Origin of the sequence: Actinophytocola sp. (genome assembly GCF_036378875.1) — a bacterium.
GTDB lineage: Bacteria > Actinomycetota > Actinomycetes > Mycobacteriales > Pseudonocardiaceae > Actinophytocola.
On sequence record NZ_DASUVO010000130.1, the window covers coordinates 1 to 230,686 of the forward strand.

Here is a 230,686-nt window from a genome sequence, read left to right on the forward strand (position 1 = left end):
GGCGCTTCGCGCCCGAAACCGCCCGTAGCCAGGGGCGGTCGCGACTTGGGCCGGCGGCCATGCGAGGAAGGACGCGTCCTTCATCGCCGCCAGCGTGAGAAACGCGTCCTTCACCACACCGCTCAAGCGTGCCGGCAGCGCACGAATGGCGTGTTCATGCCACGGGCGATGTCCCGAAAGACGCGCTCGTGTCGTTGAACGTCCCGATCGTCGCGTTCACCCGCACTCTCGCCGGCACCGGGGTCCGGGCCCAGGTGGTGTGTCCCGGGGTCGTCGCCACCGAGTTCAACGGGGGGCAGCGGACAGGACGTGCCGTTCGCGATGTCGGCGGAGGGTGTCGTCCGGGCCAGTCTCGCCCGGCCTGCGGCTGGGCGAGTCGGTCTGCGTCCCCGGCCTGGAGGCCCAGGCCGGGGCCCTTGACGCACTGGTCGCCGCCGAGATGGCCCTGATGATCGGCGCAACCGTCCGGTGCCGGCGAGCCGCTACGAGTCCGTGCCCGTCACGTGGTGATGGCCGGCTTGTTCGGCTTGATGTTGTGCCAGCGGTTGAAGATGTTGTCCGGGTCGAACTCGGCCTTGATGGCCGCCAGCCGGTCGTAGTTCTCCCGGCCGAACCCGGCGACCACCCGGTCGGCGCCCTCGTCGCCGATGAAGTTCAGGTAGGTGGCGCCGGTGCTCCACGGCTGTAGCGCGTCGCGCAGGTTGTGTGCCCAGCGCCGGGCTCGCTGGTCGTCTTCGGGGTTGTCCCACAGTCCCAGCGGGTGTGCGACCCACGGGGCGTCGCGGTTGGTCATCGGCCAGCCGGCGCCGTTGTGTTCGACCGCCCCGCGCCACGGGATCAGGATGTGCTGGGAGGGTGACGGCGTGACCATGTCGTCGGCGCACGCGCAGAACCGGCGCACGGCTTCGTCGGGGAGTTCGCTGAGGTACTCGGCGGACCAGTAGTTCCGGTAGCCGGGCGGGTCATCGAGCATGCACTGCAGGTCGGCGTAGGGGATGTCGGTCAGCACCTGGCCGGCGGGCGACAGTTCGAGCAGCGGCGCGACGAGGTCACGCAGCTCGGCCTCGGGACCGGTGTACGTGACGAGCGCGGCACAGCACAGGGTGCCGACCAGCTGTTCTGGGAGGAACTCCTCCGGCGGGCCGGTCAGGTACAGCACGGCGCCACCCGCCTCGTCCGGGGCCCGCGCCATGAGATCCCGATAGCGTGTGGTGACGGCTTCTCCTTCCGCCGCCGGCCAGACCAGTAGTGCGATCGAGAAGTCGGGCAGTGGGTGCAGCCGGAAGGTGAACGACGTGGCCACGCCGAAGTTGCCGCCACCGCCGTGCAGCGCCCAGAACAGGTCGGGGTTTTCGGTCTCACTCGCGGTGACGAGCCGTCCGTCGGCGAGCACCAGCTCCACCGACAGCAGGTTGTCGCACGCCAACCCGAACTTCCGTTCCACCCACCCGGATCCGCCGCCCAGCGTCAGGCCGCCCACACCGGTGGTGGAGACGCGGCCGCCGGTGGTGACCACCCCATGTGTCTGGGTCGTGCGGTCGAACACGCCCCACGTGGTGCCGCCGCCCACCACGGCCATCCGGTTGTCCGGGGACACCGTCACCGAGTTGATTCTTCGCAGGTCGAGCACCAGCCCGTCCTGGACCAGGCTCGCGCCGGCCACGCTGTGGCCGCCGCTGCGAACGGTCACCGGCATCCCGGCCTGCCGCGCGTAGGCGAGCGCTTCCCGTACGTCGCCGACGCTCTCACACCGCGCGATCAACGACGGTCTGGTCTCGACCGCCCCGTTGAAGATCGAACGCGCTTCCTCGTACTCGTCGTCGTCCCGGTTGAGCAACCTGCCACCGAAACGGCCGCGCAGATCGTTGATGTCCACCATGGCCCGGCCTCCTCCCGACCGTCCCTTTCAGACAGTCGTGGCACGCCGGGGACGCTACGCCGCACGGCGACACCGCGCGACACGGCTTGACCGCTCAGCAGACGGCGGCCATCCTCTCGGCCAGCGCGTCACGCGCGGTCGTGGGCCGTACCGGCCGGATCCGCTTCGCGTACTGGCCGTCCGGGGTGTCGGTGAGGAACTGAGCGACAGCGGCGGGTGGAGGCACGGTGTCCCCCTCGAGGTAGGCGAGAACGACGGGAGTCTCGGTGGGGGTGGTCTCCACCGCGAGGTACCAGCCGAGGCGTTCGTCCCACACCAGCATCAGGTCGTGGTCGGGGTGGGTCGCCCACCGCTGGTCGAGGCCCAGGTAGGCGGTGGCCGTGTCGGTCACCTCGTACCCGGTCGCCTCGGCCGACACGCCGATCGCGGCCGCCACCTGGCTGACATAGACGGCGAGTCGCGTACTGAGCGGCACCGGCTGCTGTGAGGGGTCGGCCAGGCCGAGCATGGACAGCAGCGCGGTGAAGTCCGTGCGGTCACGTGCGTTGCTGGCCACGGTCCGCACGGCCAGTCGCTGTTGGTCCGTCCGTTCCTGCTCCGCCCGCGCGCGGGCCGCGACGAAGTGGGACCTCGGTGTGGATGTCATGTGCTCCTGCCGGTCAGTCGTGGGTCGGCGGCCGGTGGGCGGTCGGCGCGCTCCGGTCGAGGTCTGCCTGCCGCAGGCGGAACACCTGCAGGTCGAGCCCGAAGTACTTGGTGGTCTCGCCGACCCAGTGCATGCCGTTCTCCCGGACCGTGGCGGCCGTGTGCGTGTTCTCCGGGCGGACGACCGCGAACACCTCGTCGACCTCGTGGCGGAACGCCCAGGACGCGAGGGTGAACACGGCCTCGTTGGCGTACCCGTTGCCCCACATCGCCGGGTCGAGGTGCCAGGCGATCTCGAGGTCCTCGTCGCCCGGTGGCAGGGGGAGCAGGGCCGCGCCGCCGATCACGCGCCCGTCCTGGGTGCGTTCGATCGCCCATCGGCCCGCCGGCGGGGCGAGCCGGGCGTCCTCGGCGATCCACTGCTGGAGCACCACCCGCATGGTCGCCAGGTCACGGACCTGGTCCATGGTCGGGTTCAGCCAGCGGGCCACCTCGGGGTGGCCGTAGATCTCCAACGCCGCGGGCGCGTCGTCGACCCGCCACGTGCGTAGCGTGAGCCGCTCGGAGGTGAGCTTCGCGGTCTTCATCCCGGTCGTCGCCGTCATCGCGGGTTACCGACCGGCCATCGCCGTGCGGCCGGGTTTCGTGAGCCGGGCCAGCCGTTGCGGCGTGGGCCAGCGGACCTGCCACACCCAGCCCAGCTTCTCGAACAGCCAGATGAGCCGGGCGGAGATGTCGATCTGGCCGCGAAGGACGCCGTGTCGCGCACAGGTGGGGTCGGCGTGGTGGGAGTTGTGCCACGACTCGCCCATGGACAGGATCGCCAGCGGCCAGAAGTTGGCCGACTTGTCCCGGCTCGTGAAGGGCCGCTCTCCGATCATGTGGCAGATCGAGTTCACCGACCAGGTCACGTGGTGCTGGAAGGAGACCCGGGCCAACCCGGCCCAGAGGAACCCCGTGAGCGCTCCCCACCAGGAAAGCGTGATCACGCCACCGAGCACGGCCGGGAGCAGCACGGTCAGCGTCACCCACAGGGGGAACAGCCGGTCGACGAGGCGGATGTCCCGGTCGGCGGCGAGGTCCGGGGCGAACCGGTCGATGTTGGTCTTGTCCCGGCCGAACAGCCAGCCCATGTGCGCGTGCCAGAAGCCACGGGCCAGCGCGAGCGGTGAGGTGCCGAACAACCAGGGAGAGTGCGGGTCGCCTTCCCGGTCGGAGAACGCGTGGTGGCGGCGGTGGTCGGCGACCCAGCCGATCACCGGTCCCTGCGCGGCGAGCCCACCGGCCACGGCGAGCATCGCCCGCACCCACCGCCTCGCCTTGAACGCGCCGTGGGTGAAGTAGCGGTGGTAACCGACGGTCACTCCGAGGGTGGAGACCGTGTAGAAGACGCCGGCGAGCATCAGGTCGACCCAGGTCATGCCCCAGCCCCAGGTGAGCGGGACGGCCGCGGCCAGAGCCGCGAAGGGGATGATCAGGAAGACGCGGATCGTCACCAGCTCGGCGAGGGAACGCTGCCCGGACAGCACCGGCTTCGGGGCGCCCCGAGGACTCTCGGGACGGGTGAGGAAAGTGGTCATGACGTGCTCATTCCGATGGGCGAAGGTATAGCTGCCCGACGGTCCGAGCAGTGCGAGGAGCGAATGATCAGGCGCACGCGGCCAGCTGCGCCGAACCCTCGGCCAGAACGGCCGCGAGGGTGAGGTCTTGTGATCCCGACGACATACGGGAACTCCCGTCCTCCGGTCGCGAGCGTGACCGGGCTGGGTACGTCGAGGACGAAGCCGACTCTGATGCCGGTATACGAGAGGCCATCGACACCGCAAGTCTACACCAACCGGCGCGGCGACCTCGTTTTCGCGGACGGCGGTGTAAGCTGGCTGGCACGGGGGCCTCTTCGAAGCGACGACGGATTCCGCGTAGCCCAAAACGGGAGAGCGCGACGCACGCGTCACTCGCGATGCCCGTCTGTCTTCCACTGTCTCGAAAGGACATTCATCATCAGCAACACACCGCCGTTCGGCGTTCAGTTCAGCCATCCGCTCGACGAGCAGGCACACAGCGGCACGCCAAGCAACCACATGGCGCACGAGAACCTGTTCCGCGAGCCGGAGTTCGCGCCAGGGACGACGAGTCCCGACGTCGACGAGCCGGCTCCCGCCCGCCGTGAGTACGACGTCAAGGCACGGCCCCGGCGGACGACGAGGCGCCGAACGGCCGCATGAGATCCGTTTCGGCGAGCCGCCACTGTTCGCATGTTGTGCGAACGCGCTCGCCGGCGAACGACCAACCTCGGTAACCGGACGGGGTATGGTCAGACCGTGTCCGAGGAACAGGGCGGTCCGGTGCTCGATTCGACGCTGGCCGAGTGGTTCACCGCCCGCGAGGAGACCACGCGTCATCTCCAGTCGGCGACGCCGCCTGTGGACACCGCCTGGGTGCAGCGTTTGGCGGATCTCCTGGCCACCGAGCGTTCATGGCAGGACCAGTACACGGAGTTGATCGCAGTCGGCAGGCGCGACGGCCGGTTTCCTCCTTCGAACCGCTGACGGCGTCGCGGTTCGGTCACTCCTCGCCCTGATGGGACGCCCGGTGTACGCGGTTGTTGCGGGGTTCCGTGCGGGTCTTGGCGTCGTCGACCTGACGGATCAGATCATCGCGAACCTCGTTGAGCGCCGCTGCCAACTCCCGTGCCGTTGACGTGGACACCAGGTGCAGGCGGGGAGTTCGGCTGACCCAGCATTCCAGCGTGACCCGCTGACCCGCGCCGTGCCGTTCCTTGAGACTGATCTGTAGCTCGACCTGCGTGTTCTCGAAGGACCGTAACCTCGACCCCAGTGAGGCCAGACGCCGGACGATCCAGTCGCGTTCGGACGACAGGAAGCCGGTGGCGAGGTGGAGTCGCTGGGCGATCACGGCCGGGTCGTCCTGGCTCTCGTTCATGCGAAGTCTCCGCTCATGCTGGGTGGCAATGCTGACGCCCTGGCCGATCCGCTGTCGATACCGTTGTTCGCGAGGATTTCTTCGACAGTGCTCATGTTTCCCGGTCCGGTCGCCGACCTCAGTACGGTGCGCGCGATGCCGCCCGGTGTGCTCGGTGGCACCACCAGCAGGCTCATCCGACGCTGGCCGGGGCCGACCACCGCGACGGTGTTCGCCTGGAGCGTCGACGAGCCGACCAGGCTGACCAACCAACCCTCCACGGTCAGCTCGTGTGCGGCCGCCTGCCAGTCGTCGGGGTGGTAGGTCACCCGACGGACCGGTCCGACCCACGAACTCATCGCCAGGACGAGTTCCGGGAACTCCGTCGCCGGATCGCGGGATCGTGGCCACCAGGCCCCGTCCACACCACCGCCGGCCCCGGTCCTCGGTTTCGCCCGCAACCGCACCTCGCTGCGTACGGGCACGCCTGGTGCGGGAGTCCTGAACTCCGGTATGTGTTTGGCGATCGGGGTGACGCGCTGGGGATGTGAGATGGACATGAATGGCCCGTTTCCTGGTTTGCCGGCGTGGTTGGCACCTCGAAACAGGAATGTCATCGTGTCCGGATCTTTGACAGTGTACTCGCGGTATTCCGTCGTGGGCTGGTACAGAGAAGTGGGCCCATCGAAAGGCGTGGCGTTGAGTCCCAGGTGGACAGTGCGTACGCCGTCCCGCGGCACCGGACCGGCCGCGGTGGCGAGAGCCCGGATCCACGGTGAGTCGGCAGCGGGTGACCGGTCGTGTGCGCTGAAGGCGTAGGGTGGGGGTGCGAATCCTTCGCGAGTCTCCCGGTGAGTCCGACACCGCTAGATCCGAGTACACATAGGACACACGGGAGCGGTGTGCAATGACTGACACATATCCGAACACGTCCGGACCGGGGCCTGCCGGCCAGGCTGTCGCCACCTGCTCGGCATGTGCTCATCCCTGGGGCGCACACGACCAGATCGCTGCCCGCTTCTGCGCCGCGACCACCGTGGGACACCACGAACGAGGCTGCGTCTGCGACGTGCCTCCTGTTGTCGAAACGGGTGTCAAAGCCGGTAGTGGAACCGGCTGAGGACACACGTGTCGACAGGCTCTGGCGAAGCGGTTCGCCAGAGCCTGTCAACTCGCTACTCCGTTGCCCTGCTCGTGTAGCTGAGCGTGGCCGACCACGTCCCGGCCACCCAGTTCGCCACTCTCCGTGTTCAAATGTGACGGACTGGTGGCGAGGGTCAGCTGGTCGGCTCGTCCGGGCCGACCAGCCAGGTCATCGTCACCGTCGTGCCGTGGTCCGACGGGGTTATGTCCGCCGTGGTGCTGAGGCCGCGGACAAGGGTCAGACCGTGGCTGCGGAAGCCGCGGTCCGCCGGCGGGATCCGCCAGTGGCCGTGATCCACGACGGTGACCGTGACCTCGTCGCCCGTGTGGCCCGCGTACACCTCGATGAGGCCCCCGTCGTCCTCGCTGTAGCCGTGTTCGACGCTGTTGGCCAGCACCTCGTAGCCGCTCAACACGATCGCGTGAACGGTGTCGGAGTCGAGCCCCTCCTCGGTCGCCCACTCGGCGAGCATCCGGCGCATCGGCCCCAGGTCGTCTCTGGAAAGAACTCCGCTGGACAGCAGTCCTCCCCTGATTGCCTCACTCCCGTTGCGGGTCACATCGACTCCTCACGCCGTCCAGACCTAGGTGTACCCGTCGCGATGGGCCACACACGTTTCTGGGTGGGTCGGCAGCCGGGACCGCTGATGCCGTGTATGCTGAACTTGGTCGTTAGTTTTGTGTTCGTGTTTCTTGCGCGCTCGCGAAACGTTGTTGCGAGCGTTCGCGTTTCTCCAGGTTGGTGAAGCCGGCCGGTCGCACACAACCCGGTCCGCCGCACCAGCGGTGTTCCGCGCTCCAACCTGTCGAGGAGAAATTATGGCTCAGGGTGTCGTGAAGTGGTTCAACTCCGAGAAGGGGTTCGGCTTCATCGCCCCTGACGACGGCTCCGCCGACGTGTTCGTGCACTACTCGGAGATCCAGGGCGGCGGTTTCAAGTCCCTGGAAGAGAACCAGCGCGTGCAGTTCAACGTGGGCCAGGGCCAGAAGGGCCCGCAGGCAACCGCCGTCACCCCCATCTGATCTGATCCGGGCAACGCCCGGATGTTCTACCGCCAACGGCAGGTCCCGGCACAGTTCGGGGCCTGCCGTTCGGCATTTTCAGACCGTTACCGCGTGCTGCTCGCGGTACTCGATCGGGGTGCACCCGAAATGACGGCGGAACAGCCTGCTCAGATGCGCTCCGTCACAGAAGCCCCAGCGGTAGGCGATCTCCGCGATCGAGCGGCCGCTCAGCGCCAGTTCCCTGGCGCACTCACGTAACCGCTGGTCACGCACGCCGGCAGCGAAGGTGGTCCCGGTCGACGTGTACAGCTGATGCAGCGAACGCACCGAGATGCCGAGGTGTGCCGCGACCTCCTGCGCGGTGATCCGGCCGCACGTCAACCGGTCCGCGACGAACCGGCTCGCCGCCACGCGCAACGCCTGCCGACGCCCGGGGGCCAGTCCGTCCGCGGGGATGTCGAAGGCACCCAGCGCGGTGGCCAGGACATCGCCGTAGGCCCGGTCCATCGCCGCCCGTGCCCCCGTGTCGAGCTGATCCTGGACTGACCAGAGTGAGGTCATCATCGACGCGGCGACCAGCCCCGGCCCCGAGCGCGCGTCGACGGTCACCCCGGTGACGGGTGCGTCGACGGGCAGCGACGCGAAGAGTTGCTCGCGCGGCACCCGGAACGAGAGCACCTGCCAGTCACCCGCGCCGGGGGACTCGGTGAACTCCAACGTGTAGGGACGCGTCGTGTCGAACACGGCGAACGTGCCGGGCTCGACCACACAGCGACGACCGTCCTGCTCACCATGACAGGTTCCGGCCAGTTGGAGGTTCACGAACACGACCTCCTCCGGTGCGCGCCGCACCTCCGACCTGCCGTGGACGAGCCGCTGCGTGCACGACGCGATCTCGGCGCAGTTGGTCGTGGCGAGACGGGCCGAGCGAACCCAGCCCGGCATCCCCGATGCGTGCTCGCTGCGTTGGAGGTGCGCACGTGTGCGGACCGGCGCGAGCGGGGTGAAGGCCTCGCAGACGACGTCCGCCCAGTAGCTGAACTGCTCGTCACGGGGAAGTTCTTGAGTGTCCCAGTACATCCTCGACCCACCTCATCGTGCACTCTCGTCCAAGCCTGACCGCACGAACGTCCATGCCCGCCCCTCGTGACGGGTCGACACTCGTGCCATGTCGATTGACTTCACTCTCAGCGAGGAACAGCTCGGGCTGCAAGAGGCAGCGCGCACCTTCGCGGCGAAGACACTGTCGGTCGTGGCCGAGGTGATCGCGCCCATTCCGACGCCGGACCAGCGTTTCTACGCGATCAAGCCGTTCTACCAGGAGATGGTCGACGCCGGGTTCCTCAAGGCGCTGCTGCCCACCGCCGTGGGTGGCACGAGCATGGCGCAGCTGGACTTCGCGCTCGCCGCGGAGGAACTGTCCAAGGTGGACATCAACACGCCGACCGCCCTGCTGGCCACCGGGCTCGGTCTGCAACCGATCATCAGGTTCGGCTCGGCCGAACAGCAGGTGACGTTCCTGCGGCCCTTCACCGGAACCGAGCCGCTCACCGCCGCCTTCGCGTTCACCGAGGTGACCGGTGGCGCGAACTTCGACTCCGCCGACCCGGCCGCCACCGGCGTCCAGACAGTGGCCACTTTGGACGGTGGCGAGTGGGTTATCAACGGCGCCAAGCACTACACCACCAACGGCACCGGTTGGGACGGGCTCGGTCCCGACGTCATGACCGTGGTCTGCCGCACCGATCCGAGCAAACCACCGCAGGAGTCCCTCGCCGTGATCATCGTGCCGCGCGGCACCCCGGGATTCGAGGTCACCGGCGTCATCGACACGATCGGACATCGCGCCACCATCTCGCCGCGGATCACGTTCACGGATGTCCGCGTGCCGGCCGGAAACATCATCGGCAGACCGGGCGACGGCATGGAGATCGTCCGCAAGGCCTTCAACTGGACAGCGTCGGCGATCGGCGCCGCGTGCGTCGGCCGGATGCGGGCCGCGTTCGACTACGCCTACGAGTTCGCCAGGACCGACAAGCGATCCGGCCCGGTGCCCGTCATCAACTACCAGAACGTCGGCTACATGCTCGTCGACATCAAGACCAGGATCGAAGCCGCCCGGTACTTCACCTGGAAGGCATGCCACCACTTCGATGTCACCGGCGGCGACGACGAGGAGCTCGGCCACATGGTCAAGATCTTCTGCTCCGAACTGTCCGTACAGGTCGTCTACGACGCCATGCGTCTCGTCGGCGTCGACTCGTACACCGACATGACTCCGGTCGCCGGCATCATGCAGGACGTGCTGTGCTTCCCGGTGTACGACGGCGGCAACATGGGTGTGCGCCGGCGCCAGCTCCACGCGCTGCTCAGCAGGCCGGACTACGACCCGGTGGCGTCGGCACAGGGCAGGCTCGCCGCCCCTCACCCGCCGATGTAGGACATCTCGACGGGTTCGCTCCGGGGTAGTGTCCCGCGCAGGTCCGAGTAGCGATCGTCCCGGGCACGCCACAGCCCGGCGACCGCGGACCGCAGGTCCACATCGGACGCCCCGGAGCGCAGCAACGCCCGCAGGTCCGTGCCCCCGGACGAGAACAGGCATGTGTGGACCTTCCCTTCGGCCGAGAGCCGGGCCCTGGTGCAGGTTCCGCAGAACGGCCGCGTCACCGAGCCGATGACACCGATCTCACCGCTTCCGTCGCGGAAGCGGTACCGGGTGGCCACCTCCCCGGGGTGCGTCGCGCCGAGGGGCTCGAGCGGGTAGCGGTCGTCGATCACGCGGACGATCTCGCCCGCGGGCAACACCTCGCCGAGCCGCCACTCGTTCGTCGCCCCGACGTCCATGAACTCGATGAACCGGACAATGTGGCCGGTGCCTCGGAACCGTTCGACCATCCCCAGCACGGAATCGTCGTTGACGCCCCGTTTCACCACCATGTTCACCTTGACCGGGGTGAGTCCGGCGCGGGCGGCTGCGTCGATCCCGTCGAGGACCCGGCGCACCGGCACCGCGGTGTCGGCCAGTGCCCGGAACACCGCGTCGTCGAGCGAGTCCAGGCTCACCGTCACCCGCCGCAACCCGGCCGCCGCGAGACGTTCCGCCATGGACGGGAGAAGCACCCCGTTGGTCGTCATCGCGAGGTCGACTCCGGGAAGGCGGGCGAGCATCCGGACCAGGTCCTCCACCCCGCGCCGCAGCAGTGGCTCGCCGCCGGTGAGCCGGATCTTGCGCACGCCGAGTGAGACGAACTGCGTAGCGAGGCGGGTGATCTCCTCGAAGGTCAGCAGGTCGGCCCGGTCGATGTAGGAGTGCGCGGCGCCGAAGTGCTCGCGGGGCATGCAGTACCGGCAGCGCAGGTTGCAACGGTCGGTGATGGAGATCCGCAGGTCACGAAGCGGGCGGCCACGGCGGTCGGTCATCGCGCCACCCTGCCAGATCGCCGGCGACCACATCGGACACCGAGCGACAGGTCCTTGACCCGCGGCGACATTTTTCCCGGCTGTCACACCGCGCGGGCTAGAATTCTCGCTGAGCTGGGGCCCGCCGGAGGTCGAGCGAGGTTTGGTCATGGCTGTGGTGTCGAGCGAAACCGCGACGAACCGGCAGGACGTCTGGCGTGACCTTCTCCGTGACCACTTCGTCACTCTGGATGTCGTCGACGCTCAACGGGACGCCTTCGACGGCGCGGTGCGCAGCGAGAACCTCGCCCACCTCCAGATCTCGGACGTCCGCTCGATCAACCAGGACATCATCCGGTCCACGGAACTGCTGAGACGGGACCGCGAGCGGTACCTGCAGGTCGGCCTGATCCTGACGGGCGGGGCCCGCGTCGAGCAGGACGGCCGCTCGGCGGTGCTGGGCCGGGGCGACTTCGTCGTCTACGAGACGGAACGACCGTTCGAGTGGCGGCTTCGTTCGGGCACACAGTGGGATCTGGCCGTCTTCACCTGGCCACGAGACACGATCCAGCTCAGCGAAAGCGAGTCGGCGGCGCTCACCTGCCACACGCTGTCGGGCGCCACCGGCATCACCGGTGTGCTGAGCAGAATGCTGACCGACCTGCTCACCGCCAAGCCGACCCTCAGCGGCGCGGCCGCCGCCCGAATCGCCGACGAGGTGGGGGAGCTGGTGACGACCGTGGCCGAGGAGGCATGCGGGCGCGCCGCCGAAACCGACCGCCACGCGGGCCTGCTACGGCAGGTCGACGCCTACATCGACGAGCACCTTGGCGACCCGGACCTGTCCCCGACACTCGTCGCGCAGGCGCATTTCCTTTCGACACGCCAACTCCAGCGAATGTTCGCGAGCCGGGGACAGACCGTCACCCAGGTGATCCGACGCCGACGGCTCGAACGGTGCCGCCGCGACCTGCTCACCTGCCGTGGCGGCGAGCCAACCCTCACCGCGGTCTGTTTCCGTTGGGGGTTCACCGATCTCGCCGTGTTCAGCCGCGCGTTCCGCGAGGCCTACGGCATGTCACCGACGGCGTACCGATCCCAGGCCCGATAACCTGAAACGGGCAACAGGTCGGAGGTGACCGTATCGGTCTCGCATGGCGGCGGTCGCGGCGGTTGACTGACCGGCGACACCTGGACCGGATGGTGCGGGAGCCACGGCGCCAACAGTCCGAGACTGGCCACGACCCTCAACAACCCGGCCTTGGCGCTTCGGGATCTCGGCCGGGCGGAGTCGTTGCCGCTGTTGGCGCGGGCTTTGGCGATCACCGAGGCGGCCCAGGTATGGCGCATCCCGCCGTGTCGATCCGACTGAACAATCTCGCGCTGTCGCTGCGGGACCTGGACCGTCCCGGTGAAGCGGAGCCGTTGCTGCGACGAGCGCTCACCATTGACGAGGCGGCCGGCGACCGTGCGGCGATAGTCCGGGACCTCAATCATCTCGGTGGCACTCTTGGTGAAAGGGCGACCTGGAGCCGGCGGTGGGGCCGGACCATCCGACGCGGCGTTGCTCCGCGACAACCTCGCCAACCTGGACTGACAGACCGCTGGCGTCAGTGGGTCAGCCGAGCGCGGTGAAGGTCGCGCCGAGCCCTTTCAGTGCCGCGGCGACCTCCGCGTCGTCCGTGTCGTCGGATGCCCACCAGACGTGCCCGTCGGGCCGTACGAGCACGACCGCGGCGGTGGTCCACGCCTGTTCGCCGACGACGACGTCGATGCCCGACGCCGCCGCGAGAGCGGTGACCTCCCCGGCCAGGGTGCCCGTTGTGTCCAGTAGGACCGGTCGGCCCGAGCGCAGAAGCGTGAAGAGACCAGGAACCCGCGTGCCGGTGAGTGGGTGCCCGGCCGACGGGTAGGCAACGTCCAGTGCGGACAGCATGCGGGCCAGGGTGAGCGAGAACTCGGGCACCGTCGCGATCAGTGTGCTCAGTAGCGACCGCAGCGCCATGCCGTCCGGGGTGGTCGCGGTGATCAGCGCGGACTGGGCGAGAGTGTGCTCGGCGAGCTTCTCGCCGACCGGGTGGCGCTCGTCGTGGTAGTCGTCCAGCAGGGCGGGGTCCGCGTCGCCGCGTGCCACGGCGGCGAGGCGCCAGCCGAGGTTCATCGCGTCCTGGACACCGACGTTGAGGCCGACACCGCCCGCCGGGAGGTGCATGTGCGCCGCGTCGCCCGCCAGCAGGACCCGTCCACTGCGGTAGGTCCGCGCGACCCGTGTGGCGTTGCCGAACCGGGACAGCCAACTCGGATCGTGCATCCCGAAGTCGCTGCCCGCCACGCGGATCGCGGTGGCCCGCAGGGCCTCCAACGTGAACGGGCCGGGCGCTCCGTCGTCGTGCGCGTCGACGCCCGCGATGCGGTGCCGGCCTCCGCGCACCGGGACGGAGATGAGGGCGCCGTGTTCGTTGTGGGCGCTGCGCACCGCTGGGGAGGTGAGGTGCACCTCGCCGACGTAGCCGTAGGACGTGGTGTCGGTGCCGGGGAACGCGATGCCCGCGGCCTTGCGGACGGTGCTGCCGGCGCCGTCCGCGCCCACGACGTAGCTCGCGGTACGGGTGTGCTCGCCGTCCGGTCCGGACACCCGCAGCGTCACGCCGTCGCCGTCCTGCTCGAGCCCGGTCACCGTGTGGCCGCGCAGGATCCGCGCGCCCAGCGCGATCGCGTGCTCCTCCAGCAGTTCCTCCGTGCGGACCTGGGGGATGGCGAGCATGAACGGGTAGGGCGTGTCCAGCACGCTGAAGTCCAGGCGGCTTTCCAGCATCCCGAAGTGCCAGTTCGGCACCGGAACGCCCTCGTCGAGGAACCGCTGGTCCAGGCCGCGCATCGCCAGCACCTCCAGCGTGCGCGGGTGCACGCCCAACGCCTTGGAGTGCGGACTGCGTTCGGTCGCGCTCTCCAGGACCACGACCGGAACACCGGCCAGGGCCAGCTCGGCCGCCGTCCACAGGCCGACCGGGCCCGCGCCGACCACGACTACATTTGACTGGGTAGTGCCTACATTCATAAGAACGACCATACTACCAAATTCGGAGGTAGTATCCGGCGCATGGTTGTACGCGGCTACCAGTCACAGGTGCGGGCCAAACAGGCCGAGGACACCAGGCGATCGATCGTCGAGGCAGCCGCGGCGCTGTTCGCGGAGCGGGGCTACGCCAGGACCAGCGTCGCCGCCGTCGCGGCCGCCGCCGGGGTCGCCGTGAACACCGTCTACACCAGCGTCGGCGGCAAGTCCGCGCTGATCATGGCGATGTCCGAGGACGGCGCCACCGATCCCGTGGCGGTGGAGACCGAACGCAGGGTCGCCGAGTCCGAGGATCCACGCGAGATCCTGCGGCTCGTCGCCGAGGGCACCGGCCAGGTACGCAGGCGACGGCAGCAGACGATCGCGATCCTGTTGGACAACCGGACCGCGGGCCCGGACGTGGCGGCGGCCGCCGACCTCGCTACCCGTGCCGTGCGCGACCGGTTCAAGGTCGTGGCCGCACGCCTGCTCACCGTCGGCGGCCTGCGCGAAGGGCTCACCCGCAAACAGGTCGAGCAGACGTTGTGGTTCTACTTCGGATTCGAGGCGTGGCGCACCGTCCGCGACTTCGGCTGGAGCTGGCACGACTCGGCCGCCTGGCTGGCCGAGCAGTCCGCGAACGCGCTGTTGCCACCGGAACTCTAGGCTGCGTCGCTGGAGTGGCCCGGTTCTCTGTGCAGTGACGGGTCGACCAGGGGAGCGAGGTTGTTCACCGCGAGTGCGGCCTCGCCGAAGCCGACCGAGATGAGGGCGACCTTGCCGGCGTAGCCGGCGATGTCACCGGCCGCGTACACGCGTGGCCGGCTGGTGCGCATGGTCCGGTCGACCGCGATGTGCCGGTTGCGCATCTCCAGTCCCCACGTGGTGAGCGGGCCGAGGTTCGCGACGAAACCGAGTGCCGCCACCACGGCGTCCACCCGCAGGCACTCGATCGTGCCGGTTTCCACGTTGCGGATCTCCACCTGCTCGACCCGGTTCGCTCCGCTCATTCGGTGCACCTCGTGCGGTGTGTACAGCCGTGTCGACGACGCGCGCAGCAACCGCACGCTGTGCTCGTGCGCCCGGAACCGGGCCCGGCGGTGGACCAGCGCGACGCTCCGCGCGAGCGGTTCGAGGGCGAGTGCCCAGTCCACAGCGGAGTCACCGCCACCGACGATCACCACGTCCGCGTCCGTCAGTTCGGCCGGCCTCGGCACGAAGTAACGCAGACCTCGGTTTTCGTACTCGCCGCCGGTCGGCAACGGACGTGGCTGGAAGCTACCGATCCCGCCGGTGATCAGGACGGCCTTCGCCGTCACCGTCGTCCCGCGACTGGTGGTGACGGTGACGGCGTCGGCCGAGTCGTTGATTGTCTGAGCGGTCTCGCCGAGCAGGTAACGCGGCTTGACCTGCGCTGCCTGCTCGGCCAGGGCGTCGACGAGATCCTGCGCCCGTACGGCGGGAAAGCCGGCGATGTCGTAGACCTTCTTCTCCGGATACAGCGCGGACATCTGACCACCCGGCTGTTCCAGGGCGTCGACCACGGTGACCGACAGGCCGCGGAACCCCGCGTAGTAGACGGCATAAAGGCCAACCGGGCCCGCGCCGACGATCAGCAGGTCCGTCTCAGCCACTGGAGTCCTCACGCTGTTCGAAGAACTCGGTCGCGGCCGCCGTGAAGTGTGCCAGCTCCGCCGGGAGCTTGTGTTCCCAGAAGATGGCGTCGCTCGGGCACACCGGCACGCATTTTCCACAGTCGACGCATTCGTCCGGGTGGATGTACATCATCCGGTCGCCCTCGTAGATGCAGTCCACGGGGCATTCCTCGACGCACGACTGGTCCATGATGTCCACGCAGGCATCGGTGACGACGTAGGCCATGGGCGTTCAGGCCTTCTCGATCTGGACGAGGGTGTCCGAAAAGGTCGGTGCGTTGCCAAGGTCGGCGAACGCGACCGGGTTCACCGACGCCACTGTGGACAGTGACGTCGCGTGCATGCGCCACGCGCCGTAGGCCGACACCGTCACCCCGGTCAGCACCGACGGGTCGACCTTGGCCTTCATCACGAACGAACCGCGGTCGTTGAACACACGCACGTCGTCGTCGGTGACGATCCCGCGGGCCGACGCGTCCGACGGGTGGATGAGGATCGCGGCGTCCCCCTGCACGCGGCGGTGGAAGGGTAGGTTGCCGTCGCTGGAGTTCAGGTAGGCGTGTGGCTTCGGGGTGAGCAGGTTGAGCGGGTACTTCGCGGCCAGCTCGGGATTCGTGTGTGCCGCCTCGCGGGGCGGGATGTAGTGCGGCAGCGGGTCGACCGGCGTGCCCGGCTGGTGGTCGTTGGATCCCTGCCGGAACAGCGGCACCACGAAGTTCCCGCCCGCCGCCGCTGAGGAGACGAACTCCACCTTCCCCGACGCGGTCGGGAAACCACCCTCGGCGTGCGGGGCGTACTCGTCCGGCGGCGGCACCGACAAGCGCTGCCAGCCCCGCTCCTTCAGCGACTCGACGGTGATACCCCGCATGGCGGGTGCCGACCAGTCGAACGCCTCGGCGATCATGTCGGCGTCCGTGCGTTGGAAGACCGGATCGGTGAACCCCATCCGGGCGGCGAGGCGTCGGAACAGCTCGGTGTTCGGCACCGCCTCGCCGAGCGGCTCGATCGAGCGGTGGTTGTAGGTGACGTAGAGGTGCCCCCAGGAGAACATGATGTCGTCCTGCTCCAGCTGTGTGGTGGCGGGCAGCACGATGTCGGCCAGCTCGGCGGTGTCGGTCATGAACTGTTCACTGACCACAGTGAACAGATCCTCCCGCCGCAGCCCCTCGACCAGCTTGTCCTGGTCCGGGCACACCACGACCGGGTTGGTGTTGTACACCATCAGCGCCTTGATGGGCGGATCCAGTTTCATGCCGCCGGTGAGCGCCGCACCGAGCAGGTACTGGTTGACGATCCGCTTGCCGGGTTCGAGCATCTCCGGGTGCATCATGGCACCCCAGTTCACCGGGAACGCCCACAGCGGCAGCTGCAGAATGCCACCGCCCGGCTTGCGCCACGCGCCAACCAGCGCGGGCAGGCAGGACAGGGCGCGCACTGCCTGCCCGCCGCCGGCGTGCCGTTCCACCGCCACCCCGATGCGGATCACCGACGGCTGACCGCCCGCGTACTCCCGCGCGAGGCGGCGAATGTCCTCGGCGGGCACCCCGGTCTCCTCGGCCGCCCATTCCGGCGTGTACTGCCGTACCCGCTCGACGAGCTGGTCGTATCCGACGGTGTGGTTGGCGACGTAGTCGTCGTCGGTCAGGCCCTCGTTGATGATCACGTGCATCATCGCCATGGCCAGCGCGCCGTCGGTGCCCGGCCGGATCGGGATGTGCCAGTCAGCCGCCTTCGCGGTGCGGGTCCGTACCGGGTCGACCACCACGACCTTCGCCCCACGCTTGCGGGCCTCCGCGATGACGGGCCACAGGTGCAGGTTCGTGCTCATGATGTTGCAGGCCCAGACGAGGATGAACCTCGAGTGCACGATGTTCTCGGGGTCCACCCCCGCGCTGTCGCCGATCGTCATCATGTACGCGGTGCAGGAACCCGAGTCGCAGTAGGTCCGCTCCGCGATCGTGGCGCCGAGCTTGGCGAAGAACGGGTCGCCGACGTTCAGCCCGTTCAGGATCCCCTGCGTCCCGAGGTAGCTGACCGGCATGATCGCTTCCGGCCCGTACTCCGCCGAGATCGACCGGAACCGCTTCGAGATCTCGTCCAGTGCCGCGTCCCAGCTGATCCGCTCGAACCGGCCGCTCCCTTTCGGACCCGTGCGCCGCATCGGGAACAGCACCCGGTCCGGGCTGTACACGCGGTCGAGATAGTTGTCGACCTTCACGCACAGCCCGCCACGGGTGAACGGATGCTCGTGATCACCCGTCACCGACACGGCCCTGCCGTCCTGAACGGTGATCGTCAATGCGCAGGTGTCGGGGCAGTCGTGCGGGCACGCGCCACGCACCACCTCCGTACCGGTCGGCACTGTTGCGGTCATGAGGGTCTCCTCGGATCCGGGTCTGACCCGATGGTCGTGGAACGGGTGCGACACGAGTTGGCAGGAAGCGACAGGTTCTTGTCGGGGCGCGACAGGACGCGACTGTCAGAGTTGGACGTTCACGGCCTTGGTCTGCGTGTACAGCTCCAGCGCGGCCTCGCCGAGCTCGCGGCCCCACCCCGACTGCTTGTACCCGCCGAACGGGATCGCGGAGTCGAACCCGTTGTAGCAGTTGACCCACACGCTGCCGGCCTTGATCTGGCGGGCCAGCCGGTGTGCCTTGGAGATGTCCCTGGTCCAGATCCCGGCCGCGAGCCCGTACGTGGAGTTGTTGGCCGCGCCGACCGGGCCGTCGTCGACACTGAACGGCATCGCGGCCACGACAGGACCGAAGATCTCCTCGCGGACGACGCTCATGTCGTCGCGCACGTCGACCAGCACGGTGGGCTCGACGTAGTACCCGGTGTCGCCGACGCGCTGGCCGCCGGTGAGCGCCCGGGCGCCGTCGGCCCGGCCCTGGTCGAGGTAGCCGGTGATGCGGTCGAGCTGTTCCTGGGACACCACCGGGCCCAGCTGTGAGGTCGGGTCGAGGCCGGGACCGATCTTGACCTGACTGGCGAACTCGGCGACGCCCTGTGTGAACTCCTCGAAGATCGAGTCCTCGACGAACAGCCGCGTTCCGGCCACACAGGACTGTCCGTGGTTGAACAGCCAGGCGTTGGCCGAACCCGCGATCGCGGCCTCGAGATCGGCGTCGGCGAAGACGATGTTGGGGCTCTTGCCGCCGAGTTCGAGGGACACCTTCTTCAGGTTGCCCTGCGCGGCCTCCACGATCTTCTTGCCGACCTCGGTCGAGCCGGTGAACGCGACCTTGTCGACGTCGTCGTGCGCGGCGAGTGCGGCGCCCGCGTCCCCGAACCCGGTCACGATGTTGACCACGCCGTCGGGGAGACCGAGCTCGCACAGGATCTCGCCGAGCAGCAGGGCGGTCAGCGGGGTCTGCTCGGCCGGCTTGAGCACGACGGTGTTGCCGGTGGTCAACGCGGGCGCGATCTTCCACGACGCCATCAGCAGCGGGAAGTTCCACGGAATGATCTGCCCGCAGACGCCGACCGGCTCGCGCAGCGTATAGGCGTGCCACTCCGAGCCCGGCATCCACGGCACCGACGGCGTGATCGTCCGGCCCTCGATCTTGGTGGCCCAGCCCGCGTAGTAGTGGAACACGTTGGCCGCCCACACCACGTCGACCGCCGCGGCGATCACCGCGGACTTGCCGTTGTCGATGGACTCCAGCTGACCGAACTCCTCGGCCCGCGCCAGCAGGGCGTCGCCCACCTTCCACAGCAGACTCTGGCGTTGGGTCGGGGTGAATCGGCTCCACGGTCCTTCGAAGGCCCGCCGCGCCGCCGCCACCGCGCGGTCGATGTCCGTCGCGTCCCCGTGCGCGACGTCGGTGATCCGCTCACCGGTCGCGGGGTCGTAGGTCGGGAACACGCGGCCGGACGCCGCGTCGACCCACTCGCCACCGATCAGGAGCTTCTTGTTGGTGGAGACGAAATCGCGCACCGACGCCAGCACCGGAGCATCCGCTATCGCTGTCACCCGTACCTCCTCGTACCCGGGATGTGACAAGGGTGATTCTGGGTCGGATGATCGCTTGCTAACTGTCCGAATCCCGGACAGTGATCCCGAGGCCGCGGATGCGACTGTAGAGAGTGGACCTGCTGATACCCAGGTATGCCGCCGCGTGCACCTTGTTCCCGCCGAACGCACGCAAGGCGTTGGTGATCGCGTCGTGTTCGGCCTGCTCCCAGGCACTCAACCGATGAGCACGCTCCCGGTACGCGGCTGGCAGGTCGGCGGGCACGATGTCGCCCACCGACCGGGACTCGGCGGCGTGTCGCACCACGGCCGCCAGTTCGCGCAGGTTCCCGGCCCACGGCTGACTTTCCAGCACCCGCAGGGTTTGAGGGGTGAAACGTGACGAGACATCGGTCAGCATCGCCCGGGCCAGCCCCGGGATCTCGTCACGGCGGCTGCGTAACGGGGGCAGCTCCACTCTGGCCACGAACCGGGCCATCAGCGCCGGGTCCGCTTGCGGTGTGGTGGTGATCGCCACCCAACTGTCCGAGGTGTCCAGAGCGCGGACCAGCCAGGCGGCGACGACGGGGGAGAGCAGGTGCGCCGACTCCACCGCGACCAGCCCGGAATGCTTGTCCAGCAACCGTTCCAGCCGCGCGCACCAGCCGCTCTCGCCCGCCACCGGTACATCGGCGGCGTCCATCACGGCGACCGGCTCCTCGCCGGCCAGGTAGCGGATGCCAGTGGTCCGGCCGGTGCCGGGTTCGCCGCGGAGCGCCACACGGCTCCGGGACGAACGGAACTCGCGCAGCTCCCGCTCCACGGCCGCCGGCAGCACTCCCGCGGCGACGCGTTTCTTCCGGGGAATGGCCGTACGCGCGGACGCCCGGGGGAGGATCTCGAACAACGCGCCCGATGACCCGGCGACCGGCTCGACACGGACGTCGACCTCGGTGCCCGCGGCGAGCCTGACTGTCTGGTTAGGACCGTCCCGCGACATGAGTTCGCGCAGCAGCACGTGGTCGGCCGCGTCGAGGATCTCCGCGGCCGCGGCGTTGGCCAGCACCACGCCGTCGCCGAGCGCGACGACGGGGCGCCCGCGGCGCTGCGCGGCCTGGAACGCGACGAACAGCCGCCGCTCGGCCTCGCGTGAACCATCCAGCAGCCGCTGCTCGATGCCGTCGACCGCGCGGCGCAGAAACGGCCCCAGCAGGGGAGTCGACTCCGTGGCCAGACAGGTTATGTCCAGCACACCCTCCAGGCGCCGGGTCGCCGGGTGCAGGATCGGCTGGCCGTAGCAGGTGAACTTCTTGAACGCCTCGAGGTAGTGCTCGGCACCGTGCACCACGATTCCCTTGCGCAGCTCGAAAGGCGTGGCGATGGCGTTGGTCCCGGTGATCTCCTCGGCGAAGCGGCAGCCGACCCCGATCCCGATGTCGTCGAGCACTCGTTCGACCGATCGCGTGCCGAACCGGCGGTCGACGATCCGCGAGTCGCGGTCGGCGAGCACGACGGCGAAGCCGGCGTCGGCCAGCTGCAGGGCGATCTCGTCGAGAACCGGCGTGGCCGCCCGCATCAGGCGGCTGCGCCGGTCGATGTCGGCGACGGCGAACTCGAACGGCCGTGCCGGGTCGAGGCCGTACAGCTCGGCTCGCCGCCAGGACTGCGCGATCTCCGGGCGCAGCGTGTCACTCGATCGCACTCGGCGCCCTGAGGTCGGGGAACTGGTCGTCGCGCCATTCGGTGTCGATGGGCCCGCCCGCCGCCTTCTCGCGAGCGCGGAGCTCGACGCGGCGGATCTTGCCGGAGATGGTCTTGGGCAGCTCGAAGAACTCGATGCGCCGCACTCGCTGGTACGGGGCCAAATTCGCGCGGGCGTGGCGCAGGATCGACAGCGCCGTCTCCTTCGTGGGCTCGTGTCCGGGCGCCAGCGCGATGTACGCCTTGGGGATCGCGAGCCGGATCGGGTCGGGCGCCGGCACCACCGCGGCCTCCGCCACCGCGGGATGCTCGATGAGCACGGACTCCAGCTCGAACGGGCTGATCTTGTAGTCGCTGGCCTTGAAGACGTCGTCGGTGCGGCCGATGTAGGTGATGTAGCCGTCCGCGTCGATGCTCGCGACGTCGCCGGTGTGGTAGAAGCCGTCCGCCATGGCCTCGGCGTTGCGTTCGGCGTCACCCTGGTATCCGGTCATCAGCGGCAGTGGACGCTGGGCGAGATCCAGACAGATCTCGCCCTCGCCAGGGCCGGACAGTGCCTGGCCGGTGATCGGGTCGACCAGCACCACGGGAACACCCGGCAGGGGACGGCCCATCGAACCCGGTCGCACCTCCGAACCCGGCGTGTTGCCGACCTGGGCCGTTGTCTCGGTCTGGCCGAACCCGTCCCGGATGGTCAGGCCCCACGCACGGCGAACCTGCTCGATCACCTCCGGGTTGAGCGGTTCGCCCGCGCCGACGGCCTCCCGCAACGCGGCCGGGCGGTCACCCAGGTCGGCGTTGATCAGCATCCGCCACACCGTCGGCGGGGCGCAGAACGAGCTGACCCCGCGCTCCCGGAGTTGGCCGAGGAGGGCTGGCGCGTCGAACCGGCGGTAGTTGTAGACGAAGACGGTCGCCTCGGCGATCCATGGCGCGAAGAAACACGACCACGCGTGCTTGGCCCAACCCGGAGAGGAGATGTTCAGGTGCACGTCGCCCGGCCGCAGCCCGAGCCAGTACATCGTGGACAGATGACCGACCGGATAGGACACCTGCGTGTGCTCGACCAGCTTGGGCCGTGACGTGGTACCGGACGTGAAGTACGACAGCAACGGATCCCCGGGTGCCGTGCCGGGATGCTCGACCGGCGTGTGCGCGAGGGTCGCGGCGTCGCGCAGGTCGGCCCACCCGTCGGCCGGGCCGACGCTGACGCGTGTGTAGTCCCCGGGCACCTGGTCGAACTTGGCCGTGTCGGCGGCGTTGCAGATGACGTGCCGGGCGCGGCCACGGGCGATGCGGTCGGCGAGGTCGGCGGGCCCCGCCGCGGTGGCGGTCGGCATGATGACCGCGCCGAGCTTCATGATCGCGAGCATGGCCTCCCACAGCTCGACCTGGTTGCCGAGCATGAGCACCACCGGATCGCCCCGGCGGACACCGCGCTCGGCCAGCCACGCCGCCAGCCGGTCGGAGGCACGGGACATGTCCGCGAACCCGCGCTCGGTGGCGGACCCGTCCTCCTCGACGATCACCAGCGCCGGCCGGTCGTTGTCGCGGGCGATGGCGTCGAACCAGTCCACCGCCCAGTTGAACCGCTCGCCCAACTCCGGCCAGCGGAACTCCGCCACGGCGCGGGCATGTTCGCCGCGCAACGCCAGCAACTGGTCCCGGCTCGCCCGATAGCTGTCGATCACGTTCATGTGGATGATTGTGCGACCGCACCCGATGCTCGACTACTCACCGATGGGGGTAGCTACCCCCGAACGGGGGTGGTCCGAAGTCGACGGATCGACGCCCCACCGCCGGCCGGGTACCGTGTTGCGATCGGCATGCGCGTGTGCTGCGAGAGGACGGACTCCATGGCGGACACTCGTCCCGATGACCGTTCGGCTCTGCGGGCCGAGCTGCGTGCCGTCGTCCACACGGCGGGCGTGCCCGTGGCGTTCCTCGGCGAGGCGGCGGGCAACCGGTTGCGGCTGACCGAGTTCGTCGGCACACGAACCACGGGACTGCACAACCTGGAGGTGCTCGCCGGCACCGGCCTGGGTGGCCGGGTACTCACGCTGGGCCGCCCGATCGCGGTCAGTGACTACGGCAGCGCGCGGAGCATCACCCACGACTACGACCGGCCCGTCCTCGGCGAAGGGCTCGCCTCGATCCTCGCCGTGCCCGTGGGGACAGGCAGTCGCTGCCGTGCCGTGCTCTACGGGGCCGTCCGGCAGCGAGTGGGTTTCGGCGATCGTGTCCGGGACGCGCTGATGGCGTCGGGCCGAAGGTTGGCCCACGAACTCGCCGCCCGCGATGAGATCGCGCGCCGACTGGTGACCGCCGACCGGCTGGCGGATCCGAGCCACGCGGCCACGCTCGAGGAACTGCGGTCCGTCCATTCGGAACTGCGAGCGATCGCCGGCGCCACCCCCGATGCCGAGCTGCGGAACCGAATCTACGGTGCCGCCCAACGCCTGGCCGACCTCGGTGAGCCCAGAACCCAGGCAGGGATCCGTCTGTCCACACGGGAAACCGACGTGCTGGCACAGGTCGCGCTCGGCCGCACCAACGCCGAGGCGGCGGAACGTCTGTCCCTCACCCGCGAAACCGTCAAGGCCTACCTGCGGTCCGCCATGCGCAAGCTGGACGCCCGCACCCGCCACGAAGCCGTGGTACACGCCCGCAGGGCGATGCTGCTTCCCTAGCTCGACACGATCGCGTAACCGCTGTACCAGCCGCCGGCGACGGCGCTGGCCCTGGTCAGCCCGATGACCCGCACGGGCACATTCGAGTAGCCGAACACGGTGTCGTTGCCGAGGGAGTAGTTGGTGTTGGGGCCCCACGCCCACACGGTGCCGTCGGCACGAAGTGCGTAGGCGCCGAATTCGAAGCCGGCGAGCTGGGTGACGTCGGTGAGGTTGGACCCCGGCACCGGGACACGGGACTCACACTTCGTCGTGACCGGATCGCAGTCGACGCCGTTCCCGAGCTGGCCGCTGGGATTCATACCCCACGCCCGCACGGTGCCGTCGGCGAGCAGTGCGTACCCGTTGTCGGAGCCGGCGGCGATATCGGTCACTCCGGTCAGGCCCGCGACCTGGACCGGCGTCCGGGTGATGCATGACCCGGACGGGTCGCACGGCTCGCCGTTGCCGAGTTGGCCGTTGTGGTTGCTTCCCCAGGCCCAGACGGTGCCGTCGGCACGTACGGCGTAGGCGGTGTTGCCGGTGCTCGCGATCGCGGTGACCTCGGTCAGGCTCACCCGGACGGGCACCGGCAGTTGGGCGACCTCCGAGCCGTTGCCGAAGAGTCCCGAGCCGTTGTACCCCCACGCGAAGACGGCGCCGTCGGAGCGAAGTGCGAAACCCGTGCCCCAGCTGCTGGCGATCGCGACCACATCGGTCAACCCGGTCACCCGCACCGGCACGGTCGAGTCCTCCGTCTGCCCGTTGCCGAGCCGGCTCGTCGTACCCGAGCCCCAGGCCCAGACGGTGCCGTCGGAGCGGAGCGCGTAGCCGCCCCAGTTGTTGCCCGCGATCGCCGTGACATCGGTCAGCCCCAGCACGAGGACCGGAACCACCGAACCGCCGCCCCAGCCGCCGGAAAAGCCGGTCCTCCAGCCGTTGCCCAGCTGTCCATGCTCGTTGTTACCCCAGGCCCAGACGGTGCCGTCGGTGCGCAGCGCGTACCCCCCGTGCCAGCCGGCACCGGAGACGGACTGCACACCGGACAGCGTTGCCACCGCCTTCGGCGTCGGTGACCCGGACTCGAGCTCGGCCGTGCCCAGCTGCCGGTCCACGCCGTTGTCGCCCCACGCACGGACGCAGTCGGCCGCGTAGGACGCGCCGTAGTCGGGCGTGTAGAAGCCGGCGAGGTCGACGATGAGGTTGGCGTTGCCGGCGAGGTTGTACAGGCTGACCGTGCGGTCGGCACCGAGCGCCACGGTGACGAGGTTCGGTCGCGTCTCCCCGGCGGTGAGGTTCACATTCGACACGTTCGGCCGGGGTGTGCCGGTCGGCCAGGCGGTCACGAAGGTGGCGGCGGTGACGTCGGTGACCGTGAGGTTGAACGTCACCGCGGTCGCCGACGCGGGCACCCACCCGGACAGGTCGACCACCCGGATCCCGCCGGCGCCGATCGGGCCGCTGTCCCAGCGGGAGTCCACGATCCGGTTCGCCGGCAACGCGGTGAACTTCGCGCCTGCGCCCGTGCCGTAGTAGCCGGCGAGGTCGGCGACCAGATGCGTGCTGCCGGCGTTGTTGTAGAAGTTCACCGTGCGGCCCGTCCCGAGTGAGACGGTCACCTGGTTGGCCCTGATCTCGCCCGTGACGAGGTTGAGGTTGGAGGTGTTCGGCGTCGCGACACCACCCGGGAAGACCGTGACGTGCGTGGGCTCGGTGGGCGTCACGCCGGTCACGTTGAGCACGACGGCGGTTGCCGTGGCCGGTACGCGGCCGGAGAGGTTCAGGCTGATCGTGCCGCGGGGCCCGACCGGGCCGTCAACGCCGGTGCCGATCCTGGTGTCCAGCACTCGGACCGGCGCCAGGGAGGTGAAGGTCGACGCCTCGCTCGCCGCGAGCCGGGCCGGGGGCTCGGCGTTGGCCGACGAGCCGGCCAGAAGTCCGACGATCAGGAACACGGGCAGGCCGGCAGGAAGCAGTCGACGCATGGAGTCCCCCAGTGCGAACGATCCACGACCCGATTGCTGATGCTAGGTAGCCGTCGTCAGTGGAACCACCGCCGTTCGGCCCCCGTCGCGCACCTGTGACAATGTAGACGCACATGAAACAGGAGGGGTGACGTGGGGGTCTCGGGTAGGACGATCGTGTTGGTCGCGACGGTGGGACTGATCTTGGGCGGCTGCGACCCGACGCCATCGCCGCCGACGTCGTCGACCGTGCCGACCGGCACGAGCGTCGCGCCGGACAAACCCGTGCCGTTCGCGTACGCCCGCGAGGGTGAGTTGACGGTTCGGCGGTCCGGAAAGTCCGTGGCCGAGGTCGACCTGGGCGACGAGGAGTCCGTCGTGGACACCGGTTGGTCGGCGGACGCGACCCGGTTCGTGGCGGTGACCACGAACCGGCTCCTGTCGATCGACACCGCCTCCGGTGCCGTGGCGACCGCCGACTGTTCCTGTTGGAGTGTCGCCGTCGCCGGCGGTCGCGTGTACACGTTGGGCGACTACGGCGCCCAGGAGTTGGCCGGGTACGACCTCGGCGAGCTGAAACCCGCGGGCACGGTGCGCCCCAAGGGGGTCGGCGAGCGCGGCATGCTGCGCATCGCCGGCGCGGGCGACCAGCTCGTCGTGTTCGCCATCACCGAGGACGGTGCCCGTGCGCTGACCGACGTCCTCGTGGTCGATCCCGCGTCCGGGAGCAGCCGCACCGTCGGCAAGACCGACGAGGTGGGCTCGCCGGGCGCCGTCGCCTACACGCCGCGAGGCTGGCTCGGGCAGCCGATGGTCGCCTACGTCGCCAACGCGTCGGCGGGCGCGGACTCGAGCACGGCGTCGCTCGTCTGGTTCGACCCGGCCAAGGGCGGTCAACACGTGGTCGACGACGCCGCCCTGCGCACGATGACCGACGCGAACACCACTTTCGAGCAGCTGTGGTGGGGCCGGGACGGTACGCCGCACGTCACCGCCCAGGTGTGGCAGTCCGACGGCACCGAGATCGCTCCGCTGGCGGCATGGCGGCACGACGGGACAACGTGGCTGCGGACCTCGGAACGGATCTCCGACACCCACTCCACCCACCTGAAGAGCGCCGACGTCGCGGACACGCGGGACCTCGACGGCGGCTGGGGACTCGTGCTGTCCCGGGACGGCGAGCTGCGCGCGGTCCGCGGCGACAAGGACCTGGACGTGGCCGACGACGTCAAGAAGCTGTGGACCCCGCCGATCACCGTCGCACCGGCCGCGACCGCCGTGACCGTCGTGAACCTGAACGCCGCCATGGGTTACCACCTCCGTCCGGGCGACCCCGCCGGCACGGACGCCACCGCGGCGGACTTCGCGGACCTGGCCGACGACCTCCTGCGCCAGAACGCAGACATCGCCAACCTGCAGGAGATGGCGGAACCGGCGGCCAAACACCTGCAACGGATCCTGGCCGAACGCACCGGGCAGGAGTGGGCCATGAACTGGGCGACGTCCGGCACCGCCGACTACTACGAGGGCACGACGCCCGGTGAGGGGCCGGCGGAAGGCTATGCGCAGGCGCGGGCCGGCAACGCCCAGTTGATCCGCCTCGGCCACGGCATCCAGAAACAGGTCTCGACGACCGGGAACGCCGGGCGGATGCTGCCGTCCGGAGGCCGTTCGTACGGCGGCGTCGAGCTGAGCACCGCCGACGGCCGGACGGTCGGGGTGTACGTCACGCACCTCGCCAGGGACAAGGACGCCCCCAGCACCCAACGCGTGGCGGACATCCGGGCGGTCCAGGACTTCCTGGCCAAGCGGGAGGGCCCGGTCGTCCTCACCGGTGACTTCAACGAGAGCATGGACATCCCGAGCGGCGGACCCACCGAGTCGGTCGTCCGCGCCCTCAACGAGTTCACGACCCGGCAGGGCTTCACCGACGTCGGCCACGACCTGGGGACGACCAGCAACGAGAAGGGACCCGCCGCGGAACTGGAGGGCACACTGCGGATCGACTACATCCTCACCCGCGACCAGCCGACCCTCGACACGGTGAAGTTCGTGAGCCACCAGTCCGACCACTGGGGCCTCGCGACGACACTCGTCCCGCGCTGATGCTCTGACCGCGAGGTCCGGTCACGCCGCGCTTCGTGCCCGCCGGGCCACGGGCGAAGCCCGCTTCGCGGGCGTGTCCGCATCGCGAGGGAAGCCCGGTGCTGCGAACGGCGTGTTTGTGCACCGGCGGTGTCTCGAAAGGCGCTTTTGGGTCATTGAACGTCATCGGCGCGTCTTTGGAGACATCGGCGGTGCCCCGAACGCGTCTTTCGGGACCCAGCGGGTGCGCGTCGGGCGGGTGCGCGCCCGGCGCCCGCGAAGCGGGTCTGACCGTGCCTGCGCCGCTCGCGCTAGTCCGGTGCGGCTTGGCCTAGCCTGATGGCCTCGTCCAGGTCGGTCCGCTGTCCGGTGCGTTCGAAGCGGCGCAACAGAGCCTTGCCCAGGTTGCGCTCGGCGTTGGCCTGGCCTGTCTGATGCTCCAGCACTTCCTGCCGGAACAACGAAATCGCCCGCTCCAGCTGGGCGAGCCGGCCTGTCCGCTCGTACTCGCGCATCAGCGCGACACCGCTGTCGCGCGGCGACGCGAGCCCGAAGAGCTCCCGCACCTCCGGGGACACCAGACGCGGGTCGACCGTGTGCAGTCTCGTGTACAGCGTCCGCGCCAGCTTCAGGTCGGCCTCGCCGTGCTCGGGTGGCAGCGCCTCGTACCGGCACAGGTGCAGGGCCGCGACGCGCGAGAGGCTGCCGGCGTCCGGGCCGCCCAACGCCGTCAGCTCGGTGACCAGGTCAAGGGCCTGTTCGTCGAGCACACCCGACGAGTCTCCGTTGGCATGCCGAGCGACGCGGGCGTCAAGCTCCGCGAGGAGCCGCTCCTTCATGGCGAACTATCGTATGGAGGACGGCAAGAGGCCCGCTCACTTTCGGTGCCGCGGCGTGAAGGTCTGACCAGGAACGCCGCTATTGCCACGCTGCGCGCACGGCCGTAACCTCTCGGTATTGGTCTAGACAACTCGGGGGGTCTGGATGCGCAGGAGGACGTTTCTCGCCGGTGGTGCCGCGACGAGCATGGGGCTGATGTCCCAGTGGCCGACTCAGGCGGCCGCCGATCCCATCGGCACCGGTTGGACCGAGGTGGCGGCGAACTACAGCCTCCACCAGCCGCCCGACCGGACGCGGCACACACTGACCGGCGGTGAGCATCACTTCTGGCTCTACGCCACCGATCCCAGCACGTTCCCGGGTCAGGACTCCGGGCCGCGCAGTGAGCTGCGGTTCCACAACGACTACACGAGCGGGCAGGCACAGTTCGAGGCGGACATCCGCGTCAGGTCCGGCACCGTGCGGCCGTGTGTGATGCAGGTCTTCGGCGGCTCGAGCTGGGCGACCGCGTTCATGACGCTCGCCATGTCGAACAGCCTCAACTACTACGACAGCAACCAGGTCATCCACTCGCCCATCTACGACACCTACCTGCGGCTCAACGTCGTGCACGACACGACCGCCCGCAAGGTCCACGTCTTCGTCAACCGCCAGTTCCGGGCCACCTTCGCCGACCACGGCCCGGCGACGCACTACTTCAAGTGCGGCCTCTACGGCCGCGAAGGCATGTCCGCCCGCTGCGACGCCTACGTGAAGAACATTCGGCTCTACCGTAAGTGAGCAGCGGTGGCTGCGCCTGTGTGGTCTCGCGGTCGTGTCACCATGGACAGTGATGACATCACTGCAGCCTTCTCCCAGCCCCGCCGTCGTGCCGTCGGTCGGTATCGAGGACATCCGGTTCCTCAGAGGACAGTTGGCCGACTTCATGCTGGGCTACAAGTTCGCGATCGACGAGATCGTCACCAAGATCAATATCCTGCGTGAGGACTTCAACAACGCGAACGAGTACAACCCGATCGAGCACATCACCTCGCGGTTGAAGTCGCCGGAGAGCGTGCTCGAGAAGATCCAGCGCAAGAACTACACGATGAACCTCGCCAGCATCCGTGAGAACGTGCTCGACATCGCCGGGGTGCGGGTGGTCTGCAGCTTCATCTCCGACATCGCCAAGATCCGGGACATGCTGGTCGGCCAGGAGGACATCACCCTGCTCGACGAGCGCGACTACATCAGCAACCGCAAGCCGAACGGCTACCAGAGCCTGCACCTCATCGTCTCGATCCCGGTGTTCCGTGCCGGCCGCACCGACCGCATGCCGGTCGAGATCCAGATCCGCACCATCGCGATGGACTTCTGGGCCAGCCTCGAGCACAAGATCTACTACAAGTTCCGGGGCGAGGTGCCCGCCAACCTGCGGAGCGAGCTGACACAGGCCGCAGACGCGGCGGCCCAGTTGGACGAGAAGATGGAGGCCCTCCACCGTCTCGTCGACCGCGATGGTCAGTCCCGGCCGAGTCCGACCGACTCGCTGGACCTCTCGGCGCTGTACGCGAACCTGCTGTCGGGCCGGTGACCGCCGGACTCAGCTGTGCTTGCGGCGTTCGATCTGCCCGGAGGCGCCATGGTCGAGGCCACGCCAGTCAGGTGTCCGGGTTGGTTGGAGCGGACTCCTGCATGCGTCGTGACGCCTCGCCGAGGCCGTCGGCGAGGGCGGTGACCTGGTCGGGGGTGAGGACGTCGATGAACAGCTCGCGGACCAGGGCGACGTGGCCGGGCGCGGCCTGTTCGAGCTTGGTCATGCCGTCCTCGGTGAGGCAGGCGTAGATGGCGCGGACGTCGCTCATGCAGGTGCGCCGGCGCACGAGCCCGGCCTGTTCGAGCTGTCCGATCTGGTAGGTCAGTCCGCTCTTGGAGTTCTGCACCGCGCACGCGAGCTCGGTCATCCGCAGCTCCCGGTCCGGGGAGCCGCTGAGGATGGCAAGGATCTGGTACTGCAGGTGGGACAGGCCGGCGTCCCGCTTGAGCTGCTGGTCCATCCGCTGGTTGAGCAGCGTGTGCGCGCTGCGGAACGCGTTCCAGGCCCGCTTCTCTTCCGTGTTCAGCCACCGTGGGCGACCCATGTCACAACCCTACTTGTTGTTCAAATTCGAACCTCAAGTGTAGCGTCGCCGCTGAGTTTAAATTTGAACGACCAGGAGCCGCCATGACCAGCATCCCCGCCGCCACCGTGCGCACCCGGGTTCACGTCCCGCTGCGCTTCGCCGACGGCTTCTCCGTCACCGCCGAGGTGGTCACCTTCCACGGGCTGGTGGATGGGGCCGAGCACATCGCGCTCGTCCTCGGCGAGGCCGGCGGCCGGCCGTTGGTGCGGCTGCACTCGGAGTGCCTGACCGGGGACGTGTTCGGCTCGGCACGCTGCGACTGCGGCCCCCAGCTGCGCGAGGCCGTGGAGCGGATCGACGCGGTCGGTGGGGTGCTGCTCTACCTGCGGCAGGAGGGCCGGGGCATCGGCCTGTACAACAAGCTCGACGCCTACGCCCTGCAGGACGCCGGTCTGGACACCTACCAGGCCAACACCGCCCTCGGTCTGCCCGAGGACGGTCGCGACTACACCTCGGCCGCCCAGATGCTGGCCGCGCTCGGCGTCACCGACCTGGACCTGCTCACCAACAACCCCGACAAGGCCGGCCAGTTACGTGCGCTGGGCATCACCGTCGCCGAGACGGTGCCCACGGGCGTGCACGCGACCCCGGACAACCTTCACTACCTGCACGCCAAGGCCACGCACACCCAGCACACCATCGCCCTGCCCGGCCTCGCGAGCCTGGCCGGCTGAGAGAGGCCGTCATGAAAGCCGTCGTCATCACCGACTTCCGCACCCAGCCCACGATCGCCGACCTGCCGGTGCCCGAACCAGGTCCCGGCCAGGTGCTGGTCCGCCTGTACGCCGCCGGCCTGAACCCGTTCGACTGGAAGGTCGCCGACGGCGCCCTCGCCGACGCCGTACCGCACGCCTTCCCGCTGGTGATGGGGTCGGACGGGGCCGGTGTGGTCGAGAAGACCGGCCCCGGCGTGACCCGCTTCCACGCAGGGGACCGCGTCTACGGCCAGTTCATGCGTCTCGAACAGGGGCTGGGCTCCTACGCCGAGTACACCCTCGCCGAGGAGAACGGGGCCATCGCCGCGATCCCCGGCTCCCTGCCCTTCACGGTGGCCGCCGCGCTGCCGACCGCGAGTGTGACCGCGTACCAGGCCGTCGAGGCCGCCAAGCTGAGCTCCGGGCAGACCCTGCTGATCAACGGCGCCGGCGGTGGGGTCGGCCAGTCGGCCATCCAGTTCGCCGCCCAGACCGGTGCCGTAGTCCTGGCCACCGCCACGGCCAACCAGGTGGATCACCTGCGTGAGCTCGGCGCCCACACCGTCATCGACTTCACCGCCGCCCCCACCCACGAGCAGGTGGCGGCCGCGCACCCCGGCGGCGTCGACGCCGTCCTGGACCTGATCACCCCGGCCGGCGGTGACCCGACCACGCTCGCCGGGCTCGTCCGTCCAGGCGGGATTCTGATCAACACCAACTACGCCCTCGACCCGGCCACGCTCGCCGCCCGCGGCATCGTCGGCATCAACTTCGGCAACAGCCCCACTCCCGAGGTGCTGGCCGCCATCGCCGAACTCGCCGACACCGGCAAGCTCCGCGTCCACATCGACGCCGAGGTCCCGCTGCACGAGGCCCCGACCACCCTCACCCACGCCCGAACCGGCCACGCCCGAGGCAAAACGGTCATCGTCCCCTGAACCGGGCAGTGCTCGGTTCGGGGCGCGGCATGAACCTGCGCGCGTGTTGATCTGCGCGAGCGAGGTGGCATCCTTGCCCCGTGGGTCCTGACGAGATGCGTGCCGGCGACAGTGATCGCCAGGCGGTCGCGGACAAGTTGAAGCAGGCGCTGGACGAGGGTCGTCTGGACGTCGGCGAGTACGACGAGCGTCTACAGAAGACATACGCGGCCAAGACCTACGGTGAGCTGAGGGGGTTGCTCGACGACCTCCCCGGCGTCATTCCGTCCAAAGCGGACATCGCGCCGGCGTCACAACCCGCGGCGCCGGCGCCGACCCGCTCCGCGCGCGGCGGCCAGCTCGTCCGGGGATGGCTGGGTGGCTTCGGCGGGATCTTCGTCGTCTGCACGGTGATCTGGCTGGTGAGCAGCATCGGCTCCGGCAATTTCCAGAACTTCTGGCCGGTCTGGCTTCTCATCCCGATGGCGTTCGGCCTACTGGGCGGCCGCGACGTACGCAGGCGCGACCGCCGATAGCGCATGCCTGCTGGTCGCTGTGGATCGAGGAGGGCAGGCCACCTATCACGGACCGGGACAGCTCATCGGCTACCTGGTTGGTGGTCGATCTTCGGGAACGTGGCCCGGTCGACGTGGTCCGGTGGGTCACGGGTTCGCACTGAACGTCGCGCCGGACATGGCGGCGTTCTCGGCGTTCACCGCGTGTGGGTTGCCCGAGGTGGCGATGGCCTCGTTGGCCGAGATGGCGGCCGCTCTCGGCGGGCCCGCTCCCGCCGAGGAGGCCGTGCGCGCGGCTGTCGCGGACGCGTTCGGCGCCTCTTCCCGACCGTGACCCTTGATCGATCCAGGGACAGTGCTCCGGCGGAATGATCGGCCAGATGCGCGGTAACGGCGCACGGATTGGGTATCAGGAGACCCAAGCGCTGGACCGATCATGGAGGGAGCCGTGATGTCGCGGTTGAACGTGGTGGTGCTCGGGCTCGACGAGACGAACCTGGAGCTGTTGCGCCGGGTGCCCGACGCGGACCGCTACGAGTTCCACGGGTTGATGTCGATCACCGACATGCAGTCCGGTGAGGACATTCCGGTCGCGGAGCTGTTGGAGACCGCGGAGAAACGGATCGAGGCGTTCGACGGTCATGTGCACGCCATCGTTGGCTTCTGGGACTTTCCGGTGAGCACGATCGTGCCCGTGCTGTGTGCGCGGTTCGGGCTGCGTGGTGCGAGCCTGGAGTCGGTGCTGCGGTGTGAGCACAAGTACTGGAGCAGACTTGTCCAGCGTGAGGTGATCGACGAGTACCCGCCGTTCGCGCTCGTCGACCTGGACGAGCCGCGGTTGCCCGCCGAGGTCGGCTATCCGTGCTGGCTCAAGCCGGTGAAGTCGTTCTCCTCCAAGCTCGCCTTCGAGGTCACCGACGAGCGGGAGTTCGAGACCGCCGTCGCCGAGCTGCGGGACGGGATCGCCAGGGTGGGGGAGCCGTTCGAGTACCTGCTCGCGCAGGCCGACGTGCCGCCGGAGATCGCCGAGGCGGGCGGCCAGGCCGCGCTGGCGGAACGTGCGTTGTCCGGGAACCGGGCAGCCACCGAAGGCTACGTCCTGAACGGCGAAGTCGTGGTGTACGGCGTGTTGGACTCGATCGTCTACCCGGGAGTGTCGAGCTTCCTCCGCCACCAGTACCCGTCCCAGCTGCCGAAGAGGATGCGGGAACGGCTGGCGGAGGTGTCCCGCCGCGTCATCGAGCGGGTCGGGCTCGACAACGCCACGTTCAGCATCGAGTTCTTCTGCGACCCGGACACCGGTGAGATCAACGTGCTGGAGATCAACCCCCGGCACTCCCAGGCCCATGCCGAGCTGTTCGAGCACGTCGACGGCTACCCGAACCACCACTACATGGTCAAGGTCGCGCTCGGGGAGAAGCCGGGGCCGGCAGGCGCGGGCCGATACCGGATCTCGGCGCGGTGGTATCTCCGTCGCTTCGACGACGGCGTGCTGACGCGCGGCCCCAGCGAGGACGAGATCGCGGCGGTGGAAGAGGCCATCGACGGCGTGCGGGTCTATCGCAAGGCGCCGGACGGCGATCGACTGTCCGAACAGGTCTTCGCGGACAGCTACAGCTACGAGCTCGCCGAGATCGTGGTCGGCGCGGACGATCCCGCACAGCTGGCGGACAAGTACGATCGGTGCGTCGCGGCACTGCGGTTCGAGTTCGAGGAAGGAGAGGCCTGAACCCATGCGAGTGGTCACCTCGCTGCCCTACAAGGTCAAGGAAACCGAGGACATCCACATCCCGGTGGCGGACGGCTCCCGGCTCGCCGCACGCGTCTGGCGCCCGTTGGACTCCGACGACGAACCGGTGCCCGCCATCCTCGAGTACATCCCTTACCGCAAGCGGGATCTCACGTCCGTGCGGGACTCCATCGCGCATCCCTACTTGGCCGGGCACGGCTTCGCCTGTGTGCGCGTCGACATCCGGGGGAGCGGGGAGTCCGACGGCGTGCTCGTGGACGAGTACCTCGAACAGGAGCAACGCGATGCCGAGGACGTGCTCGCGTGGCTGTCCGAGCAGCCGTGGTGCGACGGGCGCACCGGCATGATGGGCATCTCGTGGGGCGGCTTCGCGGCGCTGCAGGTCGCCGCCCGGCGCCCGCCCAGCCTCGGCGCGATCTGCGTCGCGTCGTTCACCGACGACCGGTTCGCCGACGACATGCACTACATGCGCGGCTGCCTGCTGTCGGACAACCTCGCCGAGTCCGGCACGATGTTCGCCTACAGCACCTGCCCACCGGACCCCGAGGCGGCAGGCGACCGCTGGCGGCAGATGTGGTTGGAGCGGCTGGACGCGGCCCGTCCGTGGGTGGCGGAGTGGCTGAGCCACCAGCGCCGGGACGACTACTGGCGACACGCGTCGGTCTGCGAGGACTACTCGGCGATCGACGTGCCGGTGTTCGCCTCGTGCGGGTGGGCCGACGGCTACTCGAACGCGGTGCTGCGGTTGATGGCCGGTCTCGACGTGCCACGCAAGGGGCTGATCGGCCCGTGGTCGCACAAGTACCCGCACCTGGGCGTGCCGGGACCGGCGATCGGCTACCTCCAGGAGGTGGTCCGCTGGTTCGACCGCTGGCTGCGTGCCGCACCGGACACTGTGGACGACGCGCTCGACGAGCCGGTGCTGCGCACGTGGATGCAGGACAGCGTGCCGCCCTCCACCTCCTACGAGGAACGGCCCGGGCGCTGGGTCGGGGAACGCGAGTGGCCGTCGCCGAACATCCGGCATGACGTGCATCCCCTGACGCCGCACCGGATCGCGCCGCTCGGCACCGAGGTGGCCGACGCGGTGCTGTCCGTCGAGTCGCCGCTGTCGGTCGGCCAGTTCGCCGGCAAGTGGTGCTCCTACAACGCGCCCCCCGACCTGCCCTACGACCAGAGGGAGGAGGACGGCGGCTCACTGGTGTTCGAGTCCGACGTGCTGGCCGAACAGTGCGAGGTCCTGGGCGCGCCCGTGGTGCGGCTCGACGTGTCGGCCAACCGTCCCATCGCGATGGTGGCCGCGCGACTGTCCGATGTCGCCGAGGACGGTCGCGCGACGCGGGTGACCTACGGCCTGCTCAACCTCGCCCACCGCGACTCCCACGAGCGGCCCGAGCCGCTGGAGCCCGGTCGCCGCTACCAGGTCGAGATCCCGCTCAACGGTGTGGCACAGGCGTTCCCGGCCGGCCACAGCATCCGGCTTTCGCTGTCCACGTCGTACTGGCCGCTGGCCTGGCCGCCGCCGGAACCGGTCCGGCTCTCGGTGTACACGGCCGGCAGCTCACTGACGTTGCCGATCCGCCCGGTCGCGGTGCCAGACGAGGTCACGCTCCACCCTTTCGACGATCCGGAGGGCGCAGAACCGCTGGCCACCACCGTGCGCAGCCCGGGGAACTACCGCTGGGACGTCACCCGCGACATGATCACCTACGAGTCGGCTCTCGACGTGCTCAAGGACACCGGCACGATGCGGTACGAGGACACCGGCATCGAGATCGGCAAACGCGTCCACGAGCGGTACAGCTGGACAGCGGAGGACTTCGACTCGCCCCGCGGCGAGACGGAATGGATCATGACCTTCGCCCGGGGCGACTGGCAGGTGCGTGTCGAGACCAGCCAGGTGATGACCTGCACCCCGACCGAGTTCCGGGTGCACGCGCGCCTCGACGCCTACGAGGGCGCCATCCGGGTCCGCTCACGCAACTGGGACGTCACCGTCCCGAGAGACCTCGTCTGACCCGGTGCCGAGCACGTCCACCCAGCCGCCGGAACGCCAGTAGAGCCCGTCCGCGCGGCTGAGCAGGCCCTCGTCCACCAGGTGGCGGCGCACGGCGGCGTGATCGGTGTCGCCGCCGGCGCACCACGCCCGCAGCACGACGTCCACCTCCCGCTCGGAGAAGCGCCGCCCGGGTTCGAACGACCGCACGAGGTGCTCCAGCACGAGTCGCCTGCGCATCCGCCGCGCCGGCAGCCGCACCAGCCGGCCGTCGGACACGAACGCCCGCACCGCCCGGTCCGTGTCATCCACGCTGTCATCCACGGCCGCTACGGTAGGCCGCGCCCCACCCGCCGCGCACCAGGATTAGCCTACGCGCGACGGGGCGTGGACACTGGGCGCGGAAACAGAGGTGACCATGATCAACGCAGCTGGACACGTCGGCGGCGACGATGAGTGACGCCGGGTACTCGGGCACGCCGCTGACGAAGAAGGTGGGCGTCAAGCCAGAGCACACTGTCGTGCTACTGCACGCCCCGACAGGCTGGACGCTGCCCGACCTGCCGCCCGGCGTGTCCATTGAGGACAAACTGGTCGACGCGCCGGACATCGTCATCGCGTTCTACCGCGCCCGCGACGAGCTGGCGGTCGACCTCCCGACGGTGGTGGAGCGGCTCACGCCGACCAGCGCGTACTGGATCGCCTGGCCGCGCAAGGCGGGCGGGCACACCTCCGACATCACCGAGAACCTGCTCCGCGAGCTCGTCCTGCCCACCGGACTGGTCGACGTCAAGGTCGCCGCGCTCGACCAGGACTGGTCCGGCTTGAAGTTCCTGTGGCGCAAGAACCAACGCCCAAAGTCCTGATGCGACCAGGGCAGGTACCGGAGTGTCGCGGCAACGTGGTCGCCGGGATGGCAAGGCCCGGCGACCACGTCTGTCTGGCTACCTGAGTCCGAACGCTCGCGTGACCGTCTGGTCGAGCTGGTTGCCCGACGCGTCGGCGGCGACAGTCCGCAGGGTCACGTAACCCGCGGTCCGCCTGGTGTGCGGCAGCCGGGCGGTGAACTCACCTGGGGTCTCCGTCGACGTGAGGCGGACAGGGGTCCACGTGGCGCCGTCGTCGTAGGAAGCCCAGGTTCGCACGGCCGTGACCGCCGGGTCGCCGTTCCGCTGCGGGGTTGCCCTGACCGTGAACCTCTGCTGCCTGCCGCCCTCGACCCTGTTCCGCAGGTCGACGCCGACGTCGTAGGACAACCTCGGTGCGGAGATGGTGCGGCTGACACCGGTCTCGGTGATCGTGAAGGTCCACTCGGTCGTCGACGACCGGGAGAACTCCCAACCCGGTGCGGTGCGGTCGATCCGCATGACCGCGCGGTACGTGCCCGGCTCCACGTCGAAGTAGAACGTCCGGTAGTAGTAGTCGGTGCGGCCGACCTCGGTGTCGCCGCGGTAGAGGATCAGCGAGATGTCATCGTTCCAGTTCGCGACCGGCTGGTGGGACGGCTCGCTGTCGGGGAACGGGATCGCGCCGACCGACACGTAGTCGCCGACCGCCGTGGAGTAGCCCTGGCTCAACCACGTGTCGCCCCTGGTCGGGTTGGCCACCTGCCTGAACCAGTCGACCTCTCGCCGCTCACCCGGGGTGAATGTGTGCCAGCCGCGGTCGAAGACGGCGACACCGCCCGAACCCTCGATGTCCGCGCCGGTCCAGTACCGGGTCTTGGGGTCCGCGGAGACGTACTCCTCGCGCGACGCCCCGAGACGGATCGGGACCTCGGTCGACACGTAGTAGTAGGCGTTCGCGCGGCGCCACGCCTGCAGCAGGTTGCCGACCGGCTGCGCGTGGGCGTAGTAGTCGGCGTCGACCCTCGCCGTGTTGGTCGCGTCGGCGGTGAACCGCAGGCCCGTGGCGGGAATCGAGTCGACCGTGTGGACGAGGTCGTACTGGAAGGGGCTGAACGGCGTGCCCGTCAGCTCGATCCGGACCGGGCCGCGCGATCGCCTTCGACAGTTGCTCACCCTGCTCGCCGTACACCGCGAACGCCGGCACGGCCGTTGAGCCCGCCGCGGCGGCCAGACGACCTGCCTGACTGTTCCTGACCGCGACGGCCGCCGCGCCATGCCGTGCCGCCGTGTCGATCTGCGTCGCGATCGGCACGTCCGGCGACTGCCTGACCAGGACGACCTTGCCGCGGGCATTGAGACGACGGAACTCCGCCGGCGTGCCGGTGCCCGCGTCGACGACACCAAGGGCACGGCGGCCGCTGAACTGCTTCGCGCCCTCCAGTTGCGTTGGCGTGAGGGTGATCCCACGAACCTTCGCGGTCAGGACCGGCGCCGTGAGCGAGGAGAAGACGGCGAACTCACCGGGCCCTTCGGACGCGAGCGTCGAGATCCGTTTGACGTCCGCCGAGATCAGGGTGGTCAGGTCGTAGCCGCGCGGGTAGTAAGCGAACGCGCCGCCGCGCCACTCGGTGGTACGACCCGTGTCCACCGCGACATTCGTTGCCTTGCGGACATCGAGCGTGACGTGCACATCGCGGTCGACGGTCAGCGACGAGTCGTACGCCGCGGTCGCCTCCTCGATCCAGGTCCGGGAGGCGTCCGGGGAGAAGATGTTGGCGTACATGACGTACTCGCCCGGCGCCACCCGGATCGTGGCGACACCGTTCCTGTCGAACGACGCCGTGTTGAGCGTGAGCGTGCCGCTCGCGTTGAGCAGCGCCACCTGGCTGGGCCCGCCTGCGGCGACCCCGTCACGGCCGATACCGGTGATGGCGACGTCGAAGAGCAGTTTCTCCATCTGGAAGGAGAACGGGAAACGCAGGGCCCCGCCGTCCTCCGTCGTCGCCGTGACCCGGCCGCTGTAGTAGGTGTCCCGGGCCAGCAGGTTGGGGTCTAGCGTGACCGTGACGTTCGCCGTCGCGCCCGCGGGGACGGTGACCTGCGTGCTCGACAGCGTCAACGCGTCCGCCGGCACCGCGGCGCCCGCGGCGTTGACACCGCTGTCCGCGAGCGAGAACGTGCGCGGGGCGTCGGCGAGGTTGTGCAGCGTCACCTGACGCTCCACGGGCTGGTAGTGGCCGTACTCGGCGTACCGGACGGCGCCGAGGTTCACCGACGCGGGCGACCCGTACATCTGCTGCGACACCGCGCGGGCGACGTCGACGCGTCCCGCTCCACCCTGGGCCACCTGGTAGTCGCCCGGGACCGAGGTCGTGACGAGCGCGGACTTGAGGTCGCGGGCGGACCAGTCCGGGTGCCGCTGTTTGAGCAGCGCCGCGGCCCCGGCGACGTGCGGTGTGGCCATCGAGGTGCCGTTCGCGCTGGTGTATCGGTCGTCGACCGGGGTGCCAATGGTGGTGCCCGCCGCGCGCGCCGCGACGATGTTCACGCCGGGTGCCGAGACCTCGGGTTTCACGGCGTGGTCGCCGATACGTGGGCCACGGGTCGAGAAGGACGCGAGCGCGTCGGACTTCGACACCGCGCCCACCGTGAGCGCCTCGTCCGCGGAGGCGGGGCTGCCGATCAACCGCCGGCCCGCGTTGCCGGCCGCGACGACGAACAGGGCGCCGGTCTCCTCGGTGAGCGTGTTGATCGCGACGCTCAGCGGCCCGGTCCCGTCGTCAGGGACGTCCGAGCCGAGGCTCATGTTGATCACGTCGGCGTCGCCGCGGGCGGCCCATTCCATGCCGGCGATGATGCCGCTGAACGTGCCGGACCCCGAGTCGTCGAGAACCTTGCCCACCAACAGGTCCGCGCCCGGCGCGACGCCGGGGTGGCCGTTCCCGGCACCCGTGCCGGCGATGGTCGAGGCGACGTGTGTGCCATGGCCGTGATGGTCGACGGCGTCCGCGGTCGTCGTGAAGTTCCGCGCCTCGGTGACCTGGCCCTCGACGTCGGGGTGGGTGGCGTCGACGCCGGTGTCGAGCACCGCGACCGTGATGCCCTTGCCGTCGTAGCCTGATTCCCAGGCCGAGAGGGCGCCGATCTGGGGCACGGACTCGGCCAGGTCGACGGAGACCTTGCCGTCGAGCCAGAGCTTGTCGACCCCGCGTGCGCTGAGGTCGGCGGGGGAGTCGTAGTTGCCCCAGAAGGACTTCGCCTCGGCCGGGTCGACGGTCACGGCCAGGGCGTTGATGCTCGCGAGCGCGTGGCTCGCCCGTGCCTGCGCGGGCGAGGCCGGCGCGTTCGCGCCGTCGGCGTTGTCGACGATGACCGGAATCGGCGCGGCCGTCCCATAACCGTTCCCGCGCAACGTGTTCACATTGAACAGCTCACGGTCGACCTGACCTGTGTTGACGCCTTCCTGTGCTGTGGCAGGGATCGCGTACCGCTCGCCGTCCCACGCGTACAGCGACACGATGCCGCGCGATGGCCCGGTCGGGTCCGCGGTGATCGACTCGTGGCCGTCGGCGAAGCCACGCACGGTGAGTTCGTCACCGGTGATCAGCGTGATCCGCGTGGTGGTCGGGTGGCTGGCGGCGCTCGGGTCGGCTGGCTCGGCGGCGGCCGGAGCCGTCGCCATCAGTCCGGCGGCGAGCGCGACGGTCGCGATCAGGCCACCGGCCCGACGCGGGTGCAGGGGTCTCATGTAGAGAATGCTGAGGCAACGTCCTATTGAGGACCAGAATGTGCGGTTGTCACGTAGCGGACCTTGTCCGCAATAGGAAAGGAGCCGGATGTCCTTACCGGACCTGGCCACGCTCGGCATGCCCGAGGGCGCGGCGGCGATCTACCTCGCCCTGCTGGACCACCACACCGCGACGACGGCGGAGCTGGCGGACCGGACGGGCCGCACGGTCGAGGCGGCCGCGCGGCTGCTGGACTGGTTGCGAGCACACGGCCTGATCCTGCGGGCGAACGTCCTGGCACAGGCCGGCGACCAGGACGCGGGATGGACCGCCGCCGACCCGGACCGCGCCCTGCACGGGTTGGTGCTCAAGCACGAGGAAGCACTGCTGCACATCCGGACCGCCTTGCCAGGCCTGCAGGATCGCTTCCGCCGCTCCCGCAACACCGACGACGTGGGTGGCGTGATCGAGCGACTCGACAGCTGGGAGGACGTGGGAAACCGCTATCACCAGCTACTGCGTGACGCCAGAGGGGAGGTGCTGATGTGGGACACCGCGCCGTACGTCGTCGGCGAGACCGGTCCCGCGGAGCAGGCCGCGCTCGACCGCGGCGTCCGCTTCCGGCAGCTCTGCGACCCCCGCGACCTCTCCGCCGAGGTGAAGGCCGAACGCGGCGCGATCCGTGGCCTGCGCGCGAGAATCCATCCCGACCTTCCTTTCCGCGGCGCGATCGCCGACCACACGGCTGCCGTCATCACCATGGACCACGAGTCGCAGAACACCAGAGCGCTGCTCGTGCGGCCCTCACCACTCCTCGACGGCCTGTTGATGCTGTTCGAGACCTGCTGGAGCCGCGCGGTGCCGGTGGCCGGCGACACCGACGGTCTCACCGAGGACGAAGGCGAAGTGTTGACCCTGCTCGCCGCCGGGCTGAAGGACGACGTGATCGCGAGACAGCTCGCGATCACCACCCGTACCGTTCGCCGGCGCGTGCAAACACTGTTGACCGCACTGCAGGCCAAGAGCCGCTTCCACGCGGGCGTCGAGGCCACCCGGCGGGGCTGGGTATGACATCGCCCGGTTCCGCGGCCGATCAACCCGCGTTGACCGTGAAGCCCTGCTTGGTGCCGTACTCGACCAGGGCGTCCTGCCAGGCGCGGAGCCCGGTGTCGAGATCGCTGTTGTTCACGTACGACTGACCCGCGGTGTCACTGAAGATGGTTTCGGCGTAGAGCTGGTAGGGCAGGTACTCCCAGCCGGCCGACACCTGGGTCGCGGCGGTGGTCAGCACCTCGTTGATCTTCTGGCCGCCGAAGTACGGCGAGGAGAACTCACGGAACTCGGTCGACTCGAGGTCTGCCTTGGTGGCGGGGAAGCCGCCGCTCTCCAGGAAGATGTCGATGCTGTCCTGCTCGTGGTTGAGCCAGCGGACGAACGCCGCGGCCAGGTCCGGGTTGCCGCTCTGCTTGAGCACCGACTGGGTGCTGCCGCCGTGCTCGGCGGTCGTCGGTTTGCCGTCATAGGTCGGAATCGGGGCCACGGCCCACTTGCCTGACGCCGCCTGCACCGACTCCATCAGGATGCCCGGCATCCACGCGCCGGCCACGACCGTGGCGATGGTCCCGTCGCCAAGCGCCCGGTACCACTCGTCGGTCCAGCCCGTGATGTTCGTGACCAGCCTGCCCTCGATGAGCTGGTTCCACAGCGCGGTCCACCGCTTCGTGCCTTCGTCCTGGAAGTTCACGCTGACCTCGCGGTCACCTTCCGTCTTGAACGGCCGTCCACCGGCCTGCCAGATCAGGCTCGTGGTGAAACCGGCGTCCCCGGCGTCCGAGGCGATGTACTTGGTCGGGTCCGCGGCATGCAGCTTCTGTGCCGCGGCAACGTACTCGTCCCAGGTCGTGGGGACCGCGATGTCGAACTGGGTGAAGACCTCCTTGTTGTAGAACATCGCCATGGGGCCGGAGTCCTGGGGCAGGCCGTAGATGCCCTCGCCGACGTGCACCGACTCCCACGTGGAAGCCGTGTAGTCGTCCGCGAACTCCTCGAAGCCGTACCCGGAGAGGTCGACGAGCGACCCCTGCAGGGCGAACTGGGGGAGCGCACGGTATTCGACCTGCGCCACGTCCGGGCCGCCGCGGCCGGCCTTGATCGCGTTCTGCAGGGCCGTGTAATGGTCCTCGCCGGTACCGACGTTCACGAAGTCGACCTTGACCTTCGGATACGCCTTCTCGAACGCGGCCGCCTGGTCCTTGCCCGACGGTGTCCAGCTCCAGTAGGTGAGCGTGCCGCCCTTCTCCAGTGCCGCGTCCAGCGCCTCGGGGGACGCGTTGCCGCCGGCCGCGGAGTCGTCGTCCGAGGCACAGCCCGCGAGCAGTAGGGCCAGCGAGGTCGCCGCGGCCGCGATCACCTTGCCGCGGCGTCGGTTTCGGGTCATGGGACGTCCTTCCGGTGGGCTGGGTACTTACTGCTTGACGCTGCCCGCGCTCAGGCCGGACTGCCAGAACCGTTGCAGGAGCAGGAAGGCGGCGATGAGCGGAATGATCGTGAGCAGTGACCCGGTGATCACGAGGTGGTACACCGGCTCCGCGCCGGCGCCTCGACCCTGTGCGCTCCAGTGGTTCAGGCCCACGGTCAGCGGATACCACTCCGGCTCGTTGATCATGATCAGCGGCAGGAAGTAGTTGTTCCATGTGGAGACCACGGCGAACAGCGCGACGGTCACGATGCCGGGCACGAGAAGCCGCAGCCCCACGGAGAAGAAGATCCGGATCTCGCCCGCGCCGTCGATCCGGGCCGCCTCGATCAGGTCGTCTGGCACCGCGTCGGTTGCGTAGATCCAGATGAGATAGAGGCCGAACGGGCTCACCAGCGACGGGATGATCACCGCCCACGGGGTGTTGGTCATGCCCATCGCACTGAACATCAGGAAGGTCGGCACGGCGAGCGCGGTACCGGGAATGGCGATCGCGCCGAGGATCACGGCGAACACCGCGCGCCGTCCACCGAACCGGTACTTGGCGAGGCCGTACCCGGCGGTGGTGGCCAGCAGGGTCGCCCCACCCGCGCCGGCCCCCACGTAGAGGAGCGTGTTGCCCAGCCACCGCAGGAAGACGCCGTTGTCGTAGGTGAACGTCTCGGCGATGTTGGCGAACAACGCGAACGACCCGCCGAACCACAGGCCGGGTGAGTCGAACAGCGCCGCCTGGGACTTGGTCGCGTTGATCACCAACCAGACCAGCGGCAACAGCGTGTAGACGAGGTACAGGGAGGCGACGCCGGTCAGCACCCTCGACTTGCCGGGCATCAGTGTCTTGTGTCGACTCACATGCTCCTCCGCGCGCCGCGCAGTTGCACCACGTAGGCGATGATCGCGGTGATGACTCCCATGACGATCGCGACGGTGGCCGCGTAGTTGTACTGCTGGCCGCCGAAGGAGAGGTAGAAGGCGTACATGTTGGGCGTGTAGTCCGTGGTCAGGACGTTGGGTATCAGCCCGCGCATGATGTTCGGCTCGATGAAGAGCTGGAAACTGCCGATGATCGAGAAGATCGTCGCGATCACGATGGCGCCGCGCAGGGCGGGTAGCTTGATGCTGAAGATCGTCCGGAACGGCCCGGCCCCGTCGATCGCGGCGGCCTCGTACAGCTCGCCGGACACGACCCGCAGCGCCGAATAAAAAATGATCATGTTGTAGCCGACGAACTCCCAGGTGACGATGTTGCCTATCGAGGGGAGTGCCCAGTCGAGCGACAGGGGTCGGACCTCGGTGCCGAACAGGTCGTTGAAGTCGGCGGCGAGACCGAAGTTGGTGCCGTACATGTAGCCCCACATCAGGGTGGCCACGACCGCGGGGACCGCGTACGGCAGGAAGATCACGATCCGGAAGAAGCCGGCCGCGTGCAGCCGGGCGCTGTCGATGGCCAGCGCGGCGACCAGGGCGAGCGCCAGCATGATCGGCACCTGGACGGCGAGGAAGATCATTACCCGGAGGAAGCCGTTCCAGAACCGGGTGTCGGCGAAGAGCTGTACGTAGTTGTCGAGACCGACGAAGGTCGTGCCCCCGAAGAAAGCCTGGTCCTGGAACAGGCTCAGCTGGACGGCGTAACCGATCGGCGCGAGGAAGGTTAGCGCGAACACGATCAGGAAGGGCACGACGAAGATCCAGCCGCGCCGGTCGAGTCGCCGACGGGAACCGCGTCGGTGGCCGGTGCTCGGATTCGACGTCACTGTCGTCCTTCGCGTCAATTGTTCACGTTAACAATTTGCGGCGAAGTTACCGCGTCGCCGTCCACATGTCCAGATCAAGGAGGTGTCGGTAGGCCCTGCAAACGATTGACAGTCAGGGATGACTGTGAAAAGTCCTGGCATGTCGCGGGCCGCACAGCGTGAGGCGACGCGGCGTCGGATTCGGCGGGTCGCGGTGGACATGTTGGTCGAGCGCGGGCTCGCGGCGACGACGACCGTCGAGGTGCAGCGCGCCGGTGGGTTCAGCCGGGGCGCGTTGCTGCATCACTTTCCGACCCGCGAGGCGATGCTCGGGGCCACGATCCGCACCCTGATGGAGCGCAACGAAACGGCGGTGCGCCAGGCCGAGGCCGAGGTGTCGCCGGACCTGGACCGTGTCGAGCGGGCGATCCGGGTGCTCTGCGCGTCCGTGGTGCGTCCGGCGTTCGTCGCGGAGTTGGAGTTGTGGGCGGCGGCACGGACGGACACCGCGTTGCGGGACGTGTTGCGGCGTGAGGAGAAGCGTGCGCGGGTGGACCTGTACCGGGTCGTCGGCGACGTGTTCGGCGACGATCTCGCCGCCGCCGAGCGATACCCGCTCGTGGCGTCGCTGACCGTGCAGTTCCTGCGTGGCCTGGCGATTTCCGATGTGCTGCGCGGTGAGCGAGGTGCCGAGCGGCTGGTCACGGCCTGGGTCGAGGTCGTCAGGGCCATGCTGGAAGGGAGCGACCGGTGAGCGAGGTCATCACCTACGAGGTGCGGGACCGCAAGGCCTACCTGACGTTGAACCGGCCCGACCGGTTGAACGCGATCACCACGGAGATGGCGGGCCGGTTGCGGGAGCTGGTCGACCGGGCCAACGAGGATCCCGAGGTACACGTGGTGGTGCTGCAGGGCGCCGGGCGCGCGTTCAGCGCTGGGTACGACCTCAAGCAGTACGCGGAGCAGGGCGACCTGACCCAGTCACCGGTCTGGGATCCGATCCAGGACTACCAACGGATGAAACGCAACACCGACGACTTCTTCACCCTGTGGCGGTCGCTGAAGCCGACCGTCGCGAAGGTGCGCGGGTACGCCGTGGCCGGCGGCAGTGATATCGCGCTGTCCTGCGACCTCGTGGTGATGGCCGAGGACGCGCGGATCGGGTACATGCCGGCCCGGGTGTGGGGTTGTCCGACGACCGCGATGTGGGTGTACCGGTTGGGTGCCGAGCGGGCGAAACGGATGCTGCTGACCGGGGACACGATCGACGGCGCGACCGCCGCCGCGTGGGGCCTTGTCGTGCAGGCGGTTCCGGAAGCCGAGCTGGACGACGCGGTGGAGGCGCTGGCCGACCGGATCGCCGGCGTCCCGGTCAACCAGCTGGTCATGCAGAAGCTGATGATCAACCAGGCGTACGACAACATGGGCCTGCAGGGCACACAGCTCATCGCCACGCTGTTCGACGGGATCACCCGGCACTCCCCGGAGGGCCGCTGGTTCCAGGAGTTCGCCGCGCGGCACGGGTTTCCCGCCGCGGTGCGGTGGCGCGACTCCGGCCGTCCGATTCCCGACGGTGGCGGCCCGATCCCCACCGCCGCCGAACTCGAGGAGGAGTGAACGGTGGCAGACCTCGCGTACTGGCCCGCCGACACCAGCCAACCCGTGCTCGAGCTGACCACAGGGGACCTGCTGCGTCAGGCCGCCGCCGACGCCGGCGAGCAGACCGCGCTCGTCGAGGTCGCGCCGCGCGACAGCCCGTCCCTGTCCGGCGCCGACCGCACCGACCGACAGTGGACCTACCGCGAGTTGCTGGCACAGGCGGAGCAGTGTGCGCACTGGCTGCTGACCCGGTTCGCGCCGGGGGAGCGGATCACCGTGTGGGCGCCGAACATTCCGGAGTGGATCACCTGGGGCCGCCCACGTGCGGGTGGGCTCCCTCGACGTGGCCGAGCGCCATCTGTGGACCGCGCTCTCCTTCGCGCGGCAGGCGGAACGTGCCAGCCTGGTCGCCGACGCCGAACGGGCGCTTGGATGGGTGCTCGGCCAGCGTGGTGCTCTGGTGAGCGCGCTTGCGGCACACCCGTGAGGCGCTGAAGTACTACCGCGCCACCGGCAACGGCATGCGTCAGGCCGACGCGCTCAACTCGCTCGGCTGGTACTCCGCCCGGCTGGGCCGTCCCGCCGATGGCCGGGAGTACTGCGAGCAGGCGTTGCTGCTGTGCCGGCGACACGACCACAGCAGAGGGGAGACGGTGACACACACGCGGCGCTCGGGGACAGCCGGGGCGGCCCGGCGCGCGTGGGAGCAGGCCCGTGACCTGTACCGCGCGCACCGACAACCGCGGGACGCCGAGCGGCTGGACGAGAAACTGGCGCCGTTGCCGGCGAGCAGCTAATGCGGTTTTTCAACGTTGATATTGTTTCGCTTCGTCAACGTCGGAGTTGTCAACGCGAAATCATCGAAGAAAACGGGGAAGCGCCAACCGTGGACATGGAGTTGCCCAGGGGTCTGGGGGGTCATACGCTGGCGGCGAACTCCGGAGTTCGAGAACTGGTCCGGGAACTGGGGGGACAGCGTGAGGCAGTCGTGTGCGCCCGCGGTGCTCACGCGCATCGTCCCTGATCTGTGAGGGCCCGTACGGGGAGTAGTCAGACGATGCCTGTTGACTCCAAAGTAGGCACGGCCCCTCTGGTCGGCCGGAGTGCGACGGTGCGGTCGTTCATGCGGATGGTCGAGGCGACCTCCGAGGGTGAGTTCCAGTTCCTCGCGCTGGTGGGGGAACCCGGTGTGGGAAAGACGCGGTTGCTGGGTGAGCTGGCCAGTCGGGCCGGTGCGCAGGGGCTGACCACGTTGTGGGGCAGAGCGGCGGAGTTCGAGCAGGTCATGCCGTTCAGCGCGTTGGTGGACGCGTTGGACGATCATCTTGAGTCGAGCCGGGGGCGGATCGCCGGCCGGTTCGGCGCCGCGCAGCGTCGGCTGTTGGCCACGGTGTTTCCCGCGTTGACGGCCAATTCGAGCGAGGTCGACCTGGACGAGCACGCCGACCGGGACGGGATCGCCCGGTTGCGGCTGTACCGGGCGTTGCGGCAGCTGGTCGACGAGCTGGCGGCACCCGACGGGCTGGCGCTGCTGCTGGACGACGTGCACTGGGCCGACCCGGGCTCCGCGGAGTTCCTCGACCACCTGGTGCGCCACCCGCCGCGCGGTCGGGTGCTGGTGGCCGTGGCGTATCGGCCCGCCCAGGCGCCGCCGCGGGTCGCCGCGTTGGTCGCCGCGGCCGGCGGGCACCAGATCACGGTCGCTCCGCTCACCCCGGACGAGGTGGCGGAGTTCCTCGGTGAGGGTGTCAGCCGGGCGCGTGGTCGGGCGTTGTACGAGGCCAGCGGCGGCAATCCCTTCTATCTCGAGGCGCTGGCGCGCATGCAGCGGCTGGAGGGTGCTGAGCTGCCCGCGTCGGTGCGTGCGGTCCTGCAGGTGGAGCTGGGCGATCTGTCGTCGGACTCGCTGCGGTTGGCGCACGCGGCGGCGGTGGCCGGGGACGAGTTCGAGCCCGCGCTGATGGCCGTCGCCGCGGAGATGCCGGAGGCGGCGCTGCTGACCGCCCTGAACGACCTGGTGGCGCGGGACATCCTGCGGCAGGCGACGTCCGGCCGGTTCCGGTTCCGGCATCCGCTGGTGCGGCAGGCCGCCTACGAGTACGCCGAGGCGGGCTGGCGGCTCGGTGCGCACGCGCGGTTGGCCGCGCACCTGGCACGGGTCGGCGCGCCGGCCACCGTCCAGGCCCACCACGTCGAACGTTCCTGCACGTTCGGTGATCAGCAGGCCATCACCACGTTGGTGACCGCCGCGCGTGCTGTTGCCGCGCACGCGCCGGAGACCTGCGCGCACTGGCTGCGGATCGCGCTCGGGCTGCTGCCGGTGGAGCCGGGCACGCTGGAGCAGCGGTTGGAGCTGCTCATGGAGCTGTGCCGGGCATTGAGCGTCAGCGGCCGGTTGGCCGAGGGCCGCGACACCGCCCGAGAGCTGCTCGCGCTGCTGCCGGCCGACCAGTACGCCCGCCGGGCGCGGGCGGCCCGGATCTGCGCGGTGATGGAACGCCAGCTCGACCGGCCGCACGAGGCCCGTGCCCTGCTGCTGGACGAGCTTTCCAGGATGCCGAACCCGCGCGCGGACGCCGCGATCCCGCTGAGGATGCGGCTCGTCGTGGAAAGCCTGATGCGGGTGGACTTCCGGGCCGCTCAGGCGGTGCTGGACCTGATGCCCGACTCCGGCGAGGGCTGGGAGCCCGGGCTCGACGTGGCCGTCGCCGCGTTGCGCCCGATGTCCGCGTACGCCGCCGGGCGGATCGCGGACGCGCAGGGTCTGGCGGACACCGCGGAACGTCTGGTCGGCGCGGCCGCGGACAGTCATCTGGCCGAGTGGCTGGACACGATGGCCTGGTTGTGTTGGGCGGACACCTGCCTGGGCCGATACCCGGTGGCGCTCAAGCATTTCGACCGTTCCGCCGGCCTGGCCCGCTCGACCGGGCAGGCGTACGTGGAGACCAACCTGCTCGCAGGCAAGGCCAGGACGCTGATCGCGCTGGGCCGCCTGCCGGACGCGTTGGCGACGGTGGAGGAGTCGATCGACGGCGCCCGGCTGATCGGGTCGGGCCAGCAGCTGGTGTTCGCGCTCACCCAGCGGTGTCTGGCGTTGGCGTGGTCCGGTGACCACGACGCGGCGCTGGCGGTGGGGGAGGACGCGGTCACCACGGTCGTGGGCAGCCATGAGGTCTGGGGCTACATGGCGCAGAACGCCCGCGGCGTGGCCATGATCGCAGCGGGACGGCTGGACGAGGGCGTCGAGGCGCTCATCGCGTCCTGCGCCGACTTCAAGAACCCCAAGATCGACAGGGCCACGCTGGTGGCCACCTGTGAGCTGCTGGCCCAGGTCGAGACCGCGCAGGGCCGCGACGGCGCCCGGTGGGCCGAGATGGCCGCCGATCTCGACGACCCCGGGTTGCCCGTGTTCACCGGTCTGGTGACCCTGGCCCGAGCGCATGTCACCCGTCCGGGTGACCCCGCCGCCGCGGCCGCGCTGGCGGAGGAGGCCGCGAGCCGGCTCACCGCGGGGCAACGGCGTCTGGACATCGGACGCGCTCTGCTCACGGCGGGCCTCGCCCATGAGGAGGCCGGCCGCGCCGACCTGGCGCGAGCACGTCTGCGCGAGGCGACCGACATCTTCCTCGCGTGCGGCGCCGCCGCGCTGGCGGCGCAGACCGTCCGCGAGCAACGGCGCCTCGGCGTCCGCGTGCCCGCCCCGGCCGCCGCCGGGCGGACCGGCTCACACGGACTGTCACCGCGTGAGCTGGAAATCGCGAGGCTGGTCACCCAGGGGCTCACCAACCAGAAGATCGCGGCCGAACTGTATCTGTCTGTCCGCACCGTCGAGACCCACCTGTCCCGGGTGTTCGCCAAACTCGGCGTCACCTCGCGCGCCGGGGTCGCTGCCATGCTGGCCCGCGAGTCCTGACCGCGTCCCGGTCGCGGAGGATGTACGGGGTTTCCACGATGCCGCGTGCTGTCGCGGTTCGCCATGCTGATAGCGGGGTTTTAGGGGGTTCGGATGAAACGTCGAATTGCGAGGTACACGCTGGAGGGAGTCTCGGGGGCCGAGATCTCAGTGCATCCGTTCACGACCGACGACGGGCTCGGTCTGCAGCTGACGAGGTTCCTCGCGGCCGAGTCCGACAACGTCGTCCTGCTCGTGCACGGGCTGAGCCAGTCAAGTGACATGTTCATCATGCCGGAGCACCGCAACCTGGTGAGCTTCCTGCACGCCCATGGCTTCGGGGACGTGTGGACGCTGGATCTGCGCATGAGCAACCGGTATCCGTACAACACGGAGACCGGCAGGCACACGCTGGACGACATCGCCGCGTTCGACCACCCGGCGGCCATCCGTGAACTCCGTCGTCACCTGGGGGGACGACGGCTTCACGTGGTGGCGCACTGCGTCGGGTCGTTGACGTTCCACATGAGTCTGTTCGGCGGGGTGATCGACGGGGTGGCCAGCCTGGTGGCCAACAGCGTCGGCCTGACCCCGCGTGTTCCGTCATGGTCCCAGGCCAAGCTCGCCGTCGCGGCCGCTCTCGACTACGGCGTCGGCCTGTCCTACCTGGACCCGCGGTTCAAGGAGGCGCCGCCGCTCACCCGGCGCTGGCTGCTGGCCCGCGCGGTCTCGCTGTCCCACCGGACGTGCGACGTGCCGGCCTGCCACATGCTGAGTTTCATGTGGGGCACCGGGAGTCCGGCGCTGTACGAGCACGCCAACCTCGCGCCCGAGACGCACACACACGAGCGTCTCGCCGACCTGCACGCCGCCGTGGACGTCGCCTACTACCAGCACATCGGCAAGATGGTGCGGGTGGGGAAGGCGGTCAAGTACGATCCGGCCGACCCGGCACACCGGGCGCTTCCCGACGACTACCTCGTGGATGTCGAGAGCGTCGAGACACCCGTGCTGTACCTGGCCGGGGACCGCAACAACGTCTTCGCCGACTCGAACGTCGTGTGTCACCGGCTCCTCAACGAGCGGGTGCCCGGGCGTCACGAGCTCGAGGTCCTGGACGGCTACGGGCACGTGGACCCGATCATCGGCAAGAACGCCCACATGGACGTGTTCCCCCGCATCGTGGACTTCCTCAAGCGGAACGGGGGGTAGGTCACGGTGGGCAACGAACACAACGAACACGTCGACGTTCTGGTCGTCGGGTCCGGCTTCGGCGGCTCGGTCGCCGCATACCGGATGGCGTCCGCCGGGTTGTCCGTCGTGGTGCTGGAACGTGGCCGCGCCTTCCCGCCTGGCACGTTCCCCAGGAGCCCCGCCGACATGGGTGCGGCTTTCTGGGATCCCCACGAGGGTCTGCACGGCATGTACGACGTGTGGAGCTTCAGCGGCTGCGACTCGGTCGTCGCGAGCGGGCTCGGCGGCGGCTCGCTCATCTACGCCAACGTGTTGCTGCGCAAGGACGAGCACTGGTTCGTGCACGAGGAGCCGGTCGGCGACGGCGGGTACGAGTCGTGGCCGGTGACCAGAGCGGACCTCGACCCGCACTACGACGCGGTCGAGGAGATGCTCGGGGCGACGCCGTACCCGTTCGAGAACGCCACCTACGCCCACACCCCGAAGACCATCGCGCTGCGGGACGCGGCCTCGGAACTGGGCCTCGACTGGCAGCTGCCGCCGCTCGCGATCAGCTTCGCTGGCAGGCCCGGCGACGAGCCCGGGCTCGCGTTGCCCATCGTCGAGCCGTCGTACGGCAACCTGCACGGGGCGCCCCGGCGAACCTGCCGGCTGTGCGGCGAGTGCGATCTGGGCTGCAACGACGGCGCCAAGAACAGCCTGGACCACACCTATCTCTCGGCGGCCAAGCACCACGGCGCGGACCTGCGCACACTCCACGAGGTACGGCAGGTCCGGCAGCGCTCCGGCGGCGGCTTCGCGGTGGACTACGTCCGGCACGACGGGACGGCCGGTGCCCGGACCATCGAGTGCGACCGACTGGTCCTGGCCGCCGGCACGCTCGGCACCACGCTTCTGCTGCTGCGCAGCCGAAGCGGACTGCCCGGGCTGTCCGGCGTACTCGGCAGCCGGTTCTCCGGCAACGGCGACGTGCTCGCGTTCCTGTTACGCGCCAGGGACCGCAGCAGGACCCGGGAGCTCGACGCGAGCCTCGGACCCGTGATCACCAGCGCGATCCGCCTGCCCGACAGCCTCGACGGCGACACCGGCAGGGGCGCCTACATCCAGGACGGTGGGCATCCCGCGTTCGTCGACTGGATGGTCGAAAGCGCCGACGTGCGGAACAACGTCATGCGGGTCTCGCGGTTCGTGATGAACCGGATCTGGGCGTCGCTCACCGGCGACAAGAACATGTCCGCGGAGATCTCCGACCTGTTCCGGAACGCGGACCTGTCGGCGAACTCGTTGCCGCTGCTGGGGATGGGCCGGGACCTGCCGAACGGCCAGTTGAAGTTGAAGGGCGGAAAGCTCGACGTCGAGTGGGACCCGGCGGCGAGCACCGAGTACTTCGACCGGCTGGAGACGACCATGCGGCGGATCGCGGACGTGCTCGGCGCCGAGTACTCCGGACTGCCCGCCTGGCTGGGAAAACGGTTCATCACGGTGCACCCGCTCGGCGGCGCGACCATGGGGCGCCACCGAGGAGAAGGCGTCTGCGACGAGTACGGCGAGGTCTTCGACCACCCTGGGCTGTACATCGCGGACGGGGCGGTCATGCCGGGACCGGTGGGGGCGAACCCGTCGCTGACCATCGCCGCGATGGCCGACCGGATGTCCACCCGCCTGCTGGAAACCCGCCCGATGCGGACGACAAGCCTGGCCCAACCAGTGAAGATGAGGGAACCGACGTCACTGTCGTTCGAGGAGGAGATGGCGGGGTTCGTCGTCCTCGGCGCCTCCGACCCGCGGTCGGCGAAGCGGTCGGCGAAGCGGTCGGAGGGGGAGCGGCTGTCGTTCCGCCTCACCATTCGCGTCGACGACATGGACGCCTTCCTCGAGCATCCCGACCACCTCGCCCGAGCCGAGGGCTGGGTGGAGGCCGCGTGCTGCGGCGGGCGGCGCCCGGTCGAACGCGGCTGGTTCAACCTGTTCATGCCGAGCGACTCGGCTGGCAGCCGGGTCATGCGCTACCAGCTGTGGTTCACCGACAGCGAAGGTCGGCCCCGCACGCTCAGCGGCAGGAAGGACGTCCGCGACGGCCCCGTCACCCGGTTATGGCACGACACGTCCACTCTGTACACCCGACTGATGCGGGGCCACGTCCCGCCGGACGGTGACAGCGCGGAGGTCGACGGCGCGGGAACACTGCACATCAACCCGTTGCACCTGGCCGCGACCCTGACAAGCTTCCGAGCCGACGGCCCACACCCGGTCGCCGCACTGGCCCGCTTCGGCAGGTTCTTCGTCGGCCAGCTGTGGGACGTCTACGGACCGGGGTAACTGGGGGTGCCCCATTAGTGGCCGATCGGAGCAGCGAGGGGGGCAGCTCCGATCGGCCACGCCGCATGGACGGGCTAGTTCCTGAACGACGCGCTCGTGTCGGTGAACCCAGATCCACCCATGGTCTTGGTGGCCCTTAGCGCGGCCTGGTGGACTCGCTGCGGGGTTCGGCCGGCGGCCGTGCGAGGAAGGCGTCCTTGATCACCGCCAGCGTGAGAGGCGTCCTTCACCACACCGCTCAAGTCGCGCTGGCCGTTCACGAATGGCGCGTTCACGCTGCGGGCGATGTCTCGAAAGACGCGCTCATGTCGTTGAACGTCCCGATCGCGTCTTTCATGACACCGGCCATGTCCCGATGCGTCTTTCGGGACAGCCGTCAAGCTCGGTTCCGCTTCGTGCGTTGGGGTTTGAGTTGGCGCAGGGTGTAGCCGTGGCCCGTCGGGTCGACGGCCTGGGTGGTTTTCTTGAAGAGGTACTCGGCCCGCTCGTAGGAAAGGCGCCTGCGGCCGGTTTCCGGGCACAGGTCCGCCGATGCCGCGGGACGGGCCGGTGCGGGGCGTCGGTCGGCGAGGAACAGGGGTCCGTGGCTGCGGCCGGCCACGAGTTCGGGGAGCAGACGAGCGGTCCCGGATCGCCAGTTGACCCACACCTCGCCGACGCGTGCGCGCCGGTCGTCCAGGTCGAGGTGCTCCACGTTCAGTGACAGCGCCACCTGGACCCCGGTACCGGACTCGTGCAGCAGCCGCCACAGGGTGTGTTCCCGGAGCGGCAGGTTCGGCAGCCGCCACAATGCCTCGATCTCCTCGGGGCCGATCGTCCTTGTGGGGGCCGGAGACTCGGTTCGGCGTGCCACGCCCGCGGTGAGGTCGTCGAGGTCGGCCCATGCGCCGAAGGTCCGTGCGGCCGACCGGTGCCGGTTCCACGTTCTCGGTGCCGCCTGTCCCCACGCCGTCGCGAACACCTGGGTCACCTGGTCGGTGGTCAGTGACGACAGGGGAACCTGGCCGCCGAGTGCCCGGCACAGGCGACGCAACGTCTGCCCGTAGGAGCGAGCTGTCTGGGAGTCGAGACCGCCCAGGAACTCCTCGGTGGCGCGTTCGAGGGTCATGCCAGGGCTGTCGTCGGTCGCCAGCTGGTCCGCGCGGCGGAGTAGGAAAGCCCGTTCCGCGGCGTTGCGGGTGAGGTCGGCGGCTCGCTCGAACTCGCGCCTCGCTTCTGCGGCACGGCCGAGCCGGAGCAGGAGATCGCCCCGGACGGCCGGCAGGAGGTGGTAGTCGCGCAGCGACGGATCCGCGGTTAGGGCATCGACGAACGCCAGCCCCGCCTCGGGTCCGTGAGCCATGCCGATCGCCACCGCCCGGTTGAGGTGGACGACGGGGGTCGGCCGGAGCTGGGCCAGCGCGTTGTACAGCGTCGCGATCTGCGGCCAGTCGGTGTCCTCGGCGGTCCGCGCCTGCGCGTGGCAGACCGCGATGGCCGCCTGCAGCACATACGGCCCGGGTCGCCCACCGAGGTCCCGCGCCCGCAGCATCGCCGTGAACCCGCGGCGGATGAGGAGTAGGTCCCAGCGGCCCCGGTTCTGCTCGTGCAGCTGGATGGGCTCGCCGTTCGGACCGGTCCGAGCCGCCGAGCGGGACGCCTGGATCTCCATCAACGCGACGAGGCCGTGCACCTCGGCCTGGTCCGGCGCCAGCTCGGCCAGCAGCCGACCGAGACGCAGTGCCTCGAGGCACAGACCAGGGCGCACCAGGTCGTCGCCGGCCGTCGCCGAGTAGCCCTCGTTGAAGATCAGGTAGATGACCTCGAGCACCGAGGCGAGTCGTGCCACCAGCTCCGCGGGTGCCGGCAGTTCGAACGGCACCCGCTCGCGGGCCAGCGTCCGCTTCGCCTCGGCGATGCGCCGGGTGACCCTCGGCTCGTTGTCGAGGAAGGCACGCGCGATCTCCTCGGCCGTCAGACCACCCACGAGCCGCAAGGTGAGCGCGACGCGTGCCTCGGTCGGCAACACCGGGTGGCAGGACATGAACATCAGCCGCAGGACGTCGTCGGAGGACTCGGGGAGCTCCTCCCGCAGGCCCGCCTCGCGCGCCAGCTCGGCCTGCTTGGTCTCAAGCCGCTGGGCACGCCGGATGTGATCGACGGCGCGACGCTTGGCCGCGGTCGTCAGCCACGCGCCGGGATTGTCCGGGACACCCGCCGTCGGCCACTGCTCCAGCGCCGCGACCAGCGCGTCCTGTGCCAACTCCTCCGCGAGGCCGACGTCGTGGACCATGCGGGTGAGGGCAGCGATGATCGTGGCCGACTCGAGCTTCCAGATCGCGTCGACCGCGCCGTGCGCGTCGCTCACGGGGTGCCGGCCCAAGGCGAGCCGGGCCGGCACCGAAACCGAGTCACGGGCCGAAGACCTCCTGGATCACGCTCTCCCCGTCGCCCACGATCCGGCGGAAGCGGCGAGCCAGCTCGATCGCCTCCTCTTTGGACCGGACCTCGACCAGCGCGAACCCGGCCACCGCCTCCTTGGCCTCGGTGAACGGCCCGTCCGTCACCGTGATCTCGCCGTCGGCGGACGTGAGGCGGACACCGCTCGGTGCGAGTCCGCCGGTGGCCAACAGGACACCGTTGGCGGTCATCTCCTCGATGAAGGCCGCCATCTCGGTGAACAGCTTCTCGTCGGGAGCGTCGCCGCCCTTGGACGTCATCAGGTAGCGCATGGCGTTTCTCCTCAATCGTTCCGCTCTGCGTGCACCGCTCCGTCGAACAAGGACATGTGACAGGGAATGTACTCGTTCCCTGTCACATGTCCGGATCGACGTGGAGGTGACCGCAACCTCAGAGAGGAACCAGTCATGAACATCACCGCTTCGACCACCAGGACACTGACCACCAGGACCCTGCTCACGTGCGTGGCCGTCGCGGGTCCGCTGTGGACCGTCGGGTCCGTCGCGCAGGCCGCGGCACGCGAGGGCTTCGACATCACCCGCCACCCGCTCAGCGCGTTGAGCAACGGCACCCTCGGGTGGCTGCAGATCGTGAACTTCCTCGTGGCCGGGGTGCTGACGGTCATCGGGGCGACTGGCCTGCGCCGGGTGATGCACGACCGGCCGGGCGGCACATGGGCGCCCAGGCTGGTCCGGGTCAGCGGGTTCGGGCTGATCGCCGCCGGAGTGTTCACAATGGACCCTGCCGACGGCTTCCCGATCGGCACACCGGCGGGGATGCCCGCCGCGCTCAGCTGGCACAGCTACGGGCACATGCTGGCCGGCGCTGTCTCGTTCGCCGCACTGATCGCCGCCTGCTATGTGCTGGGCCGCCACTTCAGTCGTGCCGGCGACCACCGTTCCGCCGTTCTGTCCCGGATCGCCGGCAGCGCACTGGTGATCGGCGACGGCTGGGCCATGACCGGCGGCCGGGCCGGTTCGCTCACCCTCGCCGTCGGCGCGATCATCGCGATGCTCTGGATCGCGGCCGTGGCCGCTCGCTACCGGCGCACCTCCTGGCGCGTCGCAAAAAGGACGAACACGGTCAGATCGACGCTTTCGGGTGCTTGAACTCCGGACAACTCTCCGATATGGACTGAATACGCGCCGGCCGTGTGGCACAGTCCTGTACTCCATCAGGGGACAGGAGGGGATTGCCGTGTCGCGTCCGGGTTTACGCGAGAGGCTGCGATACAGGTTCGACAACACGATGTCCAAGGGCGCGCCGGCGATGATCGGGTTGCTGGGGATCCTCTCCGCCGTGCTCGTCATCGTGTTCGGCGTCATGGGCTACCTGGCCAGACCAATGCCGGAGGGCGCGGACTGGAGCATCGGCAAGACACTGTGGATGGCTCTGCTGCACGCCATGGACCCGGGCACGGTCACCGCGGACGAGGGGTCCGCGTTCTGGATCTTTCCGATGTTCGCGGTCACGATCGGCGGCATCTTCGTCGTCGCCGCGCTCGTCGGTGTCATCACCACCGGGCTCGATGCCAAGCTGGACGACCTGCGCAAGGGCCGCTCGCGGGTGGTGGAGGAAGGCCACACCGTCCTTCTGGGATGGTCGGAGCAGCTGTTCACGGTGATCTCCGAGCTCGCCGTGGCCAAGGAGAGCGAGCGCCGTCCCTGCGTGGCGATCCTCGCGGACCGCGACAAGGTGGAGATGGAGGACGAGATCCGCGCGCGGCTCGGCTCCCTCGGGAAGCTGCGGGTCGTGTGCCGGACGGGCAGCCCGACCGAACCGGCCGATCTCGACCTGGTCAGCCCGCATGGCGCGGCGGCCGTCCTCGTGCTCACCCCGGAGGTGGACGACCCGGACGCCAGTGTGATCAAGACCCTGCTCGCGTTGAGCAGCCGGGAATGGGACGAGAACCCGCCGCACGTCGTCGCCGCGATCCGGCAGGCGCAGAACCTGCCACCCGCGCGGTTGGCCGGTGGTGACCACGCGAGCGTGGTCGACGTCGACGACCTGGGTGCCAGGCTGGTCGTCCAGTCCTCCCGGCAGTCCGGGCTGTCGGTGGTGTGCACCGACCTGCTGGACTTCGGCGGCGACGAGATCTACCTGCGGCCCGAGCCCGGCCTGGCTGGCACGCCGTTCGGTGTCGCGCTGTTCGCCTACGAGACCGCCACGCTGATCGGGCTGCGCCGGCGTGGCCGCGTCTGGCTCAACCCTCGCCCGGACACCCGCGTCGAGGCCGACGACGAGCTGATCCTGGTCGCCGAGGACGACTCGACGATCAGGCTGGCGCCGACGCCGCTGCGTCCTGGCGCGCCGCGCGCGATCGTCCGGCCGGTGCGCCGGGCGAGCAAACCCGAGCGGGTGCTCGTGATCGGCTGGAACGCGCGCGGTGTCAAGATCGTCAAGGAGCTGGACAACTACGTCGCGCCAGGCTCGCGGCTCCAGGTGGCGGCGGCGCAGCCGGACGTCGAGCCGCGGGTCAAGGCGCTGGCCGCGGAGCTCCGCAACCTCCACACCGCCTGCCAGATCTGCGAGCCGACCGACCGAGGCTCGCTGGAGACGCTCGGCATCGGGGAGTTCGACCACGTGATCGTGCTCGCCGACGACACCGTCGAGCCGGAGAAGGCGGACTCGCAGACCCTCGTGACGCTGCTTCACCTGCGCGACATGGAGTTCCGCCGCAACGAGCGCTACTCGATCGTCAGCGAGATGAACGACGAACGCAACCAGCGGCTCGCGCAGGTCACGAAGGCGGACGACTTCGTGGTGGGCAGCAAGCTGATCAGCCTGCTGCTGACACAGCTCTCGGAGAACCGGCACCTGTCGGCGGTGTTCAAGCAGCTGTTCGAGGCGGAAGGGTCGGAGATCTACCTGCGCCCGGCCGAGGAGTACGTCGCACTCGGCCAGCGGATCGACTTCGCGACCGTGATCGAGGCGGCCCGTCTGCGTGGCGAGACGGCGATCGGGTACCGCGTCCTGGCGGACGCACAGGAAGTACCGTCCTACGGCGTGCGGCTGAACCCGGCGAAGACCGCGCAGCTGTCCATGGCACGTGGCGACCGCGTGATCGTGCTCGCCGAGGACTAGCTTGCCGGCACGCGGAGCATTGCCAGAGCATCCCTCAGCTGCGCGACGTGCTGCGCCGGCGCCTCGAGCAGCGGCAGGCGCACCGTCGCGTGTGGAATGATCCCGAGCTCGGCCAGGGCCGCCTTGGCCATCGTGGCTCCCGGGGACGTGCGCATGACGGCGTCCACCAACGGAATCAACGACCGCTGGATCGCCTGAGCCGTGTCGAGGTCGCCGACGCGGACGGCTCGGATGAGCTCGGCGTTGCGGTCGGCGACGATGTTGCCCACCACGCTGAGCACGCCGGTGGCGCCGCACGCGAGGTAGGGCAGGTTCAGCTCGTCGATGCCGCAGTAGTAGGCCAGCGACGTCTGGGACATCACCGACATCGCCTCGAACAGGTCGCCCTTCGCGTCCTTCACCGCGCGGATCCGAGGATGGCCGGCCAGCTCGATCAGCGTGGACGCGGTCATGGCGATGCCCGCGCGGGCGGGGATGTCGTAGAGCATCACGGGTAGCTCGGTGGCGTCGGCGACCGCCACGCAGTGCGCCACCACACCGGCCTGGGTCGGTCTGGAGTAGTACGGACAGACGAGCAGTAGCGCGTCCGCTCCCGCGGCCTCGGCTTCACGGGCCCGACGGACGCTGGCGGCGGTGTCGTAGGTGCCGACACCGGCGATCACCCGAGCCTGGTTCTCCGACTGTGCCGCCACGGCGCTGACGAGCCGGGCGGTCTCGGCGTCGGTCAGCGTGGGTGACTCGCCGGTGGTCCCTCCGACGACGATCCCGTCGCACCCGGTGGCGAGCAGATGGTCGACGAGGGCGGCGAGCCCTGGTTCGCTGATCGTGCCGTCGGGACGCATCGGGGTCACCATGGCGACGAGGTTGGCGCCGAAGAGGGCGTCGGAGTCGGTCATGGTTCGACCCTGCCCTGATCCGATACCTGTGGTCCAGCGATGCTTTCTTGTCGATATTGCGTAGCCTGGCTTCATGATTGAGGTCGGCGCCCTGCGGGCGCTGCGGTCGGTGGCCGCTCTCGGGACGCTCGCGCGCGCGGCCGACGAGCTCGGGTTCACGGCATCGGCGGTGTCGCAGCAGATCAAGAGGCTGGAGCGCCAACTCGGTGTGACCGTGCTCGCACCCGCGGGACGTGGGGTCGTGCTCACCCCGGCAGGACAGGCCATCGTCGACTCCGCCACCGACGTGTTCCAGGCGCTGGAGCGCTGCGCCGAAGCCGCCCAGTCCGTGGGGGAGGGCGCACCACGCGGCACACTGCGCGTGGTCGCGTTCTCGACCGCTGTCCGAGGGCTGCTCGCGCCCGTCCTGCCGCGACTGTCGACGCGCTGCCCGGACCTGACCGTGCACATCACCGAGCAGGACCCCGACCGGGCCCTCCACAGCGTCGACGCCGGCACCGCCGATCTCGCCATCGGTCACGACGCCGACGGGCTGCCGGTCCCGCTGCCCTCGTCCCTGCTCCAGCGTCACCTGCACACCGACGTCGGCGACGTGGTCATGCACGGAACGCATCCGCTCGCGCGACTGGACCGGCCACTGACGAGCGCCGACCTGGCCGGCCACGCGTGGGTGACCAGCCCGCCGGGCACGGTGTGCCACCAGTGGTTCCGACGCCTGTTCGCCGACGTGCCCGAACACCCCGACGTGCGCCACCTGATCGACGACTTCACCACCCAGCTGTCGCTGGTCGCCTCTGCCGAGGTCATCGCACTGATCCCGCGCCTGGCCCGCCCGCCGCTGCGCGACGACCTCGTCGCCCGTCCACTGCGGCGGCCACCCACGCGCGAGGTGCACGCCGCGTGGCGGCGCAGCGCCAACGCCAGCCCGGCGGTCCAGGCGTTACTCGCCGAGCTCGCCGCCGCGACCAACGCCGAGGAGTAGTGGATCACGGGGAGCAAACCGGCCTTAAGTACCCTGGGCCGCATGCGCATAAGGGGGAGTCTTCTCAAGATCGTTGGTCTGTGTCTGCTCGCCGGGGCGCTCGTCGCGGGCATGCTGCTCCCGATCGTCGCGGCGGCGGGGGTCGTCACGAACCAGGCCAGTGACACGGTGACCGCGCTGTCAGCCGAGCTCGCCCAGGAGCCGCCGCCGCTGGTCACGACGATCACCGACCGGAACGGCACCCAGATCGCGACGCTGTACGACCAGTACCGGATCCCGACCAAACCGGAGGAGATCTCCGACGAGATGAAGTGGGCTCTGGTCGCGGTCGAGGACCGACGCTTCTACGAGCACCACGGGGTCGACTGGAAGGGCACGATCCGCGCGGCGATCAACAACTCGTCCGGGGGTGACACCCAGGGCGCCTCGACGCTGACCCAGCAGTACGTCAAGAACTACCTGATCAACGTCACCTACCGGAACGACGAGCTCGGTCAGGAACGCGCGCAGGAGTCGACGATCGGCCGCAAGCTGGAGGAAGCGCGGATCGCGATCCAGCTCGAGACGAAGATGAGCAAGGACGAGATCCTCGGCGGCTACCTCAACATCGTCGAGTTCTCCCGCGAGATCTACGGCGTCGGCGCGGCGGCCAGCGCCTACTTCGGCACCACGCCCGACAAGCTGACGGTCGCGCAGGGCGCCCTGCTGGCCGGCATGGCCAACAACCCGCCCACCTACGATCCGTGGAACCACCCGGATCGGGCCACCAAACGACGCAACTTCGTACTCGACAAGATGGTGGAGATCCGCAAGCTCTCCGCCGACGACGCGAAGGAGATCAAGAAGCAGCCGCTCGGCGTGCTGCCGGACGGGCCGAACAAGCCGGCGGCCAACTGCGTCGGCGCCGGCCCGGAGAACGGCTTCTTCTGCCAGTACGTCGAGGACTACCTGCTCGACCTCGGTATGTCTAAGGACGACATCTACACCGGCGGCTACACGATTCGCACCACGCTGGACCCCGAGGCCAACCACGCCGCCAAGGAGTCAGCCGAGCAGCAGGTGAGCAAGACCCAGGAGAACGTCGCCAACACGCTTTCCCTGGTGAAGCCCGGCAAGGACCGGCACGAGGTGGTGGCGCTGGCCGCGAACCGGGACTACGGGCCGGACGCCGCGGCGGGGCAGACCGAGTTCGCCCTGCCATCGGCCGTCACCAACGTCACCGGTTCCGGCTCGAGCTACAAGATCTTCACCGCGGCGGCGGCGATGGAACGAGAGGTCGTCGGGATCCACGACACCGTGGAGTCGCCGGCCTCCTACACCTCGAAGGTGTTCGTCGGCGGCGGCGACAAGTGCCCACGCGTCGCGCGGGGCACGCGTGCCTACTGTCTCTCCAACGCCAGCGAGGGCGGGAGCGGCAGCATGTCGTTGCAGACCGCGTTGCAGACCTCGCCCAACACGGCGTTCGTCATCCTCGAGGAGAAGGCGGGGATGCAGGCCGTCGTCGACATGGCCACCAGGCTGGGCATGCGCAAGACGATGGCGGGCAACGCCGCGACGGGTGCCGCGCCCAACGCCGACGCCGAGTCCGCGGAGGAGAAGCAGAGCCAGACCCAGTTCTTCGGCCCCAGTGAGAACAACGCCGGCAAGGGGTCGTTCACCCTGGGTGTGAGTCCCACCAGTGGGCTGGAGCTGGCCAACGTGGCCGCGACGATCCTCAGTGGCGGCGTGTGGTGCCCGCCGACGCCGATCGGCTCGGTCACCGACCGCAACGGCAAGCCGTACACCTTCAAGGAAGAGCCGTGTGAGCAGGCGGTGTCCGAAGGCCTCGCCAACACCCTCGCCGTCGGCATGAGCAAGGACCACGAGGCCGGTGGCACCGCCCACGACGCCGCGCGCGGTGTCGGCTGGACCCGGCCGATGATCGGCAAGACCGGAACCACCCAGCACAACGGCTCCGCGGCGTTCGTCGGCGGGACGCCGCAGCTCGCGGGCGCGGCCATGGTCTTCCGGCCCGATCGGCCCAACGGCGGTCTCATCGACGGCGGTCCCGGCAGGGTCACCGCGAACAGGAGCTCCTCCGGGACCATGTTCGGTGGCAGGACGCCGGCGCGGACGTGGTTCGGCGCGATGAGCAAGATCCTGGAAGGTGAGGAGACGCTGCCGCTGCCCTCGGCGGACCCCAAGTACGAGCGCGTGAACTGAGGCGGGCACCGACTGTCGACAGGTGAGAAGTGGACGCCCGTCTCACGCGCAGAACGGTGATCATGTCCGGCGCGCTCGCGGCCGTGACGGCGGGCGGACTCCTGGCGCTCTCGCGTGCCCGCGAGTCGCGGACCGCACTGCCGGGTGCGCCCGACCTGGACAACCTGCCGGTGGCGGACGTGCCAGCGCCGACGGGGCAACCGGTGGAGATCGTGTACTGCGCGGGGTGGGACGCCACCACGCGCGCCCCGGTGTCGCCGATGGCCGAGTCGGTCGCGCGGGCCCAGGACGCGGCAGGCGCTCAGTACGCGGCGGTCCTGCGTGTCGACGGGGCGGTGCGTGCCGTCGTCGAGGTGTGCTGGTCGGCCCACCACGCCGAGGTGTGGAACATCGACGCGGCGGGCCGCCGGTACCGGGGTGTCGCCTACCGGCGTTGGCCGGACGGGCGGTTGCGGCTGTTCGGGGTCCGCAGCTGGAACTACCCCGAGCCGGACACCCCGGAGCTCGACGGCGAAGAGCCGACCTTCCAGGCACGGGTCACCCGGGACGGGATCGGGGCGACCGAGACGATCGAGATCGTGGCCGTGCAGGCTGACGGCAGCACGCTCCAGATACACCGCGCCTGGTCGGAATGGCCGGAACAGCAGCGGCCGCCGGAGAACGTCGCCGTGCCCTCGGTCGAGAGCTGGCCGAGCCTTGCCGGGATGGCCGGCCCGGTGACCGTACGCACCGGGCCGGCCGTGGTGCCGACCGAGTTCCCGTGGCGCCCGCCCCAACCGCTGCGCCCACGCAACCTCACCGAGCTGCTCGCCGGCGCGCGGTTCCGCACGTCGGACGGTCGTGTCCTGACCGTCGAGCGGATCCCCGCCGACCCGGTTCGCCTGCCGAGCGGTCGGCTGCTCGTGGCGGACCCCGGCTTGCTCGGCACCACCGACCCTGGAGCGCTGGTCGCGACGGTGCCGCCCGGCGAGTACCCGGTGGAGGTGTTCCAGGCGAAGGAGAACGGCACGTCAGTGGCCTGGAACGTCGCCTGCCGGGTGACCGTCACCGGCGCACCGGTCGCGTCCTGGCACCTCGCGCTGCGCGAAGGGGACGACGAGCTGGCACTGGGTGACGGCGAGTTCTTCGGCAACCCGGTGGACGGCGCCACGCTCGCGCTCTTCGACCCCACGGGAGTGAAGGCCTACGCGCAGGCCGAGATCGAGGACGCGTTCGCCACCGACCGCGTCACGCTCTCCGACCCGGCGACCGGCACCAACATGATCATGGTGTCGACCGGCGGCGACGGCGCGTTCCCCGTGTGGCTCGGCCGCGCAGAGGACGGGGCCATCAGCTGTTTCGTCCTCGACTTCCTCGACAACGACCTGGTCACCGCCACACCCGACTGACCAGACCGGCGCCGAGTGGGGGTCAGGCGGCCGACGACGCGGTCTGGCCGCGCAGCGCCTCGATGACGTTGGTCAGACCGGCGGCGACCTCTTCGTCGTCGGCGGGGTGTGCGTCGGCGAAGCGGGTCAGTGAACCGGGGATGGAGAGCTTGACGTCGTCGAGCACCTTGGCCCCGGCCACGCCGACGGACTTGCGGGCGTCGTCGTGGGCCCACACCCCGCCGTACTGGCCGAAGGCGGTGCCGACCACGGCGACGGGCTTGCCGGAGATCGCGCCGGCGCCGTACGGGCGGGACAGCCAGTCGATGGCGTTCTTCAGCACGGCCGGGATCGTCCCGTTGTACTCGGGCGAGAACAGCAGGAAGGCGTCGGCTTGCTCCGCGGCCGCGCGCAGGCGTGCGGCGGCCTGCGGCACGGTGCCGTCGGCGTCGATGTCCTCGTTGTAGAAGGGCACGTCGCCCAGGCCCTCGTGGATCTCGAGCTGGACACCGTCTGGGGCGAGCGTGACCGCCGCCTCGGCGAACTGTCGGTTGGTCGAGCCGGCGCGAAGGCTGCCGACGAGGGCGAGGATGCGTACGGACATGTGCTACTCCGTTGACTCTGGCGTGCGGACCGGCTCGAGGCCGGCTCGGACACCGCTTCCTGATGACACGTCATGGAATGTAGAGGACGCGTCATCTATTTCGCTAGACTGGCGGATGTGACGGACGCGACGGAGTGGCTGAGCGACGAGGAGCAGCAGGCCTGGCGGGGGTTGATCCACATGACCGCCCAGCTCAACGCCAGGCTCAACCGGGAACTGCAGGAGGAGCACGGCATCTCGCTCGCCGACTACGCGGTCCTCGGCCGCCTCAGCGAGGCGCCGGACGGGGGGATCCGCGCCCGCGATCTGGAGTCGACCCTCGCCTGGGAGCAGAGCCGCCTGTCCCACCATCTGGCCAGGATGCAGCGGCGCGGCCTGGTCGAGCGCCGCGACTGCCCGTCCGACCGCCGCGGCGCCACGTTCACCCTCACCGAAACCGGGCGCAACGCGATCGAGAAGGCCGCCCCCGGGCACGTCACCGCCGTCCGGCGGCTGCTGTTCGACCACCTCACGTCGGAGGACGTGGTCACCCTGCGCGCGTTCACCGCCCGGGTCATCGACGACATGCGGTGAGTGCCGGGGCGCACACGGTAGTTGAGGAATCAATTAGCTTGGTGGCTCGTTGGTCAAGGCGTGAAGAGCATCGGATTTCTCTCCTTCGGGCACTGGTCGGACAGTCCACACAGCCAAACGAGGACGGCGTCGGACGCGCTGCTACAGGCTGTCGACCTGGCCGTGGCCGCGGAGGAACTGGGCGCGGACGGTGCCTACTTCCGGGTGCACCACTTCGCCAGACAGCTCGCGTCGCCGTTCCCGCTGCTGGCCGCGATCGGCGCCAAGACAGAACGCATCGAGATCGGCACCGGTGTGATCGACATGCGGTACGAGAACCCGATGTACATGGTCGAGGACGCGGGTGCCGCGGACCTGATCGCCGGCGGCAGGCTCCAGCTCGGCATCTCCCGAGGCTCACCGGAGCAGGTGATCGACGGCTGGCGGTACTTCGGCTACCAGCCGAGCGAGGACGACACGGACACCGACATGGCCCGCAAGCATGCCGAGGTGCTGCTGAAGGTGTTGGAGGGCAAGGGGTTCGCCGAGCCCAACCCGTTCCCGATGTTCGCCAACCCGCCCGGGCTGCTGCGGGTCGAGCCGCACTCGGCGGGACTGCGCGACCGGATCTGGTGGGGTGCCGGCTCCAACGGCACGGCGGTGTGGGCCGCCGAGCACGGCATGAACCTGATGAGCTCGACGCTGAAGAACGACGAGGGCGGCGCGCCCTTCCACGTGCAGCAGGCCGAGCAGATCCGCGCGTTCCGCAAGGCGTGGGCGGAGGCCGGGTGGCAGCGTGAGCCGCGCGTGTCGGTCTCGCGCAGCGTCTTCGCGCTCACCTCCGACCTGGACCACGCGTTCTTCGGCGCCGACGCCGAGAGCGCCGACCAGATCGGCCACATCGACGCCGACACCCGGGCGATCTTCGGCCGCACCTACGCCGCCGAGCCCGACGTGCTGGTGGAGCAACTGGCCGGCGACGAGGCGATCGCCGAGGCCGACACGTTGCTGCTGACGGTGCCCAACCAACTCGGCGTCGACTACAACGCGCACCTGCTCGAGAACATCCTCACGCACGTCGCCCCCGCACTGGGCTGGCGCTGACGGGCGAGGGAGTAGCACGGGCTCAGGTCACTCGAGGGTGAGCTGGCGGCGGTGGAACTCGAAGTGCCGCGTGGGGAAGCGGTAGACGTCCGCGAGGGTCATGTGGTCGGCGAAGAACGGGTCCCACAGCGTCGGATAGTGCATCCCCCGAGCCAGGTCGGCGTCGGACTCCGCGTCCAGGCGGCGGTGCAGCTTCTCGATCACGTGGTCGAACATCACCTCCATCCGCCGGGTGGACAGCGTGTTGCCGGCGAACCGGGACCCGAGGTAGTTGACCGTGTCGAACGGTCGGGTCGCCTTGTCGAGCAGGCGCGCGTAGCCACGGCTCACGGCGTCGGGCAGCCGGTCGAACAGCAGTAGCAGCCGGCGTAGCGCGCGGATGATCAGATAGCCAAGGAGCATGTGGAACAACAGCTGCCTGTTGGTCCACCTCGTACCGTTCGACGGCCGGCGCAGCCCAACCTCGTCCGCGTCGGCAACCAGCCGGTGGAAGCTCGCGCGGGCCTGTTCGAACTCCTGGTGGATGGCCTCGCGGTCCATCCCCACAGTGTGCGCCGGTCGTGCGAGGTCAGTGTCACTGTCGCTGGCGTTGCAGCTCCACGGCGGTGATCAGCAGGTCGAGTCCGAACTCGAACTCTTCCTCGTGGTCGCAGACGGCCAGGTAGGGCGCGGACTCCGCGACGTGCGGCAGCGTGGAGTCCGTGAGCTCGGTGCGGCGCCGCTCGACGCCGCCCAGGTTCTGGCCGCTGAAGGTCGGGCTTGCCGAGACCTCGCGCAGCAGGGTGCCGATCAGGTACGCCAGCACCGATCGCATGACGTGCACGGCGCGGTCGGGTGGGAAGCCCGCGGCGCGAATGATGGACAGGACCGCCTCGACCGGGGCCAGGGCCGTGAACGACCCGAGCTGACGGGTGAGGACCAGCGGCGCGCAGTGCGGGTACCGAAGCACGACCCGGCGGAACGCGATGGCCATGGCGTGCACGTCGTCGCGGAACACCCCGGTGGCCGGTGGTAGCTCGATGTTGGCGAGTACGACCTCGGTGACCTGGTTGAGCAGCGTTTCCCTGTTGTCGACGTGGTGGTAGAGGCTCATCGTGTCGACGTTCAGCCGTCTGGCGAGGCCTCGCATGGTGACCGCGTCCAGGCCGAGCTCCTCGACCATCGCCACCGCCGCGGTGACGATGCGCTCGCGTGTGAGGACCGCGCGGCCACCCGCCGGGCGACCGCGCCTCGGCTTGCTGTCCGCCACAGGATCTCCCTTGCCATGTGTCGCGAATAGCGGCACAAAACAAAATCCTACACCGTAGGCTTACCGGAAAGGACCCCGCACCCGATCTGGAGAGCCCATGACCACCTTCACCTTTCCGCCCGAGGACGTGCTGCGTGCGCGCCAGAAGCTGGTCCTCGACCACTTCCACGACGAGGTCCGGCAGGACTGGGACGACGTCCTGTCCACGTTCCCGCACCCGCACTACGAGCTGATCGCGACGATGACCGTCCACGACGGTGACGGCGAGGTGCGCGACTACTACCACGACACCCGCGTCGCCTTCCCCGACCAGGACCACGAGATCATCGCCATCCGGCACAGTCCCGACGCGGTGATCGTGGAGTTCTGGCTGCTGGGCACCCATCTGGGTCCCCTCGGCAAGATCCCGCCGACCGGAGCCAGACATCGCACCAGAATGACGGCGTACTTCATCTTCGACGAGAACGAGAACCTCGTCACCGAGCGCATCTACTTCGACCAGCTCACCGTGCTCAAGCAGCTCATCGGCGGTCTGAACAAGAAGAACCCGCGCGACCTGGTCACCCTCGGCCGGGCCGTGTTCGGGCTGCTGGCCATGTCCGGCGAGGCACCCGACCCACGCCTGCTCCACACCACCCAACCGGACCTGTCCGTCTGAGCGCGCCGGCTACGCCGGCGTCGTCTCCACGGCGGGCGTGACCAGGGGGACCACCTCCGTCCGGAACGCCTCCAGGCTGGTCGTCTCCGGGTAGTCGCGGAAGGACACGACCATCTCGGTGATGCCGGCGTCCACGTAACGCTGAACCTGGCGGACCACCGACCCGACCGTGCCGACGAGGTTGCGCTCGCAGTAGTTGTCGGGGTGGGCGCTCCAGAACGCGATCACGAACGGGCTGCCCAGCCAGCGGTCGCGCTCGACGTTGTCGGCGAAGATCCGGCACTCGATCCGCACGGCCTCGGTGATGTCCGACGGGTCGCGGCCCACCTGCGCGCACGCCTCCCGCAGCCGTGCCCGGGCCGCGGTCACCTCCGCCGGGCTGCCCTGCCACACGACCTGGTCTGCCCAGCGCGCGGCGAGTTCGACGTCGCCTTCCAGCCGGGCGGCCGGCAGACGCACCGGCAGTGCCGACCGCAGCGGCGTGGGTGCGCAGTGGGCGTCTCGCAGGCGCCAGTGCTCACCCGTGTGGGTCACGCTCGGCTCGCGCCACAGCTGGTCGAGCACCTCGATCTGCTCGCCGAGGATGGCGAGTCGTTCGGACGGTGACGGCACCTGCCAGCCGTACGACTCGTAGCCGCAGGGGTGGCTGCCCGTGCCCAACTCCAGCACGGCCCGACCACCGCTCGCCACGTCCAGGGTCGCGGCCCGCTTGGCCAGCGTCCCGGGATGGTGGTAGGGCGCGCACGGGACCGCGGCGCCGATCCGGGCGCGCGTGGTGGCCCCGGCCAGGGCCGTCGCGGCGATCCAGCTGTCGAACACCAGCTCCGGTGACCGGCGCGGCTGGGTGTCCACGCAGTCCTGCACCCACAGCTGGTCGTACCCGAGGCTCTCGGCGAGCCTGCCGACCTCCACCATCCGCTGCCAGGCCGCAGCCGGCTCCCAGCCGGCGAACTCCTGGTTGACCCCGTGCGGTACGAGGACGCCCCACCTGAAAACGCCCGGCCCCATAGTCCAGTCACCTACTTCGTAAAGTCGCTCCTGTGCTGGCCGGTGCCCTCACCTAGTCTAACGGCAGGTGCCCGGTAATCAGAAGTGCGTTTCGGTCAGGAAAGGGATGTGGACGTGGCGGACGCGGCTGTTCTCGATCGCGCCGAGGAGTTCTTGTTGCGGAACGCCCGGCTGATCGACCGGCTGCGTTTTTCCTATCTTTTTCGCGATGGTGGCCGGGAGCTGCCGATCGCCGCGGTGCGCGCCTACCAGAATTCCGACGGCGGTTTCGGCAACGCGCTCGAACCCGACCTGCGCGGGCCCGACAGTCAGCCGGAGCCGACCAACCTCGCGCTGCAGATACTCGACGAACTCGGCGCGCTGGACGAGCCGATGGTGCCGAAGGCGCTGGACTATCTCGTGTCGATCACCCGGCCGGACGGCGGGGTGCCGTTCGTCCTGCCGTCCTCGCGGCGTTATCCGCACGCGCCGTGGTGGCAGACCGGGGACGACCCGTCCGGCACGCTGGTGGCGACCGCGAATATCGCCGGAATTCTGCACTCGAACGGTGTCGAGCATTCCTGGCTCGACACCGCGACCGAGTTCTGCTGGCGGGAAATCGACGACCTCACGAGCACGTGGGCCTACGAGGCCCGCTCCTTTGTTCCGTTCCTGGACCACGTGCCGGACCGGGCGCGTGCGGAGGCCGTCTTCGACCGCGTGGGAAAACTCGTCCTGGAGGTCGTCGAATTCGACACCGACGCCGACGGCGAGGTGCACCGGCCACTGGATTTCGCGCCGCGACCGGACACGATCGCGCGCCGGCTGTTCAGCGACGAGGTCATCGACGAGCACCTGGACGCGCTGCTCGCGGCCCAGCGGGACGACGGCGGCTGGAGTTTCGACTGGCAGGTCTGGACGCCCAACACCGAGCCGGAATGGCGTGGCTGGGTCACCGTCCGCGCACTGAAGACCCTGCGCGCGTACGGCCGGCTCTGAGGCGACGGCATGGCTGACCTGGCGCGGTTATCGATGTGGCTCGACGGCCGGCCCGTGGCGGCGGCCGACGGCGAGACGTTCGCCTCGTACAACCCGGCCACCGGCGAGCGCATCGCGGAGGTGCCCCGCGCGTCGGCGCTCGATGCCCAGGCCGCCGTTCGCGCGGCCAGGACCGCGTTCGACCAGGGACCGTGGCCCAGGATGTCGCCGGCCGAGCGCGCCGCCGTGCTGCGCCGGATCGCCGAGCTGCTCACCGCCGAGTCCGGCCGGCTGGCCGAGCTCGAGGTCCGCGACACCGGCAGCACCATCCGCACCGCCACACACGTCGCCGTCGCCGGGGCGGCCGCCGCGTTCGAGTGGTGCGCCTGGTGGGCGGAGACACTCGGCACCCATGAGCCGCCGGACCCGGCCGGCGACGGCGAGTACCTGCACTGGCGGCCGGTCGGCGTGGTCGCCGCGATCACGCCGTGGAACCTGCCGCTGCTGCTGGCCTCCTGGAAGATCGCGCCGGCGCTTGCCGCCGGCAACACCTGCGTGCTCAAGCCCGCCTCGTTCACCTCACTGACCGCGCTGGAGCTGGGCCGGATCGCGCACGACGCCGGCCTGCCGCCGGGAGTGCTCAACGTCGTCACCGGCCCCGGCCCGGTCGTCGGCGACGAGCTGGCCCGCAGCCCCGGGATCGACCTCGTGACGTTGACCGGTTCGGACGGTGTCGGCGAGCGGGTGCGATCCGCGGCGGCGAGCGCGGTCCGGCTGGACCTCGGTGGCAAGTCGGCCAACGTGGTGCTCGACGACGCGGACCTGGAGCTGGCCGCGTCCGGCGCGTTGTGGGGGATCTTCTTTCACAACGGGCAGATCTGCATGGCCGGCGCCCGGCTCGTCGCGGCCGAGAAGGTGTACGACGAGCTGCTGGCCCTGATCACCAAGCGGGCCAGGCTGTTACGGCTGGGCGACCCGCTCGACTCGGCCACCGACCTCGGCCCGCTGATCACCCGGCAGCACGTGCGGACCGTGCGTCGTCATGTCCTGGCCGCGGTGGCGGACGGGGCGGTCCTGCGTTGTGGTGGCGAGCCGCCGGACGCGGGCGGACTGCCGGGCCTCGACGCCGCCGCCTACTTCCGCCCGACCGTGCTCGCCGACGTCGCGCCGGACAGTGCGGCCGCGCAGGAGGAGATCTTCGGCCCGGTGCTGTCGGTGATCCCCGTGCGGTCCGACGACGAGGCGGTGGCGGTCGCCAACGGCACCCGGTACGGGCTCAGCGCCGCGGTGTGGTCGCGGGACCGCGCGCGGGCGCGCGGGGTCGCCGAGCGGCTGCGTGCCGACACCGTGTGGCTCAACGACTACCGGATGGTCGACATCACCCGGCCCGGCGGCCCGGGGCGCGGCACCGACCGGCTCTGGCACCGGTTGACCGGCGGGCTCGACGTCTACCGGCGGCGCCAGCACGTCGACGGCCGCGTGGACGCCGCACGCACCCGAGGCAACCACGAGCTGTTGAGCAGCGAGATCTGACGGACGAGACCAGGGAGGAACGCCATGCCCAAGGCATTGCTCGGGAACGACCTGGTGATCAACGAGGACTCGTGCAACCTGAGCTGCGAGTACTGCCTGACCGGCCAGAGCAACCTGAAGGAAGGCCACCAGCTCAAGCTCATCTTCCAGCCACCCACCCGCGACTCCTACGCGCCGGGCGGCCCGCTGGCGGAGCGGATCGACACGGTCTCCGACCGGCTGCGGGACCACTTCCGCCTCCCGCTGCTGAAGGTCACCGGCGGGGAGATCTTCCTGGTGAAGGACATCATGGACTTCCTGGAACGCGAGGCGCCGAAGTACGAGGTGCTCGTGGTCCAGACCAATGCGGTGCTGGTGAAGGACGAGCACCTGGCGCGGCTGACGGCGATCCCGAACGTCGTGCTGCAGATCTCGCTCGACAGCCACCTGGCGACCGGCAACAGCTACCGGGTGGCCAAGGGGTCCTTGCACGACCGGATCGTCGCCGGGATCGGGAACATCATCGACTCGGGCATCCCCGTCGAGATCTATTCGGTGCTGAACGACCGCAGCGTCCCGGAGATGGCGGAGTTCGCCGGCTGGCTGACGGGTTTCGCCAACCGGCCGACGTACTTCCCGTTCCCGGTGCGAGGACCGGATGCCGAGCGCTTCATGGTGCGGCCGGACCAGGTCCACCACATCGAGGAGTTCGCCGCCCGGTACGCGGAGTTCGCGCCCGTCCTGCCACCACGCGCCTACTTCGACCGGCTGCTGCGCTTCTTCCACGAGGGCCGGCGCACCTTCCGCTGCCACCTGCCCCGGCTGGTCGTGTCGACCTTCAGCGACGGCGTCGTGACGCCGTGCCCGAACATCTGGTTCAGCGACATGGGCAACACCCTCGGCGAGGGGTGGGAGAAGGCACTGGACAAGGTCGGCGAGACCGGCCTGTACAAGGCGCTGCTCGCCCCGCGCCCTCGGCTCGAGGCGTGCCACGGCTGCTTCACGCCGTGGGACACGCTGTCGATGTACTTCGAGGACGAGATCACCCTGGACGAGCTGTGCGCCGCGCCGACGTACTCCCCGCCGCGGATCAGAACGCTGCTATCCGAGATGAAGCGCGAGTACGTGGAGTCCCGCGATGGGTAGCCTCGCCGACCTGGTGCGCACCGGTGACCCGGACCGGCTCGTCGTCAACGGCCGCACCGCGGCGGAGATCGACAAGGAGGTCCAGCGCCGCGCGGACGAGCTGCGCGCGGCGCGGGTGACCGGACCCGTTCCGCTGCGGGCGCCCAACGGCGCCGACTGGCTGGTGGAGTTCCTCGCGCTGCTGGACGCGGGGGCGAGTCCGCTGCTGGTGTCGGAGGACGCGCCGGACCGCGAGCTGTGCCGGCTGCTTGACCTGGTTCGCACCGCGGACCCGGTGGGGCCCGCGATCCTCGTGCCGACCTCGGGCTCGACCGGGCTCCCGGCGGTCATCACACGGACCGAGGCGTCCGTGCTGCGGGAGGGCGAGCGATACCGCACATCGCTCGCCCTGAGCGGAAGCGACCGGATCCTGGTCCCGCTGCCGCTGTGCCACGCGTACGCGCTCGCGTGGGCCGTGGCCGCGCTGGTCAGCCGGGCCGAGCTGCGGGCCGTCGCACCCACCGCGCTGACCGCGATCGAGCACGAGCTGGCCGAGGGAGCGACGATCGTCGCGCTCGTGCCCACCCTGGCCCGGCTGCTCGCCACGCGGCGGCTGCGGCGGGGCGGGGAGCAACCGGTGCCGCCTCGGATGGCGATGGTCGGCGCCGGGCCGGTCGACCACCGGCTGGAGGAGACCTTCCGCGCCGCGTTCGGCTTCGGCACCGCACGCAACTACGGCTCCACCGAGACCGGGACCTTGTTCGCCGGCGAGGCGGACCTGCCGTCGCTGTGTGTCGGACGCCCACTCGACGGGGTCGCGTACCGGATCCTCGACGAGCGCGGGCGTCCCTGCCTCAGCGGCCGGCCAGGACTGCTGGAGGTGCGCCTGGACGACACCGGTCCATGGCACTCCACCCGTGACCTCGCCGTCCGGGACGAGCGGGGACGGGTGTTCGTGCTCGGCCGGCAGTCGAACGCGATCCGCCGCGGTGCGCGGTGGGTGGCGCCGCTGGAGGTCGAGGACGTGCTGCGGGACCACCCTGCGGTCCACGACGTGCACGTGCTGGCGCGGGCCGGGCGGTTCGAGGGCGAGGACGCGATCGTCGCCGAGGTCGACGCCGACGCGGACCTGGCCAACGGCGAGCTGCTCGCGTTCGCCCGCGAGCGGCTCGCACCGCACAAGGTGCCCACCGAGATCGTCCGCACCGCCCGCCTGGACCGGTCGATGACCGGCAAGGTCAGGGCCAGACCGCGGTACAAGCTCGCCGGACCGGACGTCGTGGCGGCGGCGGTGCGCGGGTACAAGGCGGCCGAGCTGCTCTTCGCGCTGCACGACCTCGCGGTGCTCGACCGCCTCGACGGCCGCACCGGCACCGACGAGATCGCCGCCCGGCTCGGCCTGTCCGTGACCGAGCTGGACTGGGCACTGGACGTCGCGGCCCGCCTCGGCCTGGTGGTGACCGGCGACGAGGGCGCCCCCGAGACCGGCCCGTACCTGGCCCTGGAGGCCGCGCTGTCCCGCGACTGGACGGCCCGCGAGACGATCACGGACACGCTGCGGCACGGCCGGCACCACGTCGACACCCGCACCCCCGACGACGAGGTCGTCGGCGCCTACCAGGCGGCGATGAACGGCCCGTGGACCGCGGGCCGTACCCGGCTGGGGCGCCGGCTCGCCGCGGTCCAGCCCGGCGCGCGCGTGCTGGAGGTCTCCGCCGGACCCGGCCGGTACCTGGTCGACCTGTTCGCCGAGGACCCGACCGCGACCGGCGAGCTGGTGCCGCTCGGCCGGTTCGCTGGCCAGCCCGCGCCCGGTGTCGCCACCACCGACGACCCACCGGCCGAGGCGTACGACCTGTGCGTCGTCACCAACGGCATCCACGGCCCCGTGCCCGGCGACGACCTCGGCTGGCTGCTGTCGCGGCTACGGCCCGGCGGGCGGCTGCTCGTCGACGACGTGTTCCTGCCCCGGCAGGGCGCCGGGGCCGAGCTGGGCATCGACTGGCTCACCCACGGCGGTTGGTCGTGGCCGACCGTGACCGACCTGACCGCCGGCATCGCCTCGGCGGGCGGGACGGTCGAGCGCGAGATCCGGATCGGCACGTCGCCCAGCCACCTCGTCCTCGCCACGGAAGGATCGTGATGGCCGACACCGCTCATCTGACCGCCCGGTACGGCCTGGACGACCGGGTCGCCGTCGTCTCCGGCGCCTCCGGCAACATCGGCGCGACCTGCTGCCGGGAACTGGCGTTGGCCGGGGCCACGGTCGTCGCCGGCTACCACACGGGCGAGCAGGCGGCGAAGCTGCTCGCCGAACAGATCGAGGCCGATGGCGGCACCTGCGTCCCCGTGGCCGCGGACCTGTCCCGGCCGGACGGCGCGCAGACACTCGTCGACGCGGCACTGCAACGGTTCAAGCGGGTGGACATCGCGGTCGCGGCGGCCGGGGTCCGGACCCGCCGCCTCGCGCTGTCCACCGACCCGGCCACGGTCGCCGAGCTGCTGGCCGTCAACTTCGCCAGCGCGATCGGCCTGGCCAAGGCGTGCCTGCGGCCGATGCTGCGTGCCAGGTACGGCCGGATCATCCTGTTCGGCTCGCGTGCCGGGGTCAGCGGGCTGCCGGGCCACTCGGTGTACGCGGCGACCAAGGGCGCGTTGCAGCCGTGGGCCGCGTCGGTCGCTGGGGAGCTGGGCACGCACGGCATCACCGTCAACGTCATCGCGCCCGGCGCCATCCGCGCCGAGCAGACCGATTTCCACTCCGAGGAGGAACAGAAACTCGTGTTGAACTTCATCGGCGCCGGGCGGTTCGGCGAGCCGGAGGAGGTGGCCGCGGCGGTGGGGTTCCTCGCCTCCTCGTCGGCCAGCTACCTCAACGGGAGCACGGTGGTCGTCGACGGCGGGGCCCGGTTCTGATGAGGGCGATTCGAGTAGCCGTGGTCGGGCTCGGCTGGGTGGGCCGCGAGGTGTGGCTGCGCTGGCTGTCCGCCGACCCCGCGTACGAGGTCACCGCCCTGGTCGACCGGGACCCCGACGCGCTCGCCGTCGGGGCCGTGCTCGCGCCAACCGCCAGACTTTGCCGACGGGTCAAGGAGATCGGACCGGAGCTGGCGGACCTGGCGATCGTCGCGGTGCCCAACGACCTGCACACGGCCACCGCGGAGGCGTTGCTGGGCAACGGGGTGTCGGTGTTCGTCGAGAAGCCGGTGTGCCTGTCCCGGACGGAGCTGGCGCGGCTGCGGGCTGCCGAGGCGACGAGTCCCGGCCGGCTGCTCGCCGGCAGCGCCGCCCGCTGGCGCGGCGACGTCGGGACCCTCCGCTCGGTCGTGCCGGCGCTCGGCCGCATCCGGCTGGTCGAGCTTTCCTGGGTCCGGGCGCGGGGGATACCCGCGCAGGGCGGCTGGTTCACCGAGCGGCAGCGAGCCGGCGGCGGCGCGCTGATCGACCTCGGCTGGCACCTGCTCGATGTCGGGCTGGACCTCATCGGGCGGCCGGAGATCGTGCAGACGTGTGCGGTGACCTCGGCGGACCTGCTGGACGACGGCCGGTGGGCGGCGTCATGGCGCGGGGACGAGGTGGCGAGCGGGCAGAAGGACGTGGAGGACGGCGCCGCCGGGTTCCTCGTCACCGACGACGGTGTTGGGATGTTCCTGCGGACCGCATGGGCCTCGCACCAGGCACACGACGTCACGAAGATCAGGCTGCACGGTTCGGCCGCCACCGCGTCGCTGTCGTGCACGTTCGGGTTCAGCCCGGCCCGTGAGCCGATGCCGCGACTGGTCGTGCACCGGGCCGGGCTCGCCGAGCCGGTGCCGTTGCCCGACGAGCCGGTCGGCGCGGAGTACCGCCGGCAGCTGGTGAAGCTGCCGCTCCTGCTCTTCGGTCCGTCGGCCCGTGGCCAGGCGCTCGCCGAGACGGCGACGATCATCGGCGCGATCGAGGCGCTGTACGCGTCCGCCGGGCAGCCGCGTGCCAGGGCGGCGCAGGAGCGGGTCAGTTGAGTTACCTCGGCATCGACATCGGCGGGACCAAGGTGGCCGCGCGGCTGGAGACCGCGCACCTCGCGTACGAGGAGGAGATCCGCTGGCCGCCCGATCCCGATCCGAGGCGGGACCTCGCCCTCCTCGGCGGTCTGGTCAGACGCCTTGGGCCGCGAGGGCGGCACACCGCGGTCGGTGTCGCGTCACCGGCGACCCTCGACGGCGCCGGCCGGGTCGTCGCCTGGCCGAACCGGCCCAGCTGGATCGGCGTCGACCTCGTCGCCGCGCTGCGCACCCACCTGGACGGCGCGCCGGTCATCGTCGCCGACGACGGCAGCCTGGCCGCGCTCGCCGAGGCCGACGCGGCGGGCTGCCCCGACCTGGTCTACCTCGGCGTCGGCACCGGGGTCGGCGGCGGACTGGTGTGTGACGGCGAGCTGTTCGCCGGCGCGGCCGAGCTCGGTCACCTGGTCGTTCACCCCAGCGGCCCGACGTGTTCCTGCGGTCGCGACGGCTGCCTGCAGGCCATCGCGTCCGGCCCGGCGACCCTGCGCCGCGCGACGCACCGCCGGGGCGTCCCGACGACCGGCGACGACCTGATCGCGGCGGCGCACCGCGGCGAGGGCTGGGCGGTCGGCGCGGTCGTCGAGACCGCCGTGGCACTCGCGCTCGCCGTCGTGTCGCTCACCGAGATCGTCCAGCCGCGCCGGGTCCACATCGGCGGCGGGTTCGGCCGCGCCGTCCCCGGCCTGGTGCCGGCCGTGGCACACCAGGTCGCCGCGCTTGCCAGGACCGGCATGCCACTGCCGGTCGTCGCACCGGCAGTCCTGGGCGCCCGGTCCTCCCTGCACGGCGCCCTGCTGTACGCCCGCAACGCACAACCACAGGAGGCAGCAGGATGACAACCCTCGAGTTCCCGGAGTGGCCGCAGTTCGGTGTCGAGGAGCGGACCGGGCTGTTACGTGCCCTCGAACAGGGCCAGTGGTGGCGGGTGGGCGGGTCGGAGGTGTCGAGCTTCGAACGGGAGTTCGCTGACTACCACGGGGCCGCGCACGCTCTCGCGGTCACCAACGGCACACACGCGCTGGAGCTCGCCGCGGAGCTACTCGGGGTCAGACCGGGCGACGAGGTGATCGTGCCGGCGTTCACGTTCATCTCCTCCGCCATGGCCATGCAGCGGCTCGGTGTGGTGCCGGTGCCGGTCGACGTGCTGCCAGACACCTACTGCGTTGACCCGGCCGCGGTCGCCGCCGCCGTGACCGACCGGACCAGGGCGATCATGCCGGTGCACATGGCCGGTGTCGTCGCCGACATGGACGCGCTGGACAAGGTCGCCGCCGACGCCGGCGCCGCGATCCTGCAGGACGCGGCACACGCACAGGGCGCGCGGTGGCGTGGTCAGCGGGTGGGTGAGCTTGGCTCGGTCGCGGCGTTCAGCTTCCAGAACGGCAAGCTGATGACCGCGGGCGAGGGCGGCGCGGTGCTGTTTTCCGACCAGGAGATGTACGACGAGGCCTTCATGCGGCACAGCTGCGGCCGCCCCCCGACCGATCGTCGGTACCTGCACCAGACGATGGGCTCGAACTACCGGATGAACGAGTTCTCCGGCGCGGTGCTGCGTGCCCAGCTGGCCCGGCTGCCGGAGCAGATCGCGCACCGGGAGCGCAACTGGCCGATCCTGTCCGACCTGCTCGCCGCGATCCCCGGTGTCGAACCGCAGGGCCGCGACGAGCGCTGCGACGTGGTGCCGCACTACATGGCGATGTTCCGGCTCCCCGGCTGGCGCGAGGAGCAGCGCAACGCGGTCGTGGACATGCTGACCGAGCGGGGGATCCCGGCCTGCGTGGCGTTCCGGCCGGTCTACCGGACCGACGCCTTCTGGGCCGGTCCGACGGAGGCGACCTCGGTCGCAGACCTGGCCCGCCGCTGCCCGGTGACCGAGGCGATCGGCCGGGACGGCATCTGGCTGCACCACCGGGTCCTGCTCGGCGACGAGACCGGCCTGATCGCGATCGCCGCCACACTGGCCAGCGTCCTGTACGAACTGCGCCGGTCGTGAGACGGCCTGCGTCAACGAGTGGCTGGAGCACTCGCCTGCCCGCTGGCCCGGCTCGCAACCGGACCTCAGGGGAACGTGACGTGAACCAGCCACAAGTACGTGACCAAGCAGAACCATCCGCCCCGAACGCAACCAACACATTGAATGGCGGGGAGGCGGAACTGCTCAGCGTCGTCATCCCGACGCGTGACAAGGCACCGAGGCTGCGGCTGACGCTCGCGTGCCTCGCCGGCGAGGCGGACGACCGGACCGAGGTCCTGGTCGTCGACGACGGGTCCACCGACACCACGGCCGACGTGCTCCTGGAGGCGGCCGAGCACCTGACACTGCGAGTCCTCGCCGGTGGCGGGCTCGGGCGGGCCGGCGCACGCAACCTGGGCGCGGCGTACGCCCGGGGCACCCAGCTCGTGTTCCTCGACGACGACGTGCTGGTCGGGCCCGGGTTCGTGGCCGCGCACCGCCACCGGTGCGAGCCGGACCGGTTCGTCCACGGTCAGCTGCGTGAGCTGCCCGCGGCCGACCACCTCGTCCGCACGCTCGACGGCGCGCCGTACCCGGCGGTGCGTGCGGCCCGCGACCTCATCCACAGTGGACAGTCCGCGCACCCGAGGCATCGCCTGCGGGCCAACGCGCTGGAACGCGCGGTCGAGGCCATGCACGGCGGTGAGCTGCCCGACGCCGTGCCGTGGCTCGGCTGCGTCGGGGCGAACGTGTCGATGCCGCGTGACCTGTGGGCGCGGGTCGGCGGGTTCGACGCCGGCTTCGGCGAGGTCTGGGGATGCGAGGACCTGGAGCTGGGCCTTCGGCTGCACCAGGCCGGCGCGCGCCGGGACGTGGTGCCCGCCGCGTTGGGCGTGCACCTGACCCACCGGCGCGCCCGGCGGTGGGACGAACACGCCGTCAACATGGACCGGTTCGCCACGCTGCACCCGCTGCCGGCGGTGCGCGAGCTGCCGTTCCTGCTGTCCGCCGCCGGCGATCCCGCCGTGTACGTGGGCCGGGTGCTCGCCGGGGGAGCGGCGCCGTCGTGACCGCGCGGCTGGTCGTGTCGCCGCATCCGGACGACGCGGTCTGGTCGCTCGGCGGGTGCCTCGCGCGGTGGCGCCACGCCGGCGACCCGGTCACCGTGCTGACCGTCTTCGACGGCCCGCCGTCCGGCCCCGTGGCGGGCTGGCGGCAGGTCGCCGAACCCGCCGTCCGGCACGAGGAGAACCGCCGCGCGCTCACCACGGTGGACGTCCTCGGCGCGTCCGTGGGCCTGCCCGACGCGGCACTGCGCACCGGCGACCGCGGCCCGCGCTATCCACGCCTGCTGAGCCTGTTCACCCGGCCGAACCCGGACGACGCCGCGCTACCCGGCGCCATCGCCGCCACGATCCGCGCCCATCTGGCTCCCGGCGCCGCGCTGTACGCGCCCCTCGCCGCCGGCAACCACGTCGACCACCAGCTCGTGCGCGCGGCGGTCGAGACCGACCCGGTCCTGCGTGCCCGCGCGACCTGGTACGAGGACATTCCCTACCGCCTCGGCCCTCGGGACACGACCGGTCTCCACCCTCGGCACGAACCCGTCGACCTGTCCGCCTGGCTCACCGCCGCCGCCTGCTACGAAAGCCAGGCCGACGCGCTCCTCGGCGGTGTTCCGCAGCTACGGGCCACCCTCACCGAGCGGGCCGCGGACCACGGCGGCGCGGTCCGGCTGTGGACTTGACTGTGTGCCGGCGACCTGACGTGCACGCGCGCAGATTTCCGCGCAAAGCCGAAAGAATCGACATATGACGCTACCCGACGCCGCGCGCCGCGTGGACGCGGCCGAGCGGTTCATGTGGCTGAACGCGCGGCTGATCGACCGGTTCCGGTTCGACTGCCTGTTCCGCGACGGCGACTCCGACCGGGTGATCGCGGCGCTGCGGCCGTACCAGAACCCGGACGGCGGCTTCGGCAACGCGCTCGAGGGTGACTTCCGCGGGCCCGTCAGCCAGGCCACCACCGCCGACTTCGCGTTGCGGATGATGGACGACGTCGGCCGTGCCGACGCCGATGTCGTCATCCCGTTCTACGACTGGCTGATGACGGTGACCAGCGAGGACGGCGGCGTGCCGATGGTGCTGCCGACCGTCGAGGGCTACCCGCGCGCGTCATGGTGGGAGAACCCCACCCCGCCGGGCTTGAATCCCACCGCGACCCTGGCCGCCTTCCTCTGGCGCTACGAGATCGACCATCCGTGGCGCGACCCGGCGACCGAGTTCGCGTGGCGGGCGTTCGACGACATCCCCGCCCGCATCGAACGCGGTGAGTGGCCGGTGCAGATCGCCTACGACGTCCGCACCGCCGTCCAGTTCCTCGACGTCGTCCCCGACCGGGACCGTGCGGAGAAGACCTGCGCCGAGGTCGGCAGGATCCTCATGGACCACGACGTCATCGCGTTCGACCCGAACGCGTCCGGCGACATCTCGCTGCCGCTGGACTTCGCGCCGGCGGCCGACTCCATCACGCGGAGCTGGTTCTCGGACGACGTGATCGAGGCGAACCTCGACGTGTTCACCGAAGCACAGGACAGCGACGGCGGTTGGCAGGTCCCCTGGGACGTGTGGAACCCGCCGGGGCTCGCGGAGTGGCGCGGCTGGTTCACGATCGAGCGCATGAAGACCCTCCGTTCCTACGGCCGCATCTGACTGTGAGGAAGCAGCGACGCCATGGCCGCCCCCGCCGTCCAGGAGAACCCCCAGCTCGCGCTGACCCCGGTCGACAGGCTCACGTTGCGCCGCACCCGGCGTCCCACCGACCTGTTGGAACGGCTGGCCGAGGGCGCGCCGCGGCTCGTCCGGTTCCGGCTGCGTGGCGCGGACACCTACCTGCTGATCGCCCCGGAGCTGGTCCGTGAGCTGCTGGTCAACCAGGCCCGCGCGACCGGCAAGGCACGCGGCCACGACCACGCCAGGATGATCCTCGGCCATGGCCTGCTCACCAGCGACGGCGACCTGCACCAGCGGCAGCGACGGATGATCCAGCCCGCGTTCCACAAGAGCCGGATCGAGCAGTACGCCGACCAGGCCGTGGTCACCGCCACCGTGCTGGCCGGGCACCCGGACTGGCACGACGGCGCGGTCCGCGACGTCGCCGACGACATGATCGACCTGATGCTGCTCAACATCGGCCGGATGCTGTTCGGCGCCGACCTGACCGAGGACGCCGCCGCCGTGGCCGGCGCGCTGACCACGCTGCTGCGGCCGTTCGAACGACGGCTGCTGCCGACCAGCAAGCTGGTGCGCCTGCTGCGTACACCCGGCGACCGGCGGATCACCGCCGCCGGTGCGGAGCTGAGCCGCGTGGTCGAGCGCCACATCGCCGCGCACCGCGCGTCCGGCGACCGCGGCGACATCCTGTCGATGCTGCTGTCGGCGCGTGACCCGGACGGCGAGCCGATGCCGGACAGGCAGGTGCGCGACGAGGCCGTCACGATGATGCTGGCCGGCCACGAGACCTCCGCGGCGGCGCTGTCGTGGACGTGGCTGTTCCTCGACCGGAACCGGGACGTCGCCCGACGCCTGCACGAGGAGGTCGACCGGCTCGACACGACCCCGACCCACGGCGACCTGGACCGGCTGCCGTGGACACGTGCGGTGATCGCGGAGTCGCTGCGGATCATGCCGCCGACGTGGATGATGAGCCGGCGTCTGCACCAGGACGTCGTGTTCGACGGGTGGACGGTCCCGGCCGGCTCGGCGTGCGTCGTGGCCCAGTGGCTGACCCACCGCGACGAACGCTGGTGGCCGGCGCCGCTGGCGTTCCGGCCAGAGCGCTGGCTCACCGCCGACGGCGTGTTCGACGAGGCCGCACCTGGCCAGCCGGCTGGCGCGTACTTCCCGTTCGGGATGGGCCGCCGGGTGTGCCTCGGCCAGCCGTTCGCCCGTGCCGAGCTGGCGCTGGTGCTCGCGACGCTGGCCCGCCGCTGGGCGCCGTCACTCCTGCCCGGCCACCCGATCGGCTACCGGCCGGGCACCGCGCTGCGTCCCGCACACGGCCTGCGGATGACGATGCACCGCCGGGCGTGAAGGAGCTGGGCTGATGGCGGGAACGCACAAGCTGCCGCAGGACCTGACCGCCGAGCTCACGGGTGGCATCCGGTCCGGCGGTGAGGAGTGGGGCGAGCTCACCGTCCGGTACGTCGAGGTGCCGGCGGGCACGGACGTGACGCCACTGCTCAAGGGACTGCCCGGGGACCTGTGCCAGTGCCCGCACTGGGGTCTGATGCTCGAGGGCGAGATGTGGCAGCGGTACGCGGACGGGTCGGAAATGGTGACCAGAGCGGGGGAGCTGTTCTACTGGCCGCCGGGCCACACCGGGATCAACCACGTCGACGCGGTGTTCGTCGAGTACAGCCCCACCGAGCGGCTCCGGCCGGTCATCGAGCACATGGCGCGGCAACTGGAGTAGGGCGCGGTGTCGTCACCGCCGGGCGGGCGAGGCGCACGGCCACCGCGACGAGCACGCCGAGCGCGATGGTGAGGACGGCGGAGGCCAGCAGCGTCGACCGGCCGCCGATGGCGCTCACCACCGGCCCCCCGAGCAGCATGCCGAGCGCGGTGGCCGGTGTGGTCAGCGCGGCGCGGGTGGCGAGTACCCGGCTGAGCATGTGCGGTGGACAGGCCCGCTGGAACAGGGCTGTGCAGATCGCGGTGAACGGGCCGTAGATCAACCCGCCGACGGCGAAACCGATCAGGCCGGGCAGTACCGCGTCGGTGAGCCCGAGCGGCAGGAGCGCGGCGCCCCAGCCGACGATGATGAGCACCACGACCGCCCACAGTGGACGGTCACGCAGCAGTCCCGCGCCGAGGCCACCGGCCACCGCGCCGACGCCGAACACCGTCCAGAACAGGCCGAGCAGGCCGGGCGAGCCGTACAGCTCCGCGACGTGGATCGGCAGGGCGACCTCGACCGGGCCGTAGAGGAAGAAGAACACGCAGGTGACCGCGGTGAGCCCGAGCAGGCGCGGCTGCCGGAGGATCGTGCGCCAGCCCTGCGTCGTCGGCTCGTCGACCTGTTCCGCCACGGGCGTGTCCGCCCGGCGCGCCCGGACCAGCCAGCAGCTCACCGCGAGTGCCGCGAAACTGGCCGCGTCGGCCCCGATCACCCAGCCGGGACCGGCGAGTGCCGTCACGCCGCCGGCCAGTGCCGGGCCGACCACGACCGCGGCCTGGGTGAACGTCGACACCAGCGCGTTGCCGGCGACCCGGTCCTCGTCCGGCAGCAGCTCGGCGATCAGCGTGTAGGTGCCGGCGTTGCCCCAGGCGTGCAACAGCGAGGACACCGCGAGCAGGGCGACGTAGGCGGCCGGGGCGAGCGCGCCCGCGACGGCCAGTACCGCGATTGTGCCCAGCGCCACGGCGCGCAGCGTCGCGTCGACCGCGACCAGGCGGGTGCCGGTGAACCCGCGCACCAGCCGGCCGAACACGGCCGCGCCGACCGTGGCGGGCAGCGAGTAGGCCGCCACGGCGAGCCCGGTCCACACCCCTTCACGGCCCGGCGGCGCGATCTGCACGGCCAGCCAGGCCACCGCGACCAGGCTCATCCCGTCACCGAGTGCCGACACCAGCATTCCCGGCAGCAGCCGGCGCAGCACCGGCTGCCGCACCACCCGCCCGTACGCCCCACTGATCATGACGGCGACATTAGGCGCGAGCCGGGCCGGGATGCTTCTCGAATACTGATCGATCTTTACGGCGCCGGTGGGATGTTGAAGTTGATCCGGAACATGTTCGCCGGGTCGTAGGTCGCCTTGGCCTTGGCGAGCCGGGCGTAGTCGGCGGGGGTGAACGCCAGCCTGACGCGTTCGGGATCGGCGTCGCCGACGCCGGAGAAGTTGTAGACCGTCCCGCCCGTGGCCCACGGGCGCATCTTGTCGTGCAGCTGTTCGTGGGCGCGACGCGTCATGTCCTCGAGCCCCGGCTCGAGGACACACGCGGCGAACAGCGTGAAGGCGGTGTCGCGGCCGCCGACCGCGCTGGGGACCGCCGCCGGGCGGGTGTAGGCGCCGCCCAGCTGGCGCATCTCGATGATCAGCGGTGAGCCCGCGTCCGGTCCGGCCAACGACAGGATCGTGTCGACCGCGCCGGCGTCCAGCGTGTGCAGCGAGAGGTTCGAGTCGTACGCCGGCGTCGGTTCAGTGGGGTCGTTGTAGATCGTGCCGACCTGGTCGTAGGGCATCTCACCCAGCGTGTCCAGAAACTGCGACCCGAGGTCGCGCAGGGGCTTGACCAGCCGCTCGCCCTCCTCGGCGGTGCCGGTGTAGGCGAGCCGCACATGGGTGACGTACCTGCCGCGGAACAGCTCGGGGATCTCGGGGATCGGCGGGAACCTCATCATCAGCACCGAGGACGACATCTCCTCGGGCACGGTCGGCGCCCATCGGCTGAAGGCGTGCAGCACGTCGGCGGTCGTCTCGGCCGGGAAGAACAGCCCGCCGCCGTACAGCCGTGCCACGGGCACCAGCCCGAACTCCAGCCCGACGACCACCCCGAAGTTGCCCTTGCCGCCACGCACCGCCCAGAACAGCTCCGGTTCGCGTTCGGCCGTCACCTGCCGCAGCCGCCCGTCGGCCGTGACGAGGTCGACCCGGCGTACGCGGTCGGCGGCGAAGCCGTAGGAGCGGCCGAGCGGTCCGACACCGCCGCCGAGGGTGTAGCCGACGACGCCGACATGCGGGCTGGATCCGTTGAGCGGGGCGAGACCGTGCGGCACGGTGTGTGGCAGCACCCGCTGCCAGCACGTCCCTCCGCCGACCCTGGCCGTGCGCGTGGCCGGGTCGACCTGGACGTCGTTCATCCTTCTGGTGTTGATGAGCACCTGACCGTCGGCTGGCACGGCCGGGCCGTGCCCGGTCGTCAGCACCGCCACCGCGAGTCCACGCGCCGACGCGTAGTTGACCGCACCGATCACGTCCTCGGGCCCGGTCGCCCCGACGATCAGCTCAGGGCGGTGATCGACGGTGAGGTTGTACCCCGCCCGTTCGGCGTCGTAGCCGTCGTCACCAGGCCGGAACACCGGCCCCGAGAATGAGCCCATGCCGGCAGCCTAGGTCGAAGGAAACGGAATGCAGTCGCACCGAGCCGTATTTCGTGAGGTTGTCCATTGAACCAAATCCGGGCGGACGCGTACTTCCCCGTACAACAGATCCACCTATCGGGGAGGCGGACCTTGATGATGAAGTTGAACAGGCGAGTCAGGTTGTCGGCGATTTTCGCCGCGCTGGTGCTCGTGGGGATATCCGGCTGTGGCGACGACACGGCCAGCGCGGGCAGCGGTGGTTCGGGTGGTAGCGGGCAGTCGGTGACGATCAACGAGCCGGCCGACGGCTCGACCGTGGAGATTCCGTTCACGTTGAGCCTGGACTCGACCGCGGAACTCGGCACGACGGATTCCGGCAAGAACCACGTGCACCTCTACTTCGACGGCAACGACAGCCAGTACGAGGTGATCGAGTCCGACACCATGGAGATCACCGAGGATTCACCCGCGGTCGCGGGTTTGAGGTCGGGCGAGCACGAGCTGAACATCTCGCTGCGCAATGCCGATCATTCCGCGGCCGGGTTCGAGACCAGCATCAATGTGCAGGTCGGCAATGACGGTGGCGAGGCGCCGGCGGATCCCGGGACGGGTGGTGGTTACTGAGCGAGGCCGTCAGGGCACGCCGGAGTTCGTGAGCCGCAACAACGCCAAGACGCGTTGGTTCCACGCCGGCGTGTATCTGACGGTGCTGGTGCTGCTGTTCACCGGCTGGTGGCTCACCCTGGGTGCCGAAGGGGATCCGAGTGTGCTTTCCCAGTTGTCCGGCGTGTCGGATGCCGAGCTGCACACGTGGACCGGGTATGCCTTCGCCGGCCTGATCGTGCTTGGCGTGGTGCTGGGCTGGCGGGCCGCACGGACGCTCGTCGGCGACTCGGTGCGTTTCCGACGATCGGACCTGCGGTGGTTCCGCCGCTGGCCCGGCGCCGTGTTCACCGGTCGGTTCGACCGCCACGAGGGACACTACGACCCGGGTCAGCGGATCATGAACCTGGTGCTGATCGTGTTGCTGCTGGCCCTGATCGTCAGCGGCGTCGGCCTCGTCACGGTGTCCGGCGGCCCGGAGTTCGTTTGGTACAACCGGATCCACCGGTGGTCCACCTATCTGCTCACCCCGGCGATCATCGGCCACATCGTCGTGGCGGCCGGCATCCTGCCCGGCTACCGCGGCGCCTGGCGCGCCATGCACCTCGGTGGCCGGTTGCGCTACAAGGTGGCCGAGCGATTGTGGCCGGCCTGGTTGGAACGGGAACGATCGAAAGGTTTCGACGAGGAAAGGCAGCACACCGATGAAAAGACATAGACGTCTGCTTGTCGTCGCGGTGACGGTCGGCGCCGCGGCGGCGATCACCGCGTCCGCCAGCGCGTCGACACCGGACGAGGCGACCCGCGGCCAGAATTCCGTGCGCGAGCAACTCTCGGGTTTCGCGGAGACACCTCTCGCGATTTCCACCCCTGCCAACGGTGAGTTCCGCCTGCGGATCAACAACCAGACCCAGGAGATCACCTGGCGCCTCACCTATTCGGACGTCGGGACCGGGGTCACGCAGGCACACGTTCATTTCGGCAGCCCGGCCCAGACGGGCGGCATCAGCTTCTTCCTCTGCACCAACCTGGGCAACGGACCGGCCGGCACACAACCCTGCCCCGCCGCGCCGGCCACGGTCTCGGGCACCATCGCGCCCGCTGACATCATCGGCCCAGTCGCACAGGGCATCGCCGCCGGCGAGTTCACCGAGATCGTCGACGCGATCCACGCCGGCCTGACGTACGTGAACGTGCACAGCACCGCATTCCCGGTCGGCGAGATCCGAGCCCAACTCGGACACCACCACTGACCAGCCTGAGGCGCAACCGCATCAGGGAGGGGCATGGATCGTCGGGTCCGGCGATTTCGGGGGCACCGGACCCGACGAACCACGCGAGTCGCGCGTTCGGTCCCGGCGAGTCGCGCGTTCAGCACCCCCGAGTTACGTTTTCGTGAACGCCCCACGGTGTCGTCCGAGTACGGCACGACGACGACTTCTGAACCGTTCGGACGGAGAAGGAGATCGTCGGGACATATTTTTCGTGAGCGTCACCTTGCCGGACGTCGCCATGCGCCCTCGGATCGGCTTAGCATGGCCGCACCTACGGGAGTGCGAGGTGGGACGTGGCTATGAAGGAGGCGGGCTTACCTCCGGGTGAGCGAATTAGACTGTATCGCCGACGAGTGGGACGGACCCAGGAGCAATGCGCGCAGCTGAAGGGCTGCACGGTATCCGCGTGGCGAAAGTGGGAGTCTGGCGAACGGCAGGTGGCGTCGTTTTCGGACTGGATCGAGATCGCCAGGATTCTGCGAGTGCGGGACCTGTACAAGCTGACGGGTCTGCCGGTCGGCGAGATGCCCGAGGAGCCTGGCGAGCACGGCACGGTGCCGGCGATCCGTGCGGCGATGGTGTCGTTCGACCCCCAGCTGACGGGCGAACCGAACGTCGCCGGCCTGACCACCGCGGTGGAGACCGCATGGGACATCTGGCAGGAGCGCAGGCCGTTCCGACAGATCGGTTCGATGCTGCCCGGTCTGATCACCGAGGCGCGGGCGACCATCCCGCTGGTCGAGGGGCCGGAACGGGACCGGTTGCTGAAGACCCTGTCCATGCTGTATTTCCTGACGCGGGCCTTCACCAAGCGGGTCGGCGCGCAGGACGTGTCGATGCTGTCCGCGGACCGCGCGATGGCCGCGGCGATCAAGGCCGACGACCTGGACTACCGTGCCGCCGCGGCGTGGAACGTCGGCATGATCCTGGCCGGACAGGGCCACACGGAGGTGGCGGGCGAACTCGCCGCCGACGCCGCGGCCATGCTGGAGCCATCGCTGGTCGACGGCCCTCCGCAGCGGATGAGCGTTTACGGCGCGCTACATCTTTTGCGGGCGACACAGTTCGCCTTGTTGGGCGACGAGCACGGGACCGCGAAAGCGCTGGAGATCGCGGATGGGGTGGCCGCGAAAGTCGGCGAGCGCAACGACTTCCGCACCGTGTTCGGCCCGACGAACGTCGGCGTCCACCGGGTGTGGCTGGCCGTCGAGCTGTCCAAGCCGAGAGAGGCCATCCGCGCGGCCCAGAGCTGCGACGTCAGCGTGCTGCCCAGTGTGGAGCGGCGGTTCGCCTACTTCGTCGAACTGGCCAGGGCCTACAGCGTGCGCGGCGAGGACGTGGCCGCCGTGCACATGTTGCTCCGTGCCGAACGCGAGTCAGGAGAGGAACTGCGGGTCAACGTGGGCGCCAAGGCGATCGTGTGTGAACAGCTTCGTCGGGAGAACTCCCTGACCCGTTCGGAGCTTCGTCCATTGGCCGACCGTATTGGAGTGGCCTGACGAGCAGAGACACCCAGAGGGTCGCCGCCACGTCCGGTGGCGCTTACGTATACCACCGCTTGTGTCGGTTACTCCTAAGTAGGTCACTTACGTTCGAACGATGACCGGTTATTCGCGACGGCGCTTTCTGCGTGATGTGGTTCTGGTAAGCGGTGGCACGCTGTTGCTCGACGCGTGTTCCTCGACCCCGGTGGTCCGAACGGCGGACACGCCTGGTGGCCGAGGCGGCACGGCGGCGGCCGGCCTTCCGGACATCGAGGGCGCCGAGCTGATCACCGACGCGGCGTCCATCCCCACCAGGTTCCGGGAGGCGCCGGAGCTGGCCAAGCTCGTGTCGTCGGGACAGCTGCCACCGGTCGCCGAACGGGTCGGCTCGGATCCGTTGGTGCTCAAGCCGATCCACTCGACCGGCCGGTACGGCGGGCAGATCCGCCGCGGTTTCGTCGGGCAGGGCGACTTCCAGAACGCGGTGCGGTTCTGCTCCGGTCCCGACAGCTTGCTGTACTGGGACTTCCGGTTCGAGAAGGTCGTGCCCAACATCGCCCGCGCGTACGAGCTGAGCGACAACGACCGGGTACTCACCCTGCACCTGCGCAAGGGCATGAAGTGGTCGGACGGTCAACCGTTCACCGCCGACGACATCGTGTTCTGGCGCGAGGACGTCAGCCTGTCGCCCGAGCTGAGCAGCGGCTCGTCGTCGATGCGGATCGCCGGCGAGGAGGTGACCGTCGAGAAGGTCGACGAGGTCACCGTGCGGTTCGTGTCGGAGGCGCCCAACCCCACGCTGCCCGAACGGCTCGCCGGGTGGACCGACCTGTCGGGCATGGCGGGCAACGCCCACCTCGGCGGGGGCGGGTTCCTGCCCAAGCACTACCTGTCGCAGTTCCATCCCAAGTACACCTCGGTGGACGCGGCGAACAAGCTCGCCACCGACGCGGGGTTCAAGGGCTGGGCGGCGCTCTTCCGCAACCGGACGGCCTGGCACCAGAACCCGGAGCTGCCAGTGGTCACGCCGTGGGTGGTGACCCGGCCGATCAGCGACCCGCCGTGGGAGTTCGGCCCGAACCCGTACAGCATCTGGGTCGACCACGAAGGCAACCAGCTCCCGTACGTCGGCAAGATCACGATGGGCAACGTGGAGAACACCGAGGTGCTCGTGCTGCGGGCGGCCGCCGGCGAGTACGACGTGCAGGACCGCCATCTCGGCGTGACCAACCTGCCCGTGCTGATCGAGAACGAGAAGAGCGGCTCGTACAAGCTGCACCGTGCGCCGGGCACCGAAGTGGACTGTGGTGTCCGGCTGAACCTCGCCTACGAGCAGGACCCTGAGCTGGGCGAGCTGATCCGCACCGTCGAGTTCCGTCGGGCGCTGTCGCTGGGTATCGACCGGGAACAGGTCAACGAGGCGTTCTTCCTCGGCACCGGCACGGTGACGGCGACGACCGCGGCGGAGGGCAGCCTCTACGACCCCGGCGCGGAGTGGCGGACCAAGTGGGCGAAGCACGATCCGAAACAGGCGAACAAGCTGCTCGACGGCATCGGACTGACCACGAAGGACAGTGAGGGCTACCGTCTGCGCAAGGACGGCACCGACCGGATTCGCCTTGACTACCAGGCGTTCTCGAGCTTCGCCGACTTCACCGGCATCGGCGAGATGATCAAGCGGCAGTGGCAGACGATCGGCATCGACCTCAACGTCGCCTCCGTCGAGCCCAACCTGCTCATCCAGCGCTCCACGGCGAACCAGCTGATGCTGTCCGGGCAGGCGGTCGGCACCGACGACCCGTTCCTCAAGGCCGACACGTTCCTGCCGACGGTAACGAACAACTATCCCGGCATGATCGGCATCCCGTACGCCAAGTGGTTCGCCTCCGACGGTCAGCAGGGCACGGAGCCGCCGGCTTCGCTGAAGCTGCTCAAGGACGCCATGGCGCTCTACGAGAAGGGACTGTCCGAACCGGACGACGAGGAGCGGGTGCGGATCGGCAAGGAGCTGTACCGGATGCACGCCGACCAGGTGTGGTCGATCGGCATCGCCGGGTTCGGGCTCGCGGTCAACGGTGTCTACCTGACCAACAACCGGCTGCGCAACGTGCCGGCCAGAGTGGTGAACTCGTTGCAGATGAAGAGCATGAACAACACCTATCCGCTCACCTTCTTCTACGAGTGAGATCATGAGCGGAGCTTGCGTAGCGAATCATCAATACTCAGGCCGTCGCCTCGCCGGCGGAGGGCGCCGGAGTAGCGGAGCCTGCGGAGCGTTCCGGCGCCACGGAGCGGGCGAGGAGGCGGCATGCTGAATTATATTGGGCGGCGGCTCGCGCTCGGGCTCTTCACCATCTGGGCGGTCTCGGTGTTGAGCTTCCTCATCATCCAGCTGCCGCAAGGGGACTTCGCCACCACGCGGCTGGCCGAGCTCGCCGCAGCCGGCAACTCGTCGGCCTCCTTCGAGGCGGAACGGCTGCGTGCCGAGTACGGTTTGGACCAACCGATCCTCGTCCAGTACTTCGCCTGGATCGGTCAGGTCGTCCAGGGCGACTTCGGCATGTCCTTCGACTGGAACCGGCCGGTCGGGGACGTGATCGGCGACCGGCTCGCGCTCAGCATGGTGGTCTCCGTCGCGGCGATCATCTTCACCTGGGCCGTGGCGCTGCCGATCGGGGTCTACTCGGCCGTGCGGCGGTACTCCGTCGGCGACTACACGCTCACGTTCCTCGGCTTCCTCGGCCTCGCGATCCCGAACTTCCTCCTCGCGCTCGTCCTCATGTACCTCGGGTTCGCCGTGTTCGACGCGAACGTCGGCGGTCTGTTCTCCGCCGAGTACGAGAACGCGCCGTGGAGCTTCGCGAAGGCGTGGGACCTGTTGAAACATCTGGTGATCCCGGCGATCGTGCTCGGTGTCGCCGGCACGGCACAGCTGATCCGCATCATGCGCGCCAACCTGCTCGACGAGCTGAAGAAGCCCTATGTGGTCACGGCACGCGCCAAGGGTCTCTCCGAGCGCAGGCTGGTCGCCAAGTACCCGGTGCGCGTGGCGCTCAACCCGTTCGCCAGCTCCATCGGATTCCTGTTCCCGCACGTGGTCTCCGGCGCGGTCGTGGTTTCGATCGTGCTCAGCCTCCCGACCGTGGGACCACTGCTCCTCCGCGCGCTGCAAGCTCAGGACATGTACCTGGCGGGCGCGATCGTGCTGCTGCTTGGGGTGATGACCGTGATCGGCACGCTGATCTCGGACCTTGTGCTCATGTGGTTGGACCCGAGGATCCGCCATGCCCGCTGACTCGCTCGACAAGGCCGTCACCGACGAGGAACGGATCTCCGTCGCGACCCAGCGCCAGCTGATCTGGTGGCGCTTCCGCAAGCACAAGCTGGCGATGTGCGGCGGTATCGTCGTGCTGCTGTTCTACCTCGTCGCGTTGTTCGGGGACTTCCTGTCCACTTCGGACCCACAGGCGTCCGACGGGCAGCGGTCACTGATGCCTCCGCAGTCGGTGCGCCTGTTCCAGGACGGGTCCTTGTCGCCACACGTCTACGCGGTGCGAGGCGAGCGTGACCCGGTCACACTGCAACGGACCTACGCCGTCGATCCCTCGCAACGGATCCCGGTCCGGCTCTTCGGGCACGGCTACGAGTACAAGTTCCTCGGTCTGTTCACGACGGACATCCACCTGATCGGCACGGAGGGCACGCCGGCCGAGGAGTCGCTCTTCCTGCTGGGCACCGACCAGCAGGGCCGCGACATCTACTCCAGGCTCATCCACGCCACCCGTACCTCGATGCTGATCGGCCTGACCGGTGTGGTGCTGAGCATCCTGTTGGGCGTGGCACTCGGCGGGATCTCCGGCTACTACGGCGGCGCGGTGGACACGGTCATCCAGCGCCTCATCGAGATACTGCGGTCCATCCCGGTCATTCCACTGTGGATGGGTCTGGCGGCGGCCATGCCGAAGGACTGGAGCGTCACCCAGGTCTACTTCGCGCTCACGGTCATCCTGTCGGTGATCGGCTGGACCGAGCTGGGCCGGGTGGTTCGCGGCAGGGTGATGCAGATCCGGAGCGAGGACTTCGTGACCGCGGCCGAACTGGTGGGCAGCCGGCCCCGCCGGGTGATCTTCGTCCACATGGTGCCCCTGTTCGCCAGCCACATCATCGCGGCCACCACGCTGGCGCTGCCGCTGATGATCGTCGCGGAGACCTCACTGAGCTTCCTGGGGCTCGGCCTGCGCCCGCCGGCGATCTCCTGGGGAGTGATGCTCCAACAAGCCCAGAACGTTCAGGCGGTGGCGCTCTCACCATGGATGCTGGTGCCGGTGGTCCCGGTGGTCGTGGTGATCCTCGCCTTCAACTTCCTTGGTGATGGACTACGAGATGCGGCTGATCCCTATGACATCTAGTAGGTACTTATCGGAGCCCGACACCCTCGGGCCGCCGCAGGACGCCTCCACATTGCTCTCGGTGCGTGGTCTCAAGACCCACTTCTTCGCCGACGAGGGCACCACCCGCGCCGTTGACGGCGTGAGCTTCGACGTCACGGCGGGAAGAACCCTTGGCGTGGTGGGGGAGAGCGGCTGCGGCAAGAGCATCACGGCACGCTCGTTGCTGGGCATCATCTCCCCGCCGGGCCGGATCGTCGAGGGTGAGATCCTGCTGCGGCGCGAGGACGAATGGGTGGACCTCGCGCAACTGCCCACCGACGGGCCGGAGATGCGCCAGGTCCGCGGCGGGGACATCGGGTTGGTCTTCCAGGAGCCGATGAGCTCGTTCAGCCCGGTCCACACGATCGGCAACCAGATCGTCGAGGCCGTCCGGTTGCACTGCGAGCTGACCAAGCAGGAGGCCGAGCAGCGCGCTCTCGAACTGCTCAAAATGGTCGGCATTCCTCGGCCGGAAGGTGTGCTCGACGAGTACTCCTGGCAGCTGTCCGGCGGTCTGCGCCAGCGCGCGATGATCGCCATGGCCCTGGCCGGCCAGCCCCGTCTGCTGATCGCCGACGAACCGACGACCGCCCTCGACGTCACCACGCAGGCACAGATCCTCGAGCTGATCCGCCAGCTGAAGCGCGACACCAACATGGCGGTCATGCTGATCACCCACGACCTCGGTGTCATCGCGGAGATGGCGGACGAGGTGCTGGTGGTCTACATGGGCCGGGTGGTCGAGCGCGGCCCGGTCGAGGAGATCTTCACCGCGCCACGCCATCCCTACACCAGGGCGCTGCTCGACTCGATCCCGAGCATGCAGGCCGTGGCACGCAAGAAGTTGCCGAGCATCAGCGGCTCGGTGCCGCACCCGTTCAACCGGCCAACGGGCTGCGCGTTCCACCCGAGGTGCCGCAACGCGGTGGAGGGGGTGTGCGACCGCACCGAGCCGGACACGCGGCTGCTCGGTCCCGACCACGGGGTGACCTGTCACCTCTACGGTGACGAGATCGGCAAGGGCGACCGGATCGACCTGCCCCTGCTGAACCCGATACTCGTCCAACTGCCCGAGGTGACCGGCGGCCAGACGGATTCGCGTGATGAGAACCCGACCCTGCTCGAGGTGCGGAAGCTGACCAAGTTCTTCCCGATCCGGTCGGGACTGCTCGGCCGGGTACGCGCCAAGGTCCGCGCGGTGGACGAGGTCACGTTCGACCTGCGGCAGGGCGAGACCCTGGCCCTGGTGGGGGAGAGCGGATCGGGCAAGACGACGACCGCACAGTCCATCCTGCGGGCGACCGATCCCGACTCCGGGGAGATCCTGTTCCGCCGCCCGGACGGTCACCTGGTCGACCTGGCGACGCTGTCCCGCCGGCAGATGCGCCCGCTGCGCAGTGAACTGCAGATGATCTTCCAGGATCCCCACTCGTCGCTGAACCCGAGGATGACTGTGCTGGACATCGTCGCCGAGCCGTTGAGGGTCAACGGGATCGGCACCCGGGAGGAGCGCGTCGACCGGGTCGCGGAACTGCTGAAGCTCGTCGGGCTGCGTCCCGAGTACCTGCGCCGGTTCCCGCACGCGTTCAGCGGCGGGCAGCGGCAACGCATCGGCATCGCCAGGGCGCTGGCGCTCAACCCGCGCCTCGTCGTCGCCGACGAGCCGGTCTCCGCGCTGGACGTCTCCGTGCAGGCGCAGATCCTCAACCTGCTGCTGGAACTGCAGGACGAGCTCGGCCTGACCTACCTGTTCGTCTCGCACGACCTGAGCGTCGTCAAGCACATCAGTGACCGGATCGCCGTCATGTACGTCGGCCAGGTCGTCGAACTCGGCACCCGCGACGAGGTCCTGTTCACCCCGAAGCATCCGTACACCTCGACGCTGCTGGCCGCGGTGCCCCGACCGGATCCCACGGCCCGGCAGACGTTCACCCCACCACGCGGCGAGGTCGCGGATCCCACCAACCCACCGAGTGGCTGTTACTTCCACCCACGCTGCCCGTTCGCCGTCGACCGGTGTCGCACGGAGCGTCCGGTGTGGCAGGAGCTCACGCCCACCCGCCGGGTCCGCTGTCACCGCGCCGAGGAACTGGAGCTCCGCGGTATCGCCACGTGAGACTCAGGCCCGCTTCGCGAGCCCCGGGCGCGCAGGGACCCGGAATGGAGTGGCGAGGCGGGCATTCGGAGGTGTCCTGAAGGTGCCCTTGGGGACGGTGAGCATCCGCAAGGTGCCCTTCGGGACACCGCCGCACCTCTCGGCGAGTCGTCCCGGTCTACAGGGCGGAATCGAAGCGCTGGTGGGCTGCGGCCAGCACTTCGTCGGCCAGTTCGGCCGGGGTGAGCCGGTCCGAGCGCAGCACGACTGTCCCGTCCGGCTGGCGGGCGCCGGCGGCCGGGTCCAGACGGCTCAGGGCCCATTCGCGGGCCGACCGGCCCGACGCCGGATCGCCGGGGACCGGTGTGCGGGCGCTGAGCCGCTCCCTCAGCACGTCGGCGTCCGCCTCCAGGAAGACGTGCAGGACTTCCTCGCCCGCGTCGGCCAGGCCGCCGAGGATCTCCGCCCGGTAGGCGTCGCGGACCAGCGACATCGGCACGATGAGCGTGTGCGCGTGGTGCCTGCGCAGCGACAGCGCCGTCGCGACGACCAGCTCCCGCCAGCTCGGCAGGTCCTGGAAGTCGTCGTTGGGCCGCACCCACTTCCACAGCATGAGTCCGACGTCCTCGGGGTCGTACACGAGCGCGTCCGGGAGCCGCCGGTGCAGCTCCTGTGCCAGCGTCGTCTTTCCCGCGGCGAACCCGCCGTTGAGCCAGATGATCACCGACGCAAAGTACCCTGGCCGCTCAACGATCCCGGCGCCGGTTTCTCGGGTAACGGCGCCACAGGTAGGGCGCCAGCGCGCCGCAGACCATCCCACCTACGAGAATGATGCTGACCACGTAACCCAGGGCTTCCATCGCGGGCCTCCTATTCCGGAGTGCGCATCGACACGGTGGCCCGCGGGTCGAGCGCCTCCTTGTGGCCGGTTGCTTCGGCGGTTGCATCGCGCCGTTCCGGCCCGGAGTAACGGGCCACGCGGAAACCGGCCATTTCGTGGACAGACCAGGTGTCGTCCTTTCCGGAAACCCCCCGAAGGAAAGAAGACAAACTCTGGACAACATCGACCGTATTCCTCAGATCGTCGAAACGACCGCGCCGGTTTCCTGCGACGGTAGGTGGGACCATATCGTTGACCGAACAGGACAAGGAAACCGAAGACATGGAGCGAGCGCTGGGGAGCCGTTACCGGCTGGGTGAGCCGCTGGGCAGCGGGGCGATGGGGCAGGTCTTCGCCGGCACCGACCCGGAGGGTCAGGAGTTCGCGTTCAAGATCCTGCGCAGTGACCTGACGGGCAACCCGGACGTCGTCGCCCGTTTCCTGAAGGAGCGCTCCATCCTCGTCGGACTGCGCCACGGGAACCTCGTCGGCGTGCACGACCTCGTGGTGGAGGGTGACACGGTCGCGATCGTCATGGACCTGGTTCGTGGCGGGGACCTGCGTGCCCGCCTGGCCGACGGGCCACTGCTGCCCTCGGAGGTGGCACGGATCGGCGCGAGTGTCGCGTCCGCGCTCGCCGCCGTGCACGCGGCCGGCGTGGTGCACCGGGACGTCAAGCCGGAGAACATCCTCATGGACGGCATGACCCCGAAGCTCACCGACTTCGGCATCTCCCGGCTCGCCCGTGACTCGGAGATCGGGCGCAGCTCGCTGCTCGCGGGCACGCCGCAGTACGTGGCGCCGGAGCTGGCCGAAGGCCTCGACGCGACCCCGGCCGCGGACCTGTACTCGCTGGGCATCGTGCTGTACGAGCTGTGCTGCGGCGTGACGCCGTTCGCGGGCGGGTCCATGCTGACCGTGATCCGCCAGCACGCCGAGCAGGAGCCCGGCCGTCCCGGCGGTATCCCGGACCAGCTGTGGGAGGTGATCAGCTGGCTGCTGCGCAAGAGCCCGCGTGGGCGGCCCCAGACCGCCCAGCAGGTCGCGACCCTCCTCGACGCGCTCGCGCCGGAGCTGCTCGCGTTCCCGGTGGCGCAGCGGCTCACCGCCCCGCCGGCCCCGGCACCCGCGCCGGGCCAGTTCACCACCCAGATGGGCATGGCACCGACGGGACACGGCCCGGTCATGCCGGCGGGGATGGTCGCACCGCCGCCGGCGAAGCGGCGACGTAAGGGCTGGCTCGTGGCCGTGCCACTGGTTCTGGTGCTGGTCGGTGGCGCCGGCGCGTACGTGGCGCTGCGGCCAACCGGCAACGAGGGTTCCGGCGGTGCCTCAGCGGCGGGGGAGGGTGGCGGGGGGACGGCGAACGAGGACCCCGGCACGTCCTCGGCGCGGGTCACGACCACCACAGAGGAGCAGGAGCTGACGGTCGCTCCGGACCTCGTCGGCATGGAACTCGCCGAGGCGCAGGACCGGCTGCCGTCCACGCTGGAGGTCGAGATCGTGGACTCGATCCAGCAGGGCGCCGAGCCCGGCACCGTGGTCGAGCAGGACCCGAAGGCGGGCGAGCCACTGGACGGCACACTGAAGCTCGTCGTCGCCCAGGACGCGGTCCAGATGTACCTGGACGAGTTCCCGGTGCTGAACGGCGACTGGTCCGACAACTCGGGCCCCGCCTCCATCGCTGGCAAGACCTACCTGCACAGCCTGTCCTCGTACATCAGCTGCTACGACGACGGCGGCCAGGCCGAGTACAACATCGCCAAGGGGTTCCGCCGACTCGTCGCCACGGCCGCGCTCGACGACAACTCCCAGATCGCCGATGCCACCATGCAGCTGGAGATCTTCGCCGACGGCCGGTCGGTGTTCAGCGGCACGATCGCCTACGGCACGCCGACCCCGATCGACCTGGACCTGAGTGGCGTGCTCCGGCTCAAGTTCCAGTGGCGCGTGCTGCAGGAGGCCTGTGGCGACCGGACGCTGGTCATCGGAGAGGCGAAGCTCTTCGGGCTGCCCGGCGAGGTGCCCACGACCGCGCCGACCAGTTGAGCCCGATGGGGAACACGAGGCCGGCGCTGGTGATCCGGCTGGGCGGGCGGTCGTGGCGGTTCGGCCCAGAAGCCACGGTGCTGGTCGGTCGCGGCGGGGACTGCGACGTGCAGGTCGACGACCCGCGGGTGTCCCGCCAGCACCTGCGGATCGGCTACCGAGACGGCTGGGTCGTCCACGACACGGGCAGTGCGCGGGGCACCTGGGTCGACCAGGAACGCCTGACCCGCCAACCGGTGCTGGACCGGCTGACCGTCCGGCTCGCGGACGCCACCGACGGCCAGCGGGTCGAGCTGGAGCTGGATCCGTTGCCGCGCAAGCACAGCGGTGCGGCGGACGTGCTGACCGTGGGGCGGGCGCCGGACAACGACGTCGTGCTGAACGACGTGCGGGTGTCCCGGCACCATGCCAGGCTGGCTCGTCAGGCGGGCGGCTGGCTGCTCACCGACCTCGGGAGCCGCAACGGGGTCGTCGTCAACGGCGAGCCGGCCGGTGCCGCGGTGGCGGTCGCCGACGGGGACCGGTTGACGTTCGGCGGCACGGACCTGGTCGTCGCGGGCGACAGCCTCATGCCCGGCGGCACGGCCGCCGAGGCCGCGCTGGTCGCCGAGAACGTCGGGCTCACGCTGCCCGACGGCCGCACCCTGCTGTCCACAGTGGATCTCGTGGTGCGGCCCGGTCAGCTGGTCGCGATCGTCGGTCCGTCCGGCGCGGGCAAGTCCACGCTGCTGAAGGTGCTGACCGGCGCGCTGCGCCCGGACACCGGCTCGGTGCACTACGACGGCTTCGACCTGCACGACGAGTTCGCCGCCGTGCGTGACCGGATCGGTCTGGTACCGCAGGACGACGTCGTGCACCGGCTGCTGACCGCACGGCAGGCCCTGAACTACTCGGCCATGCTGCGGCTGCCGGGCGACACCGGTCGCGGCGAGCGGCGCGGCATCGTCGAGGCCACCCTGGGCGAGCTGGACCTGACCGGGCACGCCGGCACACGGATCGCGCGACTGTCCGGCGGGCAGCGGAAACGGGTCTCGGTCGCGCTGGAACTGCTGACGTCGCCGTCGCTGCTGATGCTCGACGAGCCGACGTCCGGGCTGGACCCGGCGCTGGACCGGCAGCTGATGTCCGGGCTGCGGGACATCGCGGACGCCGGGCGGGCCGTGGTCGTGGTGACGCACAACGTCGCGAGCCTCGAGCTGTGCGACACGATCCTCGTGCTCGCGCCGGGTGGTGTCCCTGTCTACTGTGGACCGCCGAGCCGGCGCACGGCCCACTTCGGCACGAACGACTGGGCCGACGTGTTCGCGAAGGTAGCCGAGGAACCGCCGAGTCCCGTGCGGACCGAGGTGCCGAGGCCCACCAGATCCACCCAGGTGACGCGGAAAGCGGGCGTGACGGTCGGGCGGCAGGTCGGAGTGCTGTGCCGCCGGCACGCCATGCTCATCCTCGCCGACCGTGGCTACGCGGTGTTCCTCGGCGTACTGCCGGTGTTGCTCGGCGTGCTCGCCCTGGCCGTGCCCGGCTCGGCGGGACTGCGTAACGCGAACGCCCTCGACGCCGTCGAGGCGGGCCAGATCCTGGTGCTGGTGTTCGTCGGCGCCGCGTTCATGGGTGGCGCGGCGGGAGCACGCGAGGTGATCGGCGAGCGCGACATCGTGTTGCGAGAGCGGACCGCCGGAGTGTCACCCGCCGCGTACTCGACCGCGAAGGCCGTGGTGTTCGCCGTGGTCTGCGCGCTGCAGGCGGTGCTGCTCGTCGCCGTCCTCGTGACCGTCAAACCCGGCCCGGCGGCCGGCGCCGCGCTGCCCGGCCCGGTGACCGAACTGACGGTCGCCGTCTGGGCCACGGCGTTCGCGTCGTGCCTGCTCGGGTTGCTCGGTTCGGCGCTCGTGCGGTCGGCGGAGCAGGCCATGCCGGTGCTCGTGGTCACCGTGATGGCACAGCTCGTGCTGTGCGGCGGGATGGTGCCGGTGACCGGACGGGTGGTGCTCAGCCAGCTGTCGTGGCTGTTCCCCGGCAGGTGGGGCTATGCGGCCGGCGCCGCCACGGTCGACCTGACGGGCACTGGCGGCGACCTTCCCGACGACCGGCTGTGGGCGCACGAGCCGTGGACGTGGTTGCTCGCCACCGGCGTGCTGCTCGGCATCGCGGTCGTGCTTACCCTGTTACTGACGGTCCGCATTCGTGTGATCCGTTCCGGCTAGTCACGCCGGGCCGGTCGCGCCCCGTTCGTCTACTGTGGACATCTCGCCGCCCGTGAGGGGAGGTGACCGATGAGCGTCCCGATCATCGCCGGCGTCGACGGGTCGGCGGCCGCGTTGCGTGCTGTCCGCTGGGCCGCCGACGAGGCCAGGCTCCGGCACCTTCCCCTGCGTCTCGTGCACGCCCACGAGACCCCGGTGGGCTTCCCGCCCGGTTTCGTCGACTGGCACGCGTTGCGTCAGGCGCTCGTGGCGCAGGGGAAGGCGTGGCTCGAGCAGGCACGGCAGGCGGTCGTGGACACGGCACCGAGCCTGGCCGTCGAGGTCGTCGAGGAAGGCGGCAGGGCGGTGCCGGCGCTCCTGACGGAGTCGGCGCACGCGGCCATGCTGGCGGTCGGCACCCGCGGTCTCGGTGGGTTCACCGGGCTGCTCACCGGCTCGACGGCCGTCGAGCTTGCCGCGCACGCGCGGTGCCCGGTCGTGGTCGTCCGCGGCACGGGTCACGCGGGCGGCCCGGTGGTGGTCGGCGTCGACGGCACCCCCGTGAGTGAGCAGGCGATCGCGTTCGCGTTCGCCGAGGCCTCGGCACGCGGCACCGGCCTGGTCGCCGTCCACACGTGGACCGACCTGCTGCTGGAGGCGGCGCTGGGCAGCGCGGCCGCTCTGGACTTCTCGCCGATGGCCCAGCAGGCGGAGGAGGTGCTCGGGGAGCGGCTCGCCGGCTGGCAGGAGCGGTACCCGGACGTGCGGGTGAGCAGGCACGTGAGCAGGGAACGGGCGAGCCGTGCGCTGTTGCGGCACGCCGAGGGCGCCCAGGTCGTGGTGGTCGGCAGCCGGGGGCGGGGTGGCTTCCGCGGTCTGCTGCTCGGCTCGACCAGCCAGCACATGCTCCACCACACGCCGTGCCCGGTGGTGGTGATCCGGTCGACCCCCGAGGCCGGGTGAGCGCCGCTACGTAACCGGTTGCGGGGCTCGCAGTCCGCGCCCGGTCACCTTTTCGGTCCGGATCCGCACGAAGTGCTGGCGCCGCCCCGTCGCCCACGGCTGCAGCCAGATCCCGGAAACCGCCACCAGGTCGTCCACGTCGGTGATCAGCTCGGCGTGCCCGACCACGGTGACGCTCCACCCGGACAGCTGGTCGGCGTCGAGCTGGTCGGCCTGGAAGGCGACCACCGCGTGGCCGGCGGCGGCGTCCAGCTTCGCGCCACCGGCGACCCGGATCACCACGTGCCCCCGGTACAGCCGGAAGTTGACCGGTTGCACCGCGGGTAGCGCGCCCTCGGTGAACACCAGCCGCCCGACCCGAACGGTGTCCAGCAGACTCAGACACCGTTCCCGGCCGAGTACCTCGAGTTCTTGTCCTGTGCCCATGCCGCCACTGTCCATGCCGGACCTGCCGTGTGCCGGAGGCATTGGACCTTCGTCGCGTGGGACCAAAGACCCTGGTAGCGCTGAGTGGCCTTATGAGTGGGCCCGGTCGCGGAACAGGACCGCGGCGCAGACGGCGCCGAGCAGCGCGCCGGCGGCGGCGACCAGCAACGCGATCCGCATGCCGTCGGTGAAGACCGGCGCGCCGGCGTCGAGAACCGCCTGACGCAGTCGCTCGGGCAGCTCACCCGTGCGGCTGCGGTCGCCCGTGGCGAAGGCGTCGACGATCGCGTTCCGCTGCTCGGGCCGCAGCGGCAGGGCCGCCATCGCGCCGGGAAGCGCGTCACGCATGTGCTGGATGAGCAGCAGGCCTCCGAGCGCCACGCCGAAGACCGCGCCGATCTGGCGGAACGTGTTGAAGACACCCGAGACCAGGCCCCCGAGGTGGGCCGGGACGGAGGCCAGCAGCACGACCGTGGCCGGGGCACCCGCGAACGCCACCCCGGCGCCGAGCAGGACCAGCGCCGGCCAGTACGCGCCGAACCCGCTGCCGACCTCCAGTTGGGACAGCAACAGCAGACCGGCCGACGTGGACAGTGAGCCGGCGAACACCAGCCAGCGCGCACCCATCCGCGCGGCCAGCAGGCTGGCCGCGAAGCTGGCCACCAGGATCGCCGCGGTCAGCGCGATCAGGCGCACGCCGGTCTGCGTCGCGGTCAGCCCGTTGATCTCCTGCAGGTAGATGGTCAGCAGGAACAGCGCCCCGTACAGGCCGAAGAGACTGAGGAAGTTCACCGAGCAGGCGGCGACGACCAACCGGTTACGCAGCAACGACAGCGGCAGCACCGGATCGCTGACCCTCCTCTCCCAGATCAGGAACGCCGGCAGCGCGAGCGCGGCGACGACGAACCCGGCCAGCACCTGGGCGGCGGTCCAGCCGGCGGTGTTGCCCTCGATGAGCGCGTATGTGAGCCCGACGAGCGCGACCACGAGCAGGGTCTGGCCGACCGGGTCGAGCCTGCGCCGGTGCCGCGTGCCCGCCGGCAGCAGGACCAGCAGCGCGACGACCACGGCGACGCCGACCGGGACGTTGATCCAGAACACGCTCTGCCAGCCGAGGGACTCGACCAGCGGCCCGCCAAGCACCGGGCCGGCGACCAGCGCGATGCCGCCGATGCCAGACCACACACCCACCGCCGTGGCCCGGGCCTTCGGGTCGGCGAACAGGTCGTGCACCAGGGCCAGCGACACCGGGATCAGCGCCGCGGCGAACACACCCTGTGTGGCCCGCGCGGCGAACAGCAGGCCGACGTTCGGGGCGAGCGCACACAGCGCCGACGCCACGGTGAAGCCGACCAGCCCGCCGATGAACACACGGCGCCGGCCGAGCACGTCGCCCAGCGCGCCCGCGGTGAGGAGCAGGCAGGCGAACACCAGGATGTAGGCGTTGAGCACCCACTGCAGGTCGGTGAGGTTGCCGCCCAGATCGGTCGAGATCGCCGGCAGTGCGACGGTCACGATCGTGCCGTCCAGGTAGACCATGAAGATCCCGACGCACACCAGCGCGAGCAGCGGCCCGCGCGGCCGGGTCCGCGTGTCGACGGCGGCCGTGACGACGTCGACGGCCGGGTCCGGTGTGGTTGTCTGCTTGCTCATGCTGCCCTCCTGAGGCGTCACGATGAGGGATCGGCTGACGACTGTCGATTACCTGGCAGGTAATGGCTCGGTTGACCAACGCGACCTACAGTTGGTCGGACAAGCCCCGACATGACGGCGATGGGGGAGATGGACCGCGAGATCGGTACTCTGCTGCGGCACTGGCGGCAACGGCAGCGGCGAAGCCAACTCGACGTCGCGCTGGCCGTCGGTGTGTCCGCGAGGCACCTGAGTTTTGTCGAGACAGGACGGTCGCGACCGAGCCGCGCGCTGCTGCTGCGGCTGGCCGCCCACCTGGACGTGCCGTTGCGTGAACGCAACGACCTGCTGCTCGCCGCCGGCCTGGCACCGGCATATCCGGCACACAAGCTCGACGACGACGAGTTGGCCGGCGTGCGCACCGCGCTGGAGTCGTTCCTGGCCAGCCAGGAGCCCAACCCCACACTGGTGTTCAACCGGCGCGGCGACCTGCTGCTCACCAACCAGGCGGTGTGGCTGTTCCTGGACGACATCGACGAGGCCGTGCTGCTGCCCCGGCCGAACGTGTACCGGATCGTGTTGCACCCGAAGGGGATGGCGCCGCGGCTGCGTAACCGGTCGGCGTGGGCGACACACCTCGAGCACCGGCTCGCCTGGCAGGCCTCGGCCGGCGGCGACCCCTACGTCGTCAACCTGCTGGAGGAGCTGCGTGGCTACCCGGCGCTGCGCCAGGACCATTCGGCGGGCGACCAGCTCGACCACAAGCAGCTGATGCTGCCGATCGTGCTGGACACGCCGGTCGGGGACCTGACGCTCTACAGCATCGTGACCAAGTTCGGCAGCCCGTTCGACGTCACGCTCGCCGAGATCGCCATCGAGAGCTTCTTCCCCGCCGACGCGGAGAACGCGGCCCGGCTGGCCGAGCTGAGTGCCCGCCGGTCCGGTAGGGACGCTCAACGCTCCTCTTAGGATCGGTCGCATCAGGACAGTGCCAGCTCGAGCGTGTCCCGCAGCTCGTCGGGGGTGAGCAGCTCCAGCTCCGCCAGCGCGTCCGCGGCGGCCACCGGCCCGCCTGCGGTCAGGAACTTCTCCCTGACGAACTCACCGTGCCGCGCCCGCTGGGGCGAGCCGGCCGCGCCGACGGGGATGGCGAGCTCGCGCCGCACGACACGGCCGTCGCTCAGCCGGACCTCAACGCGGGCTGGGGTGACCTTGCTGGCGTGCTCGTAGGTCGTACTGGGCGGTCCCGGGTCGCCGACGAGGTCGACCAGCCACTGCCCGCCGGTCTCGCCGAGCCAGGCACCGGCCCGATCGCCGGCCTGCCGGAGCGCCTCGCCGACCGGTGCGACCGAGTGCATCAGGTCGCGGGTCATGCCGTCGTCGTGTGCCAGGCGGACCTTCGCGGCCAGCTCCCAGCGCCGGGGATCGTCCACATGGGGCGATGCGAGGTCGGCCGCCGTCACGGCGCCGGTGAGCAGTGCGGTGGCCACCAGGTAGCCCGTGCTCATGCCCAACGCGCTCACCGGCGAGCGCGGCCCGTCCAGGTACGCCTGGACCCGGTGGTCGGCGGCCAGTGTGTACAGCGACGAGGTCACCACCACCTCGGCCACGTCGGCCACCTCCAGCGGGCCGAGGTCGCCATGGAGTGCGAGGGCGCAGTCGACCGCGGCGTCCACCCCGGGCCCGCCCGGCTGCGCCTTGAACGACAGGGTGTCGGTGTGCCAACGGGTGCCCAGCTCGTCGACGAGGTTCTCGCCGAGCGGCACGGTGGCGAACCTGGCCAGGAACCCGTCCGGGTGCTCCATGATGTCCGGGGCGCCCGCCAGACCCGCCTCCGCGGCGTCGCAGGCGTCCAAGGCGGCACGCACCGGGGCGATCGCGGAGACCACCTTGGCGTCGCTGCCGAGAAAGGCACGCATGAGCGACCACGGCGGCGCGCCGAACGCGAGCCCGAACGCGTTCACCCACACCGTCGCGGGCGCGCCCGCGCAGCGCAGCCGTCCGGCCACGGCTCCCGCGAGCTGTGAGTGTGCTGCGCTCTGCCCGCGGAACGGTCCGAGGGTGGCGGCGGCGGTGACCCGCGCGGCGCACTCGGTGGCGGTGACGACCGCGGTCAGCAACTCGCTTCCGGCCAGACCGAGGGCGTGTGCGTAGGCGACCGGCACGGCGACCGTCGAGATGGACAGGTGGCCCGCGTAGGCCGTGTCGTCGAGGTGCAGCCACGAACCGAGGCTCGCGAGCACCGCGGCCGACCGGGCCGGGTCGGTCTGCCACGGCGGCCCGAACGCCCGTGTCAGCTTGAGGCCGAGCGGGTGCGCGGAACCGGCGCGAATGGCGGCGAGTTGGGAGATGACCTGACTTTTGGTCAGCGCCATCACCCGATCGGGCAAGTCGGCCGGTTTGGTCGTGCTGGCCCACTCGCTGAGACGTTCGGTGAGGGTCGCCGCGTTTTCCTCTGGCACGCCAAGACAAGAGGACGCCGAATCCGTGCGGATACTACCCGTTCGGGCCGTTATGAATGTGCGCCGAAATTCGAAGAACGTGCGGAAACCCATATCTTTCGTGGAGATCTGGAGCAGGTAATGGCATTGACTACCACCCGCGACGAAACTCCGCCGGAGGCCGACTGGGACCGCGCGCCCGGTCTGCTCGACGGTGCGATGAACCTCGAGCTGACGCCGGCCCAGTGCAACCTCGAGTACTGGCTCACCGCCGTCGCGCAGGGCACGCTCGCGGGTCTGGTCGGCGGGCACACCCCCGGCGCGGCCATCCCGGCGCACATGCTCGCCGACGGACCACTGCGTACCGCGTTGATCAGCGAGCTGGCGTTCCGGTCGGTGGCGGAGGAGAAGGCCACCCGCGCGATCAGCTCGCTGGTCGACACCGCCCCCGACCTCGACACGATGGAGTTCTATGCCACGCAGCTGATCGACGAGGCCCGGCACGCGCGGGTGTTCCGCGGCCACATCGTCGAGCTCGGGGTGCCGGAGGCCGACCTTTTGGCCACCATCGACCGCGTCGCCGGGCTCGACATCGAACGGGTCCTCGTGCCCCTCGAGGAGTTCTCCGCACCGGTCCGCGAGGAGGGCGACTTCATCGGCGGCGTGATCATCCTGACCGTCCTGGTGGAAGGCGTCCTCGCGCCAGCCGCGGAGCTGTCCGAACGCAAGTGGAAGGTGCTCGACCCGGCCGCTTCGGAGATCGAGAAGGGCGCCGGGATCGACGAGATCCGCCACCTGACGGTCGGCAGCAGCATCGTCCGCCAGCACCTGCTCGACCATCCCGAGGACAAGCCGCGGCTGGCCGAGCTGATCGGCCTCGGCCAGCAGATGTGGGGTTCGGTGCCGGTGCTGGACATGCTCGCCCGCCGCGAGGCGCTGTTCCAGCAGGGCCTGGAGGCGCACGCCGACGTGGTCGGCGACTACGAGATCTGGCCGGGTCGCCGGCTGGTCGACACCACCGCGCAGGAACGCATGGAACAGGGCCTGTCCTGGTCCATGCAGATGCAGCAGACCCGCATGGCGTACATGGGCCTGACCTGACCGGTTCGCGTGTCCAACGCTCGGGTCTGGAGCGTTGGACACGCGCGGGTTGGGCTCAGCCGGCGACCGGCACCGTCGGGGCGACGAACGGCAGTGCGCCGGGGAGCACGTCCAGTGTCAGCGTGCTCACCGGCGCCTCCGCGACCTCGCCGTCGTACTCGATCACGAGCGGTTCGCCGTCCGTGCGTTCGACGACCACCCGGCGACCGCGGGCGTGGGTGACCCTCGGGTCGCCCAGGTGCGTGCCCGCCGCGACCGCGGGCGCGAGCTCCGCCAGTTCGGCGCCGGACATGTCGGCCAGCACGCACACGTCGGCCAGGCCGTCGTCGAGCACCGAGTGCGGCAGCAGCTGCAACGCGAACGCGCGGTAGCGGCCGCCGCCCACGTTGACCACGCTGGCCCGCCCGTCGAAGACCACCACGTCGTCGACGGTGACCCGGCACGGATGGCCGGACATGGCGGCCATCGCCCTCGGCGCCGCCGCGTAGTACCGCTCCCGGCCCACCAGGTCGGGACTCTCGTCGCGGGCCGCGACGAGGATCTCGGCGAGCAGACCCGAGGACACGCCGAGCAGTGCCGTGCGGTCCAGCTCGGCGGCGTGCAGCAGGTCGAGCCGCCGGATCCGGGCACGTCGCGGGTCGAACGCCGCGTCCAGGATGCCGGCGCCGTCCTCGCTGCCCCAGACGCCGCGGCACACCGAGTTGCCGCCGCCGGCCGGCACCGGCAGCAGCGCCGGCCGTGCCGCGCCACTCCGGGAGATGCCCTCGGCCACCTCCCGGATCGTGCCGTCCCCGCCGACGCTGATCACGAGGTCGACGCCGGCGGCCGCGCACTCCCGCGTGGCCCGCTGGGCGTCGCCGGCGTACCGGGTCCAGTACACCGACAGCTCGTCGGCGTGTGGCCGGCAGGCGGCCGTGATCTCGTCGACGAGGTCACGGCCGGCCCGGCTCGCCGCCGGGTTCGCGATCACCAGCGCCCGCCGCCACCGGTCGACGCCGGTGGTCAGCGGTGCTCCCGTCGGCGCGGTCACGACTCGAGGCTGGCCTGGTAGGCCGACGTCGTGCGGTACAGGTGCTGGAAGATCTCCACGTAGGAGCGCCACGCACCCGTCTCGTAGTACGGGATCCCGTGCTTGTCGCAGTAGTCCCGCACGATCGGACGGACGTGGCGGAGGTTGCGCCGTGGCATCGTCGGGTACAGGTGGTGCTCGATCTGGTAGTTCAGCCCGCCGTAGAGGAAGTCGGTGAGGTAGTTCGACCTGATGTTCCGCGAGGTGCGGATCTGCCTGGTCATCCAGTCCCACTCCTCGTCCTCGCGCTGGATCGGCATGCCCTTGTGGTTCGGGGCGAACACGAGCCCGAGGTAGAGGCCGAACAACGCCTGGTGGCACAGGATGAACAGGACCGCGATGCCGGGCGACATGACCAGGAAGATCGTGGCGAAGTAGGCCACCAGGTGCAGCCCGATCAGCGTGCCCTCCAGCCGGTACCCGCGGAACGCCTTGTCCCGCACGGCCTTCAGGCTCGCGACACGCAGGCCGAGCGACTCGGTGCTGAGCAGCCCGTAGAACAGCACGTGCTGGTGGCGCACGATGAACTGCTTGACCCGGCCCTCGCGGGTGTGCCCCTGCTCCGGGACGAAGATCACCCTGCGACGGGTGATGTCGGAGTCCTTCTCCAGGTGGTTGGGGTGGCTGTGGTGTTTGTTGTGGTGGTTGACCCACCAGCCGAAGGAGAAGCCCATCAGCAGGTTCCCGTGCAGGCGGCCGAGGATGTCCATCGCCCGGCGGCTGTTGGTGACCTGCCGGTGCCCGATGTCGTGCCCGACGAACCCGGTCTGCGTGTAGACGAACGCCAGCAGGCCGGCGACCGCGAGCTGCCACCATGAGTCGCCCACCCACAGCACGACCGCCCACGCGCCGGCCAGGAACAGCAGGTTCAGCGGGATCTTGAACGCGTAGTAGCGCGGCCGGGGACCCATCAGGCCGGCGGCACGCACCAGCCGGGTCAGGTCGGCGAAGTCGCTGCCCTGCTCGGCTGCCGCGTTGGTGGACAGTGCCGTGGGGTCCGGGCCCGTGGTCTGGGTCATCGCAGTGCTCCTTGAGGTAGGTCGGGTCGTGGGCTTTCCGGCGTGCCGTAGTCGCGTTCGAACGCGGCGAACCGGGGGTGGGTGACCGGTTCGAAGGACACGCCGAACGGCTTGAGGGTGTTGCCGAACAGGCCGCGGTCACCCAGCAGGTGGATGGGCACCGCGAGCAGGGCCCACTCAGGACGTACGAACAGTGCCCACGCGCCGACGATCGCCCCGCCGGTGAGCAGGCTGTGCATCGTGTTGTAGGCGACGTGGAAGCCGCGGTGGATGCGGCCGTTCCGGCTGCGCCGGAAGGCCACCGCGCCCGGCAGATAACCCACCACGTCTATCACGGCGAACATGCCGGCGAACACGAGCCAACGAATCTCACCCAAATGGGTGGCCGCCAGCCAAACGCAAATGCCCAAAAGGGCAAGCCACTCGAGTCGTGCCAGCGTGAACGTCGCCTTCGTCTCGAAGCGGTTATGTGAGTCCATTGCCTACCTCGTGGGTAATGATTCCGATGAACCGGTCACGATGCCGATTCGCTGCGTTACCGAGGAACCAATTCCAATCCCTCCATGTATCTAGGAGAGTGGCGACCCACTCTTGAGATACCAACGGCATCGATGCCAATTCCCCGTGCAATGACCAAGCACATGCGTATTTCCGCGTGCCCAGGAGGAACCGTGGAGCCGGTGACGACCGACCCGCTGTCGGCGATCGAGTCATACAGTGACAATCCGAGCGCGTTTCTCGCGCTCAATTCACGGACCCGGCACTTCGCCGTGCCCGGGGTCGACGGCGTGATCGCCTACCGGGAACGCGGGCGCACCATCGTCCAGTTCGGCGGGCCGTTCGCCCCGCCGGACCAGGCCGAGACGTTGCTGGGTCACTTCCTCGACGCCGTGGCACTGCGGCGCGCGCGAGTGGTGGCCGTGCAGCTCCAGCGCGCGGACGCCGAGCTCTACGCCCGGCGCGGGTTCACCGTCAACCAGCTGGGCGCCTCCTACGCGGTCGACCTCAGCCGGTTCACCCTGCGTGGCGGCGCGTTCGTCAAGCTCCGCAACAAGATCTCCCGGGCACTGCGGGGTGGCCTGGTCGTCGAGGAGGCCGACGCCGTCGATCGCGCCGACGCGATCGCCGCGATCGACCGCGAGTGGTTGCGTGACAAGGGAAAGCACGTCAAGGAGCTGCAGTTCCTGATCGGCGAGGCCTCCGGTGAGTACCAGCCGCGCCGGCGACTGTTCCTGGGCAGCATCGACGGCGCACCGGTCGGTTACATCAGCTACGCGCCGGTGTACGGCAGCCGGCCGGGCTGGCTGCACGACCTGAGCCGTCGCCGCGGCCACGAGCTGCCCGGCGTCATGGAGGCGATCAACAAGACGGCCATCGACACCTTCACCGCCGAGGGCGCCGGCTGGCTCCACTTCGGTTTCACCCCCTTCACCGGCCTGTCCGACGAGCACGAGCTGCCCGGCGCGAGCCCGACGGTGGGCCGGATCATCCGCGGGCTCGCCAGCCACGGCCGGGTCGTGTACCCGGCGGCCACCCAGCTGGCCTACAAGGAGAAGTGGGCGCCGCACGCCGTGCTCGGCGAGTACGTGGCCTTCCACGGGCGCCCGCGACCGGGGCCCATCTGGCAGCTGCTGCGCATCAGTAACGCCATCTAGATTCCCGAACTGAACGAGGACCCATCGCATGCGATTTCTCGAACGTGAACGACACAGCGTGGCCAAGCTGTTGCCCGGCCTGGACGATTTCCTCGCCGGCACGCCGCTCGCCGAACTGGAGCGACCGGGCAGCCCTGGCATCGCCGAGTTCCGCCGCTGCGGTGGGGCCGGCCTGTTGGTTCCTCCGCAGCACGGCGGCGCCGGGGCCAGCGCGCTCGAGGCGCTGCGTGTGCAGCGCGCGATCGGCGCGCGGTCGCCGTCGCTGGCCGTCGCCACCACGATGCACCACTTCTCGATGGCGAGCCTGGTCGTGCTCGCCGAGACCGGCGGCACCGGTCTGGAGTGGATGCTGATGGAGGGCCTCGCCAAGGCGAAGAAGCTGCTGGCGTCCGGCTTCGCCGAGGGCCGGCCGGGGAGCAGCATCCTCGAACCCACCATGTCGGCCGTCCCGGCCGAGGGCGGGGTGCGGGTCACCGGGGTCAAGCGACCGTGCAGCCTCGCCCGGTCCATGGACCTGCTCACCGCCAGCGTGCGAGTGCCCACACTGGACGGTACGGGTGAGCAGCTGGCCGTCGCGCTGATCCCGGCCGACGCGCCGGGTCTGGCCGTGAGCCCGTTCTGGGGCACCTTCGCGCTGGCCGGCGCCGAGAGCGACCAGGTGACCGTGGCCGACGTGTTCGTGCCGGAGGAGCTGATCGTCCGCACCGAGCCGATGGCCGGCGGGCAGCTGGACGAGCTGCAGGTGGCCGGGTTCCTGTGGTTCGAGCTGCTGATGAGCGGGAGCTACCTCGGCGCGGCGAGCGCGGTGGTGGAGCGGGTGCTCGGCGACGAGCGCGTGCCGGCCGCCGAGCGGGTCCGCCTGGTCACCGACCTCGAGGCGGCCATGGCCGCGCTGGAGAACATCGCCAGGCGAATGCCCGCCGAGCAGCGGGACCAACAGCTGCTCGGCGACGCGCTGATCGTCCGCTACGCCGTGCAGGACGCGATCGCCCGCGTGGTGCCCCGAGCGCTCGAACTGCTCGGCGGCATGGCGTTCATCGGCTCCGACGACCTCGGCTACCTGGCCGCCACGGTCAACGCCCTCGGCTTCCACCCGCCGTCGCGAACCCGCATGGCCGAGCCGCTGGCCGCGTTCCTGACCGGCGCGTCGCTGGCCATCGCATGAAAGGGAAGACATTGACTGCCAGACCAACTCTGCTCCTGACCGGCGGTTCGGGCGTCCTCGGGCAGGCGCTGATCGACGAGCTGTCCGGCGACTTCGACCTCGTCTGCCTGAGCCACCGCACCCCGGTCGAGGACCCGAGGGTCCGGACGATCACCGGTGCCCTGACCGAACCGGGTCGGTTACGCGACCTCGTCGGCAAGGTCGACGTGGTGCTGCACTCCGCCGCCGTCACGAGCTGGCGGGCCAGCCGCGAGAGGATCCTCGAGACCAACGTCACCGGCACCCGGCACATGCTGGACCTGGCCCGGCGCGCCGGCGCCCGGTTCTACTACGTGAGCACGGCGTTCGTGGCGCGTCCGCCGGCCGCCGACCCGGACGACCCCGACGTCGCCGGGCTGGTCGCCTACGTCCATTCCAAGATCGCCGCCGAGGAGCTGGTGCGTGCCGCCGGCCCGGGGCACGTCATCCTGCGGCCGCCGGTCGTCATCGGGGACACCGACACCGGCCGGATCGCGAAGTTCCAGGGCATCCACCAGATGTTCGGCGCGCTCGTCCAGAACGCCGTGCCGCTGATCCCCGCCGACCCGACCTCGCTGATCGACGTGCTGCCGCAGGACGTGGTGGCGCGCGCGATCGGTCGTCTCGTCCGCGCCGAGATCACCGAGGGCGAGTACTGGCTGACCGCGGGCGGCGCCGCGCCCACCGTCGCCGACCTGGTCGACATCACCGTCTCGGTCGGCGAGCGCCTCGGCCACGCGGTGCACCGTCCGAGGATGCTCCCCGCGGAGGCGGTGGACCGGCTGCTGATCCCATTGATGGAGGACGTGCTGCCGCCAGAGCTGCGCCGCCGGTTCGGCTCGTTCGTCCAGCTGATGACGCTGTTCCAGAGCGAGCGGGCGCTGCCGACGTCGCTGCCGGCCATCGGCCTCGACGTGACGATGAGCCATCGCGGCCTGCTGGCCGCGTTCCGCCGTTCCGTCGAGTACTGGGCGGTGCGTACCGGCCTGGCCACCGACGAACACTTCGAGAGCGAGGCCGTCGCATGAGCACCTCCACCGTCACGCGGAGCGAGGCGCTGGTCGCGACCTACCGCGAGCACGTCGGCACCGGGCGGGCCGCGCTGGCCAGCATGCTCGGCGCCATCGTCGAGGTGGGGTCCGAGGGGCCGTGGGTGTCCACCGAGGACGGTCGACGGTTCCTGGACTTCGGCGGGTACGGTGTGTTCATCCACGGCCACCGGCACCCGAGGGTGGTCGAGGCGGTGCGGGCACAGCTGGACACCCACCCACTGGCCACCAGGGTGTTCCTCGAACCGGTGATGGGCGCGGCCGCCGCCGCGCTCGCCGCGGTCACCCCGCCGGGACTGGACTACGTGCATTTCGTGAACTCCGGTGCCGAGGCCACCGAGGCGGCGCTCAAGCTGGCCCGCGCGCACGGGAGGACCAAGCTCGTCTCGGCGCGCTCCGGCTTCCACGGCAAGACCATCGGCGCGCTGAGCATCACCGCGAACCCGTTGTACCAGAAGGCTTTCCGGCCACTCCTGCCGGACACCACGCACGTCACGTACGGCTGCCTCGACGAGCTGTACGAGGCGGTGGCAGCCGCGCCGGGCCAGGCGTGCGTCGTGCTCGAACCCGTGCAGGGAGAGGGCGGGGTCGTCGTGCCGCCGGACGGGTACCTGCGCGGCGTGGCCTGCATCTGCCGCGAGCACGGGGCACTCCTGGTCGTGGACGAGATCCAGACCGGACTCGGCCGGCTGGGCACGTGGTGGGGAGTCGACGCCGAGGACGTGCGCCCTGACGTGCTGCTGGTCGGCAAGGGCCTGTCCGGTGGCGTGGTCCCGGTGGCGGCCATGGTGGCCACCGCCGAGGCCTACGCGCCGTTCGGCAAGGACCCGTACCTGCACACCTCGACGTTCGGCGGGAGCCCGCTGGCCTGCGCGGCGGCGCTCGCGGCGGTCCGGACGATCGAGGCGGAGGACCTCGTGGGCCGGGCGGCGCGGCTGGGGGAGCGGCTCCTCGGCGAACTGCGGGCGCGGCTGGACCGGTGGTCCGGTCTGGTCGCCGACGTGCGGGGACGGGGGCTGCTGATCGGCCTGGAGTTCCACCGGCAGGAGGACGTCGGGCAGGCGGTGCTCGAGCTGCTGGATCGCGACGTGCTGATCAACCACTCGCTCAACGCTTCGACCGTGCTCCGGCTGACCCCACCCGCGGTGCTCACCGACACCGAGGTCGACCTGTTCCTGACCCTCCTCGACGACGCGCTGTTATCGGTCCACAGCAGACAAACCGGACCGGGGATTGGATCACCACAGACATGCCAACCGTGAACCTGGTACTGACCGCGACCGAGGTCGACGCGGCCGAGTGCTACCAGCGCCTGTCCGACTTCGCCCGTTATCCCGAGCTGACCGACGCCGTCCGCTCGGTCGAGGTCGACCCACCCGGCCCGGACGGTGCCGTGCACAGCCGGTGGACCGTGCTGTTCCGCAACGGGCTGCTCCGCTGGACCGAGTCGGACACCCTCGACCCGGTCGCGCGGACCATCACGTTCCGCCAGCTCACCGGCGACTTCGAGACCTTCGAAGGGCAGTGGTCGGTGCACGAACGCGAAACCGGCTGCGACATCGCGTTCGACGCCCACTTCGACCTCGGCATCCCGTCACTGGCCGCGATCCTGGACCCGGTGGCCGAGTCCACGCTGCGGGCGAACATCCTGACCATCGTCCGCGGCCTGCTCGGCGCGGTCGAGCCGGTACCGCCGAGTCATGTCTGAGCCCACGGCGATCCTGCCGTTCGCCAGGCGGTCCGACCTGTCCACGTCGGACTGCCTGGCGTTCTACCGAAAGCTCGCCGCTGGCGTCACGGTCGTGACCGCCGCCGGCGAGACGGGCCCGGATGGCGCCACGGCGAGCGCGGTGACCTCGGTGTCACTGCGCCCGCCGCTGCTGCTGGCCTGCCTGTCGACCGACTCCCGCACGCTGGCCGCGATCCGTGCGCGCCGCGTGTTCGCCGTCCACCTGCTCGCCGAGGACCAACGGCACATCTCGACGGCCTTCGCCGAGAAACGCGAGAACCGGTTCGCCGACCAGGAATGGGAACCCGTCCACGGCGCACCGGTACTCACCGCGACCCCGGCCTGGGCGGTCTGCCGCGTCGCGGACACCCGCCACTACGGCGACCACGCCCTCGTCGTCGGTCGCCTGATCGCCGCCCACAGCGGCCCCGGCCGCCCCCTGCTCTGGCACGACCGCGACTACTGGCGAATCAGCGAGGGAAGTTGACTTTCAGCGCACCTCGGCGAGGGTGACCGGGCGGTGTTCGCGGCGGGAGAGTTCGCATGCCTCGGCGACGTAGAACGCCTCGAGCGCGTCGGCGGGCGTGCACGGGCTGGGGCGCCGGCCTGCCACGACGTCGGTGAACGTGGTCAGCTCCCGGACGTACGCGGCGTGGAAGCGGTCCATGAAGTTCGGGTACGCCGGGCCCTGTGGTGCGGCCACGCCCGGCTCGGCCGACGACAGCGGGGTGCGGTCGGACAAGCCGACCGCGATGCTGTCGTTCGCCCCGAGGAGTTCCATGCGCACGTCATAGCCCGCGCCGTTGTAGCGGGTCGCGGAGACCAGGGCGATCGTGTCGTCGTCGAGGGTGAGGACGGCGGCGGCGGTGTCCACGTCGCCCGCCTCGGCGAAGAACGCCGCGCCGCGGTTCGTGCCCAGCGCGTACACCTCCGCCACCTCGCGTCCGGTCACCCAGCGGATGATGTCGAAGTCGTGCACGCTGCAGTCCCGGAACAGCCCGCCCGAGCGCGGGATGTACTCCGCCGGCGGGGGAGCGGGGTCCAGCGTCGTCGCGCGGATCGTGTGCAGGCGGCCGAGCGCGCCCGCCGACACGGCCGTGCGCGCGGCGGCGTAGCCGTCGTCGAACCGGCGCTGGAAGCCGATCTGGACCTCGACACCCGACCCCGCCGTCCGCTCGATCACGGCGAGCGTGCCGGCGACGTCCGCGGCGACGGGCTTCTCGCAGAACACCGGGATCCCGGTCTCGACCGACCGGATGATCAGCTCGGGGTGCGCGTCCGTCGCGGTGGTCACCACGAGCCCGTCCGGCGCGGCGGCGAACAGGTCGTCGATGCCCGGGGCGAACTCCACCCCCAGCTCCGCCGCGGCCGCCTTGGCGCGGTCCGGGTCGATGTCCGCGACGACGACCGACGTCACGTCCGGGAGGTCGCGGAGGATCTCCGCGTGGGCCGTGCCGATACGGCCGGTGCCGGCGAGTGCCAAACGCATTTCTGTTGCCTCTCTGATCAGGCCGTTGGCGGGCACGTGGTGCCGCGGACGACGAGCGACGGGTGGAGCAGGTGGCGCGCCGGCGTCGTGCGTCCGTCACGCACCCGCTCGAGCAGCGCCTGGACGGCCAGCCGGCCCATCTCCATGCGCGGCTGGTCGATCGTGGTCAGCCACACGCGCTTCAGCGCGGCGAGCGAGGTGTTGTCGTAGCCGACGACCGAGATGTCCTCCGGGACGCGCAAACCCTCCTCCTCACACGCGGAGATGGCGCCGAACGCGTTGAAGTCGTTGCCGGCGAACAGGGCGGTCGGCCACTCGCGACGCTCGACCGTCGCGAGCAGATGGTGGACCGCCTTCTCGCCGGCGACGTCGGTGTGTTCGCTCCGCACCACCAGCGGGTCCAGCCCGTGGCGAGCCATGGCCACGCGGTAGCCCTTGCGCCTGGCCGCCGCGGTGGTCGCGCTGCCGCCGTCGAGGTGCGCGATGCGCCGGTGTCCCAGGGAGATGAGGTGCTCGACGGCCAGTGTGGACCCGGCGACCCCGTCGTCGTTCACGGTGTCCACTGTAGACAGACGGGAACCGCGGGACACCAGCACCACCGGACATGTCGCGGCGGCCGCCTCGATCGCCGACGCCGGCAGCACGGGGGAGAGCAGCACGACACCGGCCGGGTGGAACGACAACAGGTTGGCGAGGGCGGCGTTCTCCCTGGCGGGATTGCGGGAGCCGGTGTTGAGCACCAGCTCGAACCCGGCGTCGCGGGCCGCGCTCTCCAGGCCCTCGATGACGTCGGCGAAGAACGCGTTGCGCAGGTCGGAAACCATCACACCGAGCACGGTGGACGTGCGGCTCGCCAACGCCCGCGCCATCACGTGCGGCTGGTAACCGAGTTCCTCGGCGGCGGCGAGCACGGCGGCGCGGCGGTGCTCGCTCACCTTCGGTGAGTTGTTGAAGACGAGCGAGACCAGCGCACGGGACACGCCCGCACGAGCGGCAACGTCCTCCATGGTCGGTCGCGCCAACGTGCCCTCCGAAAATACCTGTCACGACTCATGAGTACGTGGACGAGTCACCGATCGTCCTTTGCTCGCAACATGTTGGTCGCGGTCGCCGCCTGGGCCCTTGACAGTGTCCTCGGTCACGCTACACGATTGTCGCGCTCCAACCAATAGAGCGCTCCAACGCCGGAGCGCTCGGAAACACGTGGAGATCACGGATGACAGAGCAGTTCCGGGTCGCGGGGGCACCCATCTCGTGGGGCGTGTGCGAGGTCCCCGGCTGGGGCCGGGTGCTGGACGCGGAGACCGTCCTGACCGAGATGGCCGACCTCGGTCTCACCGCGACCGAGATGGGCCCACCCGGTTACCTGCGCCGGGAGCCCGCCGAGCTGCGCACGCAGCTGTCCGGGCACGGACTGTCCCTCGTGGGTGGTTTCCTCGCCGTCCCGCTGCACCAGGACCCCGACGAGGCGATCGGTGCCGCGGCGGAGTCGGCGGCCCTGTTCGCCGAGTGCGGCGCGGACGTGCTCGTGCTCGCGGCCGCCACCGGCCTCGACGGGTACGACGAACGGCCACGGCTCGACGACGCGCAGTGGCGCACCCTCGTCGAGACGGCCGGCGCCATCCGCGACGCCGCCGCCGGGCACGGCCTGTCGACCGCACTGCACCCGCACGTCGGCACGCACGTCGAGCGGCAGGACGAGGTCGAGCGCTTCCTGACCGACTCCGACCTCCCACTGTGCCTGGACACCGGTCACCTGCTCATCGGCGGCGTCGACCCGGTCGCGCTCGCACAACGGCACCGCGACCGCATCGGGCACATCCACCTCAAGGACGTCCGCGCCGAACTGGCCGACGAGGTGCGCGCCGGCCGGCTCGCCTACGCCGCCGCCGTCGCGCGGGGCATGTACGTCCCGCTCGGTGACGGGGACGTCGACATCGAGTCGATGGTGCGGTTCGTCCACGAGGCGGGCTACACCGGGTGGTACGTCCTGGAACAGGACACCGCGCTCACCGACGACGCGCCGGACGACGTCCCGAAGCGGGACACCGCTCGCAGCCTCGCCTACCTCAACGATGTCCTCAGCCGGTTGCCGGCTGCGTAGTTCACCTTGGAGAGACGATGAAGTCTGAACCCACCGCCGGAAACTCCGCCAAACCCCGCCGCCGCCGTTGGTGGCTGGCCGCCGGCGCGGCCGCCGCCCTCGTGCTGGCGGCGTGCTCCGGGCCGCAGGGCAGCGACGACACGAGTGGCGACTCGGGTGGCGACCAGTCCGCCAGCGCCGGTGACCTGAAGTTCGCCGTGATCACCCACGGTTCCGCCGGCGACGCGTTCTGGAACGTGGTCAAGAACGGCGCCGAGCAGGCGGGCAAGGACCTCGGCGTGCAGGTCGAGTACAACTCCGACGGCGACCCCGGCGCCCAGGCGAAGCTCATCGACAACGCGGTCGCGCAGAAGGTCGACGGCCTGGTCGTGTCCATGGCCAACCCGGACGCGCTCGAGTCGTCGATCAAGGCGGCCGTGTCCGCCGGCATCCCGGTGATCACCATCAACTCCGGCGACGACCGCAGCGCCGAGTTCGGCGCGCTGACCCACGTCGGCCAGACCGAGACCATCGCGGGACAGCAGGCCGGCAAGAAGTTCAAGGACCTTGGCAAGACCAAGATGCTCTGCGTGATCCACGAGGCCGGCAACGTCGGGCTCAACCAGCGCTGCGAGGGTGCCAAGTCGGGCTTTGGCGGGGAGGTGTCGAACCTGCAGGTGGACATCAACAACCCGACCGACGTGCAGTCGCGCATCCGAGGCGCGTTGCAGACCGACCCGTCGATCGACGCCGTGCTGACGCTGAACTCCCAGGTCGCGGCGTTGGCCGCCCAGGCCGCGCAGGCAGCGGGCTCGAAGGCGCAGGTCGCCACGTTCGACCTCAACGCCGACGTCGTGACCGCGATCTCCTCGGGCGAGGTGCTGTTCGCGGTCGACCAGCAGCAGTACCTGCAGGGCTACCTGCCGATCCAGTTCCTCAAGCTGTACAAGGAGAACGCCAACGTGGTCGGCGGCGGTCAGCCCGTGCTCACCGGGCCGGACCTGGTCGAGAAGGACAATGTGGACAAGATCGGCGAGTACGTGGAGCGTGGTACGCGATGACGGCCGCGACCGCCACTGTCGACGAGCGGGTCGCGCAGTCCCGGCTGGTCGACCGGCTCGTCGTACGGCCGGAGATCGGCGCGCTGCTCGGCGCGATCGTGGTGTTCGTCTTCTTCTCGGTCGTCGCGGGGCAGTTCCTCAGCATGAACGGCGCCGCGACGTGGCTGGACGACGCCTCGACGCTCGGCATCATGGCGGTCGCCGTGGCACTGCTGATGATCGGCGGTGAGTTCGACCTCTCCGCCGGCGTGATGACGGCGTCGACGGCGCTCGTCACCGCCATGCTCGCCACCCAGGCCGGCTGGAACGTGTGGCTCGCGTTGGCGGCCTCGCTGGTGTTCGCGCTGTTCGTCGGCGCGTTCAACGGGTGGCTGGTGATGCGTACCGGGCTGCCGAGCTTCATCGTCACGCTCGGCACGTTCCTCGCGCTGCAGGGCCTCAACCTCGGGATCACCCGGCTCGTCACCGGCACCGTCCAGGTGTCGGGCATGCGGTCGGCCGACGGCTACGAGTCGGCCGGCATGTTCTTCGCCTCGAAGATCGCTGTAGGGGGCACCGAGTTCCAGGTGTCGATCCTGTGGTGGGTCCTGGCGGCCGCCGTCGCGGCGCTGGTGCTGGTGCGCACGTCGTTCGGCAACTGGATCTTCGCCGTCGGCGGCGCGCCGACCAGCGCCCGCGCGGTCGGTGTGCCGCTGGTGAAGACGAAGATCCTGCTGTTCATGACGACCGCGTTCGCGGGCTGGATCGTCGGGTCGATCAACATCCTGCGGTTCACCAGCGTGCAGGCCAACCAGGGCATCGGTCTGGAACTGCAGTTCATCATCGCGGCGGTGGTCGGCGGGTGCCTGCTCACCGGCGGGTTCGGGTCGGCGGTCGGCGCGGCGATCGGTGCGCTGATCTTCGGCATGGCGCGGCAGGGCATCGTGTTCGCCAACTGGAACAGCGACTGGTTCATGCTGTTCCTCGGCATCATGCTGCTGGCCGCGGTGCTGGTGAACAACACGTTCCGGCGACGCGCGGAGAGGGTGCGGCGATGAGCGGAGCTTGCGGAGCGAATCATCGATGTTCAGGACGACGCCGAGCACGCGGAGGGCGCCGGTGTAGCGGAGCCTGCGGAGCGTTCCGGCACCACGGAGCGGGAGCGGTGACGTCATGACTGAGATTCCGTTGCTCGAGGTGATCGACGTGGGCAAGTCCTACGGCAGTGTCATCGCGTTGCGTGACGTGTCCACTGTGGTCAACGCGGGCCAGGTGACGTGCGTGCTGGGCGACAACGGCGCCGGCAAGTCCACGCTCATCAAGATCCTCGCCGGGGTGCACCAGCACGACCGCGGTGAGTTCTTCGTCGAGGGCCGTCCGGTGAAGTTCTCCTCGCCGCGTGAGGCGCTGGACCACGGCATCGCGACGGTGTACCAGGACCTGGCCGTGGTGCCATTGATGAGCGTGTGGCGCAACTTCTTCCTCGGGTCCGAGCCGAAGGTGCGCTTCGGCCCGGTGTCCTTCCTGGACCGGAGGAAGGGCAGGGCGGTGACCAAACAGGCGCTGTCCGAGATGGGCATCGACCTGCGGGACGTCGAGCAGCCGGTCGGCACCCTCTCCGGCGGTGAGCGGCAGTGCGTGGCGATCGCCCGCGCCATCCACTTCGGCGCCAAGGTGCTGATCCTCGACGAGCCGACCGCCGCGCTGGGCGTGAAGCAGGCGGGGATCGTGCTGAAACACGTGGCGCAGGCCCGCGACCGGGGGCTGGGCGTCGTGCTCATCACCCACAACCCGCACCACGCCTACCCGGTCGGCGACCGGTTCCTCCTGCTCAAGCGTGGTGCGCCACTCGGTGTCTACGAGAAGTCGGAGATCGACATCGCCGAGCTGACCCGCCAGATGGCGGGTGGCGCCGAGTTGGAGGCACTCGAACACGAGCTGCGCTCGGTGGAGACCACGTAACGCGAAGGGTGCCCCCTGGGAACAGGGGGCACCGGTCGCAACCGGAACGCTCCCGTCAGCGACCCGGCCTGCTCGGTCACGTGCCGTGTCATTACGGCATGCGATTGACGCTTTCTCTCCGTGCCCGTGCCGTCACAGTTTCGTTCGCCTGCCTCGCCTCGGTCCTCGCCACCGGCGCGGTCGCGGCCGCCGAGCCGGCCCAGGGGACCATCGCCGGCGAGGACGCCCCCGGTGCCGTCCAGGACCGCTACATCGTCGTCTTCAAGAACACCGCGCCGGAGGCCACACAGGTTTCCAGCAGCGCGCGGAACCTCGCCGCGCGGTTCGGCGGGAACGTGCGCGGGGAGTTCACCCGCGCCGTGCGTGGCTTCACCGTCGAGATGCCCGAGGCCGCCGCCAAACGCCTCGCCGCCGATCCCGCGGTCGCCTCGGTGGAGCAGGACCGCGTGGTGCGGCTCACCGAGACCCAGACCGGCCCGACCTGGGGCCTGGACCGCCTCGACCAGCGCACGCTGCCGCTGTCGGGCACGTACACCTACCCCAACACGGCGAGCACCGTGACCGCCTACATCCTCGACACCGGGGTGCGGCTGAGCCACACGCAGTTCGGCGGCCGGGCACGCAGCGGCTACGACTTCGTCAACAAGGACGCCGACGCCAGCGACTGCCAGGGGCACGGCACGCACGTGGCCGGCACCGTGGCTGGCGCGACCTACGGCGTGGCCAAGCAGGCCAAGATCGTGTCGGTGCGGGTCCTCGACTGCGCGGGCTCCGGCACCTTCTCCGGGATCATCGCCGGGGTCGACTGGGTGACCAAGAACGCCGTCAAACCAGCGGTCGCGAACATGAGCCTCGGCGGTCCCGCCGGCCTGAGCCTGGACACCGCGGTACGCAACTCGATCGCCGCCGGCATCACCTACGTGGTGGCGGCGGGTAACAGCAACACCGACGCCTGCACCGCGTCCCCCGCCCGCGTGGGTGAGGCGATCACCGTCGGTGCGACGGACGCCGCGGACAAGCGGGCCTCGTTCTCCAACCGCGGCACCTGCGTCGACCTGTTCGCGCCCGGCGTGAACGTGCAGTCCGCCACCAAGGACGGCGACACCACGAGCGGCTGGATGAGCGGGACCTCCATGGCCGCGCCGCACGTGGCGGGCGCCGCCGCGATGTACCTGTCGGCCAACCCGGCGGCCACCCCCGCGAAGGTTCGGGACCTGATGGTCGCGCAGGCCACGGCGGGTGTGGTGACCGACGCAGGGACCGGCTCGCCCAACCTGCTGCTGCACACCGGGGCGCTCAGCGCCGCCCCCACCCCGCCACCGGCGTGCACGGTCAGCAGCGACCAGGACCAGGCCATCGCCGACCGGTCGAGCAAGGACACCCGGCTGACGGTCAGTGGCTGCACCGGCCTGGCCTCGACCACCAGCTCGGTGGAGGTGCACGTCAAGCACGCCGACAGGGGAGACCTGACCGTGTCGCTGGTCGCGCCCGACGGCAGCGTGTACGACCTCAGGTCCGCAACGCCCGGCGACGACGTCGCCAACCTCGACGCCGTCTACCGGGTCAACCTCGGCTCCGAGTCGCGCAACGGGACGTGGACGCTGCGTGTCAGCGACCGCTACCTCGGCGACACCGGCTACCTCGACCGCTGGGCCCTCACCCTCTGAGCCGTGTCGACGGGCTCGACCTGCCTCGGGTGGGTCGGGCCCGTCAGCTGTTCGTGAAGTCCCTGAGCACGCGGTGGAAGTGCTGCACGCCGGGTTCGTTGCGGCCGAACAGGTAGTCGGTGTCCTCGGTCGCCGCGAGGCCGCGCTGCACACCCTCGCCGGTGAGGTAGTCCTCGTCGAGCACGACGTCGTGGAACCAGTCGCGGGCCTGGTCGGCGGCCTTGACCTCCTCGTCGTCGACGGGGGCACGCCGGAGCAGGATCAGCTGCTGCGTCCGGGACTCACCGACGGTGCGCCCCGGCATGACCAGCGACACCGCGGTCTGGTGCCGCAGACCGCCGGCGATCGCCAGGCCGGGGAACAGGAACAGGATCGGGCCGGTGCACGTCGCCGGCTCCCAGTCCGTCGGCGGCGTCCCCACCGCGCCCGCGATCGCGCGCAGAGCGAACACGTTGCGCTGGTGTGCCCCCAGGGCGTCGAAGGTGGCCATGTTGGACAGGTTCGTTTTGAACACCGTGGTGCGATGCAGTGACGCGAAGTGGTAGCCCTCCAGGTAGCCGTCCACCACGATCTTCCAGTTGGGCCCGTTCAGCACGCGCGTGGAGTGGTGGTGGCAGCCGTCGAGCCGCAGCGTCTCCAGCAGCGGGAGAGCGGGCCCGAGCCACGTGTCCAGGTCGAACGCCACACCCGGGGTGAGCCCCACGAAGACGACGCCGGCCCGCTCCTCGGCGGGCAGGGTGATCAACGACCGCTCGGTGCGGTCGACCGGGCCGAACGTCTTCTCGCCGTAGATCCCGGTGAGGCAGCCCTTCAAGTCGTAGGACCATGAGTGGTAGGGGCACGTGAGCCGGCGCGTCTGCCCGGTGCCCTCGCCGAGGATCTCGGCGCCGCGGTGGCGGCAGGCGTTGATCATCGCGTGCACCTGGCCGTCGCCGTCCCGGGTGATCAGCACCGGGGTGCCGGCGACGTCGATGGCCTTGTAGGTGTTCGGGCCGGCCAGCTCGCAGGAGAGCGCCAGCGCCAGCGGGACACCGTGGTGGATCCGTTCGACCTCGGTGCGGAACAGGGCCGGATCGAGGTAGTTCCGGACCGGCTCCCGCCACTGGCCGTCGGCCAGGTCGGTGGTCTTGTCCTGGTAGTGCCGGACGAGCCGCGCCATCACGTCGAGCGCGTCCTCGCGCGCGGCGCCGGCCAGGTCGACCGCCCCGACGTACGTTGGGGTCGTCACGAGACGTCCTTTCGTTGGGAGGTCATCGGTTCTGCCGCCGTGACCCGGAACCGGTCGAGCTGCCTGGCCACCCGGGTGAGGTGCGCGGTGCGTTCACGGAACGACCTGATGTGCGGTGTGTCCAAATGCGCCTGGAGCGCGGCGGCTCCGGTCCAGCGCTCGAAGACGTGGACGCGGCAGGCGTTGAGCGCGTCTCCGGTCATGACGTAGGCGAGGCAGCCGGGCTCGGCCAGACTGGCCGCCGTGACCTCCTGGAAGTGCTTCAGCGCCTCGTCCCGGTGTTCGGGCGCCCAGTCGATCCAGCCGGCCACGATGACCTGTTCCGGTTGTGGGCTCACGTCGACCACTCCCTGGCGTTAGATTCTGAAATCGGAGTCTAGTAAGTACGTGGTTCGGCAGGCAAGCCTTCTTCAACGGTCCTTACTTGGGTCAGTCATCAGAAAGTCGGTTCAGGGGCTAGTGGCGGGTCCACTTAGTAACTAGAGTCGGAGGAGAGTAAGTACCTCGAGTCGAGGAGGACCCGATGGACCTCGGGCTGACCGGACGCAAGGCGTTGGTGACCGGGGCCAGTCGTGGGATCGGCCGGGCGATCGCCGAGGTGTTGGCGGCCGAGGGCTGTTCACTGGCCATCTGTGCCCGTGGTCGGGAAGGCATCGACAAGGCGGCAGCCGAGCTTGCGGCCTCCGGCGTGACGATCGTCGCCGAGGCGGTCGACGTGTCCGATGTGGACGAATTGCGTGGGTTCGTCGCGACGGCGGCAGCCGGGCTGGGCGGCCTGGACATCGTGGTCTCGAACGTCTCCGCCGGCAACACCCGAGGCGATGGCGCCTGGGAGGCCAGCCTGCGAGGAGACCTCGTCGCCTTCGCCGAGCTGGCGGCCGCCGCCGTGCCGCACCTGCGCCGCGGCGACGCGGCCGCGATCATCGCGATCGGCTCGACGAGCGCGTCCGACACCGTCCGACCGGCCGGACCGACGCCCTACTCGGCCATGAAGGCCGCGGTGACACAGCACGCCGCCGCACTCGCCCAGTCCCTCGCCCCCGAGGGCATCCGCGTCAACACGGTCTCACCGGGACCGGTCGACTTTCCCGGCGGGCCGTGGCAACAGATCAGGAACGCGCGGCCGGAGGTGTACGACGAGGTGCTCGGCAAGCTCCCCATCGGCCGGTACGGTGCCGCCGAGGACATCGCGAACGCCGTCGCGTTCCTCGCCAGCCCTCGCGCGTCCTTCGTCGTCGGCGCCAACCTCGTCGTCGACGGCGGCCTCCTCCACCGGGTCCAGCTCTAGTGCGGCGCCCGCCGGTCCGCGCGGTCCTCGTGTGCGGGGGCCGCTGGCACGACTTCGACCACGCCCGCCTGCGCCTGCTCGACCTGCTCGCCGTGCACGAGCGGGTCCGCACCAGGGTCTTCGAGGACTACGCGTGTGTCGACGCGCTGCGTGCGGCGGATCTGCTGGTCACCTACACCTGCGACGTCCGGCCGACACCCGTGCAGCAACGGGAGCTGGCCGAGTTCGTCGAGCGGGGTGGGCGCTGGCTCGCGCTGCACGGGACGAACGCGGCGATCGACCCGCCTTCCCCCGGCGGTCCGCGCGTCTTCCGCACGCCCCGGGTGCTCGGAGAGGTCGCCACGGTCCTGGGCAGCCAGTTCCTCGGCCACCCGAGGATCGCGCCGTACACAGTGGACGTGACCGCGCCCCGCCACCCGATCGTCGCGGGCATCGGACCGTTCGAGGTGGCCGACGAGCTGTACGTCAGCGAACAGCACGGCCCGCTGGAAGTGTTGCTGCACACCAGGTTCCTCGGTGACTGTCCCGGCTTCGCCGAAGGGCGCGGCAGCGGCGACGAGCCGGTCCTCTACCTGCGCGGGCACGGCGCGGGCACGGTCTGCTACTGCACGCTCGGACACTGCCGAGGACGCTACGACGTCCAGGACCTCGGCGTCGCGGACACCGGGGACGTGGACCGGGGGAGCTGGTCGGTGCCCGAGTTCACCACGATCCTCGCCCGTTGCGTCGACTACCTACTCCCGAAGGAGGTTCGATGACCGCCACACAGGAGCCAGGGGCAGCGCGCTGTCCCGGCCCCAGCGTGCAGGACTACCTGGACCGTGACTCACGGCCGGTGCCAACGACGCTGCGCTACGACGCCAACGACTACCTCGGCAGCGACGACATCGACGTCGAGCGCTTCACCTCCCCTGAGTGGGCCCGCCGCGAGATGGACAAGGTCTGGCGCAAGGTGTGGCAGTTCGCCTGCCTCGAACAGGAGATCCCCGAGGTCGGCGACCACGAGGTGTACGAGATCGGCACCGACTCCGTGCTGATCGTCCGTACCGGGCCGGAGAAGATCCAGGCGTTCGTGAACGTCTGCCTGCACCGCGGGCGCAAGCTTCGCACCGCGGGCGGCAACGTGCCGGAGTTCCGCTGCCCGTTCCACGGCTTCACCTGGAACCTCGACGGGTCGCTCAAGGGCCTGCCGTGTGTGTGGGACTTCCCCCATGTGGACGCCGAGAAGTTCGGCCTGCCCGAGGTGGCTGTGGACACCTGGCGTGGCTTCGTGTTCGTCAACCTCGACCCCTACGCGGAACCCCTCGCCGACCACCTCGGCACCTTCGTCGATCACTTCATCTGGCCCCTCGAGGACCGCCACAAGGCATTGCACGTCGCGAAGGTGTTGCCGTGCAACTGGAAGGTGGCCCAGGACGCGTTCATCGAGGCCTTCCACGTCATCGCGACGCACCCGCAGCTGCTGCCCTGGCTCGCCGACGCGAACTCCCAGTACGACGCGACGGCCGACCAGCCCAACTGGAGCCGGATGATCAACATCCAGGGTGCGCCCAGTCCACACGTGGCGGACATGGTCACCGAGCAGGACGTCCTGGAGGCCTTCTACTTCTCCCGCTCCTTCTACGCCGCGACGCAGGGGCGGGATCTCCAGGCGCCAGAAGGGGAGGACCTGCCACAGGTGCCGGAGGGCGGCACCGCGCGGGCCGTGCTCGCCGCGCGAATGCGTGACCAGCTCTCGGCGGCGTCGGACGCCGACTACTCCGGTGTGTCGGACAGCGAGATGCTGGACGCGATGCACCACCTGGTGTTCCCCAACTTCCATCCCTGGGGCGGGGTCAAGAGCAACATCATCTACCGGTTCCGGCCGGACGGCCTCGATCCCGACTCGTGTATCGCGGAGATCATCTACATGTCGGCCCCGCCGAAGGACGGCCCGCGGCCGGCGCCTGCGAAGATCCGCTGGGTCCCCGAGGACACGCTGTTCGCCGACATTCCCGAGCTGGGCCTTGTCGGTCCGGTGTTCGACCAGGACTGCGAGAACCTGCCGTACGTCCAGCAGGGACTCAAGGCGATGCGGAAACCCGGGATCACGTTGAGCAACTACCAGGAGAGTCGGATCCGGCACTTCAACCGCACGCTCGACCTGTGGATGTCGACGTGACCGCGACGGTGATCGTGCGGCCGGCCGGGATCGAGCTGGAGCTCGCCGACGGGGAGCCGTTGCTGCGGGCCGCCGAACGCCTCGGCTACCGCTGGCCGACGATCTGCGGCGGCCTCGGCACGTGTCGCACGTGCTTCGTGGAGGTCGACGAGGGGCGGGAGTCCTGTTCGGACATCGGTGGGCTGGAACGGGAAGGCATCGAGGCCCTGCGGCGGCCGCTCGACGGTCGCACCCGGCTCGCCTGTCAGCTGACCGTGACCGGTGGGACGGTGACGGTCGTCAAGCGCGGCGTGCGACGCCGCACCGAGGAGTGAGCCAGGTGTCAGAAGCGAAGGAAGTGGTCCACCCGCTGACCAGGCAGGTGTACCGGCTCACCGACGACGGTCTCGTCGAGGTCTACGACCCGGAGACCGGCCGGCGCGGGATCTTCGACGAGCACGCCCGCTGGCAGTCCGGCGAGCTGCGGCACGCCGACATGCAGATCACCGGCTGGGTGGGCAGGCTCGCCCGGCGCCGCACGGTCACGCGGGAAGACGAGTGACCACGCGCACCACGCGGGCGGTGTGCCTCGTGCGCCGCCCGGCGCGGGACCCCGTGCCGGAGGACTTCGCGATCGAGGAGCGGCCGCTGCCCGCCCTCGGCGCCGGTCAGCTGCTCGTGCGGAACGTGTACCTGAGTGTCGATCCCTCGTTGCGCGGTCGCCTCCAGCAGGCGCGGATGCACTACACGCACAACCTGGTGCCGGGCGAGCCTCTCGACGGCAGGGCGTTGGGTGAGGTCGTCGCCAGCCGCACGCCGGGCATCGAGCCAGGGCGGTTCGTCCGCCACCAGCTCGGCTGGCGTGAGCACGCGGTGGTCGAGGCCCGGCACGTGTCCATCGTGGACCCCGTGCTCGCTCCCTTGCCGACCTGGTTGGGTCTGCTCGGTTCGACGGGTTTCACCGCCTACGTCGGGCTGTTGCGGGCCGGCGAGCTGCGTCCGGGGGACACGGTCTTCGTGTCGGCCGCCGCCGGCGCGGTGGGCAGTGCCGCCGGTCAGTTCGCCCGGCTGCTCGGCGCCAAACGGGTCGTCGGCAGCGCAGGAAGCGAGCGGAAGCGACGGGTGCTGACCGAGGAGTTCCGCTACGACGGCGCGCTCGACTACCGGGCCGAGCGCGTCCGCGACGGCCTGGCCCGGCTCGCGCCGCACGGCATCGACCTGTACTTCGACAACGTCGGCGGCGAACACCTCGTGGCGGCCCTGCACGCGCTGCGGCCCGGCGGCCGGGTCGCACTGTGCGGCGCGATGTCCCGGGACGGCGAGACACACGACCTCCGGCACCTGATGCAGGCCGTGCTGAAGCGGATCACGTTGCGTGGCTTCATCGTGCGCGACCACGAGGACCTGCGGCCGGAGTTCGAGAGGTGCGTCGCGGGTTGGCTCGCCTCGGGTGAGCTGGTCGCGCGGGAGACGGTGGTCGAGGGTCTGGACAACGCCGTCGGCGCGTGGCTCTCCATGCTGCGTGGCGGGAACATCGGCAAGATGCTCGTTCAGGTTGGTGAGGCATGATGGACTTCTCGGGTACGGTCGCACTGGTCACCGGAGCCGGGAGCGGCATGGGGCGCGCGACGGCGCTCGCGTTCGCCTCGGCCGGGGCGAAGGTGGTCGTCGGCGACGTCGACGACGCCGGAGGCACGCGGACCGTCGAGGACATCGAGTCGGCCGGTGGCACGGCGAGCTACGTCCATGTGGACGTGTCCCGCGATGCCGAGGTGGCCGCGCTCGTGGCCCATGCCGCCGACACCTACGGCGGCCTCGACCACGCGGTGAACTGCGCCGCCATCGAGATCGAGACCGCCGCGCTGCCGGACTGTCCGGAAGAGACGTTCGATCGTGTCGTCGCGGTGAACCTCAAGGGTGTCTTCCTCTGCCTCAGGCACGAGATCGCGCAGATGAGGCGCGGCGGCCGGGGCGCGATCGTGAACATCGCCTCGGTGAACGCGTTCCGTCCGCAGCCGCACCAACCGGTCTACACGGCGACGAAGCACGCGGTGCTCGGGCTCACCAGATCCGCGGCGATCGACCACGCCGCGGAGGGGATCCGGGTCAACGCGATCTGTCCGGGCGGCATCGACACGCCGATGCTGCGGAACTCCATGGCGCGCAAGGGGCGGGACCCGGACGAGGTGGCGTCCCGGCTCAGCCTGGCGAACCGGTTCGGCGCACCGGAGGAGATCGCGAAGGCGGCGCTGTGGTTGTGTTCGGACGACTCGGCGTACACCTTCGGTCACGCGCTGGCCGTCGACGGCGGCTACCTGGCGAGGTGAGGACATTTGAATTGTGCCCGGATACCAACAAATCCCGCCTGTCCGTGAAGTAATGGCCGGCGATCGCGGTGCGACAGTTCGTGGCTCACGCCATGTTTCGCATGGTGCGGGCATCGATCCCACCTGCGACGATGGCGCCTGCGATGATTTCCGCCACCTGCCGGCAGAGAAATTCGTGCCCGACCCGTTTCGGCATTGACTTCCCTTCTCCGCCCCGTATATTACCTGTGTCACATAACACGCGTTGGATAAAAGGTTATTACCTCACAAGCCATCCGTGTCCCCAGTCGCCGGTCCACTGTGGTGCCGGCGTGCATTCAGGAGGTACGTCGACGTGACTCCCGAGGGTTGGCTCACCGACACGTTGCCCAGCTCCCGCTTCCCGGTCTACACCAGACTCAACGCCAACGACGTGCTTCCCGACCCCGTCACCCCGCTCGGCGCGAGCCTGGCGTGGATCCCGTGGATCCTCCCGGGCTGGGCCGACGGCTACGTGGCACTCGACGCCTTCGCGGCGTCCGAACTGGCCGGTGAGGAGGTCGCCCCGGTCGCCGGTCTGCTCTACGGCCACCTCTACATCAACCAGTCGACCGTGCGGATCATCGGTATCCGCGCGGGGATCGGCTGGGAGGCCATCGACTCCGCGTTCTTCAGCTATCCCGGCGCCCCGCCGCACGAGGAGGAGCCCTCCGACATCAACGAGGCGCTGTCGGAGAAGATGGCCGCCCGCACGATGTGGGCGCTCACCACGACCACGTTCCCCGAGCTCGAGGAGGAACGGGACGTGGCCGAGCGGTGCCGGGCGGAACGGCCGGACCTCGGCTCGCTGACGCCGGCCGCGCTGATCGCCCGTGCGCGTTCCGTGATGCCGCTCGAACGGCTCATGTGGCGTGGCGAGACGATCGCCAGCAACCAGACGGCCATCGGCCCCGGAGTGATCAACCAGCTCGTTGGCGCGCTCGACCCGTCGCTGGCGATCAGGCTCATCGGCGCCGCGGGCGACGTGGACTCCGCCGCGCCGTCGTTCGCGCTGTGGGACCTCTCCCGTCTTATCCGCACCGACGAGGCGCTGTCGGCCGAGTTCGCGAGCGGCCTCGACGGGCTGCTCGACCGGCTGCACGAGGGCCAGCCGGAGTTCGACAAACTGTTCGCGCGGTTCATCCGGGAGTTCGGCTACCGGGGGCCGAGTGAGTGGGACCTCGGTTCCGAGAGCTGGGAGACCCGCCCGGAGCTGGTGCTGGCCCTGCTCGACCGTCTTCGTCACCTCGAGGACGAGCTGTCCCCGTTGCGCCGCAAGGAGGAGCGGGCAGCCGAAGCCGAGGAGGCCACACGCCAGGCCCTGGAACTGTTGGGAGACAACCAGGAGGCGAAGCAGACACTCGAGTTGGCGATCGCCTCCGCCCGCCGGTTCGCCTCCTGGCGGGAACGCGCCAAGACCAACGCGATCAAGGTGCTGCACGAGGCCAGGGTCGCGTTGCTGGAACTGGGCCGGCGGCTGCACACCGACGGTCACCTGGCGCACCCCAGGCAGATCTTCATGGCCGTGGACAACGAGCTGGAGGTCCTGGTCGCCGAACCCGCGGCGCTGCGTGACGTGCTCGCCGAGCGGGAACGGCAGTGGCGGGAGCTGTCCACTGTGGAGCTTCCGATGTACGTCGACGGCCGCAAACCGCTGCCGCCGCTCGACGAGCTGCCGCGACGCGCGGAGGCCGAGGCGACCCATGTGCGGGCCGGCGACGACCTCACGGGCGCCGGCGCGTCGGCCGGGGTGGCCCGTGGACGGGTACGGGTCGTCACCGATCCGGGCGACATCGCCGACTTCCAGCCAGGCGAGATCCTCGTGGCTCCGCAGACCGACCCGTCATGGACACCGCTGTTCATGGTGGCCGCCGGAGTGATCGTGGACGTGGGCGCCATGGGCAGCCACGCCATGATCGTCAGCCGGGAGCTCGGCATCCCCTGTGTCGCCGGCGTCGCGCACGCCACCCGGCGCATCCCCAACGGCGCGCTGGTCGAGGTCGACGGTTCGACCGGCCGTGTCAGCGTTCTCGACATCTGACAAAACAAGGAGTTCCGACCATGCAACTGACCGGCAAGGTCGCCGCGATCACCGGCGGGTCGAGGGGAATCGGGCGCGGTATCGCCGAGGCGTTCCTACGGGAGGGCGCCAGCGTGGCCATCAACGGCCGCAACGACGCGAAGGGCAAGCAGGCCCTCGAAGAGCTGGACGCGGGCGACCGCGCGATCTTCGTCCAGGGCGACGTGCGGAACAAGGACGACGTCGACCGGTTCGTCGACGAGGCCGCCGCCCACTTCGGACAGATCGACATCCTGGTCAACAACGCCGGTGGTACCTCGGACTCCGCGCCGGTCGCGGAGCTGTCCGACGAGTCGTGGGACAACACCATCCAGTGGTGTGTGTACTCGACGTTCTGGGCCACCCGGCGGGCGCTCGCGCACATGCTGCCGAGACAGTACGGCCGGATCATCAACATCTCGTCGGTCGAGGGCAAGCACGGAAAGCCCGGCATCAGTCACTACGTGACCGCCAAACACGCGATCAACGGCTTCACCAAGGCCTGCGCGAAGGAGGTGGCGACCGCCGGGATCACGGTGAACGCGTTGTGCCCCGGGCTGATCCTCACCGACGTGGTGCGGGAGAACGGCGCGTCCGCCGCGGCGTCGATGGGTCTCACGTTCGACGAGATGGTGGACATGTTCGCGCAGGAGTCGGCGATCAAGCGGCTGAACAAGGTGGAGGAGGTCGCCGCGGTCGCGGTCCTGCTCGCCTCGGACCACGCCGCGGGCGTGACCGGCTCGCTGTACAACGTGGACGGTGGGACGGCCGCGTACTGATGGCGGACTACGACGTCGTCGTCCTGGGTAGCGGGGCCGCGGGGTTGACCGCGGCCCTCGCCGCCCACGACTCTGGCGCGCGGGTGGGGTTGTTCGAGAAGGCCGATCAGGTCGGGGGCACCTCGGCGTGGTCGGGCGGCATGGTGTGGGTGCCGAACAACCCACGTATGCCGGACCTGGGTCTCGCGGACAGCCGGGAGGAGGCGCTGACCTACCTCGACGCCCTGTCCCACGGCCTGATCGACGAGGCCCTCGCCGCCGCGTTCGTCGACACCGGACCGGAGTTGGTCGAGTGGCTGGCCGCGAAGACGCCGGTGCGTCTCCAGATCGTCGCGGGTTTCCCCGACTACCACCCAGAACACCCTGGCGGGAAGCCGGGCGGTGGGCGGTCGCTGGAGTGCGCGCTGTTCCCGTTCGCCGACCTCGGTGAGTGGGCGGACCGGGTGACGACCGGCTACCAGCTGTCCGGCAACATCCTGATGAGCGAGACGTCCCTGGGTCGCGGTGCCCCGCAGGGCGTCGAACCGTCGGAGCTGGCCCGGCGCAAGGTCCGAGACGAACGCGGTGGCGGGCAGGCCCTGGTGGGGCGCTTGCTGAAGGGCTGCCTGGACCGGGGTCTCGTGCCGGTGACCGGCGCCAGGGCGGTGTCCCTGGTCCGCGAGTCCACATCGGTCACCGGGGTGTGGTTCGAGTCGGCGACCGGCCCGTTCGAGGTGAGCGCCGACAGCGTCGTCATCGCGACCGGCGGGTTCGAATGGGACGCCGAGCAGGTGCGGGCGTTCCTGCGCGGCCCGATGGCACGACCGGTGTCCGTGCCAACCAACACCGGCGACGGCCTGCGGATGGCGATGCGGGTCGGCGCCGGGCTCGGCGACATGCGCGAGGCGTGGTGGGTGCCGGCGATCGACGTGACCGACCCCGCACGAGGCACCGTGGCGTGGCAGGTCAACGGGGAGAGGTCGAAGCCGCACTGCATCATGGTCAACCGGCGCGGCGAGCGGTTCACCAACGAGGCAGCCAACTACAACGCCATCGGATCGGCCTTCCACGTCGTGGACGTCTCGTCGTTCGACTACCTCAACCATCCCGCCTGGATGGTCTTCGACCACCACTACTTCGCGCGGTACGGCCTCGCCCGCCGCACCGCGGACCAGCCGCTCCCCGACTGGCTGGTCCGCGCCGACTCCATCGAGGAACTGGCCGGGACGATCGACGTCCCCGAGGACGCGCTTGTCGCGACGGTCGCACGCTGGAACGGCCACGCCGCGTCCGGCCGGGATCCGGACTTCCACCGTGGCGAGAGCGTCTATGACCGGTGGTGGGGCGACCAGAAGGCCGGCGAGGGAGCCCGCTCCACGATCGGACCCGTCGACACCCCACCGTTCTACGCGGTCCGTGTCTACTGTGGAGCACTCGGCACGAAGGGCGGGCCCCGTACCGACGTGCATGGCCGGGTGCTCGATGTCGACGGCGAACCCATCGCGGGCCTGTACGCGGCGGGCAACGCGATGGCGTCGGTGTTGGGCATGACCTACGGTGGCGCCGGCGGTACCCTCGGTCCGGCGATGACGTTCGGCTACCTGGCCGGACGGCACGCCGCCGGCGTCCGTGTCGAGTCGGGGTAGGACGATCAGTGCACCAGCACGATCTTCCCTCGGGCGTGGCGGGTCTCGCTCAGCTCGTGTGCGGCCGCGGCCTCGGCGAGCGGGAACGTCGCCGCGACCGGCACCCGTAGCCGGCCCTCGCTGGCGAGGGTGACCGCGGTCGTGAGGCCGTGTACAGCCAGCCGGTCGGCGGCACCCATGGCCGCACCGGTTTCCTCGGCCGGGGCGCTGTGGGATATGTGCACGCGGTGTTCCGCCGCGGTGAAGTCGGGTGCGATCGTCACCACACGCGCTGGATCCCCGGCGATGGTGACGAGGTCCGGCAACGCCCCTCCGGCACAGTCGAACACCGCGTCCACTCCGGACGGTGCGAGTGCGCGGATCCGTTCGACGAGCCCCGCCCCGTAGGTTGTCGGTCGCGCGCCGAGAGAGCGCAGGAAGTCGTGGTTGTTCGTGCTCGCCGTGCCGATGACGGTCGCGCCGCGGGCGACGGCGAGCTGCACGGCGACGGTACCGACGCCACCGGCCGCACCCTGGATGAGCACGGTGTGCCCAGCACCGACCGCGAGGCGGTCGAGAACCCGGGTGGCCGTCTCGACGCTGCCCGCGGCGCCGCCCGCCTCCTCCCAGCTCCACGCGGCCGGTTTGGGCGCCCAGGCGGTCAGGACGGCGAAGTCGGCATTGGCGCCGCGCGTGGCCGCGGTGGTCATACCGAACACCTCGTCGCCGACGGCAACGCCCGTGACACCCGCACCGACCTCGTCGACGACGCCGGCGGCGTCGAAGCCGGTCAGCCACGGGAAGTTCGCGGGAACGACGTCCCGCATCCGCCCGGAGCGGACGTAGGTCTCTCCCGGCGAGATCCCGGACGCGCGCACGGTGACGCGGATCTCGTTCGGTCCGGCGTGTGGGGCCTCGACCTCGGCGACGTGCACGACGCTGGGTGGGCCGTACTCGGTGAACTGGACTGCTCTCATGGACGCCGACCGTAAGGGCACGCACCGTCCGTTTGTCTAAAGTGAGAGCGGTGACGACCGAAGTGGTAGAGAGGCTCCGCTCCGACGCCCGCGACAACCGGGGCCGCATCCTCGCGGTCGCCCGCGCGGCCTTCGCCGCCGAGGGCCTCGACGTGCCGATCCGGGAGATCGCCCGACGCGCCGGCGTCGGTCCCGCCACCGTCTATCGACGCTTCCAGACCAAGGAAGCGTTGCTGGCGGAGGCATTGGCCGAACAGATGGCCTCGTGCTCGGCGGTCATGGCCGAGGGCCTGGCGGCAAGCGACCCGTGGCGCGGGTTCTGCCTGGTGGTCGAGCGGATCATGGAGATGAACGCCATCGACCGAGGACTTCCGTCCACAGTGGAGACGGGCGACCACGCCGAGGAACGCGATCAGATGCTGCGTCAGCTGCTCGAGCTGGTGCGGCGCGCGAAGGAAGCCGGCTCGTTGCGGCAGGACTTCGTGCTGGAGGACCTCAGCATGGCGGTGATGGCGAACGACGGTATCCGTGCCGCGTCCCCGGCGATGCGGGTGGCGGCGTCACGCCGCTTCGCGGCACTGATGATCCAGTCGTTCCAGGCGAACCCCGTCCCGACCCCGCTTCCGCCGGCTGTCCGGCTGCCACTGTCCAGGGGCTAGCGCTCAAATGGGCCGTTTCGTTGATCGACTCGACCACGACCGTGCCGGACGGCAGGCGCCGCACCCGCGACACCGAGGTGTAGCCGGGGACGAACCAGAACACCCGCGGTGCGCCGATGACCATGGCGAGGTAGGCGTTGATGATCCCGCCGTGGCTCACCGCGACGATCCGGCCGGACGGGTGCGCGTCGAACAGGGTCGACATCGCGCGGATGGCGCGGGTCTGGAAGGCCGGCAGGTCCAGCTCCGGCACGAAGTCCTCGAACCGTCCCTCCGCGAGGGCGATCGCCCGCGGGTCGTCGGGTTCGAAGGCCTCGACGGGGGTGTACACCAGCGGCGAGGACATCTCGTGGTCCCACTCGCGCAGGTCGGGCACGACGGTCGCCGTCTGGCCGAGCCGCCGCTCCAGTGGGGCGACGGTCTCTCGGGCCCGCTGGTACGGGCTGGTGTACAGCGCGTCGACGGGTTCGCCGGCGAGCCAGCCGGCCAGTGACTCGGCCTGTGCCACACCGAGGTCGGACAGGCCGGGGTCCACCACCCCGCCAACGGGCAGGCCGTGTCGGACGAGCAGCAACTCGGTCATCTGGCTCCTTCTAGCCGGCGATCGTGCGGTCGGTGTCCCAGTACGGGCGCCGCAGTGCGCGCTTGTCGAGCTTTCCCATGGCGTTGCGGGCCAGCTCGGTGGCGAGCTCATAGGTTTTCGGGCACTTGTAACCGGCCAGCCGGGTCCGGCAGAACCGCGCGAGGTCGACCACGTCGAGATGTGCGTCCCGGGGGACCACCAGGGCACGCAACGCCTCACCGAGGTCGGGGTCGGGCACGCCGATGACGGCGACGTCGGCGACCCCTGGGTGTTGGCGCAGCACGGCCTCGCTCTCGGCCGGGTACAGGTTCACGCCGCCCGACACCACCATGTCCGCGGCCCGGTCGGTGATGAACACGAAGCCCTCCGCGTCCACGTAGCCGACATCGCCGAGGGTGAACAGGTTCGGGGCCAGATAAGCGGATCGGGTCTTCTCCGGGTCCGCGTGGTAGCGCGCGCCCCGCCCCGCCGGCGCGCGGAAGGCCAACAGTCCCACCGTCCCGGCGGGCAGCGGTCGCCCGTCGTCGTCGACCGCGATCGCCGCGAACGGCGCGACCGTCCTACCGACCGAACCAGGACGGGCGAGCCACTCGTCGCTGGCGATCCTGGTGACCGTGCCGACCTCGCTGGCGCCATAGGACTCCACGAGCACGGGACCGAACCAGTCGATCATGGCTCGTTTCACGGCGGGCGGGCAGGCCGACCCGGTGTGTGACACGAGCCGCAGGCTCGACACGTCGTACCTGTCGCGTTCGACCGCGAGCAGGCGTTGGAAATGGGTAGGCACCATCACCGACGACGTCACGCGGTACCGGTCGATCCACCGCAGGCACAGGAGCGGGTCGAACCGGGGCAGCACGACGACGGTCTCGCCGCGCGCGAGGTGCCGGATGGCGGTGAGCGGTCCGTTGTGCTGCAACGGGCCTGCGACCAGGTGTGGGCCCGGCGGGAAGTGCGACGCGATCGCGGTCAGGTACTCGGTGGCGGTGGCAGGGACGTCCTCGGTCCACCGCACCTCGGTTCCCCTGGCACGGCCCGTGGTCCCGGACGTGTACACCAGCGGGGGCATGGCCGGGCGGTCCGGCGGGATCGGGTCGGCCGGGGCCGAAAGCCATTCCGTCCAGTCCACTGTGTCCGGTGCGGGTTCCGTGCCGTGCACGACGACCGCGCGAAGACCATCGCCCGCCGCCGCGGTCGCGTCCCGGCCGACCGGCCCGGTCACCGCCGCCACCACACCGGCGTCGGCGAACTGCTCGGCCATCTCCCGCGCGGTCAGCTGTCGGGACGTTGCGACGGTCCCGACCCCGGCGAGCAGACCGGCAAGATGGGTCACCAGGGTGGCGGCGGCGTTGTCGCCGACCACCGCGACCCGTTCTCCGTGGCCCGGGGCGACCGCGAGCAACCGTGACGCCGCGCGTTCCACGAGCGCCACGAACTCGTGCCACGGCAACTCGCCGTCGGCGTCGACCACGGCGGGTTCGTCCGGAGTGGAGCGTGCGCGTGCCAGGATGTCCAACCAGGACATCAGGGTCGCAACCCGCCACTGACGGTGAAGGTCTCCCCGTGCAGGTAGTCCACCTCGTCGGACAGGATCCACGCCGCGGTGGCGGCGACCTCGGCCGGGCTCGCGTACCGGCCGAGCGGGATCTGCGCCTCGAAAGCCTGCTTGATCGTGGGCCCGTCGGCGCCGCCCATGGCACCCATGCCGTCCTCGAGGGAGCGCATCATCCGCGAGTCGACCACGCCAGGACACAGGGTGTTGACCCGGATGCCCGTGCCGCCGACCTCCAACGCGAGACATCGGGCGAGACCCAGCACCGCGTGCTTCGACGCGTTGTACACCGACGTGCCGGGGGAGCCCATGACCGCCGCGAGCGAGGCGGTGAACAGGATCTTGCCGCGACTGTCCTGGTGGAGCATCCGCCGCACGGCCGCGGCCGCGGTGAGGAACGCGCCCTTGACGTTGACCGCGAAGACCTTGTCGAAGTCCGCAGGCGAGAACTCGGCGACCGGGTGCACCTCGCACTCGACGCCGGCGTTGGCGACGACCAGGTCGACCGTGCCGAACTCGTCCACCGCGGCGGAGATGAGGGTGGTCACGTCCGTGTCGCTGGTGATGTCGGCGCGGACCGCGAGCGCCTTGCTCGGCAGGGTGGACACCACCGCCCGCAACGGTTCCTCCGCCACGTCCGCCGCGACCACGTTGGCGCCCTCCTCCGCGAGGCGGGCACACATGGCCTGGCCGATCGCGCCGGCCGCGCCGGTGACGACGGCGGTCCTACCGGACAGTCCTTTCAACATGGGTGTCCTCCTGGAGGTCCGTGCGAATGGTGGTCGGGTGATGGATGGCCCACCGGTGTGCTGGCGGCGAGCCGACCCAGGCCAGCGCGTTGCCGAGCAGACGCCGGTACGCGGGGACGGCGAACGTCTCTGCCGAGTCGCCGGGCTGCAGAACCACCACCGGACTGCGGCCCGCGGTGGTCGCCCAGCCGATGAGGTCGGACGCGGGTGGGTGGGCCGAGCAGTCCGGCGCGGCGTGCTCACCGTGGTGGACGTGCTCGTGGGCCCGGAGGAAGCGGGTGCGGTCGAGGTCGGCGTCCGTGCGCAGCAGCGGGACGACGTCGTCGGTGAAGACCGGGCAGCAGTACAGCTCGTCGGTCAGCGCGAAGTCGGTCACGCCGGCGCACACCGGATGTTCGGGTGCGGCGACCTTCGCGGTGTAGTGGGCGATCCGCGTGCCGGACGACGGCCAGTGCTGACCCCGTAACCGCCCTGGGGCGTAATGGAAACGGCCACCCAACGCCTCCGCCCATCCCTCCCAGGCCGGCCAGCCGGCGAGCGCGTGGTGCAGGACCACCAGACCCTGCCCGCGGTCGAGGAGCTCGGTGAGCGCGAGCACGGTGTCCGGGTGGGGGCCGACGGGCGTCGGCGGCGCACCGCGCCGAAGCCGCACGCCGGGCAGGTCGTGGCAGAGGATCGCGTCGAACCGGCCGGCGTGTTCCGGCCGCAGCCAGCGCTGTGCCGACGGTTGCACGGCGTGTGCCCACGCCCAGTCCCGCTGCGCGCAGACGTCCTCGACCATGCCGAGGAAGGCACCGAGGTCCACCCGGTGCCCGCCGGTGATGACCAGGACGCGGCGCTGCACCCGAGTTACTGTATTGATCCTCTATAAACTCGGCAAGAGGCTGGACAACAGTTACTGTAGTCGTCTACAAAAAACTCATGACGACCGTCATTGGTGAGCAGGTCGAAGTGGAGGTCCTGCGGGACCTCCACGAACGGATGGTGCGGATCCGGCTGTTCGAGACAGAAGCCGGCCGCCTGATGGAGGCCGGCCGGCTGCCGGGCTTCCTGCACCTGTACGTCGGGCAGGAGGCGGTCGCGGCCGGGGTGATGAGCACCCTCGCCGACACCGACCAGATCACCTCGACACACCGGGGACACGGGCACGCCGTCGCCAAGGGCGCCAACCTCCGCGAGATGTACGCCGAGCTGTTCGGCAAGGTGACCGGCTACTGCCACGGTCACGGCGGCAGCATGCACATCAACGACCTGTCGATCGGCATGCTCGGCGCCAACGGCATCGTGGGCGCGGGCATCCCGATCGCGGTCGGTGCCGCGTTCGCCAGCGCCTACCGGGACGACGGCGGCGTGGCGGTGGCCTTCTTCGGTGACGGTGCGAGCAACATCGGCACCTTCCACGAGGCCGCCAACCTCGCCGCGGTGCTGCGGCTGCCGGTCGTCCTGGTGTGCGAGAACAACGGCTACGCCGAGTTCACCGCGCAGGCCAACCACATGCTGCTCGCCGACGTCGCCGACCGCGCGGCCGCCTACGGGATGCCCGGTGAAGTGGTGGACGGCATGGACGTGGTCGCCGTGCACCTCGCGGCGAAGCGGGCGGTGACCCGGGCGCGGGAGGGCGGTGGTCCCACGCTCGTGGAGGCCAAGACGTACCGCTACTACGACCACCAGGGCGTCAAGGGGCTCCGCATCCAGTACCGCACGCAGGAGGAGATCGACGCGTGGAAGGCACGTGACCCGATCGACGCCGCAGAGGCACGGATGATCGAGCGCGGCGACAGCTCCCGCGCGGAACTCGACGCGGTGTGGCAGCGGGTCCGCGAGGAGATCGCCGAGGCCATCGCGTTCGCCGAGGCCAGCTCCGACCCCGATCCGAACACCGACCTGCTCCGTGACGTGTACACAGGGACCAACGCATGACCGCCACTCTGTCCACCGAGACACGTGAGCTGACCTACGTGAAGGCCTTCAACGAGGGGCTCGCCCAGGTGATGCGGTCCGATGAGGACGTCTTCCTCGCCGGCGAGGACGTCGCGGGCTACGGCGGCGTGTTCCACATGTTCGACGGCCTGCTCGGCGAGTTCGGCTCACGTCGTGTCGTCGACACGCCGATCTCGGAGGCCGCCCTCGTCGGCATGGGCGTCGGGGCCGCGGCCCGCGGGCTGCGGCCGGTCGTCGACCTGATGTTCATGGACTTCCTCGCCGTGTGCCTGGACCAGGTGGTCAACCAGGCGGCCAAGATGAAGTACATGTTCGGTGGCGCGGTGTCCGTGCCGCTGACCATCACGACCGCGTCCGGCGCGGGGTTGGGCGCCGCCGCGCAGCACAGCCAGAGCCTGGAGGCGTGGCTCGCGCACGTCCCGGGGCTGAAGGTGTGCATGCCCGCGACGGCGTACGACGCCAAAGGGCTCATCGTGGCGGCCGTGCGTGACGACAACCCGGTGGTCGTGATGCTCAACAAGGTCCTGCTCGGCGCGCGGGACGTCGTGCCGGCGGAGATCTACGAGGTCCCGCTGGGAGCTGCCCGGGTCGTGCGGCAGGGCGAGGACGTCACGATCGTCGCCCTCGGCCGCATGGTGACCGAGGCGGTCCGGGCCGCGGAGGAGTTGGCCGGCGCCGGCGTGCGGGCCGAGGTGATCGACCTGCGCACGGTCCAGCCGCTGGACATGACCACCGTGCTCGACTCGGTGCGCAGGACGAACCGCGTGCTGGTGGTGCACGAGGCCGTCACGTTCGGCGGGATCGGCGCGGAGATCGCCGCTCAGGTCCAGGACGAGGCCTTCGACTACCTCGACGCGCCGGTGCTGCGGATCGGCGCGCCGTTCGCCCCGGTGCCGTTCTCGCCGGTGCTCGAACGGGCGTACGTGCCCGACGCGGCCCGGATCGTGGCGGGCTGCCGCCGGCTCCTCGAGCGCGGGTGACCGGAGTTGGCAACCGAGATCCTGCTGCCGAAGCTCGGCCTGACGATGCAGGAAGGCACCATCGAGGAGTGGGTGGCCACGCCGGGCGCGACCATCCGCCCCGGTGACGTGCTGCTGCGGGTGGGCACCGACAAGGTCGACGTGGACGTCGAGGCCGAGGCCGAAGGCGTCTTCCAGCCGGTCGTGGACGCCGGGGTGACGCTGGAGCCCGGCACGCTGATCGGCTGGCTGCTCGGCGACGGCGAACAGATACCCGGCGCGTCGGGGCCCGAGCCGCGCCGGTTCGTCTCACCCAACGCCCGCCGCGTCGCGAGCACACTCGGCGTGGACGTCGCCGCGGTGAGGGGAACGGGACCGAACGGGCGGGTGGTCTCCGAGGACGTCGAGGAGTTCGCGGCCGCCGAACGGCCCGCCGGCCCGCCCGTCGACGTGAACCGGGCAGGGCCGCTGGTGCGCCGGTACGCGAAGGAGCACGGCGTCGACCTCGCCGACGTGACCGGCACCGGGCCGGGCGGACGCGTCCGCAGGGCCGACGTTGAGCAGGTCGCCGCGGCGCCCGGCACCGTGCTCCCGCTGACCGGGATGCGCGGCACGATCGCCGAGCGCATGCATGCCAGCCTGCGGGAGATGGCCCAGCTGACCCACGGTTACGAGGTCGGCATGGACGCCGTGGTCGACCTGCGTGAGCGGCTGAAGGCCGAATGGGCGGGCACGGACCTGCCGGTACCGAGCCTCAACGACTTCGTCGTGCGTGCCGCCGCGCTCGCGCTCACCGAGCACCCCCTCCTCAACGCGACGATCCGCGACGGTGCCGTCCACCTCCTCCCGGATGTCCACATGGGATTGGCGGTCGCCGTGCCCGACGGTCTCCTTGTCCCGGTGATCCGGGACGCGGCCACCCGGTCGTTGACCGGGCTGACCGCGGTGACCCGGGAGCTGGCCGGGGCCGCCAGGAACGGCACGCTCAAGCTGCACCAACTCGAAGGCGCGACGTTCGTGGTCACCTCGCTGGGCAGCTACGGGGTGGACATGTTCACCCCGATCGTCTACCCCGGCAACGTCGCCATCCTCGGCGTGGGCCGGTTGCGCGACGGGGTGCGGTGGGAGGGCGAAACACCACGTCGGACGCGGGTGCTCACACTCAGCCTGAGCTTCGACCACCGCGGGGTGGACGGCGCACCGGCCGCGGAGTACCTGCGCTCGGTCGACCGCCTGCTCCAGCAGCCGCTGCGGTTGTTGGCCAACTAGAGGACCAGTCCAGAAAGTCAGGCCGCCATGCCCGCGATCTTGTCCGACAGTGTGACGACCTCGGCGAGGAACGCCCGGTGCCCCAGCTTCTGGTAGGTCACGTCCTTGGCGAGCCATGACGCGGCCGCGGTCTCCAGCAACGAGACCAGGCCGACACCGATCACCGCCGCGTCCGCCGGGGTCAGCCTCCCACGCGCGCGCCGGGCCGCCTTCCCGAGCAGCGAGACCAGTTCGGCGTGCTGCTCCCGGCGCAGCACCTCGATGTCCTGGTTCACGCCAGGCGATGAGATGAAGTAGACCTTCCCGGCCGCGCCCTGCTGGTCGATCCACAGCAGAACGTCGGTCATCATCCCGCCCAGCCGTTCGCCCTTGGGGAGCGCGACCAACGCCTCCGCCACGTGCGTGATCATCGCGGAGCCGAACGCCTGCAGCCCTTCCAGGAGGATCTGGTCCTTGGACGCGAAGTGGTAGTACACGGCGGCGGAGGTCATCCCCGCCCGGTCCGCGATGTCGGCGACGGTGACCAGCTCGGGCGCCTGCGCGGCGAACAGTTCCATGGCGGCCTCGACCACGGCGTGTTTGCGTGAGGGCCGGTGCGCGGCACGGGGAGCGAGTGAGGTCATGATGAGTCAGTGTGCCTGGCGAATCGGTGAGTGTCACGCCACCCCGCCTGCGATACCGTTTCACGGGTGAGTGAGACGGAGCGCCCGGCCCACCGGCCGTCACGGCGGCAGCACATCGTCAGCGCGGCCGTGCGGGTGTTCGGCCGCAACGGCCTGGCCGACGCGAGCATGCAGGACATCGCCGACGAGGCCGGGGTGGCCGCGACCGCCGTCTACTACCACTTCAGCGGCAAGGAGGAGCTGTTCGACCTGGCCCTGCGCCGGGTGCTCGACCAGCTCGACGAGGTGGTGCGGCGGTCCCGTGCCGACGACGAGCCGGGTGACGCCGACCGGCTGGCCACGGTCATCGACGCGGTGTGGGACTGGCTGGAGGACAACCCGGACGACGCGCGCATGTACCAGCTGCACCTGGCCGGTGCGACCGGGCAGGCGCGGGTCATCCGGGAGGAGTTCGAACAGCGGCACGTGCAGCGCGCCTTCGACTACCTGTCCGACTCCACGCCACGCAACGCGCGGTCCGCCGCAGTGCGGCACGCCGCACAGACACTCGCCGTCCGCACCATGATCACGTCGACCATGCACGTCTCGGCGCTGCGTGCGGAGGGCGGCCCGCTGTCCACACTGCCCCAGCGTTCGGTCCGACGCGCGCTCCGCGGTCTCGCCCAGCGCATCGTCGCGTCCTGACTTCTCCCGCAGAGCTGGAAAAGCGCTAGTTACTCAACTAGCATTTCAGTTACTATGCCGCACGTCGTCGATCGGGCGCTCTTCGCCCAGCTGTCGCCACCGAGGCTCGCGGGCGCCCGCTGCCCGAGCTGTGCCACGGTCGTCTTCCCGTGCCAGTCCACATGTCCGCGATGCTCGACCGGTCCGATGGTGGCGGAGGCGTTGCCGGAGCACGGCACGGTGTGGACGTGGACGGTGCAGGGCTACGCGCCCAAGCCACCGTTCCGAATGCCGGACGCGGAGTTCCGGCCCTACGCGTTGGGCTACGTGGACCTCGGGGACGTCCTCGTGGAGTCCCGTTTGGACGTTGCACCGGACCGGTTGCGGATCGGACTGCCGGTCCGGCTGACCACCATCCCGGCGTACCGGGACGAGGCGGGCAACGACGTGCACACCTTCGCCTTCATTGCGGAAATGCCGTGAGCGCCGAGGTCTACGTCGTCGGCGCCGGTATCCACCCGTTCGGCCGCAACGAGGACGTCGACGGCTACACCATGGCGGAGCGGGCCTGTCGCGACGCGCTGGCCGACGCGGGCCTGGACTGGACGGCCGTCGGGTACGCGGTGGGTGGCTCGAACGACGCCGGCAAGCCGGACAACCTGGTCGGCCGGCTCGGGCTCACCGGTGTGCCGTTCGTCAACGTCCGCAACGGCTGTGCCACGGGCGGTGTCGCACTGCTGACCGCGGCCAACGCGCTGCGGGTCGGTGAGGCCGACACCGCGCTGGTCGTCGGGTTCGACAAACACGAGCGGGGCGCGTTCAGCCGATCGGCCGCCTCCTACGGTCTCGCCGACTGGTACGCCGAGACCGGGCTCATGATGACGACGCAGTACTTCGCCATGAAGACCCGGCGCTACCTGCACGAGCACGGGATCTCCGAGCGGTCGCTGGCGGCCGTGGCCGCGCGGGCGTTCCGCAACGGCGCCCGCAACCCTGTCGCGTGGCGCCGAACCGAGCTGTCCGAAGAGGACATCATGGCCGCCGCCCCGGTCAACGCGCCGCTGACGAAGTACATGTTCTGCTCGCCGGCGGCGGGTGCGGTCGCGCTCGTGCTGGCCACGGGGGAGCGGGCGCACGACCTCTGTGAGCGGCCGGTGCGGCTGGCCGCGTTGTCCATGCGCAGCAGGCGGTTCGGCTCGTTCGAGGTCTTCTCACCGTGGCTTTCGCCGAAGCCTTACCACAGCCCGAGCATCGACGCGGCGGCCGCCGCGTTCGCGCGTGCCGGCGTGCGACCGTCGGACGTGGGGGTCGCGCAACTCCAGGACACCGACAGCGGCTCGGAGATCATCCACCTCGCGGAGACAGGGCTGTGCGCGCACGGCGAGCAGGAGGCCCTGCTGCGCAAGGGAGCCACCGAGGTCGACGGCATCCTGCCGGTCAACACCGACGGCGGCTGCCTCGCCAACGGCGAGCCGGTCGGCGCCTCAGGGCTCCGACAGGTGCACGAGATCGTCCGGCAGCTGCAGGGCCGCGCTCCCGGCGCCCAGGTTCCCGGCGCGCCCCGCGTCGGCTTCACCCACGTCTACGGCGCCCCCGGCATCAGCGCCTGTGCCGTGCTCACGGTGTGACGGGGAACTGCAACGCGGTCAGCTCGACGTACTCGGCGAGACCGTGCCGACCCAGTTCGCGGCCGTTGCCGGACCTGCGATAACCGCCGAAGGGCGCCAGCACGTTCATCCGCCCGCCGTTGAGCGACACCTGACCGGTCCGCAGCCGCCGCGCGATCGCCGCTGCGGTGGTCACGTCCGCCGCCCACACGCCACCGGACAGCCCGAACTCGGAGTCGTTGGCGACACGGACACCATCGTCCACGTCCCGTACGGGGATCACCGCGAGCACAGGCCCGAAGATCTCCTCCCGGCTCACCACGGCGTCGGGGGAGAGCCGGGAGATCACGGTCGGCGCCACGAAATAACCCTTCTCATCCACTGTGGACGATTCGGTGAGAACGGCGCCCTCACGTGCACCGGCCGCGATGTGCCGCAGCACCGAGCGTTGCTGGTCGGCGCTGGCCATCGGGCCGATGTGGATCCCCGGGTCCAGTGGGTCGCCGACGACGAGCCCGGCGGCGAGCGCGGCCAGGCGCCTCTCGACCTCGGTGAGCCGCGACTCGGGGACGAGCAGCCGGGTGAGCGCGGCGCAGGTCTGCCCGTTGTTCACGAAGCAGGCGCGCAGGGCGGCCGGCAGCGCGGCGTCCAGGTCCGCGTCCTCGGTGAGCAGCAGCGCTGACTTGCCACCCAACTCGGTGCACACCCGCTTGATCCCCCGCGCGGCCAGTTCCCCGACACGGGCACCGGCCGAGGTGGATCCGGTGAGACTGATCATGTCGACGTCCGGATGGGTGGCCAACCGCTCACCGACCTCGATGCCGGCGCCGGTGACGACGTTCAGCACGCCCGGCGGGAGGCCGGCCTCGTGTGCGACCTCGGCGAGCGTGAACGCCGACAACGGGGCGACCGTGCTCGGCTTCGCCACCGCCGTGCAGCCCGCGGCCAGCGCGGGCGCGAGCTTCGCCGCCAGCTGGTAGAGCGGGTAGTTCCACGGCGTGATCATGGCGACCACGCCGACCGGGTTGCGCACCACCACCGAATGTCCGATGTGCTCGTCGGCGAGCTCGGCCTCGGCCAGGTCCGCTGTGGTCCGCAGGACGGCCACCGGCAGGTCCACCTGCACCCGTCTGGCGTCGGCGATCGGGGTGCCGACCTCGCGCGCGATCAGCGTGGCGAGTTCCTCACGTCGTGCGGCGAGCCCGTCGGCGATCCGCCGCACGATCGCGACCCGATCCGCCACCGGTGTCGCCGCCCAGTCCGGGAACGCCCTGCCGGCCGCCGCCACCGCACGGTCGGCGTCCTCGCCGCCGGCCAGCGGAACACTGTCGAGCACGGCACCCGTGGCCGCCTCGTGCACGACGGCCCGCCGCTCGCTGTCCACATCGGACCAGGCGCCGCCGAGATAGATCTGGTCGGGCACGGTTCCTCCGCCTCAGGTACGGGGAAGGTCGGAGAACGGGACCTTGTCGACCCGCGGCTCGCCTGGCAGGCCGAGCACGCGCTCCCCGATGATGTTCCGCTGGATCTCGTCCGTGCCGCCCGCGATCCGGTACCCCGGAGCGCCGAGCACGTGCTGGGTCCAGGCGAAGGTGCCCGGTTCGCCGGTGTCCGCGGCGATACGGGCGCCGAGTACCTCGGCCGCCACCTGACCGGTCAGCGTCAGTGTCTGTGCCGCCATCAGCTTGGTGATCGACGCCGCGGGCCCGGGACGCCGCCCGGCCGCCGTCGCGTTCGCCACCCGCTCCACAGTGGACGCGTGCAACGTGGCTCGCACGTACAGGTCCGCCAGTCGTTGCCGTACCAGGGGATCCCCGGCTCGACCGAGCCGGCGGGCGAGCGCGATCACGTCCTGGACCGAGCCGCCCTTGCGGCGCTTGCCCGCGCCAGACGCGGTGCGCTCGAAGGCGAGCGTGGCGTTCGCGATCTCCCAGCCCTGGCCGGGTTCGCCCAGCCGCAGCGCGTCGGGAACGCGGACGTCGGTGAGGAACACCTCGTTGAACGAGGCCCCGCCGCTCATCTGGCGGATGGGTCGCACGGTCAGCCCGTCGGCGTCCATCGGCACGAGGAACGCGGTGATCCCGGCCTGCTTGACCACGCTCGGGTCGGTGCGTGCCAACAGCATGCCGTAGTCGGCGAACCGGGCACCGGAGGTCCACACCTTCTGCCCGCTCACCACCCAGTCGGCACCGTCCCGCACCGCCCTGGCGCGTAGCGCGGCCAGGTCCGAGCCGGCGCCCGGCTCGCTGAACAGCTGGCAGGCCAGGAGATCCGTGCGGAGAAAGGCGCGGGCGAACCGTTCCCGCTGTGGCGGCGTGCCGAACACCGACACCGCCGACCCGACGAGACCGACGGTCACGCTGATCAGCTCGGTGCTGGGCGGAACCGCGAACCGTGCCTCCTCCTGGGCGAGAACCATGGCGTAGGCGGCCGGCAACCCCCGGCCGCCGTGCTCCCGCGCGAGCGTCAACGCCTGGTACCCGGCGTCGAACTTCGCCCGCTGGTACGCGCGTGCCCGTGCCAGCAAGGCCCGCTCCGCCGCGACGGACAGGTTGTGGAACACGGCGAGATCGTCCGGGTCACCGGCATCGTCCGCGGCTTTCGGCGGCAGGGTGGCGGAAAGCCACTCGCGCACCCGCGCACGCCACTGGTCGAGTTCTGTCACGTGGTCACCACCCGAGGAGTTGGGCGAGGCGTTCGCGGTGGTGGCTCGCACCGCCGAACAGCGCGGCGTCGGCGACCGCCCGCCGGAAGTACAGGTGCGCGTCGTGCTCCCAGGTGAACCCGGTGCCGCCGTGCAGCTGCACCGTTTCCTCGGCGATCCAGGTGAACGCCTCGCCGCACCAGATCTGTGCCACGGCCGCGGCCTCCGCCAGCGCGGTCGGGTCGTCCTCGGCCGCCACCGCCCGCAGGACCGCCGACCGCGCGGTCTCGACCCGCAGCAGCATGTCCGCGCAGCGGTGCTTGACCGCCTGGAAGCTGCCGATCGCCCGGCCGAACTGGGTGCGCTGGGCGGCGTACACGACGGTCATGTCCAGGCACGCTTGCGCACCGCCGAGTTGCTCGGCCGAGAGCGCCACGAGCGCCCGGTCCAGCCCCGCGGTCACGGCCGCCACGCCGGCGCCATCCGCGGTCAGTGGGCTCCCGACGGCACCGGTGAACCGCACCATGGCCTGCGGCCTGCCAAGATCGAGGCACATGGTCGCCAGCACGTGCACACCCGGATCCGTTGCGGGCACGGTGAACACGTCGACCCCGTCGCCGGTGACCGCCGCGACGACGAACGTCGTCGCGGCGCCGCCGTCGACCACGAACGGGCTCGCGCCGGACAGCACCCAGCCCTCCGGCGTCCGATGCGCCGTCACGGCCAGCCGCTCCGGGCGCCAGACACCGTCGGCGTCGGCGACCGCGAGCGCGTACACCTCGCCGGCGATCACCGCGGCGACGGCGGCTTCCGCGGCGGGCCCGCACTGGGCCAGCACCTGGCCGGCGAGCACGGTCGAGCCCAGGAACGGCACGGGTGCGAGCACCCGGCCCAGCTCCTCGCACACCACGGCCACTTCGGCGAGCCCGCCGTCACCGCGGGGGAGTCCGAGGCCGCCGAGACCGATCTCCCGGGACAGCAGGTGCCACAGCGTTTCGTCGTACCCGGGGCCTTCACCGAGCCGGCGCACGGCGGCCGTACCGCCGGCGTCGGCGCACGCGGCACGGACGGTGTCCCGGAGCGCGTCGAGTTCCTCGCCGTCCAACCCGGACGCGGGCGCCAGCGTCATGTCGCCGACACCGCGTGCGCCGCGGCGAGCCGCGCCACCGGGACTCCGGCAGGCGAGCATGACACGTAGTCCAGCCCGAGCCGGTCGCAGAACGCGATCGAGGCCGGGTTGCCGCCGTGCTCGCCGCAGATCCCGAGCTTGATCCCCGGCCGTACCGCGCGTGCCTGCCGCACGGCGATCTCGATCAGCCCGCCAACGCCTGCGGTGTCCAACTCGACGAACGGGCTCGCCGACAGCAGGCCGGTTGCCTGGTAGCGCGCCAGGATCCGGCGCTCCACGTCGTCCCGGCAGAAACCGTAGGTCAGCTGTGTGAGGTCGTTGGTGCCGAAGGAAAGGAACTCGGCGGTGCGGGACAGTTCACCGGCCATCACGGCCGCCCTCGGCGTCTCGACCATGGCCCCGAGCCGGTACGGAATGTCCACTCCGGACCGTTCGGCGACCGCGTCGGCCGAGGCACGGACCTGCCGCGCGGCCGTTTCCAGCTCCGCCGGGAGGCTGACGAGCGGGATCATCACCTCGAGCTCCGGCGTCACGCCCTGGTCCCGTACGTCCAGCCACGCCGAGAACAACGCCTCCGCCTGCGCGGGATAGAGCCGTTCGTGCAGCAGCGCGAGGCGCACCCCACGCACGCCGAGCATCGGGTTCGCCTCCCGCAACGCGGCCGCGCGTACCGCGGCGGCCTCGTCCTCAGCCTGGTCGGGCGCCGGCAGGAACTCGTGCATCGGGGCGTCCAGGAGCCGCACGGTGACCGGCCGCGAACCGATCCCGAGTAGCAGATCGCGGAAGTCCTCGCGCTGCGCCCGTGCCAGCGCCGCGAGTGCCCGCCCCTCGGTCTCGGGGTCGGTGGCCAGGATGACCCGACGGATCAGCGGCAGCCGCTCGCCAAGGAACTGATGCTCGGTGCGGCAGAGACCGATGCCCTCGGCGCCCAGCTCGACCGCCGTCCTCGCGTCCCGGCCGGTGTCGGCGTTCGCCCGGACACCGAGGCGGCGCAGCGTGTCCGCCCAGCCCAGCACGATGTTCAGCTGCTCGGGCGGGCGCGCCGCGGTGATCGCCAGCTCACCCGCGTACACCGCCCCGGTTCGGCCGTCGAGGGAAACCAGGTCACCTTCACGCAGAACATGCTCGCCGGCGGTGGCGGTGGTCGTGTCGCCGGTCCTGTTGATCCGCAAGGCGGACGCGCCGCACACGGCCGGCACGCCGGCCCCGCGTGCGACGACCGCTGCGTGGGAGGCGAGGCCTCCGTTCGTGGTGACCACGCCTGCCGCCGCCAGCAGCCCGGGTACGTCGGCCGGTGTGGTCTCGGCGGCGACGAGCACCACCCGGTGACCTTCGGCCGCCCGCTGGACCGCGACGTCGGAGGTGAAGACCACCTCACCGCACGCCGCGCCCGGCGACGCCGGCAGGCCGCGGACCAGTTCCCGTTCCTCGCCGGTCAGTGAGAGCTGGGCGTGCATCAGCTCCACCACGTCCGAGGGCCGGACCTGTTCGACGGCGGCGGGTTCGTCGCGTGCGCCGCTGCGCACCAGGTCGACGGCCAGGCAGGTGGTGACCCGCGCCGAGGTGCTCGCCTCGACACGGGCGGACAGAAGGGCGAGCTCGCCGTCCCGCAGTTCGAACTCGACGGACGCCGGCCCGGCGAAGTGCTGCTCCAGCGTCAGCAGCGCGTGCTCGAGCAGGCCGGGACCGCCGGGCAACGCGGACAGGTCCTCCGCGTGCGGCGGCCGTGGGGCACTGCGCCGAACCCCGCGGAAGAACGACCCGGTGGGCCGGAAACGTCCGGTTTCCGCGTCGCGGCTGGTGGCCGTGCCGTAGCCGGAGTCCTGCCACGGGCCCAGTACGAGCGCCTGGACGTGCAGTGCCAGCGGTAGGTCGGGGGGCAGCTTCTGCGCACGCCTGGCTCGCGCGGCCCGGGGCGTCTCCCAGCGGGCGAGCATCGTGCGGGCCGCGAGCGCGAGCTGTCGCGCGGTGTCGTCGGGGAAGGGCTCGGTGCCCTCGTGCGCGAGCGCGGTGAGCAGGGCGGGCACCTGCTCACGCGGGTCGGCGAGGTCGAGCAGGAGGTCGCCGAGCCGTGCCGAGGGCACACCGAGGGCGTGTTCACCGATCATCCGCAGCATCCCGGCCCACACCTCGTGCAGCACGGACCCGTCACCCACGGCGTCCAGCACGGCCGCGCTGTTGCGGGGGGTCAGTCCGATCACGGGCAGGTCGGGCGGCAACCCGGCGACGGCGACCGGGGCGCTCGCGGTGAGGCGGATCAGCATGGGCCGCTCGCCGTGGCCGGCCGTGCGGCCGGAGAGTTGTTGCAGCAACTCCACGACCGCGCCGGCGGTGTCCGGTTCGGTCAGTGACGCCACTTCCGCGACCGGGACGGTGACCCCGGCGACGGTCGGCAGGCCGAGCGAGATCAGCTCGTCCACCTGACGGCCGTGGGTGCCGAGTGCCCTGGCGTCCATGCCGCGCGCACGTCCCTGTCCGAAAGGGACGAACCGGTGATGGCCGGTGTCGCGCTGGTCGATCACGCTCAACCGGCTGCCCTCGCGACGACAAGACGCTGTTCGAGATCCGCGTCCTCGCTGCGGCTGACGCCCAGCGCGAGCAGCAGTTCCTGGTGCAGGTGCATCCAGACGGTGTGGTAGGAGTCGATGACGGGTGACGCCAGCCAGGAGTGGTCGCCGTCGTCGAGCCGGTCGAGCGCGTCCTCGAGTCGAGGCAGGTAGCCGGCGCACCGGGGTAGCGCGGTGGCCAGCCGGCGCAGGATCGGTGACACGGCGTCGTGCACGTCGTCCAACTCGTCCCGGACGCCCGCGTCGTAGGCATCGTCGGAGTGGTCGTTCGGCCGTCCGTCCGGGTGACACTGCCACCCGGTACAGACGTCCCGAAGCCGATGGTTGACCGGGAGGAACGCCTCGTACAGCGAGCGCACCTGACGCTCGACATCGGACCCGGGCGGCAACCGCAGGACGTCACCGGCCAGTTGGGTGCCACGCGGCGTGGGCATCGCCAACGGTCCTTTGAGGAGCGCCAGCCCGGACTCGGCGAGCGCCCGAACCTCGGGCGAGGGGTCACCACGCGACATGCCGCGCACCACCAGGTCGACCAGTGCGGCTTCGATGCCCTCACCAAGGGTGATTGTGGACGGGACGGCGTCGGCAGCGGCCATGTCACGCTCCTCTCCGGACGGTTCGCACCTCCGGAACCGGCGTCACGGCCGTCTCGCAGCAGCCGTGATGCGTTGACCTCGTGGTGAAGGAATCGTGCAGGCTTAGCGAAGACGATGTCAAGAAACCCGCCCGGTTGTTTTTTGACACCGCCTATAGAAAGGTGGGCCTCACGGTGCGGCCCGGCGCATGGCCGTCCGGTTCAGGCGGTGGGATCTCGCCCGAGCCGCGCCGGATGAGGGTGGTCGGGACCAGGTACACGCTCGGCGCGGTCGCGGTGCCGTCCAGGCGGGCGAACAGCAGGTCGGCGGCGAACCGGCCGATGGCGGTCGGGTCCTGGGCGACGACGGTGATGCCGGGGGTGAGGAGGTCGGCGAGCTGGAAGTCGTCGAAGCCGACGAGGGCTGTGGTGTGTTCGCGGCCGAGGCGGCGTAGTGCGCGCACGGCGCCGATCGTGATCAGGTTCTGTGCGGTGAACAGCGCGGTGGGTGGGTCGGGCCGGCTCAGCATGGACGTGACCGCGCTGTCGGCGGCGGCGGAGTCGCCGACCTGGTATCGCACGATGTCCGGGTCGATCGGGATCCCGGCCTCGTCGAGCGCGTGCCGGTAACCGGCGTAGCGCTGCTGTGCGGTGACGATGCGGGAGCTGTCCCCGAGGAAGGCGATCCGGCGGTGTCCCGCGGCGACCAGGTGGCGCACGCCCTCCGCCGCGCCGAGGGCGTTGGTGGCGACCACCGAGTCCGCGGCGAGGTTGCGGACCTCCCGGTCGACGCAGACGACGGGGGTGCCGGCACGGAGCTCGGTGGCGAGGTAGGACTGGTCGTCGCCGGCCGGCGCGATGATCAGGCCGTCGGTGCGGCGGACGCTGAACTCCCTGGCCAGCGCGCGTTCCCGGGTCGGGTCCTCGTCCAGGCTGGCGGAGAACACCATCACCCCGCGCGGCACCGCGATGTTCTCCACCGCGCGCTGCACGGCCGCGGAGAACGGGTTGGCCACGTCCTCGAGCAGCAACGCTATCGACGCGGACCGCTGGTCGGCGCGACGCAGTGACCGCGCTCCGGCGTTGGGTCGGAAGTCGAGCTCCTCGATCGCCTCGCGCACGCGTTCGGCCAGCGCCGGCGACACACCGGACTCGTTGTTCACCACGCGGGACACCGTCTTGAGGCTGACCCCGGCCTTGGCCGCGACCTCACGCATGGTCGGCGGGCGAGCCGCCGCGACGTCCGGGACCGCGGCCGCCGCAGGGGGTAGCTCGTTCATCGGCCCTCAATCCTTCGCGTCCGCGGGATCTCCGCGCTCCAGCGCTCATTAAGACATCGTTGTCTTCCGCAACGCAACGATTCGATGAATGTGATCTGCATCACTTACATAATCCCTTGTCAATCGAGGTTCTCCTCGGTCAGTGTCTCCTGACAACGTTGTCCGGCGCCGTCGGCTGTGTAACCAAGGAAGGTTCACCATGTTTCACCTACGGACACCACGGAGGGTGGCGGTGCTGGCCGGCATTGCCGCTCTTGCTCTTCCGCTGGCCGCGTGCGGCTCGAGTGACGGTTCCGGGTCGGGTGACAAGCCCATCGTCGGGCTGATCACGAAGACCGACACGAACCCCTTCTTCGTGAAGATGAAGGAAGGCGCGCAGAAGGCCGCCGACGAGCAGGGCGTGACGCTGCAGACCTTCGCTGGCAAGCAGGACGGGGACAACGAGTCCCAGGTGCAGGCGATCGAGTCGCTGATCTCGGCCGGCGCCAAGGGTTTCCTGATCACGCCGAGCGACTCGAAGGCCATCGTGCCCGCGATCGACAAGGCGCGGCAGGCCGGGCTGCTGGTGATCGCGCTGGACACCCCGACCGAGCCGGCTGACGCGGTGGACGCGACCTTCGCCACCGACAACTACCAGGCCGGGCTGCTGATCGGGCAGTGGGCGAAGGCGAAGTTCGCCAAGGAGAGCAAGCAGGCGAAGATCGCGATGCTGGACCTGAACGCCAACCAGGTGTCCGTGGACGTCCAGCGCGACCAGGGCTTCCTCGAGGGCTTCGGCATCGACGTCGGTGACAAGACCAAGATCGGCGACGAGTCCGACTCCCAGATCGTCGGCCACGACGTCACCGACGGCGCCGAGGAGGGCGGCCGCACCGCGATGGAGAACCTGCTGCAGAAGGACCCGTCGATCAACCTCGTCTACACGATCAACGAGCCGGCGGCGGCAGGCGCGTACGAGGCGCTGAAGGCGGCGGGCAAGCAGAATGACGTGACGATCGTGTCGGTGGACGGTGGCTGCCCTGGCGTGGCCGCGGTCAAGTCCGGCGAGATCGGCGCCACCTCACAGCAGTACCCACTGAAGATGGCCCAGCTCGGTGTCGAGGCGATCAAGAAGTTCGCCGATGACGGGGCGAAGCCGGAGACGACCGCCGGCAAGGACTTCTACGACACCGGCGTCACGCTGATCACCGACCAGGCGGAGGACGGCGTCGAGTCCAAGGACACGACCTTCGGCACCGAGAACTGCTGGGGCTGACGGCCAGCCAGGGCCGGGTGGGGACACCCCACCCGGCCCACCACCACGACGAGGAGGTCACATGTCCGTCACCGCGCCAGCTCCGCCGCCCAGCGGTCTCGAGGACCGCCCGGCGGCGTCGCCACTGATGCGCGTCCAACACGTCCTGCACGCCCACCCGGTGCTGGGCCCGATCGCCGTGCTGGTGCTGGCGATCGCCGCCTTCAGCGTGGTCAGCGACCGGTTCCTGATGCCGGCCAACCTCGGCCTCGTACTCGCCCAGGTCACTGTGATCGCGGTGCTCGCGCTGGGTCAGACGCTGATCATCCTGACCGCCGGCATCGACCTGTCGGTCGGCGCGATCACCGTGTTCTCGTCCATCCTGATGGCCAACCTCGCCGCGAAGGTCGGCCTGTCCGGCACGAGCGCGCTGGCCGTCGGGCTGGTGCTGGGCACGCTGATGGGTGTGGTCAACGGGGTCCTGGTGACCCGGCTCAAGCTGCCGCCGTTCATCGTCACGCTCGGCACCCTCAGCATCTTCTTCTCACTCAACTCGGTGGTCTCCAAGAGCGAGACCATCCGCGGCACCGACATGCCGGACCTGCTGACCTGGACCGGGAACACGTTCCCGATGGGCGACTTCCGGATCACCTACGGGTCGATCATCATGTTGGCGCTGTTCGGGTTCTTCAGCTACGCGCTGGCCAACACCGCGTGGGGCAAGCACGTCTACGCCACCGGTGACGACATCGAGGCCGCCCGGCTGGCCGGCATCCGCACCGGCCGCGTGCTGCTGTCGGTGTACACGGTGGCCGGTCTCGTCTACGCCATCGGCGCGTGGATCCTCATGGGACGGTTGGCGTCGGCCAGCCCCAACGTCGGCGTCGACTACAACCTGGACTCCATCACCGCCGTGGTGATCGGCGGCACCAGCCTGTTCGGTGGCCGCGGCCGTATCCTCGGCACGCTCGTCGGCGCCCTGATCGTGGGTGTGTTCCGCAACGGACTGCAGCTCGGCGGCGTCGAGGTGGTCTGGCAGGGCTTCGCGATCGGCCTGCTCGTGCTCGCGGCCGTCTCGATCGACCAGTGGATCAGGAAGGTCAAGGCATGACCACCGCTACTCGCGAACCCGTCCTGCGTGCCAGGGGACTGGTCAAGCGCTACGGGCCGGTCACCGCGATCGCCGACAGCGACATCGAGCTGTACCCCGGCGAGATCCTTGCCGTGATCGGCGACAACGGGGCCGGCAAGTCCAGCCTGATCAAGGCGCTGTCCGGGGCGCTCATCCCGGACGCGGGCGAGATCTACCTGGAGGGGCAACGGGTCCACTTCCACAACCCCATGGACGCCCGCAAGGCGGGGATCGAGACGGTGTACCAGACCCTCGCCGTCGCACCCGGTCTCGACATCGCGGACAACCTGTTCCTCGGCCGGGAGGAACGCAAGCCCGGCATCCTCGGTTCGGTGTTCCGCATGCTCGACCGCAAGCACATGAAGTCCGAGGCACGCCGGCACATGGGCGAGCTGGGCATCGCGACCCTGCAGGACATCGGCCAGGCCGTGGAGAGCCTGTCCGGTGGACAACGCCAGGGCGTCGCCGTGGCCCGCTCGGCGGCGTTCGGCAGCAAGGTGGTCATCCTCGACGAGCCGACCGCGGCGCTCGGCGTCAAGGAGGGCAACCGCGTGCTGCGGCTCATCCGCGAGATCCGTGACCGCGGCCTGCCGGTCATCCTGATCAGCCACAACATGCCGCACGTTTTCGAGCTCGCGGACCGTATCCACATCCAGCGGCTCGGCAGGCGGGCCACGGTGATCACCCCGGAGTCGCACACGATGTCCGAGGCGGTCGCGATCATGACCGGCGCCGCCGAGCCACCCCCGCCGATCGGCGTCTATGAGGACGCTCAGGGCTGACGGGTCGCTCCACTACGGAACCGCTGGTCGCGTCTGTCCGCTGTGTACGCTGGCGCCGATGGTTCCGGGGGAGGTGCGGTCTCGTGGCTGGAGGTGTGGTGGTCGGTGCTGACCTGCCACACCTCGGGCCCGCGGCCGCCCTCACCGTCCTGCGGGAGGCCGCCGCGGCGGCCCGCGGCGGGCACTCCCGCGCGGTGTTCGTCAGCGGTGTCGCCGGCACGGGGAAGAGCAGCCTCCTGGCCTCCGCCCGCGCGGAGTTGGCCGGCCCCGAGGGCGCGGTGCTGTTCGGCAACGGCCGGCGGCAGCCCCTGCGGAAGTGGTTCGGCCCGCTGCGGGGCGATGACCACGCGGTCGTGCACGGGCTGTGGCGGCGGGTCTCGGCCATGCTGGCCGAGGGGCCGCTGACGATCGTCCTCGACGACGCGCACGCCGCCGATCCACTCGTGCTGCGGTGTGTGGACTGCCTGCTGCACCGGACCGCCGGCCAGCCGCTGCTCATGGTGGTGGCCTACGACTCCGACGCCGCGCACCCGGTGCTCACGACCGTCACCGGGCTCTCCGCCGGGATCGCGATCGAGCTGGGACCGCTGTCGCCGGACGAGATCACCGAGCTGGTCACCGTCGCGCTGGGCGACGTGCCAGAACCACCGTTCCTCCGTGCCTGCGCGCGCCTGTCCGGCGGGCACCCGCTGTCGTTACGCACGTTGCTCGACGGCCTGCGCGCGCACGGCGTGCGCCCCGACGGTGACCAGGCGGAGCGCGCCGCTGAGATCGGCGAGCGGGTGCTCGCCGCCGCGCTGCCGGCCAGGCTCGACCGGCTGCCGGGCGACGCGAGACGAGTGGCCACCGCCGTCGCCCTGGTCGGCGCGACCGAACCACAGCTGATCGCGACGTTGCTGGAAGTGCCGCCGGCCGCGGTGTCGGCGGGGATGGACGCCCTGCGCCGGCACGGCCTGCTGCTGGCGGACCAACCCACGGTCGACCGAGCCGTCCTCGGCACGCTGGCGCCTGCCGAGCTCGACGCGCTTCGGCGCCGTGCCGCACGCCTGCTCCACGACGAGGGACGCCCGCCGGTGCGGGTCGCCCGCCTGCTCGTCGAGCTGCCCGACCTGGACGAGCCATGGATGTACTACGCGCTCTGGGACGCGGCGGTCTACGCGCGGCGCCACGGTGACCCCGAGGCAGGGGCGTCGTTCCTGGACCGGGCGCTGGCGGCGCTGTCCGGGCACACGGAGACACTCGTGGAGCTCGCCGGGGTGATGTCCGACATCGACCCGGAAGCGGCGGCGGCATACCTCGGCCGAGCCATCGAGGCGACCAGCGACCCGAGGACACGCGCGCTGCTGGCGGACCGCCTCGGGGTGCTGGCCCTGCGGACGCAGCGGGTGGGCGGGGCGTTCCCGCTGCTGTGCGACGTACTGGACACCCTCGACGAGCGGCTCGACGCGGAGGCACGTGCGCGGCTGGAGTCGGTCATCCTGGGCATCGGTCTGCACAGTGCGTCGACCGTGCCGGAGGTGCTCGACCGGGCCAGGGCGATGCGGGTCCCGGCCGGTGACACCCCGGTCGAGCGGCTGGCCCTCGGCATGCTGGCGATCACGGCCATGGTGGACGGCGGCTCCGCCACACAGGCCGCCGAGCGCGCCAGGGCGGCGAGCGCCGGAGCCGTCGTCCTCCACAACGGACCGGTGATCGTGGCGGCGCGGATCCTGGACCGTGCCGGCGTGCCCACCGAAGCGCTCTCGGTGCTGGACGGGGTCTCGGCGACCATTCGACGCAGCGAGACCGGCCGGACGTACTGCCATGTGCTGGCCGCCCGGTCGGTGATCGCGGCGGGCATGGGGCGGTGCGCGGAGGCTGCCGCCGACGCCGAGAACGCGATGAGGATCTGTCGGGACAGGGGCTGGGCGGCACCCCGGCTGGCGTTCGCCTCCGCCCTCCTGGAGCGGGGCGAGCACGCGCGGGCCGAGATGGTGCTGAACGGGATCCATGAGCCGACCTTCGTGTGGGAACACCACGGTCTGCTCATGGCACGGGCACAGGCGCGGTTCCTGAAGGGCGATCAGGACGGCGCGCTGTCGTTGGTCCTGCGGTGTGGCCGGAGCCTGGAGGAAGCGGGGATCCGCAGTCCCATGCTGGCTCAGTGGTGGCTGCTCGCCGCCGTCGTCCTGGCCGAGCAGGGACGTCACGCCGAGGCACGCACGCTGGTGGAGGCGCAGACGGAGCCGCTCACCCGCTGGGGCACCGCGGAAGCGCTGGGGTTGGGCCAGCTGGCCATGGGGATCGCCACCCAGGAGGTGGACCTCATGGTGGCGGCGGTCGATCGGTTGGCGGAGTCGCCCGCCCGGCTCAGCGAGCTTCGCGCGGGGCTGCACGTCGGCGCCGCGTTGCTGCGTGCCGGCGACGACGCCGGGGCGCGCAAGCACCTCCGCCGTGTCGTGGACGTCGCGACGCGGTGCGGCCACCGGGTGATCCGCTCCACCGCGACCGGGCTGCTCATGGCCGCCGGCGGCCGGATCCGCAAGCCGAGCGCCGAGGTGCCGGGTCCGCTGACCGCCGCGGAGCGAAGGGTCGCCGACCACGCCTCGGCGGGTGCGACCAACCGCGAGATCTCGCGGGAGCTGTACATCAGCGTGCGCACGGTCGAGACCCACCTGTCGCGGGCGTACCGGAAGCTCGGCGTGTCCTCCCGCGACGAGCTGGCGCGGGCGTTGCGGGAGATCGCCACGCCGGGATCAGCGGCGGCGCCGCCGGCCACGCTCTGCCCGATCACGGCCGGAAAGCGGGGCGACGATGGGCGGCCCTGACCTCACCACGACGCCCGCGCTCGTCGAGCGGGACGCGGAGGTGGCGCTGCTGCGCCGGTTGACGGCGGGTGTCGTGGCCGGACGGGCCGCGGTCGTCGAGATCGCCGGACCGCCCGGCGTCGGACGCAGCAGCCTGGTCGCCGCGGCGATGGCGCACGCGGAACACGCTGGTCTGCGGGTCAGGTACGCGCGTTGCTCACACACCGAAACCGCACTGACCGGTGGGATGGTCGCCCAGGTTCTCGCCGGGCTCACCCCGCTGGACCCCCTGCCGTCGCCGATGGCCCTGTGCCAGACGTTCCTCACGGTCGCCCGGCAGGGCCCGCTGCTGGTCGCGCTCGACGACGCGCACTGGACCGACGAGTACTCGCGTCAGTGGCTGCTCGCGGTGCTGCGCCGGATCGGCGAGGTCCCGCTGATGATCGTCTATTCCGCCGGGCAGCCGGGCCTGGCGAGCCGGACGGCCGTGGCGGAGGCGCAGGACCTCGCCGTCGACGCCGGCGCCGAATGGCATGTCCTGCGGCCCGCGGTGTTGAGCGTGGCCGGTGTCCGCCAGGTGTTGGCCGAGGCCGGTGGGGCACAGCCGGAGGACGGGTTCGTCAGGGCGGTGCTCCAGCGGACCTGTGGCCTGCCACGGCTTTTCCGGGGTGTGACCGAGGCGCTCCGCGATGGCGCGTTCACCGCGACCGTCGCGCACGTGCCGTCGCTGGAGGCTGGCATGCGGGTGGACGTCTCCGACTGGGCCGACGAGATGCTCACCGAGCTGTCGCCGCCCCAGCTCGCCCTGCTGCGGGCGATCCTCGTGGGAGAGGGCGACCTGGACTGGGACCTGCTCGTACAGCTCGCCCGGCTCGACGCGCCGACCGCGGCACGCACGCTGGAACGGCTGCGGGAGCAGAGCGTGCCGATCGCCGGCGATCCGCCACGTCTGGCGTGCCCACACACCCACGCTCGGGTGCTGGCGCACCTGAGCGTCGCCGAGCGCGAGCAGCTGTTCGCCGCCGCGGCCGAGCTGGGGCAGCGGGCCGCCATCGGGTCGTCCGCGCTGGCTCGCCTGCTGTGCTCCGCGCCGGTGGTCGGCCAGGACTGGGCGGTGCGTGCGCTGACGGAGGCGGCGGCCCGCGCCGACGCGGAAGGGCGAGCCGAGGACGCCGGCCGGCTGCTGGCGCGTGCGTTGCGCGAACCGCTGGACGAGGTGAGCCGGGCCGCTCTGCTCACCGACCTGGCCTCGATCGAGGTCACGCACGCACCTGAGGCGAGCGACCGGCGACTGGTCCGGGTGATCGCCGGGCCGGGAGGAGAGGAGGTCGGTCCGCTACGGGTGCGTGCCGCCGACCTCCTGATGGCCAGGGGCAGCACCGAGTCGCTTCGGGATGCGGTGACCGGCGCGCTCGGGAGAACCCTGTCCGAGGCCGACCGTGCCGCACTCGAGGCCATGTACCTGCTCGCCGTGGACGGTCCGCACGACGGTTCGGTGCCGGCACCCGCGTTGTCCGAGGCGCACGGAGACCCCGCGCGAGCCGCCACGCTGGCCTGGCGGCTACTGGTACGGGGCGAGGACCGGGACCGCACCCTCGCTTTGGCGAGAGTCACCCTGGCCGCCGGCCCTCGGGCACCTCTGTCGTCGCGGATCGCCGCGAGCCGCGCCCTGCTCCTCGGCGACGACGTGGCCGAGGCGGCGCGTGGCCTGGACGCCGTGCTGGTGGACGCGATGCGCAGGAGAGACCGGACCGTCGCCGCATGGGCCCGTCTGATGCGGGCCGACCTCGGTTCCCGGACCGGCCGCCTCGACGACGCCGCCGAGGACATCGAGCGGGCGCTGACCATGGTCCCGTTCCCGTACTGGCACCCGATGACGCAGCCGACCGTGCTGGCGCTGCGCACGAGCATGTACCTGGAGGCCGGCCAGCTCGACAGCGCGGCGGAGCTCGTCGCGACCGAGCTGCTCCCGGGCGTCGAGTCCGGCGTCGGATGGGCCAGGTTCCTCTACACGAAGGGCGTGTTCCTGCTGCTCACCGGCGAGCCGGCCGGCGCCGTCGAGCACCTGCGCGAAGTGGGGCGGCGACTCCTGGCCCGGCAGTGGGTCAACCCGGCCCTGGCCAACTGGCGTTCGTTCGCGGCGCTTGCCCACCGGGCCTGCGGGAACAGCGTGGATGCCGAGCGGCTGGTCACCGAGGAGCTGGTGCTCGCGCGGCGCTGGGGCGCGGCGAGCATGGTCGGCAGCGCACAACTGGCCGCCTCGATGGTGTTGGATGGCCCCGCGCGACTGGACAGCCTGCGGGCCGCGGTCGACGTGCTGCGGGACTCGCCGGCGCGGCTGCGGTACATCAAGGCCCTGCTCGAGCTGGCGACGGAGTACCGCGACGCCGGGGCGCCCGAGGAGTCGGCCCGGGTCGCGACCGAGGCCGGCGAGCTCGCCAGGTCACACGGCGCCGGCAGCCTGGCGAAACTGGCACGGACCCTGGGCTGGGAGCCTTTCCCGGGTACGGTTCCCGGCCGGGACTAGGAGGTTCGACTTTCGTGCTGCTCGAACGGGACAGTGAGCGGGCCCTGGTCGTGAGCGCGGTCCGGGCCGCTCACCAGGGCATGGGTGCGCTGCTGGTGATCAGCGGACCGCTGGGCGGCGGCAAGTCGAAGCTGTTGCGCGCCCTGCCGGCCCTGGCGGGTAACGACACCCGGGTGCTCACCGCCAGCGCCTCGGCGTTGGAGCGGGACTACGCCTTCGGTGTGGTGCGCCAGCTTCTGGAAGCCACACTGCACGGCGCCTGCGAGGAGCAGCGACGGCGGTGGCTGTCCGGGGCGGCCGGGCTCGCCGACATGGTCTTCGCCGACGACTCGTTCGACGCCGAGGGCGGCGCCGTCGCCGTGCGGCAGGCCGTGTCGCTCGGCCTGCAGGCGTTCGCCGAGCGGTTGAGCGCCGAGCAGCCACTGCTGATCCTGGTCGACGACCTCCAATGGGTCGACGACCCGTCGCTGCAGTGGCTCGCCCATCTGGCGAACCGTGTGAGCCGGCTGCCGGTCGTCGTGGTGGTCACCGTTCGCGAGGGCGACCTGGCCTCGACCACGCCCGCGGTGCGCGCCGTCACCCGAGCCGCCGCCCACCTGTTGCGGCCGCGGCCGTTCTCGCTGGCGGCCACCCGTGCCCTCATCGCGGAACGCTGCGGGGAACCAGGCGACGACGAGTTCGTCCTGGCCTGCCACGAGACGACCGACGGCAACCCGCTGTTCCTCGGGTCGATCCTGCTCACCCTGTCCCTCGCCGGTGTGCCGCCGAAGGCGGAACACGCCGACCGTGCCCGCTCGCTGCGGCCCGCCCAGCTGCGTGGCCGCGTCATCGACTGCCTGCACGGGCAGCCGGAAGCGCTCCAGGCCTTCGCCAAGGCCGTGGCCACGCTGAACGGCCAGGCCGACCTCGAGATCATCGGGCGGCTCGCCGGCCTGGACGGCGTCGCCTGCGCGGAAGCGATGCGGGTGCTGCGCCAGCTCGGCCTGCTGACCGGGGCTGCGCAGCCCCGGTTCATCCACGCCGTCGTGCAGGACGCGGTCGAGGAGTCGATGACCGCGGAGGAACGCGAACGGCTGCACGTGGAGGCCGTCCGGCTGCTGCACGGCAGCGGGTACACCGCGGAACAGGTGGCCGCGCAGCTGCTGGTGCTCTCCACGCCGCAGGGGCGATGGGCGATCGAGGTGTTGCGTGCGGCGGCCGCCACGGCGCTGCGACGGGGAGCGCCGGAGATCGCGGCCCGCTACCTGCGCCGCGCGCTGCTGGACACCGCGCCGGAGGGCGAGGACCGGGCCCAGCTGCTGGTCGACCTCGCCACCGTGGAGCGGCAGTTCGACATGCGCACCTCGATCAGGCACATCACCCACGCGCTCCCGCTGCTCCCGTCGGCACGCGACCGCGCCGGCGCGGTGGTGCGGCTGGCGCCCGCCCTGCTTGGCGACGCCTCACCGGTGATCCGCACGCTGATCCGCCAGGTGTTCGACGACCTGGGCGACATCGACGAGCTGCCCGGCCAGGACCGGGAGCTGAAGCTGCGGCTCGAGGCCCGCGTGCGCCATCTCGACTTCACCGACCCGGCCGAGCTGGCCGACACGCTCAGACGGCTCGACGGGCTGGGCGCCGAGCCGCCGGTGGACACGCCAGCCGAGCGGGAGCTGCTCGCCATGCTGCTGTTCGCCGCGACGCTCACCGCCCGCGACCCCGCCACCGCGGTGGCCGCGGCCGCCGAGCGGATCCTGGCCCGGGAACCCGCCTCGCCGTCCCATGTGCACACCTCGCTGCCGATGCTCGTGACCATGCTGGCGGCCGCCGAGTCGACGGAGCGGATCGAGCCGTGGCTGGAGATGTGCCACGACCACGCCAGCCGGCAGGGCGCGGTGATCGAGCAGGCGTTGATCAGGACCGAGCAGGCCGCGGTCGCCATGTACACCGGCCGGCTCGCCGACGCCCGCCGCGTCACGCGGGACGCGCTCGAACTCGGCGCGCTCGACTGGAACGCCGCCAACTCCACCACGGTCATCACCCTCGCCGGGGTGGCGGCCGCGACCGGGGACGCCGAACTGGCCCGCACCGTGCTCGCCGCGTGCCGCAACGAGACCAACGCGTGCCTGGTCAGCATCCCGCACCTGCTGCGCGGCACCGTGGCCATGGCGGAAGGCGACCTGCGTGCCGCGCTGGAGCACTTCCAGGAGAACGGCCGGCACACGGTTCGCTCTGGCTGGCGCAACCCCGTCCTGGCGCCGTGGCGGACGCTGACCGCGGACCTGCACCGGCGTCTCGGCGACCTCGACGCCGCCCGCGAGGTCGCCGAGGAGGACTGCCGGCGGGCCGCCGAGTGGGGCGCGCCTGCCGCGCTCGGCCGTGCCAAGCGGGTGCTCGGCGACGCCGTCGAGGGTGACGCGGGGATCGGCGTCCTGCGGGAGTCGGTCGAGGTGCTCTCGGGCTCGGTCAACCGGCTCGAGCTGGCCAGATCCTTGCTGCGGCTCGGGACCCGGCTGCGGGACAGGGGAGACCCTGAGGCGGCCGAGCACCTGCGCCGGTGCCACGAGCTGGCGCTGGAGCTCGACGACAACGAGCTGGCGGCGCAGGCCGGGAGCGACGTCAACGGCGGGAACGGGCACCGGGCGCTGACCCGGACGGAGCTGCGGGTGGCGCGGTTGGCCGCCGAGGGGCACGCCAACCACGACATCGCACAGTTCCTCGGCGTCACCCGGCGGGCGGTGGAGAAGCATCTGACGAGCACGTTCCGCAAGCTCGGGGTGCGCGGGCGCACCGAGCTCGTCCGGGTGGTACCGCCGCTCGAAGACGGTGGGTAGTGAAGTCCGTACCACGAAGGTACGGAGCGAGGCCTCGACCGAACCATCGGGCCGAACGGACCACGAGGTTAGGCCCGCGCTTGTTGACCCTCCGTGTTCGCCATTCCTACGATCGCGCCGTGAACAATCCACCGGTGGGCGTAATCGGACTGGGCGCTATGGGGCACGCCGTCGCGGAGCGGCTGTGCTACCAGGGTGTTTCGGTCGTGGCGACCAGCCACGACGCGGGGAGCCGGCAGAAGTTCGCCCACCACCCCTCGATCTCCACCCGACCGAACCCCGCGGGGGTCGTCTCCGAACTCGCCGGCGGCGAGGGGATGACGGTTCTCGTGTGTGTGCCGGCGGGCGAGCGGGTGACCGATGTGGTGTTCGGTCCGGATGGTCTGCTCGACGGGCTGCCCCGTGACGCCGAGCTGTTGGTGATCGACCTCAGTGTCGTGGCGCCGACGGTCGCGACGGAGATGGCGGCGGCGCTCGGCGCGCGAGGTCACCGGTACGTGGATGCCCCGGCCGCCGGGGGGCCGGCCGGGGCGTCCACCGGGACGTTGTCGATCATGGCGGGCGGCGAGCCAGAGGACATCGACGCGGCGATGCCGTGGCTGAACCTGCTCGGCAGGGTGTCCCGCTGCGGTCCGCCCGGCGCCGGTCAGGTGGTGGGCGTGTGCCACCAGGTCCTCGTGGCCAGCGGGATCATGGCGGTGGCCGAGGTGCTGGCCCTCGCCGAGCGCAGCGGCGTCGACCCAGAGGTGGCGCGCAGCGCGTTGATCCAGGGGTACCAGTCGTCCGGCGCGTCAAGGGAAAGCGGTCCGCAGGGTCTGGAGTCGCTGGCCAGGGACGTCGGCATCGCCCAGCGACTCGCGGCGCGCGCTGGCCTGCCGTCCCCGATCGTGGACGCGACGAACGCCGTGGTGCGCAGGCTGACCGGCCTGGACATCGACCACGCCGCCGCGCAGGTCAACTGATCCGTCAATCCTCACGTTTATTACGTGTCGTGATCGTTGCCGAAATGTTGTGATTCATCTCAAGTTACATGGCTTCCGGGTTGACCCGCGGGCATAGTCGGCGGGACCCCCGACCCCGGGTGCGCACGGTGTTCCCCCGCTCCGCGTGTACCCCCAACGACCCCTGGGAGCCTCATGGGTGCGCGTCGCGCACTGAACAGAGCCACCTTCGCGACGCTCATCGCCACGATGACCGCCGCCCACGCACTGGCCGGTCCGTCCGCCGCGGCCGTGGCGCAGCCGGACGACTCGGTCTCCGACCAGATCGACGCCGCCGACGCCGAGCTGAAGGCGGCTCAGGTGCGCCTCGGCCAAACCTACGAGGCGTTCACCGCTGCCGAGAAGCGGTACCAGGACCTGAGCGCGGCGGTCACGGCCGCGCAGGACAAGGTCGCGGTGACCCGCGCGGAGGCCGACGCGGCCACGACACAGGAGCTGGCCGCGCGGGCCGAGCTCGACACGTTCGCCTCGGCGAGCTACCGCCACGGCAGCCTCGCCTTCTCGGCAAGCGCCTACCTCGGCTCGAACGGTCCGTCGGACCTGCTGGAGCGGGCGTCGATGCTGTCGGTGCTCGCCGGACAGTACGGCGATGTCATGGACACCACGCAGATCGCGGTCGACCAGAAGGTCCAGGCCGACCGCGAGGCCCAGTCGGCACTCGACGAGGTCGAGACCAACCGCGACGCGGCCCTCACCGCGAAGGTGACGGCCGAGCAGGCCTACAACGAGGCGGTGGCCGCCGAGGGCGCGGCCAAGGCGGAGACGGACCAGCTGGCCAACCGCAGGGCGACCCTCGGCGCAGGCGTCACGTCCGCCGCCGGTGCGGTCGTGAGGCCCGCCGTCGGCAGGCTCACCTCCACCTTCGGTCCGCGTGGCGGCACCATCCACTACGGCATCGACATCGCCAACACCATCGGCACGCCGATCCTGTCCGCCATGGCCGGCGAGGTGATCGACTCCGGCCCGGCGAGCGGTTTCGGCCTGTGGGTGCGGGTGCAGCACGCCGGCGGGCTGATCACGGTCTACGGCCACATCAACGAGTCGCTCGTGAGCGTCGGCCAGCAGGTCGCCGCAGGCGAACAGATCGCGACGTTGGGCAACCGGGGCGAGTCGACCGGCCCGCACCTGCACTTCGAGGTGCACCAGGACGGCACCAAGATCGACCCGCTGCCCTGGCTACGCGGCCACGGAGTGGACATCTAAAACCGCTTCTCCTCGACGCTGACCGTGCGAACCCCTGCGGACACGGAAAGCTGGTTCAGCGAGGCTCGAACGAGCCTCGCTGAACCGTTTTCGTTCTCGAGGAGGTTCGATGTCCGCCCTGCAACCTCGTCTTCTCGTCGCGGCACTGGGTGTCGCCGCCGTGCTCGGCCTGTCCGGCTCGGCGGCCGGCTCCGCCGAGCCCGCACCGGCGCCGCCAGGCGGAGCCGCGATCCGCGACGTCGTGCTCGCCGTGCACGGCGGTGCCGGGTCGCTGCCGCGTGGCACCATCACGCCCGAGCAGGAACGCGCCTACCGCGACGGGCTCACCGCGGCCCTGCGGACCGGCTCCAGGCTGCTGCGGGAAGGCCGCCCCAGCCTGGACGCGGTGGAGGCGGCCGTCCGTGTGCTGGAGGACGACCCGAACTTCAACGCCGGCCGGGGCGCGGTGTTCAACACCGACGCCGAGCACGAGCTGGACGCGTCGATCATGAACGGCAAGGACCTGCGATCCGGCGCGGTCGCTGGCGTGCACAACACCAAGAACCCGATCTCGTTGGCGCGCATGGTGATGGAGCGTTCCCCGCACGTCATGATGGCGGGCGTCGGCGCCGACACGTTCGCGCTGCGCAATGGTGTGCCGTACACGACGCAGGACTACTTCTTCACCCAGCGCCGGTGGGACGCGCTGCTGGCCGCCAAGGAGCCCGACGCCACCGCCGAGCAAGGCGGCAGCACGGTCGGCGCGGTGGCGGTGGACTCAGCACGCGACGTCGCGGCGGCCACCTCGACCGGCGGGCTGACCAACAAGCTGGTCGGCCGGGTCGGCGACTCCCCGATCATCGGCGCCGGCACCTACGCGAACAACCGCACGGTCGCGGTGTCCTGCACGGGCACCGGCGAGGTGTTCATCCGCGGCGTGGCGGCCTACGACCTCTCCGCGATCATGGAGTACACCCGGGCCCCGGTGGACCGCGCCGCGGCGAAGGTCGTCAACGAGAAGATCCCCTCGCTCGGCGCCACCGGCGGCGTGATCGCACTCGACCCACGGGGCACGCTCGCCACCCCGCACAGCACCCCGGGCCTGATCAACGGCTACATCACCCGTGACGGCCGAATCGTCACCCGCGTCTACGACGACGAGACGCCCACCGGCTGACGGTCGTCACCAGCGTGACCGGTGGACGCGGTGAAGGACAGTCGGGAAGGCCCCCTTCACCGCGTCCACCGGTCCTGCGTACGGGTGAACCGACGCGGAGACACGAAACGTCATGTGTTGGTTCGGCGACGGGAGGGCGAGATATCGCACGAGACTCGCAGAACAGCAGGACCGATGACGATCGACATGTCGAACTGCAATGGCCAGTGGCCCGCGCGGCCAAGGGACGAGACCACGCGCTACCTGTGCGCCGCCACCCATCTGGATCCCGACTACGCCGATCGCGCGATCCGGGAGTTCCTGATCGAACCCACCCGGCCCGTCCCGGCGTCTCCCGGGGTGGACGCGGTCGCGGTGCTCGGTGAGGCCGTGGCCGCCCGCACCAGGCGCAAACTCAGGGACCTCGCGCTGATCGCGCTCGCGATCGGGGTCGTTCTCGTCGCCTCGGTCGAGTTCCTCGTCGGCTGGCTCGCGCTGGCACTGCTGATCGGCGTGCCCGCCACGACCCCGCCACGGCGAACCTGGCACGTGGCCGCATACCTGGCCGTCCTGCTCGCCGCGGGCGCGCTCGCGTACCTCGCGCCCCGTCTGCTCGACCTCCCTTCCTACCAAGGATTCTCGGACCTCGGAGCCGTCGCGGTCGCCGTCGCGATGCTCGCGGTGCTGCTGGCCGACCGGTTCGTGGTGTGGGGTCACCTGCACCGGCGGTTCTGGCCGAACCGCGTCACGAGAGTGGTGCCGTGGTTGCGGGACCGCCCGATCCTGCGGTTCAGCCCGAGCCGCCAGCTCACCCAGCTGCGCCGCCACGCAGGCGCCCGGCCCGGCACGTCCGGACAGTCCGCCGAGCCCGTGCGTCTGGTGGTGTACCGGGAGTTCGTGCCGTTCGTCGGCGCCGGCACGGTGGACGGGCCGTGGTCGATCGCGGTCCCGTTGGAGGAACTGCCGGACGCCGCGCGGACCGCCGAGCTGACGACCGAGTCCCTGTACGCGGGCATCCACGAGGAGATCACCTCGCTGCGGTCGACGAACACCCTCGCGCCGGGCCGACGGCTCGGCGAGCTCGGTCCGGGGGAGGTGGTGATCGTCTCCGCGCACGACCTCATCGACCACCTTGACGACGCGGTCGCCGCGGACTTCCTGAAACGGCCGGGTGTCGCGCCGTTCGGCATGGTCCATCCCGAGCGGGCGCGGGCGATCCGCGCCGAACCGCTGGAGTGGGCCCGCTACTACCGGTGCTACCAGGTCGAGACGTGGGACCGCGACCTCGTCGTGACGGTGTTCGTCCACGTCGCGGTCGGCAGGGGCGCGTTGTACGTCGAGTGGACGCCGTGCGTGCTGCTCCCGGTCCGCAAGGAGTACCGGGCGATCGACCGGATGTCCCGGTCGGTGCTGCGCCCGTTCGGACAGGGCGTGCTGGACCTGCTCGCGGTACCCGCGTCGCTGCCCGGCCGGTTGGTGCGCCTGCTGTCGTTCCTGCGGCCGGTGCCCCAGGAACGCGGGATCCCCAGCCCCGAGCTGTACGGCTCCGGCCGTGGCCTGCGGGAGCTGGCCGCGGACGACGACGTGCACAACTACTTCCAGCTCCTCGACGTCGACCGGTACGTGAAGATGCTGGAGAGCCGGCTGGTTCTCGCGGTGAGCCGGATGATGCGCGCGGGCGGCTACTCGCCGGCGACGTTCGACGCGCAGGCGGCGTCGGTGGTCAACAACAACGTCCAGATCGCCGGTTCCGTCGGCGGCAACGTCGTGGCCGGCACCGGCAACAGGATCGGCGACGCCGCGATTGTGACGGGTGGGCGCGGATGAACCAGCAGCACAACGAGATCAGCGTCGGCGGCGACGTCGGCGGGAACGTGGTGGCTGGCAACGGGAACACGGTCGGCGCGGCGCCCGCTCCCCGCGCGGAACAGCGGCCGGCCGTGGACGGTATGGCTCCGCGACTCGGCTTCGTGGTGGACGTCGTCGGCTTCGGGCACCGCGACGCGGAGTCCCAGGCGGAGCTGCAGCACCGGCTCGACGAGCTGGTCCGTCGCGTGCTCGCCGACCTCGGGATCGACCCCGAGGACACGATCGGCAGCGACTCCGGTGACTCGCGCCTGGCGTTCCTGCCGGCCGGCGTGGACTGGTCGCGGGTGCTGCCGACGATGATCTCCGCGATGGGAGAGCGCCTCGGCCGCGACAACCGGCGGTACCGCGACCGCATGCGGCTGCGCATGTCCATCGGCACCGGGCTGGTGGGCACCGGGCCGCTCGGCTTCACCGGGCAGCTGGTCGTCGACCTGCACCGCCTGGTGGACAGCGAGGTTCTCCGTCAGTCGATCCGGGACCACCCGGACACCGACCTGGTTGTACTGGTGAGCCAGGCGCTGCACGACGACGTCATCAGGCCGGGCCACCTCGACCCCGCCGACTTCACGCCCGTCACCGTCACCGCCAAGGAGTTCGCGGCGCCCGCGTGGCTCCGGCTCTGCTGAATGTGCGCGAACATCGGGCTATGACTGAACGTGTGGATTCCGGCCGGCCCCTGATCGGGGTGGACGGCATCGCGTCGCCGAAGTGGGCCGCGTCCGGGAAGGCGGCCGCCGAGGCGAGCTGGTGGCAGACGGTTCGCTCGGTCCCGACGGCCGTGTTCACGGTGACGCGGCTGTCGTGGCGTGCGTCGCGCTGGTTGACCCTGCTGGCCGGCCTGATGCACGTGCTTTCCGGCTGTGTCACCGCCTTCGGTCTGCTGGCCACCGCGAACGTGCTGACCGAGCTGCTGGAGGCGGGGCCGACGCCCGAGCGGGTGCTCGCCTCGCTGCCCGCGATCGTGCTCGTGGTGGCGGCGATGTCGGTTGGTGCCCTGCTGGACGCGATGGTGGCGCTGGTGCAGGGCGTGCTCACCCCACAGGTCGAGCTGGCCGCCCGCGACGAGATGTACGGGGCGGTGCTGGCCGTCGAGGCGTCGGCGTTCGACGACGCCGACTTCCAGGAGCTGGTGCGGCAGGGCGGTGACCGGGGCACGCGCGCGATCCAGAGCTCCATCCGGGGCGTGGCCGACCTGGTGTCCTCGGTGGTGTCGCTGGTAGCCGCGATGGCGACGGTCGCGGTGTTCAGCGGTTGGCTGTTGCCGGCGCTCGTGATCGCCGCCGCGGCGGACGCGTGGGCGGCGATGCGTGCGGCGAAGTTGAACTACGAGTCGTTCCTCCACCGGATCACCCGCGACCGGCAGGCCTGGGTGATCGGTGACCTGATCACCGAACGCGACGCGGCGCTGGAGGTCCGGGCGTTCACCGCGCAGCCGGTCCTGCTCGCCGAGCACCGCAGGGTGGCGAAGATCCTCGCGGCCGAGATCGTCCGTGTCGAGCGGCGGCAGACCTGGATCCAGCTCGCGGGCCGTGCCGTGGCCGGGGTCGGCACGGCGCTGGCGTACGTGGTGCTGGGCTGGCTGCTCTACGTGGAGACGATGCCGCTCGCGCTGGCCGGAGCCGCGGTCGTGGCGATGCGCACCGGGTCCACTGCCTTGCGGAACACGATGTACCAGGTGAACCGCTTGTACGACGACAGCTTCCACATCGAGCTGTTCCGCAAGCTCCTCGTCGAGGCCGAGCAGCGGCGAGGCCCGGACCGGGTCGTCGACGCGCCGGTCAACCCCTCGACGATCGAGCTGCGCGAGGTCTCCTACACCTATCCAGACCAGGACTCGGCGGCCGTGCAGGGTGTGTCGCTGAAGCTGCGGCGTGGTGAGGTGGTCGCGCTGGTGGGGGAGAACGGCTCGGGCAAGTCGACACTGGGCAAACTCATCACCGGTCTGTACCGCCCGACCGAGGGCCAGGTGCTGTGGGACGGCACCGACATCGGCACCGCGCACCCGCACACCGTCCACTCGCAGGTCTCGGTCATCTCCCAGGAACCCCTGCGCTGGCCGGTGACCGCCGCGGACAACATCCGGGTCGGACGGCTGGACCGGGACAGCCGCGACGGGACACTGTGGACCGAGCACGCACGCACCTCGGGCGCCGACGAGGTGATCGACGACTTGCCCCGCAAGGAGAACACGATCCTGTCCCGGCTGTACGAGGAGGGCAAGGACCTGTCCGGCGGGCAGTGGCAGCGCCTGTCGGTCGCGCGGGGGGCCTACCGGGACGCGCCGGTGCTGGTGGCCGACGAGCCGACCGCCGCGCTCGACGCCAAGGCGGAGGCGAAGGTGTTCAGCGCGCTCCAGACTGCCAGCCGCGACCAGAGCTCGGAGCGCACCACTGTGCTGGTCACCCACCGCCTGGCCAACGTGCGGCACGCGGACCGGATCATCGTGCTCGAACAGGGCCGGGTCATCGAGGACGGGACGCACGAGGAGCTGATGGCGCTGGGCGGTCTCTACGCGGAGCTGTACTCCCTGCAGGCGTCGGCCTACCGCTGACCGTCGGTCCGCAGGAACTCCTCGAACGTGGTGGGGGCGCGGCCGGTCAGCCGCTCGACGGTGCCGGTGGTGTGGGTGTACCAGCCGTTGCGGACGGCGGTCAGCAGCCGCAGGAGGTACTTGGCGACGTCGTCGGGCAGGCCGCGTTCCGCGCAGCGGGCGAGGTAGTCCTCGTCGTCGATCGCCTCGTAGCGGACGGGCCGGGTCGGCGTGGTGAGCAGCTCCGCCACCTCCGTGACGGTCAGGATCCGCGGACCGGTCACCTCGTAGACGGCGCGGGCGTGGGAGAGCGGCTCGGCGAGCACCGCGGCCGCGACGCCTCCCACGTCGACGGGGGCGACGAAGGGGACACCGGCGTTCCCGACCGGGATCGCCAGCTCGCCACCGGCGACCAGGGGCGCGAACAGTCCGACGGTGAAGTTGGCCATGTGCCAGTGGTTGCGGACGATCGTCCACGCGCAGCCGGACGCCTGCACGGCACGCTCGACCCGCGCGAGCGGGAAGTCGTCGGACAGACCCGCGACCGGCGCGGAGTTGACCACGATGTGCTCGACGCCGGCCTCGGCGGCGGCCTCGACGAACGGCACCGCCCGGTCGGCGGACCGTGGGTCCGAGGGTGGCGCGACGAGGAACAGCGTGCCGACGTCCGCCAGCGCCTCGGCGTAGGTGGCCGGGTCGTCGTAGTCGAGGTGCCGGGTGTCAGGCCCCGGCCGCACGTGCCGGGCGGCCACGGCCAGCGGGACCCGCCCTGTCAGTGCGCACGCGACGGCAGTGCCGATGATCCCGGTGCCGCCGGTGACCAGCGTGATCTTCACGGAGTAATGACGCTAGCCCGGCAAGTGGGGGATTCGTAATCGCTCGATGGAGTCACGCCATGATCACCTACCGTGCGTCCGCGTGCCGACCGGAGGAACCTCGGGACACGGACGGGCGGAACTACGTTTTCACGGTGAACCGTTGGGGCCGGAAGGGCGCCAGCAGCGCCGACTCAGTGCCGAACACCTCACCTGCCACGAGGTCGGCGAGCACCGGTGCGAGCGTGATGCCGCTGTGCGTGGCCACCACGTAGAACCGGGAGTTGGTGAACCCGGCGACCGGATGCCCGTCGCTGGGCTTCGCCCGCTGGCCCACCCGCACACTCTCGACGACCACACCGTCGGTCCCGTCGAGCACCCCGGGCAGCCGCCGCGCCACCTCGGCCGCGACCTCGCCGTCGACCGCGACCGGCACCGCGGGATCGGCGGCGCGATCGAGGTCGACGGCCTGTAACAGCAGCCGCCCGCCGCCGTCCGGCCGGATGCCCAGTCGCGAGGTGTGCAGCACGCGGGACAGCCGCACAGGCAGGGGAGCGGTGGTGGAGAGGAACCCGACGGTGCCCGACCCGGCGAGATCGGGGTCGAGCATGGGCACGTCGGCCCCGGCGAGGGCGGCGACCGCGCTGGTCCACCGACCGACACAGCTCACCACGACGTCCGCCTCGTACCGGTTCCCGTCGGCGGTCCGGACGGTCCCGCCGTCCACTTCGGTCACGAGCGCGCCGGTGTGGACCGTCGCACCGAGATCGCGTGCCTCACCGAGGAGGCGGGCGAGCAGCGCCACCGGCAGGACGTGCGCTTCCTCGGGGAAGAACGCGAAGTCACCGGACGTACGGGCGAGGTCGGGCTCCAGCTGTCGGGCCTGCGCCGAGGTGAGCCAGGCGGCGGCGTAGTCCCGGGGCCGGAGCCGTTCCATCCGGTCGACTAGCCGGGCCAGGTGCTCGTCGGTGGTCGCCCATTCCAGGTTGCCGGTGGGAAAGAACCACGGCGCGCGCTCGTCGGCCAACGCGTAGTGCGCCCGCAGTCCGGCGAGGTTGAGCGCGAAGTAGGCCTCTGGCTCCTTGTTGGCGGCGTTGACCCACGCGAACGTGGTGCCGCTGGTGCCCTCCCCGGGACGACCGGCCTCGAGCACGGTGACCTGAGCGCCCCGCCTACCCAACCCGGCGGCGACCGCCGCCCCGACAACACCGGCCCCGATGACGACAACTCGCAAGAGACGATCTCCTCACGTCCGAACACGAAAGTGGCGACATCCCCAGGATGCCGCCACTTCCATCCGGGTCAGGAGATGGGGGCTAGAAGCGTGCCCCCACGTTCGCGCCGTTGGTGGGGCGGAGGAACGTCGACGACGGGATCGAGCCGTCCGTGTTTCTCGGGCCCGTGATCGAGCCCGGGTTCGTGCTCACGAACGACCACGAACCGCCGAGGTCCCACGAGTTCCCACTGCCGGTGGAACTCGCGCCCAGCGACACGTTGGTGCCGTTGGCCACCGCGAGGTTCGCGGTGAGCGTGCTCGACGAACGGTCGGCGTCGAACCCGGTTCCCGGGTTGTCCCACGCGGTGCTGCGTTCGATGCGGTGCTGGCCGGGGTTGTTGTTGTCGATGAAGCCGCCGACCGCGTTGTCCCACGTCATGCTGTTCCGCAGGGTGTGGTTGGCCGCGACGGCGTTGCCGCCCAGCTTGAACCCGTTGCCGTCGCCGGTGAAGTCGGGCAGGTTCCAGCGGTTGAACCCGTTCCCCCACGCCAGGCTGTTCTCGGTGAGGATCGGCGAGGAGAACATCCAGTAGTCCAGGCCGTCGTCGGAGTTGTTCCACAGCCGGGCGCCCCGCACCACGTTGCCGGTGCCGGAGCCTTCCTTGATGGCGAGGCCGTCGGCGCTCTCCCCGTTGCTCCTCGGGTCGAAGTTGCCGTAGCTGTCGAGGTTGATGATCTGGTTGTTGCTCGACCCCAGGAACAGGTGGAACCCGGACTCGTAGTTGTCGCGGGTGACCAGTCTGTCGTAGACGTTGTTGCTGGAGTCCAGGCCGAACACGCCGTACGGGCCGTGGATGATCTCGAGGCCGACGAGCCGCCAGTGGTCGCCCTCGATGTGGATGGCGCCGCGTTCTGGCCGGGGTATGGACGAGCCGACCGCGCCCGGCGTGAACGGCATGTTCTCGCCGTCGAGGATCACCCGCTCGCCCGCGTGGTTCCGCATGGTGATCGGCTGGCTCGCCGTGCCGTTCTTCAGGATCTGGATGTTGGTGCTCGGCGCGTACGTGCCGCCGCGGATCTGGATGGTGTGACCTGGTTGGGCCAGGTCGACCGCGCGCTGGATGGTGCGCAGCGGCTGGGCGAGCGTGCCGGGGTTGGTGTCGTTGCCGTTCGTGGCGACGTACAGCTCGGTGCCGGTGGGCGGTGGTGCGCCGTCGGTCGTGACGTCGACGTAGTCGATGTTGGGCAGGCCGGCGGCGGCGGTCGGGTTGAGCCGGACCGTGCTGCTGCCGGCGGGAAGGGACAGCGTCAGGGTCGCGGTCGCCCACGTCGACCACGCACCGGTGCCGGCGAACGTGGTCGACTGCACGGTCGTGCCGTTCACGACGACGTCGGTCGGGCGTGTGGTCGTGGTGCCGTTGGCGAACCGGACCGCGACGGTCGCGGTGCCGGCCGCCGCAGCGTCGACGGTGAACTGGACGTGGGCGCCGGCGGCGTTGGTGCCGTTGCAGAACCCGGTGCCGGAGTAGCCGGCCCAGTTGGTGTCGATGGTGCCGGTGCAGACGGCGGGGGAGGTCTCGGCCTCGTACCGTGTGGTGGCGGCCTGCGCGGCCGGCGGGGACAGGACGGCGATCGCGCTGGCGAGCAGGCTGACGCACGCCACTGATCTCAGGTGCATTCGTTCGTCTCCGTGATGGGGGCGCGCCCGAGGTGTCCCGGGCGCGCCCGCGCGGCTACCGGTAGGTGATGTTGGACGAGGTATAGAGACAGTTGGTGCTGTCGGCACCGGTGCCCGCGTCGTCCGGCTCGTCGCCGCTGTTGTTGCCGATGTACTTCTGGCAGATGATCATCGATCGGTTCGGGTCGTTCACGATGGTGATCCCGGAGTACCGGGCGGTGTCCCCGTAGTTGATGTTGATCCCGGCGATCCGGTTGCCCGGCCGGGTCAGCGTGAGGTTGCGGAGCACCACGTCACGCTGCTGCTGGGTGGAGCAGTTGCCGCATGACCGGTAGAACGTGCCGAAGTTGGTGGCCTGGAAGTTCTGGATGGTCACCGTGCCGGGCCCGTTGTGCTGGAAGATCTTGTCGCTGGCCGCCCGCGCGCCGCCGCCGTCGACCAGGAACTGCGGGTCACCGCTGCCGCGGAACGTGGCCGCGTCCTCGCCCACGTCCTCCCACCACACGTTGCGGAGCGTGCAGGGGCCGGAGCAGTGCACGCCGTCACCGGCCGGCGCGCCGATGATCACGTTGGACAGCGTCGCGCCGGGGGCGAGCTCGAACATCGGGTCCTGGTCCTCTTCCTGACCACCGTCGCCGATGCAGCAGTAGCGGCGCAGACCGCCGTCGAGTCCACTGGCCGGCACCTGGATCGTGCCGTTGACGCTGACCTGCCCGGTCGGCGTCGGCCAGGCGCCCGTGGGCGGGGGCGGGGGTTGTGTGCCGCCGCCGACCTCGAAGTCCAGGTAGTCGACGTTCGCCAGGCCGTTCGCCGTGGTCGGGCTCAACCGGATCGTGTTGCTGCCCGAGTTCACCGAGACGGTCAACGTCCTGGTCACCCAGGTGTCCCACGTGCCGGTGCCCTCGAACGACGGCGACTGCACGGTGGTTCCGTTGACGATCAGGCTCGCCGGTCGCGCGGTCGTGGTGCCGTTGGCGAACCGCACGCCGAGCGTCGCGGTCCCCGCCGCGGACGCGTTCACGGTGAACTGGGCGAAGCCGCCGGTCGAGTTGGTGCCGTTGCAGAACCCGGCACCGGAGTAGCCGCCCCAGTTCGAGTCGATCGTGCCGGTGCAGGTCGCGGGGGAGTTCTCCGCCTCGTAACGGGTGGGCGCCGCCGACGACGTGGACGGCGACACCAACACGACACCGGCCGCCGCCATGGCGCCGGCCGCGACCAAGGATCTCAGTCTCATTCTTTTCCTCCATTTTCCCGAAGTGATTCGGGCATGGCGAACCTCCCGTGGCCGGGTTGCGGAAAGCCACGGGTAGCGAGTGTCCTTTCGGACCTACCTGGGGATGTGTGCCGCCAGGAAGATGGCGTGGCGAACTCGAAGTCTGAGTCGGGGCATCGTTGCCTCCGTGGATTCGAAAGACGGCGTTCGCGTAGGAAAGCGCTTACCTGACACGTTAAAGAAGTCCCGCGGCGCTGTCAACGCGTACCGACGCATTGACAGGAAGTGTCGTTTGTTCCGCGCTAAGCGTTGTCTGGTCTGAGCACTTGTCCATCCGGAAAGGACGGAACGCGGCGCGCCCCGCAGGGGACACACCGCGCTCCGCCCGATCGAATTCCGGTCAGGAGAAATTCACGTCACTGCACGCGTAGAAGCTCTGGTCGAAGTGACTCGCCTGCCAGATCATGTAGACCACGTGGCGGCCACTGCGGCCCGGTGCGGTGACGTTGACCGAGATGGTCACGCCGTTCAGGGACGGGCTGGTCTCCGGTGTCCCGACACCCGGCGCGATCCGGCCGGTCTGTGCCCGCAGTTCCAGGTCGCTCCAGCGCAGTGGCTGGGTGGTCGCGTTGTAACCCTGGCGCGTGACGTAGATCCGGATGTAGTCCGCGCCATGCCTTGCCTGGTCGTGCATCTTGAAGGTGAAGTTGGTCGTCAGCTGCGTGGTTCGCCAGGCGCCAGGAACGTCCATCGCGTTGTACCGTCCGTTGCCGGTGCGTCCGGCGCTGCACAGTTGGCCGTCCGGGATGACGCCCTGGTGGTTGCCGCCGACCTGCTCGCGGTACAGGCCGTTCCAGTTCCACATGGCGTTGGTGTCGTGCTGCCAGGCCTGCCAGCACATCGGGTCCTGGGTCGCCATGTTCGGGTTCTGGAAGTCGTTGCCCCAGCGCTGCCAACAACCGTAGTTGCGGGACGCCGGTCCGATTGACGAACCGTGGGCCGCCGCATTGCCGGCGGGCATCAGCGGGAGCAGCAACATTGCGGTCAATGCGACCACCAGGGCACGCAGACCTATTCGCAGGGAATGCATCGGATCCTCCACGACGTTGTGGATGTGATGAAATAACAACGGTACTAAACCATCCGATGTCTACGCAACGACGGGTCGAACAGCGTCGAATCCGTCGAACCAGTCGTCGAACGCCCTATATTTACCGCCTTTTTCGTCGAATAACGCACGTCACTTGATACCGGTCGTCGCGATACCCCGGACCAGGAACCGCTGACCGATGAGGAAGGCCAGGAACACCGGAAGCAGGGACACCACCGACATCGCGAACATGGAACCCCACGAGGTGCCGGTCGTCGCGTCCATGAACGAACGCAGGGCCACCGGCACCGTGTACATGTCGGGGTCGGTGAGGTAGATCAGCTGGCTGAAGAAGTCGTTCCACGTCCAGATGAACGTGAAGATCGCGGTCGTGGCGAGCGCGGGGGTCATCAGGGGCAGGATGACCCGCAGGAAGATCCCCGCCCGGCCGCAACCGTCGATCCTGGCCGCGTCGTCGAGCTCGCGGGGGATACCGCGGATGAACTGCACCATCAGGAACACGAAGAACGCGTCGGTGGCCAGCAGCTTCGGCACGATCAGCGGCAGGAACGTGTTCAGCCAGCCCAGCTCCGAGAACAGGACGTACTGGGGGACGATCACGACGTGGACCGGCAGCATGATCGTCATCAGCATGATGGTGAACAGCAGCTTGCGCCCGCGGAACTCCAGGCGCGCGAACGCGTAGGCCGCCATCGAGCACGACACCAGGTTGCCGACGATCGCACCGAGCACCACGACCGCCGAGTTCAGCAGGTACACGGTGAACGGGTGCCCGAGCGCGTTCCAGCCGTCCGGGTAGTTGCGTGCCTCCACCTCGGTCAACAGCAGGCCCGGCGCCTGGAAGATCTGGTCCTTCGGCCGCAGCGAGCTGACCACCATCCACAGCACCGGGTACAGCATCAGCGCGGCCGTGGCGATGAGCGCCAGATGCTTGACGACCGAGGAGATCCGGAGCTTAGTCGTCATAGAACACCCAGTACCTCGACGCGAGGAAGTTGACCGCGGTGAACGCCGCGATGATCAGCAACAGGACCCAACCCATCGCCGAGGCGTACCCCATGTCGAAGTTCCCGAAGGCACGTTGGTACACGTACAGCGAGAACAGCAGCGTCGAGTCCGACGGCCCGCCGGTTCCGTTGGACACCACGAACGCCTGCGTGAACGCCTGGAACGCGTGGATGATCTGCAGCACCAGGTTGAAGAAGATGATGGGCGTCAGCAGCGGCAGCGTGATGCTCCGGAACCGCCGCACCGCCCCGGCGCCGTCCACCGCGGCGGCCTCGTAGTACATCGACGGGATCTGCCGCAGACCGGCCAGGAAGATGACCATGGGCGCGCCGAACGTCCACACGTTCAGCACGACCAGGGTCGACAGCGCGGTCGCCGGCTCGGAGATCCAGCTCCGGCCCTGGATGCCGAACAGCTCCAGCGCGTAGTTCACCAGGCCGTCGCTGCCGAAGATCCGCTGCCACAGGATCGCGATGGCCACACTGGACCCGAGCAGCGACGGCAGGTAGAAGACCGAGCGGTAGAACGCCAGACCACGAAGGCCCCGGTCGAGCACGACCGCGAGCAGCAGGGCGAGTCCGAGCTGCAGGGGCACCGACACGAACACGTAGGTGAACGTCACGCCCAGCGCCTTGTGCAGCCGCTCGTCGCCTGCCATGCGGACGAAGTTGTCGAACCCGGCCCACTCCGGTGGCTGGAGCAGGTTGTAGTCGGTGAACCCCAGGAACAGCGACGCCACCATCGGGCCGATGGTGATCACCAGCAACCCGAGCACCCACGGGGCGAGGAACAGGTAGGCCGCCAGGTTGTCCTTCTTGCCGGTGGCGGGATGCTTGCGGCGCAGCTCCCGAAAAGCCGTCATGCAGACTCCTCGCCCGCTCCGCGGCCCCGGAACGCTCCGCAGGCTCCGCTACACCGGCGCCCTCCGCGGGCTCCGAGCCTGCCTGAACATCGATCATTCGCTCCGCAGGCTCCGCTCATGCCGTGGCGTCGATTTCGGCCTGCAGCTCGGCGATGAACGCACTCGCCGCCTGCTCGGGTGCGACCTGTCCGAACAGGACCTGCTCGGTGTGGCGCTGCAGGATCTTCTCGATGTTGCTGGCGCCGTTGGGCGTCACCCGTGGTGGCGGGCTCACCTCGAGCTCGTCGAGGTAGGCGAGAGCCGCCTGGTCCGTGGCGTCGAGTTTCGGCTCGATGGCCGCCCGGATGTCCGCGTTGACCGGGACACCGCGGTCGGTGAGCATCACACCGGCGGCCTCGCGGCTGTTCGCGAGGAAGTCGACGAGCAGCGCGGCCTCGGCCGGGTGCTCGCTGCGCGAGAAGATCGACCAGTACTGCGACGGCTTGTGGAAGGCGCCGCGTGACTTCGCCGTGGACTCACCTGGCAGCGCGAGCAACCGCAGGTCGGCGCCACTGGCCGCGGTGAGCGAGGTCAGCTGGGTGTTCCACCAGGTCGCGAACACGGACCTGTTGGTCGCCGTGCCCGACTGGTCCAGGCTCCCGGTCGCCCGTTCGACGGTCACCGCCGGGGGCGGCGCGGCGCCCTCCTGCGCCAGGTCGATCAGGTACTGCCAGTAGTCGGCGAGCACGTCGGGCTCGAGCGCCACCTTGCCGTCGTCGCCGAACAACCGGCCACCCGACTGGCGGGCCCAGATGTTGAGGCCGCCCATGTCGAAGCCCCACGACTGGACCCCGGTGACCTCACCGCCGCTGACTGTCGAGATCCGCGCGCCGATCTCCTTGAGGTCGTCCCAGGTCCACGTCTTGTCGTCGGGCAGCTCGACCCCGTACCGGGCGAGCAGGTCGGCGTTGACGACGATCGAGTACGCGGCGAGCCCGTTCGGCACGGCGTACTGCTTCCCGTCCACCACACCGGTGGCGAGGACGTCCTTGGCGATCTTGCTCGTGTCGAGGTGCTGCTTCACAGTGTCCAGGTCCAGCAACGCGCCCCGTTCCGCGTACGACGCCAGGTACAGCTCGTCCATCTGGATGATGTCGGGCGCCTCCTGGGCGGCGGCGGTGGTCGCGAGGCTGTCCCAGTAGCCGTTCCAGTCCTTGTACTCACCCGTCACCGTGATGTTCTTGTGCTTGGCCTGGAACAGGTCGATGACCTCCTGCGTCCGCCGGTGCCGCTCGTCGGAGCCCCACCACGTGAAGCGGAGCGTGACGGGCTCGTTCGACAGCTCGGCGTCACCGCCGCCGGAGCCGGAGCACGCGGACATGGTCAGCATGGCCGGGACGGCCAGCAACACCGTTCGACGGGGGACTTGTCGCATGTGGACGGTCCTTTCCGGTGGTCATCGATTCCGTGGCCGGTACTCGAACGCCCCGATGTCGGGGAGTCCGTGGTAGCTGGGGCGACCGGTGTAGTCGACGTCGCCGTGGTCGGGCACCGCCACGCCGGCGTCGATCGCGGGAGAGCCTGCCGCGACCCGCAGGGCCAGTGCCCGGTCGAGCCGGGGCCCTGAGCGCTCCGTGCCGTATGGGCCGGTGATCTCGCCGAGGAACAGCGGATCGCCGGTCACGGACCGGGTGTCGTCAGCGGGCACCGTGAGCGCGGCCCCACCGTACACATTGGACTCGTAGTCGACCGCCGCACCGGTCGACAGCGCGGCGTTCTCCCTCGTCGAGTAGAGCACGTTGTTCCAGACGTGGTACTCGGCCTCGAGGTACTCGCCGAACCCGTACACGAGAAAGTCGCTGCGGTCGTTGTAGACCGTGTTGTGGTAGACGTATGCCGTCGTGCCGCGGACCGAGTGCAGGTAGAGCTGGTACCGCGTGTTGCTCGCGATCACGTTGTACCGCACGACGGTGTCGCCGAAGCCGCGGCCGCACTGGCACAGCAGGATGCCGTCCCCGTTGTGGTGCACGAAGTTGTACTGCACCAGGACCTTCGTGGTGGCGATGTCCGGGTCGATGCCGTTCGAGTCGGCACCGCCGGCCTTCTGTTGCGTCTCGTACACCTCGTTGCGCTGGATCACCACGTCGTCGGCGAAGTACGCCTCGATCCCGGACGTCCCGGTGCGGTGCACGACGTTGCGCTCCACGAGCCCGCCACGCACGTCGGTGAGGTAGATCCCGTTGCAGCCGTAGGGGGTGCCGTCCTGGGTGATGAAGTTGTCCCGGATCACGACGTTCGTGTGCGGGGTGAAGTTCGGATCGTCCCGGCTGGCCCGTTCACCCCAGCCGGTGCGCACCGCGCCGGGGTTGGAACCCGTGTGCTGCTTGACGATGATCCCGCCGAACGAGGTCCGCTTCACCGTGGAACGTTCGACCACGATGTCGCTCAGCACCGTCGGCTCGCCGGGCGCGGTCTCGTCGGCGACCGTGCCGCGGAAGACGATGCCACCGGTGTTCTTGGAGCGGTCCCAACCGGTGCGGAAGGTGATGCCGGGCGCGTTGCCCGAGGTGTTGCCGCCGATCCAGTTGACCTCACCGGTCACGTCGTGCACGTCCACCGAGTCGATGCGGAAGTGACGCAGCTGTCCGCCCGCGTCCCCGGCGACGTGGATGCCGCGCAGGTCACGGAGGTTGGTGCCGGGCACGTCGGCGGGCGAGGCGGTGTTGGTGACCTCGAGGTCGCGGATCTCCCAGTGGTGCTGGTTGAACAGCCGGACCGCGTCGGCCACCGCGCCGCCGCCGTGCACCGCCGGTTTGGCGCCACCGCCGTACCGGTCGATCACGATGGGCCGGCCGTCGCTCCCGGAGCCCTTGGGCCACAGCTGGCCGAACCAGCTCTGCCCGGCCTGGAGCAGAATCCGGTCGCCGGGCGCGAACGTGGTGGAATTGACCTTGTCGAGGCTCCGCCACGCGCCGGCGCGGGAGCGGCCGGACGCGTCGTCACTGCCTCGCACGGCGTCGACGTAGTACCTGGTCCCGCCTTCGGAGGCGGCGGCGTTCGCCGGGAAGAGGCCGAGCAGTGCCGCGAGGAGGGCGAGGACGACCGAGGTCGTGCGCCGCATGGGCTCTTCCTCCCTGGAGAATCAACACTGACTTCCGGAGCACGAACGGCACAATAAGGAAAGCGCTTTCCGACATTAGGGAGCGCTCCCAAGCGAGTCAAGTCTTGAGCTTGTAACGTTTCACCATTTCGGGTGCGGTGACGGCAGGTCGTGGCCCTCAGCTCGCGTCGGGATGTCGAGAACGTGGCGCCGGCTCCGTCCCAGGGACGCGGTTGGCCACGACGCGCCGCGCGAGGAACACCGAGAGGATTGATCATGCGACCGAACGAGATCGCCGAGGTCCTGAACCGACCGATCAGCCAGGAACTGTTGGTCCGCGACCTGACCCGCCTGGCCTACGTCGCCAAGGACGGCACACCCCGCAACATCCCGATCGGGTTCACCTGGAACGGCGCGGAGATCGTCATGTGCACGACGAAGAACGCCCCGAAGCTCTCGGCCCTGCGCAAGAACCCGACGGTTGCCCTGACGATCGACACCGAGGTGCACCCGCCCAAGATCCTGCTCATCCGCGGTCGGGTCGAGTTGGACTACGTCGATGGCATCCCGGACGAGTACCTCCAGATGAACGGGACCTACGAGATGACCCCCGAGCAGCGGGTCGAGTGGGAGGCGGAGGTGCGTTCGCTCTACGACGGCATGGTCCGGATCGTCGTGACCCCGACATGGGCGCTGATCGACTTCGAGACGACGCTGCCGACCGCGGTGGAGGAGTTGGTCCGGCAGCGGAACGAGCGGCAACGTGCCTGAGTGCCTCAGCCCTGATCCGAGGCGAGGTACGGCCCGAAGTGGTCGGCGACGGTGTCCGCGACGGACTCGGCGTCGAGGACACCGTCGACCTCGAGCACGCGGACGCCCAGGCGCCGGGCGGCGCGGACGGCGTCCTCGGCGACCAACCGGTCCCGCTCGAGCCGGTTCCGTTGCGCTCGGGCGGGATCACTCACCGTCGCGCCGACCCGGGCGGCTCGCGGCAGGACGTCGACCTGATGCCGCCGGAACTCCTCGGTGGGCACCATGACGATCATGCGACGTGTCGAGTCGACGACGCGCACGACGAGTTCGGGTCGCAGTCCCCAGCCCTCGGCGATGATCGGCCGTCCGGAGACGAGCGCGCGTAGGTCGTCCAGGGCCCACTCGAACCGGACCGGGAAGCCGGCCAGGGTCCCGGCGACCATGTCCGCCGGAGTGGGGGAGACCCACAGCGTGTCCGGGTCGGGTTCGTCGAGCGGCTCGCCCAGTGCCGCACGACGAGCGATGCGACGGTCCTGGTGGGCCCGCGCGTCGTGGAAGTCGTAGTGGTAGACGGTGACACCGTGTCGCGCGGCCAGAAGCCGGGCGACGGTGGACTTTCCCGCCCACTGACCGCCACCGATCCACAACGCGCGGCGCAGCGTCCCGAACGGGTCCCAGACCCCACCCTCGTTCTCGATCATCGAGGTCGACCCTAGCGACTCCACCTCGCCATCCCACTCCCCCAACCTGTGCACAAAAATAATCTATGAACTATATAGATGTCCGATTATTTCGCCGAGGGCGCCGCACCGCCGAGAAGGGGACAGGCACACAAAACGCAAAGAAGGGGAACGGAGAACGACGGCGGCAACTCGCGTTCTCCGACTTGTCATCGGCGGACAGGGGCCGACGTCCGTTCGGGCGGTGCCTCTGTTCGCAGCCGCCGTGGTTGTTGTGCTGGTGGGCACGCCTCGTTTCTCAACTGGGGAGAACCTGCGCTTCGTGTCCTGCTCGCCGTGCTGACCTCACTCGTTCCCGCGCAGGTCATCGAGCGTCGGGCGGTCCCCAGGTCTATGCCAGGTCGGTGAGGAGATCGTCGAGAGCCTTGTTGAGGGCTTCTGCGTTGGCGGGCGTGAACCACGTGGTGCGGATGCGTTCGTTGTTTCCCTTCGGCGTCTCGTGGTTGGCCGCGAGCTGCTCCAGGGTGCGGGTCTGGTCGCTCAGTGCGCGTCCGACGCCCTGGAAGAGGCTGCGGACGTAGCTGTCCGCGTCGACGGGGGCGATGCCGTGGTCGATGGCCCAGGACGTGAGGGTGGCGAGGTACCAGAGGTGTGTGGTCAGTGTTCCCGTGATCGCGGAGAGGACGTTGAATGCGGTCTCGTCCGCGACCGGGAGCGTCCCGCCCAGGTGCGCGAAGAACGAGTCCACGGCTGGGTGCGACGGGTAGGTCACGGTGACGGAGCGGCGTTCGCGGATGGCGGGCAGGGGGATGGCCCGTACCAGCGGGGCGTGGGTGGCCAGTGTCTGGCGCAGGTCGTCGTTGCTGACGCCGGACATCACGTTGACCACGATCTTGTCGTCGTCGACCCGCAGTCCGGCGAGTGCGTCGTGCCGGTCGTCGCGGCGTACGGCGATGATCACCAGGTCGGCACGGTCCACGACGGTCTGGTTGTCGGTGCACACCGCCACGCTCTCGTACCGCTCGGCCAGTTCCGCGGCGGTGCGGGCGCTACGAGGGGAGAGGTACACCTCTGGCGAGTCGTCGTCCCCGTCGCACAGGCCGACGACCATGGCATGGCCGATCTCGCCAACTCCGATGATGCCGACGCGGTTCATTGTGTGTGCCTCCAGGTCACAACTTCGCGCTGTCGACCGCGTGTCGTGGTTTGGCCCAGCCGAAGGTGAGTTCCACCGCGCGCTTCCAGTTGGCGTACTCGTCGTCGCGGTGCCGGGGGTCCATCTGCGGGGTCCAGCGGGCCGCGAGGTGCCAGTTGCGGCGCAGGCCTTCCAGGTCCGGCCAGTAGCCGACGGCGAGTCCCGCGGCGTAGGCGGCGCCGAGCGACACCGTCTCGGCGACCATCGGCCGCATCACGGGGATGTCGAGCACGTCGGCGATGAACTGCATCAGCAGGTGGTCGGCGGTCATCCCGCCGTCCACCTTCAACACGGTGGACTGGGTGCCGAGGTCGGCGTTCATGGCGTCGACGACCTCGCGGGTCTGCCAGGCGGTCGCCTCGAGCACGGCGCGTGCCAGGTGTCCCTTGGTGATGTAGGAGGTGAGTCCGACGATGATGCCGCGGGCCTCGCTGTGCCAGTGCGGCGCGAACAGTCCGGAGAACGCGGGAACGATGTAGCAGCCGCCGTTGTCCTTGACGGTCCGGGCGAGGGTCTCGATCTCGGGTGCGCTGTGGATGAGGCCGAGGTTGTCGCGGAACCACTGCACGAGTGACCCGGTGACCGCGATCGAGCCCTCGAGGGCGTAGGTGACGGGCTCGCCGCCGAGTTGGTAGCCGATCGTGGTGAGGAGTCCGTGTTCGGAGCGGACCAGTTTGGTGCCGGTGTTCATCAGCAGGAAGCTGCCGGTGCCGTAGGTGCACTTGGTTTCGCCCTCGGCGAAGCAGGTCTGTCCGAACAGTGCGGCGTGCTGGTCGCCGAGCGCGGCGGCGATCTCGATACCGGGCACCACGCGTGTGGTGCGGCCGTGGATCTCGGTGGTGGGGCGGATCTCTGGCAGCATCCGTTGTGGAATGTCGAAAAAGGACAGCAGGAAGGGGTCCCACTGCTGGGTGGTGATGTTCATCAGCATGGTCCGCGACGCGTTGGTCACGTCCGTGACGTGCAGTCCGCCGTTGACGCCGCCGGTGAGGTTCCAGATCAGCCAGGTGTCCATGGTGCCGAACAGGACGTCGCCGCGTTCGGCGCGGTCCCGCAGGCCCGGCACGTTGTCGAGCATCCACTTGAGGCTCGGCGCGGAGAAGTACGGCGCGATCGGCAGTCCGCAGCGGTCCCGTACCTCGTCGGCGCCGGGTCGTGCGGTGAGTTCGGTGACGAGGGACTCGGTGCGGATGTCCTCCCAGACGATCGCGCGGCCCACGGGTGTGCCGGTGTGCCGGTCCCACACCACGCAGGTCTCGCGCTGGTTGGTGATGCCCAGTGCGACGACCTGGTCGGCGGAGATGCCGGCGTCCCGCAGTGCGTGGGGCATGATCCGGTCGACGTTGCGCCAGATCTCCACCGCGTCCTGCTCGACCCAGCCGGGCTTGGGGTAGTACTGGCGGTGTTCTCGCTGTGCGACCGAGACGAGTCGGGCGTTGCTGTCGAAGACGATGCACCGGGTCGAGGTGGTGCCCTGGTCGATCGCCATTACGAACCGTTGCGCCATTGCTGTTCCTCGATCAGTTCTCCGCGCTGAGCGCGCGTGAGACGGCCTCCGCGGCGTGGCAGACCTGGTCCACCAGCGTCGCTTTCGGTCGGTTGGCCGCCTGGATGCGGTCCACGGAGCCCGAGATCCCGATCGCCCCGATGACGAGACCACCGGGCATCCGGATCGGCGCGGCGATGCTGGCCTCGCCCGGCATGTACTCTTCGGCCTCGCTCGCCCATCCCGCGCCGCGCACCTCGGTGAGCACTCGTTCCAGCGCGGCCGGTTTGACGATCGTGCGGCGGGTGAGCGAGGTGAGCTCGTCGCGGCGGATCGTGGCGAACAGTTGCGCGTCGTAGGCGAGCAGCACCTTGCCCAGTGCGGTGGCGTGCAGCGGCAGCATGGCGCCGATGCCGAGTGTCTGCATGGTGTCGTCGGGGCGGAACACGTGGTGCACGACGAGGACGGCGCCGTCGAGGTGCATGCCGATCCGGACCTCGTGGCCGCTGCGTGCCGCGAGGGTGTCCGCCCAGTTGATGGACCGGGAGCGCAGTTCGTTCGCGTCCAGGTAGCTGGTGCCGAGGTGTAGTAGAGCGGCGCCGAGCCGGTACTGCCCGGTATTCTGGTCCTGCTCGACGAACTCGACCCGCTGCAGCGTGCGCAGGATGCCGTGTGCGGTGCCCTTGGGCAGCCCGAGGGCGGCGGCGATCTCGGCCAACCCGTGGTGGCCCGAGCCGCGCGCGAGCAGGCGCAGCATCGCCGCCGCACGCTCGATCGACTGTATCGGGCCCGGCACGTCCGGCACGCTATCGAAAGTGGACTTCGTCGGCAATGTCGAACGCTCGTCGCCGCCGTTTGGCCTGCGTTCGAGCCGATTCGGCGGAGTTGATCGTACCGTGACCGTCCGGGCGGCCATGGCGTTCGACATTGTCGACCTCCCTGTATTGCTGGTGGGTCGGCCTCCTCCATAGCGTCGCCGTTGCTCGTGTCGGTGTGACACGGCCGTTCAACGACGAATGGAGGCGACGTGTCTCTCGGAGAGGTCTTCGTCAGCGAGACACTCGGCACCGCCATACTGATCCTGCTGGGTGCCGGGGTCGTGGCGAACGTGCTGTTGGCCAAGTCCAAGGGCAAGGACGGCGGTTTCTTACTCATCAACTTCGGCTGGGGTTTCGCGGTCATGGCCGGGGTGTTCGTCGCCTACAAGTCCGGCGCGCACCTCAACCCGGCCGTGACGCTCGGCATCCTGGCTTCCGGCGCCGACACCTACGCGCCGGACGTCCAAATCACCTTCGGCTCGACGCTCGTTTACTTCGCGGGTGAGTTCCTCGGGGCGTTCCTCGGTGCCTGCGCGGCGTTCCTCACCTACCGCAAGCAGTTCGAGGCCGAGGAGGACGCAGGCAAGAAGCTCGCGGTGTTCTCCACCGGGCCAGAGGTCCGCAGCCCACTGTGGAACGTCGTCACCGAGGTCGTCGGCACGTTCGTGCTGGTGTTCGTGGTGCTGTCGTTCGGCAAGACGCCGACCGGGCTCGGTCCGCTCGCGGTCGCTCTGCTGGTGGTCGGCATCGGCGCCTCCCTCGGCGGCCCGACCGGGTACGCCATCAACCCCGCCCGCGACCTCGGCCCCCGCATCGCGCACGCGCTGCTTCCGGTGCAGCACAAGGCAACCGTCGCGGTCGGTGTCGGCGGTCCCGGCACCGCGTCGGCCCGCGCCGCGAAGGACTCCGACTGGGGTTACGCGTGGGTGCCGGTCGTCGGCCCGATCATCGGCGGCGTGCTCGCCGGACTCGTTGCCCAAATCGTGTTCTGACCACAACGTTGTTGAAAGGACGCCTCTATGACCCAGTACGTACTCGCCGTCGATCAGGGCACGACCAGCACGCGGGCGATCGTCTTCGACCACTCCGGCACGATTGTCTCGGTGGGACAGAAGGAACACCAGCAGATCTTCCCGCGAGCGGGTTGGGTCGAGCACGACCCGAAGGAGATCAGCGCCAACACGCGTGACGTGATCAACCAGGCGCTCGCGAAGGCCGACCTGAACATCAGTGACCTCGCGGCCGTCGGCATCACGAACCAGCGCGAGACCGCGGTGGTGTGGGACCGCAACACCGGCGAGCCCGTCTACAACGCGATCGTGTGGCAGGACACCCGCACCCAGGCCATCGTCGAGGAGCTCGGCGCGCTCGGCGGGGGAGCGGAGCGCTACAAGGCGAAGGTCGGCCTGCCGCTGGCGACGTACTTCTCCGGCCCGAAGATCCGCTGGATCCTGGACAACGTCGATGGCGCGCGTCAGAAGGCCGAGAGCGGCGACCTGCTGTTCGGCAACACGGACACGTGGACACTGTGGAACCTCACCGGCGGTCCGAACGGCGGCCTGCACATCACGGACGTGACCAACGCGTCGCGCACGATGCTGATGGACCTGGACACCCTGTCCTGGGACGCCGAGATCGCCAAGGAGATGGGCGTTCCGCTGGCGATGCTGCCGGAGATCCGGTCCTCGTCGGAGGTCTACGGCCACGGCGGCCCGGGTGTGCTGCAGGGCGTGCCGATCGCTGGCATCCTCGGCGACCAGCAGGCGGCCACGTTCGGCCAGGTCTGCTACGAGCCGGGCACCGCGAAGAACACCTACGGCACCGGCAACTTCATGCTGCTCAACACCGGCGAGGAGAAGGTCGGCAGCGAGAACGGCCTGCTCACCACCGTCTGCTACAAGATCGGTGACGCCAAGGCGGTGTACGCGCTCGAGGGTTCGATCGCGATCACCGGCGCGCTGGTCCAGTGGCTGCGCGACAACCTGAAGATCATCGGCTCGGCCGCGGAGATCGAGGAGCTGGCCCGGTCCGTCGAGGACAACGGCGGGGCCTACTTCGTGCCGGCGTTCTCCGGGTTGTTCGCGCCGTACTGGCGGGCCGACGCCCGCGGCGCGTTGGTCGGCCTGACCCGGTTCGTCGACCGGGGCCACCTGGCCCGCGCGGTGCTGGAGGCCACGGCGTTCCAGACCCGCGAGGTGCTGGACGCGATGGACGCCGACTCCGGCGTGAAGCTCACCGGCCTGAAGGTCGACGGCGGCATGGTCGCCAACGAGCTGCTGATGCAGTTCCAGGCCGATGTGCTCGACGTCCCGGTGGTGCGGCCGAAGGTAGCCGAGACGACCGCGTTGGGCGCCGCTTACGCGGCGGGTCTCGCGGTCGGTTACTGGAAGGACCTGGACGAGCTGCGCGCCAACTGGGCCGAGGACAAGCGGTGGATCCCGTCACTCGACGCCGGCGAGCGTGAGCGGGTCTACCGCAACTGGAAGAAGGCCGTCACCAAGTCGTTCGACTGGGTCGACGACGACGTTCGATAGTTCGATCAAGTAGGGGAGAGGTGCCGGAATGTCCGCGAAGCTGGATCCCGCGTACCGGGCCGCCGGGCTGCGTGCCCTCGCCGAGACCGAGTTCGACGTGGTCGTCGTCGGCGGTGGCGTGGTGGGTGCCGGCGCCGCGCTGGACGCGGCGTCACGTGGCCTGTCGGTCGCGCTGGTCGAGGCGAGGGACTGGGCGGCTGGCACGTCGAGCCGGTCCAGCAAGCTGATCCACGGCGGGTTGCGTTACCTGGAGCAGCGGGACTTCGGTCTGGTGCGCGAGGCACTCAAGGAGCGGAGCCTGCTGTTGCACCGACTGGCGCCGCACCTGGTCCGGCCGGTGCCGTTCCTGTACCCGCTGACACACCGGGTCTGGGAACGCGCCTACGTCGGGGCCGGCGTGGCGCTGTACGACAGCATCGGCGGCGCCCGCGCGCTGCCGATGCACCGGCATCTCTCCCGACGCGCGGCGCTCCAGATGGCGCCCGCGCTGCGGCCGGACGCCCTGACCGGCGCCGTCCGCTACTACGACGCACAGGTGGACGACGCGCGACTCACGATGATGGTCGCGCGTACCGCCGCCCAGCACGGGGCCACCGTCCTCACCCACGTGGCGGCGACGGAGGTCCTGCGGGACGGCGGCGAGCTGACCGGGGTCCGGGTACGCGACCTGCTCTCGGGTGGCGAGCAGGTCGTGCGTGCCAAGCGGGTGATCAGCGCGGCGGGCGTGTGGACCGACGAGGTCCGCGGGCTCGACCACGCGAAGCCGCCGTTCCACGTGCGCATGTCCAAGGGCGTGCACCTGCTCGTCCCGCGCGAGCGGGTGCGCCTGGACGTCGGGCTGATCACCCGCACCGAGAAGAGCGTGCTGTTCGTCATCCCGTGGGACCGGCACTGGATCATCGGCACCACCGACACCCCGTGGGACCACGGCGCGGACCACCCGGCCGCGACCCGCGCCGACGTCGAGTACCTGCTCGAGCACGTCAACTCGGTGCTGCGCGAACCGCTCACCGCCGACGACGTGGTTGGCGTGTACGCGGGTCTGCGCCCGCTGCTGGACGGGGGAGCGGACGACACCACGAAGCTGTCCCGCGAACACGCGGTGGCCGAACCGGCGCCGGGGCTTTTCCTGGTGGCCGGCGGGAAGTACACGACCTATCGGGTCATGGCGGCGGACGTGGTCGACGCGGCCGTCAAGGGCCTGGGCCAGGCGGTGCCGAAGTCGCTGACCAAACACCTGCCGATCCACGGCGCGGTCGGCTTCCGCGAGCTGTGGTCGGACCGGGAACGCCTCTCCGCGAACGCTGGCCTCCCGGTGACCGTCGTGGAGCGGCTGCTGGGCCGGTACGGCTCGGCGGTCACCGAGCTGCTCACCATGATCGACCGGGACCCGCGGCTGGCCGAGCCACTCAGCGACGCAGGCGAGTACCTGGCGGTCGAGGCGGTGTACGCGGTGACGCACGAGGGCGCACTGGACCTGGACGACGTGCTGTCACGCCGCACCAGGATCGCCATCGAGTACCCCGACCGCGGCCTGGCCGTCGCGGCACGGGTCGCTGACCTGGTCGCCGAACATATCGGCTGGGACGACCTGGCCCGCGAAACAGCGATCAGCGACTACCTCGAGCTGGCACAGGCGGAACTGGCCGCACTCCAGGCCCCGGACGACGCGTCCGCGTTCGCACAGTCAGCACAGTCACCACATTCAGCGCAGTCAGCGGGCGCCGCGGCGGGCTGAGCCGCGTCGTCGGGCCCGACGCAGACCTCCCGCCGAGCCCGACGACGGCCCGCGGTGGGTGGGTGACCGAACCCCACGATCCCGGTCACCCACCCACCGCCAACCTTCGCGAGTCGCGCTTTCAGCCCCCGCGAGTTTCGCGTTCGGCACCGCCGAGTTTCGCTTCGGGGCCGCCGCGAGTGTCGTCCGGGTGTGACCGGACCTCCGTGCTCTCTCAGCCGGTGTGAAGGATCCGGAAGCGACCGGGTTCCGCCGGGTCTCGGTCAACGACCTGGACTGGCGGCCAGGCCCATTGCCAGACGCTGATACCTGGCGTGCGGGAGAACTGGATCCGTCCGCGAGTGCCTTCGACCGCGATGCGCGGCCAGGATTCGGCGGTGCGCGCGCGGTCCGTGCCGTGGGAACGCAGCACATCGGCGAGCACGGCGACCGTGTCGTAGCCCTCGAAGGCGACGAAGGAGGGCGCTTCTTCGGCCAGCCGCTCGCGGAGGGTCGTCTCGACTCGTGCGCCGAGTGGGCTGAGGCGTTCGGGCAGGTAGCGCAGGAACGGGATCGCGGCGCTGTCTTCGCCCAGCAGGGTCGCCCATTCGGGGAACTCCGGTTGCCCGGCCGGAGCACCGACCAAGAGGTCGGCGAGGCGCTGGTCGCGGCGAACAGACTTGACGATCGACACTGCCGGCTCGGGGTGGCCGACCAGCAGCAGGAGGGCTGTCGCGCGGTTGTCGACGAGTTCGTCGCACACGGACGCGGGGGCGATCGCACGCATGTCGAGTTCGATGACGGTGCCGCCGCGTGGAGCGAGGTAGTCCCGCAGGATGCGGGTCCCAGACGTCCAGTAGACACTCGACTCGGCTGCGACGGCGATGCGACGGTGGCCGGCGTCGAGGAGAAAGTCCGCGTAGATCTGCCAGCCGTGGGACTGCGCCGGGGCGAGGCGCGCGACCCATTCCGTCGGCTGTTCAGTGAGCGCGTCGAGAACCGCCGACGAGCAGAGGAACGGCAGACCGAGGGCGTCGGCCCTGGTGGAGGCGGCACGAGCGACGACGCTGTGGTACTCGCCCGCCAGGGCGGCCACGCCAAGGCGAGCCAGCTCATCCACGGCCGCTGCGGCCGTCTGTGGATCAGCGGCGGTGTCTCGGACCACCAGCTCGAGCGGTCTTCCGCCGATCCCGCCGGCGTCGTTGACCTCGGACGCGGCCAGGTCGAGTCCGGCGAGCAAATGTCGGCCGGCCTCCACCCAGCCAGGCCGAGTCAGCGGAACGAGAGCGCCGATCCGGACGGATGATCCGTCAGTCCGCGCCGCCCCAGGTGGCGTGTTCATGCGTTGGCGTCTCCCGTGGATCGCGGCAGTAGGCGTTCATCCCATCTCATGTCCCCGTGGCGGACGCACCCGCACTCCCCTTCATTCATAAAAATCTCCTAGTAATTATATTGATGTCCGATATTTCCGCCTCAGCGGAGACCGGGCCCACGCATTCACCAATCCAAAAGAAGCACAGAAGGGGAGGGGTGCCTATCGCGGTTCCCGGCCGGTGCTGCGGATGACGTCCCTGACGAAGTCCATGGTGGAGTCGTCGGCTTTGGCGAGGACGCCTTCGGAGGTGAAGTTCCACGCGAACAGGCCGAGGTCGGTGAGCTGGGCGATGGAATCCGGGGACAGCAGGGTCGTCAGGTCCTTGTCGACGATGTCGCCCTTGATTTGTTGGTTGCCGTATCCGGAGACCATGACCGGGCCGTACTTGCCGAGGATGCGGACCGACTCCCGCACCTGGTCGACGTTGCCCTGGGGCTGTTTGGCGAGGACGGACTGGAAGTCCGACGCCCGTAGCGCGTCGGCGAAGTGCGCGAACATGGACGGTCCGGCGCCGGTCGCGGGGTTGTCGTCGAGGCTGGCCTGCCATACCTGCCAGCCCATGGCCACCTTCGCGTTGGGCGCTTCCTCCTTGAAGATGTCGCGGACCTCGAGGTAGCGGTCCATGAGGGCGCGGTAGTAGTTGGTGGATGCGGTCGTGTCGGCGTACTGGCCGTCGGTGCACGCGAAGGCGCTGACGTCCTGGAAGACGGTGACGTACAGCGGGGGGCCGTCGGCGTCGCCTGCGAAGCCGCGGGCGAGGTTGCGCATGTGGAGGGGGAACTCGGGGGAGAGGGGGTGGCGGCGGCCGCAGCCGACGCCGTAGTCGGTGTTGACGGGCCCCTCGGCGTCTTCGTCCTCCCAGTCGTTGATGATCAGGTGGAGTGCGAAGCCCTCGGCGTAGGCGTCGGACACGAGTGTGTCGCGCCATGCGGTGAAGTCCGACAGTTCGCCGGCGTTGTCGTACTGGGTGGTGAGCATCCGGACGCGGGTCTGTCGTACGAGTTCCGCGGCGAAGGCGGAGTCGAGGTGTTCGCCGATGCCGAACAGGAGTTTGTGGTCGTCGGAGGGCGGGATCGCGGGGAGTGAGGACGTTGGGGCCGCGCCGTTGGGTGTGGTGCTGCCCGAGTTGGACAGGACGATGACGAAGGTGGTGGCGAGCGCGGCGACGACGGCGAGGCTGGTGGCGACGAGGGTGCGGCGGGGGTGTCCGGTTGTTCTGGTTCGCTCGAGGAGTTGGGCGGCTTTGCCGGCGGTGGGTCGGTGTGCCGGGTTGGGGTCGGTCAGCGCGGTGATGGCGCCGTCGACGCGTTTGTCGGTCTGGGGGTGTCCTTCGCCGACGGCGGACAGTGTCACGCCGAGTGAGTACAGGTCGGAGGCGGCGGTGGCGCGGTGGCCGGCGAGTACTTCGGGGGCGGTGTAGCCGGGGGTGCCGCCGGACCTGGCGGTGCCGGTGAGGGTGACCTCGTCCCATGCGGTGATGCCGAGGTCGGCGAGTTTGGCGGTGCCGTCGTCGGTGACGAGGATGTTGGCGGGTGTGATGTCGCGGTGGACCATGCCTTTGTCGTGCATGGCGGCGAGTGCGGTGGCGATCTGTGCGCCGATGTGGGCGGCCTGGTCGGGTGGGATGGGTCCGTCGGCGCGGCAGACGTCGGCGAGGCTGCGGGCGGGTAGGTATTCCATGACCAGCCATTGCCGGTCGTCCTCGGTGACCACGTCGAAGACGGAGATGATGTTGGGGTGGTGGAGTCCGGCGCCGATGCGGGCTTCGCGGCGGGTTTCCTCGCCGTTGCCGGTGGTGGCCTGTTTCATCGCGACTACTCGGCGGAGTTCGAGGTCGGTTGCCCGCCAGACCTCGCCCATGCCTCCGGCGCCGATGGTTTCTTCCAGCCGGTACCGGCTGGCGATGACGTCCCCGCTACGCACCGGTCCAGCCTAATGACTGTGTGGAGCCGTTTGGGGGGAGGGCGTTACTTCGGTGGGCCCATCACTCGGGCGGCGGCGGAGATGATGCTCCACAGGGGGCTGCTGGTGGTCTCGTAGTAGACGCGGCGGCTGCCGACTTCGCGGTGTTCGGTGAGCATGCCGAGGTGGACGAAGCGGCGTAGTTCGGTGCCGGCGGCGCTCTGGGGGATGACGTCGTCGGGGGGTTCGGACTGGTAGAAGCGCTGGCGGCCGCGGCCGTGGATCCACAGCGCCACGCGTAGGCGGCATGGCCGGCCGAACAGCAGGCGCCCGATCTCGCCGACGTCCTCCACTGCCGTCCTCCCAGTCTGAATCATCTATTGGCTATAAAGATGTCCGATGATACCGCGCTGCGGTCGGTACCGTCCAGTCGCACGAAAATGGAACAAAAAGCTGGGGACGGGGAGAATCTCTCCGTCCCCAGCTTGGTTAGTGCTGTGACCGATTACGTTCGCCGGCTCGCTCGGCCGCGCCGTTAGGCCGCCGCTGTGAAAGACGCGTTGGGTTCGCGGGCGTGTGTCCCGAAAGACGCGCTGATGATGTTCAACGACCTGAAAACGTCTTTCACAGCGCGGAGCGGCCGGGGACCCGGCGAACCTTTTGCGGTCACAAGCACTAGACCGTGGCGGGGATCCGCTCGCGGGATTCGCCTGGGTCGCTGTCGTCGGGCCTGGTGAGCCGGGCTCCCTCGACGTCGACGTTGGGCAGCAGGCGGTCGAGCCAGCGTGGCAGCCACCAGGCGTGTTTGCCGAGCATCGACATGAGTGCGGGCACGATCGTCATGCGGACGACGAACGCGTCGACGGCGACGCCGACCGCGAGTGCGAAGCCGATGGACTGGATCAGTGAGTTCTCGGCGAAGAGGAAGCCGGCGAACACGCTGGTCATGATCAGTGCGGCGGCGGCGACGACGCGGGCGCCGTGGGCGAACCCGGTGACGACGGCCTCGCGTGATGGGGTGCCGTGTACGTGTTCCTCGCGCATCCGGGTCACGAGGAACACCTGGTAGTCCATGGCGAGTCCGAAGAGGACGCCGATGAGCAAGATGGGCAGCATGCTCATGATGGGTCCGGTGGCCTCGACGCCGAGGAGGTCGGTGAGCCAGCCCCACTGGAAGACGGCGACGACCGCGCCGAAGGTGGCTGCGACGGAGGCGAGGAAGCCGATGGTGGCCTTGAGCGGCACGATGACGGACCGGAACACGAGCATCAGCAGCAGGAACGCGAGTCCGACGATCAGTGCGAGGTACGGGAGCATCGCGTCGGAGAGCTTCTGTGAGACGTCGATGTTGGCGGCGGTCTGGCCGGTGACGGCGATGGTGGCGCCGGTGGTGTCGTGGATGCCGGTGGCCGCGGCGCGGATGTTGGCGACGAGGTTTTCGGTGGCGGCGTCGTTGGGTCCGGTTTTGGGGATGACGTTGAGGATGGCGGTGTCGCCGGTGCTGTTGGGGGTTGGTGGCATCACGACGGCGACGTTGTCGAGTTCGCTGATGCGGGTTGCGGTGGTGGTGAGCGCTGTTTGGGGGTCGCGGGCGCCGGTGGTGTCGACGACGACGGTCAGTGGTCCGTTGGCGCCGGGGCCGAAGCCGTCGCTGACGAGTTCGTAGGCCTTGTGTTGGCTGCTTTCCGGTGCGGCGGTGGCGTCGTTGGGGAGGCCGAGTTGCATGCTGGCGGCGGGGATGGCGATGACGGCGACGCCGGCGACCGCGATGGTGAGTACGGCGGTGCGGTGGCGGCCGATGAACCGGGCCCAGCGTTCGCCCATGCTGGCGCGGCCGGGTTTGGGGCCGCCGCGCAGGCCGGGTAGGCGGCCGTGGATCTTGTCGCCGGTGAAGCCGAGGACGGCGGGCAGGAGTGTGAGGGCGATCAGGACGGCGATGACGACGGTGGCGGCGGCCGCGAGGCCCATCTCGCCGAGGAAGGGGATGCCGACGACGGTGAGGCCGGCGAGGGCGATGATGACGGTGAGGCCGGCGAAGATGACGGCTGAGCCCGCGGTGCCGGTGGCGCGGCCTGCGGCTTCCTCGTGGTCGGCGCCGTCGGCGAGTTCGGTGCGGTAGCGGGAGACGATAAACAGGGCGTAGTCGATGCCGACGGCGAGGCCGATCATCAGTGCCAGCACGGGGGTGTTGCTGTTGAGTTCGGTGAGGCCGGAGAGGACGAGCAGGCCGCTCATGCCGATGCCGATGCCGATGAGCGCGGTGAGCAGGGGTAGTCCGGCGGCGAGTAGTGAGCCGAAGGTGATGACGAGTACGACGGCGGCGACGGCGACGCCGAGGATTTCGGCGATGCCGGTTTCGGGGGCGGCCTGGGTGGCGTCGCCGCCGATCTCGGCGTGTAGGTCGCTGCTGTGGGCGGCGGCGTTGAGTGCTTCGCGGTCGGTGTCGGTCAGTTCGGAGGCTTGTTTGGCGTAGCTGACCTGGACGAGGGCGAGTCGGCCGTCGCGGGAGAGGGCCTGGGTCTGGAGGGGGTCGGTGACGGCGGCGACCTGGGGTGCGTCGCGCAGGGCGGTCACGACCTGTTGGATGTCGGCCTGGTTGCCGGGGGTGGTGAGGTTCTGGCCTTCGGGGGCTTGGAGGACGACGCGGGCGGTGCCGCCGCCGATGTGTGCCTCGGGGAAGGTTTTCTTGAGGTGGTCGATGGCCTGTTGGGACTCGGTGCCGGGGATCGAGAAGGCGTTGGACAGCGTGCCGGAGAGGCCGATCGCGCCGACGCCGATGGCGATGAGCACGGCGGCCCAGACGCCGGTGACGAGCCAGCGTCGCCGGAAGGATGCTCGTCCGAGTCGGTAAAGGAATGTCGCCACCGCTAGCTCCACTTGCTTGTCTTGGCTGTGTCGGGTTGGTCACCAAGCTAGCCGTTCGGCTAGCGGGTTCCAAGCCGATCGGCAAGTGTGTGACTTGTCGAACAGCAAGTGGCGTGCTTGCCGAGTGGCAAGCTGAGGAGGTACGGTCGGATTCTCAGCGAGGAGGGCCGTGATGACGGCGACGAAGGGTGACACCCGTGCCCGGTTGCTCGAGACCGCGCTCGGGCTGTTCACGGTGCACGGCGTGGAGGGCACGTCGCTGCAGATGATCGCCGACGCGCTCGGGGTCACGAAGGCCGCCGTCTACTACCACTTCAAGACCAAGGACGAGATCACCGAGGCGGTGGCGCTGCCGGCGCTGCGCGAACTGACCGCCATCCTCGATCACGCGGCCACGATCACCCGGCCGGGTCCGCGCGCGGACTATGTGATCGACGGGTTCGTCGACCTGGTGGTGCGCAACCGCGTGCTGGTCGCGGTGGTGTGCAGCGATCCCGGCCTCGCGCGGGTGGTCGACCGCATCGTGTACGCCGAGCAGAGCGTGCTGGTGCGGATGCCCGAGATGCTCGTGGGACCGGACGCGGACGAGGCGGCCACAGTGGCGGCGAACGTCGCGTTGGTGGGGGTCGCCATGGGCGGCAACACGCCCGCGCTGGCCTACATGGACGACGAGACACTGCGCCGTCACCTGGCGGACGCGATGCGGCGTCTGCTGGGTCGTCCCCGGCGCCGGGACTAGCGGGCCGCGCGTCGTTTCAGCAGGAACCTCAAGACGAGCAGGAACGCGATCAGGGTCGCGAGCGGGATCATGGGTTTGTTGGTCGCGCCGGTGACGACCGGCCGTACCCGGGTGGCCACGGAGTCGGGCAGCTTGTCGACCAGTTCGTCGCCGCGCTGCCGCAGTTCCTTGGCCTTGTCGTGTGCGACCCGCTGCACGCGGGCCTTCACGTCGGCCTTCTCACCCAGCGCGGCCACGGTCTCGGCCAGTTCCTGCCGGGTCAGGTCCGCGTCCTGGCGCAGGTCTTCGTCGGTCGGCGGTTGTGCGGGAATCGTCAACCGCTCGTCGTTGTCGGTCATTGCCGGGCCTCCTTGACCGCCTGGATGTCGTCCTTCACGTTCTCGACGGCGGACGAGGGCATCGGGGAGCCCTGGCGGAGTTGCTTGCGTGCCACCAGCACCGCGATCCCGGCGACCGCGAACAACGCGCCGGCGACGATGAGCGCGGAAGCCCACGCCGGCAGGACCAGCGTGAGCAGCAGCACACACGCGGCGACCAGCGTGGCGCCGCCGTAGAAGGCGAACACCCCGCCGGCGCCGGCGACCGCCGCTCCGAAGCCGGCGTGGCGGGCCTTGTCCTTGAGTTCACGGACGGCGAGCGTGACCTCTGTCCGGGCCAGGCGGTTCACCTGGTCGGCGAGGTCTCGGACCAGGTCGGCCGTCGACTTGTCGCTGTTTTGGTCCGTCATGGATCGCGAATACCCAGCGCCGTGACCTGGAAACACGCGATTCGGGCAACCTCGCGGCGGGTACCCGCCGCGCATGCGAGCCCTGATCCCGAACTGCACGAGGAGTACGCGGTGAACGTCAACAAGATCATCTATAAGCCGGTCGGGATGCTGGTCGGTGTGCTCGGCGGTTTGCTGGCGACGGCGGTCTTCAACAAGGTGTGGGGCAAGGTCGCCGGCGGTGACGAGGCGCCCGACGCCACCGACAAGCACGCCACGTGGGGGCAGGTGCTGCTCGCGGCCACGATCCAGGGCGCGATCTTCGGTGCGGTGAAGGCGGCGATGGACCGCGGTGGGGCGGTCGGCTACCGCAAGGTCACCGGGGAGTGGCCGGACGACTGACTTGGCGCGACTGCGGCGCAGCGACGTCCGGAGCGATGGGTTCCGGCGGCGCCGGTACGGGCGCGGCTGGCGCTACTTCGACACCTCCGGCCAGCCGCTGACCGACCGTGCGGAGGTGGACCGCATCTCGAGCCTCGCGATCCCGCCGGCGTGGACGCGGGTGTGGATCTGCCCATTTCCGAACGGGCACATCCAGGCGGTCGGCACGGACGCGGCCGGCCGCCGTCAGTACCTCTACCACGAGCGGTGGCGGCAGCGGCGGGACGAGGAGAAACACGAGCGGGTGCTGCGGCTCGCGAGCAGGCTGCCCGACTTCCGGTCCGCCGTGGATGAGGACCTGTGCACGCGGGGGCTGACCGAACGGCGGGTGCTCGCGGGTGCGCTGCGCATGCTCGACCGTGGCGTGTTCCGCACCGGCGGTGAGGAGTACGCCGAGGAGAGCCGGGGGGTGGCGACGCTGCTGTGCGGTGACGTCACCGTCCGCGGCGGCGAGATCCGGTTCGACTACGTCGCGAAGGGCGGCGTCGAGCGGCGTCTGCGCATCCGTGACGACCGGCTCGCGCCGCTGATCACCGCGCTGCGCCGGGGCCGCACGGACCTCGACCGGCTCCTGGTGTACCGCGCGGGGAACGACCGCTGCGAGGTGCGGGCGGAGGACGTTAACCGGAGGTTCCAGGAGATCGTGGGCCCCGACTTCACCGCCAAGGACCTCCGCACCTGGCACGCCACGGTCCTGGCCGCGGTGGTCGTCGCCGGGCACGAGCCACCCGGGTCGCGGACCGCGCTGCGCCGGGTGGAGAAGGCGGTGCTGGCCGACGTGGCCGAACAGCTGGGCAACACCCCGGCGGTGGCCCGCCGGTCCTATGTGGATCCCCGGGTGCTGACCGCGTTCGAGGACGGCCGCACGATCGACCGCGCGCTGCGCCGCGCCGCCGGCAAACCGATCGAGGAGACCCGCCACGACATCGAACGCGCCGTGATCCGCCTGCTCAAAGCCTGAGTCACGGCTTGAGCAGTACCTTGATTGCACCGTCCTGTTTCTGCTGGAAGATCTCGTAGCCGTGCGGCGCGTCGCCCAGTGGCAGCTGGTGGGTGGCCAGGTCCTCGGTGCCCAGCGGGTCGTCGTCGCCGGTCACCAGCGGCAGGATGTCGTCGATCCAGCGGCGCACGTTCGCCTGACCCATCCGCAGCTGGATCTGCTTGTCGAACAACGCCATCATCGGGATCGGGTCGACCATGCCACCGTACACACCGGACAGCGACACCGTGCCGCCTCGGCGGACCGTGTCGATCGAGGCGAGCAGCGCGGCCATCCGGTCCACACCGGCCTTCTCGGTCAACTTCGCCGCCACCGGTTTGGGCAGCAACGAGGTCAGCTGCTGCGCGATCTTGCCGGCGGGGGAGCCGTGGGCCTCCATGCCGACCGCGTCGATCACCGAGTCCGGGCCGCGGCCGGCGGTGAGGTTGCGGATCGTGGACACCGTGTCGTCGTCGCTCAGATCGACGGTGACGACGCCGTACTTCGCGGCCAGCGCAAGACGTTCGGGTACCAGGTCGACGCCGATGACCTGTCCGGCGCCGAGGTGTTTGGCGACCCGGCAGCACATCTGGCCGATCGGGCCGAGCCCGAACACCGCGACGCTGCCGCCCTCGGGAACCGCGGCGTACTGGACCGCCTGCCATGCGGTCGGCAGCACGTCCGACAGGTACACGAACCGCTCGTCCGGTGGGCCCTGCGGCACCGGGATCGGGCCGTAGTGCGCCTGCGGCACCCGCAGGTACTCCGCCTGCCCACCCGGCACCTGCCCGTACAGCTTCGTGTAGCCGAGTAGCGCGGCGCCCTTGCCCTGTGCGCGGACCTGGGTGGTCTCGCACTGCGACTGCAGGCCCTGCCGGCACATGAAGCAGTGCCCGCACGAGATGTTGAACGGCACCACCACCCGGTCCCCGGGTTTGATGTGGCTGACCTCGGCGCCGACCTCCTCGACGATGCCCATCGGTTCGTGGCCGAGCACGTCGCCCGGTTCGAGGAACGAGCCGAGCACCTCGTACAGGTGCAGGTCCGAGCCGCAGATGCCGCTCGAGGTCACCTTGATGATCGCGTCGGTCGGTTCGCGGATCGTCGGGTCCGGCACGGTCTCCACCCGCACGTCCCGCTTGCCTTGCCAGGTAACGGCTTTCATCGCGTTTCCTCCCGAAAAGTGGTCAGCCGGGATGTGTCTCGCCGCCGAGCGCGGCGAGCACCTCACCGGAGTAGTACGAGGAGAGCTGGTTCGCGGCGAAGAACACAAAGGACGGTGCGAGCTCGTCGGGCTGGGCCACCCGCCCGTAGGGCACCTGCTGGCCGAACGTCGCGACCTTCTCCTCCGGCAGCGTCGAGGGGATCAGCGGTGTCCACACCGGACCGGGCGCCACGCAGTTGACCCGGATCTTGCGGTCCACCAGTGCTTGGGCCATCGCGTAGGTCCAGGTGTGCACCGCGCCCTTGGTCGCCGCGTAGTCGATGAGGCTCTTGTTGCCGCGCAACCCGTTCACCGACCCGGTGTTGATGATCACACTGCCCTCACCCAGGTGCGGCAGCGCGGCCGAGGTCACCCCGGAAGTAGCTGTGGATGTTCACGTCGAACGTGCGTTGCCACTGCTCGTCGGTGAGTTCCTCTGGCGAGTCCACCGGCGACTGCGTCGCCACGTTGTTCACCAGGATGTCCAGTCCGCCCAGCGCCGAGACTGCCCGCTCGACGACCGCCGCGCAGTGGTCCCGTTCGGCCAGGTCGCCGGGGATCAGCTCGCACAGGCGGCCCTCGGCACGCACGAGTTCGGCGGTGTGCTTGGCGTCGCCGTGCTCCTCGAGGTAGGCGATCGCCACGTCGGCGCCCTCCTTGGCGAACGCGACGGCCACCGCCCGGCCGATGCCGGAGTCACCGCCGGTGATGAGCGCACGCTTGTGCCGCAACAGGTCCCGGCCCACGTAGTCGGTCATCTCGTCCCGCGGCCGCGGTGTCATCGCGCTGGTCTCGCCGGGTGGCTCCTGTTGTTGCGGCGGCTGGTTGTGGTCGGCCATCTGCCCTCCCCACGGTTGGCTCCCGTCGGGTTACCCTGGTGTTTCCGTGTCAACCGCCACAGCGAGTCCCGTCTCGCGCGCGCCCGGCCGGTCAGTCAGACTGGCCCCCGCAGACGCGTGGAAGGAGGTCGGGGATGGCGGACGGGGACGCCGTGCTCTCCCTCCGCGTCGAGGAGGAGTTCCTCCTCGTCGACCCCGACACCGGGTGCACCGAGCCGGCGGCCGACGACGTGCTGCGCTACGCCGACACCCTCACCGCCCCCGCTCCCGACGCCACCCTCGCCGCGGAGCTGTGCGAGACCAGGGTCGAGATGGGCAGCGGCCGGTGCGGCACGCTCGCCGAGCTGACCGAGCGGCTCACCGTCGCCCGGCTGCGGCTCGCGACCGCCGCGCGCGCCGCCGGCACCTGGGCACTGCCCGCCGGCTGCCCTCCGATGGGCGGATTCGTCGTGCCACGCAAGAAGTTCGCGCCCGTGGCCGACGCCTACGGCGCGGTGGTGTCCGACCAGACCTGCGGCTGCCGTGTCCAGGTCGACGTGCCCGACCCGGACACCGCGGTCGCCGTCGTGAACCACCTGCGGCCGTGGCTGCCGGTGCTGCTCGCCCTGTCGGTGAACTCGCCGTACTGCGACGGCGCCGACACCGGCTACCCCAGCTGGCGCACCGTGCAGCGATCCCGGCTGCCCGCCGGCGGGATGCCGCCGCATTTCGCGTCGACCCGCGCCTACGAGTCACGCGTCGCGCGGCTGGTGGAACTGGGTGTGCTGGTCGACGACACCGCACCGCTGTGGCTGGCCCGGCCGCTGCCGCGACTGTCCGCTGTGGAGATTCGGGTTGCCGACACGGGCGTCGACATCGAGGCCACCCGGCTACAGGCGGCGCTGTCCCGCGCACTGGTCGCGACCGCGCTCACCGACCTTGCCGCCGGCCGCGAAGCACCCGCCATCGGCGAACAGATCGCGGCCGCAGCGCTGTGGTCGGCCGCGCGGCACGGCGTGTCCGGCCCGGGCATCCACCCCGTGCTGGAACGGCAGGCGCCGGCGACCGTGCTCGTCACCGAACTGCTGTCCGCCGTACGGGCCGCGCTCGAGGACTCCGACGACGTGACCACCGTGCGGGAGGACGTGCGCAGGCTGCTGACACTGGGCACGGGCGCCGACCGCCAACTCGCCACCGGCGACCCCCACGACGCGGTCCAAGCTCTGGCCGTGACCAAACCGTCCAGCTAGCCGGACTCCGCGGCCAGGACACAGAACTCGTTGCCCTCCGGGTCCTGCAGCACCACCCAGTCCTGCGCCGGGTCGTCCTCGATCACCCGTGCCCCCAACGCCACCAGCCGCGCCACCTCGTCGTACTGCGCCCCGCTCGGACGGACGTCGAGATGCACCCGGTTCTTGGCCCGCTTCAACTCGGACACGGGGTGGAACAGCAGCGGCGACGCCCCGTCCGTGCCCGCCTCCACATACTCCACACCGTGCGCGTCCGTCCAACGGCGCTGGATGTCGTAACCGAGCGTCGCGCACCAGAACCGTGTCTGCGCCTCGACGTCCCGACAGTCGAACACCGTGGCGACAATCCGACTGGACATGTGTCCAACCGTAACCCGCCATGGCCGAGGGCACCGGTCAGTCGACCAGCCAGCCGTTGCGGGCCGCCAGCACACCGGCGTGGAAACGGGTCCGTGCCCCCAGCTGGTCCAACAGCTCCGCGACCCGACGGGTCACCGTCCGTGGGCTGATGCCCAGCTGACGCGCGATCGTCTCGTCCTTCGCGCCCGCCGCCAGCAACGTCAGCAACCCGATGTCCGGCAACGCGGCCACCGGACCCGGCACCACCGGCGACGCCTGCTCCCACAACAACTCGAACAACACCACCAACGCGTCCAGCAGCGCGCACTTGCGCACCACCAGCGCGCTCTCCACCATGTCCTCCAACGCCAGCGGCAGCAACGCCACCTGCCGGTCCATGATCGCGAGCTTCATCGGCAGCTTCGGATGCAGCCGCGACAGCTCACCCTTCTCGATCGCCCGCTTCACCGCCTCCAACGCGCCAGCCGGCTCCAGCGACTCCGGCGCGTACAGGCCGCGGACCACGACCTCGTCCCGCAGCCGCGTGCTGACCTCCTGCTCCGCCGGCTCGACCGGCGCCGCGTACGGTGGCCGGTCGATCACCAACAGCTCCCGCTCACAGCCCCGCACCAACGCCGTGTACCGGTGCGCCACCGCCTGCTGCCCGACCAGGATCTCCAACAGCTCGTCGGGCTGACGCGGCCCGCTCATCTCCGCCACCAGCGCCCGCGCGTTGACCTGCAACGCGGTCAGCTCGCTCTGCCGGCGCGCCACCAGCAGGTCGATCGCCGTGTCCGGCCGCGCCGGCAGCAGCCGCACCGGCCGGCCCGGCGCCCTCGTGACCAGGCCGAGCTCCGCCAGCTCGGACACCGCCCGGCGGGTCGCCTTCGCCGACCGGTCCAGGTCCGCGGCCAACTCCGCCGGGGTACGGCCAGGGCCGGCGAGCAGCGCGCGGTAGACGGACTCGGCGAACCGGCTGATCCCCAAGGCCTCCAGCATGATCGTCATCCTGGCCAGTTCTCGCCATGGCGGCAACACGCCACGCCCGAGCCGTTCCTTCCTCCATTCGGATGCCGTAGGACTGGCCCATGCACCTGCAGCGACCGCTCCACCGTCTGCTGGCGGTGCTCACCGGACTTGTCGTTGCCGCCGGCGTGTCGGCGACAACGGCTCCGGCCGCGCCCACGGCGGCCGCCTCGGTGGCCGGCCCGGCCTTGGCTCCCGCCGGGCCGGCCACCGACGTAACCCTGATCACCGGCGACGTGGCCACCGTGACCCGCGACGTCGACGGGCTCCCCAGGGCGACCATGCGCCCCGCCGAGGGCACGACCGGGTTCACCACACTGCGACGCGGCAGCGACCTGTACGTGGTGCCCTCGTCGGTCGAGCACCTGGTTCCCGAGACACTCGACCTGGAACTGTTCAACGTGACCGGTCTGCTCGCCCAGGGCTACGGCGACGCGGAGACCGACACCCTGCCCGTGATCGTCCGCGGTCAGACCGGGCTGCGGACCGGCGGGACCGCGTTGCCCAGCATCGACGCGACCGCGGTCGACCTACCGAAGAAGACCGCGTTCACCACCGTGCTGGCGGCGGGTGGGGTGAAGGTGTGGTTGGACCGCCGCGTGAGCGCCGCCGAACTGGACGGCAACCTCACCAGGATCGGCGCGCCGCAGGCATGGGACGCGGGCCTGTCGGGCGCCGGGGTGGACGTCGCGGTGCTGGACACCGGCGTCGACGCCGACCACCCGGACCTGCGCGGGAAAGTCATCGAGCAGGCCAACTTCACCGACGACCCGACCGCCGCCGACGGCCACGGACACGGCACGCACGTGGCGTCGATCATCGGCGGCACCGGGGCGGCGGCGGGCGGCGTACGCAAGGGGGTCGCGTATGGCGCCCGTCTCCTGTCCGGCAAGGTCCTCGCCGCAGACGGGCGCGGACAGCTGTCGTGGGTCATCCGTGGCATGGAATGGGCCGCGGCACGAGGCGCGGACGTGGTGAACATCAGCCTCGGCGGCAAGGCAGGCGATGGCGACGACCCCACCGCGCAGGCACTCGACCGGCTCGCCACCGATACCGACACCCTGTTCGTCGTCGCGGCCGGCAACGACGGCCCCGGCTCGTCGTCCGTCGGCACCCCCGGCGTCGCGGCCAGCGCACTCACCGTCGGCGCGGCCAACACCGACGGGCTGCCCCCGTACTTCTCCGGACAGGGCCCGGCACGCGGCAGCTTCCGCGCCAAACCCGACGTCACCGCCCCCGGCGTGTCGATCACCGCGGCACAGACCGGCGGCGACGGCTACACCCAGATGACCGGCACCTCCCAGGCCGCCCCGCACGTCGCCGGCGCCGCCGCGCTGCTGGCCGAACGCCACCCCGACTGGGACTGGCAGCGGATCAAGAACACACTCATGACCACCGCCGACGCCAAAACCCCCACCCCCACGCCGTACGCGGAGGGCGCGGGCCACATCGACCTGGCCGGCGCCCTCGCCGACACCCTCCACCTCGACCGAGGCAACGTCGACTTCGGCTACCTGCGCCACGGCGACAACACCGCCCAACGCACGATCACCCTGCACGTCGAAAACGACGGCACACAACCGGAAACGGTGACGATCAGCGACGAGGTCCGCGATCCCGCCGGCCGTCCCGCCCCCGACAACCTGGTGACCGCCACCCCCGCACAGTTCACCGTCGCGCCGGGCCAGACCGTGCCGGTGACCGTCACCCTCACCCCAGGCAGCGGCGGCAAAGGCGTCCACACCGGCGCCGTCACCCTTACCAGGCCAGGGAAACAGCCCACCCGCATGCCCCTCGGCTTCTACAACGAGGCACCCCGCCAGAACATCGCCCTGACCGTGCTCAACCGGCACGGCCAACCCGACGCGTACGGGACGGTGTGGCTCGCCAACATGGCCGAGATGCACCCGTCGACCGGCGGCGGGTACACCGTGCTGCAGCTGGACGAGAACGGCCGCGGCACCGCACGCATGGCACCCGGCCCGATCAGCGCCGTCGCCAGAATCGTCACCCCAGCGTCCGGTGCCACCCCCGAGACCGTGTCCTTCGCCGGCACCCCCGAACTCACCGTCGACCGCGACCTGACCTACACCATCGACGCCCGCAAAGCCAAACAGCTCAAGCCCGTCACCGTCGACGGCGCACGCACCACCGTGTCCACCGTGTCCCTCCACTATGGACGCGAGGACGCGCGGCGCGACGGCGGCATCAGCGACGGCATCTACGCCACCGGCGAAGAACTCGCCCGCGGCACCGTGTTCGTGCAACCAACCACCCCGGTACGGCACGGCCGCGTCAGCTTCGAAACCCGCTGGGAACTCAACCGCGGCACCGACCGGTACGCCGTCGTGCTCGGCGGCCCGACCGTGCCGAACCCGCCCACCTACCGGGCGTCCCGGTCCAGCTTCGCCCGCGTGGACGCCGACTACCGGTCCCTCGGCGGACAACCCGACTCCTACCGCACCTACCGCCAACCCGACACCGACCTCGTCTACGCGACACAAGGATGGCTGCACCCACTCCCCGCGCCGACGAAACGCACCGAATGGGTCACCGCGAGCCCGAACGTGCGCTGGCGCCAATGCGTCGCCGGCCCACACGACGTGGTCGCGGTGCTCTGCACCCCGACCACCACCTACCGCCCGGGGGAGCGGCGCCCCGCCGTCTGGTTCCGGTCACCCGCCCCGGCAGTCACCACCGCCTCACACAACCGAGAACGCATCGAACTGCCCGTGGACCTGAGCGACGGCGCTCACGAAGGCAGCCTCCACGAGCCCGCCGCCGCCGGCAACCGCACCTATCGCCTGTACCGCAACGGAACCGAGCTGCCCCGGTTCGGCGACAGCTGGTACTTCGACAGCCCACCCGAACCGGCGACCTTCCGGCTCGAACACACCTCGACACCCGACCCGACGCGCCTGCCCATCGCGAGCAGCACCAGCACCGCCTGGACCTTCCCGTCCCAAGCACCCACCGACCCCGAGGCGTGGGACACCAAACCACGGCTGCTGTCCATCGACTACCAACCAGGCACCGACGCTCACGGCAGGCTGCCGGCCTGGCACCTGCTCGACCTGGACATCCGCGTGACCTCCATGGCCGGCGGCACCGATTTCCGCCTGGAACCAGGCACCCTGCGGTTCTGGGCGTCGACCGACCAAGGGAAACGCTGGCACCAGGGCATCGTCGTCCCCGGCTTCGACGGGACCTACCGGGTGCTCGTGCCGGGCGTGATCACCCGGCCAGGACAGCACATCTCGGTACGCGCGGAAGCCACCGCCGCCGAAAACCGCACCATCAAACAGACATTGCTGGACGCCTACCCGGTGCGGTGATCACATCGTGACGCCCGGCTGAGTAATGTTACGCATCCGCCCCACCCGGGCGGTTGGTGTACTGAGACGCATGGCTGACCAGCTCTCGGAGTCCCTGCCACGACTTGCCGACGCGCTCGTGGAGGTCGGCACCCGCTTGGGCCAGATAGGCGCCGAACTACAGGCCCTCACGCCACGGCAGCCAGAAGCACCCCAACCCGTCGCCGCACCAACAGAATCCGCTGCCGATCCCGGCCCGCCCACCGCGCAGCAAACTCCACCCAACCCGGATCAGGCCACCGCCGACGCCGCACCCACGCCGGCCGACACAGCTGACCCAACTGCCGGCCACCCCACCACCGAACCAGTTCCACCAACCAGTTCGCCCGCCGATCACCAGGCTGCCGAAGCGGTCCCACCCGCCGCGAGCCATCAAGCCGCCGCCTTCACTCACCCAGCCGACCAGTCACCCATCCCTTCCGCCGCAAGCCAGACCGGCCACGCCGGTCCCCACCACGGCACAACCGGCCCCGCCAACCCGGCCGGCGCGCAGTGGCCGCCAGGCCCCTTCGCCGCGCGGGCCGGTGGTCAGCAACGCGAATGGTTGCTGACCACCCCGACACCACAGGCCGGCCCGCAACCATTCGGGTACCGGCCACCGACACCACCTCCGCCCACCCCCACGCTGTGGGAACGGCTCAGCCGCGACGGCGCGGGCAGCCGCATCCTCGCCTGGGCCGGCGGCGTGGTCACCCTCGCCGGGGTCGTCCTGCTCCTCATCCTCGCCATCCAGCGCGGCTACCTCGGCCCGTTACCCCGCGTCCTCCTCGGCGCCGGGCTCGGCCTCACACTCACCGGCATCGGCACCTGGCTGCACCGCAGCCCCACCGCCCGCACCGGCGCCTACGCACTCGCCGCCACCGGGATCGCCGTGCTCTACCTCGCCGTCGTCGCGGCCACCTCGCTCTACGGCTTCCTAACGCCGTGGGGCGGGCTGCTCACCGGACTGGCCGTCACCGCGGGCGGGGTCGCGCTCGCCGGCTGGTGGGACTCCCAACTGCTCGCCATGTTCGTCGTGATCTGCTGCGCGGTGTCCGCGCCCATCATCACCGACGGGTTCGACGCGCTCCTGCTCGGCTTCCTGCTCGTCCTGCTCGTCGGCACGACGCCCGTGCAGCTCGTCAAACGGTGGAGCGGCCTGCTCAGCGCCGCCGCGGCGCCACCGGTCATCGCGTGCCTGGTGAACGTCCTGCTCGCCGTCGACCACCGCGCCGACGCCGTCCTCACCGCCGTCCTCGCCGGGGTCACCAGCGGCGTCATCGTCCTGCTCGCGACCGCCACCGAGCTGCGTCGCCCCGGCGACGAGGTCACCACGATCCTGCTGGTCCTCGCGCCCATGCCGGGCATGGTCGCCGCGCTCCTGCTCCCACGGGCCGGCGCGACGATCCTGCCCGCCGCGATCGGTGTGCTGCTGATCGTCGTCTGGGCACTCGGCTACGTCACCGACCTGCACCGGCCGTTCGCGTTGACCGCGGGTGGGCTCGCCACGCTCGCGTTCCTCCAGGCCACCGCCACCGGGTTCGACGGCGACGCCCGCCCCATCGCCTTCCTCGCCGAAGCACTCGTCCTCACCGTGCTCGCCGTCCGCCTGCGGCTCGCGCTCGCGTTGCTGCCGGCGGCACTGTTCGCCGTGGTGGGTTTCGTGCTGGGCCTGGTGTTCACGGCCAGGCCCGAGTACCTGGTCCAGCCCCGGTTCGGCGGCACCGACACCGGCGCCGCCATCTCCCTCGGCCTGACCGGCGCCCTGTACGCCGCCGTCGCGATCACCCTGTGCTGGGCCGTGTTCCGGCTCGAGGTGCTCGCCGACGGCGAACACGCACCGCACGGCTGGGTGCCGGCCGGACTCCTCGGGCTCTACGGCTCAACCGCGACACTGCTGTCGATCGGCCTGCTGATCTCGCCGGCCCGCGACGGGTTCCTGCTCGGCCACGTGCTCGTCACCGTGTCCTGGACCGTCGCCGCGCTGGTCCTGCTGCTCCGCGGCGTCGACTCGGTGCCATTGCGGGTCGCGGGCCTGTCACTCGTGGTCGCCGCGCTCGCCAAGCTCGTCCTGTTCGATCTGTCCTCTTTGGACGGCATGGCGCGGGTCTCCGCGTTCCTCGTAGCCGGTCTCGTGCTCCTCGCGGCCGGCGCTCGCTACGCCAAACTCGTCGCCGCACGCGGTCGGTCGTAGCCTTGGCCCCATGATCGTGGGGCCGACAAGACTGCTCGTGCTCGGGGTCGTCCGGGAAAGCGACGGCCCCGTGCACGGCTACGACGTGCGCCGGAAGCTGCTCGCCCGCGGCGCCGCCTCATGGGCCAACATCGCGCCCGGGTCCATCTACAACGCGCTGAAAACCTTGGTGCGCGAAGGTTTCCTCGAAAGCGCCGGCACCGATCGGCAGGGTGCCCGCCCCGAACGCACCCACTTCCGGCTCACCCCGGCGGGGGAGCAGGAGTACACCCGCCTGCTCCGCGAGAACCTCACCGAGGCCCGCCTGCCCAACCACCCCCTGCTCGCCGGTCTGGCGTTCCTGCCCGACCTCCCACCCGCCGAACTGGCCGCCACCCTCCGCGGGCGCGCCACCGACCTGGCCGCGTCGGCGGCCGACCACCGCACCATGGCCGCCGACATCCGCGCCGACGACACCGGCGGCATCCCACCCCACGTCGCCGACAGCTACGACCTGATCGCCACCCTCCAGGAAGGCGAGGCGCGGTGGGCCGCCGAGCTGGCCGACCGCCTCAGCAAATAGTCAAGCTTGAATAATCCAGGTAGACTCTCCGGCATGGCCACCTTCACCGACACCGAGATCGAGTACCTGACCAGCCAGCCCCTCGGCCGGTTCGCGACGGTCGGCAAGGACGGCCGCCCCCACGTCACCCCCGTCGGCGTCTTCTGCGACACCGACACCCTCGTCATCGGCTGCGTCGCGACCATGACCGCGACCAAGAAGTTCCGCGACGTGCTCGCCAACCCGGACGTGGCCGTGGTCGTCGACGATCTCGCGACCGTCGACCCGTGGGCCCCGCGCGGCATCGAGATCCGCGGCTGGGCCGAAGCGCTCATGGACGGCGGCGGCGAGGTCGGCCGCCTGCTCGGCGCCGGGTTCCCGTTCGACGAGGTCTACCTCCGCATCCACCCGCGCCGAATCGTCGCCTGGGGCCTCGACGGCGCGGCGGCACGTGACGTCGTCTAGGACGTGGCTGGACGATTTCGTGGGCATCCCGGCACGGTTGCCCGGGAGTGGTGCACTATCTAAGGGTGAGTCCCGAAGATCCGGAGCGGTTATACGTGGCGCTGGGGCACAACCGCGGTGACTTCCGCCCGGACGCGCCAGCCAACCGCGACCTGGTCGACCAGCACCTCCTCTGGTGCCTCGTCCAGCGAGAACGTGGTTGGCTGCTGCCGGGCCGGGTGCCCGTCGACAACCTCACGATCTTCGCGACGACCTCGCGAGCCGAACTCGCCCGGCTCCTCGAGCTCGACCCGCTCGTCGCGGCCGGTGTGCGGCACTACGCGATCACCGGCTGTCATGCCGCCGAGCAACTCGTCGACCCGAACTGCCTAACCCGCGAGATGGGCCTGTAGCGCGTCGAGTACCGGCAGCTGGCCCTTGACCAGCTTCTCCCGCGCAACCTCCACCGAAACCCACTCGGCCCGGTCCACCTCGGGGAACTCACGCATCGTGCCCGAGCCGCGCGGCCACTCCATCTCGAACGTGTTGCTGCGAAACCCGGCGAGATCGAAGTCACCCTCCACGGCGAACGTCGTCACCACCTTGCCGCCGGACTGGCGCACCACACCGAGCGGGATCACCTCACCGTCCGGCGGTCGCGACCCCATCTCCTCCGCGAACTCACGCCGCGCGGCGTCGAGAGGATCCTCGTCGGTGTACTCACCTTTCGGGATCGACCACGCGCCGGCGTCCTTACGCGCCCAGAACGGCCCTCCCATGTGGGCGATCAACACCTCGAGCCCGTCACGGCGGCGGAACAACAGCAACGCGGCACTGGACTTGGGCATGGAGAAAGCCTAGTAGCGTGGTCCGGTACACGAGGTCAGTGCGGGAGGTTCGATGGCGGCACCGGAGGAGCCCGGCGAGCGAGCCGGCGGCGTGCGGGAGGTCAAGTCCGCGGCACGCACGCTCGAACTGCTCGAACTGCTGGCCGCCCGGCGCAACCGCCCGGCCCGGCTCCGTGAGCTCAGCGAAGCCCTCGGCATGCCCCGCAGCAGCTGCTACGCCGTCCTCCGCACCCTCACCAAGTACGGCTGGGTCCGCACCGACGCCTCCGGCACCCTCTACGGCATCGGCATCCGCGCCCTGCTGGCCGGCACGACCTATCTGGACACCGACCCATACGTCCGTATCGCCAAAACCGCGCTGGACCGGCTCGGTGAGCAGCTCGACGAGACCTTCCACCTCGGCCGGCTGTCCGGCGTGGACGTCGTGTACCTGGTGACCCGCGAGTCCGGCCAGTACCTGCGTGCCCACAGCCGGGTCGGGCGCCGGCTGCCCGCCTACTCGACCGCGCTCGGCAAGGCGCTGCTCGCCGAGCTGTCCGGCGCCGAGCTGGACGAGCACCTGCCCGACGAGCTGGCGCCGCTCACCCCGCACACCATCACCGACCGCGCAGTGCTCGTCGCCGACCTCGCCAAGGCCCGCGAGCACGGGCACTCCGTCGACCGCGAGGAGAACACCGCGGGCGTGCAGTGCTTCGCCGTGCCGCTGCGCTACGCCGAACCCGCCGGCGACGCGATCAGCTGCTCGGTACCGCTCGCCCGGCTCACCCCCGCCCGCGAAACCGACGTCGTCACCGCGCTCCTGCGCACCCGCGACCAGATCGAACACGAGGCCATGTCGGTCGAACTCGGCGTGAGCGATCTCCCCTTGTGACAGCTGTCTACACACGTAGACTGCTGTTTGTGCGTATCCAGGATGTTCACCTCACGCCCGTGGCCTTCCGCGACCCGCCGCTGCTGAACACCGTCGGCGTGCACGAGCCGTACGCGCTGCGGACCATCGTCGAGATCGTCACCGACGACGGGCTCTACGGACTCGGTGAAACGTACGGCGACGCCAAGCACCTGACCCGCCTACGCGCCGCCGCCGAAGCGCTCACCGGCGTCGACGTGTGGCACCTCCAGGAGATCGCCCGCCGCGTCGGCCAAAGCCTCGGCGCCGACACCGCAGGCGGCCACGGCATGGGCGGCATGGTCACCGGTTCCAGTACGACCGACCGGGTCCTGTCCGCGTTCGAGGTCGCGTGCCTGGACCTCCAGGGCAAGGCGATCGGCCGGCCCGTCAGCGACCTGCTCGGCGGCGCCGTCCGCGACCGCGTCGACTACAGCGCCTACCTGTTCTACAAGTGGGCCGGCCACCCCGGCGCCGAACCCGACGAGCTGGGCGAGGCGCTCGACCCCGACCAGCTCCTCGCCCAGGCCCGCCGCATCGTCGACGACTACGGCTTCACCGCGATCAAACTCAAGGGCGGCGTGCTCCCACCCGAGGAGGAGGTCGCCGCGATCCAGGCCCTGGCCAAGGAGTTCCCCGACCACCCGCTGCGGCTGGACCCCAACGGCGCCTGGAGCGTGGCCACGTCCATCAGGGTCGCCGAGGAACTCGAAGGCGTGCTCGAGTACCTGGAGGACCCCACCACCGGCATCACCGGCATGGCCCGCGTCGCCCGGGAAGCGCCGATGCCGCTCGCCACCAACATGTGCGTGGTCGCGTTCGAGCACCTGCGGCCCGCGATCGAAGAGGACGCCGTCGAGGTCATCCTGTCCGACCACCACTTCTGGGGCGGTCTGCGCCGCTCCCAGTCACTGGCCGGCATCGCCGACACCTTCGGGCTGTCACTGTCCATGCACTCCAACTCCCACCTCGGGATCAGCCTCGCCGCCATGACCCACCTCGCCGCGGCCACCCCCAACCTCACCTACGCCTGCGACACGCACTGGCCGTGGAAGGCAACCGAGGACGACGTGATCGTCCCCGGCCCGCTCCGGTTCGACGGCGGCGCCGTGGCCGTGCCCACCGGCCCCGGCCTCGGCGTGGAACTGGACCGCGACGCGCTCGCCCGCCTCCACGAGCAGTACCTGGCCTGCGGGATCACCGAACGCGACGACACCGGCTACTACCGCCGCGTCCACGACGCCGGGTTCGACCCCACGGCCCCCCGATGGTGAACGTTCTCGTCACGGACCCCCTGATCGTCGACTACCTCGACGAACCGGACTGGGAGGTGTTCACCCACCGCACGGACACCGACGTCGAGGCCCGCCTGCCCAATACGGACGTACTGATCGCGTCCCGGGTCACCGAGTCGATGGCGGCCGCCGCGACCCGGCTGCGGCTGCTGCACGTGCCCGGCGCCGGCCTCGACCGCATCGCCATCGACGCCCTCCCACCCCACGCCACCGTCTGCAACACCTTCCACCACGGCCGCTCCATCGCCGAGCACGTCGTGATGGTGTCGCTCATGCTCGCCCGGCGCGTGCTGCTCACCGACCACATGCTGCGGCAGGGAAAATGGGTGTCGGCCGCCGTCGACCCCGATGAACGACCCGGCCACACCCTCGCCGGCCGCATTGTCGGCGTGGTCGGACTCGGCGAGATCGGTCAGGCCGTCGTACGGGCCCTGACCACGCTCGGCATGCGTGCACAGGCCGTCCGCCGCACCCCGACCGCACCGGACGGGCTGGCCCTCGACCGGGTCGCCGACATGTCCGGCCTCGACGACCTACTGTCCACATCGGACATCGTGGTGCTGACCGTCCCACTCACCGCCGACACCCACACCATGATCGACGCCCGCCGCCTCGCGCTGATGCGCCGCGACGCCGTGCTGGTCAACGTCGCCCGCGGCCCACTCGTGGACGAGGACGCACTGTTCGACGCCCTGTCCGCCGGCCGCATCGGCGGCGCAGCGCTCGACGTCTGGTGGGGCCATCCCAAGGACGGCGCCGGCGCGAAGGGCTACACCCGACCGTTCGAACTGCTCGACAACGTCGTCCTCACCCCACACAACTCCGGCCACACCCACGAGACCTTCGCCGGCCGCGCCGCCGAGATCAAGGCCAACGTCCGCCGCCTCACCGGCGGCCGGCCGCTCACGAACGTGGTTCGCCCGGGCCGCTGAGAGCCAGTTCGGAGCGGATCAGCTCCAACAGCCGCCCCATCCAGTTCCGACCTTCCAGCTCGCCGTCGCCCCAGAAGGTCGAACCCAACTGAACGTAGATCAACCGCGTGGTCCCGGTCGCCGTCAACGTCTCAGCGAGATCGGGGTGCTGGCTGAACTTGAGGCGCAACAGGTTCGCCATGATCGCCGTCCGGACCTGGGGCCAGTCGGCGCGCAGCGTGGACTTCTCGGCGATCTTCTCAGCGGCGTAAGGAGTGTCGGCGCGGCCGATCGCGGCCCGCCGCTCTTCGTCGGCCACCGCCAGAGCCCAGTACGCGTGTCCGACGGTCGGATAGGTCTGCCCGCCGACGACGACCGGCGCGGGGAACTCGTTGCGCAGCACCAGGATGCCGGGATCCTCCGGCCAACCGCCAGGAAAGACCTCGTGGTTGATGAGGACACTGGCCGTGACCGGCTCCGTCGGGCCGTCCGCCGGCACCTTGGTCGCATACCGCCGCCGCTCACGCTCCCGGTCGGCGAAGTAGTCCAGGGCCCTGGCATGCATCTCCTCGGTGACCACCTTCGCCCCGTCATACACATCGAGCGGGTTGCCCGGCCCGGCCACCAGCACCCGCAACGGCCAGTCCTTACTGTCCTGGTCGCCGAGCGCATAGACCCGCAGATGCTCGGGGATGGCCTCGTATGCCTCACGCAGCGCCGCCCGGTTGTCCTCACTGGGCTCGGCACGGAAGACGTCAACCGCCGCGAGGCATCGCGCCGTCGAATCCGGCCGACCGCTGAGCTGATCGATGTCGTCGCGGACCTCACCCAGCAACATCTCGGGCGTCAGCCAGGTCCGCGGTTCGGCGAACTTCCAGTTCCCGAGGTGATGGGCCGATGCCTCGGCGCCGTCGGGCAACTCGGTCGCCACCCATCCCGAAGCGACCTTCTCGGCGAACTCGTCGAACGTCACCAGCTCCCAGCAGTCGACCATCCCGTCGGCGTAGATGAACAGGTCGCTGAGGTAGTAGGTCTCCCAGTTCCGAATGAAGACGTGCCGCCACGTTCCCTCGACACGCTCGCCATCCACGATCCGCCAGGTTCGCTCTTGTCTCCCCACGGGCGGAAGCGTAGCCGGGCCGGCTCACCAGAACTGGCGCACCGACAGGACCGCCGCGCCGGTCAACGCGAGTGCCATCGCGATGATCCTGGTCCGACGAATGTCCAGCCGTCGGCCAACCGGGCGAGCCAGCACCACCCCCAACGCCGCCGCCGGCGCCAGGAACACCGCGTAACGCAGGTCGTGCGGATCCACCGAACCCGACAGCGCCAGCGCGGCAAAGCTCATCACCGAACCCACCAGGAAGAACGCGCTCATCGTGCTGCGCAACCGCGGCCCGGCGAACCGCTGCCACACCATCGCCATCGGCGGCCCGCCGATCGACGTGGCGGTGCCCATGAGCCCGGACACCGCCCCCGCGACCACCACCGCCGGCCGGGTCGGCCGGGGCGCGAACCCCCGCAGGCTGGCCACCACCCCGACCACGACCACCAGCACCACCAGCAACGCCAACGCCTTCGCCGGCAACACCGCCACCAACGCCGCGCCGACGACCGTGCCCGGCACCCGACCCACGAGCGCCCAGCCCGTGCCCCGCAGGTCCAGGTGCGTGCCGTCCAGCACCAGCACCGCCGCCGTCACCCCGAACGCCAACACCAGCAACACCACCGGCACCAGCGACGGCTCGACGAACGCCAACACCGGCGCGGCGAGCAACCCGAGCCCGAACCCGACCGCCACCTGCAACAGGGCCCCGACAAGGACAACCGCCGACAACAGAACGAACGCCCAGTGACTCACAGTGGATGGTGGCAGAGTCCGACGTGTCCGTCCTCACGCGACACCACCGGCGGCTGCGCGGAAGCGCACTCCGCCGTCGCCTTCCAGCACCGCGTCCGGAAACGACACCCCGACGGCGGGTCCAGCGGAGACGGGATCTCCCCGCCCAGCAGGATCCGCTCCCCGTCGTGGGGTGACAACGTCGGCGCCGCCGACATCAACGCCGCCGTGTACGGGTGCACGGGCCGGTCGAACACCTCCTCCGTCGGCCCCTCCTCGACCACCTTCCCCAGATACATCACCGAAACGCGGTCCGCGACGTGCCGCACCACCGACAGGTCGTGCGAGATGAACAGGTACGACACCCCCAACTCGCGCCGCAGCTCGGAAAGGAGGTTCAGCACCTGCGCCTGAACAGACAGGTCCAGCGCCGACACCGGCTCGTCACACACGATCAGGTCCGGCTTCAACGCCAGCGCCCGCGCGATCCCGATCCGCTGCCGCTGCCCACCGGAGAACTCACCCGGGTACCGGTCCGCGTCACCGGCACGCAACCCGACCAGCTCCAGCAGCTCACGCACACGCCCGGCCCGGTCGGCAGGCGCCGCGTCCCGGTGCGTGCGCCACGGCTCACCGATCAGCTCCGCCGCGGTCATCCGCTCGTTCAGCGACGCGTACGGGTCCTGGAACACCATCTGCACCCGCCGCCGCCACGCCAGCAACTCCTTGCCGCGCAACGTGAACGGGTCCATCTCCCCGAACCGCACCGTCCCGGCGTCCGGGCGCGCCAGCATCAGCAACACCCTGGCCAGCGTGGACTTGCCGCAGCCGGACTCGCCGACCAACCCGACCGTCTCGCCACGCCCGATCGTGAGGTCCACACCGTCCAACGCGGTCAGCTGCCTGCGGCCGACCCGGAACGACTTACGCAGCCCGGTCGCCGCCAACACCGGCGGTGCCAGAACATCAGGCATGGCTCAACTCCTCCGAGAAATGGCAGGCGGAGGCCCACCCGTCGCCCACCGGCGCCAACTCCGGACGCTCCTCGACACACCGGTCGGCCGCGAGTGGACACCGTGCCTGGAACACACAACCGGTCGGGATCGCCGACAGCTCCGGCGGACTGCCCCCGATCGCCGGCAGCGGCTCGTCCCTGCGCGCGTGTTCGGGCACCGAGTCCAGCAACCCCTTGGTGTACGGGTGGCGCGGATGGTCGAACACCGTGCGCGTCGGGCCGGTCTCCACGACGTTCCCCGCGTACATGACCGCCACGTCGTCGGCGTGCTCCGCCACCAACGCCAGGTCGTGGGTGATCAGCACGACCGCCATGTCCCGCTCGGTCTGCAGATCCCGCAACAACCGCATGATCTGCGCCTGCACCGTCACGTCCAACGCCGTGGTCGGCTCGTCGGCGAGCAGCACGTCCGGGCCCAACGCCACCGCCATCGCGATCAGCAGCCGCTGCCGCATACCCCCGGAGAACTGGTGCGGATACGCGCGATACCGGGCCGCCGGCTCCGGGATCCCGACCCGCGCCATCAACTCGATCGCCTCAGCGCGCGCGGCCCGCCGCGACAGTCCCTTGTGGATACGGAACGGCTCCGCCAGCTGCCGGCCCACCGGCTGCACCGGGTTCATCGCGGTCAACGCGTCCTGGAACACGATCGCCAGCTTCGGTCCGGCGATCTCCCGCCGCCCCGCCCGGTCCAACGCCAGCACGTCCGTCCCGTCGACGTACACCGCGCCGCCGGTCACCTCGGCCACCGGATCCAGCAGCCCCACGATCGACTGTGCCGTCAACGACTTGCCGCACCCCGACTCGCCCAGCAGCGCCGTCGTCCGTCCCTTTTGGACGGTGAAACTCACGTCGTCCACCGCCCGCAACACACCACCCGGCGTGTGCAGGTCCACCTTCAAACCCTCAACCGACAATGCCGCGGTCACGCGGTCACCTCCGTCACCGCGCCGCGCCGGCGCTTCGCCAACGTCAACCGCCACCGCTGCGCCGGATCGGTCGCCAGCCGCACCCACGCCGCCAGGATCGTCGCCGACACCGTCGTGATCACGATCGCCACGCCCGGGAGCACCGCGATCCACCACGCCGTCTGCAGGTACTGCCGGCCCTGCGCCACCATCAGGCCCCAGCTCACGTCGGGCGGCTGGATCCCGATGCCCAGGAACGACAGCGACGACTCCGACAGCATCACGAAACAGAAGTCCAACGTGGCCACTGTCAGCATCGTGGGCAGCACGATCGGCAGCAGGTGCCGGTAGATCGTCGCCCAGCTCTTCGTGCCGAACGTGCGCGCGGCGTCCACGAACAACCGCGTCCGCAGCTCCGCCGACTCCGCCCGCGCCGTGCGCAGGTAGATCGGGATCCGCGCGAACGCCAGGATCAGCACGATGTTCGCCGCCGACGGCGTGAACACGTACAGCACCACGACCGCGAGCAGCAGCGACGGGAACGACAGGATCACGTCCGCCACCCGCATCGCCACGCTTTCCCGCCACCCGCCGTGGTAGCCGGCCCACATCCCCAACGCCGACCCGATCACCAGCGAACACAGCACCGCCGGCACCGCCACCGACAGCGTGGTGCCGGCCGCCTCGATCAACCGGGCCACCACGCTGCGGCCCAGCACATCCGTGCCGAGCAACCCGAAGAACCCGTGGTCGAACGACGGCGGCCGCAGCGACGCCCGCAGATCCTGGCGCACCGCCCGGTCACCGATCAGCCACGGCCCGAACAACGCGGTCAGCACCACGAGTCCCAGGACCACCGCGGCCACCGCCGCGAACTTGTCCTTGCCGAGCAACTGCCACCACTTCTGCCGCCGGCGGGTCGGCTTCACCGCCGCGGCACTGATTGTTGCCGTCATGAAAGCTCCTATGCCGCGACCGGCTGGCGGACACGCGCGTCGATCAGCGCGTGGCAGACGTCGATGACGATGTTCAGCAGGAAGATCGTGACCGCGGTCAGCAGCACCGCGGCCTGCAGCACGGCGAAGTCCCGCTGCAGGATCGAGTCGATCATCAGCTTGCCGATGCCCGGCCACCCGAAGATCGTCTCCACCACGACCGCGCCGTTGACCAACCCGATCGTGAGGTCACCGGCGACGGTCAACACCGGCGTCGTGGCGTTGCGCAGCGCGTGCCCGAACACCACCCGCTTCTCACTGGCGCCCTTGCTGCGCGCCACCTTCACGTACGGTGCGGACAGTGCGCCGACCATCGAGCCGCGCACCACCTGCACCAGCACCCCGAACGGCCGGATCAGCAGCGTGGCCACCGGCAGGATCCACACCTCGAACCCACCGTCCACACCGGACGTCGGCAGCAGACCGAGGCTGACCCCGAACACCAGCACACCCATGATCGCGAACCAGAAGTCCGGGATGCTCGCCGCCGTCATCGACAGGAAGCTCGACGTGCGGTCGGCGAGCGAGTTCGGCCGGTACGCCGCGAGGCTGCCGATCAGCACCGCCCCGGCGATCGCGATCAGCATCGTCACCGCGGCCAGCTGCAGCGTCGCCGGGTAGGCGGTCAGCACCATCTCCCCGGCCGGCTGCCCGGTGCGCAGGGACTCACCGAAGTCCAGCCGCACCACCTGTCCCAGGTAGTCCCACAGCTGCGACAGGATCGGCTGGTCGAACCCGTGCGCTGCCGCGAACTCCGCGCGCTGCTCGGCCGTCGCCGACAGCGGCAGGTACAGGTTCACCGGGTCCCCGGTCAGCCGGGCCAGCACGAAGACCCCCAGCACCACGAACACCAGCGGGATCGCGCTGGACACGACCCGCCTGCGCAGGAAGGTGATCATCGGTTGTCTCCGTCCGCCGGGCGGATCTCGGCCAACCGCAGCTCGTCCCCGGTCGCCGGGTTGGGTTCGTAGTGGACCGACGGTGAGATGCCCATCAGGCCCCGCATGTGCGCGAGGTAGGCGTACTGCACCACTTCCTCGTTCTGGTAGGCGAAGATGTCGGCGAACGCGTCCTGGCGCTCCTGCCCGGACAGCTCACCGGCGGCCGCGATCCGCTCGTCCAGCTCCGGTGTGCCGAAGTAGGACTGGGGGCCGTCGGACAGCAGGTACTGGCTGGTCGTGAACGCGGCGTCACCGGCCTGGTTGCCGTGCATGATCAGCGCGGCGATCGGCCCGACGTTCTTCGGGAACGGCCGCAACTGGTACGACAGCTGCGCGGCCGTGTCCAACATCAGGATCTTCACGTTCAGCCCGATCTGACCGAGCTGGTACTGGAGTGCCTCCGCGGTCTCCGCGACGCGGGGGAACTGGCCGTTGCGGGCGACGAGCGTGATCTGCCGGTCCACCGGCACACCGTCCTGCTTCGCCTGCGCCACCAGCTCGCTCGCCGCCGACGGATCGGCGTGCCGGGGTTCGAGCCCGTCGTTGTAGCCGACGACACCGGAGGGGATGAGCTGCGCTGCCGGCAACGCGTTGCCGTCGAACAACACGTCCACAATGGCCTGCCGGTCGATGGCCAACCCGATGGCCTCGCGCACGCGGATGTCGTCCAGCGGCGCCTGCGTCCCGTCCAACCGCAACGCGGTGGTCTCGTTGTTCGGGTAGGGGATCGAGTTCTCCGGGGTCGCGTCGACCGGGTCGACCGAGGCGGCCATGTCCGCCTCACCCTTCGCGATCATCGCCGCCCGCACACTCGACTCCGACCGCCACACGTACCGCACACGCGGGTAGGCGGGGGCGTCGCCCCAGTAGGTGTCGTTGCGTTCCAACGTGATCGAGATACCGGTCTGCCAGTCCGCGACCGCGTACGGGCCGGTGCCGACCGGCTCGCGGACCTTCGCGTCCGTGGCCGTCGTGCGGGGCACGATCTCCACGAACGACAGCCGCAGCGGCAGGATCGGGTCCGGGGCCTTCGTGGTGACCGTCAGCTGGGTCGGGCTGTCCACGTGCAGACCCAGCGAGTCGTCACCGAAAACGTAACCGTCCACATTGCACATCAGGTCCGAGTTCACCGCGCGGTCGATGGTGAACGCGGCGTCCTCGGCGGTGAACGGCTGTCCGTCGGAGAAGGTCACGCCGGTGCGGATGTCGAACACCCACGTCGTCGGCGAGGTCTGCCGCCATCCCGTGGACAGCAGCGGTTCCAGGTCACCGGTGGTCGGGTCCCGCTCGACGAGCGGTTCGGTGATGTTCGAACGGACGACCATGCCCGTGCCGGTCAACGACGACTCGCACGGCTCGAGGGTCGGTGGTTCCTGCGCGAGCACGATGCGCAGCGTGTCGCCACCGGCGCCGGCGTCGCCGGCCTCACTGTTCGCGACCGTGCACGCGCTCGTCACCATCAGGGTCGCCGCGGCTAACGCGCCGAGCCGGTGATGACGGCGTGGTGGTGCGGAAGACGGCATCGTCTCTCCGAAATGGATAGTTCGGGGGAGGCCGGATCGTCTAGAAATGCGTGTCCGGTCTTCATCTGTAGACGGTGACCGTAAGGCTGACCCTGCACAGCGTCAAGAGTTGACCTCCGTCAACCGCAGCAGCGAGTCCAGTGCCGGGTTGTCGTGGCCGGCCCGCCACACGCAGTGGGTCTCCACGATGTCCGGGGACAGACCGGCGATCTCGGTGAACGCCAGGTTGGGCAGCCGCAGCCGGGCCGCCGACCGCGGCACGAGCCCCACGCCGACGCCGGCGTCGACCAGCGCGAGCAGGCTGTGGACCTGGCTGACCTGCTGCACGTAGTGGGGTTCCACGCCGGCCCCGTGGAACGCGCTGATCACCAGTTCCTGCAGGTAGCGGGCCGCGATCGGGGTGTAGGTGACCACGTCGTGGCGGCCGATGTCACCCAGTGTCGGCGGGCGGCCCAGCTCGGACAGCTTGTGTCCGCGCGGGCAGGCCAGGATCAGGCTCTCGACGTGCACGAGGCGGGTGTTGAGGACCTCCGACGCCGGCACCCCCCGGGCCAGTCCGACGTGGATGTCGCCCGCGAGCAGCGCGTCGATCTGGTCGCGGGTCACCATCTCGGTCAACGTCAGCTCCACGTCCGGCAGATGCTGGCTGATCGTGCGGATCCACGTGCCAAGCACGGTCAGCGCGGAGATCGCCGTGAACCCGATCCGCAGCGTGCCGGCCGTGCCGCGCGCCGCGTTCCGCGCGGTGATCGGCGCCGCCTCCGCGAGGCCGAGGATCCGCCGCGCCTCGGGCAGGAACGCCTCACCTGCCGGCGTGAGTAGCACCGCGCGCGGCGTCCTGACCAGCAGCTGCACGTCGAGGGCCCGCTCGAGCTTCTGCACCTGCCGCGACAGGGGCGGCTGCGTGATCCGCAGGCGGGCGGCGGCCCGGCCGAAGTTGCCCTCCTCGGCGACCGCGACGAAACCCCGGAGCTGCTCAAGCGTGAACGACATGCACAGAAGGTATCGCAAAATGCGTTGTTGGACTTAGACAGGTATCGCCACCGGTCATACGCTCCAACTAGTCGCCCCAACACCACTGGAGCCTGCCTTGACCCTGAGTCCGGAATCCCTGCGCGACACGCTCGGCACCGGGTTGCTGTCGTTCCCCGTCACTCACGCCACGGCGGACCTCGCCTTCGACGAGGACGCCTACCGCGAGCACGTGGCCTGGCAGTCGTCCTTCACCGCCGCCGGCCTGTTCGCCGCCGGCGGCACCGGCGAGTTCTTCTCGCTGACCACCGACGAGGTCGCCCGCGTGGTCAGGGCCGCGGTCGCCGTGGCCGGCGACACCCCCGTCCTCGCTCCCGCCGGCTACGGCACCGCGCAGGCCGTCGCGATGGCCCGCGACGCCGAGGCCGCCGGCGCGTCCGGGCTGCTCCTGCTGCCGCCCTACCTCACCGAAGTGCCGCAGGAAGGCCTGATCGAGCACGTCAAGGCCGTCTGCGCGGCCACCTCGCTCGGCGTGATCGTCTACCACCGCGCCAACGCGAAGTTCACCTACGACACCACCGCGCGGCTCGCCGACGCCTGCCCCAACCTGATCGGGTTCAAGGACGGCGTCGGCAACGTGGACCTGATGACCCGCATCTACGCGCGGCTGGGGGAGCGGCTGCTGTCCATCGGCGGGCTGCCCACCGCCGAGACCTACGCGCTGCCGTACCTGGAGATGGGCGTCACCACCTACTCGTCCGCGATCTTCAACTTCGCGCCGAACTGGGCCCTCGCGTTCTACGCGGCGGTGCGGGCCCGCGACGCCGTCACCGTCTACCGCATGCTGGACGAGTTCGTGCTGCCCTACATCGAGATTCGCGACCGGCGAGCGGGGTACGCCGTATCGATCGTCAAGGCGGGCCTGCGCGCGATCGGCCGCGACCCAGGCCCGGTGCGACCCCCCTTGGCGGACCTGACGCCCAACGAGTTCGATGAGCTCAAGACACTCATCGAGAAAGTGGAACTGTCATGACTGCGACTCTGGCCCTGACCGGATCGATGCTGATCGGCGCCGCCGACGTGCGTGGCAGCGCTGGTGAGGTCCGGGGCGTGAACCCGGCGACCGGCGACGCGCTCGAACCAGCATACGGGCTCGGCGACGAGTCCGATGTGGACCGTGCGGTGTCCCTGGCGTGGCAGGCGTTCCCGACCTACCGGTCGATCTCCGGGAAAACCCGGGCGGCGTTCCTGACCACCGTCGCCGACAACATCGACGCGCTCGGCGACACACTCGTGTCCCGGGTGGCCGCCGAGACCGGCATCGCCGAGCCGCGCGTGCGGATGGAGCTGGCCCGCACCACCAACCAGCTGCGGCTGTTCGCCTCCGTCGCCGCGGCCGGCCGGTACCTCGGATCCCGCCTGGACACCCCCAACCCGGACCGCGCCCCGCTGCCCAAGCCCGACCTGCGCCAGCGGAAGATCCCGTTCGGGCCCGTCGCCGTGTTCTCCGCCAGCAACTTCCCCCTCGCGTTCTCCGTCGCCGGCGGCGACACCGCCTCAGCGCTCGCCGCGGGCGCCCCGGTCGTGGTGAAGGCGCACAGCGCGCATCCCGGCACCTCCGAACTGGTCGGCCGCGCCATCCGCGCCGCCGTGCAGGCACATGACCTGCCCGAGGGTGTGTTCTCGCTGCTGTTCGGCTCCGGCAAGGACCTGGGCACCGCGCTCGTGAAGCACCCCCGCATCGCCGCGGTCGGGTTCACCGGCTCCCGCTCCGGCGGGCTCGCGCTCGTCGCGGCCGCGGCGTCCCGGCCCGTGCCGATTCCCGTGTACGCGGAGATGTCGTCGGTCAACCCGGTGATCCTGCTGCCCGGCGCGCTCGCCGAGCAGGGCGCCGCGCTCGGCACCGCGTTCGTCGCCTCGCTGACCACCTCCGCCGGGCAGCTGTGCACCAACCCCGGTCTGGTGTTCGCGCTCGGCGACCCGGCCGAGTTCCTCACCGCCGCCGGTGACGCCGTCCGCGGCACACCGGCCGCCGCCATGCTCTCCGACGGCATCCGCAAGTCCTATGTGGACGGTATGTCCCGGCTCGTCGACGCGGCCGGGGTGTCCGAGGTCGCTGTCGGTGGCGCCGACAACACGATCGCCGCGTGCGGCCAGGCCGGCCTGTTCGTCACCGACGGCGACACGTTCCTCGCCGAGCCTGCGTTGCAGGAGGAGGTGTTCGGCGCGACCTCACTCGTCGTCCGCGTGCGGGACACCGCGCAGCTGGAGGAAATCCTCGACACGCTCGAGGGCCAGCTCACCGCCACCGTCCACGCCGTCGAATCAGACCACGAGACCGCCGCCGCGCTGCTGCCCCGGCTGGAGCTGCTGGCCGGGCGCGTGCTGTTCGGCGGCTGGCCCACCGGCGTCGAGGTCGGGCACGCGGTCGTCCACGGCGGCCCGTTCCCCGCCACGTCGGCGCCGTCGACCACGTCGGTCGGCACCCTGGCCATCGAGCGGTGGCTGCGTCCGGTGGCCTACCAGAACGTGCCGAACGCGTTGCTGCCCGACGAGCTGCGGGACGGTAACCCGCTCGGTGTGCCGCGGCTGCGTGACGGGGAGCCCGAGTGACGCCACCGGTCGTCACCGGCTACCGAGTCGTCCCGGTCGCGGGCCGCGACAGCATGCTGCTCAACCTGAGCGGCGCGCACGGCCCGTTCTTCACCAGGAACCTGCTGATCCTCACCGACTCCGACGGCCGGACCGGAGTCGGTGAGGTGCCCGGCGGGCCCGCGATCACCGACACGCTCACCGAGTCCCGCGACCTGGTCGTCGGCGCCCCGGTGAGCACGCACCACGCGGTACTCGCCGCGGTCCAGGAACGCTTCGGTGTCCGCGACTCCGGCGGCCGCGGCCAGCAGACCTT

207 protein-coding genes and 2 pseudogenes (1 of these 209 cut by a window edge) are annotated in these 230,686 nt (G+C 70.3%); 119 read left to right on the forward strand and 90 right to left on the reverse strand.

Annotated features, from left to right (window positions below; translation table 11 throughout):
- Positions 1-499: 499 nt before the first annotated feature.
- The 4 genes from VF106_RS37150 to VF106_RS37165 all read right to left on the reverse strand — a co-directional run bounded on the left by VF106_RS37150 (position 500) and on the right by VF106_RS37165 (position 4,104).
- Positions 500-1,879, reverse strand: coding sequence for an FAD-binding oxidoreductase (locus VF106_RS37150; RefSeq protein WP_330844646.1), 1,380 nt, complete (start codon positions 1,877-1,879; stop codon positions 500-502).
- Positions 1,880-1,973: 94 nt separating this feature from the next.
- Positions 1,974-2,525: a DUF6292 family protein gene (locus VF106_RS37155; RefSeq protein ID WP_330844647.1), complete on the reverse strand. Its 552-nt coding sequence runs from the start codon at positions 2,523-2,525 to the stop codon at positions 1,974-1,976.
- Between the two features lie 13 nt (positions 2,526-2,538).
- On the reverse strand, positions 2,539-3,129 hold the full coding sequence (locus VF106_RS37160) for a GNAT family N-acetyltransferase (protein WP_330844648.1): 591 nt from the start codon (positions 3,127-3,129) through the stop codon (positions 2,539-2,541).
- A gap of 6 nt (positions 3,130-3,135) precedes the next feature.
- Positions 3,136-4,104 (reverse strand): acyl-CoA desaturase, encoded by a 969-nt coding sequence (locus VF106_RS37165; protein ID WP_330844649.1) that lies wholly within the window; start codon positions 4,102-4,104, stop codon positions 3,136-3,138.
- 501 nt (positions 4,105-4,605) lie between these two features.
- Between VF106_RS37165 and VF106_RS37170 the strand changes: the two genes are divergently transcribed.
- Both VF106_RS37170 and VF106_RS37175 read left to right on the forward strand, forming a co-directional pair.
- The gene (locus tag VF106_RS37170; protein ID WP_330844650.1) at positions 4,606-4,749 is read left to right on the forward strand and encodes a hypothetical protein; all 144 of its coding nucleotides are present in this window, start codon (positions 4,606-4,608) and stop codon (positions 4,747-4,749) included.
- A gap of 96 nt (positions 4,750-4,845) precedes the next feature.
- Positions 4,846-5,073, forward strand: coding sequence for a hypothetical protein (locus tag VF106_RS37175; RefSeq protein WP_330844651.1), 228 nt, complete (start codon positions 4,846-4,848; stop codon positions 5,071-5,073).
- A gap of 16 nt (positions 5,074-5,089) precedes the next feature.
- On the opposite strand, the gene VF106_RS37180 is transcribed toward VF106_RS37175, so the two are convergent.
- Both VF106_RS37180 and VF106_RS37185 read right to left on the reverse strand, forming a co-directional pair.
- Positions 5,090-5,467 (reverse strand): HPF/RaiA family ribosome-associated protein, encoded by a 378-nt coding sequence (locus VF106_RS37180; RefSeq protein WP_330844652.1) that lies wholly within the window; start codon positions 5,465-5,467, stop codon positions 5,090-5,092.
- Positions 5,464-6,006, reverse strand: a complete 543-nt coding sequence (locus VF106_RS37185; RefSeq protein WP_330844653.1) for a DUF5994 family protein — start codon at positions 6,004-6,006, stop codon at positions 5,464-5,466. The genes VF106_RS37180 and VF106_RS37185 overlap by 4 nt, the downstream gene beginning before the upstream one ends.
- Before the next feature lie 347 nt (positions 6,007-6,353).
- On the opposite strand from VF106_RS37185, the gene VF106_RS37190 reads away from it, so the two are divergent.
- On the forward strand, positions 6,354-6,566 hold the full coding sequence (locus VF106_RS37190) for an RGCVC family protein (RefSeq protein ID WP_330844654.1): 213 nt from the start codon (positions 6,354-6,356) through the stop codon (positions 6,564-6,566).
- A 157-nt stretch (positions 6,567-6,723) separates the two neighbouring features.
- Here the strand turns inward: VF106_RS37190 and VF106_RS37195 are convergent, their stop codons facing one another.
- Complete coding sequence (locus VF106_RS37195) at positions 6,724-7,149, reverse strand: ATP-binding protein (protein ID WP_330844655.1); 426 nt, start codon at positions 7,147-7,149, stop codon at positions 6,724-6,726.
- Between the two features lie 259 nt (positions 7,150-7,408).
- On the opposite strand from VF106_RS37195, the gene VF106_RS37200 reads away from it, so the two are divergent.
- Positions 7,409-7,612 carry a cold-shock protein gene (locus tag VF106_RS37200; protein WP_330844656.1) on the forward strand — a complete coding sequence of 68 codons (204 nt, stop codon included), beginning with the start codon at positions 7,409-7,411 and terminating at the stop codon, positions 7,610-7,612.
- Positions 7,613-7,690: 78 nt separating this feature from the next.
- Here VF106_RS37200 and VF106_RS37205 read toward each other — a convergent pair whose 3' ends face one another.
- Positions 7,691-8,674: a helix-turn-helix domain-containing protein gene (locus VF106_RS37205; RefSeq protein WP_330844657.1), complete on the reverse strand. Its 984-nt coding sequence runs from the start codon at positions 8,672-8,674 to the stop codon at positions 7,691-7,693.
- Between the two features lie 88 nt (positions 8,675-8,762).
- Between VF106_RS37205 and VF106_RS37210 the strand changes: the two genes are divergently transcribed.
- The gene (locus VF106_RS37210) at positions 8,763-10,034 is read left to right on the forward strand and encodes an acyl-CoA dehydrogenase family protein (RefSeq protein WP_330844658.1); all 1,272 of its coding nucleotides are present in this window, start codon (positions 8,763-8,765) and stop codon (positions 10,032-10,034) included.
- Here the strand turns inward: VF106_RS37210 and moaA are convergent.
- The gene (moaA, locus tag VF106_RS37215) at positions 10,019-11,014 is read right to left on the reverse strand and encodes a GTP 3',8-cyclase MoaA (RefSeq protein WP_330844659.1); all 996 of its coding nucleotides are present in this window, start codon (positions 11,012-11,014) and stop codon (positions 10,019-10,021) included. The two genes, VF106_RS37210 and moaA, sit on opposite strands and share 16 nt — an antisense overlap.
- A gap of 148 nt (positions 11,015-11,162) precedes the next feature.
- Here moaA and VF106_RS37220 point away from each other — a divergent pair, with 148 nt between their 5' ends.
- On the forward strand, positions 11,163-12,104 hold the full coding sequence (locus tag VF106_RS37220) for a helix-turn-helix domain-containing protein (RefSeq protein ID WP_330844660.1): 942 nt from the start codon (positions 11,163-11,165) through the stop codon (positions 12,102-12,104).
- Here VF106_RS37220 and VF106_RS37225 read toward each other — a convergent pair.
- Together VF106_RS37225 and VF106_RS37230 are read right to left on the reverse strand one after the other, a co-directional pair.
- Positions 12,062-12,490, reverse strand: a complete 429-nt coding sequence (locus VF106_RS37225) for a hypothetical protein (protein WP_330844661.1) — start codon at positions 12,488-12,490, stop codon at positions 12,062-12,064. The genes VF106_RS37220 and VF106_RS37225 overlap by 43 nt on opposite strands.
- A 121-nt stretch (positions 12,491-12,611) precedes the next feature.
- Complete coding sequence (locus VF106_RS37230; RefSeq protein ID WP_330844662.1) at positions 12,612-14,051, reverse strand: FAD-dependent monooxygenase; 1,440 nt, start codon at positions 14,049-14,051, stop codon at positions 12,612-12,614.
- A 42-nt stretch (positions 14,052-14,093) separates the two neighbouring features.
- Here VF106_RS37230 and VF106_RS37235 point away from each other — a divergent pair, with 42 nt between their 5' ends.
- Entirely contained in the window at positions 14,094-14,714 is a 621-nt protein-coding gene (locus VF106_RS37235; RefSeq protein ID WP_330844663.1) for a TetR/AcrR family transcriptional regulator, read from the forward strand.
- Here the strand turns inward: VF106_RS37235 and VF106_RS37240 are convergent.
- The 6 genes from VF106_RS37240 to VF106_RS37265 form a co-directional block, all read right to left on the reverse strand.
- Positions 14,711-15,682 (reverse strand): NAD(P)/FAD-dependent oxidoreductase, encoded by a 972-nt coding sequence (locus VF106_RS37240; RefSeq protein ID WP_330844664.1) that lies wholly within the window; start codon positions 15,680-15,682, stop codon positions 14,711-14,713. The two genes, VF106_RS37235 and VF106_RS37240, sit on opposite strands and share 4 nt — an antisense overlap.
- Complete coding sequence (gene fdxA / locus VF106_RS37245; RefSeq protein WP_330844665.1) at positions 15,675-15,929, reverse strand: ferredoxin; 255 nt, start codon at positions 15,927-15,929, stop codon at positions 15,675-15,677. Before fdxA ends, VF106_RS37240 begins: the two co-directional genes overlap by 8 nt.
- Positions 15,930-15,935: 6 nt before the next feature.
- A complete protein-coding gene (locus VF106_RS37250) occupies positions 15,936-18,077 on the reverse strand; it encodes a molybdopterin-containing oxidoreductase family protein (RefSeq protein WP_330844666.1) in 2,142 nt (713 codons plus the stop codon).
- 105 nt (positions 18,078-18,182) lie between these two features.
- Positions 18,183-19,679, reverse strand: a complete 1,497-nt coding sequence (locus tag VF106_RS37255; RefSeq protein WP_330844667.1) for an aldehyde dehydrogenase family protein — start codon at positions 19,677-19,679, stop codon at positions 18,183-18,185.
- A gap of 58 nt (positions 19,680-19,737) precedes the next feature.
- Positions 19,738-21,360, reverse strand: coding sequence for a sigma-54-dependent Fis family transcriptional regulator (locus VF106_RS37260; RefSeq protein WP_330844668.1), 1,623 nt, complete (start codon positions 21,358-21,360; stop codon positions 19,738-19,740).
- Positions 21,347-23,056: an AMP-binding protein gene (locus VF106_RS37265; RefSeq protein WP_330844669.1), complete on the reverse strand. Its 1,710-nt coding sequence runs from the start codon at positions 23,054-23,056 to the stop codon at positions 21,347-21,349. Before VF106_RS37265 ends, VF106_RS37260 begins: the two co-directional genes overlap by 14 nt.
- A 159-nt stretch (positions 23,057-23,215) precedes the next feature.
- On the opposite strand from VF106_RS37265, the gene VF106_RS37270 reads away from it, so the two are divergent.
- Positions 23,216-24,049, forward strand: a complete 834-nt coding sequence (locus VF106_RS37270) for a helix-turn-helix transcriptional regulator (protein ID WP_330844670.1) — start codon at positions 23,216-23,218, stop codon at positions 24,047-24,049.
- On the opposite strand, the gene VF106_RS37275 is transcribed toward VF106_RS37270, so the two are convergent.
- Positions 24,046-26,013: an RCC1 domain-containing protein gene (locus VF106_RS37275; protein ID WP_330844671.1), complete on the reverse strand. Its 1,968-nt coding sequence runs from the start codon at positions 26,011-26,013 to the stop codon at positions 24,046-24,048. The genes VF106_RS37270 and VF106_RS37275 overlap by 4 nt on opposite strands.
- 132 nt (positions 26,014-26,145) lie before the next feature.
- Between VF106_RS37275 and VF106_RS37280 the strand changes: the two genes are divergently transcribed.
- Positions 26,146-28,098, forward strand: coding sequence for an endonuclease/exonuclease/phosphatase family protein (locus VF106_RS37280; RefSeq protein ID WP_330844672.1), 1,953 nt, complete (start codon positions 26,146-26,148; stop codon positions 28,096-28,098).
- A 290-nt stretch (positions 28,099-28,388) separates the two neighbouring features.
- On the opposite strand, the gene VF106_RS37285 is transcribed toward VF106_RS37280, so the two are convergent.
- Complete coding sequence (locus VF106_RS37285) at positions 28,389-28,916, reverse strand: hypothetical protein (RefSeq protein ID WP_330844673.1); 528 nt, start codon at positions 28,914-28,916, stop codon at positions 28,389-28,391.
- A 145-nt stretch (positions 28,917-29,061) separates the two neighbouring features.
- On the opposite strand from VF106_RS37285, the gene VF106_RS37290 reads away from it, so the two are divergent.
- Together VF106_RS37290 and VF106_RS37295 are read left to right on the forward strand one after the other, a co-directional pair.
- Positions 29,062-29,697: a polysaccharide lyase family 7 protein gene (locus VF106_RS37290; RefSeq protein ID WP_330844674.1), complete on the forward strand. Its 636-nt coding sequence runs from the start codon at positions 29,062-29,064 to the stop codon at positions 29,695-29,697.
- A gap of 52 nt (positions 29,698-29,749) precedes the next feature.
- Entirely contained in the window at positions 29,750-30,490 is a 741-nt protein-coding gene (locus VF106_RS37295) for a GTP pyrophosphokinase (RefSeq protein ID WP_330844675.1), read from the forward strand.
- A 67-nt stretch (positions 30,491-30,557) separates the two neighbouring features.
- Here VF106_RS37295 and VF106_RS37300 read toward each other — a convergent pair whose 3' ends face one another.
- Positions 30,558-31,037, reverse strand: coding sequence for a MarR family winged helix-turn-helix transcriptional regulator (locus VF106_RS37300; RefSeq protein WP_330844676.1), 480 nt, complete (start codon positions 31,035-31,037; stop codon positions 30,558-30,560).
- An 83-nt stretch (positions 31,038-31,120) separates the two neighbouring features.
- Here VF106_RS37300 and VF106_RS37305 point away from each other — a divergent pair, with 83 nt between their 5' ends.
- The 6 genes from VF106_RS37305 to VF106_RS37330 all read left to right on the forward strand — a co-directional run bounded on the left by VF106_RS37305 (position 31,121) and on the right by VF106_RS37330 (position 36,973).
- A complete protein-coding gene (locus VF106_RS37305) occupies positions 31,121-31,753 on the forward strand; it encodes a GTP cyclohydrolase II (protein ID WP_330844677.1) in 633 nt (210 codons plus the stop codon).
- 11 nt (positions 31,754-31,764) lie between these two features.
- Entirely contained in the window at positions 31,765-32,712 is a 948-nt protein-coding gene (locus VF106_RS37310) for an NADP-dependent oxidoreductase (protein WP_330844678.1), read from the forward strand.
- A gap of 80 nt (positions 32,713-32,792) precedes the next feature.
- A complete protein-coding gene (locus VF106_RS37315; protein ID WP_330844679.1) occupies positions 32,793-33,227 on the forward strand; it encodes a DUF1707 SHOCT-like domain-containing protein in 435 nt (144 codons plus the stop codon).
- A 121-nt stretch (positions 33,228-33,348) separates the two neighbouring features.
- Positions 33,349-33,540 (forward strand): hypothetical protein, encoded by a 192-nt coding sequence (locus VF106_RS37320; protein ID WP_330844680.1) that lies wholly within the window; start codon positions 33,349-33,351, stop codon positions 33,538-33,540.
- Between the two features lie 117 nt (positions 33,541-33,657).
- Entirely contained in the window at positions 33,658-34,935 is a 1,278-nt protein-coding gene (locus tag VF106_RS37325) for an ATP-grasp domain-containing protein (RefSeq protein WP_330844681.1), read from the forward strand.
- Between the two features lie 4 nt (positions 34,936-34,939).
- The gene (locus tag VF106_RS37330; protein ID WP_330844682.1) at positions 34,940-36,973 is read left to right on the forward strand and encodes a CocE/NonD family hydrolase; all 2,034 of its coding nucleotides are present in this window, start codon (positions 34,940-34,942) and stop codon (positions 36,971-36,973) included.
- Here VF106_RS37330 and VF106_RS37335 read toward each other — a convergent pair.
- Positions 36,932-37,276, reverse strand: coding sequence for a DUF2087 domain-containing protein (locus tag VF106_RS37335; protein WP_330844683.1), 345 nt, complete (start codon positions 37,274-37,276; stop codon positions 36,932-36,934). The two genes, VF106_RS37330 and VF106_RS37335, sit on opposite strands and share 42 nt — an antisense overlap.
- Positions 37,277-37,404: 128 nt before the next feature.
- On the opposite strand from VF106_RS37335, the gene VF106_RS37340 reads away from it, so the two are divergent.
- On the forward strand, positions 37,405-37,818 hold the full coding sequence (locus VF106_RS37340) for a DUF3052 domain-containing protein (protein WP_330844684.1): 414 nt from the start codon (positions 37,405-37,407) through the stop codon (positions 37,816-37,818).
- Positions 37,819-37,896: 78 nt separating this feature from the next.
- Here VF106_RS37340 and VF106_RS37345 read toward each other — a convergent pair whose 3' ends face one another.
- Both VF106_RS37345 and VF106_RS37350 read right to left on the reverse strand, forming a co-directional pair.
- Positions 37,897-38,559, reverse strand: a complete 663-nt coding sequence (locus tag VF106_RS37345) for a hypothetical protein (protein ID WP_330844685.1) — start codon at positions 38,557-38,559, stop codon at positions 37,897-37,899.
- Positions 38,560-38,587: 28 nt separating this feature from the next.
- On the reverse strand, positions 38,588-41,548 hold the full coding sequence (locus VF106_RS37350; RefSeq protein ID WP_330844686.1) for a S8 family serine peptidase: 2,961 nt from the start codon (positions 41,546-41,548) through the stop codon (positions 38,588-38,590).
- A gap of 88 nt (positions 41,549-41,636) precedes the next feature.
- Here VF106_RS37350 and VF106_RS37355 point away from each other — a divergent pair, with 88 nt between their 5' ends.
- On the forward strand, positions 41,637-42,599 hold the full coding sequence (locus VF106_RS37355) for a LuxR C-terminal-related transcriptional regulator (protein WP_330844687.1): 963 nt from the start codon (positions 41,637-41,639) through the stop codon (positions 42,597-42,599).
- Positions 42,600-42,621: 22 nt separating this feature from the next.
- Here the strand turns inward: VF106_RS37355 and VF106_RS37360 are convergent, their stop codons facing one another.
- The 3 genes from VF106_RS37360 to VF106_RS37370 are packed head-to-tail and all read right to left on the reverse strand — an operon-like array spanning position 42,622 to position 45,758.
- Complete coding sequence (locus VF106_RS37360; RefSeq protein ID WP_330844688.1) at positions 42,622-43,965, reverse strand: ABC transporter substrate-binding protein; 1,344 nt, start codon at positions 43,963-43,965, stop codon at positions 42,622-42,624.
- Positions 43,966-43,992: 27 nt separating this feature from the next.
- Positions 43,993-44,835: a carbohydrate ABC transporter permease gene (locus VF106_RS37365; protein ID WP_330844880.1), complete on the reverse strand. Its 843-nt coding sequence runs from the start codon at positions 44,833-44,835 to the stop codon at positions 43,993-43,995.
- Positions 44,836-44,852: 17 nt separating this feature from the next.
- Positions 44,853-45,758 carry a carbohydrate ABC transporter permease gene (locus VF106_RS37370; RefSeq protein ID WP_330844689.1) on the reverse strand — a complete coding sequence of 302 codons (906 nt, stop codon included), beginning with the start codon at positions 45,756-45,758 and terminating at the stop codon, positions 44,853-44,855.
- Between the two features lie 139 nt (positions 45,759-45,897).
- Between VF106_RS37370 and VF106_RS37375 the strand changes: the two genes are divergently transcribed.
- The 7 genes from VF106_RS37375 (at position 45,898) to VF106_RS37405 (ending at position 54,741) form a co-directional block, all read left to right on the forward strand.
- The gene (locus VF106_RS37375) at positions 45,898-46,491 is read left to right on the forward strand and encodes a TetR family transcriptional regulator (RefSeq protein ID WP_330844690.1); all 594 of its coding nucleotides are present in this window, start codon (positions 45,898-45,900) and stop codon (positions 46,489-46,491) included.
- Entirely contained in the window at positions 46,488-47,354 is an 867-nt protein-coding gene (locus VF106_RS37380; RefSeq protein ID WP_330844691.1) for a crotonase/enoyl-CoA hydratase family protein, read from the forward strand. Before VF106_RS37375 ends, VF106_RS37380 begins: the two co-directional genes overlap by 4 nt.
- Before the next feature lie 3 nt (positions 47,355-47,357).
- Positions 47,358-47,831, forward strand: a complete 474-nt coding sequence (locus tag VF106_RS37385) for an AMP-binding protein (protein ID WP_330844692.1) — start codon at positions 47,358-47,360, stop codon at positions 47,829-47,831.
- Entirely contained in the window at positions 47,807-48,133 is a 327-nt protein-coding gene (locus VF106_RS37390; protein ID WP_330844693.1) for a hypothetical protein, read from the forward strand. The genes VF106_RS37385 and VF106_RS37390 overlap by 25 nt, the downstream gene beginning before the upstream one ends.
- A gap of 260 nt (positions 48,134-48,393) precedes the next feature.
- Positions 48,394-51,249 (forward strand): helix-turn-helix transcriptional regulator, encoded by a 2,856-nt coding sequence (locus VF106_RS37395; RefSeq protein WP_330844694.1) that lies wholly within the window; start codon positions 48,394-48,396, stop codon positions 51,247-51,249.
- 93 nt (positions 51,250-51,342) lie between these two features.
- Positions 51,343-52,440 carry an alpha/beta hydrolase gene (locus VF106_RS37400; RefSeq protein ID WP_330844695.1) on the forward strand — a complete coding sequence of 366 codons (1,098 nt, stop codon included), beginning with the start codon at positions 51,343-51,345 and terminating at the stop codon, positions 52,438-52,440.
- A 6-nt stretch (positions 52,441-52,446) separates the two neighbouring features.
- On the forward strand, positions 52,447-54,741 hold the full coding sequence (locus VF106_RS37405) for a GMC oxidoreductase (RefSeq protein WP_330844696.1): 2,295 nt from the start codon (positions 52,447-52,449) through the stop codon (positions 54,739-54,741).
- Positions 54,742-55,117: 376 nt separating this feature from the next.
- On the opposite strand, the gene VF106_RS37410 is transcribed toward VF106_RS37405, so the two are convergent.
- Complete coding sequence (locus VF106_RS37410; RefSeq protein ID WP_330844698.1) at positions 55,118-57,088, reverse strand: DUF6596 domain-containing protein; 1,971 nt, start codon at positions 57,086-57,088, stop codon at positions 55,118-55,120.
- A 43-nt stretch (positions 57,089-57,131) separates the two neighbouring features.
- Positions 57,132-57,452 carry a YciI family protein gene (locus tag VF106_RS37415; RefSeq protein ID WP_330844699.1) on the reverse strand — a complete coding sequence of 107 codons (321 nt, stop codon included), beginning with the start codon at positions 57,450-57,452 and terminating at the stop codon, positions 57,132-57,134.
- 135 nt (positions 57,453-57,587) lie between these two features.
- On the opposite strand from VF106_RS37415, the gene VF106_RS37420 reads away from it, so the two are divergent.
- Together VF106_RS37420 and VF106_RS37425 are read left to right on the forward strand one after the other, a co-directional pair.
- On the forward strand, positions 57,588-58,289 hold the full coding sequence (locus tag VF106_RS37420; RefSeq protein ID WP_330844700.1) for a DUF998 domain-containing protein: 702 nt from the start codon (positions 57,588-57,590) through the stop codon (positions 58,287-58,289).
- A 139-nt stretch (positions 58,290-58,428) separates the two neighbouring features.
- Positions 58,429-60,264, forward strand: a complete 1,836-nt coding sequence (locus VF106_RS37425) for a CASTOR/POLLUX-related putative ion channel (protein WP_330844701.1) — start codon at positions 58,429-58,431, stop codon at positions 60,262-60,264.
- Here the strand turns inward: VF106_RS37425 and dapA are convergent.
- A complete protein-coding gene (gene dapA, locus VF106_RS37430) occupies positions 60,261-61,160 on the reverse strand; it encodes a 4-hydroxy-tetrahydrodipicolinate synthase (protein ID WP_330844702.1) in 900 nt (299 codons plus the stop codon). The two genes, VF106_RS37425 and dapA, sit on opposite strands and share 4 nt — an antisense overlap.
- A gap of 73 nt (positions 61,161-61,233) precedes the next feature.
- Between dapA and VF106_RS37435 the strand changes: the two genes are divergently transcribed.
- From VF106_RS37435 to VF106_RS37445, 3 genes are read left to right on the forward strand one after another with little or no spacing between them, the layout of a single operon-like run.
- Entirely contained in the window at positions 61,234-62,142 is a 909-nt protein-coding gene (locus tag VF106_RS37435) for a LysR family transcriptional regulator (protein ID WP_330844703.1), read from the forward strand.
- A 42-nt stretch (positions 62,143-62,184) separates the two neighbouring features.
- Positions 62,185-64,344 (forward strand): transglycosylase domain-containing protein, encoded by a 2,160-nt coding sequence (locus tag VF106_RS37440; protein WP_330844704.1) that lies wholly within the window; start codon positions 62,185-62,187, stop codon positions 64,342-64,344.
- Positions 64,345-64,373: 29 nt separating this feature from the next.
- Positions 64,374-65,732: a DUF4241 domain-containing protein gene (locus tag VF106_RS37445; RefSeq protein ID WP_330844705.1), complete on the forward strand. Its 1,359-nt coding sequence runs from the start codon at positions 64,374-64,376 to the stop codon at positions 65,730-65,732.
- A 22-nt stretch (positions 65,733-65,754) separates the two neighbouring features.
- Here VF106_RS37445 and VF106_RS37450 read toward each other — a convergent pair whose 3' ends face one another.
- Positions 65,755-66,315, reverse strand: a complete 561-nt coding sequence (locus tag VF106_RS37450) for an NADPH-dependent FMN reductase (RefSeq protein ID WP_330844706.1) — start codon at positions 66,313-66,315, stop codon at positions 65,755-65,757.
- A gap of 117 nt (positions 66,316-66,432) precedes the next feature.
- Here VF106_RS37450 and VF106_RS37455 point away from each other — a divergent pair, with 117 nt between their 5' ends.
- The gene (locus VF106_RS37455; RefSeq protein WP_330844707.1) at positions 66,433-66,888 is read left to right on the forward strand and encodes a MarR family winged helix-turn-helix transcriptional regulator; all 456 of its coding nucleotides are present in this window, start codon (positions 66,433-66,435) and stop codon (positions 66,886-66,888) included.
- Positions 66,889-66,948: 60 nt separating this feature from the next.
- Entirely contained in the window at positions 66,949-67,971 is a 1,023-nt protein-coding gene (locus VF106_RS37460; RefSeq protein WP_330844708.1) for an LLM class flavin-dependent oxidoreductase, read from the forward strand.
- 27 nt (positions 67,972-67,998) lie between these two features.
- Here VF106_RS37460 and VF106_RS37465 read toward each other — a convergent pair whose 3' ends face one another.
- Together VF106_RS37465 and VF106_RS37470 are read right to left on the reverse strand one after the other, a co-directional pair.
- Positions 67,999-68,511 carry a DinB family protein gene (locus tag VF106_RS37465; RefSeq protein WP_330844709.1) on the reverse strand — a complete coding sequence of 171 codons (513 nt, stop codon included), beginning with the start codon at positions 68,509-68,511 and terminating at the stop codon, positions 67,999-68,001.
- Between the two features lie 34 nt (positions 68,512-68,545).
- Entirely contained in the window at positions 68,546-69,220 is a 675-nt protein-coding gene (locus VF106_RS37470; protein WP_330844710.1) for a TetR/AcrR family transcriptional regulator C-terminal domain-containing protein, read from the reverse strand.
- Between the two features lie 97 nt (positions 69,221-69,317).
- Between VF106_RS37470 and VF106_RS37475 the strand changes: the two genes are divergently transcribed.
- On the forward strand, positions 69,318-69,878 hold the full coding sequence (locus VF106_RS37475) for an ester cyclase (protein WP_330844711.1): 561 nt from the start codon (positions 69,318-69,320) through the stop codon (positions 69,876-69,878).
- Between the two features lie 9 nt (positions 69,879-69,887).
- Here VF106_RS37475 and VF106_RS37480 read toward each other — a convergent pair whose 3' ends face one another.
- Positions 69,888-70,886, reverse strand: coding sequence for an LLM class flavin-dependent oxidoreductase (locus VF106_RS37480; RefSeq protein ID WP_330844712.1), 999 nt, complete (start codon positions 70,884-70,886; stop codon positions 69,888-69,890).
- 114 nt (positions 70,887-71,000) lie between these two features.
- On the opposite strand from VF106_RS37480, the gene VF106_RS37485 reads away from it, so the two are divergent.
- The 13 genes from VF106_RS37485 (at position 71,001) to VF106_RS37545 (ending at position 84,953) form a co-directional block, all read left to right on the forward strand.
- Positions 71,001-71,864, forward strand: coding sequence for a hypothetical protein (locus VF106_RS37485; protein WP_330844713.1), 864 nt, complete (start codon positions 71,001-71,003; stop codon positions 71,862-71,864).
- Between the two features lie 9 nt (positions 71,865-71,873).
- Positions 71,874-73,376: an aldehyde dehydrogenase family protein gene (locus VF106_RS37490; RefSeq protein ID WP_330844714.1), complete on the forward strand. Its 1,503-nt coding sequence runs from the start codon at positions 71,874-71,876 to the stop codon at positions 73,374-73,376.
- Positions 73,377-73,400: 24 nt separating this feature from the next.
- Positions 73,401-74,501 (forward strand): radical SAM protein, encoded by a 1,101-nt coding sequence (locus VF106_RS37495; RefSeq protein WP_330844715.1) that lies wholly within the window; start codon positions 73,401-73,403, stop codon positions 74,499-74,501.
- Positions 74,494-76,623 carry an AMP-binding protein gene (locus tag VF106_RS37500; RefSeq protein ID WP_330844716.1) on the forward strand — a complete coding sequence of 710 codons (2,130 nt, stop codon included), beginning with the start codon at positions 74,494-74,496 and terminating at the stop codon, positions 76,621-76,623. The genes VF106_RS37495 and VF106_RS37500 overlap by 8 nt, the downstream gene beginning before the upstream one ends.
- A complete protein-coding gene (locus tag VF106_RS37505; protein ID WP_330844717.1) occupies positions 76,623-77,396 on the forward strand; it encodes an SDR family NAD(P)-dependent oxidoreductase in 774 nt (257 codons plus the stop codon). Before VF106_RS37500 ends, VF106_RS37505 begins: the two co-directional genes overlap by 1 nt.
- The gene (locus VF106_RS37510; RefSeq protein ID WP_330844718.1) at positions 77,396-78,481 is read left to right on the forward strand and encodes a Gfo/Idh/MocA family protein; all 1,086 of its coding nucleotides are present in this window, start codon (positions 77,396-77,398) and stop codon (positions 78,479-78,481) included. Before VF106_RS37505 ends, VF106_RS37510 begins: the two co-directional genes overlap by 1 nt.
- Positions 78,478-79,362, forward strand: coding sequence for an ROK family protein (locus tag VF106_RS37515; RefSeq protein WP_330844719.1), 885 nt, complete (start codon positions 78,478-78,480; stop codon positions 79,360-79,362). Before VF106_RS37510 ends, VF106_RS37515 begins: the two co-directional genes overlap by 4 nt.
- Complete coding sequence (locus VF106_RS37520; RefSeq protein ID WP_330844720.1) at positions 79,359-80,519, forward strand: DegT/DnrJ/EryC1/StrS aminotransferase family protein; 1,161 nt, start codon at positions 79,359-79,361, stop codon at positions 80,517-80,519. The genes VF106_RS37515 and VF106_RS37520 overlap by 4 nt, the downstream gene beginning before the upstream one ends.
- A gap of 140 nt (positions 80,520-80,659) precedes the next feature.
- On the forward strand, positions 80,660-81,550 hold the full coding sequence (locus tag VF106_RS37525; RefSeq protein ID WP_330844721.1) for a glycosyltransferase family 2 protein: 891 nt from the start codon (positions 80,660-80,662) through the stop codon (positions 81,548-81,550).
- Complete coding sequence (locus VF106_RS37530) at positions 81,547-82,227, forward strand: PIG-L deacetylase family protein (protein ID WP_330844722.1); 681 nt, start codon at positions 81,547-81,549, stop codon at positions 82,225-82,227. Before VF106_RS37525 ends, VF106_RS37530 begins: the two co-directional genes overlap by 4 nt.
- A 64-nt stretch (positions 82,228-82,291) precedes the next feature.
- Complete coding sequence (locus tag VF106_RS37535; RefSeq protein ID WP_330844723.1) at positions 82,292-83,191, forward strand: hypothetical protein; 900 nt, start codon at positions 82,292-82,294, stop codon at positions 83,189-83,191.
- A 21-nt stretch (positions 83,192-83,212) separates the two neighbouring features.
- Positions 83,213-84,571, forward strand: coding sequence for a cytochrome P450 (locus VF106_RS37540; RefSeq protein ID WP_330844724.1), 1,359 nt, complete (start codon positions 83,213-83,215; stop codon positions 84,569-84,571).
- A gap of 13 nt (positions 84,572-84,584) precedes the next feature.
- A complete protein-coding gene (locus tag VF106_RS37545; RefSeq protein WP_330844725.1) occupies positions 84,585-84,953 on the forward strand; it encodes a cupin domain-containing protein in 369 nt (122 codons plus the stop codon).
- Here VF106_RS37545 and VF106_RS37550 read toward each other — a convergent pair.
- Positions 84,922-86,178 (reverse strand): MFS transporter, encoded by a 1,257-nt coding sequence (locus VF106_RS37550; RefSeq protein WP_330844726.1) that lies wholly within the window; start codon positions 86,176-86,178, stop codon positions 84,922-84,924. The two genes, VF106_RS37545 and VF106_RS37550, sit on opposite strands and share 32 nt — an antisense overlap.
- Positions 86,179-86,234: 56 nt before the next feature.
- Entirely contained in the window at positions 86,235-87,581 is a 1,347-nt protein-coding gene (locus tag VF106_RS37555; RefSeq protein ID WP_330844727.1) for an FAD-binding protein, read from the reverse strand.
- A gap of 135 nt (positions 87,582-87,716) precedes the next feature.
- Between VF106_RS37555 and VF106_RS37560 the strand changes: the two genes are divergently transcribed.
- From VF106_RS37560 to VF106_RS37595, 8 genes are all read left to right on the forward strand, one after another.
- Positions 87,717-88,187, forward strand: a complete 471-nt coding sequence (locus tag VF106_RS37560; RefSeq protein WP_330844728.1) for a hypothetical protein — start codon at positions 87,717-87,719, stop codon at positions 88,185-88,187.
- Positions 88,177-88,884 (forward strand): cytochrome b/b6 domain-containing protein, encoded by a 708-nt coding sequence (locus tag VF106_RS37565; RefSeq protein WP_330844729.1) that lies wholly within the window; start codon positions 88,177-88,179, stop codon positions 88,882-88,884. Before VF106_RS37560 ends, VF106_RS37565 begins: the two co-directional genes overlap by 11 nt.
- Positions 88,871-89,419 carry a CHRD domain-containing protein gene (locus VF106_RS37570; protein WP_330844730.1) on the forward strand — a complete coding sequence of 183 codons (549 nt, stop codon included), beginning with the start codon at positions 88,871-88,873 and terminating at the stop codon, positions 89,417-89,419. Before VF106_RS37565 ends, VF106_RS37570 begins: the two co-directional genes overlap by 14 nt.
- Positions 89,420-89,739: 320 nt before the next feature.
- Positions 89,740-90,939 (forward strand): helix-turn-helix domain-containing protein, encoded by a 1,200-nt coding sequence (locus VF106_RS37575; protein ID WP_330844881.1) that lies wholly within the window; start codon positions 89,740-89,742, stop codon positions 90,937-90,939.
- Between the two features lie 100 nt (positions 90,940-91,039).
- Positions 91,040-93,109, forward strand: a complete 2,070-nt coding sequence (locus VF106_RS37580) for an ABC transporter substrate-binding protein (RefSeq protein WP_330844731.1) — start codon at positions 91,040-91,042, stop codon at positions 93,107-93,109.
- Between the two features lie 123 nt (positions 93,110-93,232).
- Positions 93,233-94,219: an ABC transporter permease gene (locus VF106_RS37585; protein WP_330844732.1), complete on the forward strand. Its 987-nt coding sequence runs from the start codon at positions 93,233-93,235 to the stop codon at positions 94,217-94,219.
- Entirely contained in the window at positions 94,209-95,333 is a 1,125-nt protein-coding gene (locus tag VF106_RS37590; RefSeq protein WP_330844733.1) for an ABC transporter permease, read from the forward strand. The genes VF106_RS37585 and VF106_RS37590 overlap by 11 nt, the downstream gene beginning before the upstream one ends.
- Before the next feature lie 61 nt (positions 95,334-95,394).
- Positions 95,395-97,470, forward strand: coding sequence for an ABC transporter ATP-binding protein (locus tag VF106_RS37595; protein WP_330844734.1), 2,076 nt, complete (start codon positions 95,395-95,397; stop codon positions 97,468-97,470).
- Positions 97,471-97,627: 157 nt separating this feature from the next.
- Here the strand turns inward: VF106_RS37595 and VF106_RS37600 are convergent, their stop codons facing one another.
- Positions 97,628-98,173: a P-loop nucleotide/nucleoside kinase family protein gene (locus VF106_RS37600; protein ID WP_330844735.1), complete on the reverse strand. Its 546-nt coding sequence runs from the start codon at positions 98,171-98,173 to the stop codon at positions 97,628-97,630.
- A gap of 438 nt (positions 98,174-98,611) precedes the next feature.
- On the opposite strand from VF106_RS37600, the gene VF106_RS37605 reads away from it, so the two are divergent.
- From VF106_RS37605 to VF106_RS37615, 3 genes are all read left to right on the forward strand, one after another.
- Positions 98,612-100,378 carry a protein kinase domain-containing protein gene (locus VF106_RS37605; RefSeq protein ID WP_330844736.1) on the forward strand — a complete coding sequence of 589 codons (1,767 nt, stop codon included), beginning with the start codon at positions 98,612-98,614 and terminating at the stop codon, positions 100,376-100,378.
- A 5-nt stretch (positions 100,379-100,383) separates the two neighbouring features.
- Entirely contained in the window at positions 100,384-102,582 is a 2,199-nt protein-coding gene (locus tag VF106_RS37610) for an FHA domain-containing protein (protein ID WP_330844737.1), read from the forward strand.
- Positions 102,583-102,651: 69 nt separating this feature from the next.
- Positions 102,652-103,524, forward strand: a complete 873-nt coding sequence (locus VF106_RS37615) for a universal stress protein (protein WP_330844738.1) — start codon at positions 102,652-102,654, stop codon at positions 103,522-103,524.
- Positions 103,525-103,530: 6 nt separating this feature from the next.
- Here VF106_RS37615 and VF106_RS37620 read toward each other — a convergent pair whose 3' ends face one another.
- Together VF106_RS37620 and VF106_RS37625 are read right to left on the reverse strand one after the other, a co-directional pair.
- Positions 103,531-103,950: a pyridoxamine 5'-phosphate oxidase family protein gene (locus VF106_RS37620; protein WP_330844739.1), complete on the reverse strand. Its 420-nt coding sequence runs from the start codon at positions 103,948-103,950 to the stop codon at positions 103,531-103,533.
- A 90-nt stretch (positions 103,951-104,040) separates the two neighbouring features.
- Entirely contained in the window at positions 104,041-105,603 is a 1,563-nt protein-coding gene (locus VF106_RS37625; RefSeq protein WP_330844740.1) for an MFS transporter, read from the reverse strand.
- Between the two features lie 111 nt (positions 105,604-105,714).
- On the opposite strand from VF106_RS37625, the gene VF106_RS37630 reads away from it, so the two are divergent.
- Positions 105,715-106,551: a helix-turn-helix domain-containing protein gene (locus tag VF106_RS37630; protein WP_330844741.1), complete on the forward strand. Its 837-nt coding sequence runs from the start codon at positions 105,715-105,717 to the stop codon at positions 106,549-106,551.
- Positions 106,552-106,562: 11 nt separating this feature from the next.
- Here VF106_RS37630 and VF106_RS37635 read toward each other — a convergent pair whose 3' ends face one another.
- Positions 106,563-108,044 carry an MmgE/PrpD family protein gene (locus VF106_RS37635; protein WP_330844742.1) on the reverse strand — a complete coding sequence of 494 codons (1,482 nt, stop codon included), beginning with the start codon at positions 108,042-108,044 and terminating at the stop codon, positions 106,563-106,565.
- Positions 108,045-108,164: 120 nt separating this feature from the next.
- On the opposite strand from VF106_RS37635, the gene VF106_RS37640 reads away from it, so the two are divergent.
- On the forward strand, positions 108,165-109,124 hold the full coding sequence (locus tag VF106_RS37640; RefSeq protein ID WP_330844743.1) for a VlmB-like protein: 960 nt from the start codon (positions 108,165-108,167) through the stop codon (positions 109,122-109,124).
- 55 nt (positions 109,125-109,179) lie between these two features.
- On the opposite strand, the gene VF106_RS37645 is transcribed toward VF106_RS37640, so the two are convergent.
- The 3 genes from VF106_RS37645 to VF106_RS37655 are packed head-to-tail and all read right to left on the reverse strand — an operon-like array spanning position 109,180 to position 111,556.
- Positions 109,180-110,154 (reverse strand): diacylglycerol/lipid kinase family protein, encoded by a 975-nt coding sequence (locus VF106_RS37645; RefSeq protein WP_330844744.1) that lies wholly within the window; start codon positions 110,152-110,154, stop codon positions 109,180-109,182.
- Positions 110,151-111,212, reverse strand: a complete 1,062-nt coding sequence (locus tag VF106_RS37650) for a fatty acid desaturase family protein (protein ID WP_330844745.1) — start codon at positions 111,210-111,212, stop codon at positions 110,151-110,153. The genes VF106_RS37645 and VF106_RS37650 overlap by 4 nt, the downstream gene beginning before the upstream one ends.
- Entirely contained in the window at positions 111,209-111,556 is a 348-nt protein-coding gene (locus VF106_RS37655; protein ID WP_330844746.1) for a hypothetical protein, read from the reverse strand. Before VF106_RS37655 ends, VF106_RS37650 begins: the two co-directional genes overlap by 4 nt.
- A 327-nt stretch (positions 111,557-111,883) precedes the next feature.
- Here VF106_RS37655 and VF106_RS37660 point away from each other — a divergent pair, with 327 nt between their 5' ends.
- From VF106_RS37660 to VF106_RS37685, 6 genes are read left to right on the forward strand one after another with little or no spacing between them, the layout of a single operon-like run.
- Positions 111,884-112,867: a phosphatidylglycerol lysyltransferase domain-containing protein gene (locus VF106_RS37660; protein WP_330844747.1), complete on the forward strand. Its 984-nt coding sequence runs from the start codon at positions 111,884-111,886 to the stop codon at positions 112,865-112,867.
- 28 nt (positions 112,868-112,895) lie between these two features.
- Positions 112,896-114,032, forward strand: coding sequence for an acyl-CoA dehydrogenase family protein (locus VF106_RS37665; protein WP_330844748.1), 1,137 nt, complete (start codon positions 112,896-112,898; stop codon positions 114,030-114,032).
- Positions 114,033-114,043: 11 nt separating this feature from the next.
- Positions 114,044-115,078, forward strand: coding sequence for an SDR family oxidoreductase (locus VF106_RS37670; RefSeq protein WP_330844749.1), 1,035 nt, complete (start codon positions 114,044-114,046; stop codon positions 115,076-115,078).
- Positions 115,075-116,361 (forward strand): aspartate aminotransferase family protein, encoded by a 1,287-nt coding sequence (locus VF106_RS37675; protein ID WP_330844750.1) that lies wholly within the window; start codon positions 115,075-115,077, stop codon positions 116,359-116,361. The genes VF106_RS37670 and VF106_RS37675 overlap by 4 nt, the downstream gene beginning before the upstream one ends.
- Positions 116,349-116,807, forward strand: a complete 459-nt coding sequence (locus VF106_RS37680; protein WP_330844751.1) for a type II toxin-antitoxin system RatA family toxin — start codon at positions 116,349-116,351, stop codon at positions 116,805-116,807. Before VF106_RS37675 ends, VF106_RS37680 begins: the two co-directional genes overlap by 13 nt.
- Positions 116,800-117,315, forward strand: coding sequence for a flavin reductase family protein (locus VF106_RS37685; protein WP_330844752.1), 516 nt, complete (start codon positions 116,800-116,802; stop codon positions 117,313-117,315). Before VF106_RS37680 ends, VF106_RS37685 begins: the two co-directional genes overlap by 8 nt.
- A gap of 3 nt (positions 117,316-117,318) precedes the next feature.
- On the opposite strand, the gene VF106_RS37690 is transcribed toward VF106_RS37685, so the two are convergent.
- Both VF106_RS37690 and VF106_RS37695 read right to left on the reverse strand, forming a co-directional pair.
- The gene (locus VF106_RS37690) at positions 117,319-118,317 is read right to left on the reverse strand and encodes a Gfo/Idh/MocA family protein (protein WP_330844753.1); all 999 of its coding nucleotides are present in this window, start codon (positions 118,315-118,317) and stop codon (positions 117,319-117,321) included.
- 17 nt (positions 118,318-118,334) lie between these two features.
- Positions 118,335-119,324, reverse strand: coding sequence for a LacI family DNA-binding transcriptional regulator (locus VF106_RS37695; RefSeq protein ID WP_330844754.1), 990 nt, complete (start codon positions 119,322-119,324; stop codon positions 118,335-118,337).
- A gap of 209 nt (positions 119,325-119,533) precedes the next feature.
- On the opposite strand from VF106_RS37695, the gene VF106_RS37700 reads away from it, so the two are divergent.
- The 5 genes from VF106_RS37700 (at position 119,534) to VF106_RS37720 (ending at position 125,069) form a co-directional block, all read left to right on the forward strand.
- On the forward strand, positions 119,534-120,421 hold the full coding sequence (locus VF106_RS37700) for a TIM barrel protein (protein ID WP_330844755.1): 888 nt from the start codon (positions 119,534-119,536) through the stop codon (positions 120,419-120,421).
- A gap of 17 nt (positions 120,422-120,438) precedes the next feature.
- Positions 120,439-121,461: a sugar ABC transporter substrate-binding protein gene (locus VF106_RS37705; RefSeq protein ID WP_330844756.1), complete on the forward strand. Its 1,023-nt coding sequence runs from the start codon at positions 120,439-120,441 to the stop codon at positions 121,459-121,461.
- Positions 121,458-122,498, forward strand: coding sequence for an ABC transporter permease (locus VF106_RS37710; RefSeq protein WP_330844757.1), 1,041 nt, complete (start codon positions 121,458-121,460; stop codon positions 122,496-122,498). Before VF106_RS37705 ends, VF106_RS37710 begins: the two co-directional genes overlap by 4 nt.
- Positions 122,499-122,613: 115 nt before the next feature.
- A complete protein-coding gene (locus VF106_RS37715; protein WP_330844758.1) occupies positions 122,614-123,402 on the forward strand; it encodes an ATP-binding cassette domain-containing protein in 789 nt (262 codons plus the stop codon).
- A gap of 98 nt (positions 123,403-123,500) precedes the next feature.
- The gene (locus VF106_RS37720) at positions 123,501-125,069 is read left to right on the forward strand and encodes a S8 family peptidase (protein ID WP_330844759.1); all 1,569 of its coding nucleotides are present in this window, start codon (positions 123,501-123,503) and stop codon (positions 125,067-125,069) included.
- 43 nt (positions 125,070-125,112) lie between these two features.
- On the opposite strand, the gene VF106_RS37725 is transcribed toward VF106_RS37720, so the two are convergent.
- A complete protein-coding gene (locus VF106_RS37725; RefSeq protein ID WP_330844760.1) occupies positions 125,113-126,297 on the reverse strand; it encodes an aromatic ring-hydroxylating oxygenase subunit alpha in 1,185 nt (394 codons plus the stop codon).
- A complete protein-coding gene (locus VF106_RS37730; RefSeq protein WP_330844761.1) occupies positions 126,294-126,635 on the reverse strand; it encodes a putative quinol monooxygenase in 342 nt (113 codons plus the stop codon). The genes VF106_RS37725 and VF106_RS37730 overlap by 4 nt, the downstream gene beginning before the upstream one ends.
- Before the next feature lie 185 nt (positions 126,636-126,820).
- On the opposite strand from VF106_RS37730, the gene VF106_RS37735 reads away from it, so the two are divergent.
- The 10 genes from VF106_RS37735 (at position 126,821) to VF106_RS37780 (ending at position 136,533) form a co-directional block, all read left to right on the forward strand.
- Positions 126,821-127,585, forward strand: coding sequence for an SDR family NAD(P)-dependent oxidoreductase (locus VF106_RS37735; RefSeq protein WP_330844762.1), 765 nt, complete (start codon positions 126,821-126,823; stop codon positions 127,583-127,585).
- Complete coding sequence (locus VF106_RS37740) at positions 127,585-128,343, forward strand: ThuA domain-containing protein (RefSeq protein ID WP_330844763.1); 759 nt, start codon at positions 127,585-127,587, stop codon at positions 128,341-128,343. Before VF106_RS37735 ends, VF106_RS37740 begins: the two co-directional genes overlap by 1 nt.
- Entirely contained in the window at positions 128,340-129,746 is a 1,407-nt protein-coding gene (locus VF106_RS37745) for an aromatic ring-hydroxylating oxygenase subunit alpha (protein ID WP_330844764.1), read from the forward strand. The genes VF106_RS37740 and VF106_RS37745 overlap by 4 nt, the downstream gene beginning before the upstream one ends.
- Complete coding sequence (locus VF106_RS37750) at positions 129,731-130,060, forward strand: 2Fe-2S iron-sulfur cluster-binding protein (protein ID WP_330844765.1); 330 nt, start codon at positions 129,731-129,733, stop codon at positions 130,058-130,060. The genes VF106_RS37745 and VF106_RS37750 overlap by 16 nt, the downstream gene beginning before the upstream one ends.
- Before the next feature lie 5 nt (positions 130,061-130,065).
- Complete coding sequence (locus VF106_RS37755) at positions 130,066-130,287, forward strand: hypothetical protein (protein WP_330844766.1); 222 nt, start codon at positions 130,066-130,068, stop codon at positions 130,285-130,287.
- Positions 130,284-131,294 carry an NADP-dependent oxidoreductase gene (locus tag VF106_RS37760; protein ID WP_330844767.1) on the forward strand — a complete coding sequence of 337 codons (1,011 nt, stop codon included), beginning with the start codon at positions 130,284-130,286 and terminating at the stop codon, positions 131,292-131,294. The genes VF106_RS37755 and VF106_RS37760 overlap by 4 nt, the downstream gene beginning before the upstream one ends.
- A complete protein-coding gene (locus tag VF106_RS37765; protein WP_330844768.1) occupies positions 131,291-132,052 on the forward strand; it encodes a glucose 1-dehydrogenase in 762 nt (253 codons plus the stop codon). The genes VF106_RS37760 and VF106_RS37765 overlap by 4 nt, the downstream gene beginning before the upstream one ends.
- Before the next feature lie 334 nt (positions 132,053-132,386).
- Positions 132,387-134,111 carry a PEP-utilizing enzyme gene (locus tag VF106_RS37770; RefSeq protein ID WP_330844769.1) on the forward strand — a complete coding sequence of 575 codons (1,725 nt, stop codon included), beginning with the start codon at positions 132,387-132,389 and terminating at the stop codon, positions 134,109-134,111.
- Between the two features lie 20 nt (positions 134,112-134,131).
- Positions 134,132-134,908, forward strand: a complete 777-nt coding sequence (locus VF106_RS37775) for an SDR family NAD(P)-dependent oxidoreductase (RefSeq protein ID WP_330844770.1) — start codon at positions 134,132-134,134, stop codon at positions 134,906-134,908.
- Positions 134,908-136,533 (forward strand): FAD-dependent oxidoreductase, encoded by a 1,626-nt coding sequence (locus tag VF106_RS37780; protein WP_330844771.1) that lies wholly within the window; start codon positions 134,908-134,910, stop codon positions 136,531-136,533. Before VF106_RS37775 ends, VF106_RS37780 begins: the two co-directional genes overlap by 1 nt.
- A gap of 5 nt (positions 136,534-136,538) precedes the next feature.
- Here the strand turns inward: VF106_RS37780 and VF106_RS37785 are convergent, their stop codons facing one another.
- Complete coding sequence (locus tag VF106_RS37785; protein ID WP_330844772.1) at positions 136,539-137,489, reverse strand: NADP-dependent oxidoreductase; 951 nt, start codon at positions 137,487-137,489, stop codon at positions 136,539-136,541.
- Between the two features lie 50 nt (positions 137,490-137,539).
- Between VF106_RS37785 and VF106_RS37790 the strand changes: the two genes are divergently transcribed.
- Positions 137,540-138,148: a TetR/AcrR family transcriptional regulator gene (locus VF106_RS37790; protein WP_330844773.1), complete on the forward strand. Its 609-nt coding sequence runs from the start codon at positions 137,540-137,542 to the stop codon at positions 138,146-138,148.
- 40 nt (positions 138,149-138,188) lie between these two features.
- Here VF106_RS37790 and VF106_RS37795 read toward each other — a convergent pair.
- From VF106_RS37795 to VF106_RS37810, 4 genes and pseudogenes are all read right to left on the reverse strand, one after another.
- A pseudogene (locus tag VF106_RS37795) lies at positions 138,189-138,842 on the reverse strand (histidine phosphatase family protein); the annotation flags it as partial.
- Positions 138,742-140,256, reverse strand: coding sequence for an AMP-binding protein (locus VF106_RS37800; RefSeq protein WP_330844774.1), 1,515 nt, complete (start codon positions 140,254-140,256; stop codon positions 138,742-138,744). The gene VF106_RS37800 and the pseudogene VF106_RS37795, both read right to left, overlap by 101 nt.
- A complete protein-coding gene (locus VF106_RS37805) occupies positions 140,256-141,032 on the reverse strand; it encodes an SDR family NAD(P)-dependent oxidoreductase (RefSeq protein ID WP_330844775.1) in 777 nt (258 codons plus the stop codon). The genes VF106_RS37800 and VF106_RS37805 overlap by 1 nt, the downstream gene beginning before the upstream one ends.
- Positions 141,010-141,876 (reverse strand): ThuA domain-containing protein, encoded by an 867-nt coding sequence (locus VF106_RS37810; protein ID WP_330844776.1) that lies wholly within the window; start codon positions 141,874-141,876, stop codon positions 141,010-141,012. Before VF106_RS37810 ends, VF106_RS37805 begins: the two co-directional genes overlap by 23 nt.
- A 77-nt stretch (positions 141,877-141,953) precedes the next feature.
- On the opposite strand from VF106_RS37810, the gene VF106_RS37815 reads away from it, so the two are divergent.
- The 3 genes from VF106_RS37815 to VF106_RS37825 are packed head-to-tail and all read left to right on the forward strand — an operon-like array spanning position 141,954 to position 145,201.
- The gene (locus tag VF106_RS37815; RefSeq protein ID WP_330844777.1) at positions 141,954-142,952 is read left to right on the forward strand and encodes a thiamine pyrophosphate-dependent dehydrogenase E1 component subunit alpha; all 999 of its coding nucleotides are present in this window, start codon (positions 141,954-141,956) and stop codon (positions 142,950-142,952) included.
- The gene (locus VF106_RS37820) at positions 142,949-143,953 is read left to right on the forward strand and encodes an alpha-ketoacid dehydrogenase subunit beta (RefSeq protein WP_330844778.1); all 1,005 of its coding nucleotides are present in this window, start codon (positions 142,949-142,951) and stop codon (positions 143,951-143,953) included. The genes VF106_RS37815 and VF106_RS37820 overlap by 4 nt, the downstream gene beginning before the upstream one ends.
- 6 nt (positions 143,954-143,959) lie before the next feature.
- Complete coding sequence (locus tag VF106_RS37825) at positions 143,960-145,201, forward strand: dihydrolipoamide acetyltransferase family protein (RefSeq protein ID WP_330844779.1); 1,242 nt, start codon at positions 143,960-143,962, stop codon at positions 145,199-145,201.
- A gap of 17 nt (positions 145,202-145,218) precedes the next feature.
- On the opposite strand, the gene VF106_RS37830 is transcribed toward VF106_RS37825, so the two are convergent.
- On the reverse strand, positions 145,219-145,824 hold the full coding sequence (locus tag VF106_RS37830) for a TetR/AcrR family transcriptional regulator (protein ID WP_330844780.1): 606 nt from the start codon (positions 145,822-145,824) through the stop codon (positions 145,219-145,221).
- A 66-nt stretch (positions 145,825-145,890) separates the two neighbouring features.
- On the opposite strand from VF106_RS37830, the gene VF106_RS37835 reads away from it, so the two are divergent.
- The 3 genes from VF106_RS37835 to VF106_RS37845 are packed head-to-tail and all read left to right on the forward strand — an operon-like array spanning position 145,891 to position 148,115.
- Positions 145,891-146,508: a TetR/AcrR family transcriptional regulator gene (locus tag VF106_RS37835; protein ID WP_330844781.1), complete on the forward strand. Its 618-nt coding sequence runs from the start codon at positions 145,891-145,893 to the stop codon at positions 146,506-146,508.
- A 54-nt stretch (positions 146,509-146,562) separates the two neighbouring features.
- Positions 146,563-146,970: a Zn-ribbon domain-containing OB-fold protein gene (locus VF106_RS37840; RefSeq protein ID WP_330844782.1), complete on the forward strand. Its 408-nt coding sequence runs from the start codon at positions 146,563-146,565 to the stop codon at positions 146,968-146,970.
- Entirely contained in the window at positions 146,967-148,115 is a 1,149-nt protein-coding gene (locus tag VF106_RS37845) for a thiolase family protein (protein ID WP_330844783.1), read from the forward strand. Before VF106_RS37840 ends, VF106_RS37845 begins: the two co-directional genes overlap by 4 nt.
- Here the strand turns inward: VF106_RS37845 and VF106_RS37850 are convergent.
- From VF106_RS37850 to VF106_RS37875, 6 genes are all read right to left on the reverse strand, one after another.
- On the reverse strand, positions 148,105-149,517 hold the full coding sequence (locus VF106_RS37850; RefSeq protein ID WP_330844784.1) for an aldehyde dehydrogenase family protein: 1,413 nt from the start codon (positions 149,515-149,517) through the stop codon (positions 148,105-148,107). The genes VF106_RS37845 and VF106_RS37850 overlap by 11 nt on opposite strands.
- 12 nt (positions 149,518-149,529) lie before the next feature.
- Entirely contained in the window at positions 149,530-150,759 is a 1,230-nt protein-coding gene (locus tag VF106_RS37855) for an acyl-CoA dehydrogenase family protein (RefSeq protein ID WP_330844785.1), read from the reverse strand.
- 4 nt (positions 150,760-150,763) lie between these two features.
- Complete coding sequence (locus VF106_RS37860) at positions 150,764-151,867, reverse strand: acyl-CoA dehydrogenase family protein (RefSeq protein WP_330844786.1); 1,104 nt, start codon at positions 151,865-151,867, stop codon at positions 150,764-150,766.
- Complete coding sequence (locus VF106_RS37865; RefSeq protein ID WP_330844882.1) at positions 151,864-154,389, reverse strand: putative PEP-binding protein; 2,526 nt, start codon at positions 154,387-154,389, stop codon at positions 151,864-151,866. Before VF106_RS37865 ends, VF106_RS37860 begins: the two co-directional genes overlap by 4 nt.
- Positions 154,390-154,391: 2 nt before the next feature.
- Positions 154,392-155,030: a hypothetical protein gene (locus VF106_RS37870; protein WP_330844787.1), complete on the reverse strand. Its 639-nt coding sequence runs from the start codon at positions 155,028-155,030 to the stop codon at positions 154,392-154,394.
- Between the two features lie 151 nt (positions 155,031-155,181).
- Positions 155,182-156,288 carry a LacI family DNA-binding transcriptional regulator gene (locus VF106_RS37875; RefSeq protein ID WP_330844788.1) on the reverse strand — a complete coding sequence of 369 codons (1,107 nt, stop codon included), beginning with the start codon at positions 156,286-156,288 and terminating at the stop codon, positions 155,182-155,184.
- Between the two features lie 232 nt (positions 156,289-156,520).
- On the opposite strand from VF106_RS37875, the gene VF106_RS37880 reads away from it, so the two are divergent.
- The 12 genes from VF106_RS37880 (at position 156,521) to VF106_RS37935 (ending at position 175,321) form a co-directional block, all read left to right on the forward strand.
- On the forward strand, positions 156,521-157,543 hold the full coding sequence (locus VF106_RS37880; RefSeq protein ID WP_330844789.1) for a sugar ABC transporter substrate-binding protein: 1,023 nt from the start codon (positions 156,521-156,523) through the stop codon (positions 157,541-157,543).
- Between the two features lie 61 nt (positions 157,544-157,604).
- A complete protein-coding gene (locus VF106_RS37885; protein ID WP_330844790.1) occupies positions 157,605-158,633 on the forward strand; it encodes an ABC transporter permease in 1,029 nt (342 codons plus the stop codon).
- A complete protein-coding gene (locus VF106_RS37890) occupies positions 158,630-159,436 on the forward strand; it encodes an ATP-binding cassette domain-containing protein (protein ID WP_330844791.1) in 807 nt (268 codons plus the stop codon). Before VF106_RS37885 ends, VF106_RS37890 begins: the two co-directional genes overlap by 4 nt.
- A gap of 83 nt (positions 159,437-159,519) precedes the next feature.
- On the forward strand, positions 159,520-162,243 hold the full coding sequence (locus VF106_RS37895; protein ID WP_330844792.1) for a LuxR C-terminal-related transcriptional regulator: 2,724 nt from the start codon (positions 159,520-159,522) through the stop codon (positions 162,241-162,243).
- Entirely contained in the window at positions 162,230-164,749 is a 2,520-nt protein-coding gene (locus VF106_RS37900; protein WP_330844793.1) for an AAA family ATPase, read from the forward strand. The genes VF106_RS37895 and VF106_RS37900 overlap by 14 nt, the downstream gene beginning before the upstream one ends.
- A 14-nt stretch (positions 164,750-164,763) precedes the next feature.
- Positions 164,764-167,562, forward strand: coding sequence for an ATP-binding protein (locus VF106_RS37905; protein WP_330844794.1), 2,799 nt, complete (start codon positions 164,764-164,766; stop codon positions 167,560-167,562).
- A 119-nt stretch (positions 167,563-167,681) separates the two neighbouring features.
- A complete protein-coding gene (locus VF106_RS37910) occupies positions 167,682-168,524 on the forward strand; it encodes an NAD(P)-dependent oxidoreductase (protein WP_330844795.1) in 843 nt (280 codons plus the stop codon).
- A 174-nt stretch (positions 168,525-168,698) separates the two neighbouring features.
- On the forward strand, positions 168,699-169,766 hold the full coding sequence (locus tag VF106_RS37915; protein WP_330844796.1) for a M23 family metallopeptidase: 1,068 nt from the start codon (positions 168,699-168,701) through the stop codon (positions 169,764-169,766).
- A 109-nt stretch (positions 169,767-169,875) separates the two neighbouring features.
- Positions 169,876-170,922: an isoaspartyl peptidase/L-asparaginase family protein gene (locus tag VF106_RS37920; protein WP_330844797.1), complete on the forward strand. Its 1,047-nt coding sequence runs from the start codon at positions 169,876-169,878 to the stop codon at positions 170,920-170,922.
- A 174-nt stretch (positions 170,923-171,096) separates the two neighbouring features.
- Entirely contained in the window at positions 171,097-172,728 is a 1,632-nt protein-coding gene (locus tag VF106_RS37925; protein ID WP_330844798.1) for an AbeC-like domain-containing protein, read from the forward strand.
- The gene (locus VF106_RS37930) at positions 172,725-173,396 is read left to right on the forward strand and encodes a hypothetical protein (protein WP_330844799.1); all 672 of its coding nucleotides are present in this window, start codon (positions 172,725-172,727) and stop codon (positions 173,394-173,396) included. The genes VF106_RS37925 and VF106_RS37930 overlap by 4 nt, the downstream gene beginning before the upstream one ends.
- 20 nt (positions 173,397-173,416) lie before the next feature.
- Positions 173,417-175,321 carry an ABC transporter ATP-binding protein gene (locus VF106_RS37935; protein WP_330844800.1) on the forward strand — a complete coding sequence of 635 codons (1,905 nt, stop codon included), beginning with the start codon at positions 173,417-173,419 and terminating at the stop codon, positions 175,319-175,321.
- Here the strand turns inward: VF106_RS37935 and VF106_RS37940 are convergent.
- The 9 genes from VF106_RS37940 to VF106_RS37980 form a co-directional block, all read right to left on the reverse strand.
- A complete protein-coding gene (locus tag VF106_RS37940; RefSeq protein WP_330844801.1) occupies positions 175,312-176,136 on the reverse strand; it encodes an NmrA family NAD(P)-binding protein in 825 nt (274 codons plus the stop codon). The two genes, VF106_RS37935 and VF106_RS37940, sit on opposite strands and share 10 nt — an antisense overlap.
- Before the next feature lie 121 nt (positions 176,137-176,257).
- The gene (locus VF106_RS37945) at positions 176,258-177,349 is read right to left on the reverse strand and encodes an NAD(P)/FAD-dependent oxidoreductase (RefSeq protein ID WP_330844802.1); all 1,092 of its coding nucleotides are present in this window, start codon (positions 177,347-177,349) and stop codon (positions 176,258-176,260) included.
- A gap of 82 nt (positions 177,350-177,431) precedes the next feature.
- Complete coding sequence (locus VF106_RS37950) at positions 177,432-179,009, reverse strand: right-handed parallel beta-helix repeat-containing protein (protein ID WP_330844803.1); 1,578 nt, start codon at positions 179,007-179,009, stop codon at positions 177,432-177,434.
- Between the two features lie 55 nt (positions 179,010-179,064).
- Positions 179,065-180,243, reverse strand: coding sequence for a pectate lyase (locus VF106_RS37955; RefSeq protein WP_330844804.1), 1,179 nt, complete (start codon positions 180,241-180,243; stop codon positions 179,065-179,067).
- Positions 180,244-180,622: 379 nt separating this feature from the next.
- The gene (locus VF106_RS37960) at positions 180,623-181,312 is read right to left on the reverse strand and encodes a lytic polysaccharide monooxygenase auxiliary activity family 9 protein (RefSeq protein ID WP_330844805.1); all 690 of its coding nucleotides are present in this window, start codon (positions 181,310-181,312) and stop codon (positions 180,623-180,625) included.
- Positions 181,313-181,462: 150 nt separating this feature from the next.
- Positions 181,463-182,299 (reverse strand): carbohydrate ABC transporter permease, encoded by an 837-nt coding sequence (locus VF106_RS37965; protein WP_330844806.1) that lies wholly within the window; start codon positions 182,297-182,299, stop codon positions 181,463-181,465.
- Positions 182,289-183,203 (reverse strand): carbohydrate ABC transporter permease, encoded by a 915-nt coding sequence (locus VF106_RS37970; protein ID WP_330844807.1) that lies wholly within the window; start codon positions 183,201-183,203, stop codon positions 182,289-182,291. Before VF106_RS37970 ends, VF106_RS37965 begins: the two co-directional genes overlap by 11 nt.
- Before the next feature lie 115 nt (positions 183,204-183,318).
- A complete protein-coding gene (locus tag VF106_RS37975; protein WP_330844808.1) occupies positions 183,319-184,617 on the reverse strand; it encodes an ABC transporter substrate-binding protein in 1,299 nt (432 codons plus the stop codon).
- A 21-nt stretch (positions 184,618-184,638) separates the two neighbouring features.
- Entirely contained in the window at positions 184,639-186,303 is a 1,665-nt protein-coding gene (locus tag VF106_RS37980) for a right-handed parallel beta-helix repeat-containing protein (RefSeq protein WP_330844809.1), read from the reverse strand.
- A gap of 255 nt (positions 186,304-186,558) precedes the next feature.
- Here VF106_RS37980 and VF106_RS37985 point away from each other — a divergent pair, with 255 nt between their 5' ends.
- Positions 186,559-187,053, forward strand: a complete 495-nt coding sequence (locus tag VF106_RS37985) for a pyridoxamine 5'-phosphate oxidase family protein (protein ID WP_330844810.1) — start codon at positions 186,559-186,561, stop codon at positions 187,051-187,053.
- A gap of 5 nt (positions 187,054-187,058) precedes the next feature.
- On the opposite strand, the gene VF106_RS37990 is transcribed toward VF106_RS37985, so the two are convergent.
- The 4 genes from VF106_RS37990 to VF106_RS38005 form a co-directional block, all read right to left on the reverse strand.
- Positions 187,059-187,736 (reverse strand): hypothetical protein, encoded by a 678-nt coding sequence (locus tag VF106_RS37990; protein WP_330844811.1) that lies wholly within the window; start codon positions 187,734-187,736, stop codon positions 187,059-187,061.
- A gap of 370 nt (positions 187,737-188,106) precedes the next feature.
- Positions 188,107-188,871 carry an NAD(P)-binding domain-containing protein gene (locus tag VF106_RS37995; protein WP_330844812.1) on the reverse strand — a complete coding sequence of 255 codons (765 nt, stop codon included), beginning with the start codon at positions 188,869-188,871 and terminating at the stop codon, positions 188,107-188,109.
- A gap of 16 nt (positions 188,872-188,887) precedes the next feature.
- Positions 188,888-190,417, reverse strand: coding sequence for a glycerol kinase GlpK (glpK, locus tag VF106_RS38000; RefSeq protein ID WP_330844813.1), 1,530 nt, complete (start codon positions 190,415-190,417; stop codon positions 188,888-188,890).
- A gap of 13 nt (positions 190,418-190,430) precedes the next feature.
- Entirely contained in the window at positions 190,431-191,192 is a 762-nt protein-coding gene (locus VF106_RS38005; RefSeq protein WP_330844814.1) for an IclR family transcriptional regulator, read from the reverse strand.
- Between the two features lie 231 nt (positions 191,193-191,423).
- Between VF106_RS38005 and VF106_RS38010 the strand changes: the two genes are divergently transcribed.
- From VF106_RS38010 to VF106_RS38020, 3 genes are read left to right on the forward strand one after another with little or no spacing between them, the layout of a single operon-like run.
- On the forward strand, positions 191,424-192,206 hold the full coding sequence (locus tag VF106_RS38010; protein WP_330844815.1) for an MIP/aquaporin family protein: 783 nt from the start codon (positions 191,424-191,426) through the stop codon (positions 192,204-192,206).
- Positions 192,207-192,233: 27 nt separating this feature from the next.
- Positions 192,234-193,748, forward strand: a complete 1,515-nt coding sequence (gene glpK / locus VF106_RS38015; RefSeq protein ID WP_330844816.1) for a glycerol kinase GlpK — start codon at positions 192,234-192,236, stop codon at positions 193,746-193,748.
- Positions 193,749-193,776: 28 nt separating this feature from the next.
- Positions 193,777-195,486 carry a glycerol-3-phosphate dehydrogenase/oxidase gene (locus tag VF106_RS38020; protein ID WP_330844817.1) on the forward strand — a complete coding sequence of 570 codons (1,710 nt, stop codon included), beginning with the start codon at positions 193,777-193,779 and terminating at the stop codon, positions 195,484-195,486.
- Between the two features lie 214 nt (positions 195,487-195,700).
- Here VF106_RS38020 and VF106_RS38025 read toward each other — a convergent pair whose 3' ends face one another.
- The 4 genes from VF106_RS38025 to VF106_RS38040 form a co-directional block, all read right to left on the reverse strand.
- A complete protein-coding gene (locus VF106_RS38025) occupies positions 195,701-196,807 on the reverse strand; it encodes an ABC transporter substrate-binding protein (protein WP_330844818.1) in 1,107 nt (368 codons plus the stop codon).
- Between the two features lie 192 nt (positions 196,808-196,999).
- The gene (locus VF106_RS38030) at positions 197,000-198,763 is read right to left on the reverse strand and encodes a serine/threonine-protein kinase (RefSeq protein ID WP_330844819.1); all 1,764 of its coding nucleotides are present in this window, start codon (positions 198,761-198,763) and stop codon (positions 197,000-197,002) included.
- Between the two features lie 44 nt (positions 198,764-198,807).
- The gene (locus VF106_RS38035) at positions 198,808-199,119 is read right to left on the reverse strand and encodes a hypothetical protein (protein WP_330844820.1); all 312 of its coding nucleotides are present in this window, start codon (positions 199,117-199,119) and stop codon (positions 198,808-198,810) included.
- 298 nt (positions 199,120-199,417) lie between these two features.
- A complete protein-coding gene (locus tag VF106_RS38040; protein ID WP_330844821.1) occupies positions 199,418-201,607 on the reverse strand; it encodes an MMPL family transporter in 2,190 nt (729 codons plus the stop codon).
- Between the two features lie 172 nt (positions 201,608-201,779).
- On the opposite strand from VF106_RS38040, the gene VF106_RS38045 reads away from it, so the two are divergent.
- Positions 201,780-202,346: a TetR/AcrR family transcriptional regulator gene (locus VF106_RS38045; protein WP_330844822.1), complete on the forward strand. Its 567-nt coding sequence runs from the start codon at positions 201,780-201,782 to the stop codon at positions 202,344-202,346.
- On the opposite strand, the gene VF106_RS38050 is transcribed toward VF106_RS38045, so the two are convergent.
- Together VF106_RS38050 and VF106_RS38055 are read right to left on the reverse strand one after the other, a co-directional pair.
- Positions 202,343-202,684 carry a DUF3618 domain-containing protein gene (locus VF106_RS38050; protein ID WP_330844823.1) on the reverse strand — a complete coding sequence of 114 codons (342 nt, stop codon included), beginning with the start codon at positions 202,682-202,684 and terminating at the stop codon, positions 202,343-202,345. The two genes, VF106_RS38045 and VF106_RS38050, sit on opposite strands and share 4 nt — an antisense overlap.
- A complete protein-coding gene (locus tag VF106_RS38055; RefSeq protein WP_330844824.1) occupies positions 202,681-203,073 on the reverse strand; it encodes a phage holin family protein in 393 nt (130 codons plus the stop codon). Before VF106_RS38055 ends, VF106_RS38050 begins: the two co-directional genes overlap by 4 nt.
- A 21-nt stretch (positions 203,074-203,094) precedes the next feature.
- On the opposite strand from VF106_RS38055, the gene VF106_RS38060 reads away from it, so the two are divergent.
- A complete protein-coding gene (locus VF106_RS38060; protein WP_330844825.1) occupies positions 203,095-203,454 on the forward strand; it encodes a DUF4235 domain-containing protein in 360 nt (119 codons plus the stop codon).
- A gap of 1 nt (position 203,455) precedes the next feature.
- Positions 203,456-204,454, forward strand: coding sequence for a DNA topoisomerase IB (locus tag VF106_RS38065; protein WP_330844826.1), 999 nt, complete (start codon positions 203,456-203,458; stop codon positions 204,452-204,454).
- A 1-nt stretch (position 204,455) separates the two neighbouring features.
- Here the strand turns inward: VF106_RS38065 and VF106_RS38070 are convergent, their stop codons facing one another.
- Together VF106_RS38070 and VF106_RS38075 are read right to left on the reverse strand one after the other, a co-directional pair.
- Positions 204,456-205,637 (reverse strand): zinc-dependent alcohol dehydrogenase, encoded by a 1,182-nt coding sequence (locus VF106_RS38070; protein ID WP_330844827.1) that lies wholly within the window; start codon positions 205,635-205,637, stop codon positions 204,456-204,458.
- A 22-nt stretch (positions 205,638-205,659) separates the two neighbouring features.
- Positions 205,660-206,515, reverse strand: a pseudogene (locus tag VF106_RS38075) (SDR family oxidoreductase).
- Positions 206,516-206,649: 134 nt separating this feature from the next.
- Here VF106_RS38075 and VF106_RS38080 point away from each other — a divergent pair.
- Positions 206,650-207,744, forward strand: a complete 1,095-nt coding sequence (locus VF106_RS38080; protein WP_330844828.1) for a carboxylate-amine ligase — start codon at positions 206,650-206,652, stop codon at positions 207,742-207,744.
- On the opposite strand, the gene VF106_RS38085 is transcribed toward VF106_RS38080, so the two are convergent.
- Positions 207,741-208,103: a VOC family protein gene (locus tag VF106_RS38085; RefSeq protein ID WP_330844829.1), complete on the reverse strand. Its 363-nt coding sequence runs from the start codon at positions 208,101-208,103 to the stop codon at positions 207,741-207,743. The two genes, VF106_RS38080 and VF106_RS38085, sit on opposite strands and share 4 nt — an antisense overlap.
- 37 nt (positions 208,104-208,140) lie before the next feature.
- Positions 208,141-209,082 (reverse strand): helix-turn-helix domain-containing protein, encoded by a 942-nt coding sequence (locus tag VF106_RS38090; RefSeq protein WP_330844830.1) that lies wholly within the window; start codon positions 209,080-209,082, stop codon positions 208,141-208,143.
- A gap of 89 nt (positions 209,083-209,171) precedes the next feature.
- Between VF106_RS38090 and VF106_RS38095 the strand changes: the two genes are divergently transcribed.
- From VF106_RS38095 to VF106_RS38115, 5 genes are all read left to right on the forward strand, one after another.
- Positions 209,172-212,444, forward strand: a complete 3,273-nt coding sequence (locus VF106_RS38095; RefSeq protein ID WP_330844831.1) for a S8 family serine peptidase — start codon at positions 209,172-209,174, stop codon at positions 212,442-212,444.
- A gap of 70 nt (positions 212,445-212,514) precedes the next feature.
- A complete protein-coding gene (locus tag VF106_RS38100) occupies positions 212,515-214,656 on the forward strand; it encodes a DUF2339 domain-containing protein (RefSeq protein ID WP_330844832.1) in 2,142 nt (713 codons plus the stop codon).
- 10 nt (positions 214,657-214,666) lie between these two features.
- Positions 214,667-215,218 carry a PadR family transcriptional regulator gene (locus VF106_RS38105; protein WP_330844833.1) on the forward strand — a complete coding sequence of 184 codons (552 nt, stop codon included), beginning with the start codon at positions 214,667-214,669 and terminating at the stop codon, positions 215,216-215,218.
- Between the two features lie 33 nt (positions 215,219-215,251).
- The gene (locus tag VF106_RS38110; RefSeq protein WP_330844834.1) at positions 215,252-215,662 is read left to right on the forward strand and encodes a PPOX class F420-dependent oxidoreductase; all 411 of its coding nucleotides are present in this window, start codon (positions 215,252-215,254) and stop codon (positions 215,660-215,662) included.
- 95 nt (positions 215,663-215,757) lie between these two features.
- Complete coding sequence (locus tag VF106_RS38115) at positions 215,758-216,054, forward strand: YciI family protein (RefSeq protein WP_330844836.1); 297 nt, start codon at positions 215,758-215,760, stop codon at positions 216,052-216,054.
- On the opposite strand, the gene VF106_RS38120 is transcribed toward VF106_RS38115, so the two are convergent.
- The gene (locus VF106_RS38120; RefSeq protein ID WP_330844837.1) at positions 216,031-216,489 is read right to left on the reverse strand and encodes an NUDIX hydrolase; all 459 of its coding nucleotides are present in this window, start codon (positions 216,487-216,489) and stop codon (positions 216,031-216,033) included. The genes VF106_RS38115 and VF106_RS38120 overlap by 24 nt on opposite strands.
- A 52-nt stretch (positions 216,490-216,541) precedes the next feature.
- Between VF106_RS38120 and VF106_RS38125 the strand changes: the two genes are divergently transcribed.
- Genes VF106_RS38125 through VF106_RS38135 form a run of 3 tightly spaced genes read left to right on the forward strand, consistent with a single transcriptional unit; the run spans position 216,542 to position 219,605 of the window.
- A complete protein-coding gene (locus VF106_RS38125; protein ID WP_330844838.1) occupies positions 216,542-217,360 on the forward strand; it encodes an IclR family transcriptional regulator in 819 nt (272 codons plus the stop codon).
- Positions 217,361-217,389: 29 nt separating this feature from the next.
- On the forward strand, positions 217,390-218,652 hold the full coding sequence (locus VF106_RS38130) for a glucarate dehydratase family protein (protein WP_330844839.1): 1,263 nt from the start codon (positions 217,390-217,392) through the stop codon (positions 218,650-218,652).
- Complete coding sequence (locus tag VF106_RS38135; RefSeq protein ID WP_330844840.1) at positions 218,646-219,605, forward strand: 2-hydroxyacid dehydrogenase; 960 nt, start codon at positions 218,646-218,648, stop codon at positions 219,603-219,605. Before VF106_RS38130 ends, VF106_RS38135 begins: the two co-directional genes overlap by 7 nt.
- Here VF106_RS38135 and VF106_RS38140 read toward each other — a convergent pair.
- The 8 genes from VF106_RS38140 to VF106_RS38175 all read right to left on the reverse strand — a co-directional run bounded on the left by VF106_RS38140 (position 219,577) and on the right by VF106_RS38175 (position 227,799).
- A complete protein-coding gene (locus tag VF106_RS38140) occupies positions 219,577-220,704 on the reverse strand; it encodes an NADAR family protein (protein ID WP_330844841.1) in 1,128 nt (375 codons plus the stop codon). The genes VF106_RS38135 and VF106_RS38140 overlap by 29 nt on opposite strands.
- A 24-nt stretch (positions 220,705-220,728) precedes the next feature.
- On the reverse strand, positions 220,729-221,421 hold the full coding sequence (locus tag VF106_RS38145) for a sulfite exporter TauE/SafE family protein (protein WP_330844842.1): 693 nt from the start codon (positions 221,419-221,421) through the stop codon (positions 220,729-220,731).
- A gap of 20 nt (positions 221,422-221,441) precedes the next feature.
- Positions 221,442-222,386 carry an ABC transporter ATP-binding protein gene (locus VF106_RS38150; protein ID WP_524535870.1) on the reverse strand — a complete coding sequence of 315 codons (945 nt, stop codon included), beginning with the start codon at positions 222,384-222,386 and terminating at the stop codon, positions 221,442-221,444.
- A gap of 4 nt (positions 222,387-222,390) precedes the next feature.
- Positions 222,391-223,368, reverse strand: coding sequence for an ABC transporter ATP-binding protein (locus VF106_RS38155; RefSeq protein ID WP_330844844.1), 978 nt, complete (start codon positions 223,366-223,368; stop codon positions 222,391-222,393).
- The gene (locus tag VF106_RS38160; protein ID WP_330844845.1) at positions 223,365-224,303 is read right to left on the reverse strand and encodes an ABC transporter permease; all 939 of its coding nucleotides are present in this window, start codon (positions 224,301-224,303) and stop codon (positions 223,365-223,367) included. Before VF106_RS38160 ends, VF106_RS38155 begins: the two co-directional genes overlap by 4 nt.
- A gap of 8 nt (positions 224,304-224,311) precedes the next feature.
- Entirely contained in the window at positions 224,312-225,241 is a 930-nt protein-coding gene (locus VF106_RS38165; protein ID WP_330844847.1) for an ABC transporter permease, read from the reverse strand.
- Positions 225,238-226,806 carry an ABC transporter substrate-binding protein gene (locus tag VF106_RS38170; RefSeq protein ID WP_330844849.1) on the reverse strand — a complete coding sequence of 523 codons (1,569 nt, stop codon included), beginning with the start codon at positions 226,804-226,806 and terminating at the stop codon, positions 225,238-225,240. The genes VF106_RS38165 and VF106_RS38170 overlap by 4 nt, the downstream gene beginning before the upstream one ends.
- Before the next feature lie 102 nt (positions 226,807-226,908).
- Positions 226,909-227,799 (reverse strand): LysR substrate-binding domain-containing protein, encoded by an 891-nt coding sequence (locus VF106_RS38175; RefSeq protein ID WP_330844850.1) that lies wholly within the window; start codon positions 227,797-227,799, stop codon positions 226,909-226,911.
- 97 nt (positions 227,800-227,896) lie between these two features.
- Here VF106_RS38175 and kdgD point away from each other — a divergent pair, with 97 nt between their 5' ends.
- The 3 genes in view from kdgD to VF106_RS38190 are tightly spaced (each overlapping or abutting the next) and all read left to right on the forward strand, a layout consistent with a single transcriptional unit that may run on beyond the window.
- A complete protein-coding gene (gene kdgD / locus VF106_RS38180; RefSeq protein WP_330844851.1) occupies positions 227,897-228,811 on the forward strand; it encodes a 5-dehydro-4-deoxyglucarate dehydratase in 915 nt (304 codons plus the stop codon).
- The gene (locus VF106_RS38185) at positions 228,808-230,391 is read left to right on the forward strand and encodes an aldehyde dehydrogenase (NADP(+)) (protein ID WP_330844852.1); all 1,584 of its coding nucleotides are present in this window, start codon (positions 228,808-228,810) and stop codon (positions 230,389-230,391) included. Before kdgD ends, VF106_RS38185 begins: the two co-directional genes overlap by 4 nt.
- Positions 230,388-230,686, forward strand: partial view of an enolase C-terminal domain-like protein gene (locus tag VF106_RS38190; RefSeq protein WP_330844853.1) — the start only. 1,024 nt of this gene lie beyond the right edge of the window; 299 of the gene's 1,323 nt are visible here — the first part of the coding sequence; the start codon lies at positions 230,388-230,390; its stop codon lies off the right edge, out of view. Before VF106_RS38185 ends, VF106_RS38190 begins: the two co-directional genes overlap by 4 nt.

Bases quoted from the DNA above. Each gene is read 5' to 3' on its own strand.
- VF106_RS37735 (WP_330844762.1), top strand. From the start codon at position 126,821: ATGGACCTCGGGCTGACCGGACGCAAGGCGTTGGTGACCGGGGCCAGT.
- VF106_RS37960 (WP_330844805.1), bottom strand. From the start codon at position 181,312: ATGCATTCCCTGCGAATAGGTCTGCGTGCCCTGGTGGTCGCATTGACC.
- VF106_RS37550 (WP_330844726.1), bottom strand. From the start codon at position 86,178: ATGATCAGTGGGGCGTACGGGCGGGTGGTGCGGCAGCCGGTGCTGCGC.
- VF106_RS37830 (WP_330844780.1), bottom strand. From the start codon at position 145,824: ATGACCTCACTCGCTCCCCGTGCCGCGCACCGGCCCTCACGCAAACAC.
- VF106_RS37300 (WP_330844676.1), bottom strand. From the start codon at position 31,037: ATGGGTCGCCCACGGTGGCTGAACACGGAAGAGAAGCGGGCCTGGAAC.
- VF106_RS37310 (WP_330844678.1), top strand. From the start codon at position 31,765: ATGAAAGCCGTCGTCATCACCGACTTCCGCACCCAGCCCACGATCGCC.
- VF106_RS37805 (WP_330844775.1), bottom strand. From the start codon at position 141,032: ATGTTGAAAGGACTGTCCGGTAGGACCGCCGTCGTCACCGGCGCGGCC.
- VF106_RS37325 (WP_330844681.1), top strand. From the start codon at position 33,658: ATGTCGCGGTTGAACGTGGTGGTGCTCGGGCTCGACGAGACGAACCTG.
- VF106_RS37985 (WP_330844810.1), top strand. From the start codon at position 186,559: ATGCGACCGAACGAGATCGCCGAGGTCCTGAACCGACCGATCAGCCAG.
- VF106_RS37540 (WP_330844724.1), top strand. From the start codon at position 83,213: ATGGCCGCCCCCGCCGTCCAGGAGAACCCCCAGCTCGCGCTGACCCCG.
- VF106_RS38125 (WP_330844838.1), top strand. From the start codon at position 216,542: ATGGCGGCACCGGAGGAGCCCGGCGAGCGAGCCGGCGGCGTGCGGGAG.
- VF106_RS38035 (WP_330844820.1), bottom strand. From the start codon at position 199,119: ATGATTCAGACTGGGAGGACGGCAGTGGAGGACGTCGGCGAGATCGGG.
- VF106_RS37360 (WP_330844688.1), bottom strand. From the start codon at position 43,965: ATGACCCGAAACCGACGCCGCGGCAAGGTGATCGCGGCCGCGGCGACC.
- VF106_RS38110 (WP_330844834.1), top strand. From the start codon at position 215,252: ATGGCCACCTTCACCGACACCGAGATCGAGTACCTGACCAGCCAGCCC.
- glpK (WP_330844813.1), bottom strand. From the start codon at position 190,417: ATGGCGCAACGGTTCGTAATGGCGATCGACCAGGGCACCACCTCGACC.
- VF106_RS37970 (WP_330844807.1), bottom strand. From the start codon at position 183,203: ATGACGGCTTTTCGGGAGCTGCGCCGCAAGCATCCCGCCACCGGCAAG.
- VF106_RS37270 (WP_330844670.1), top strand. From the start codon at position 23,216: ATGGCGGACACTCGTCCCGATGACCGTTCGGCTCTGCGGGCCGAGCTG.
- VF106_RS37560 (WP_330844728.1), top strand. From the start codon at position 87,717: ATGATGAAGTTGAACAGGCGAGTCAGGTTGTCGGCGATTTTCGCCGCG.
- VF106_RS37305 (WP_330844677.1), top strand. From the start codon at position 31,121: ATGACCAGCATCCCCGCCGCCACCGTGCGCACCCGGGTTCACGTCCCG.
- VF106_RS37965 (WP_330844806.1), bottom strand. From the start codon at position 182,299: ATGACGACTAAGCTCCGGATCTCCTCGGTCGTCAAGCATCTGGCGCTC.
- VF106_RS37885 (WP_330844790.1), top strand. From the start codon at position 157,605: ATGTCCGTCACCGCGCCAGCTCCGCCGCCCAGCGGTCTCGAGGACCGC.
- VF106_RS37570 (WP_330844730.1), top strand. From the start codon at position 88,871: ATGAAAAGACATAGACGTCTGCTTGTCGTCGCGGTGACGGTCGGCGCC.
- VF106_RS37230 (WP_330844662.1), bottom strand. From the start codon at position 14,051: ATGAATGTAGGCACTACCCAGTCAAATGTAGTCGTGGTCGGCGCGGGC.
- VF106_RS37815 (WP_330844777.1), top strand. From the start codon at position 141,954: ATGACGACCGTCATTGGTGAGCAGGTCGAAGTGGAGGTCCTGCGGGAC.
- VF106_RS37840 (WP_330844782.1), top strand. From the start codon at position 146,563: ATGCCGCACGTCGTCGATCGGGCGCTCTTCGCCCAGCTGTCGCCACCG.
- VF106_RS37375 (WP_330844690.1), top strand. From the start codon at position 45,898: ATGTCGCGGGCCGCACAGCGTGAGGCGACGCGGCGTCGGATTCGGCGG.
- VF106_RS37480 (WP_330844712.1), bottom strand. From the start codon at position 70,886: ATGGGGCCGGGCGTTTTCAGGTGGGGCGTCCTCGTACCGCACGGGGTC.
- VF106_RS37170 (WP_330844650.1), top strand. From the start codon at position 4,606: ATGGCGCACGAGAACCTGTTCCGCGAGCCGGAGTTCGCGCCAGGGACG.
- VF106_RS37435 (WP_330844703.1), top strand. From the start codon at position 61,234: ATGATTGAGGTCGGCGCCCTGCGGGCGCTGCGGTCGGTGGCCGCTCTC.
- VF106_RS37495 (WP_330844715.1), top strand. From the start codon at position 73,401: ATGCCCAAGGCATTGCTCGGGAACGACCTGGTGATCAACGAGGACTCG.
- VF106_RS37630 (WP_330844741.1), top strand. From the start codon at position 105,715: ATGACGGCGATGGGGGAGATGGACCGCGAGATCGGTACTCTGCTGCGG.
- VF106_RS37765 (WP_330844768.1), top strand. From the start codon at position 131,291: ATGATGGACTTCTCGGGTACGGTCGCACTGGTCACCGGAGCCGGGAGC.
- VF106_RS38170 (WP_330844849.1), bottom strand. From the start codon at position 226,806: ATGCCGTCTTCCGCACCACCACGCCGTCATCACCGGCTCGGCGCGTTA.
- VF106_RS37925 (WP_330844798.1), top strand. From the start codon at position 171,097: ATGACGATCGACATGTCGAACTGCAATGGCCAGTGGCCCGCGCGGCCA.
- fdxA (WP_330844665.1), bottom strand. From the start codon at position 15,929: ATGGCCTACGTCGTCACCGATGCCTGCGTGGACATCATGGACCAGTCG.
- VF106_RS37620 (WP_330844739.1), bottom strand. From the start codon at position 103,950: ATGGGCACAGGACAAGAACTCGAGGTACTCGGCCGGGAACGGTGTCTG.
- VF106_RS37290 (WP_330844674.1), top strand. From the start codon at position 29,062: ATGCGCAGGAGGACGTTTCTCGCCGGTGGTGCCGCGACGAGCATGGGG.
- VF106_RS37545 (WP_330844725.1), top strand. From the start codon at position 84,585: ATGGCGGGAACGCACAAGCTGCCGCAGGACCTGACCGCCGAGCTCACG.
- VF106_RS37585 (WP_330844732.1), top strand. From the start codon at position 93,233: ATGCTGAATTATATTGGGCGGCGGCTCGCGCTCGGGCTCTTCACCATC.
- VF106_RS37415 (WP_330844699.1), bottom strand. From the start codon at position 57,452: ATGCGCTACCTGATGACGTCCAAGGGCGGCGACGCTCCCGACGAGAAG.
- VF106_RS37655 (WP_330844746.1), bottom strand. From the start codon at position 111,556: ATGTTCGCCGTGATAGACGTGGTGGGTTATCTGCCGGGCGCGGTGGCC.
- VF106_RS38165 (WP_330844847.1), bottom strand. From the start codon at position 225,241: ATGATCACCTTCCTGCGCAGGCGGGTCGTGTCCAGCGCGATCCCGCTG.
- VF106_RS37615 (WP_330844738.1), top strand. From the start codon at position 102,652: ATGAGCGTCCCGATCATCGCCGGCGTCGACGGGTCGGCGGCCGCGTTG.
- VF106_RS37640 (WP_330844743.1), top strand. From the start codon at position 108,165: ATGGCATTGACTACCACCCGCGACGAAACTCCGCCGGAGGCCGACTGG.
- VF106_RS37610 (WP_330844737.1), top strand. From the start codon at position 100,384: ATGGGGAACACGAGGCCGGCGCTGGTGATCCGGCTGGGCGGGCGGTCG.
- VF106_RS37700 (WP_330844755.1), top strand. From the start codon at position 119,534: ATGACAGAGCAGTTCCGGGTCGCGGGGGCACCCATCTCGTGGGGCGTG.
- VF106_RS37330 (WP_330844682.1), top strand. From the start codon at position 34,940: ATGCGAGTGGTCACCTCGCTGCCCTACAAGGTCAAGGAAACCGAGGAC.
- VF106_RS37650 (WP_330844745.1), bottom strand. From the start codon at position 111,212: ATGACCCAGACCACGGGCCCGGACCCCACGGCACTGTCCACCAACGCG.
- VF106_RS37475 (WP_330844711.1), top strand. From the start codon at position 69,318: ATGACCACCTTCACCTTTCCGCCCGAGGACGTGCTGCGTGCGCGCCAG.
- VF106_RS37155 (WP_330844647.1), bottom strand. From the start codon at position 2,525: ATGACATCCACACCGAGGTCCCACTTCGTCGCGGCCCGCGCGCGGGCG.
- VF106_RS37685 (WP_330844752.1), top strand. From the start codon at position 116,800: ATGTCTGAGCCCACGGCGATCCTGCCGTTCGCCAGGCGGTCCGACCTG.
- VF106_RS37500 (WP_330844716.1), top strand. From the start codon at position 74,494: ATGGGTAGCCTCGCCGACCTGGTGCGCACCGGTGACCCGGACCGGCTC.
- VF106_RS38095 (WP_330844831.1), top strand. From the start codon at position 209,172: ATGCACCTGCAGCGACCGCTCCACCGTCTGCTGGCGGTGCTCACCGGA.
- VF106_RS37295 (WP_330844675.1), top strand. From the start codon at position 29,750: ATGACATCACTGCAGCCTTCTCCCAGCCCCGCCGTCGTGCCGTCGGTC.
- VF106_RS38080 (WP_330844828.1), top strand. From the start codon at position 206,650: ATGGCGGACGGGGACGCCGTGCTCTCCCTCCGCGTCGAGGAGGAGTTC.
- VF106_RS37920 (WP_330844797.1), top strand. From the start codon at position 169,876: ATGTCCGCCCTGCAACCTCGTCTTCTCGTCGCGGCACTGGGTGTCGCC.
- VF106_RS37690 (WP_330844753.1), bottom strand. From the start codon at position 118,317: ATGCGTTTGGCACTCGCCGGCACCGGCCGTATCGGCACGGCCCACGCG.
- VF106_RS38090 (WP_330844830.1), bottom strand. From the start codon at position 209,082: ATGCTGGAGGCCTTGGGGATCAGCCGGTTCGCCGAGTCCGTCTACCGC.
- VF106_RS37780 (WP_330844771.1), top strand. From the start codon at position 134,908: ATGGCGGACTACGACGTCGTCGTCCTGGGTAGCGGGGCCGCGGGGTTG.
- VF106_RS37465 (WP_330844709.1), bottom strand. From the start codon at position 68,511: ATGGACCGCGAGGCCATCCACCAGGAGTTCGAACAGGCCCGCGCGAGC.
- VF106_RS37875 (WP_330844788.1), bottom strand. From the start codon at position 156,288: ATGAACGAGCTACCCCCTGCGGCGGCCGCGGTCCCGGACGTCGCGGCG.
- VF106_RS37990 (WP_330844811.1), bottom strand. From the start codon at position 187,736: ATGATCGAGAACGAGGGTGGGGTCTGGGACCCGTTCGGGACGCTGCGC.
- VF106_RS37680 (WP_330844751.1), top strand. From the start codon at position 116,349: ATGCCAACCGTGAACCTGGTACTGACCGCGACCGAGGTCGACGCGGCC.
- VF106_RS37675 (WP_330844750.1), top strand. From the start codon at position 115,075: ATGAGCACCTCCACCGTCACGCGGAGCGAGGCGCTGGTCGCGACCTAC.
- VF106_RS37955 (WP_330844804.1), bottom strand. From the start codon at position 180,243: ATGAGACTGAGATCCTTGGTCGCGGCCGGCGCCATGGCGGCGGCCGGT.
- VF106_RS37930 (WP_330844799.1), top strand. From the start codon at position 172,725: ATGAACCAGCAGCACAACGAGATCAGCGTCGGCGGCGACGTCGGCGGG.
- VF106_RS37400 (WP_330844695.1), top strand. From the start codon at position 51,343: ATGAAACGTCGAATTGCGAGGTACACGCTGGAGGGAGTCTCGGGGGCC.
- VF106_RS38100 (WP_330844832.1), top strand. From the start codon at position 212,515: ATGGCTGACCAGCTCTCGGAGTCCCTGCCACGACTTGCCGACGCGCTC.
- VF106_RS37285 (WP_330844673.1), bottom strand. From the start codon at position 28,916: ATGAAGGAGCGGCTCCTCGCGGAGCTTGACGCCCGCGTCGCTCGGCAT.
- moaA (WP_330844659.1), bottom strand. From the start codon at position 11,014: ATGACCGACCGCCGTGGCCGCCCGCTTCGTGACCTGCGGATCTCCATC.
- VF106_RS37520 (WP_330844720.1), top strand. From the start codon at position 79,359: ATGACAACCCTCGAGTTCCCGGAGTGGCCGCAGTTCGGTGTCGAGGAG.
- VF106_RS37975 (WP_330844808.1), bottom strand. From the start codon at position 184,617: ATGCGACAAGTCCCCCGTCGAACGGTGTTGCTGGCCGTCCCGGCCATG.
- VF106_RS37225 (WP_330844661.1), bottom strand. From the start codon at position 12,490: ATGATTGAGGTCCCGGACTATCGCCGCACGGTCGCCGGCCGCCTCGTC.
- VF106_RS37995 (WP_330844812.1), bottom strand. From the start codon at position 188,871: ATGAACCGCGTCGGCATCATCGGAGTTGGCGAGATCGGCCATGCCATG.
- dapA (WP_330844702.1), bottom strand. From the start codon at position 61,160: ATGACCGACTCCGACGCCCTCTTCGGCGCCAACCTCGTCGCCATGGTG.
- VF106_RS37150 (WP_330844646.1), bottom strand. From the start codon at position 1,879: ATGGTGGACATCAACGATCTGCGCGGCCGTTTCGGTGGCAGGTTGCTC.
- VF106_RS37980 (WP_330844809.1), bottom strand. From the start codon at position 186,303: ATGCGGCGCACGACCTCGGTCGTCCTCGCCCTCCTCGCGGCACTGCTC.
- VF106_RS37900 (WP_330844793.1), top strand. From the start codon at position 162,230: ATGGGCGGCCCTGACCTCACCACGACGCCCGCGCTCGTCGAGCGGGAC.
- VF106_RS37340 (WP_330844684.1), top strand. From the start codon at position 37,405: ATGAGTGACGCCGGGTACTCGGGCACGCCGCTGACGAAGAAGGTGGGC.
- VF106_RS38045 (WP_330844822.1), top strand. From the start codon at position 201,780: ATGACGGCGACGAAGGGTGACACCCGTGCCCGGTTGCTCGAGACCGCG.
- VF106_RS37665 (WP_330844748.1), top strand. From the start codon at position 112,896: ATGCGATTTCTCGAACGTGAACGACACAGCGTGGCCAAGCTGTTGCCC.
- VF106_RS37710 (WP_330844757.1), top strand. From the start codon at position 121,458: ATGACGGCCGCGACCGCCACTGTCGACGAGCGGGTCGCGCAGTCCCGG.
- VF106_RS37785 (WP_330844772.1), bottom strand. From the start codon at position 137,489: ATGAGAGCAGTCCAGTTCACCGAGTACGGCCCACCCAGCGTCGTGCAC.
- VF106_RS37235 (WP_330844663.1), top strand. From the start codon at position 14,094: ATGGTTGTACGCGGCTACCAGTCACAGGTGCGGGCCAAACAGGCCGAG.
- VF106_RS38120 (WP_330844837.1), bottom strand. From the start codon at position 216,489: ATGCCCAAGTCCAGTGCCGCGTTGCTGTTGTTCCGCCGCCGTGACGGG.
- VF106_RS37210 (WP_330844658.1), top strand. From the start codon at position 8,763: ATGTCGATTGACTTCACTCTCAGCGAGGAACAGCTCGGGCTGCAAGAG.
- VF106_RS37705 (WP_330844756.1), top strand. From the start codon at position 120,439: ATGAAGTCTGAACCCACCGCCGGAAACTCCGCCAAACCCCGCCGCCGC.
- VF106_RS37625 (WP_330844740.1), bottom strand. From the start codon at position 105,603: ATGAGCAAGCAGACAACCACACCGGACCCGGCCGTCGACGTCGTCACG.
- VF106_RS38185 (WP_330844852.1), top strand. From the start codon at position 228,808: ATGACTGCGACTCTGGCCCTGACCGGATCGATGCTGATCGGCGCCGCC.
- VF106_RS37590 (WP_330844733.1), top strand. From the start codon at position 94,209: ATGCCCGCTGACTCGCTCGACAAGGCCGTCACCGACGAGGAACGGATC.
- VF106_RS37950 (WP_330844803.1), bottom strand. From the start codon at position 179,009: ATGCACCTGAGATCAGTGGCGTGCGTCAGCCTGCTCGCCAGCGCGATC.
- VF106_RS38105 (WP_330844833.1), top strand. From the start codon at position 214,667: ATGATCGTGGGGCCGACAAGACTGCTCGTGCTCGGGGTCGTCCGGGAA.
- VF106_RS38070 (WP_330844827.1), bottom strand. From the start codon at position 205,637: ATGAAAGCCGTTACCTGGCAAGGCAAGCGGGACGTGCGGGTGGAGACC.
- VF106_RS37265 (WP_330844669.1), bottom strand. From the start codon at position 23,056: ATGAACGTGATCGACAGCTATCGGGCGAGCCGGGACCAGTTGCTGGCG.
- VF106_RS37510 (WP_330844718.1), top strand. From the start codon at position 77,396: ATGAGGGCGATTCGAGTAGCCGTGGTCGGGCTCGGCTGGGTGGGCCGC.
- VF106_RS38085 (WP_330844829.1), bottom strand. From the start codon at position 208,103: ATGTCCAGTCGGATTGTCGCCACGGTGTTCGACTGTCGGGACGTCGAG.
- VF106_RS37715 (WP_330844758.1), top strand. From the start codon at position 122,614: ATGACTGAGATTCCGTTGCTCGAGGTGATCGACGTGGGCAAGTCCTAC.
- VF106_RS37505 (WP_330844717.1), top strand. From the start codon at position 76,623: ATGGCCGACACCGCTCATCTGACCGCCCGGTACGGCCTGGACGACCGG.
- VF106_RS38055 (WP_330844824.1), bottom strand. From the start codon at position 203,073: ATGACGGACCAAAACAGCGACAAGTCGACGGCCGACCTGGTCCGAGAC.
- VF106_RS37355 (WP_330844687.1), top strand. From the start codon at position 41,637: ATGTCCTTACCGGACCTGGCCACGCTCGGCATGCCCGAGGGCGCGGCG.
- VF106_RS37425 (WP_330844701.1), top strand. From the start codon at position 58,429: ATGTCCAAGGGCGCGCCGGCGATGATCGGGTTGCTGGGGATCCTCTCC.
- VF106_RS37190 (WP_330844654.1), top strand. From the start codon at position 6,354: ATGACTGACACATATCCGAACACGTCCGGACCGGGGCCTGCCGGCCAG.
- VF106_RS37180 (WP_330844652.1), bottom strand. From the start codon at position 5,467: ATGAACGAGAGCCAGGACGACCCGGCCGTGATCGCCCAGCGACTCCAC.
- VF106_RS37890 (WP_330844791.1), top strand. From the start codon at position 158,630: ATGACCACCGCTACTCGCGAACCCGTCCTGCGTGCCAGGGGACTGGTC.
- VF106_RS37605 (WP_330844736.1), top strand. From the start codon at position 98,612: ATGGAGCGAGCGCTGGGGAGCCGTTACCGGCTGGGTGAGCCGCTGGGC.
- VF106_RS37365 (WP_330844880.1), bottom strand. From the start codon at position 44,835: ATGCCCGGCAAGTCGAGGGTGCTGACCGGCGTCGCCTCCCTGTACCTC.
- VF106_RS37580 (WP_330844731.1), top strand. From the start codon at position 91,040: ATGACCGGTTATTCGCGACGGCGCTTTCTGCGTGATGTGGTTCTGGTA.
- VF106_RS38050 (WP_330844823.1), bottom strand. From the start codon at position 202,684: ATGACCGACAACGACGAGCGGTTGACGATTCCCGCACAACCGCCGACC.
- VF106_RS37555 (WP_330844727.1), bottom strand. From the start codon at position 87,581: ATGGGCTCATTCTCGGGGCCGGTGTTCCGGCCTGGTGACGACGGCTAC.
- VF106_RS38025 (WP_330844818.1), bottom strand. From the start codon at position 196,807: ATGAACACGCCACCTGGGGCGGCGCGGACTGACGGATCATCCGTCCGG.
- VF106_RS37200 (WP_330844656.1), top strand. From the start codon at position 7,409: ATGGCTCAGGGTGTCGTGAAGTGGTTCAACTCCGAGAAGGGGTTCGGC.
- VF106_RS37420 (WP_330844700.1), top strand. From the start codon at position 57,588: ATGAACATCACCGCTTCGACCACCAGGACACTGACCACCAGGACCCTG.
- VF106_RS37160 (WP_330844648.1), bottom strand. From the start codon at position 3,129: ATGACGGCGACGACCGGGATGAAGACCGCGAAGCTCACCTCCGAGCGG.
- VF106_RS37185 (WP_330844653.1), bottom strand. From the start codon at position 6,006: ATGTCCATCTCACATCCCCAGCGCGTCACCCCGATCGCCAAACACATA.
- VF106_RS37165 (WP_330844649.1), bottom strand. From the start codon at position 4,104: ATGACCACTTTCCTCACCCGTCCCGAGAGTCCTCGGGGCGCCCCGAAG.
- VF106_RS37695 (WP_330844754.1), bottom strand. From the start codon at position 119,324: ATGGAGGACGTTGCCGCTCGTGCGGGCGTGTCCCGTGCGCTGGTCTCG.
- VF106_RS37535 (WP_330844723.1), top strand. From the start codon at position 82,292: ATGACGCTACCCGACGCCGCGCGCCGCGTGGACGCGGCCGAGCGGTTC.
- VF106_RS37720 (WP_330844759.1), top strand. From the start codon at position 123,501: ATGCGATTGACGCTTTCTCTCCGTGCCCGTGCCGTCACAGTTTCGTTC.
- VF106_RS38135 (WP_330844840.1), top strand. From the start codon at position 218,646: ATGGTGAACGTTCTCGTCACGGACCCCCTGATCGTCGACTACCTCGAC.
- VF106_RS37915 (WP_330844796.1), top strand. From the start codon at position 168,699: ATGGGTGCGCGTCGCGCACTGAACAGAGCCACCTTCGCGACGCTCATC.
- VF106_RS37220 (WP_330844660.1), top strand. From the start codon at position 11,163: ATGGCTGTGGTGTCGAGCGAAACCGCGACGAACCGGCAGGACGTCTGG.
- VF106_RS37800 (WP_330844774.1), bottom strand. From the start codon at position 140,256: ATGTCCTGGTTGGACATCCTGGCACGCGCACGCTCCACTCCGGACGAA.
- VF106_RS37250 (WP_330844666.1), bottom strand. From the start codon at position 18,077: ATGACCGCAACAGTGCCGACCGGTACGGAGGTGGTGCGTGGCGCGTGC.
- VF106_RS37870 (WP_330844787.1), bottom strand. From the start codon at position 155,030: ATGGCCGCTGCCGACGCCGTCCCGTCCACAATCACCCTTGGTGAGGGC.
- VF106_RS37775 (WP_330844770.1), top strand. From the start codon at position 134,132: ATGCAACTGACCGGCAAGGTCGCCGCGATCACCGGCGGGTCGAGGGGA.
- VF106_RS37395 (WP_330844694.1), top strand. From the start codon at position 48,394: ATGCCTGTTGACTCCAAAGTAGGCACGGCCCCTCTGGTCGGCCGGAGT.
- VF106_RS37935 (WP_330844800.1), top strand. From the start codon at position 173,417: ATGACTGAACGTGTGGATTCCGGCCGGCCCCTGATCGGGGTGGACGGC.
- glpK (WP_330844816.1), top strand. From the start codon at position 192,234: ATGACCCAGTACGTACTCGCCGTCGATCAGGGCACGACCAGCACGCGG.
- VF106_RS37205 (WP_330844657.1), bottom strand. From the start codon at position 8,674: ATGTACTGGGACACTCAAGAACTTCCCCGTGACGAGCAGTTCAGCTAC.
- VF106_RS37490 (WP_330844714.1), top strand. From the start codon at position 71,874: ATGGCTGACCTGGCGCGGTTATCGATGTGGCTCGACGGCCGGCCCGTG.
- VF106_RS38020 (WP_330844817.1), top strand. From the start codon at position 193,777: ATGTCCGCGAAGCTGGATCCCGCGTACCGGGCCGCCGGGCTGCGTGCC.
- VF106_RS37745 (WP_330844764.1), top strand. From the start codon at position 128,340: ATGACCGCCACACAGGAGCCAGGGGCAGCGCGCTGTCCCGGCCCCAGC.
- VF106_RS37820 (WP_330844778.1), top strand. From the start codon at position 142,949: ATGACCGCCACTCTGTCCACCGAGACACGTGAGCTGACCTACGTGAAG.
- VF106_RS37440 (WP_330844704.1), top strand. From the start codon at position 62,185: ATGCGCATAAGGGGGAGTCTTCTCAAGATCGTTGGTCTGTGTCTGCTC.
- VF106_RS38175 (WP_330844850.1), bottom strand. From the start codon at position 227,799: ATGTCGTTCACGCTTGAGCAGCTCCGGGGTTTCGTCGCGGTCGCCGAG.
- VF106_RS37860 (WP_330844786.1), bottom strand. From the start codon at position 151,867: ATGACGCTGGCGCCCGCGTCCGGGTTGGACGGCGAGGAACTCGACGCG.
- VF106_RS37575 (WP_330844881.1), top strand. From the start codon at position 89,740: ATGAAGGAGGCGGGCTTACCTCCGGGTGAGCGAATTAGACTGTATCGC.
- VF106_RS37275 (WP_330844671.1), bottom strand. From the start codon at position 26,013: ATGCGTCGACTGCTTCCTGCCGGCCTGCCCGTGTTCCTGATCGTCGGA.
- VF106_RS37350 (WP_330844686.1), bottom strand. From the start codon at position 41,548: ATGAGACCCCTGCACCCGCGTCGGGCCGGTGGCCTGATCGCGACCGTC.
- VF106_RS37450 (WP_330844706.1), bottom strand. From the start codon at position 66,315: ATGTCCGTACGCATCCTCGCCCTCGTCGGCAGCCTTCGCGCCGGCTCG.
- VF106_RS38160 (WP_330844845.1), bottom strand. From the start codon at position 224,303: ATGACGGCAACAATCAGTGCCGCGGCGGTGAAGCCGACCCGCCGGCGG.